We start from the raw sequence: 225,675 nt of genomic DNA, 5'->3' as shown, positions 1-225,675 counted from the left end.
CTATGGCCGGCGGTGCAATCAGAAGAAATCGAAATCGCCTGCAGCCTTGGCCATGGGTTGGGAATGCGCATGGAAACCGCCGCCGCCAAGCGCCCTTTGCATCTCCGTCAGCTTGACCAGACTCAGCGCCGTTGCAAGATCCACGGTCCAGCCCTCGGGCATGGTGCCGGCAATCGTGTCGATGAATTCGGCGATGCCGCGCGTCTTCTGCACGGCAAGATCGATGCCCTGGACGACCTTCATCGCCTCGGGCGAGGCCAGTATGTCGGCATCGCTGATGTCAAGCAGCTGCGGCTCGATACGTTCGATCAGATAGGCGACATCATGCAATTCGGAAACGATGCGCAGAAGGATGGCCGGAAGCGTCTCCTCGGTAGCGGTCGTTTCAATGCGCTGGAAGGGGGTCATGCCATAGCCTCGTTGATCAGAAAAATTCGATCGTGTTGTCGACCGGCTTGGGAGCTATGACCGGACGCTGCTCCAGCGCCACGGTCTTCTGCGTCTCGGCGCCGGTCAGCGGGTATTGCCTGGCCCTTCCGGAGATCGGCCAATATTCGATCTTGCGCCCATGTTCGCCGCCCGTGCTGGAGCTGACGACCGGGATGCCTTCATCCTTCAGGAACTGCATGGCGAAGACCGCATTCTGCTCGCCGACATTGGAGAAGGTCGCGATCGTCTTGGCGCCGCCGAAGATCTTTGCCTCCAGCCGGTCACGCCTCGCGCCCTTCTTCAAAAGACCGTTGATCAGAAGTTCCATGAGGTGCACGCCATAGCGTGTCGCATCGCCGCCGCTCATCGGCGAATTCGCCATTCCCGGGAGGAGGAAATGGTTCATGCCGCCGACGCCGGCGATCGGGTCGCGCAGGCAGGCCGCAACGCATGAGCCGAGAATGGTCGCCAGGACCACGTCCGGATCGCTGACGACCTTGTATTCGCCCTGAATGATATGCACGCGACGGGCCGCACCCTCGGTGATCATTTTAACGCTCCGAAGACGGCCTCGATGGCAGCTTTCATCTTTTCAATGGTGAAGGGCTTGGCCAGCACGTTGTTGGCGCCGAGTTGAGCTGCCTTCTGAACCAGCGCGCGGTCGCCCTGCGCCGTCAGGATGATGAAGGCCGCCTTCTTGGTCGCCGGGTTGGTGCGCACCGCCTGCAGGAGGCCGAGCCCATCCATCTTCGGCATGTTGAAGTCGGAGATGACGAGATGATGCGGCTGCTGCTGCATGATCTTCATCCCCTGCTCGCCATCGCCGGCAGCCGTGATCTGCTTGAATCCGAGCTGCGTCAGCGCGTCGCTCAGCAAGAGCCGGCTGGTGACCTGATCGTCGACGATCAGAACTTTGATTTTCTCCGCTAGAGACATTATTCGCTCCCTTCCTTTCGGGCGGCTGTTATCTTCAAAATTTCCTCGCCAATGGCGTTCAGCGGAAACTGTTGTTCGACGGCGCCAAGCTCGTGGGCGACCCTCGGCATACCGTAGACCACGCAGGTCTTTTCGTTCTGGCCGATGGTGCGCGCACCCGCGTGGCGCATCTTGAGGAGACCGGCGGCGCCGTCGCGGCCCATACCGGTCAGGATTACGCCGACGGCATTGCGGCCTGCCAGTTCGGCAACCGAATCAAAGAGCACGTCGACGGAAGGGCGATGGCCGTTCACCGGCCCGCCGTCTGTAAGACGGCAATGAGGTGCCGAGGCGTTGGCAACCCGCAGGTGCCGTTCGCCGCCGGGCGCCAGGTAGATCTTGCCGATTGCCAGCCGCGCACCGTCGGTCGCTTCTTCGACAACAGGCGCGCAGAGACGGTTCAACCGCTCGGCAAAGCTGCGCGTAAACGTCGGCGGCATATGCTGGGTGATGACGGTCGGCGGACAATTGGCCGGAAATTTCTGCAGGACGTTGATCAAAGCCTCGACGCCGCCGGTGGAGGAGCCGATGGCGACGATCTTGCGGCCGACACGGAAGTCGGCGACGGCCGGTGCCGCGGGCGCGCGTTGGGCACCGGGCTTGGCATATTGCCGTTGCGAACGGGCTGCCGCCTTGACCTTCTCGGCAAGATCGCCAAAGGGGTGCGGTTCGCCCGGAGACGGCTTTCCCACACAATCGAACGCACCGATTTCCAGAGCCGCGAGCGTTGCATCGGCACCGCGATGCGTCATCGTGGAGACCATGATGACGGGCATAGGCCTCAGCGTCATGATCTTTTCCAGGAATTCGAGGCCGTTCATGTTCGGCATCTCGATATCGAGGGTGACGACATCGGGATTGAGCGCCTTGATCGCGGCACGCGCTTCAAGGGCATCACCGGCCTGGCCGATGACGTCAACCTCGGGGTCCGAGCGCAATACGGCTGTAATCAGGCCACGCATGGTCGGGGAATCATCGACCACGAGAACACGGGCAGCGGCGCTCATGGTTTCCTCCCCGCGTTCTTGCCGAGATAGCGATAGGTCGTGATGCCGATATTGTCGAAGACATGCTTCGCATCGCCTGCAACCCGTTCGGAATGGCCGATATAGAGGTGGCCATTGTCCTGAAGCTGGCCGGCAAAGCGCCCCCAGATCTTCGTCTGCGTCGGCTCGTCGAAATAGATGACGACGTTGCGGCAGAAGATGACGTCGAACATGCCCTTGAAGGGCCACTGCCCAAGCAGGTTCAGCTCATTGAAGGTGATAAGCCGCTTGACGCGATCATCGATCTGGAACTTGCGTCTGCCCTGCAGGTTGACCTCCTGGAACCATTGCTTGCGCATGGCGGGTGAAATGGTTTCAAGCGACGCTTCGTCGTAGGCACCCGCGCGGGCGAGACCCAGGATCTTGGGATCGATATCCGTCGCCAGGATCTTGAAATCGAAATCCGCGACATTCGGCATCAAGCCCAGCACGGTCAGTGCGATCGAATAGGGCTCCTGCCCATCGGAGCAGGCCGCCGACCAGATGCGCACCCGACCACCGGCCTTGGCGCGCGCCAGGAGGCCCGGCAGAACCTCGTCACGCAGATGATCGAAATGGTGGTTCTCGCGGAAGAAGCGCGTGAAATTCGTCGTCAGATGCGACAGCATCTCGCGACGCGCGGCGCTTCCCGCCGGGGAAGAAACCAGCGTGCAGTAATCGCGGAAGCCGGCAAGGCCCAGCGCGCGGATATGCTTCGACAGCCTGGAATAGACCAGCGACGCCTTGCTTTCGTTCAACGAGATACCCGCATCCGCATAGATCATCGCGGCAATTTCGGAGAGGTCGCGGCGCGTCAGCGGATATTCGCCGCTTGCCAGGATCTCGTCCGGAGACGCCTTGAAATCTATCGCTCCCATCACGCTCATGCAGCCTCGCTTTCAGCTTCAGGGAACAGGGCTTCCAGTTCGATCAGGCAGATCATGCGGCGGTCGATCGCGACGATGCCGCGCGCGAACTGCCGTTCATGGTCCGAAGAGACTTCCGGTGTCGGCTGGACGCTGTCGTCGGTGATCGTGAGAATGTCCGAAACAGCATCGACCAGGAGACCGACCACCTTGCGCTTGACCTGCGCCACGATGATCACGTGCCGCGCGGTCGGCTCCACCTGTTTCATGCCAAGGCGGGCGGAGAGATCGACGACCGGCAGCACGGCACCGCGCAGATTGATGACGCCGAGCATGTAGCCGGGCGCGTGCGGCATCGCGGTTGCCGGCGTCCAGCCGCGAATTTCGCGAACCGACATGATATCGACGCAGAACTCCTGGTCACCGATGCGGAAGGCAATCAGCTCGCGGACACCCTGGGTCATGTTCTTGACGGCGTAGGACATCAACTCACCCCGCCGCCGCGTAAGACATTTCTGCCTTCAGCGACTGGCCGCGGGATGCGCCGACCACCGCATCGACATCGAGGATCAGTGCGACGCGGCCATCGCCGAGGATGGTTGCAGCCGCAATGCCAGGTACGTGCGTGTAGTTGGCCTCGAGGCTCTTGATGACGACCTGGCGCTGGCCTTGGATCGCATCGACCATGAGGGCGCGCTGACCGCCGCCTTCCGATTCCACCAGCAGCGCGACGCCTTCGACCGGATTGGCCTGGGTGGCGCGGAAGTTCAGGATGCGACCGACATCGACCAGCGGGCAGAAGCTGTTGCGGATCGAGATCAGGCGATGGTTCGCGCCGAAGGAATGGATGGCGGCAGCTTCCGGCTGCAACGTCTCGACGATCGCCGTCAGCGGTACGACCAGCGTCTGGCCGGCGACCGTGACCACCATGCCGTCGAGGACGGCGAGCGTCAGCGGCAGGCTCATGGTGAAGACGGAGCCCTGCCCCGGTCTGGAGCTGATATTGATGCGGCCGCCGAGCGCCTGGATCGAGCGCTTCACCACGTCCATGCCAACGCCGCGGCCGGAAATGTCGGAGATCTTGTCGGCGGTCGAGAAGCCCGGCAGGAAGATCAGGTTGTCGACCTCCTCATCCGAGAGATTGGCGTCGGCCGGGATCAGGTCGTTGTCGATCGCCTTCTGGCGCACCTTTTCGCGGTTGATGCCGGCGCCGTCATCGGCAAGCTCGATCAGGATGCGGCCCGAGCGGTGCTTTGCCGTCAGGCGAACGGTGCCTTCCGGGTTCTTGCCGAGCGTCGCGCGCTTTTCCGGGGTTTCGATGCCGTGGTCGACGGCGTTGCGGATCATGTGGGTCAGCGGTTCGGCAAGCTTGTCGATGACCGTCTTGTCGACTTCGGTATTCTCGCCCTCGGTGATCAGGCGGATCGACTTGCCGGTCATGTCGGCGATTTCGCGAACGATGCGCGACATGCGCTGGAAGACAGGCTTCACCGGCTGGGCGCGGATGGCCATGACGCTGTCCTGGATCTCGCGGGTGAGCTGCTGCAGCTCTTCGAGACCCATGTTGATCGAGGACGCACCGTTATTGTCGTTCTCGATGACGCTCTGGGAGAGCATCGCCTGGTTGATGACAAGCTCGCCGACGAGGTTGATCAGGCGATCGACACGATCAAGGTCGACGCGGATGGTCTGTCCGGCGGCGGCAGCGGCCGCATTGTTCTGCGCGGCGGCCGCATTCGAGGCGGCAGCGGCGGCAAGGGCAGCCTCCTTCTTCTCGACGCGCGCGGAAGCGGAGGCGAGCTGGGTGACGTTGCTTGCGGTTTCCGCAGCCGCGACGGCGGCGGCGACGTCACTTCTCGGCGCCGGTGCCTCTTCCGCAATTTCGGCAGCCGGTGCTGCGCCGCCATCGTCGAGGATCGAAAGATCGAAAGGCACGGGCACCATCGGCAATTCTTCGCTAGCCGAACCGGTATCGCCTCCCGCCTGCCTGACATCGAGATCGCAATCCCACTCGGCAAATTCGAAGACGGTGCGAATGGCGTCTTCGCCCTTGTCCGTCTTGAGCGAGATCGCCCATTTGAAATAGGCGCTTTCAGGATCGAGGTCGAGAAGACCCGGCAACGCATCCATGTCGCAGAAGATGTTCATTTCGCCGAGCCGCGCGAGGTCGCGCAGGAGCAGCGTGGCGTCGTTGCCCTTGGCATAGAGATCGGAGCGCGGCTTGAAGTTGACTTCATATTCCGGCACGCCGTCGCCCGCCGGCTCATCGCCGCCGAAATCGTCGTCGAAGCTGAAGGGGATGGGCTGGAAACCGCTATCGTCCGTCGGCGCAGGCGCGGCCGCGACGGGCTTCGGTGCAGCCTCGACGGCAATGGCGGCAGTCGGCGCGGGAGCGTCGCCATTTGCCAGCGCTTCCAGTTCCTTGACCAGGCCGCGGCTGCGTGCCTGATCGACGCTGCCGCCGTCGCGGGCGGCATTGGTGAGATCCGCCAAAACATCGGCCGCCTTGAGCATGACCTTCAGGACATCCTGGGTCGGCTCCAGCTTGTTGGACCGAACGCAATCGAGTGTGGTCTCGAAGACATGGGCGAATGCGACCAGGTCGTCCAGACCGAAGGCACCTGCCCCACCCTTGATGGAATGAACGGCGCGGAATACGGCATTGACGGTTTCCGGATCGCGGTCGCCATCATTCATTTTCAGGAGACCGGATTCCAGTTCTGCGAGCTGCTCTTCGCACTCCTGGAAGAAAATCTCTTTGATTTCGTTCATGTCCATGAGGGGTGGGTCCTGTCTAGGCGGTTACGCGCTCGATGGCATCGATCAGCTTGGCGGGATCGAACGGCTTGACGATCCAGCCGGTCGCACCGGCCTGGCGGGCACGGTTCTTCTTTTCCGCATCGCTTTCGGTCGTCAGCACGAGGATCGGAACGGCGCGGTACTTGTCGTTGCGGCGCACGCCCTCGATGAAGCCGAAACCGTCAAGGCGCGGCATGTTGATATCCGTGACGATGACGTCCGGATTGGCTTCTTCCAGAATTTCCAGGCCCTCGACGCCGTCTTCGGCCTGAATGGTCTCGAAGCCCGCATTGTTGAGGGTGACGAGAAGCATGTTTCGAATGGTCCGTGAATCATCCACGGTCAGGATTTTTTTCTTCATTGCCGGATCTCCTTGGCAAGCAGATGGGAGATATCCACCCCGATCACCTGCATCGTTTTTTGAAATGCGTCCGACACCTTGGAGAAGGTGAAGGAGAGCTTGTCTTCATCCCAGGTCTTGGCGGCGGCCATGATGACCTGAACGCACAGGGTCCCGATCCTTTCGACGCTTGATGCATCGATCGCGACATTGCTGCCGCGCAATCCCATCAACGTGCCGCGAAGGGCGGAAGCCTCGTTGAGGTCCAGCACCGCGGCCAGACTGATTGTCTTTTCGCCTTTCCTGCTCGGCATCGCTTCATTCCTTGTTGTCTGAAATCGGGCCTGTTGGCCCGCATGTGTATGAAACTGAAAGATCAAAGGGCATTGCGTTCGCCCCCGGTTGCAGCTCTGCGAAGCGGGAAGCCGAGATCAGGCATGTCTTCTTCATCGCGCGTGACGCTCAACTCGTCGCGCGCAGAAATCTGCCGCTGTTCGTCGGCTCGCACCCTTGCCGCGGGCGCGGCATGGCGGCGCTCGCGCTCGATGCGGAACTCGCGAATGGTCCGACCAAGCTCGACGACGACGCTATGCAGATTATCAGCGCCTTCCTCGGAGCGGTTTGCCTGACTTTCGCCAACCGCCGCGCGCTCGCTGTAGCCGCCGATATCGGTGGTCAGCGTCTTGAGGCCCGCGAGCTGTTCATCGCTGGCCGCCGCAATTCCGGAAATGGCTTCGTTGATATCCGTCACCTGGCGCACGATGCTGCCGATCGCATCCTGGGTGCGGCCGACCATCTGGACGCCGGCGTCGACCTGCGCCTTGGTGCCCGTCACCAGAACCTTGATTTCGCGCGCCGCATCGGCGGAACGCTGCGCAAGGGCGCGAACCTCCTGCGCGACGACGGCAAAGCCGCGACCGCTGTCGCCGGCGCGAGCGGCCTCAATGCCGGCATTGAGCGCAAGAAGGTTGGTCTGGAAGGCGATCTCGTCGATGACGCCGATAATCTGGCCGATCTTTTCGGCTGAGGTCTCGATATCGGCCATGGCTGAGATCGCCTGGCCGACAATCCGGCCGCTGTCTTCCGCCGCCACGCGGGTCGATGCCGTGACGCGCTCGGCCGAGCGTGTGTCGGCTGCGTTACCACGCACCTGCTCGGCAAGCTCCGCCAGCTGCCGTGCGGAAGCCGCTAGCCCTCGCGACTGTTCGGACGAATTTTCCGCCAGGGACTTCGAGGCGCGGGAAATGGCGTCGCTTGTCGCCTCGGCCGCCTGTACGCCGCCGGACAGCGCCGAAAATTGCTGCTGGATGTCAGCCAATGCCGCATTCAGGGCTTCCGCCGCCTCGACGTAAGCCTCGGGACAATCGGTTGATATCCGGGTCGTGAGGTCTCGATCGGCAAGACCATTGGCGAGTTCAGCGATAAAGGACGCCGCCTCGGCGCGATCGGCGGTCCGCTGCTCGACCAACGCGCGCTGATGGCCGACCCGCAACTCGTTGAAACGCAGCGATGCGGCAATCTCGACATCGACCATGACGAGACGCACGACTGCGGTGACGAGCTCGCCGAGTTCACGGGCGCGACGCTTGGCTCCTGGCAGAATGGCGCGGCCGCCCATTTCCTCGAGAAGGCCGGACAGAAGATGCTCCAGCATCACGCCATGGCCCGCGATATGCCAGCGCGGATCAAGGCCCATCTTGCTTTCGCTGTCGGAAAGAACCTTGACACGCTCGGCATAGAGGCTGTCGAAGCGCGCATCCGTCAGCACATCCCAGTGCGAGGATTGCAGATCCTGGAGCCGTTCGAGCTGGTTTTCGCTGCTGAAATTGCGGGCAGCGTCCGGAAAGGCCTGGAAGCGGTGGAAGAGATCGCGCAGCCCCGCTTTCAGATGCGCCTCGAGCATCGGCCGGTTGCGGCGCAGCGTCTCGCATTGCCCGGCGTCGAGACCAGCAAAACGCAAGCGGTCGCGAAGGCTGCCAGCCTGCGCCCTGCCTGCCTGATCTGACGGCGTATCCTGCGCCAAAATCGCCCCTGCCGAACTGCCGCACGCCCAAGCGTCGGCGAAACCGCTGATGATCCGCGCCAGGCGCAATGAGGAGGCGAGAAAAGGCAGCCGTCGCCATCGATCAGTTGATCGAGGCACCGAAGCTCGCTCGTTCATCAAAGTCTGTTGCGGACCTGTTTGATGAAATGGATACCGGATCTGACCCGGTACGACGGGGCGGCTTCATGCCTGGTGAGAACGAGTCACAATTTTCCCATTCCGACGTCTAGGCTCAATATTTATGGTTAATTCCTTGCCCGAAGGTTAATGACGGAAGAGAGAGCGTCTCGTACTGATCTATACTAAATTAGAAATTACTTGCGGATATAGTTTATCGCCTGGCAAGAACACGGATCTCGCAAGTCACGGGCAAGCTTCATGCCTTACTGCACAGGGGATAGACAGCTTCGATGTCGCTACGGAGAGAGCAATGATTGTTCTTGGTTTGACCGCTTCGCTGATGGCCGGCCTGACGCTTGTGGCCTTCATGCTTCTGTGCCGCATCGAAGGGGCGCGCGGCAAGACAGCTCCGCGCATCCTCTAAGCCCGCTGTAACAAACGTCTCGGACCCAAAATCGCGTGTATGGCGCGTCTACGGACATGAAGCGGGCATTGCCGTCTTTCCAGATGGCCCGGAGCTAGCTTTGGCCTCAATAGTTCCGTATTAAGCCTCACGATCCGGCACCGAGACCCATCCTTTAATGCTCGACACGACCCATTCCCGAACAGACGCCCAGAAACTTTCGCTGGGGCTCGCCCTTGCGATCATCTTCGGAGTGACGCTCTGGCGCGTGCTCATGCTGCTCCTCAACAGGACGGATCTCTTCGTCGATGAGGCGCAATATTGGTTCTGGGGCCAGAATCTGGATTTCGGCTATTATTCCAAGCCGCCGATGATTGCCTGGGTCATCCGCCTCTTCAACACGATCTCGGGCTCGGACTCGACCTTCTGGGTGCGCATATCGGCGCCGCTCTTCCACCTCGCCACAGCCCTGATGCTGATGTGTACCACGCGGCGGCTGATCGACGACGACACCGGGCGCGAGATCGCGCCCTGGGTCGGCGTCATCTTCATCACCTTGCCAGCCGCCTCGCTTTCCGCCGTGCTCGTCTCGACCGACACGATCCAGATCCTGTTCGTGACGATCGCCATCTGGGCCTTTATTGGCCTGACCAGGCGCTCCTCGGTGCTGGAAGCTGTCATCCTCGGCGCCAGCCTCGGCATCGCCTTCCTGACGAAATATTCGGTGCTCTTCCTGCTCCCCGGTGTCGGCATCGCCATGCTGACGATGCGTTCGGCGCGCATCGCCTGGCGGGATGTGGCCATTGCCGCAATCGTCGGCGCCATCGTCGTCTCCCCCAATCTCTGGTGGAACCTCACCCATGACGCGGCGACCATAAAGCACACCGAAAGTATCGCCCAATGGAGCAAGGGTGGCAGCGGTAACGGCCTGCTGAAGCACATACTCAGTGGGCTCAGCTTCTTCGGCGCACAGTTCGGCGTCGTCGGCCCGGTCGTCTTCTATGCGCTTTTGTGGGCGACGTGGCGGCTGATCCGCGGGCAGAGCGACGACAGGGAAAAACTGCTGTTCTGGCTGTCGGTGCCGGTGGTGGCCCTTATCACGCTACAAGCGCTGTTCGCCAAGGCCTATGCCAACTGGGCCGTGACAGCCTATGCCGCCGGCACCATTCTCGCCGTCTTGGTGCTCTATCGCCTGACGAAGAAGGGGCTGAGCACCTCGCTGATCATCGGCGCCGTCGTCGCCTTCGTGATCCCGGTGCTAACGGTCTTTGCCTATGACATCAAGCTGCCGAACGGCGATCTCGTCATGAAGCGTTACGTCGGCCGCAGCGTTATCAGCGACGAAATCGCCAATATCGCCACGGAGGCGAAGCTGACTGAAATCGTCGCGCAGGATCGCGATATCCTTGCCGATCTCTACTATACATTGAAGGGCAAGCCGTTCCGCATCTATGCCCGCCATTTCGGCGGCTTCCCCGCAAACTATTACGAGCAGGATTTCTCCCTGCCGGCCAGCGTGACCGGTCCGGTCCTGTTCGTCGACAACGATCCGATCGAGTGCCCCGAAGGCCAGGCCGAACTCATCAAGAGCTGGTCGCCGCCCTATGGCGAGATGAAGGGCAAGACGCTTTATGCCTATCGCGTTCCGGCATCCTGCCTGGCGCCCAAGCCATCGGCCGCCGGAACGGGGACTACGGAAAATTAAGAAATCGAGCCGGGACTGTTGACCGGCTCATGCAACTGCATCATGACAGGCCGCACTACAGCGCCGCGCGTCACATGTGACACGCAAAGGTCGCTGTAGCACTTTTAATCTGCTGCATAATTCCTTAAATCGAGACCGATCTAGGGAATTATGCAGTGGGAAGACGCGAGGCGTCCTGATATCATGACCGAACCGCCGGCGTTCGCGCCGGCAGAGGAATAAAGGCATTTTCGACCGTTGAACCCGTTCGAATTCGGCGCCGCCGACAGCGAAGATAGAGACGACAGGACGCACCGCGCCGGCGCGCGCGTGATCGCCTCGCTGTTCGTCGCGTTTTTCGCCTATATCGGACTGGCGCTCGGCGGCGGCATCAATCTTGCCACGCGCGCCGATGCGGACGCCCTCTCCTCGGGCAAGGACAGCCAGCCGCTTTACCTTTCCCTGCGCGATCCGGTGCGCGGCATCGTCGTGGCCGATCGGCTGGCGACGCCGAAGGCCACATGGCATGACATGGGGCCTGCAACGCTTGCCGCCCTTCCCTCTCTCGGATATCCGGCAACGGCCTGGCATACGAACCGTCCGGACGATGTCGCGCGGCTCGAATCCCCGATTTTTCGCGCCTATCTCGCGCGTGCGCCTCCAGGCCGGCTCGCCTGAGCGGTCGGCGCAGACGCGCGACTTTCCCGACAAGACCTCAAGTCCGCCAGCGGCCAGACCGTCGGCACAAGCTTATTTTCAAGGATAATACCCATGCGTACCTCACCATGGCTCGTGGCACTCTATACAGTGATCATCGTCATTGGCTTTCTGATCGCGCTGCCAAACGCGCTGCCGCAGTCGGTTCTCAGCAAGATCCCAAACTGGCTACCGCATAGCCAGGTACCGCTCGGCCTCGATCTTCGCGGCGGCTCCTACCTCGTCCTCGAAGTCGACGAGAAGGACCTGACGAACGGCCGGCTGCAATCGCTACAGCAGGACGCACGCCGCGTGCTGCGTGACAAGAACATTCAGACCCGCTCGGTCGTCCGTACTGGCGATCAGATCGTCGTGACGCTCAATGATGCCTCGCAGAGCAACGATGCCGTGACGCAGTTGCAGACGCTTGCCAACACGATCACATCGGGCCTCTCAGCCGGCCAGTCCGATCTCAGCATCAAGCCGAACGGCGCGACCATCGCCATGTCCTTCTCGCCGGCAGGCATTGCCGCGAACGTCGATTCCGCCGTTCAGCAGAGCCTCGAGGTCATCCGCAAGCGCGTCGACCAGGTGGGCGTCGCCGAACCGACCATCCAGCGCGTTGGTCCGAACCGCGTTCTCGTCCAGCTTCCAGGCGCACAGGACCCCTCGCATCTGCGCGAGCTTCTCGGCTCGACCGCGAAGATGTCCTTCCACCTGCTCGCCGACAATGTCGATCCGAACAATCCCGGCCCCGGCGTCACCATCATGAAGGACGAGCAGGGTAACAGCTATCCGGTTCTCGATCGTATCGAGCTTTCAGGCGACCGTCTGACCGATGCCCGCGTCAGCTTCGACCCGAACACGCACGAGCCGCTCGTCACCTTCCGCTTCGACAGCGCCGGCGCCAACCGCTTTGCGGAAATCACCCGTGAGAACGTCGGCAAGCCCTTCGCCATCGTTCTCGACAACAAGGTGCTGAGCGCGCCGAATATCCGCGAGCCGATCACCGGCGGTTCCGGCCAGATTTCCGGCAACTTCACCGCGGACAGTGCCACGACGCTTGCAGCCCTGCTGCGCGCCGGCGCCCTGCCCGCGAAGCTGACCGTCATCGAAGAACGCACCGTCGGCGCTGACCTCGGCGCAGATGCGATCCAGAAGGGCATCTATAGCGGCCTGGTCGGCTTCGTCCTGGTTGCCGCCTTCATCTTCGTGCTCTATGGCACCTGGGGCATTCTCGCGAATGTTGCACTGCTCATCCACACGATCCTGACCTTCTCGGCCCTGACGCTGGTCGGCGCCACGCTGACGCTGCCCGGCATCGCCGGTGTCGTCCTGGGTATCGGCCTTGCGGTTGATGCCAACGTTCTCATCAACGAGCGTATCCGCGAAGAAACCCGCAAGGGCCGCGGCGCCTTCGCCGCCATCGATAACGGCTTCAGGAAGGCTTATTCGACGATTATCGACGGCAACATGACGGCCCTGATCGCGGCCGCCATCCTGTTCTACTTCGGCTCCGGCCCGGTTCGCGGCTTTGCCGTCACCATGGGTCTCGGCCTCATTATCTCGATGTTCACCTCCGTCGCCTTCGTGCGCGTCGTGATGATCGCCATCACCCGTCGCCGCAAGCTGAAGGTGCTCAATATCAGGCCGCTGATCCCCTTCAGCCCCTATGACAAGCACATCCAGTTCATGAAGGCCCGCTTCTTTGGCATCACCGTCTCGGCGATCCTGTCGCTCGCCTCGGTGGTCCTGTTCGTCCATCCGGGCCTCAACTACGGCGTCGATTTCCGCGGCGGCATTCAGATGACGGTCAAGACCAAGGACGCGGCCGATTTGGCGACGTTCCGCGAGGGCTTGAACACGCTCGGCCTCGGCGAAATCGCACTGCAGTCCTTCGGCGACAACAACAGCCTCCTTGTCCGCGCCCAGCGCCAGGACGGCGGCGAAGAGGCGCAGACGGCCGCGGTGACCAAGCTCAAGGCGGAAATCGTCAAGATCGATCCAAGTGCGACGATCGAAGGCACCGATGTCATCGGTCCGAAGGTCTCGGGCGAGCTTGCCTGGGCCGGCATCCTGTCGGTCGTGATCGCCAGCCTGGCGATGCTGTTCTACATCTGGTATCGCTTCGAATGGCCGTTCGCGGTCGGCGCCATCGTTACGCTGGTGCTCGACGTCACCAAGGCGATCGGCTTCTTCGCGATTACCGGCCTCGATTTCAACCTGACGGCCATCGCCGCGATCCTGACGCTCGTGGGATATTCGGTGAACGACAAGGTCGTGGTCTATGACCGCATGCGTGAAAACATGCGGCTCTACAAGTCGATGCCGCTGCGCGAGATCATCGACAGGTCGATCAACGAGACCCTGGCGCGAAGCCTCTATACCAACGCCACCGCCTTCCTGGCGCTGGTGCCGATGGCGATCTGGGGCGGCAGCGCCGTCTCCAGCTTCGCGATCCCGATGGTGTTCGGCATACTTGTCGCCGGCGCCTCGTCGATCTTCATCGCAGCGCCGATCCTGCTCTTCCTCGGCGACTGGCGCCGTCGCCATGCCAAGCCCGCCGCCAACGATGCGGCATCGGCAGACGGCAAGCCGAACAAGGACAACAAGCAGATCCCCGCTGCGGAATAGGCGACAATTTGATTGAAAAGGGACATGCCCGGCCTCCGGGCATGTCCGCCAACTACCCGGAGAAATGGGGCCGCCTTATGAAATGGTCGGCATATGCAGCGGCAGCCCCGGGCGCGGCGCCGTTATCTTCTCGACAACACCGTTTTCCTGCTCGCTGACCAGCAAATGCTTGCCATCGATGGTAAAGGCTATGTTTCCGGGCCGTGCGCCGTTGGTGCGGATATGGCCGGCCATCTTGCCATCCGTATCGATCAGGCAGATTTCACCAAGGCCATACATGGCGCAATAGAGCATGCCGCTACGGTCGAAAGCCAGGCCGGACGGCCCGCGCAGGGTGTTTACGGCAGGCGAGGTCATCGATAGCGCAAACATTTCCTGCCGTCCGCCGACGATCTGCCGATAGATTTTTCCGCTCAGGGTCTCGCTGTAGTAAAGCAGCCCATCGGCATCGAAGGCGATGCCCCCCGCAAGGAGCAGACCGGCAGCCAGAACGCGAATGACCCGGCCCTCTGCCGGATCGATCTGATAGACGCAGCCATTATAGGCCGCCTTGAAGAAATCGGGTTGGATATGACCGCCTTCCAGCAGATCGGCGAGGCGGAAGCCGGAATCGGTCATGTAGAGCAGGCCATCAGGCCCGAAGGCGAGAGCATTCGGATGGAGAAACGGGCCATCCGCACTGCCCTCTATCACTTGCAGGACCCGCCCCTGGGGCGAAAGCTTGACGAGAGAATCTTCCGGGCCGCCGGCCACCCAGAAACATCCATCACCGTCGATCGCAATCCCGCTCGGAGTGCCGCCGATCCGGCAAACCTCCCGGGATACGCCGCCTGCATCATAGAGCTTCAGATAGCGGCGGCCAGCATCCATTTCGACAAGCGCAAGGCGCCCGTCCTGCAGAGCCACCAGTCCGCTAGGCAGACGCAGGCCAGTGGCGATCGTTTCGTTCATGTTCTGAAACCTTCACTCTACGCACTGCGAAACCCCAAAAACTCAAATTGCCGCGCCAAAACTATAGATAAGCACGAAGAAAGTCCTTTTCGAGCCGGAGCTAGCGGAATCCGGATAAGATTTTTACGCGAAACCTCACATCTACGTGCCGATCGCGTCAATCTTGACAGGCTTTGGCGATTCGGAACATCCATAGAACGCCCATATGGTTTCGCGACCGCGATTCGCTGCGCATCGCGCGCCATGTCCCCTGCCTAAGGCATCCAGGAGAGTTGATGACCGCCGCCTATCTGGAAAAGCTGAACCCGGAGCAACGGCTGGCAGTGGAGCACGGCACGACCGACGGCAACGGTCATATCGCCGGGCCGCTACTTGTCATCGCCGGGGCCGGTTCCGGCAAGACGAATACGCTTGCCCATCGCGTGGCGCATCTGATCGTCAGGGGTGCCGATCCGCGCCGCATCCTGCTGATGACCTTTTCGCGCCGGGCCGCGGCCGAAATGGGCCGCCGCGTCGAGCGTATCTGCCGCGAGGTGCTGGGTGCCAAAGCCGACATCACCGCCGACGCGCTTGCCTGGAGCGGCACATTCCACGGTATCGGCGCGCGCCTGCTGCGGGATTATGCCGAGCAGATCGGCATCGACCCGGCCTTCACCATCCATGACCGGGAGGACAGCGCCGATCTGATAAACCTCGCGCGCCACGATCTCGGCTTTTCCAAGACAGAGAACCGCTTCCCGACCAAGGCGACATGCCTTGCCATCTATTCACGCTCCGTCAATGCGGAAGCGCCGCTCGACGGCGTGTTGCGGGACTTCTTTCCGTGGTGCGCCATGTGGGAGCAGCAGCTGCGCGATCTATTCGCCTGTTATGTCGAAGCGAAGCAGGTGCAGAACGTGCTCGATTACGACGATCTGCTGCTCTACTGGGCGCATATGCTGCAGGAGCCGCTGATCGCCGAGGATATCGGCAGCCGCTTCGACCATGTGCTCGTCGACGAATATCAGGACACCAACCGGCTGCAATCCTCCATCCTGCTCGCCCTGAAGCCGGATGGCCGGGGATTGACCGTCGTCGGCGACGACGCGCAGTCGATCTATTCCTTCCGTGCCGCCACCGTGCGCAACATTCTCGACTTCCCGAAGGCCTTCGCGCCCACTGCCGATATCGTCACGCTCGACCGCAATTATCGCTCGACGCAGCCGATCCTTGCGGCAGCCAACGCCGTGATCGATCTCGCCTCGGAGCGCTTTACCAAAAACCTGCGCACCGAACGCCAGAGCACGGAGCGCCCGCGGCTGGTGACGGTGCGTGACGAAGCCGATCAGGCGCGCTACATCGCCGATCAGGTGCTGGAAAATCGCGAGGGCGGTGCGAGGCTCAAGCAGCAAGCCGTCCTCTTCCGTACCTCAAGCCATAGCGGCCCGCTGGAAGTGGAACTCACCCGCCGCAACATCCCCTTCGTCAAATTCGGCGGGCTGAAATTTCTCGACAGCGCCCATGTCAAGGATATGCTAGCGGCGTTGCGCTTTGCCCAGAACCCGCGCGACCGCGTGGCAGGCTTTCGCCTGATGCAGCTCCTGCCCGGCGTCGGCCCCTCCACCGCGCAGCGCGTGCTGGACCAGATCGGCGAAGAGGCAAGCCCTATCACGGCACTCACGGAACTGCCGCCGCCACCGCGCACGGGAGACGACTGGACCGCCTTCGTCGAGACGATGCGAGAGGTGAAAAGCGGCAAGGCCGGATGGCCGGCTGAAATCGGCCTGGTTCGTCAATGGTACGAGCCGCATCTGGAGAGGGCGCATGAAGATGCCGCGACGCGCCAAGCGGATCTCATCCAGCTCGAACAGATCGCCGCCGGTTACGGCTCGCGCGAGCGCTTCCTCACCGAACTGACGCTCGACCCGCCTGACGCGACAAGCGATCAGGCCGGCGTGCCGCTGCTCGACGAGGACTATCTGATCCTTTCGACTATCCATTCCGCCAAGGGCCAGGAATGGACGAAAGTCTTCATCCTCAACGCCGTCGACGGCTGCATTCCCGCCGATCTCGCCGTCGGATCTTCAGCCGAAATCGAAGAGGAACGGCGGCTGCTCTATGTCGCGATGACACGGGCGAAGGACAATCTCGATCTCGTCACCCCGCAGCGCTTCTTCGTCCATGGCCAGCATGCGCAGGGCGACAAGCATGTCTTCGCCTCGCGCACACGCTTTATTCCTGCAACGCTGCTGCAGTTCTTCGAGGTCTGCGGCTGGCCGCAGGTGCGGGCCGAAAGCGCAGCCGCCATTCGGGCGCGAGAAGTGCGAGTCGATGTTGGTGCGCGGATGCGCGGCATGTGGCGGTGAGTTAAGGGTTTGATTGTTGGGCCGCGGCTATCGGAAGAGCCCCTCACCCTAACCCTCTCCCCGCTCGCGGGGAGAGGGGACGACCGTGCGGAACCACCGGCCGCTCAGTCACTGAAAGCTGTTTGGGGCACAAATCCCCCTCTCCCCGCGAGCGGGGAGAGGGCCGGGGTGAGGGGCAGCCTTGCACCCGGCCAACTTTCCAGAAACATTCAATTCGCTTCGCGAAACATCTCGATAATCGCCGAAAAATCGCGGCCGCCATTGCCGAGCTTTTCGAAGAGCGCATAGAGCTGCGCTGCTTCCGCCCCCAGAGGCGTCGACGCGCCGCTCGATAATGCAGCTTCCTGCGACAGGCGCAGATCCTTGAGCATCAGGGCAGCAGCGAAGCCGGGCTTGTAGTCGTTGTTGGCGGGCGAGGTCGGCACGGGGCCGGGCACGGGGCAATAGGTATTGATCGACCAGCACTGGCCCGACGAAGTCGAGGCGACATCGAACAGGGCCTGGTGCGAGAGGCCGAGCTTTTCGCCGAGCACGAAGGCCTCGCAGACGCCGATCATGGAGATGCCGAGGATCATGTTGTTGCAGATCTTCGCGGCCTGGCCGGCGCCGGCATCGCCGCAATGGACGATCTTCTTGCCCATCACCTCAAGCAGCGGCCTTGCCGCCGCAAAACTCTCGGTCGAGCCGCCGGCCATGAAGGTCAACGTTCCCGCCGACGCCCCACCCGTACCGCCAGAGACCGGCGCATCGAGAGAGAGGCAGCTGGCATCGCCTGCCATCGCATGCGCCTTGCGGGCGCTGTCAACATCAATGGTGGAGCTGTCGATCACCAGGGTTCCCTTGGGCACGGACCGCAGCACGTCGGTCCAGACCGTCAGGACATGCTGGCCCTTCGGCAGCATGGTCACCACCACTTCCGCATCGGCCAAGGCCTCGGTCAGCACGTTGGCGGGCTTCACGCCCGACGCTTCCGCTGCCTTCAACACATCATGCGAGAGGTCGAAACCGGTGACTGCATGACCGGCCTTCACGAGATTGGCGGCCATCGGGCCTCCCATATTGCCGAGGCCGATGAATGCGATCCGTGTCATGATGTTTTCCTCCCATGATCCGTTGAAGCAATTCCAGGAAAAATGCCGAGCGGTTCAGAAACTTCGTGATGAACTCAACCGCTTTAATTTGCAAAAAGCGGCGGCTGCGCCGGCACGAAGAAGCGGTCGAGATCGGCCGTCGTCACCTCGGCAAGGCTCGCCGGCGACCATTTCGGATTGCGATCCTTGTCGATGACGGCAGCGCGCACGCCTTCGTAGAAATCGTGATTATACAATATGCCCTTGCAGGCGCCGAGTTCACGATTGAGGCATTCGGCGAGATTGGCGCTCACCCGCCCGGCCCGCAGCAGCCGCAATGTCAGCTTCAGGCTGGTCGGCGAGCGGCTGGCGATGACGCTCGCGGCTTCGCCAGCAAATTCTCCCGGCTCAACCGCCAGGGCCTGCAGGATGCCTTCGACCGTATCGCCTGCAAACGCGCGGTCGATCACATCGCGGTTTGCCGCAAGACGGCTCGCGCCGGCATCCATGGCCATCGTTTCGATCAGCGCATGCACATCCGCGGCAGAGACCGCGGCGGGCAACGCCGCAATCGCGTCGATCAGAGCAGGCAATGTCGAGGATGCCACGCAGTGATCGGCAAAGCCGGCATGGATCGCATCGGCGGCGGCGATCGTAAGGCCGGTCAGCCCCATCCAGGTGCCGGCTTCGCCCGGCGCGCGCGGCAGCTGCCAGGTGGCGCCGACATCGGGGAAATAGCCGATGCCGGTCTCGGGCATGGCAAGGCGCGTGCGTTCGGTCACGACGCGATGGCTGCCATGCGCCGAGAGGCCGACGCCACCGCCCATGGTGATGCCGTCCATCAGCACGACATAGGGCTTGGGGTAGCGCGAGATCGCATGGTTGAGCAGGAACTCCTCGCGCCAGAAGGTTTCCGCTTGATCGGACCCTTCCTTGCCGCTCTGATGCAACAGGCGGATATCGCCGCCGGCACAAAAGCCGCGCTCCCCCTCGCCCATGGCGATGACGCTCGCAATCGCCGCATCCGCGGCAAACTCTTCCAGCGCCGACGCGATGACCCGCACCATCGGCAGCGTCAGGCTGTTCAGCGCCTTCGGGCGGTTCAGTCTGACGATCCCAGCCGATCCACGCCGTTCGATGATGACCTCTTCCACAGTATTCATGTAAAACTCCCGTCCTTGCTCCCGTCCATCAATAGACCCTCATCTGTTGTCGGCAAGGATCATTTCAGCGGCTTTTTCGGCGATCATGATGGTTGGCGAATTGGTGTTGCCCGATGTGATCGACGGCATGACGGAAGCGTCGGCGATGCGCAGCCTTGCCAATGCCCGCAGCCGCAAGCGGGGATCAACAACGCTTTGCGCGTCGCCGCCCATTCGGCATGTGCCCACGGGGTGGAAAATCGTCGTGCCGATTTCGCCGGCGGCGCGCTCCAGATCCGCATCCGTCTCATAGGCGGGTCCGGGCTTGAATTCCTCCGGGTGGAACCGGGCAAAGGAGGGCTGCGCCACGATCCGACGCGTCAGGCGGATGGAACGCACGGCAATCTCCCGATCGCGCTGCGCGGAGAGATAGTTCGGGCTGATGGCCGGCCGCAGCGCGAAATCCGGGCTGCGCACATGCACCGAGCCGCGGCTTTCGGGCCGGAGATTGCAGACGCTGGCGGTAATCGCCGGGAACGGATGCACCGGATCGCCGAATTTGTCGAGCGAGACCGGCTGCACATGATATTGCAGATCCGGCGTTTCCTTGTCCGGGCCGGAGCGCGTGAAGATGCCGAGCTGGCTCGGCGCCATCGCCATCGGGCCTGAACGGCGGACCAGATATTCGAGGCCGATCGCCGCCTTGCCGATGAGGCTTGTCGCCTTCTCGTTCAATGTGGGCACGCCGGTCACCTTGTAGGCAAGGCGAAGCTGCAGATGATCCTGCAGGTTTTCACCGACGGATCTGACCTCGCGCACGATCTCGATGCCGGCCTTGCCGAGCACATCGCCATGACCGATGCCCGAGAGCTCGAGAATATGCGGCGAGCCGATGGAGCCGGCGGAGAGTACGGTTTCCTTGGTCGCATGGGCACGCTTCGCCACGCCATCATGCTGGAATTCGACGCCGGTCACGGCATCGGCCTCGATGATCAGGCGGCGTACCTGCGCCTTGGTCAAGACGGTCAGATTGCCGCGTTTCATGGCGGGTCGCAGGAAGGCCTTCGTCGTGTTCCAGCGGATGCCCGAGCGCTGGTTGACGTCGAAATAGCCGGAGCCCTCGTTGCTGCCGCGATTGAAATCCGCTGTCTCGGGGATGCCGGCCTCCCTGGCGGCAGCCTGGAAGGCATCGAGCACGGCCCAGCGCACCCGCGCCTTCTCGACTCGCCACTCACCGCCGGCGCCATGCATCTCGTCCTTGCCGCGGTAATGATCCTCGGACTTGATGAAGTAGGGAAGCACGTCGTCCCAGCCCCAGCCGGCGCAGCCGAGCTGGCGCCAGAGATCGTAGTCGCGCGCCTGGCCGCGCATGTAGATCATGCCGTTGATGGAGGAGCAGCCGCCGAGCACCTTGCCGCGCGGATAATTCAGCGACCGGCCGTTCAAGCCCGCTTCCGGCGACGTGGTGAAGCACCAATCGGTGCGGGGATTGTTGATGCAATAGAGATAGCCGACCGGGATATGAATCCAGTAGTAATTGTCATTACCGCCCGCTTCGAGGAGCAGCACCCTGTTATTGCGGTCGGCCGACAGTCGGTTTGCCAGCACGCATCCGGCACTGCCGGCACCGATGATGATGTAGTCGAAACGATCCATTCTAAAAACTCTATCGTCCCCACTCCCCGCCTGCGGGGAGTGGGTTAGGGTGAGGGGCGGGAAGGCCCGGCAAATTCCGTCTTCGCTGGAATCCGTGCAAGCCCCTCATCCGCCCTTCGGGCACCTTCTCCCCGCCCCTTCGACAAGCTCAGGACGGGGAGAAGGAAAATCAAGCGGTCACCGCCGATATTCAAACCCCAGCCTCCGCCCGAGCTTGGAGGCATAGAATTCGCCGACGATGCCGCGGCGGAAGAGCAGGACGCAAACCATGAAGACAATGCCGGTGATGATGGTGACCGGGAATTCCGAGGTCGCGAGGTAATTCTCCAAAGTCGCCACGAGCCCAGCACCGAAAAGTGGGCCTATCAGCGTGCCGATACCGCCGAGCAAGGTCATGAGGATGACCTCGCCGGACATCTGCCAGGCAACATCGGTGAGCGTCGCGAACTGAAAGACCAGCGCCTTGACCGCGCCCGCCAGTCCGGCGAGCGCCGCCGACATGACGAAGGCGCCGAGCTTGTAGCGCGCCACGGAATAGCCGAGCGAGATCGCCCGCTGCTCGTTCTCGCGGATCGATTTCAGGATCATGCCGAAGGGCGAATTGATAAAGCGCCAGATGATCACGACGCCGATCAGGAAGACGGCCAGGACGAAATAATACATGTTGAAGGAGTTGTTGAGATCGAGAACGCCGAAGAGGTAGCCGCGCGGCACCGACTGAATGCCATCCTCGCCATGGGTGAAAGCCGCCTGCAAGCAGAAGAAATAGAACATGTAGGACAGCGCCAGCGTAATCATGGCGAAATAGATGCCCTGCCGGCGGATGGCGACGAAGCCCATGACGAGGCCGAGCAGCGACGCGCCCGCGACGCCGATCAGGATGCCGAGCTCGGGCGGCAGGCCCCATTCCTTCACCGCGTGGGCCGTGAAATAGGCCGCACCGCCAAAGAAGGTGGCGTGACCGAAGGAGAGCAGGCCGGCATAGCCGAGGAGCAGATTGAAGGCGCAGGCGAATAGCGCGAAGCACAGCACCTTCATGACGAAGATCGGGTAGATGAAGAACGGCGCCCAAATCAGGCCGACGAGACCGACGACCAGCAGCAGCTTCTGCACGGAAAGCTTCGGACGCTCCTTGGAACTCAAGCTGATCAATCCAGCCATATCACGCCTCCCGACCGAAGAGGCCCGCGGGCCTGAGGAGCAACACGATCGCCATGATGACGAAGATGACGATGTTGGAGGCTTCCGGATAGAAGACCTTGGTCAGGCCCTCGGCAATCCCGAGCATATAGCCTGTCACGATCGCCCCCATGATCGAGCCCATGCCGCCGACGACTACCACCGCGAAGACAATGATGATCATGTTCGATCCCATCAGCGGCGAGACCTGGTAGATCGGTGCGGCGAGCACACCGGCAAAGGCGGCGAGCGCCACGCCGAAACCGTAGGTCAGCGTCAGCAGCACCGGCACGTTGACACCGAAGACCTGGACGAGGGTGGAATTTTCCGTCGCCGCGCGCAGATAGGCGCCGAGCTTGGTCTTCTCGATCAGGAGCCAGGTGCCGATGCAGACGATGAGCGAGGCGATGACCACCCAACCGCGATAGACGGGCAGGAACATGAAGCCGATATTCCGGGCGCCCGCAAGCTCCGCCGGGACGGCATAGGGCTGGCCCGAGGAGCCATAGAGATAGCGGAACGTGCCTTCGATGGTCAGCGCCATGCCGAAGGTGAAGAGCAAGCCATAAAGCGGATCGATCTTGTAAAGCCGGCGCAGGCAGAACCGTTCGACGAGAACACCGAACAGCCCGACGATCAGCGGCGCCGCGATCAGGGCCGGCCAGTAGCCGATACCGGCATAGGCGAGCAGCAGATAGGCGGTGAAGGCGCCGAGCATGTAAAGCGCGCCGTGGGCAAAATTGATCACCCGCAGCATGCCGAAGATGATCGCCAGACCGAGGCTCAGCAGCGCATAGAAGGAGCCGTTGATGAGACCGATCAGCAATTGGCCGAGAAGGGCCTGGATCGGGATGCCGAAAATCATCATGGCTCAGACCCCCAGAACCTTGTGCAGCATATCCATCCGCTCTGTGAGTTCGCCGACCGGAAATTCCGAAACCATCTGGCCGTGATCCATCACATAGAAGCGGTCGGCGATGCGGCTGGCGAAGCGGAAATTCTGCTCGACCAGCAGGATGGTCATGCCACGGCCTTTAAGCTTCTGCAGGACTTCGCCGATACGCTGAACGATGACGGGTGCAAGGCCCTCGGTGGGCTCGTCGAGCAGCAGCATGCGGACGCCGGTGCGCAGGATGCGGGCCATGGCAAGCATCTGCTGCTCGCCACCGGAGAGCCTGGTGCCGACACTGTTGCGGCGCTCATGCAGATTGGGAAACAGCTCGAAAATTTCGTCGAGCGTCATGCCGCCTGCTGCAACGACCGGCGGCAGCATCAGGTTTTCATAGACACTGAGCGTCGAGAAGATGCCGCGTTCCTCCGGCACGAAGCCGATGCCCTGATGTGCCGTCTTGTGCAGCGGCACCTGCATCATGTCCTTGCCTGCGAATGCGATCCTGCCCTTCCGGGCGCGAACGATGCCGACGATCGTGCGCAATGTCGTCGTCTTGCCGACGCCGTTGCGGCCGAGGATGGTGACGGTTTCGCCCTCATCCACACGCATGTCGACGCCGTGCAGGATATGGCTTTCGCCGTACCATGCATTCAGGCCCTGAACGTCCAGAAGCGGCGCCATCGTCAAGCCTCCTCCGTGCCCATATAGGCTTCGCGGACGCGCGGGTCGCGGCTGACGGTGGCATAGTCGCCCTGAGCCAGGATCTCGCCGCGCTGCAGAACTGTGACATGATGGCAGATATCGGCAACGACGGAGAGATTGTGCTCTACCATCAGCACAGCTCTGTCACGTGCCACCTCGCGGATGATGGCGGAAACGGTGTCTACATCCTCGAGCCCCATGCCGGCCATCGGCTCATCGAGCAGCAGCACCTTCGGATCGAGTGCAAGCGTGGTTGCGATTTCCAGCACGCGCTTGCGACCGTAGGAGAGATCGGCGGCGATGGCATCGCGTTCCTTCGAAAGGCCTACGGAGGCAATGAGCTGTTCGGCACGCGCATTGAGGCTGTCGAGCGCCGAGAGCGGCCGCCAGAACTGGTGGGCGAGATTGCTCGGCCGCTGCAGGGCGACGCGGACATTGTCCAGCACCGTCAGATGCGGAAAGACGGCCGAGATCTGGAAGGAGCGGACGAGGCCCATGCGCGCGACCTTGTCGGGTCTTGTCCGGGTAATATCGGTGCCAAGCAGCGTGATCGTGCCGTGCGTCGGCTGCAGGAACTTGGTCAGCAGGTTGAACACTGTCGTCTTGCCGGCGCCGTTCGGGCCGATCAGCGCATGGACGCGGGCGTGATGCACGTCGAGATCAACATTCTTGACGGCGGTGAAGCCGCCGAAATCGCGGCGCAATCCCCGGGCGGACAAAACCACCCGGGGCTCTTCATGCGAATGTGTCTCTGACATCGCCATGGGCTGGTTCGAGCCCTATTGCTTGACGAGGTCGCAGCCGCTCTTGGCCGGATCGATATAGGCTTCCTTGCCAGGAATCGTCGCCAGCACGTTGAAGTAATCCCACGGCTCCTTGCTCTCTTCGGGCTTCTTGACCTGAAGCAGATACATGTCGTGGATCATGCGGCCGTTGGCGCCGACCGTGCCGCCGCGACCGAAGAAATCGTCGACCGGCATTTCGTGCAGCTGCTTGGCGACGGCCTCGGTATCATCCGTGCCGGCCTTCTGAACCGCCTTCAGATATTGCATCACGGCGGAATAGGTGCCGGCGTGGATCATGTTCGGCATCTTGCCGGTGCGGGCGAAGAAACGCTTGCCGAATTCGCGGCTCTTGTCGTCGAGGTTCCAGTAATAGCCTTCCGTCAGCGTCAGGCCTTGCGCCGCCTGCAGGCCGAGGCCATGGACTTCGGCGAGCGTGAAGAGGAGTGCCGCCAGATGCTGGCCGCCCTGGGTGATGCCGAATTCAGAGGCCTGCTTGATGGCGTTCGAGGTGTCGAGGCCGGCATTGGCAAGGCCGATGACCTTGGCGCCCGAGGACTGCGCCTGCAGCAGGAAGGACGAAAAATCATTCGTCGACAGCGGATGGCGAACCGAACCGAGGATCTTGCCGCCATTTGCCTTGACGTAATCGCCCGTCTGCTGCTCCAGAGAATAGCCGAATGCGTAGTCTGCCGTCAGGAAGAACCAGGTATCGCCACCCTGCTTGACCAGCGCGCCGCCGGTGCCGACGGCGAGAGCATGCGTGTCGTAGGCCCAATGGAAGCCGTAGGGCGAGCATTGCTTGCCGGTCAGATCCGAGGTTGCGGCACCGGTGACGATATCGATCTTTTTCTTTTCCTTGGCGACGGCCTGGACGGCAAGCGCGACTGAGGAGGTCGTCAGCTCCATGATCGCGTCGACATGGTCCTGGTCATACCATTGGCGGGCGATGTTGGAGGCGATATCGGGCTTGTTCTGGTGGTCGGCGTCGACGATCTCGATCGGCACGCCCAAAACCTTGCCGCCGAAATCCTCGGCGGCCATCTTGGCGGCCTCTACCGACGACTTGCCGCCGAAGTCGGCGTAGACGCCGGACTGGTCGTTGAGGATGCCGATCTTGACGACACCATCGGACGCGCCGGCGGCAAATGCCGCGGTGCTGGCTGCAAGCAGAAATGCCAGGGACGCAATAAGACTCTTTCGCATATCCTCTCCTCCCAGAGATTTGGCAAAAATGAATCTGTTCAAAATTGGCCAGCCGCTTTTCTTAAAACGACTTTTCCCGACGGCAGGATCACGGAATTCGCGCGTTGACGCAAGTCGGGATTGCAATTAATTCCAAACAGGGTCTGTTCATTTTTGAACAGAGGAGGACACATGAAGCGCACGCCGCACTTTACCTGGGACGACCTGCAATTCTTCCTCGCAGTCGCCCGAACCGGGCAGCTTTCGACCGCGGCGCGACAGTTGCGCACCAGTCATGCTACGGTCTCGCGCCGCATCGATCGGCTGGAATTCGCCCTCAAGGTGAAGCTTTTCGAGCGCAATCCGCGCGGCTACATGCTGACCGGCATGGGCCAGCGCTTCGTCGACACAGCCGAAAGGATGGAGCAGGAAACCGAGCGCCTGCGGACCGATCTTTCAACAGGATCGGCAGCCCAAGGTGGCGTCGTGCGCATCAGCGCGCCGGAGGGGTTTTCCAATTTCTTCTTCACCGGCGTTCTCCCGGAATTCACCGCGAAACACCCGAACATTTCGTTGGAGCTGATTACCATCCAGCAGATCATGTCGCTCTCGCGCAAGGAGGCCGATATCGTCGTGGTGCTCGACCCGCCGAAGGCCGGGCCCTACTTCACCGAGAAGCTCAGCGACTATCACCTGCAGGTCTATGGATCGCGCGATTACCTCGCCCGCCATCCGCCGATCGAAAGCCGCGACGACCTGCCCGACTTTGCCTTCATCGGCTACATCGAAGACATGATCTTCGCACCGGGACTGGACTATCTCGGCGACGTCCATCCGCGCATCAAGCCGCAATTCCAGAGTTCGAGCATTTTCGCTCAGCTGACGGCAACGAAGCACGGCCTGGGGCTTTGCGTGCTGCCCTTCTTCATCGCCGGCAAGCATACGGACCTACAGGTCGTGCTGCCGCATGAGGTGGATCTCAGGCGCCACTACTGGATCACCTGCCACCGCGACTTGCGCCAGTCGCCGCGCGTGCGCACCGTCATCGATTTTCTGGCGGAAGCCGTGCGCAAGAACGCGCCGGCCTTTCTGGGACCCTGGAGAGGGACTGAAAGCTGAGGTCGTCGGCCCCGTTAGAGCGATTCAGCTGTTCATGGAATCTCTGAAGCGCTCTATCTCTTTGTTGTCACGCAATTCCGGACGGAAAACCGCTGCGCACTTTTCCTGGAATTGCTCTAGCGGATGCTCGGGGCGGCGTAGATCTTGTTGAGCCCGGCGACATCGAAGCCCGTGCGTTCGGCAAGACGAAGCTCCCAATCGAGCGACGAGCGCACGATCGTTTCCAGGCTGTTGTATTTCGGCTCCCAGCCCAGTTCGCGACGCGCAAGGGTCGCATCGGCGACGATGCTTGCCATGTCGCCAGGCCGGCGCGGCGCGATGTGGATGCGGAAGGCGTGGCCATGGACGCGCATGACCATGTTGAGCACATCGAGCACGGAATAGCCTTGACCATAGCCGCAATTGGCGACCAGTGACCGGCCACCGTCGCGCAGGTGCCGTAACGCTGCAAGGTGCGCGTCGGCGAGATCGCTGACGTGGATGTAATCACGGACGCCGGTACCGTCATGTGTCGGATAATCGGTGCCGTAAATATCCACCTGGCGGCGGCGGCCAAGGGCTGCCTCGCAGGCAACCTTGATGAGATGGGTGGCACCGTTGGTCGATTGACCGGCTCTTCCCTCGGGATCGGCGCCGGCGACGTTGAAATAGCGCAGCGCCACATAGCGGAAATCATAGGCTCTGGCGGCATCGCGCAGCATCAGCTCGGACATCAGCTTGGATTGGCCATAGGGGGATTCGGGCTGCAACGGCGCGTTTTCGCTGACCGGTCTGTCGGCAGGCTGCTGACCATAGACGGCGGCCGTGGACGAAAAGACGAAATGGCGGATGCCGGCCTTGACCGCGGCGCTCATCAGGATGCGGGTCTTGCCGGTATTGTTCTCATAATAGGCGAGAGGGTCCTCGATCGACATCGGGACGACGGCCGAGCCGGCGAAATGGATGATGGCCTCTATGTCGTTTTCGGCGAAAATCTGATGCAACAGCGCTTCGTCGGCGACATCGCCGAGATAGAAGCGAGCAGCCGGCGGGACCGCCCAGCGAAAGCCCGTGGAAAGGCAATCGAGGACCACAACATCCTCGCCCGCCTCCAGAAGCCTCCAGACCATGTGGCTACCGATATAACCGGCTCCGCCCGTCACCAAGACAGTCATTCTTCGCGTCCCCGCCAAGTCTTATCGGCGATATATGAGGCCACTTCCCCTGCGAAATTGATTAAGAACGGGCGGCCGGGCGGGAAAGATCGCGGGAATGGTTAGAGCGGGCTTTCGGGGATCGATTGCATTTTATGGATTGGGTGCGCGATCGCTATTGTGGTGAACTTGGAGAGTGCGCACCCCCCCTCTGTCACTATCGCGACATCCCCCACAAGGGGGTATCAGAGGTGCGCCAATCGAGAGGATGCCTTTCGAACATGGCGCCCTCTTGTCACAAACTCAAAATATACCGGCTCAACCTCTCCGCAGCATCGGCGACCTGCGCGGGATCGCGCAGGAAGCAGGCGCGCATGAACAGTTCGCCGCCTTTTCCGAAGGCTGTTCCGGGTGCCAGGCCGACACCGGTCTTGTCGACGATGTCGATGGCAGCCTTGCGGCTGTCGGTGACGCCATCGATTTTGAGGAAGGAATAGAGCGCGCCATCCGGCTTCAGCGTCTGCACGCGATTGGTGGCGATCAGCGCCTCGCAGAGAATGTCGCGCGAGCGCGTTGCCTTGGCGATATTGGAGCGGACGAAATCGTCGCCCTCGTTCAGTGCCGCAACCGCGCCCTTCTGCATGAATTGCGCGACACCCGAGGTCGAATACTGCACGAGATTTTCGATCACCTGTCCGAGCTCGGCCGGCGCGACGATCCAGCCGACACGCCAGCCGGTCATCGACCAGTTCTTCGAGAAGGAATTGACAAAGAGGATCTTGTCGTCGGCTTCCTTCACATCCAGGAAGCTTGGCGCGCGGCCGCCGGCATAATGGTAGAGCGCGTAGATTTCGTCGGCCATGATCCAGAGATCATGCTTGCGCGCCAGGGCGAGAATATCCCGGAGATCCTGATGGGTCGCTGTCCAGCCTGTGGGATTGGAGGGGGTGTTGATGAAGAGGCCCTTGGTCTTCGGCGTGATCGCCGCCTCCAGCCGCCCGAGATCGAGCGACCATTTGCCATTCTCGAATTGCAGCGGCACGGCGACGGAGCGGGCTCCCGATATCTCGAGCGCTGCCGCGATATTCGGCCAGGCCGGCGAGAGATAGACCATTTCGTCGCCGGGAGAGGTGATCGCCTGCACGGAAAGCTGGATCGCCTGCATGCCGGAGCCGACGACGTAGAAATTCTCCATCGGCAGCGATGTGCCGAAGTGCCGGCCGTAATAATCGGCGAGCGCCTGGCGCAGCTCCGGAATGCCGCGCTGCCAGGTGTAGAAGGTCTCGCCAGCGTTGAGCGAAGCCATGGCGGCGCGATTGATGAAATCCGGCGTCGGCAGATCGCCCTCGCCGACCCAGAGCGGCAGCAGGCCTTCACGGCCGCGGGCATAATTGACCACTTCGACAATCCCGCTTTCGGGTGCAGCAAGCGCGCGCGGGCTGAGGCTGTTCAGTATCGACATGCAAAGTCTCCGGTTTCTGCCTTCATAAAGCAGAGCGGCGGACAAATCCCATGACTTTGCCTTAGTGACTGATCGATTTTCGTGATGAGTAAAGCCCCGGCCGTTGCGAGACCGGGGCTTCTAAAGGAATTGAACGAAGCCTGTCAGCGTTTCGCGAGAAGATCGCGGATTTCCGTCAGCAGCTGGACATCGGCCGGCGGCGGAGCGGCCTCGGCGATCTTGTCTTCCTTGCGCTCGACCTGGGCGCGGAGCGCGTTTACACCCTTGACCATCAGGAAGATGATCCAGGCGAGGATGAGGAAGTTGATGAGGACGGTGATGAAGCTACCATAGGCCAGAACCGCACCCTGGGCGCGGGCGGCGGTCAGCGTCGGCGCATTGACGCCGGATGCGAGGCCGATGAAGTAGTTGGAAAAATCGAAGCCACCGAAGATCGCGCCGACGATCGGCATGATGATATCGTCAACCAGCGATTTCACGATGCCGCCGAAAGCGCCGCCGATGATCACACCGACCGCGAGATCCATGACGTTGCCACGGGCGATGAATGCCTTGAATTCATTAAGCATTGAGCAGTCCCCTTCGCGTTGCCGTTGAATTCACTATTGATGATTTGCATCATCTTTTGCTTTGTTTTTCAATAGCTAATTGGCACAACGCCCCGTTTCGGAACAGGTATCCCTAGGAAATTCCGCGATCACGACAATTTATGGGTGTATTTACCAGCTAATTTGTTCGTCAGTTGCGGGCAACGCAACGAAAGTCGAGCAAGACATTCCGACAGCTTCCGGTGAGTCGCATGGCGGAAGCGACCGCCGACTTAGGCTCGAGACGCGCTCTCCGGCATGACTTTCGCGATGAGCTTGCGAACATAGTCCGCGCCGGGCGCCTCGTCGAAGAGAATGCGATAGATGATCGGCGAGATGACGTGATCCATCAACTCCACCAAATCCGGAAAGGGTTCACCGCACTTCTCTGCCCGCGCGATAAAGACGGTAAGCTGATAGCGCGTATAGGTGCCGCATTTCTCCGCATTGGTACTGTCGGCCGCCGCTAGAACGTCGCGCAGCATTTGCCGCCCGACACCGGAGGCCATCTCGTCGGCATATTGCTCAACCCAGGCCTCCAGATCCTCGCGGGCACTGCCGATGCTGGCGGGCTCTCCTTCCGGCTGCAGGCGCGCGGCGGCGACATCGGCCAGAAGCGCTTGAAGATCGCCCCAGCGGCGATAGATCGTCGAAGGCGTGACATTGGCGCGCTGCGCGATCAGGGGGATCGTCACATCGGCGCGATCCATGGTTGCCAGCATATCGTGGACGGACTGATGCACGGTTGCCTGCACTCTGGCGCTGCGCCCACCGGGACGGGGATTTTCTCTATAACCCATAAGCCTTTGCCAATCTTTCCCTTTTGCCGTGAGCGAATGACCATGCGCCCTTCACTAAGGCAAATTATTTGCTTTTGTGCGCCAAGCATCCCATATCCACCTAACGCAATCTTTTAGCTTTAGGCTAGGATATAATCGATGACATCGCCCGATTCCACCGCCAGCGCACCGATTTCATCCGCCGGACGCCTGGCGCTGTTCTACTACGCCGCGACTAGCGCGCTGTTCCTGGCCGCCTCATCCGCACCGACGCCTCTCTACCGCCTTTACCAGCAGGCCTTCGGCTTCTCGCCGGTGCTGCTCACGGTGATCTTCGCCGTCTACGCCTTCTCTCTCCTCGTCGCACTCCTCATCGTCGGCTCGATTTCCGACCATCTCGGCCGTCGTCCGGTGATCTTCGCGTCGATCCTCCTCAATATGGTGGCGATAGCGCTGTTTTTAATGGCTAGGGGTCCGGATTGGCTGATTGCCGCCCGCCTTGTGCAGGGCCTGGCAACAGGCGCCGCGGTAAGCTCCATCGGGGCCGCCCTTGTCGATCTCGACCCGATCGCGGGATCGATCACCAACAGCCTCGCACCGCTTGCCGGCATGGCGATCGGCGCGCTTGGCACGAGTTTCCTGGTTCAGTTTGCACCGGCACCGACCTCGCTCGTCTATATCGTCACGCTCGCTCTTCTCGCCTTGCAGGCCGTGCTGCTTTGGCGGGTGCCGGAGACGACGCGCCGGCGGAGCGGGCTGCTTGCATCGCTGAAGCCGGTCATTGCTGTTCCCCAACAGGCACGCCGGACACTGCTGGCGCTGACACCGATCAATATCGCCGTCTGGGCGCTCGCCGGCTTCTATCTGTCGCTGGTGCCCTCGTTGGTCACCGCGACAACCGGCAGCACGGCGCCCGTTGTCGGCGGCTCCGTGGTCGCGGCCTTGACGATCAGCGGTGCGGCCGCTGTCTTTCTGCTGCGCCGGAAATCCGCCGCCACGATCATGAGGTTCGGCATACCCAGCATGACGCTCGGCATATTGACCGTCATCGCCGGCATGCATGCGGCTGAGGTATCGATCCTCGTCTTGGGAACGTTGATTGCCGGCGCTGGCTTCGGAGCCGCCTTCCTCGGTACGGTCAGAAGCATCATGCCGCTGGCAAAGCCCGACGAGCGCGCCGGGCTGCTTTCGGCCTTCTACATCCAGAGCTATCTGGCATTCAGCGTGCCCGTCATCCTGGCCGGCTTCCTGTCGAAGGCGCTTGGATTTGCTGCCGCAGCCGATATCTACGCGGCGGCGATCCTTCTGCTCGTCGGCTGGGGCGTGATTGCCTTAAGATCCAATTGAAAAAAGCCCTTAAGCATCGCGTAAGTAAAATCTTACGGTTTGAGCCCAAGCTCGGCGCGGCCGCTGCCGTCCATGGCAAAGGGCACCGACGTATGCTCGTGGACGATCTTCCAGACACCGGCTTCCTTTCTGAGGCCTAGCGTCTGCCGAAACCAGAGATCGACTTCGACGCTATCCGTCTTTCGTCCGGTCATGTGAACGAGGCCGGTCCAGAAAGCGATATCCCCGCCGACAACCAGCCTGACATCGACAGCGTCGCCACCGATCGGACCGTCCCAGGTCGAAAACCAGCTCTCCAGCCCCTTTTCGCCCTTGCCTTTGTGTGCAAGCGGCGCCGCCAGGGTGAAGCTGACGATATCGTCGCTGAAGTGTCCGACGACGCCGGCCGCATCCTTGTTGCCAAGGGCGGCGGCCCAATTTGCCAGCACGGCGTCTATGGCCTCGGCTTCGTCGCGATTGCCGATGATCTCCACCATATCATTCTCCTCGGTTGGTGCACTCAAGCAGAGGACGAATGAAGAGGGCCGCTCCCGACAGGAACGGCCCAGTATTTGTTGCCAGAGAGGGTTTAGATCTTAGGCTGCTTTCTCGACGGCGTAGGGATCGAAGCGTCCATAGAAGGTCTCGCCCTTCGCGGCCATATCCTTCAGCAGCGCCGTCGGCTGGAAATGCGGACCATAGGCCGCCGCCAGCTTTTCGCAGAGCTCCACGAAGGTCTTTACGCCCATGCCGTCGATGTAGGACAGCGCGCCGCCGGTATAGGGGGCAAAGCCAAAGCCGAGGATGGAGCCGACATCAGCCTCGCGGGGATCGGTGACGATGCCCTCTTCGATGGTGCGGGCCGCCTCGAGCGCGATGGTGGCGAGGAAGCGCTGCTTCAGCACGCCGACATCGACGTCATCGGCCTTCTTCTGCGGATAGAGATCCCTAAGGCCCGGCCAGAGCGACTTCTTGGCCGGTTTCGGCGGATAGTCGTAGAAGCCCTTGGAATTCTTTCGGCCAAGACGTCCCTCGCCCTCCACCAGACCGCTGACCAGCTGCATGTGACGCGGATCGACCGCCTTCTCGCCGAGATCGGCAACGGTCGCCTTCAGGATCTTGTAGGAGAGGTCGATGGCGACTTCGTCGTTCAGCGCCAGCGGTCCCACCGGCATGCCGGCCATCTTGGCCGCATTCTCGATCATCGCGGCAGGCACGCCTTCGATCAGCATGTCATAGGCTTCGTGGATGTAGCGGAAGACGCAGCGATTGACGAAGAAGCCGCGCGTGTCGTTGACGACGATCGGCGTCTTCTTGATGGCGGCGACATAATCTAGCGCGACGGCAATGGCGCGGTCGCCCGTTTCCTTGCCGAGAATGACTTCCGTCAGCATCATCTTCTCCACAGGCGAGAAGAAATGGACGCCGATGAAATCGACCGGGCGCTTGGAGTTTTTCGCAAGGCCCGTGATCGGCAGCGTCGAGGTGTTGGACGCGAACACGGCGCCAGAGGGCAGCACGACTTCGACAGCCTCGATGACGGCCTTCTTGACCTCGCGGTCTTCGAACACCGCCTCGATGACGAGATCGGCATCCTTCAGATCGGCGTAGTCGGCCGATGGCGTAATGCGAGCAAGCAGGGCCGCACCCTCGTCCTGCGTTAGTCTTCCCTTACCGATCGAATCCTTGACCAAGCCTTCGCCGACGCCCTTGCCCTTGGTCGCGGCTTCGATGTCGCGGTCGATGAGCGTGACCGGAATACCAGCTGCCGCGGTAACATAGGCGATCGATGCACCCATGAAACCGGCGCCAACGACGCCGACCTTCTTCAGCTCCGTCTTCGGCTGGCCAGCCGGGCGGCGGGCGCCCTTGCCGAGTTCCTGCATGGAGATGAACAGCGAGCGGATCATCGAATAGGCTTCGGTGGTCTGCAGCACATGGGTGAAATAGCGCTGCTCGATCTTCAGGCCGGTATCGAAAGGAACCTGCAGGCCTTCATAGACGCATTTGAGGATGGCGAGTGCCGCCGGATAATTGCCCGACGTCTCGCGACGCAGGATGGCGGGTGCAGCCGGCCAGAGCTGTGCTGCGGCTGGCGTCCAGATGCCGCCGCCCGGCGCCTTGAAACCCTTCTCATCCCAAGGGGCGATTGGCTTCAAGCCATCCTTGATCATCTGCTTGGCGGCGGGGATCAGCTGATCCGGCTCGACCACCTGATGCACGAGGTTCATCGCCTTGGCGCGCGCCGCCGTCAGCGACTGGCCCGTCGTCATCATCTGCAGGGCCGATTGCGCATCCGTCAGGCGCGCGACGCGCTGCGTGCCACCGGCGCCCGGGAAGAGGCCGACCTTGACCTCTGGCAGCGCGATCTTGACGCTCTTGGCGCTGGAAGCAACACGGCCATGGCAGGCGAGCGACAGCTCGAAAGCGCCGCCCATGCAGGTGCCGTTGATGGCCGAAACCCAAGGCTTGCCGCAGGTTTCGAGCTTGCGGAAGAGGCCGGTCATGCGCCCAACGAGATTGAAGAGCTTCTGCGCGGCCGCAGCCGGATCTTTCGCCTTCTCATCCTGATAGAGCGAGAACATGGATTTGATCATCGACAGATCGGCGCCGCCGGAGAAGGAGGACTTGCCTGAGGTGAAGACCACGCCCTTGACGGCGGCATCGGCAACCGTGGCATCGATGATAGCGTTCAGCTCGTCCATTACCTCGGCGGTGAAGACGTTCATGGACTTGCCGGGCATGTCCCAGGTGACAAGCGCGATGCCGTCTGCGTCGGTCTCAACGGTGAAATTTGTGTAAGCCATTGGTTTCCCCTCCTCAGACGCGTTCGATGATCGTGGCCGTGCCCATGCCCGCGCCGATGCAGAGCGTGACCAGCGCAGTCTTGAGATCGCGGCGCTCCAGCTCGTCCAATACGGTGCCGAGGATCATCGCGCCGGTTGCACCGAGCGGATGGCCCATGGCGATCGCACCGCCATTGACGTTGATCTTGTCATGCGGAATATCGAAAGCCTGCATGTAGCGCAGCACGACGGCGGCGAAGGCTTCGTTGAGCTCAAAGAGATCGATGTCGGCGAGCGTCATGCCGCTGCGCTTCAAGAGCTTTTCGGTGACGTCGACCGGGCCGGTCAGCATCAGCGCCGGATCGGAGCCGATGTTTGCGAAGGCCTTGATCCGGCCACGCGGCTTCAAGCCCATGCTCTCACCGCCCGCCCTGGAGCCGAGCAGCACGGCAGCGGCACCATCGACGATGCCGGAGGAATTGCCGGCGTGATGGACGTAGTTGATCCGCTCGACTTCCGGGTGCGCCTGGATGCCGACGGCTTCGAAGCCGCCCATCTCACCCGGCAGCTGGAAGGACGGGTTGAGAGAGGCAAGCGCCTGCATGTCGGTGCCGGGACGCATGTGCTCGTCGCGGTCAAGAATGGTCAGGCCGTTGATATCCTTCACCGGAATGACGGAATTCTTGAAGTAGCCCTTTTCCCAGGCGTGCGCGGCACGCTTCTGGCTTTCGACGGCATAGGCGTCGACGTCATCGCGCGAGAAGCCGTATTTGGTGGCGATCAGATCGGCGGAGACGCCCTGCGGCATGAAATAGGCCGGGAAGTTGACGGAGGGGTCCATGAACCAGGCACCGCCAGACATGCCCAAGCCGACGCGCGACATGCTTTCAACACCGCCGGCGATGACGATGTCGTCAGCCCCTTGCGCGATCTTGGCAGCGCCGAAATTCACGGCATCGAGGCCGGAGGCGCAGAAGCGCGAGATCTGCATGCCGGGTGCCTTGGTGGAGTAACCGGCTTCGAAGGCAGCACCCCTCGGAATGACGGCCCCCGCTTCCATGACCGGATCGACGCAGCCCATGATGATGTCGTCAACGGTCTCGGTGTCGAGGCCGTTGCGGTCGCGGATCGCCTCAAGCGTCTTGGCTGCGAGACGAACAGACGGCACTTCGTGCAGCGACCCATCCTTCTTGCCTCGCCCGCGCGGCGTGCGCACATGGTCGTAAATGAAAACCTCGGTCATGTCTCATCTCCCTGCGGCGGCAAGCCGCCTTCCAACTCAGTATATAGCGACCAAAGCCGCGAATTCCTCCTTCTCCCCTCGGGGAGAAGGTGCCCGACAGGGCGGATGAGGGGGATTAAGGCACTGTGCAGGCAGCCTTACGGTGCAACGCCCCCTCATCCTGCGCGTTCCGCGCGTCCTTCTCCCCGCTGGGGAGAAGGCAAAACTCAAAAGGCCTCCGCCGCCAGTTCCATCATGGTGTCGGCGCCGGTTTCGATGCGGGCCTTGCGCAATGCCGTTTCCGGCATAATGCGCTCCATGTAGAACCGCGCCGTGACAAGCTTGTTCTTCAGATAATCCTCGCGCGCGGTATCGCCGCTTGCAAGGCCATCCTGCGCCGCCTTCGCCATCTTCGCCCACATGTAACCAAGGACCACAAGGCCGAAGAGGTGCATGTAGTCGGTCGAGCCGGCACCGGCATTGTCGGGCTTTGCCATGGCGTTCTGCATGAACCACATGGTTGACGCCTGCACGTCGTTCAAGCCCTTCTTCAGATGCTTGGTGAAGAAGGCCATCTGTTCATCGTTGCGGTTTTCCTCGCAGAAATCGCCGATTTCCTTGAACATGGCCATGACAGCGCGGCCGCCGTTCAACGCCAGCTTGCGGCCGACGAGATCGAGCGCCTGGATGCCATTTGCGCCTTCATAGATCATGGCGATGCGGGCATCGCGGACATACTGGCTCATGCCGTGTTCTTCGATATAGCCGTGGCCGCCGAAGACCTGCTGCGCCATGACGGCGTGCTCGAAGCCCTTGTCGGTCATGACGCCCTTGAGGATCGGCGTCGCGAGGCCAAGAAGATCGTCGGCCGCCTGACGGTCCTTCTCGTCCGGAGAGCGATGGGCGATATCGGATTTCAGCGCCGTCCACAGCAGGAAGGCGCGGCCCGCTTCGTTGAAGGCGCGGATCGTCATCAGCGTGCGACGGATATCGGGATGGACGATGATTGGATCGGCCTTCTTGTCCGGCGCCTTCGGGCCGGAGAGCGAGCGGCCCTGGATGCGCTCGCGAGCATAGTTGGCGGCATTCTGATAAGCGATTTCGGCGATGGAGAGACCCTGCAACCCGACGCCGAGGCGCGCCTCGTTCATCATCACGAACATGGCGTTGAGGCCCTTGTTCTCGGCACCGATCAGAAAACCCGTCGCCTCGTCATAGTTCATGACGCAGGTCGCGTTGCCGTGAATGCCCATCTTGTGCTCGATCGCGCCGCAGGAGACCGGGTTGCGCGCGCCGAGCGAACCGTCTTCCTTGACGATGAATTTCGGTACGATGAACAGCGAGATGCCCTTGGTGCCTTCAGGCGCGCCTTCGATGCGAGCAAGGACGAGATGGACGATATTGTCCGTCATGTCGTGCTCGCCGGCGGAGATGAAGATCTTCTGACCGGAGATCTTGTAGCTACCGTCGGCCTGGGGCACAGCCTTGGTGCGCAGGAGGCCGAGATCGGTGCCGCAATGCGGCTCGGTGAGGTTCATGGTGCCGGACCAGGTGCCCTCCACCATCTTCGGCAGATAGGTCTGCTTCTGCGCGTCGGAGCCATGGACGAGGATGGCGGCGATCGCGCCCTGCGTCAGGCCCGGATACATCATCAGCGACATGTTGGCGGCGGAGGTATATTCGCCGACCGCGCAATGCAGCACATAGGGAAGCCCCTGCCCGCCGAATTCCTCCGGCACGGCCAGACCGAGCCAGCCGCCTCCGCGATAGGCGTCATAGGCTGCCTTGAAGCCTTTCGGCGTCGAGACGGTGCCGTCGTCGTGGCGCACGCAGCCTTCTTGATCGCCGGAATAGTTGAGCGGGAAAAGCACCTCTTCCGACATCTTGGCCGCCTCGCCGACGATCGCCTCGATCATGTCGGGGGTGGCATCGGCATAACCCGGAAGATTGTTGTAGCGCTCCAGCCCGAGCACATCGTTCAGGACGAAGAGCGTATCATTCACGGGAGCCTTGTAGACTGGCATCTTTCGAATTCCTCCAATTCGCCGCCGGACCTTGAGATTCCGGCCACTGCGTTACTCTTACAAAATATTGACGTTTGCGTAAACGTCAAATTTATGCGCAGCGCTGAAATTTTGGTGAAGGCGATCGGGAAATTGCTCTCAATACGAGCGATGTCCCCTCTTCCAGTACGTCGCCGGCACTGACCTCCCGACAAGAATATCGGGTCGGGAGACAGCAGAACCGAAATAAAAGGTTAAGACTTCCGCCAAACTTAACGAGTTGTTTACCACGTTTCGTAAATTGTACGAGTTGAGCAGCAGTGCTTCGCGTTTCTTCAACTTATGCTTTGGTGGTGCGCTGTCTTTGCTGCTCGGTTGAGGAAAGCCAATACATTTATCCCTTTCCGAACGGCGGGATGCAGACAGTGCGGCGACGCAGCAACGTCTTCTTCTGTCAGCATGGCGGCCCGGGGTGGTCCATAGTTCGAGGCGAGCAAAAGATATGAGCGGATCGCGATCAAATCCTACCGGTACGGGCGACTGGACGTCGCTGGATGCTCTGAGCCGCACGATCGAGGGGCTGGAGGCGCGCATCGAGGGGCTGATGGGCACTGCCGCCGCGCGCGATACACGCCAGCGCGTCGCTGCCGGCTATGCGCCCGTACCTGAACGCGCCGCCCCGCCGGAGCGGATGCCGCCCCGCCCCGAACGGGAGCCATATGCCAGCCGCCCCTACGAGCGTCCCCTGCGTGGCGAGCGCCAGGATATCGATCCCCGCCCCGATCCGCTTGCCGAGATCCGCCAGCGCCAGCGTGCGCTTGAAGCAAATCGCGAGCGTCTGCACGCACGCCGCGAGGAAATCGCCCAGACCGAACCGCAGCCGGCGCGGCGCCCGATCGACAGCCATCCCCAGCGCCAGCCAATGCGGGCCGCGGCTGCCGAAGCTCCGGTCGACATCGCTCAGGCGCTCGTCAACCTTCGCCAGGATCTCAAGCGCGACATCGCCGAAAGCGTGACCCGCGAGGTCACCGCCCTGCGCGCCGAAATCCGCGATATCCGCGAAAATACCGAGGACAAGCATTTCGCAGCTGACGTTCGCGAAGACATGGCCCGGCTTGCGGACAGCATCAACCAGCTCGCCGGCCAGCCGGAAACCACCGGCCTGAAAGCCGAGTTCGACGAACTGCGCTCGCTGATGGACGGCCTCGCCCGCGAAGAATCCCTGCACCACGTCGAGCGTCAGGTGAAGGCTATCGACACCACCGGCCTGCAAGACGAGCTCGTTTCGCTCGCCTATCGCCTCGATGACATCAAGCAGCATCTCGGCGGCATGAACAACAGCCCGGCCGTGCATGCGCTGGAAACCAAGCTGCTGACGATCGCCACCGCGATGGAGAGCCTCGGCTCGATGATGCAGCCGCAGGACCAGGCCATGCAGCGGCTGGAAGGCCGTCTAAGCGGCCTTACCGACCAGATCGACCTGATGAACCGTGACTCGGCTCGGCGTCAGCCCGCCGACGATCTTTCCGGCCGCCTCGAAGCGCTCGCCATGCGCATCGACGAGCTCGGCAGCGCCAAGGCCGTCGCCCGCCTCGAGGAGCGTCTGGACCAGCTCTCGCATCTGATGGAACGCACGCAGAAGGCCGCGCCGCAGCCCGAACTCGTCACCTATCTCGCCGATATCTCCCACAAGATCGATGCGCTGGAACACGGTTCCGTCGGAAACGTGCTGGCGGACCGGCTGGATTATCTCGCCCGTCGCATCGACGAGATCGATTTCCATCCGCCAGCTCCGGCCGCCGGCATCGACGATGGCATGGTACGCCGGCTGGAAGGACGCCTCTCCGATATCGCAGCCCGGCTGGAGGCCAGCACGGCGGCACCGCCGACGGACACACAGGCGCTGCGCAATCTCGAAGAGCAGATCGCCCACCTCTCGACATTGCTGACGAGCGAGCCACGAGCCGTCGCCGATCACTTGCCTCCGGACTTCGATCGCCGCATGAGCGCGCTCGAAGATTACATGGCGACCAATGACGAATATATCATCGAGGCGGCCCGCCACGCGGCGGAAACCGTCGTCGAAGCCTATTCGCGCGAAGGCGGGATGGGCCATGGCGCGCAGGCAGCCGACATGGCCGCACTGACGGCGCTTGCCGAAGACCTTCGTCATCTCGAAGACATCAGCCGCGCCAGCGACGAGCGCACGCATCGCACCTTCGAAGCGCTGCACGAAACGCTATTGCAGATCGCCGACCGGCTCGATCACATGGAACATCGCCGGCCCGCGCCCGCAATGCCCGTTGCGGCTTTCGAAAGCGACGTCTTCGCCGAAGAGGATGCTGCGGCCCTGAAGCCGCCAATGGCTGTCCAGCAGAAGGCCGGCCCGATCATCCGCACGGTCGCACCGGCCGAAGCCGCAATCCCCGCCGAAGTCGCTGTCGCACAGGCGATCGACGCCAATACGAAGGCTGAAATCAAGGCAGCCGCCAAGAAGAGCGGCAAATCCAGCCTGTTCGCCAGCCTCGGCAAGCGTTTCTTCACGCCGGAAAAGGCCGAGCCGATCTTTCCGCCGGACCGCCCGGTGATCGCGCAGGCACCGTCGATCGATCCGGCCGATGTGATGCCCGGCGAAGAGGCCAACGAACTGCTGGAACCGGGGTCCGGCGCACCTGATATCAAGAAGATCCTTGAACGCGTGCGCGCCAGCCAGAACACGTCGCGCAGCGGAAACGCCCGCCAGCCGACCGAAAACGAACGGGCCGATTATATTGCAGCCGCCCGTCGCGCGGCGCAGGCCGCCGCGATGGAAGTCGACCAGACGCAGCGCTCGACGCCTGCTTCCAAGAAGGACGCCAAGAAAGGCGGCGCGTTCTCGCGCTTCCGCCGGCCGATCCTGCTTGCAATAGGCGCGGTCATGCTCGCCGTCATGGCCTTTCCGCTGGTCAACACGCTGACGCGCGGCCAGAAGGCGCCGCCGCCGGCCGAAGTCTCGACGATGGTCGCACCGTCGGACGGCGCAACGACCAATGCCGTCGCTGCCAACACGAACCCGGCCGACAGCAATCAACAGCAGCCTGCGACAACAAATCAGGCCGCCGCATCGGTAGCTTCAACGGCGGATACGGCGCAAGCCCAACCTGCAGCCGCGCCCGCCGATCCCGCAGCGGCGCCGGCAAACGGCCACCTGACGGCCGCAGCGCCGCTCGACGGCAATCAGACGGCAAGCGAGACCTTGGCCCCTGCCGGCAGCGCACCCTCGCAACAGGCGGCGGCCTTCGTCCAGACCAACAATCCAGCAGCCGCGGGCCCTGCCGCTACACCGGCAGCCCCTGAGATCGCGGTGCCCGACGGCATCCAGCCGCCCTCGCTTGTTGCAGCCGCAAAATCGGCCGATCCGGTCGCGCTCTTCGAAATCGGCGCGCGCTACACGGACGGTCGCGGCGTTGCCGCCGATATGAAGCAGGCGGCAAACTGGTATCAGCTTTCGGCCGACAAGGGCTACGCGCCCGCCCAGTATCGCCTCGCTAGCATGTATGAGAAGGGCAATGGCGTCGATCGCGATCTCGTCAAGGCCAAGCAATATTACGAGCAGGCGGCCAATCAGGGCAACGCCAGCGCCATGCACAATCTCGCCGTCCTCTACGCTTCGGGCACGGCCGGACCGCAGGCCTATGACACCGCCGCAAGCTGGTTTATCCGCGCCGCCGATCTCGGCGTCTCCGACAGCCAGTTCAACCTTGCGATCCTCTATGCACGCGGCAACGGCGTGAAGCAGGATCTGCAGGAATCCTACAAATGGTTCGCGATCGCCGCAAAGAGCGGCGACAAGGATGCCGCCCAGAAGCGCGACGAAGTGGCCAATGCCATGAAGCCGGCCGACCTCGAAGGCGCCCGTGCCAAGGTCGACCTGTGGAAAGCGCAGTCGGTCGACCCCAAGGCCAACGGCACCGACATTCCTGACGAGTGGACCACCGGCAAGGGCGTGAACACCGCCTCCATCGACATGAAGAAGGCGATCCGCAACATTCAGGCGATCCTCAACAAGAATGGCTTCGACGCCGGCGCGCCCGACGGCGCCATGGGCGACAAGACGGTCGCCGCCTTGAAAAGCTTCCAGAAGTCGGTCGGCCTGCCGGCGGACGGCCGGGTCACCGATCAGGTCGTCAAGGAACTGCTCGCCCGCAACAAGTAGGGCCAGGTTCTCCCGCGAAAGCAGTCAGTCAAACATGCCGGCGCCACCGCGTCGGCATTTTCTTTGGGAGGCAGAGCGCACGATCCCGCCCCTGCCTTGCCGATCAGGCGTGAAACAGCGTCACAGAAAAGCGGAAAAAGTCGGGTTAGAGTGAGGCCGGCACTTCTAAAACTGAAGCAGTGCGGCTTTTCCTAAGGCTCTGGCAATGATTTCGGATTAGAATCCGCCGTTTAAGGGGAAATGGGCTTCGGTCATCGCGCCGAAAAGCCTGCAAATGGGAACAAGGCGTGACGATCTATCTGCCGATTGCAGAATTGTCGGTGAATATCTTGATTATTCTCGGCATGGGAGCAGCTGTAGGGTTTCTCTCCGGCATGTTCGGCGTCGGCGGCGGCTTTCTCATCACGCCTCTCCTGATCTTCTACAACATCCCGCCTGTCGTCGCGGTCGCCACCGGCTCCAATCAGGTCGTCGCCTCATCGGTGTCTGGCGCACTGACCCATTTCCGGCGCGGCTCGCTCGACCTCAAGCTTGGCACGATCCTACTTGTGGGCGGTCTTGCGGGGGCGACATTCGGCCTCTGGCTGTTCGTGCTGCTGCGCCGGCTCGGGCAGATCGATCTGATCATTTCCCTGATCTACGTGCTCCTGCTCGGCACGGTCGGATCATTGATGCTGTGGGAAAGTGTCAGGGCCATGCGCCGCGCCGCCGGCAAGCTGCCGCCGGCAACCGGCAAACCCAGCCATCACAACTGGGTGCAGCGCCTGCCGCTGAAGCTGCGCTTTAAGAAATCCAAGCTCTATCTCAGCGCAATCCCGGTCATCGGCCTCGGCTTCTTCGTCGGTATGCTGACGCCGATGGGTATTGGCGGCGGCTTCATCCTCGTGCCGGCCATGATCTATCTCTTACGCGTTCCGACGAACGTGGTCGTCGGCACCTCGCTGTTCCAGGTCATTTTTGTCACGGCGTTCACGACCATCGTGCAGGCGGCCACCAACTATTCCGTCGATATCATCCTGGCTTTCCTGCTGATGGTGGCGGGTGTCGTCGGCGCGCAATACGGCGTGCGCGTCGGCCAGAAGCTGCGCGGCGAACAATTGCGCGCGCTGCTCGGTCTTCTTGTCCTTGCCGTCGGGCTCCGCCTGGCAATCACCCTCGTCGTCACGCCCGCCGATGTCTATTCGGTCATCATGGAAGGGGTGAGCCGATGAGAGGGTCCGGACTGTTCCTCGCCGCCACGCTGCTGCTTGCACCGCTCTTAGCTCAAGCGCAGGTGCTGCTCGATCAGCCGACGACCTCGACCACGGCGCGGGAGACGATGGAGATCGGCACCTCGACGAGCGAGATCGCCATCACCTCCGACTTTACCGGCGCCGACCTGACGATTTTCGGCGCCCTTTCCAACACCGACCAGCTGCTGCTGGCGATCGGCCAATACGACATCGTCGTCGTGCTGGAAGGCCCCCGCGAGAATGCAACGGTGCGCAGGAAGGAGCGTGTCTTCGGCATCTGGGTCAATACCCGCTCGATGACGTTCGAACATGTGCCCGAAGCCTATTCGCTATCGAGCACGCGCGCGGTCGACAATATCACCGCGCCACTGGAACTCAGCGACCGCGGCATTGGTGTCGACCATATTCCGCTCACACCCGTTGGCTTTGTCGGCAATGTCGGCGAGGTCCCGGAATTTCGGCAGGCTTTCCGGCGCCTGCAGTCGGCGGGCGGACTTTACGAAAGCGATCCGGCGGGCGTGCGCTTCGTCAGCTCTTCGCTCTTCAAGGCAACGCTCAGGGTTCCCGCCGACGTGCCGAACGGCGTGCACACGGTGCGCGCCTATCTCTTCAAGAGCGGCAAGTTCCTGAGCGAAAAATCCTTGCCGCTGCGCGTCATCAAGACAGGCATCGAGCAAATGATCACCGATGCCGCGCATCAGCGGCCGATCACCTATGGCGTGGTGTCAGTATTGCTGGCCCTTTTCACCGGATGGGGCGCAAGTTTCATGTTCCGGAAGAACTGATCAGCCGTTTTTCCGGCGATTGACGACCGCGAGATAGGCTTCCGCCAATCGCGGCGCGATGACCCTGCGTTACAAGCCGATGAAAGCCGCCTTGAAATGACCGCGCGATTGCAAATGAAGAGCCGCTGCACGCGTCTTTTCGACATGCTCTAGGCCGATAGATTGCCGAACCGCACCGAATAGATGCGGCCGCGGCCGAGCAGATGGGCGATCAGGCTCTCCCGTTCGAAGAGGCCCGCCATAGCCTTGTGGCGAAGATCGAGACCGCCGGTCATCACGCCGAAGGCTGGCATCAATAGACGTGCGCCATCCGTCGCAAAGCATGGGCGGCGCACCGACTTTTCGCGACGCCGGACGGTGGCGGAAGGATGCAGGTGGCCGGCGATCTCGCCGGCCTGCAGGCCTGTCTTCGGCTCATGGCGGAAGGTCAGCCCGCCATAATACATCTCATCGACCGAATGGCCGGGAAGGTCGACCGTACCATCCGGATCGTGATTGCCGTTGATCCAGATCCATTCGCGACCGCGTGCCATGCTGACGATCAGGCTGCGAAACTCCTCCGGCAGATGCTCAGAGCCGACGCGATCATGGAAATTATCGCCGAGCGAGACGACGAGTTTCGGATCGTAGCGGGAGATGACGGCGGAAAGAACGGTCAGCGTCGCCAGCGTATCGTAGGGCGGCAGCAGCATGCCGCGACGGGCAAAGGCCGCACCTTTTTCCAGATGCAGATCGGAGACGACGAGAATGCCGGCATCCGGCAGATAGAGCGCGCCGAGCGGATCGCAGACGACGGCAACGCCATGAACGACGGTATGGACGCCCGACGCAGGCGTTGCGCCGTTCCCTCGACCGTTCATATCTCGCGCTAGCGCCAGGCGGTTCATCACCTTAACAATCTACCTTCAACGTGCGTTTCGCAGCTTGACTATTCCATCGCCTCGCGGATCAGGTCATCGGCCGCTTCCGCAAGCAGAGCGTCGTGCGCCTCGCCCGGCACCGGCACCTTGCCGATTTCCAGCATCACCGGCACGGCGAGCGGAGAAATATGATCCAGCGCCCGGTGGGTGATGTGACCCTTGATTCGCTTCAGCATATCCGCAAGACGCCCGATATCCAAAAGCCCGGTTGCAGCATCCTGCCGTGTCGCCTGCAGCAGGATATGATCCGGCTCGTGGCTGCGCAGCACGTCATAGATCAGATCGGCTGAAACCGTCACCTGACGGCCGGTCTTCTCCTTGCCGGGATGCCGGCGCTCGATCAAGCCGGCAATCACGGCACAATTGCGGAAGGTGCGCTTCAAAAGAAAGGATTCGTCGAGCCAGGTCTCGAGATCGTCGCCCAGCATATCCTCGTCGAAGAGATCGGCAAGGCTGAGCCGGCGGTTGGAGATCATCAACCCCATATCCTCCAAGCCCCAGATGCCGAGTGAATAATCAGTGGCGACAAAGCCCATCGGCTTGGCCCCGGCCCGCTCCAGCCTTCGGGTCAACAGCATACCGAGCGTCTGGTGTGCGAGCCGCCCCTCGAAAGGATAGGCAACCATGTAGGCGCGGCTGCCGCGCGGAAAAGTCTCGATCAGAAACTCGTCGCGCCTTGGCAGCAGCGATTTTTCCTTCTGGATTTCCAGCCAGTCGCGCACCTGATCCGGCAACCGATGCCGCCGGTCGGGATCGGCAATCATCGCCCGCACCTGATCGGCGAGGTAGGTGGAGAGCGGAAACTTGCCGCCGGCATAGGATGGGATTTTAGGGTCCATCGAAAAGGCCTGCGAGGCCAGGCACTCGCTCTCGCGGATGCCCTCGAAGCGCAGAACCTTGCCGGAAAAGAGAAAGGTGTCGCCGGGTGCCAGCTGTTCGACGAAATATTCCTCGACCTTGCCGAGCGGGGCCCCGCCTCTTCCGAGAGAGCCGAGCGCATTGCGCTTCACCATGCGGATGTTCAGCATCGCCTCTTCGACGATCGTGCCGAGGTTCAGGCGATATTGCTGCGCGACCTGCGGATTGGAGACGCGCCAGCGCCCATCCACCGTCTTGCGGATGCGGGCATAGCGCTCATAGGTTCTCAGCGCATAGCCGCCTGTCGCGACAAAATCGACGATGCGCTCGAAGGTCTCCCAGGAGAGATCGGCATAGGGGGCCGCGCTCTGCACCTCGTCATAAAGCTCCAGCATGTCGAAAGGTTCGGCGCAGGCCATGCCGAGCACATGCTGGGCAAGAACATCGAGCGCGCCGGCGCCGATCGGCGGCGTATCCTGTGCGCCGATGTAATTGGCATCCAGCGCCGCCTGACACTCCATCACTTCGAAGCGATTGGCCGGCACCAGAATTGCCTTCGATGGTTCGTCCATGCGGTGATTGGCGCGGCCGATGCGCTGGGCAAGGCGGCTCGCGCCCTTGGGTGCGCCGACATGGATGACGAGATCGACATCGCCCCAGTCTATGCCGAGATCGAGGGTCGAGGTGGCGACGACGGCGCGCAGCCGGTTTTCCGCCATCGCCGCTTCCACCTTGCGGCGCTGGCCGACATCGAGCGAGCCGTGATGCAGGGCGATCGGCAGATTGTCGTCATTCGCCGTCCACAGCTCCTGAAACAACATTTCGGCCTGGGAGCGCGTGTTGACGAAGAGCAGCGTCGTGCGATGCGCCTTCAGCTCGCGGTAGATATCGGGGATCGCATATTTGGCGGAATGGCCGGACCAGGGAATGCGCACCTCGGTCGACAGGATCGATATGTCAGGCTTGGCGCCGCCCTCGACGATGACGAGGCCGGCATGACGCTCCTCTCCCGGTTCTTGCACCACCAGCCATTTCTGCAGGTCCATGGGATCGGCGACCGTCGCCGAAAGGCCGATGGTCTGCACGCACGGCGCCAGCTTGCGGATGCGGGCAAGGCCGAGCGACAGCATATGCCCGCGCTTGGAGGTGACGAGCGAATGCAGCTCATCGAAGACGATGTATTTCAGATCCTTGAAGAAGCGCTCGGCCTCGCGATTGGCGAGCAGCAGCGCCACCTGCTCCGGCGTCGTCAGCAGAATATCCGGGGGATTGAGCTTCTGCCGCTGACGTTTGCCAGAAGGTGTGTCGCCGGTGCGGTTTTCGACTGTAACTGGCAGGCCCATCTCCGAGACCGGCTTCATCAGATTGCGCTCGATATCGACGGCAAGCGCCTTCAGCGGCGAGATATAGAGCGTGTGGATGCCGGTGAAGGCCGAGCCGGGCGGGATCTTGCCGCGCCGGGTGAGATCGGCGAGCGACGGCAGGAAACCGGCAAGCGTCTTGCCCGCGCCCGTCGGCGCGATCAGCAGCGTGCTTTCGCCGGCCTCAGTGCGGGCAAGCAGTTCAAGCTGATGCGCACGCGGCTGCCAGCCCTTTTCCGCAAACCAGCGGAGGAAGGGTGCAGGCAGGGAAAGGGGGCGGTCGGCGTCGATCTGGTCCACTGGGTAAATGTAACGGATATGCGGCGGATGAGAAGCGGGGAGCTTCGCATCCATTAGCTTTGGTATTCTCCGAGAGTGCGCACCCCCCTCTGTCCCTTTCGGGACATCTCCCCCACAAGGGGGGAGATTGGTAACCCGCGGGGCGCTCCTATCTCGAGAGAGCATCGCATCTGCTGGAACAAGGGCCATTGTTTCTGCTGAAGGGAGCGGCATGCTCCAAACAATCTCCCCCCATGTGGGGGAGATGTCACGACAGTGACAGAGGGGGGTATCAGAGGCTCGGCATATTCTAACTACCCTCGTTTCAAAAAGGAATTGACTCTCATCATAATCATAGATAAAAAATATCCATGATTAGAAAGGCTGAGATATGAAGCTCGGAGAAGGCGTCGAACAGTCCATTCATTGCGTTGCCATGCTGTCGGGATTGTCCGATGGCGGCGTGCTTTCGGCGGCATCGCTTGCCGAATTTCACGGCGTCTCGGTCAGCTATCTCTTAAAACATCTGCAGGCGCTTTCGGGCGCCGGAATCCTCGATACTGTACCGGGACCGAAGGGTGGCTATCGGCTGGCGCGCAAGCCCGAGGCGATCAGCCTGCTTGACATCGTGCTCGCCGCCGAAGGCCCGGCGCCTGCCTTCCGCTGCTCGGAAATCCGGCAGCGCGGCCCGAACCCTTTGGAGGGACGTTATTTCGCCAAGCCCTGCGGCATCAACGCCGCGATGCTGGCGGCCGAACGTGTCTACCGCGCCGAACTCGCCAAGACGAGCATCGCCGACGTGCTGACCGATCTGATGGAGACGGACACGGACGGCGCCATCGCCACGCGGGGCTGCGCCTTTCTCGCGATCCATGAACGCAAGACCAAAAACTGAACCCGCAAGAACCAGAACCCAAGGAGAAGACCATGCATCCCCGTTTCAATTTCGCCAAAGCCTCACCCGACTCCTACAAGGCCGTCGTTGCGCTGGAGAACTTCGTCCAGAGTTCTGGCCTGGAGCGCCGCTTCATCCACCTGATCAAGCTTCGCGCCTCGCAGATCAACGGCTGCGCCTATTGCGTCGACATGCATGTGAAGGAAGCCCGGCACGACGGCCTCAGCGAACAGTGGATCAACCTGATGTGCGTCTGGTGGGAATCGCCCGTCTATGACGACCGCGAACGCGCCCTGCTTCGCTGGGTCGACTCGGTGACCAAGATCGCCCAGACCGGCATACCGGATTCTGACTACGAGCCGCTGAAGCAGCATTTCAGCGAGGAGGACATCGTCAAGATCACCGTGGCGATCGCCACGATCAACGTCTGGAACCGCCTTGCCGTCGGCTTCCGCTCGCAGCATCCGGTGGATGCGCCAAACAAGGCTGCTTGAAGCAGGTTCTCAGAATGCAAAAAGCGCGGGACCGAAATCCCGCGCTTTCCATTTGTACCAGCTTTACAGAACTTAGGCAGCTTCGGACGCGAAACCAGCCGTCGGGACTTCAGAGATGGTCTTCAGAACCTGGGAAGCGATCTGATAGGGGCAGCCCTGAGAGTTCGGACGGCGATCTTCGAGGTAGCCCTTGTAGTCGTTCTTGATGAAGGAGTGTGGAACGCGGATCGAGGCACCGCGGTCGGCAACGCCGTAGCTGAACTTGTTCCACGGAGCCGTTTCGTGCTTGCCGGTCAGGCGCAGGTGGTTGTCCGGGCCGTAGACCGCAATGTGGTCGTGCAGGTTCTTGTCGAACTGCGCCATGAGCGCTTCGAAATAGGCCTTGCCGCCGACTTCGCGCATGAACTTGGTCGAGAAGTTGCAGTGCATGCCCGAGCCGTTCCAGTCGGTGTCGCCGAGCGGCTTGCAATGGAACTCGATGTCGATGCCGTACTTTTCGCACAGGCGCAGCAGCAGGTAGCGTGCCATCCAGATCTGGTCGGCGGCCTTCTTGGAGCCCTTGCCGAAAATCTGGAATTCCCACTGGCCCTTGGCCACTTCGGCGTTGATGCCTTCGTGGTTGATGCCGGCTTCGAGGCAGAGATCGAGATGTTCTTCAACGATCTCGCGAGCGACATCGCCGACATTCTTGTAGCCGACGCCGGTGTAGTACGGGCCCTGCGGAGCCGGGTAGCCGGATTCCGGGAAGCCGAGCGGACGGCCGTCCTTGTAGAAGAAGTATTCCTGCTCGAAGCCGAACCATGCGTCTTCATCGTCGAGGATGGTCGCGCGACTATTGGTTTCATGCGGGGTGACGCCATCAGGCATCATGACTTCGCACATGACGAGAGCGCCGTTGGTACGGGCCGGGTCCGGATAGATGGCGACGGGCTTCAGCACGCAATCGGAGCTGCGGCCTTCAGCCTGCATCGTCGACGAGCCGTCAAAGCCCCAAAGCGGAAGCTGCTCGAGCGTCGGAAATGCGTCGAATTCCTTGATCTGCGTTTTACCGCGCAGGTTCGGTACCGGGGTGTACCCGTCGAGCCAGATGTACTCGAGCTTAAACTTCGTCATTACGCACCTCATAACTGTTAATCAGGCGAAGTAGAAAAAACTTGCCGACGCGCCCGCCGGAAAAATCCCTCACTACGAACGGCTGCCAGAACAGATGCATTTGCCGTGCCAGATCGCATCGACACCTGGCTTATCAGGTGAGATTTTTATGATGCAGCCGTATCCGGGCAGGATTTCCGAGCGCCAACCGTCGGATTCTTTTCAAATCGCCAGCGTCGTTCCCGCCCGGCTGACAAGATGTCGCAGGCTCGCCGGCCTTGGAATGGATTGGAAAATCCGGGCAGATCAAAGAAACGGCATCCACCGCACCATTGTCGAATTGCCTATAATTTCATCATTTAGCATTTTTTTTAAGCGGAATGATGCTATTTGCCTTCGGCCTTGCTATATATGGGTTGTCTCTTGAAGCGCGCCTGCTTGAAAACCAAAAAGGGAGAGACGACGAATGGCAACCAGTGCTCGCCACGAAACGGCAAAGATCTATCAGTTTCCCGTCACGGCCCGCTCCACGGCGGTCAGCCAGCGTCCGAAGGTGAACCTCACCCCGGATATCGGACCGACCATCGCGACGTCCGCATTCGACAGCTGGTATCATGAAGCCGCCATCGTCGAATCCGACGAGACCCGCAAGCAATAGACATCGGTTTTACAGCGCTATGTAGCGATCCGAGCGGTGATTGATCGCGACGAAGAGGTTGAGCGCGATTGCGCCGACCACCGAGCAGATAACCACAAAGGGCGTGGTCACCGCGAATGCGACCGCGAGTACGCATAGATCGATCGCCAGCTGCACCAGCCCTGCCCTGACGCCGAAACGCTCCTGCAGATAAATCCCCAGAATGCCGACGCCGCCAAGGCTGGCGCGATGGCGATAGAGCGCGAGCAGCCCGAAGCCGAGCAATATGCCGCCGAGGAGCGCCGACCACAGCGCATTGATATGCGCGACATCGAACAGCAGCGGCTGCAGGTTGGTGAGCAGCGAAGTCAACGCGATGGCGATGAAGGTCTTGATGGTAAAGGCCGGGCCGAGCTGCTTCAGCGACAGATAGAAGAACGGCAGATTGACGACGAAAAAGGCCAAGCCGAAGTTCACGCCGATCGCGTAATGCAGCAGGAAAGCAATGCCGGCGGTGCTGCCTGTCAGCAGACCGGCGCTTGAAAGGCAGAACAGCCCGAGCGACGAGATCAGGCTGCCGGAAATGATGCCCTGAACGTCCTCAATCCATGAATGCCGGGTCGCGGATGTATTCCAGCCGCCAAATGCGCTCTTTGCGTTCGCCATGTGCTTTCCCCTGAGTTTCCAGGCTTTTTGCTGAAAGCGAAGGCGATAATCAAGCGAAAATACGTAAGCAATGCTGACCTATCTATAATTCGCAAGATTCGAAATCATCATGCCGATTTGCTCGCAATGAACAGAATGCCGTGGACCGGTTTTCCGCCATCCATGCGAATGACGCCGCGGGTGAGATCCAGTACGGTAAAGCCGTGATCGGCCAGAGTTTCCCTGACATAGGCTTCCGAATGGGCGAACCGCAGGGAATCGCGCAGCGCATAGCCGGCCTGCTGCTGCGCATCCTCAACGGAAAACGCGAAGATTGCGCCGTCGGCCGCAAGCTTTTGTACGATCGCCGTCACACCCTGCAGGTTGCCGAGATACATCAGCACATCAGCAGCGGTCACCAGATCCGCCCGGCCGGCGGCAAGCCCTGTCTCAAACACGCCAGAGAGATCCGGCTCCAGCGACAGGTCGGCCTGGCCGAGATGATCGTAAACATGCTTTTCCGCCGCCTTGGCAAGCATGCCCTTCGATAGGTCGTAACCCTCGAGCCGGTCGACACGGGCGCGGATTTCCGGCCCGAGCAGACCGGTGCCGCAGCCGAGATCGACCGCGAGACGGAAATGCTTTGCGATATCAGCCGTCTCGGCAATCAGCGCCGCAAGCTTGCCGGGAACGGTGTAGCCGAGCTTCTCGACAAGCGAGGTTTCGAAGCGGCCGGCATAATCATCGAACAATCGCTCGACATAGAGGCTCGGCGGCCGGTCTGGCATTTCGGCGCCGCCGAGGACCGCGAGCTTGAGGCGGGCGCCGAAGACATCGCCAGCGTCGAGCGTCAGCACTTCGTTCAGCGCTGCTATCGCGCCCGGCGCATCGCCGGCCTTTTCGCGGTAGGTCGCAAGCGTGAACCAGCCGGCAGCCCAGCGCGGCACCAGTTCCAGCGCCTGCTCCATCAGCTCGGCGGCGCTCGCGGGCTCTCCGCTTTCGGCAAGCATCTTCGCATAGTCGGCGCGGCGGTCGGCAATGACGTCGCCGGAGGAAAGCTGGCTCGGCAGCATGGGTTTCATCCTGTTTGACGCTCGCCTTTGAACGCGGCCACAAAAAAACTCAAGTCCTATTTCAGGCAGAGGCTGGTTTAGAGTGTAAGCCAGGCAAAAGTGCTTGCGAGTCGCTGACCCCGGCCCTATCTCAACACCACCGACTGCCATCATGGAGGCATCAGCATGTCCGATCAGGTGAACAGATTCCTTGGCGACTCGCCCGGCCGCACGCTGGTGAAGCTCATCATCGTGTCGCTCGTCGTCGGCTTCGTCATGAAGTTCTTCGGCTGGCGGCCGCTCGACTTCCTCTATGGCGTCCGTCGCTTCCTGCTGGATCTCTGGCATAGCGGCTTTGCCGCACTCGGCGAATTCGGCGATTATGTGCTGCTCGGCGCATCCATCGTCATTCCCATCTTCATCATACTTCGTTTGTTCAATTATCGCAGCTGACATGATCCCCCAGACACTGACCTTAACGCGCCGCGATGCGTTGCGCCTCGCCGCCCTTGCGCTCACCGCATCCGTCGCAAGCTGTGCGACGCCGCCGACCCATGTTTCCAATACGCCGGCCAGTGACCAGACGGCCTCCGCGCTGCCGCTCGTCAATGCGCTGCGCGCCAAGAACGGCTTGCCGCCATTGAAGATCGATACCGCCGCCAGCACCGCTGCCGTCTATCAGGCGAGGCGCATGGCGGATGCCGGCAAGATGGAGCATCTGATCGGCATCGGCGACGATTTCGGCAAGCGCGTCAAGGCAAGTGGCGTCAAGCTGCCGGCAGCCGAGAATATCGCCGAGGGTCAGCGCGACGTGAACGCGGCGGTGACGGCCTGGATCAACTCGCCGAAGCATTTGCACAACATGCTCGGCAAATATGACGGGCTTGGTGTCGCTCTCGCCTATGCTCCCTCTTCCGGCGACAGGCCTTATTGGTCCATGGTGCTGTCCTCGAACTGAGGAGGCGTAACGCAAAATGGATGTCCAGCAAGGGAGCGGGAGGGTTCTGCCCTTCGACGTGACGCATCGGCTGGTGCTGTCGATCGCGCTTCCGATGACGCTCGGCTTCATGACGACGCCTCTGCTCGGCCTTGCCGGGACTGCGGTCGTCGGCCATATGGGCCAACCGGATGCGCTGGCGGGGCTCGCGATCGGCGCGGTGCTGTTCGACCTCCTCTTCGCGAGCTTCAACTTCCTGCGCGCTTCCACGACAGGCCTGACCGCACAGGCCTATGGCCGCCATGACCGGCACGAACAGCAGGCCGTCTTCTGGCGAGCGCTGATATCGGCGCTCGGCTGCGGCATCGTGATCGTGCTCTTGTCGCCCCTATTGCTCTGGCTCGGCATCAAGCTGATGGGACCGGAAGGCGACGTCGCCGCTGCGACACGCACCTATTTTTCGATCCGTATGCTCTCGGGCCCGGCAGCGCTTGCCAATTATGCACTGCTCGGCTTCGTGCTCGGGCGAGGCCAGGGCCGCATCGGGCTCTTGCTGCAGACGGTCATCAACGGCGTCAACATCGCGCTCGCTATTCTGCTGGGGCTCTGTCTTGGCTGGGGTGTGGCTGGCGTTGCCTGGGGCACGCTGATCGGCGAAGCGAGCGGCATGCTGCTGGGGCTCGCTATCGTGATCCGCAGCTTTGCCGGCGAAGAAAGGCCAGCGCGCGCCGAACTGCTGTCTCCCGCCAAACTCAGGCAGCTCTTCGCGCTCAACCGCGACATCCTCATCCGGACCTTCGTGCTGATCGGCGCCTTCACGCTGATGACGCGTATCGGCAACAGCTTCGGCGCCGTGATGCTCGCCGCCAATGCTGTGCTGATGAACTTCTTCCTGCTGACGAGCTACTATCTCGACGGGCTGGCGAATGCCGCCGAACAGATCACCGGCCGTTCGATCGGCGCCAATTATCGGCCGGCTTTCGAGCGCGGGCTGAAGCTGACGGCCATCTGGTCCTTCGGGCTGGCTTTGGCCGCAGCCATCCTCTTCCTTAGCGCCGGCCCGGCGCTAATCCGTCTGCTAACGACTTCCGAAGAGGTTCGCGCCGCTGCCGGAACCTATCTGCCCTGGGCGGCGATTACCGGGTTGACGGGAGCGCTTGCCTTTTTGATGGACGGGGTCTTCATTGGCGCCACCTGGTCGCGCGAGATGCGCAACCGGATGCTGATGTCCTTCGGCGGCTACCTGGTGGCGCTTACGATCCTGGTGCCGACCTTCGGCAATCATGGCCTGTGGATGGCCATGAACGCTTTCCTGCTGTTTCGCGGCATCTTCCTGGCCATGGGCCTGAAGAAGCGGGCAGATCAGACGTTCCGGCTCGCCCAGTAATCCACCCTTGCGTCGCGCAGATCACGGATCGAGCCGACGCGCTCGCGGTCGAGGAGCTTCGACAGGCCGGTGACAATCTGACCCGGCAGACCCGGCCCCTCATAGACCATGCAGGAATAGAGCTGCACGAGATCGGCGCCGGCCTTGATCTTCTCCAGCGCGGTTTCGGCCGACGAGACGCCGCCAACCCCGATGATAGGAAGCGCGCTGCCGACGCGACGGCGCATCTTGGCGAGCACCACGGTCGATTTTTCAAAGACCGGCTTGCCGGAGAGGCCACCCGCCTCTTTCGCCTGCACCCTGTCCTTCAGGCCATCGCGCGAAAGCGTCGTGTTGGAGACGATCAGGCCATCAAGCGCGTGCGACAAGGCTTCGGCGGCGATATCGTCCATGCCCTCCTCGGTCAGATCCGGGGCGATCTTGAGAAAGACGGGGATGCGCTTGCCGGCTTTCGCAGCTTCCTCGTCGCGAGCGGCGAGCACGGCCGACAGCAGCGCCGACAGGCTTTCCCGCGCCTGCAGATCGCGCAGGCCCGGCGTATTCGGCGAGGAGATGTTGGCGGTGAAGTAACGCGCGACGGAATAGAAACGGCGGATGCCGGCGACGTAGTCGGCGATGCGGTCGTCGCTATCCTTGTTGGCACCGATATTGACGCCGACGATGCCGCTGCCGCGGACAGACTGCAGGCGACGGAGGGCCGCTTCATGGCCTTCATTATTGAAGCCGAGGCGGTTTATGACACCCTCGTCCTCGACCAGGCGAAAGATGCGCGGGCGCGGATTGCCTGATTGCGCCTTCGGCGTCACCGTGCCAATTTCGGTGAAGCCGAAGCCGAGCTTCAAAAGCGCTTCCGGTACCTCGGCATTCTTGTCGAAGCCGGCGGCCATGCCGATGGGGTTGGTAAATTCGAGGCCGGCCACGGCCTGTCGCAGACGGGGATCGGCGCTGACGCGGCAGGCCGGCACGAGGCCCGACTTCAGTGCTGCAATCGACATTCCGTGCGCCGTTTCCGGGTCCAGAAGAAAGAGGCCACGTCGGCCGAGATCACGAAAAGCGCCGATCATTCCGCCATCTCCGGAAAAACATGTGCGCCATCGGCCCCGACCAGCAGCGGCTTTTCCCAGAGCACGGCCGAAAGCGGCAGCGGCGCATAAAGATGCGGGAAGAGATCGCCGCCGCGCGAAGGTTCGAACACCAGCTTGTCGCCAAAGGCATCACCGTCGACCGCCACCAGCAGCAGGCCGGTCTGCCCCGCGAAATAGAGCTCGGCGGTTTTCTTTGCCTGCTTGGCCGTAGAGAGATGAATGTAGCCATCGCTCAGGTCGATCGCCGCGCCATGAAAAACGCCGGTTTGTCTGGCTTGCTGCCAGAGGGTATCCGGCACGATCTTGTAAACCACTGGCATGGCGGTCATCATCCCTATGTAAAGCTGTCCTGATAGGGCTTTGCACGAAAACATCAGCCGATGTCCACGCTTTCCGTGATGGATTTGGGGTTTAACGCAGAAAATCCGGAGGATGACATGACGAAGGAACTGAAAATCGGCCTTGCAGCCATGCTTCTGCCAGCCGCCTTTCTTCTAGCCGCGCCGGCACTGGCGGCCGAACCGGATGCGACACGCTTCCAGCTGGAGCGCAGCGGCGATCATTTCATCCGTCTCGACAAGCAGACCGGCGCCATGTCCATCTGCCAGGACCAGACCGGCAACCTCGTCTGCCGCATGGCCGCCGACGAGCGCACAGCCTATGACGACGAGCTGGATCGCCTGTCCGACCGCGTGACGAAGCTGGAAAAGACCGTCGCCACCAACAAGGGATCGAGTTTGCCCGACGATGCCGAGATCGACCGCACGCTCGGCATCATGCAGAAATTCATGCGCGGCTTCATGGGCATGGCGAAGGAATTCCAGAATGAGGAGCCCGATACCAAGCCGACGCCGCAGAAGACGTGAGACCGGCAAAAGCCGCGCCACGAAAGCACGGGAATAAAGGACCGTATTCCTATGCCGGTCTTTACTCGCCAAAATGCCTCGGTTAACGTTTTTTAAAGAGTGAAGCGCCGGGCGAGCCGGCGCGCGGATGCTGAGCGGCGATGCTGTCACACGAGCAGATATGGGGTGCGATCGACCGGCTTGCCGAGCGGCATGCCTTGACCCCTTCCGGCCTTGCCCGCCGTGCCGGGCTTGACGCCACCTCCTTCAACAAGTCGAAACGATTGAGCCAGGATGGGCGGCTGCGCTGGCCGTCGACGGAATCGATCGCCAAGATTCTCGATGCGACAGGCGCCAGCCTGGAGCAGTTCCTGATCTTCATCCGGCCAGGCGAGCCGCCCGGCACGGCGACGATACCAGGCATCTTGCCGGCCGGAAACGCCATCCCCCTGATCGGCTTTGCCCAGGCAGGCGCCGGTGGCTTCTTCGACGACGGTGGCTTCCCCGCCGGCCAGGGCTGGGACATGGTGGAGTTTCCCGTCGCAGCCGGGCAAAGGGCCGGCGCCTATGCGCTCGAAGTGCAGGGCGAAAGCATGTTGCCCCTCTATCGCGACGGCGATATTCTGATCGTCGAGCCGGGAGCTCAGATCAGGAAAAACGACCGTGTCGTTGTGAAAACCCGCGAGGGCGAAGTCATGGCCAAGGTCTTGTTGCGACAGAGCGCGAAGTCCATCGAGCTGATGTCGCTCAACCCCGAACACCCCAACCGCAGCTTCGATCTTGCGGATGTGGAATGGATTGCCCGGATCATATGGGCCAGCCAGTAGGAAAGTTTTCTCGTTATGCGTCGTGATATTTGGCTTGCAGGTGTGGCAGGCGCGATCGTCGGTTCTTGGTTGACCCTCGTCGCGATTCAGCTCGATGAGCGTGGTTTCAGCCTGCCCCACCGAAGCAACAGCAGCACGACGACGGAAAAGAAGCCAACCGCGACGGCGTCGAGCGAGACCGCCAAGGCCGACGCTACGCCACCAAAGGCTATCGAGGCACCCAAGCCCGCCGAAACTACGAAGCAGGGCGACACGAATTCGGACCAATCGCAACCGGAAGGCCAGCCCGTAGCACAGCTCGCCGGCTCAGCGGCGGAGACAACCAAGGACAAGGCGACGGTTCTCGCGGCGGCATCCCCTTCGACGACGAGCTCCGACAGCAGTCCGGAACTGTCGGCCACCGCCATGGCCGCGGCTGCCGCTGCAACGCCGACGAGCGACGGCGATGCAACCGAGGCCGAGGAAAGCAAGGCGGCGGCAGCCCAACAAGACGGCAAGGTTCCGACCGATCCCGCTCATTCCAACGACGTGTCGACGAAACCTGAAGAGCCGCAGCCAACGCCGGCAACAACAGACATGGCCAGGGGTAAGGATGCCGCTTCAACGGAGACAACATCTGCCGACCAGGCCAAAATCGATCCCGCGCCCGACAACCGGATACCGGCCGACCAGATCGACAGGCAGACAGCGGCTGCCGAACATCGAACCCTGCAGCCGCAGCAGGCGCAGGCCAAGCCTCAGTCCGAACAGGCCGCGATCGATCCCTCATCCAAGCCGCAGGAGCAGGCGACAACGATCGAGCTTGTCCGTCCCTTCTCGGATCAGGCTGGTATATTGACCATCTCCGGCCGAAGCGTGCAGCTCACCGGCGTCATCCCGACCGATATCGACCGGATGTGCATTGGTCCAAGCGGCAGCAGCTGGCCCTGCGGCCAAGCGGCACGCACGGCGTTTCGCATGTATCTGCGCGGGCGCTCGATCGATTGCGATGTGCCTGACGCCAATTGGAAAGGCACGGTTGCGGGCGCCTGCCGCTATGTCCGCGTCGATCTCAGCGCCTGGCTCGTCCGGTTCGGCTGGGCCGATCCGGAGCCGGGCTCGCCGCTTGCCTCACTTGTCGACGAGGCCAAGCAGAAGAAGCGCGGCATGTATGGCGACGACCCGCGCAAGAACGGAAAGTCGACACTGGCGCCGCCTTTGCCCAAGGAGAATCCCCTCAATCCGATCTGACGCCTTGCCTCCGTCATGACAGCGCCGCGCGTGATATGTGACGCGCGAAGGTCGCTGTCGCACTTTAAACCTGCTGCATAATTCCTTAAATCGATTCCGATTTAAGGAATTATGCAGTAACTTTTGCCATGAGACGCGTGACTTTTCAGTCTGCCAAATTCAAAGGACTTCGCCTGTCATGAACAAGCCGCTTTCAGCTCACGAGGCCCTGATCTACGTCATGGTTCTGGCCTCGGCCGTCGATCGCACGATGAACGACCGCGAACTCAGCCGGATCGGCGAACTCATCCACGCTCTGCCGGTCTTCAAGGGGTTCGACGATGAGAAGCTGATTGCGGTCTCCCGCGATTGCGCCAAGTTGCTTTCGGCCAGCGAAGGGCTCGACATCGTGCTCGAAACCGTGCGCGATACGCTGCCGGCGCGGCTCTACGACACCGCCTATGCGCTTGCCGTCGAGGTCGCTTCGGCCGACCTGTCCGTCAAGGCCGAGGAGTTGCGCCTGCTCAGCCTGCTTCGCGACCGCCTTGGCCTCGACAAGTTGACCTGTGCGGCCATCGAGCGCAGCGCGATCGCCCGCTACCGCAAGGCCTAGAGGCTTTTCTTGCTTTCACGCCATTCGAGACGTGAAACCGCAGCGCGCTTTTGCTGGAATTGCTCCAATCAGTAGAGCCCGTAAGGGAAATAGCGCAGATAGATTTCCTGCAGCCTGCCATCGCGCGACAGGGTGGCAAGCGCATGGTTGATCGCGGCCGTCAGATCCGCATCCTGCTGGCGCAGCATGATGGTCATGCCTTCGCCGAGAAACTGTTGCGACAGGTAAGGGCCGTCAAACAGGGCACAGCATTTTTCCGCCGCCGGCGACGAGACCCAGAAGGAAAGCTGTAGACCATCGGCAAAGGCGGCATCGACCTTGCCATCCTTGACGGCAGCAAGCAGCGCATCCTTGTCATCGAACGGCACCGGCTTGATCGCCGGGAAAAAGGCGGCCAGCATCGCCTCATGCACCGTGCCCTTGACGACGCCGACTGGATGGCCGGAGAGCGAAGCGGCCGTCGTGCCGCTGATCGATGCCTTGAGATTGCGCAGGAAGCGGGCCGGCAGCATCAGGAAGGGCCGCGAGAAGGCGAAGGTCTTGCGCAGCTCGGGCGTCACCGCAACCCCGGCAATGACGGCATCCCCCTGCGAGGCGGCAAGCGCGCCCTGCAATTCGCCGAAGGGCAAGGCCTGGATCTGGCATTTGTCGGATATTGCCAGCTCGTCGCAGATCTTGCGGGCGAGCTCGACATGGAAGCCCGTGAGCTTGCCGTTCTGATCGAGGAAGTTGAAGGGCGGAAAATCGATTGACGTCAGGAACCGCAGTCTGACCAGCGAGGTGAGATCGGGCTTCGGCAAGCGCTCCCTCGCATCGAACAGGATCGGCAGGTTCTGCGGCTTCGTCTCCTGGGCGGCAGCCGGCCAGGCGCAGGATAGCGCGATCAATGCCGCACGTGCCAAAAGCCGCGCGACTGACATCGTCGACGAAAGGCAAATACGCATGGTCTTGATCCGGCCCCCGATCATGGATGCACATTTCTGATTCACTGACCCGATGTAGCAGAGTCACGCCACAGGGGGAATATCGCGCAGTGCAATGACGACGGGCGCGCCTGCAGGATGAGTGGCCGGGATCGGGCGCATCGGCCGGTTGCGAAGTTTTGTACATGTACAAAATTAATGAGGGAATTCCACCTGGCTGCCTCCGCCGTTAGCAGTCGATTAAGCTCTGTTGATTGTACTCACTGCTATCGACGACATCGGCTCCGACGCCGATCGCATGATGCAGGTCGTCTGGGCCTTCCTGGCAAGGCATCCCGTAAATTCGGCTTCACCCGTGCATATCAGGCAGCGCCTTCCCCGCCCCAGACAGGCGAGCAGGCCGTTGACTTCATTCCGAATAAGGCACGGCATTTGCAGGCGGACCGCCATGTTCAGGAACCTGAAAATCAAAACCAAAATGCTCGCCGTGATCCTGTTTCTCGGCATTATTTCCTTCGTCGGCCTGCTGATGATTGCCGGCGAATTCCACAAGGCGGATCGGGCCTACAGCGCCTTTCTCGATCATGAAGCCGTTGCGGCGACGGAAGCTGCACGTGCAAGCACGGCATCGTTCGCGTCAGTTCTGCAGGCGAGCCTGATGCTGAATTTCGATCCCGCCAGCGACACGTTCAAGGCGGTCGCCTCCGGCAACAGCTATTTCGGCGAAGCCAAGGACAGGCTGAAACATGCGGAAGACCTCGTTCCGGCAGCGAAACAGTCGATCGACGCGATTCTTGCCGGTCTCGACGAATTGCAAGGTCTCACAAAGAAGGTCATCGACCAGCGCAAGAATGGCGACCTGAAGGGCGCCGAAGCGACGTTGATCCTGGTCAGCGAAAAACTGCCCAAACTCATCGCCAGCATGCAGGCCAACGACGATGTGCTGACGACCCGGATGAATAGCGGCGCCGATGCCCTTTCAGCCGATCTCAACAGTGCCGTCAGCTATATGCTCATCGCTGTCGGCGGACTGACCTTGCTCGCCATCTTCCTCGGAATGTATGTCGCGCAAAGGAGCATCGCCGCACCGCTGATGCGACTGCATCAGCGCATGACGACGCTAGCGCATGGCGACACGGCAAGCGAGATCGAGGGCCGCGAGCGCCGCGACGAGATCGGGCAGATGGCATCCGCCGTCGCCGTATTCCGCGACAATGCCGTCGAGCGATCGCGCCTCGAGACGCAGGCCGAGGCGGATCGCACCCTCAGCGACAGCGAACGTGCGCAGCGCGAGGCTCGCCAAACTACCGAAGCGGCACAGCTTCAGCAGGCGGTTCAGGCTGTTGGCGACGGCCTGAAGCGTCTTGCGGAAGGCGATCTCGTCACACGGATCGACATCCAGTTCGCCGAACATCTCGACCAGCTGCGGCAGGACTTCAACGGCTCACTCAACAAGCTCAACGAGACCATGCAGGCCGTCGGCTCCAATGCACGCGCCATCAGCGCCGGCGCGGAGGAAATCCGCGGCGCGGCCGACGAGCTTTCGAAGCGCACCGAGCAGCAGGCCGCTTCGGTCGAGGAAACCGCCGCTGCGCTGGAGCAGATCACCACGACGGTCAAGGACGCCGCCAAGCGCACGCAGGAGGCAAACCAGCTCGCCGCCCATACCCGCAGCGACGCGGAACGTTCCGGCGAGATCGTCCGCAATGCGATCGGAGCCATGCAGCAGATCGAGAAATCCTCCGGAGAGATCAGCAACATCATCGGCGTCATCGACGACATCGCCTTCCAGACCAATCTTCTGGCGCTGAATGCCGGTGTCGAGGCCGCGCGCGCCGGCGATGCGGGCAAGGGCTTTGCCGTCGTTGCCCAGGAAGTGCGCGAGCTTGCCCAGCGCTCCGCCAGCGCCGCCAAGGAAATCAAGGCCCTCATCGCCACCTCCGAAACGCATGTGCGCACCGGCGTCGGCCTGGTCAGCGAAACCGGCAAGGCACTCGATGCCATCGTCTCGGGCGTGCAGGAAATCAACCGGCATGTGCATGCGATCGCCGAGGCATCGCGCGAGCAGTCGGCGGGCCTGCAAGAGATCAATACGGCGGTCAACAGCATGGATCACGGCACGCAACAGAATGCCGCCATGGTCGAGGAGAGCACCGCCGCAAGCCACAGCCTGGCGACGGAAGCGGCATCCCTGACAAACCTGCTCGGCCAATTCCGCACCAGCGGCGGCGAAGCCATGCGCATCTCGGCGACACCGGCCGCAAGCACGGCGCAACGGCCTGTATCCCGCCCGGCACCCCGGCCGGTCGCCGCTCCCCGCATTCAGGCCGTCGATGATGCCAAGGTGCGTCCGGCCGCTTCTCCGGCGCGAGCGCTCGGTCAGAAGCTGATGAGCGCTTTCGGTGCCGCGCCGGCGACGACAGCGAGCAAGGATGCGGATTGGACGGAATTCTGAGATTGGCGTTGCGAGCACTCAGGTAGAAGAAGAAGCTCGCGGCGCATTTCAATTCCACGTGCTTGCGCCGGCGGGATCGCGGCGATTGACCGGCCTACTTTTTCGGGAGGGCGAACAGCTCGATATTTCCCGATCGGTTGCCGTCCGCTTCGCCGCGCCGTTTCAGCAATCTTGCCGGAGCGCCGACATAGATGCCGTAAGGCTCGGTCCTGCCCTTGACGACGGCGTTCGCGCCGATGACGCATCCCTTTGAAATATGGGCACCGCCGAGGATCTTGGCGCCGGCTCCGATCCAGACATCGTCTTCGATGACAACGGGTTTCTTGGTTACGCCCTGAAGGCGGATGGGACGGGAAACATCATCGAAATTATGATCGAAGGAGACGACCATCGCATGGGCGGCGATCCGCACGTCGTTGCCTATGACAATCCCGCCTCGACCGAGCAGAATGCTGTATTCGTTGAAGGAGACGTGATCGCCGACCTCAATACTGCCCTCCTGCGCATCGATCACGACACCCTTGCGGAAATGCACTCTCTCCCCGATGCGGACGTCGCCGCGCTGCCAGATGATCCTGGTGCCGAGAGGGACTTTCGTACTGCGGCCAATCTTCAGCACACCGCTCCTGAAAAGTGCTCTCAACCTGTAAAACCATGCAATGCCACGCATTCCGAATGCTCCTGACAGGGGGCGCTCGTCTTGTCATGCTTTTCTGGCCCCCACCTGAATGGGCTACAACATGGCGATGCTGGAGCAGAACCGCAAGTGTTGGGCATCGCGTTGCATCGTCAGTTGCGCGCGACAAAGCCCGTGATCAAAGCGATGACGCCGAAGCCCGCCGCCGCCGCGCAGACTGCGACCCAGCCGCCAAAGTCCCACACGGTGCCGGCGAGCGCTGAGCCAAGCGCACCACCGAGAAAGAAGATGCCGACGAAGAGACCGTTGATGCGCCCCCGCGCCTCCGGATTGAGGAGATTGACGGCACGGCGTCCCAAGGTCTGGTCGCCGGTGACGCCGACATCGAGCATGACGGCACTGACACCGAGCAGGATCAACAAGGTCAGCGGATCGCCGGACCTTATTCCACCCACCCAGGCGGCCAATGCCAGGGCGGCGAGCATGATCACGCGCGAGATCAACGTTGCCATCCGCGTCCAGCCCCGGTCGCCCATGCGACCGAAGGGAGAGGTGGCAGCAGCACCGCCGGCCCCAACCAGGGCAAACAGCGCAATACCCGACTGGCCGAGCGAGAATGGCGGCTGTACCAGACGCAGGGCGACGGACGTCCAGAACAGGCTGAAGCTCGCCATCATCAAGGCGGCGGTAAAGGCGCGCAGCCGCAACACAGGCTCATCGCGCAGCAGCTGGAACAGCGAGCCGATCAGAGCGCCATAGCTCGTACTTGCCGAGGGGCGCCGTTCCGGCAGGCGCAGGGCGAGCACGGCGGCAAGAAGCGCCAGCGTCGCGGCGCTTATGGCGTAGAAACTCCTCCAGCCCCAGAAATCGGCGATCAGGCTGGCCAGCGGGCGCGACACGAGGATACCGACCATCACGCCGCTCATGACATTGCCGATCACCCGGCCACGATGCTCTGGCGGTGCCATGGCCGCCGCGATCGGCACGAGGATCTGGATGGCGGAGCAGGCTGCCCCCAACAGGAACAGGAAGATCAGCAGGCTCCATCCCGTCGGCGCGAAGGCGGCGGCAAGAGCCATGACCAGGGCCGACAGAAGCATGCGCAATACAAGCTGGCGGTTTTCGAGCAGATCCGCCAGCGGCACCAGGAAAAACAGGCCGACGGCATAGCCGAGCAGCGAGGCCATGGCCACCAGGCCCGCGCCGCTTTCGGAAAAGCCGAGCGACGGGCCGACGATGCCGACCAGCGTCTGCGGCGCGAAAAGATTGATGATGATGACGCCGGTGGCGATCGCGAACAACAATGTCGAAGGAGCGGCCGCAGCCGTAGAGACATCATCCTCACGCTGCTCGTTCACCACACATTCGGGAACTTGGGACATGGGCTCTCCAAATAATTTCTGATAATAAAGATAGCCATGTTTATCGGCTTATTGCATAATGCGGCAATTGAAATGAACTAATAATGATTATGCGAGTTCAGCATGAACATTCATGATTTGGAAGCCTTCGTCGCGGTGGTGGAAACGGGTTCGATCGTTGCCGCCTCCGCGCGCATCAATCTGACCCAGCCGGGCATCACAAGGCGGATACAGAATCTGGAAAACAGCCTTGGCATTGCTCTGCTCGACCGGCAATCGAAACCCTTGAGGCCGACGGCGGCTGGGCGCGAGGCCTATGAACATGGGCGCCGCGTACTGCGCTCGCTCGATGATCTCAAGGCCGGCGTCTCGCCCGGCGGCACGATCGGTGGCGAGTTTCGCCTCGGGATCATGCCTTATCTCTCCGAGGCGGCTCTATCTGCCCCGCTCGATGAATTGCGCAGCCAGTTTCCGCAATTGACGCTGCGCATCGTCACCGGCTGGTCGCCGCAGCTGATCGAACAGGTGGCACACAGCCAGCTCGATGCGGCAACCGTCTGCCTGCCCGAGGGTGTCCAGCCGCCGGAAGATGTCGTCGGCGATGCGCTTGGAGTCCACGGCGTCATTCTCGTCGCCGCGCCATCGCTCGGCATTCCCAGCGAGCCGAGGCTTGAGGAACTTTCCCGCTTCCCCTGGATCATGAACCAGAGCGGCTGCGGCTTCCGCGCCTTCATTCAGCATCGCTTCGAAACCGAGCGCCTGCCTTTCGAGGTCGCCGTCGAGGCGATGAGCGCGGATTTGCGCATGTCATTGGTCGCACGCGGTCTCGGCATCGGCGTTCTCACACCCGCAGCGCTGGCGGACAGCCGCTGGCGCAATGCCGTCGAGATCGTCGAAGCGCCCGACTTCAGCCCGAAAGTCGTCAACTGGCTGGTGCATCGCCCACCGGCAGGCCGGCTTGCCCGCCCGATCGAAACCTTCGGCAAGGCGCTGGCGGAAACGCTAAAAGCGAGAATGCGGCTTCCAGCCTGAGGGCAGGCCTCAGACCGCTGGCGTGTTGACCATCGCCTCGATATTGTAGCCATCGGGATCGAGGACGAAGCAGGCATAGTAATCCGCAGTGTATTCCGGACGCGGGCCGGGAGCACCGTTATCCTCGGCGCCCGCTTCTAGCGCGGCGCGGTGGAAGGCATCGACCTCCGCCCTAGTCTCAACGCGGAAGGCGACGTGCAGGTGCGTCAGAGGCGGCTTGCTGCCGGTATGCTGGATCTCGAACAGGCTGCCATCGCCGACATCGAACGCCCAGAAAACGTCCTCTTTTCCGAAGGACAGACGATACCCCAAAGGTACGAAAGCCCGCTCGTAGAAGGCCTTGCTCCTCTCAAGATCGCTGACTTCGATGGTTATGTGATCGATCATCTTGAGCGCATCCCCACAATTAACGACATAAAGGCAGGCTAAACAGGGATGGCGATTGAGACAACAGCTATTGCACGTGCGCTACCATCTTTAATTGCAACGCCTCGCGAGGACAGGCTATGGTGTTAAGCAGGCCCCTATCCAGTTTCGCTTGCATGCTCGCCTTGGCCATGACGGCATGGGCCGCTCCTGCGCGATCATCGGAACTCGGCATCGACCGCTCCTGGCTTTCTTCGCAGAGCGCGGCGGTTCAGGAAAAGACGCTCAAGGACATCCAAGGTCTGGGTGCCACCTGGTTTCGCGACGGACCGACATCCGGCTCGGCGCGGGGTGTGGCGAATTTCGTGAACGAAGTCCGGCTCGCGAAGCAGGACCATCTGAAGGTCTTGATGACCATCGCCCAGATGGACGAGGACTATGATGTGCCGCTGCAAACCCACGATCACGGCTGGAAGGCGAAGAAACTGAGCCAGATCAATCTTCAAAAATTCACGCAGCGGTTCGAGAACCTGCTCGGCGCATTGAAGGCGGCCGGTCTCACGATCGATGCCGTCGAATTCGGCAGCGAGGATGACAGCTATTATTACGATGCGGACGTGCCATACGACCATCTGGCCACTGCGGGTGAGTTGCACACATGGCTGCGCGGATACGGCGCGTTCCTGAAAACAGGGGCGACCATTCTGCATGATCCTCGCTACTTTCCCGGCGCGAAGATCATCACCTTCGGCATGGCCCATGGCTGCGACCAGTGCGCGGGCCCGCCCCGGCACCTTGCGGACCCGGCCCGGGCCGTCGCCATGTTGAAGAATGTCGACGGTTTCAACTACCTCAGCAATGCGTCCTATCACGTAGACGGCTACGGCACACATATCTATGTGTCGCCGAACTACATTGACGGCGTGGCCACGCAGGTGCTGCGCGCGGATGCTGCCGCACTCGGCGGGGATAAGCCCCTATGGATCACCGAATGGGGGTTTCTCGATCTCAACGCCTTTCCCAACAAAAAGGGCGAGACCCTGAGCCGGTGCATTCAGACGTTTCTCGATACATTCGACAGGCTTCGCACCCAGATCTCAATCGGACCGATGATGTTTTACCGCCACGATATCTGGTTGTCGGACGCATCGGGGAAACTGCTGCCCCAGTCAAAAGTGCTCGCCGCCTATGCAGCGAAGCAATCACCCTGAAATGTAAGGGCGGCGCTCAAGTGTAAGGGAAATGGAGCGGGTGAAGGGAATCGAACCCTCGTATTCAGCTTGGGAAGCTGCTGCTCTACCATTGAGCTACACCCGCCTGACACCTTGAGATGTCCAACAGTTGCCGGCCTCTGTCAAGGCCGGTCGATAAACGATCAAAGCCGGAAGTGCTTGGACAGCTTCAGGCCCTGCGCCTGATAGTTCGAGCCGAGGCCGGAGCCGTAGAGGCTGCTCGGCTGTTCCAGCATGTGCTCGTAAATCAGGCGTCCGACGATCTGGCCGTCTTCGAGGATGAAGGGCACCTCGTGGCTGCGCACTTCGAGCACGGCGCGGCTGCCGCGACCGCCGGCCGGCGCATGGCCGAAGCCCGGATCGAAGAAACCGGCGTAGTGAACGCGGAATTCGCCGACCAGCGGATCGAACGGCGTCATCTCGGCGGCATAATGCGGCGGCACATGCACCGCCTCGCGTGAGACGAGAATGTAGAATTCATCGGGATCGAGAATGAGTTCGGTGCGGCCGCGGCTATAAAGCGGCTCCCAGAAATCGAAGATATCGTGCTGCGCCTTCTTGTCGACATCGACGACGGCCGTGTGGTGCTTGCCGCGATAACCGATCAGGCCTTCCTTGTCGCCGGCAAGATCGATCGACAGCGCAATGCCGCCGCCGGTGATGTTCGGCTTCTTGCTGGCAACCAGCGTTTCCGTTTCGTGCAGCGCCAGCAGCTCCGGTTCGCCAAGCAAGGCCTGGCCGACGCGGAAGCGGATCTGCGACAGGCGCGAGCCACGGCGCACGACGATCGGGAAGGTGCGCGGGCTGATTTCGAGATAGAGCGGACCGGAATAGCCGGCCGGGATCTTGTCGAACTCCTGCGCCCGGTCGGTGATGACGCGGGTGAAGATATCGAGGCGACCGGTCGAGCTCTTCGGGTTGGCGGAGGCAGACATGTCTTCTGGCAGATCGAGCCGTTCCATCAACGGCACGATATAGACGCAGCCGGTTTCCAGCACCGCGCCTTCGGAGAGATCGACGACATGCAGCTTCAGCCAGTCGAGCTTATCGGCAACGAGATGCGATGGACCGGGCATGAAGCTGGCCCGAACGCGGAAAGCATGGGAGCCCAGTCTGAGGTCAAGGCTTGCCGGCTGGATCTGATCGACGTCCAGTTCCCGTTCGCTCGTCAGCCGCCCTGTTTCGAAGAGCGCCGCGATGGCGCGATCCGCCAGAATTCCAGTATTGCGAGCCATCATGCCTCTTTCCCAACCCATGAGCCGGCAAATCCATGTTTGACTTGCAGACCTATCGGCTGATCCAAAATGTTACTGCGACCTTTGCGCATCCAGACGGACGCTCGGGCAATAATTTGCCGCCGACAAAACCAAACTGGGGGAATTGACGCAAGCGGTCAACGGCAGTATTGCAACTTATCCCGTGGTGATTTGGCCGGTCGGCTTGCAGCCACGTTAAACAAATGGCTAAAAAGACCGGGGTTGAACCGGTCTGCTTTTGCGACCGGTTTTTTTGTTTTGAAAGTGGTGATGGCATGAGCAAGACTTGGCGCCCCGCAACCCAGCTCGTTCACAACGGAACGCTCCGTTCGCAGTTCGGCGAGACCTCCGAAGCAATCTATCTGACACAGGGCTTCGTCTACGACACCTCGGAAGCGGCGGAAGCCCGCTTCAAGGGCGAGACGGACGGTTTCATCTACGCCCGTTACGGCAGCCCGACCAACGACATGTTCGAAAAACGCATGTGCGCGCTGGAAGGCGCGGAAGATGCCCGCGCCACGGCTTCGGGCATGGCTGCGGTCACCGCCGCCATCCTCTGCCAGCTGAAGGCCGGTGACCATATCGTTGCCGCCCGTGCCCTCTTCGGCTCGTGCCGCTGGGTGGTCGAGACGCTCGCGCCGAAATACGGTATCGAATGCACGCTGGTCGACGGGCGCTTCGTCGAGAACTGGGAAAAGGCCATCCGCCCCACGACCAAGGTCTTCTTCCTCGAAAGCCCGACCAACCCGACGCTTGAAGTCGTTGACATCGCTGCTGTGGCCAAGCTTGCCAACCAGATCGGTGCCAAGGTCGTGGTCGACAACGTGTTCGCGACCCCGCTCTTCCAGAAGCCGCTGGAACTCGGCGCCCATATCGTCGTCTACTCGGCCACCAAGCATATTGACGGTCAGGGCCGCTCGCTCGGCGGCGTGGTCCTTTCAGACAAGCAGTGGATCGACGAACACCTGCAGGACTATTTCCGCCATACCGGCCCGGCCATGTCTCCCTTTACCGCCTGGACGCTGCTGAAGGGCATCGAGACGCTGCCGCTGCGCGTTGCGCAGCAGACGGCGAATGCCGCCAAAGTGGCCGATTTCCTGGCCGAGCAGGGCAACAAGGTCGCCCGCGTGATCTATCCCGGCCGCAAGGATCACCCACAGGCCGATATCATCGCCAAGCAGATGACCGGCGGCTCGACGCTCGTGGCCTTCGAACTGAAGGGCGGCAAGGAAGCAGCCTTCAAGCTGCAGAACGCGCTGGAGATCGTCAAGATCTCCAACAATCTCGGCGACTCGAAGAGCCTGATCACCCATCCGGCCACCACGACGCACAAGAACCTCACCGACGAGGCCCGCGCCGAACTTGGCATTTCGCCGGGCACCGTGCGCTTCTCTGCTGGTATCGAGGACAGCCAGGATCTGGTCGAGGATTTCGCCCGCGCTCTTGAGCAGGTTTCGGCCTGATATCAATCGAGCCGCCCGGATTTTCTCCGGGCGGCTCGATCTCTCTGTTCTCTCGCAATTCCGGACGGAAAACCGCTACGCACTTTTCCTGGAATTGCTCTAGTCGGGCAATGACGGCACATGGCAGCTCGTCAGCTGGCGGCCTTGAATTGAACCTGGCCGTTGTTCAGGAAGACCATCTTGTCGAACAGCGACAGATCCAGCGGGTTCGGCAGACGAACATCCGAGAGATCGGGCACGGGTTTCAGCGCCGGATCATAGGAGCGATCAATCTGCGAGATGAAGACGACGATGACGCCTCTGGCGCGCGCAAACGCCTTCAACGTCTGAACCTGGATCATCAGCTCCGGCTTTTCCCGCTTCTGATCAAGCAACTGCAGAAAATCGACCACCGCCAGCGTGCCGCGCGACGCCTGTCCCAGCCTATCGACGATGTAGTCGGCGCTGATGGCGTCGGAATTGTCGAACTCGAACAGATCGGCAAATTCCGCATGATCGGCACCGATGGCCGGGAAACGGTCCAAAACGACCTTCTCCGTGTCTTCCAGCGTGAAGAAGACGCTGCGGTTGCCTGATTTCATGGCTTCGACGGCGAGCCTCAGGCTCATCAGCGTCTTGCCATGGCCGGGCCTTGCGCCAATCAGCACGAGATCGCCCGAGCTCAATCGCGAATACAGCTCGCTGACGGGAACGGCAGTCCTGGTCCTCGCCGCAAGCAAGCTCCAGCCTTGAAAACCTTCACCGGCCGCAATGCGATCCAGTGCGGCATGCAAGGGTATGTTCTGCTGGCGGGACAGCAGCCTCGCCTTGCGCTTCAAATGATAAACAGGGGCGGAAAGCCTCATCAAAACCTCCTATTGCGAGCAGTGACCGCAACCCCTCCTTATGCCAGGCGCTCAAACAGTCGGTTTGGATATCGACGACCCTGCATGAAATATACTTTCCCGAATGGAGGGGGGAGGCACGGGCCATGCCAGAATCAGATCATAGCCGAAATCCGCTTGCCGGGGAATCTCAGGCAAGACCTGCTTGAGGAACAATAGGAGAGGCACAGGGGTTATATGGCCTGGAGGTTTTCATGACCCGCGATCAGATCTGACGGTCGACCCCTGAAGTGAACCTTCAATTGCGGCAAGCCTATCTGTGCGCCGCGCGATCCGCTGACGGGCATTGTGGTAGACAAGACCAAATGACGAGCGGAACGAGATACTTTGAGGGCAAATCACTAATCTTTTTCATCAGCCATAATAGCTGAATTTCGGAACGCTTGATCTCCATGGGCGAGATTTCATCACACCGTTCCTTGACGGAACGGATCGGTTATAGGATACCGCTAAATATCCTGCACTTTGCGGGAGTAGTGGAAAGCGGATAATATGCCGCAGACTTGAAAATGCTGAAACGGCAATGGGGGCTTGAAGGAGCGCTCGGCGTTTCAGGGCAGTGGCAAGGTATCAGGCATGTATCGCGCCCTAACACGCGACATCGAGGTTGTAGTAGAGCCGTTCTATCTGGAGGAGCAATCCGATCCGGACGACGATCGCTATGTCTGGGGATACCGCATCGTTATTTCCAACCACTCGAAGGAAGCCGTGAAGCTGGTGACGCGCTATTGGCACATCACCGACATGAACGGCATCGTGGATGAAGTGACCGGCCCCGGTGTCGTCGGCGAGCAGCCGCATCTGAAACCCGGCGATATCTACGAATATTCCTCTGGCTGCCCACTGGACACGCCATCAGGCATGATGTTCGGCCATTACCAGATGGAGACGGACAAGGGGGAGCTCTTCCATGTCAAGATCCCCGCCTTTTCGCTGGATACGCCGAACCTGCTGCGCACGCTGAACTGAGCGCAGCAACTGGGCAGCGTCAGGCCACTTCTATCTCGGACACTTCGAAGCGATAGGTGGTCGAGCAGAATTCACAGGTCACGGCGATCTCACCATTGTCCTGGCTGGCCTCGACTTCCTCGGCCGTGAACCCCTTCAAGACGCCCTTCAGCTTGTCGCGCGAGCACGAACAGCGATCGTAGACGGCCTTCGGCTCATAGACGCGCACGCCGCGCTCGTGGAAGAGGCGATACAAAAGGCGCTCAGTGCCGACAAGCGGGTCCGTCAGTTCGTCGGCATCGATGGTTTCCACGAGGCTGCGGGCTTCCGCCCAGGCATCGTCCTCGGCATGATCGCGCACGCCGCTATCGCCGTCGCCGCCATGGAGATCGGGCTGACGCATGCGCTCGGGCGCCTCGGGAAGGAATTGAGCAATCAGGCCGCCGGCACGCCAGCGATGACGCGGCTTGCCATTCTCATCACGATCGAAGAGTTCGGCGGCGCCAAGACGCACGCGCGTCGGGATCTGCTCCGACTGGCGGAAATAGGTGCCGGCAATCTCCTCCAGCGACGCGCCGTCAAGCGCGACGATACCCTGATAGGGCTGGCTGAAGCGGCCCTGATCGATGGTGAAGGCGAGCACACCGTTGCCCAGCAGCTGTTCGGGCTCGGTCCGACCTTCGGCGACAGCCTTTGCCAGAGCCTCCTCATCGAAACGGGCATAGGCGCGGACATTTTCCGGCGTCGAGAAATCGGCGACCAGAAGATCAACGGGACCATCGCCCTTGGTCTGTACCGTGAACTTGCCTTCGAACTTCAGCGAGGTGCCGAGCAGCACGGTCAGGACAATAGCCTCGGCCAGTAGGCGCGCAACCGGCGTCGGATAGTCGTGCCGGGCAAGGATTGCATCCAACAACGGGCCAAGCTGCACGGCACGGCCGCGCACATCGAGACCCTCCACCTGGAAGGGCACAACGTGATCGTCACCGGCAAAATCGAACTGACCCAGCGAGGCTGCATTTTCGGCCATTGCTTTACTCCTGGAGCATGACGCCGAAAAGTGAGAGCGGTTTTCGGGCGACGTCATGCTCTATTTCTTCGATTCTAGACCGGATTCAGGTCTTAGGTCGCTTCGACCTAAGACCATCCGGCTCTAGGGCCCGCGCTCTCAAGCGCGGCTTCTATCCTCAGATTGCACCCAGGCACCAAGCAAGAATCGACTTCTGCGCATGAAGGCGGTTTTCCGCCTCATCGAAGACAACGGATTGCGGACCGTCGATCACCTCGTCCGTTACCTCCTCGCCGCGATGGGCGGGCAGGCAATGCATGAACAACGCGTCTTTGCCGGCCTGTGCCATCAAAGCCTTGTTGACCTGATAGGGCTGGAAGACGTTGTGACCGCGGGCCCGGTGCTCCTGATTCATGGAAACCCAGGTATCGGTTACCACGCAATCGACGCCGGCGACCGCACGGTCTGCATCATGCGAGAGCATGATTTCGGCGCCCTCGTTGCGGGCCCAGTTCAGATAGTGATCCTTGGGCTCGGAACCAAGGGGCACTGCCATATTCATGCGATAGCCGAAACGTGCGGCACCTTCGATCAGCGAATGCAGCACGTTATTGCCATCGCCGGTCCAGGCAACGGTCTTGCCTTTGATCGGGCCGCGATGCTCCTCGAAGGTCATGATATCGGCCATGATCTGGCAGGGATGCGTGTCGTCCGTCAGCGCGTTGATGACCGGAACGGTCGCGTGTTCCGCCAGCTCCAGCAGGCGCGAATGATCGGTTGTGCGGATCATGATCGCGTCGACATAGCGCGACAGCACCTTTGCCGTATCGCCGATCGTCTCGGCGCGGCCAAGCTGCATCTCGGTGCCGGACAGGAACAGCGTCTCGCCGCCCAGCTGGCGCATGCCGACGTCGAAGGAAACGCGGGTGCGGGTGGATGGCTTCTCGAAGATCATCGCCAGCATCTTGCCGGCGAGCGGCTTGTCGGCCGTGCCAGCCTTCAGCGCCTGCTTTCGCACGATGGCATCATCGATGATGCTGCGCAGATCGGCGGTGGGAACAGCAGAGAGGTCGAGAAAGTGTTTCGGAGAAGCCATGTCCTTACCTGTACTCCAGAAAAAACAATAACGCCCGCGTGGGGCAGGAACGCCCCGACTGCGGGCGTTGAGTTCAAGCCGATTTCTTGGTGCGGGCTGCGCGTGCGCGCTCGGCGGCACGCTCGAGGCGAGTAAGACCTTCGCGCGCTTCCTCAGCGGTCACCACGAGCGGCGGCAGCAGACGAATGACGTTGTCGCCGGCCAGAACGCCTAGCAGATGCTCGGCGCGAACCGCCTGCAGAAGCTCGGCCTGCGGAATTGCACTCTTGATGCCGAGCATGAGGCCTTCGCCGCGAACGTCCTCGATGATGTCGGGGAAGCGATCCTTGAGCGAGGCAAGTCCCTGACGGAAGATCAGGGCGATATCGCGGACATGCTGCAGGAAGCCTTCGGCGAGCACGATGTCGAGGACGGCATTGCCGACCGCCATGGCGAGCGGATTGCCGCCATAGGTCGAGCCGTGCGTGCCGGCCTTCATGCCCGAGGCGGCTTCCGCGGTGGCAAGGCATGCGCCGAGCGGGAAACCGCCGCCGATACCCTTGGCGACCGCCATGATGTCCGGCTTGATACCAGCCCATTCATGGGCGAAGAGCTTACCCGTGCGGCCGACGCCGCATTGTACTTCATCGAGAACCAGCAGCAGGCCGTGTTCGTCGCAGATCTCACGCAGGCCGCGCAGGAATTCGTTGGTCGCCGGGCGGATGCCGCCCTCGCCCTGCACAGGCTCGATCAGGATCGCGGCCGTCGCATCGGTGATGGCGGCACGCACGGCATCGAGATCGCCGAAAGGCACCTGATCGAAGCCCGGCGCCTTCGGGCCGAAGCCCTCGATATATTTTTCCTGACCGCCGGCGGCGATCGTCGCGATGGTGCGGCCATGGAAGGCGCCCTCGAAGGTGATGATGTGGAACTTTTCGGGATGTCCCTTGGCGAACTGATAGCGCCGCGCCGTCTTGATGGCGCATTCGAGCGCCTCGGCGCCTGAGTTGGTGAAAAACACCTTGTCGGCGAAGGTCACGTCCGTCAACCGCTTCGAAAGCTTCTCCTGACCGGGCACCTCGTAGAGGTTGGACAGATGCCACACCTTGTCGGCCTGCGCCTTCAGTTCCGCGACGAGATGGGGGTGCGCATGGCCGAGCGAATTAACCGCAACGCCGGCTGCGAAATCGAGGTAGCGTTCGCCGCTTTCCGTGATCAGCCAGACGCCTTCGCCTCGCTCGAACCGCAGCGGAGCACGCATGTAGGTGTCATAAAGCGGCGCGGTCTCGGCCATGGCCATATCTCCTCGATCACAACTTTAAGGACCGATCGCTTCCGTTTGATGAAACGGGTCCGAAAAAATCAAAAATGCCGCCTTGCGGCGGCCTGCGCACTATTGATGTTTTGCACCGCGATGTCAACAAAACTGCCGTTTTGGCAGGTGCGAGAAAGCGCTTGCGGGCAAAAGGGATAGGTTCGGCGGCGGCTATTGCAGAAATGCCACGCCGGGACAGCAAGTTGGGGAAAACCTCGAAATCGATTCCTCAAGATTCCCGCGACTCTTGTCACGGAGTCAGCCTCACACTAGGTTAAAAAGCAATTGCTAGACTGCATGCGGCGGAACTAGTCACCACAATTTTAGAGCGTTTCGCGCCTCGACCCCATACGAGGCAATGGTGAGGGATTCTGCCATCGGAAACGCGACAGCGGAGACAGGGCATGAATTGGACAGACGAACGCGTCGAGAAGCTGAAAAAGCTATGGTCCGAAGGGTTGAGCGCCAGCCAGATCGCTGCGCAGCTTGGTGGCGTGAGCCGTAACGCCGTCATCGGCAAGGTGCATCGCCTGAACCTTCCCGGCCGAGCGAAGGCGGGCGGCACGGCAACCGCAGCACGCACGCCGAAGCGCAGCGCCGCAGCTCCCCGCGCAGCGAGCTATGGAACGCGTGTTGCAACCCGCACCGTGGTCACCCGCCAGCAGGGCGCAACCATGCTGAGGGAAGAAGTCGAGATCGATGCCGTCAACGAGATCCAGTATCGCCCGGCCACCAATGTCGTCGTCCCGATCTCCCGGCGCCTCGGCCTGACGGAACTGACCGAGCGCACCTGCAAGTGGCCGGTCGGCGATCCCTTGAAGGACGATTTCCACTTCTGCGGCAACGAGAGCCCAGATGCATCGCCCTATTGCGGCTACCATCAGCGCCTGGCCTATCAGCCGGTGCATGAGCGGCGTCGGCCGGCGCAACCGCGCGGCTGAGATGCCCCATAATTGAGGTAAAGAAACGGGCCCTTTGGGGCCCGTTTTCTGTTTCCGCCGCTATGTTGAGTGCCTGATCGGGTATTCCCGCTCAGGCCTCCATGGAGTAGCCCGCGCCGCGAACGGTGCGGATGACATCCTGCATATTGGAGAAGTTGAGCGCCTTGCGCAGGCGGCCGACATGGACGTCGACAGTACGTTCGTCGACATAGATATCGTGTCCCCAAACGCCGTCGAGCAGCTGCGAACGCGAGAAGACACGGCCCGGCGAGGACATCAGGAATTCCAGCAGGCGGAATTCCGTCGGCCCCAACCGCACTTCGCGGCTCTTGCGGTGAACGCGATGGGTCTCGCGGTCGAGCTCGATATCGCCACAACGAAGCACCGTGGAGAGAACCTCCGGACGGGCGCGCCGCAGCATCGCCTTGACGCGAGCCATCAGCTCCGGCGTCGAGAACGGCTTGACGACGTAGTCGTCCGCGCCGGTGGAAAGACCACGCACGCGCTCGCTCTCCTCGCCGCGGGCCGTCAGCATGATGATCGGCAGCCGCTCCGTCTCCGGCCGCATACGCAGCCGGCGGCAGAGCTCGATGCCGGATACACCGGGGAGCATCCAGTCGAGGATCAGAAGGTCGGGGATGCGCTCCTGGAGACGCAGCTCGGCCTCATCGCCTCTGAGGATCGTATCGACCTCGAAGCCTTCGGCCTCGAGATTGTAGCGCAGCAGAACGCTGAGCGCTTCCTCGTCTTCTACAACAGCAACTCTCGGAACCATGCGCCTATGGTCTCCTTTCTTCGCTTCCAGATTATTCCGTCACTGCGCCGACGGTGTTGGCGGTATCGTCTTTCGGGCGCTCGCCTTCCGGCTGGGCACCGGTCGCCATGTAATAGATCGTCTCGGCGATGTTGGTGGCATGGTCGCCGATGCGCTCGATGTTCTTGGCGCAGAAGAGAAGATGCGTGCAGGTGGTGATGTTGCGCGGATCTTCCATCATGTAGGTCAGCATCTCGCGGAACAGCGAGGTGTACATCGCGTCGATTTCCTCGTCGCGTTCGCGGATCGACACGGCCTTGTCCGGCGAGCGGGTGGCGTAGACGTCGAGGACTTCTTTGAGCTGGCTCAGCGCCAGTTCGGACAGGTGTTCGATGCCGCGGGCGAGACGACGGGGAACACCGGTGCCCTGCACGGCGATGACGCGCTTGGCGGTGTTCTTGCCGAGATCGCCGACGCGCTCCAGATCGGAGGCGATGCGGATCGAGCCCATGATCTCGCGCAGGTCGGCCGCCATCGGCTGACGACGAGCGATGGTGACGATCGCCTTGTCGCCGACTTCGCGCTCGGCATGGTCGAGAACGACGTCGTCGGAGATGACCTTCTGGGCGAGGCCGGTATCGCTGTTGACCAGCGCGCGGACGCTGTCGCTGACCATCTGCTCGGCCAGACCGCCCATTTCAGCAATGCGGCGCGTCAGGAACTTCAGGTCTTCGTCATAGGCAGAGAGAATGTGAGTGGAGACCATTTTTCTATCCTCAAGGTAAACTGTGTGAAAGGAGCCGCGCGCCTGACATCATCAACCAAAACGGCCCATGATGTAATCCTGCGTGCGGAAATCGTCGGGATTGGTGAACATCTTATCGGTGTCGTTCTCCTCAACCAGATGGCCGAGATGGAACATTGCGGTGCGTTGCGAGACGCGGGCTGCCTGCTGCATGGAATGCGTCACGATGACGATCGTGAAATTTTCCCGCAGCTCATGGATAAGGTCTTCGACCTTGGCGGTTGCGATCGGATCGAGCGCCGAACAGGGCTCGTCCATCAGGATGACCTCGGGGCTGACGGCAACGGCGCGGGCGATGCACAGGCGCTGCTGCTGACCACCCGACAGGCTCGTGCCGGCATCGTGGAGGCGATCCCGGACTTCGCCCCAAAGGCCTGCCTTCTGCAGGCTGGTCTCGACGATATGATCGAGATCGGCCTTGGAGCGATGCAGGCCATGGATACGAGGCCCGTAGGCGACATTCTCGTAGATCGACTTCGGAAACGGATTGGGCTTCTGGAAGACCATGCCCACCCGAGCGCGCAATTCCACGACATCGATGCTGTTGTCGTAGACATCCCGATCGTCGAGCGTGATCTTGCCGGTAACCCGGCACGTCTCGATCGTATCGTTCATGCGGTTGAGGCAACGCAGGAAGGTAGACTTGCCGCAGCCGGACGGGCCGATGAGCGCCGTGACCGTGTTGGCGCGGATCTTCAGATTGACGTCGAAGAGCGCGCGCTTGTCGCCGTAAAAGACCGAAACGTCCTGGCCGATCATCTTGTAGGGGATCGTCATCATCTTCTTGGTCAATGCTCTTTCGCTTGCGGCTTCCGTCATCATGTTCATTTGATGGCCCTCCCCTACCAGCGCCGTTCGAAGCGGCGGCGCAGCAGGATGGCGCCGATATTCATCGCGACGAGGAAGAAGAGCAGGACGATGATGGCCCCCGACGTCCTTTCGACGAAGGCACGCTCGGCTTCGCTCGCCCACATGTAGATCTGCACCGGCAGCGCGGTCGAAGGATCGAGCGGCGATGCTGGATAGTTGGCGACGAAGGCGACCATGCCGATCAAGAGCAGCGGCGCCGTCTCGCCGAGCGCATGAGCAAGGCCGAGGATCGTGCCCGTCAGGATGCCGGGCATGGCGAGCGGCAGCACATGATGGAAGACCATCTGCATGCGCGACGCGCCGAGCCCGAGGGCGGCACTGCGGATCGACGGCGGCACGGCCCGCAGCGCCGAGCGGGTGGCGATGATGATCATCGGCAGCGTCATCAGGCTGAGCACCAGCCCGCCGACCAGCGAGGCCGAGCGCGGCAGACCCATCATGTTGATGAAGACCGAGAGGCCCAGCAGGCCGTAGACGATCGAGGGCACCGCGGCGAGGTTGTTGATGTTGACCTCGATCAGATCCGTCAGCCGGTTCTTCGGCGCGAACTCCTCCAGATAGATCGACGCCGCAACGCCGACCGGCAAGGCGAGCACGAGCACGGTCAGCATCAGATAGAGCGAGCCGATCAACGCGACACCGAGACCGGCGGCTTCGGGCCGGCTCGAATTGCCCGACACGAAGAGGCCGCTGTTGAAGGCCTTGTACAGCGCGCCGCTATCGCCGAGCTGCTTCATCCAGGCGACCTGCCGGTCGGATACCTTGCGGTCCTTTTCGTCGACGGTCAGATCGATCTGCCCCTTGTTGGCGGAATCGATGTTGGCGCTGGCGAGAAAAGTGACGTTCTGCGTCGTCCCCATGATCGAAGGGTTGGCGACGACCCTGTCGCGCAACGCGACCCTTGCCCCCTCCGATACCATCGCCGTCGCCTCGCGAACGAGCGCTCGGTTGGCCGGATCGATACCGAGCACCTTCACCAGCGCGTCGCGCACCAGAAGCGGATAGTTGGCTGCTATCAGCACCTGCGGATCGCTTATGCGCTTGCCTGCGGGGTCAATCACCTTCTCGGTGAATTCGATCGGCAAGGTGATCGAGGTCTGAACGAAGGCGGTATAGCCCGTGCGGACCACGGTCGAGACCAGGATGGCGAGGAAGACGAGGCCGAAGATGACGGCGGTGATGCCATAGGCACGAAAGCGGCGCTCGGCGGCATAGCGCCTGGCGATGCCGATATCGCGGCGCGCAAGCGTGCCCGGCGTCAGGCCGCGCGGCGTGTTCGGCGCAGAGGACGATACGACGTCGCTCATTCGTACTGCTCCCTGTAGCGGCGGACGATGTAGAGCGCATAGACGTTGAGGCACAGCGTCAGGCAGAACAGCGTGATGCCGAGCGCGAAGGCGACGAGCGTCTGTGGCGAGGTGAATTCCAGATCGCCGGTCAACTGGTTGACGATCTTCACGGTGACTGTCGTCATCGGCTCGAAGGGATCGAACTGCATGCGCGCGGCGACGCCTGCCGCCAGCACCACGATCATCGTTTCGCCGATCGCCCGCGACGCGGTCATCAGAAGCGCGCCGACAATGCCTGGAAGGGCTGCCGGCAGCAGTACGCGCTTGACCGTTTCGGAACGCGTGGCGCCGAGGCCGAGCGAGCCGTCGCGAAGCGAGCGTGGCACGGCCATGATGATATCGTCCGACAGCGACGAAACGTAAGGGATGAGCATCACGCCCATGACGAAGCCGGCCGTCAAGACGCTCTGCGCCTCGATGAAGCTTCGATAGTTTCCGGTCATCAGGCCATCGATCTCGGCGGAGATATCGCGCAGGAAGGGGCCGACGGTGACGAGGGCGAAGAAGCCGTAGACGATCGTCGGAATGCCGGCCAGAACCTCCAGCATCGGCTTGGCGATGGAGCGCACGCGCGCCGAGGCATATTCGGCCATGTAGATCGCCGCGAACAGGCCGATGGGCACGGCAAAGAGCATGGCGACGAGACCGATATAGATGGTGCCCGCCAGCAGCGGGATCAGGCCGAAGGTGCCCGAGGTCTGCGAGCCGGCGCCGGCGAAGCGCGGGTCCCACACGGTTCCGAAGAAAAACTCGCTGGCAGGCACCATGCTGAAGAAGTGCGCCGCTTCCGACAGCATGGAAACGACGATTCCGACCGTCGTCAGCACGGCGATGGAGGAGGCGACGACCAGCGCGCCGAGAATGACCTGCTCGACGCGATTGCGGGCGCGAAAGCGCGGCGCGATGGCCCGCAGGCCGTAGGCGGCACACAGCAGCGATACGATGATAGCCGTCGCCGACATGACGATCCGGCTCACTTCGCGCATGCCGTTATACTTGTTAGCGGCATCGATCATATAGCCCGTGGGACGAACGGCGAGGGGGACGCCCTTCTGTGCCAAGAGCAATTGCAGATCGGCCTTGCCGCCATCGACATCGGCAAGCTCCTGGCTATCGAGCATGCGCATGCCGTGGGCGATGCTGCGCACCATGCCATAGCTGAGATTGAGTTCGGCCGGCGGCAGAGACTGAACCTCCTCCGGAAAGGATCTGGTCACCAGGCGATCGATGACGATGGGACTGACAATCAGCCAGGTGCAGACGAGCGCCAAAGCCGGAAGCACCGCCCAAATGGCGGCATAGGCGCCGTGATAGCCGAGCCGGGAATGCATGGAGGAAGACCTGCCGCCCGACAACGCAGCAGCCCTCACCCGCCCCAGCACGAAGGCGGAGGCGCCGAAGACCGACAAGCAGAGCAGCAGTAGCGATACACTCATTCCCATTCCCCGGCGAACGCCGGCGCAGCAGCAAGCCGCGCCGGTGTCCAATCCTTACGCACTCACATGATCTTCCCGTTCGCGAAGTCCTTGCGGATCTGGTCGCGCTCCGCATCCGGCGCCGGCACGAGGCCATATTCCGCCAGAGGGCTGTCCGGTCCGATCATCTGATCGCTGGTGAAGAAATCGACATATTCCTTGAGCCCGGGGATGACACCCAGATGGGCCTTCTTGACGTAGAAGAACAGCGGCCGCGAGACCGGATAGGTGCCATCGGCGATCGTCTGGCCCGAGGGCACGATGCCGCTGACGGTGGCAACCTTCAGCTTGTCGGCGTTGTTCTGGAAGAAATACAGGCCGAAAACACCGATGCCATGCTTGTTGGCATTGATGCGGGCCAGCGTCTCGGGATAATCGCCGTCGATATCGACAGCGACGCCATCCTTGCGCACGGCAACGCATTTCTTGGCTTGCTGAGCGGCATCGGAAACCGCGACCTTGATGACATCAGCCGCACCGGAGGCCTTGCAGCCGGCGGCAAGAACCTTCTCTTCGAAGACTTCGCGCGTGCCGTGCTTCTCGCCCGGAATATAGGCTGATATTTCGAAGTCCGGCAGCGACGGATTGATCTGCGACCACTTCTTGTAAGGGTTGGCAACCAGCTTGCCGTCGACGACCACTTCGGCGGCAAGCGCCTTGTAGAGATCGACCGGCTCGAACTTGATGTCCGGATTGCTCTTGTCGAAGGCGAAGACGATGCCGTCATAGCCGATCTTGATCTGCTGGATATCGGCAACGCCGGCGGCCTTGCAGGCTTCGACCTCATTGTCCTTGATCGGGCGCGAGGAATTTGCGACGTCGATGGAATCCGTTCCCACGCCCTTGCAGAATTCCTTCAGGCCGGCGCCTGAACCACCGGACTCGACCACTGGGGTCTTGAAATTGGTAAAGGTCTCGCCAAAGCTTTCGGCGACGATCTTCGCATATGGAAATACAGTCGATGAGCCGGCGATCTGAACTTGATCGCGGGCTGCGGCAGTCCCAGCAAAGGCGGCCGACGCAACCATTGCAAGAATGGATATTTTCAAAGCATTCATAACGAATCCCCCTAATGAGCTTTGAAGAGTGCTGCGGTGGACGCCACATCCACCTTTTCCAGCGGTCCATTCTTACTGACGAAAACACCGCCCTTTTATGTCAGCCGGGTGAAACAATTATGACAGATCATCTGTTTGATATTATTCGGGGAAATTGCTCGCCAAATGAGCGATTCACAGCGCCTCTCAGAAGCGAACCGTAAAGTCGGTTCCCTTTCCAACTTCCGACTTGACGATCAGCCTGGCACGGTGACGGGTGAGGATGTGCTTGACGATGGCAAGCCCGAGACCGGTTCCCTTCTTGGAACGGCTGTCCTCAACGTTAACGCGATAGAAGCGTTCGGTCAGGCGCGGCACATGTTCCGCGGGTATCCCCGGCCCCTTGTCGGAGACGACGACCTCGACGGCCTGGCTGGCATCGTTCAGCAGCGAAACATCGACCGACTTGCCTTCCTGGCCATATTTGCAGGCATTCTCGATCAGGTTCTCGAAGACCTGAACCAGCTCGTCGCGATCGCCCAGTACCTCGACCTTGCCAGCCGGCAGATGCAGGTTGATCGTCACGTCGAGATCTCCGGCGAGCGGCAGCAGGGAGTCGCGCACATGGCCGAGCAAGGGCACGAGATCCACCTTCTGATCCGGCGCGATATGCGATTTCAGCTCCAGGCGCGACAGCGACAGGAGATCGTCGACCAGCCTGCTCATGCGCGTCGTCTGGTCGAGCATGATGCCGAGGAAACGCTGCTGCGCCTTCGTATCGGATTTCGCAGGGCCCTGGATCGTCTCGATGAAACCGCGCAGCGATGCCAGCGGCGTGCGCAATTCGTGGCTGGCATTGGCGACGAAATCGGAGCGCATGCGGTCGATATGGCGCAGCTCCGAAATGTCGCGGAACGAGAGCAGGAAGAGGGCATCCTCCTGCTTGTCGATCTCAGGCAGTTCGATCGGGGCGATGCGCACGATATAGACCCGCTCCGAGGGCAGGCGCTCGGAATGCTCGATCTGGTTCGGCGTGTTGGTGGTGATGGTCTCGCGCACCATGTCGAGCAAGCCCGGCGAGCGCAGCTTCGAGGAAATATGTGCTCCGATCGGAAATGCGCCGAAGGCTTTTTCGACGGCGATGTTCTGCACCAACACCGACGCCTCGCGGTCGATGACCAGCACCGGCATGTCGAGTGCCGCCAATCCTGCAAAGGCGGTGCTTAGCAGGGCTTGCGGATCGGCCGGCGCCGGCTCGGCTTGCGGGGGAACGACCACCCGCTCCACCAGCGGCGGGCGAAGCAGCGTGACGATCATGACGATGGCCCAGATCCAGAAAACGGCGCCGGTGTTGATGCCTTCAACCAGCGCAAGCGCGGCGATCAGCGTCGCCAGAATCAGGACGGCGCTCTCCTGCCGCAACCGCACTGCCAACTTCCTGACAAATGACCATTCGTCTTCCAACTGCGCCCGTCCCTTCGCCTACCATCATGGAATGCTGGATTCCGCGTCTTATCCGTGATTCATGACAGAAGTATTCGGCTCTATCCACAGAAGCCCGTAACTGACAAGAATAAATGTAGCCGGCAAAAGAGGGTCGTAGCAAAGGGCTTGAAACCATTGAACAAAAGCTCCAATTTCCTCGATGAGCTTTTTTGCCGCGGCAAGCGGCAGGGTTAACGCAGCGTAAACAGCCGAGGAGCCGGTATATGGGAGAGCAAGCAGAAAGCCGCGCGGTGGAGCTCGATATCCACGGCGTCAAACATATATTCGATGTCGACGACCCCGTCCTGCCGAGCTGGATCGATGACGAGGCGCTGGCTTCGGGCGGCTACCCCTACAAGAAGAAGCTCAAGGAAGACGAGTATCTGGATGAGTTGAAAGCGCTGCAGATCGAGCTCATCAAGGTGCAGTTCTGGCTGCAGGCGAAGGGCAAACGGGTGATGGCGCTGTTCGAAGGGCGCGATGCCGCCGGCAAGGGGGGCTCGATCGCCGCGACATCAGCCCATATGAACCCTCGCCTGGCGCGCGTGGTGGCGCTGACGAAACCGACCGACCGCGAAGGCGGGCAATGGTATTTTCAACGCTATGTCGCCCGGTTTCCAACGGCGGGCGAATTCGTGCTGTTCGATCGTTCGTGGTACAACCGCGCCGGCGTCGAGCCGGTCATGGGTTTCTGCACGCCGAAGCAATATGAGCAATTTCTGAAGCAGGCGCCGCAGATGGAGAAGCTCATCGTCCAGGACGGCATCTATTTCTTCAAATTCTATCTCGATATCGGCCGGGAAATGCAGCTGAAGCGTTTCCACGACAGGCGCCACGATCCGCGCGCCGTCTGGAAGCTTTCCTCGATGGATATCGCCGCCCTGCCGAAATGGAAGGATTACAGCGAAAAGCGCGATCGCATGCTGAAGGACACGCATACCGACCATGCGCCCTGGACAGTCATCCGCGCCAACGACAAGCGGCGCGCGCGCCTGAACCTTGTCCGTCACATTCTGCTGACGCTCGACTATGACGGCAAGGACAAGAAGGCCATCGGCAAGATCGACGAGAAGATCCTCGGCATGGGATCGGATATTCTCAACTAACGGCTCACCGCCCGGGCCTATTGCCCGGGCAATACGCGGATGGCGTAGATGTTGACGCCACGGGCCTTGCCGTCGACATCGCTGTTGATGATCAGGCGGCCCGAGCCGGTCGGCGCCAGCGAGCGATCGAACTGGACCTGGAACAGCGCATCCGTCTTCTGGCGGCTGACGGTGAAACGATGACGCCCGCAGCGCCCGAGCGAGCCGAAATCGCATTCCACCGTGATCTGCGTCGGCGCGTCCGAGGTGGATTGCAACGTCAGCGCCATCGTCGAGGCCTTGCCTGCCATCTGCTGCAGCACGTTGACCGGCACCACGATCGAGCCGCTGCCGTCCGAACCGCTGCTGAGCGAGGTCAGCCGCACGGCCGGCCCCTCGTTCTCCGATACGTTTTCAGCCTTCGACTGCGGGCCGGTCGTGACCTTCGGCGCATCGGTGGGCTTCAATATCTCGAGCCACTCCGCCGAGAAGCTGTTCTGCGGATCGATGGTCGCAAGGCCCGGATTGACGGGACCGCTATTGTCGTCCTGATCCGAGGTATCGTCATCGCCGGCGTTGCCGCTGAAATCCTGCGAATCGACATGTGCCGGCGGGTTGGGCACGCTCGTATCCCTCTGGGAGGCCGACATCAGCACGCCCGAGGTCTTGATCCACCAGGCACCGACGCCGAGGAAGGCGAGCAGGATGCAGAAGACCAGCAGGCGCGAAAAGAACTTGCGGGGCTTGCGGCGCACGGCGGCGCGCTCGGGCTTGAAATTCATCGACCGTGCGGCCGGCGCGGCGGCGGTTGGTCTTACATCGCTGTCAGCACCGAGATGATCGGCGGGACCGGCGCGCATATCGCCGAAATCGTCCCGCCTTCCCACAGGCTCGACCGACATCGGTTCGACGGGTGCGGCGGCACTTGCCGACATCGGCGGGTCGCGCGTTTCCCCGCGCACGCTCATGACCGGCTCCGGCCGTTGCACGGGTTGCCCGACTTCGGGCCTAGGTGCGGACGGAGAAACATTGGGAGCACTGAGCTCCGGCGAAACCGGCATCGCCTGCGCGGCGTGCGCGCGCTCCTCGGCCTCGATCTCGCGGATCGTCGCCTCCAGCCGCTGACGCTGGGCCGCGACGACGTTGATATCGGTAATGTCCTGCTTGCGGAGGCCGGCTTCCAGCGCCTGGCGCGCCGACTGATAGATGCGAGCCCGGATTTCCGGATTGGCGCGCTCGGACCGCTCCAACGCGCTTCTGATAGCCGTTTCTAATCCGCTCACATCCGATCCTTTACTCTCACTCGCAACATACTCGCATCCTCTGCCCGGCAAGGCAGGCATGGTCTTTAGCATTCGTTAACCGGATTCGGTAACGCCCTGCCCGTCAATACGCAAGCCTCAGGCTGGAGCCGCAGGCACTCGAGCGGGGATAAATGCGAAAGACGACGCAAATGGGGAGGCATTCGGAGTGGGCGGCAGGCAATGGTGATCCACGCCTTTCCCTACTGCCTACCGCCTATTGCCGGCTGCCTATTTCTTTCGCCATCTTCCCCTCGTCCCGCACATCTGCTATCCATTTTGACGTTTTCGTAAACGTCAAAAGCGGATGATGTTCATGGCTCTTCCTCCCATCCTGACCGAGCGCCTGCGGTTGCCGGTCGTGGCCTCACCCCTCTTCATCATCTCGCATCCGGCACTGACGCTGGCGCAATGCAAGGCTGGCGTCGTCGGCTCGTTTCCGGCGCTGAACGCCCGCCCGGAAAGCCAGCTCGACGAATGGCTCGCCATGATCACCGAGGATCTTGCCGCATACAATGCAGCAAATCCGCATCGTCCGGCAGCTCCATTTGCGGTCAACCAGATCGTCCATATGTCGAACAAGCGCCTCGAACACGATCTGATGCTGTGCGTGAAGTACAAGGTGCCGATCGTCATTTCCTCGCTCGGCGCCGTGCCCGAAGTGAATGCCGCCGTGCATTCCTATGGCGGCATCGTGCTGCACGACATCATCAACAACCGTCACGCCAATTCCGCAATCCGCAAGGGTGCGGACGGGCTGATTGCGGTGGCTGCAGGTGCCGGCGGCCATGCCGGCCAGCTTTCGCCCTTCGCGCTCGTGCAGGAGATCCGCGAATGGTTCGACGGGCCGCTGCTGCTTGCCGGCGCCATCGCCACCGGCGGCGCCATACTGGCCGCTCAGGCGGCCGGCGCTGATCTTGCCTATATCGGCTCGCCCTTCATCGCGACAGAAGAGGCGCGCGCTGCCGATGCCTACAAGCAGGCGATCGTCGAGGGCACTGCCGCCGATATCGTCTATTCCAATTATTTCACCGGCGTGCTTGGCAATTATCTGAAGCCCTCGATCCGCGCCGCCGGCCTCGACCCGGACAACCTGCCTGAGGCCGATCCTTCCAAGATGGACTTCGAGGCCGCCACGACCGGTGCAAAGGCCTGGAAGGATATCTGGGGCTCCGGCCAGGGCATCGGCGCCGTCAAGTCCATCCAGCCCGTTGCCGCCCTCGTCGACCGGCTGGAAGCCGAATACCGGCAGGCGCGCACCCGGCTGACGCTTTAACCGGCGGCGAAAGGCGGTCGTTTTTTCACAGGCATCTCGCTTTTTTGCCAATTGGCAATTTGAGCGCTTGAAATCTGATCGCATAGACTGTATCAGCGCCATGCAAATCGCGGGGCCGAACCGAACGCTCCGCGCAATGCCGCTTTAGCTCAGGTGGTAGAGCACATCATTCGTAATGATGGGGTCGCAGGTTCGAGTCCTGCAAGCGGCACCACTCTTCCAAAGCAAGTCTCTGAAAAACAAATGGCATCGGCTCTGCGTCGAGCTTGTGAACGATGCCCAATTCCGGCTCGCCATCGCCAATGACAGAGGCGGGCTGGAGACGTCACCAGACATACATCCCTAAACGGCGCCTTTACTTTATCCGGCCGCCACATAGGTAAACCCTAAGGATAATTGGGTTTTCGTCGGCGGAGAAGAAGTCGATGCTCGGTGCTTCAGTTCTGATCGGGATTCTGATCACGTTCCTGGTGATCGTCCTGGTTCTTTATTTGGTCCAGCGCCTGCCCCTCGACGGCCGCACGAGGCAAATCGTGCAGGTCATTGTCATCATCATCGGCATCATCTCTTTGCTGAGATATTTGAGCGTCTGGTAAAGGCGTCGAGCGACGAAGCGCAGCTCAGAATTCTTAAAGCCGCTTCAGCGAAAACGAAAAATGCCCGTGGGATTCCAGGGTCATATATTCGAACTGCCAATGGAAATCCTTGCAGAACTTCGTGCAGGCTTCGACGACGCCATATGCAATGGCATCGACGACATTGCCAGTACAGAAGTCGTGGCCGGCGATGCGGCCGTCCTGCTTTACCTTGAAGTGGCTGATCTGCAACTCCTCCAGGGTCGTCTCATAGCTGTGATTGGTATCGACATAGACCCAGTCGAAGAAGCTGTTCGGAAACTCCGCAAGCCTGACGGTGGAATAACCCTGGACGATGCGCAGGCGGCCCTGATCCAGCGCGCCTCGGAATTTTGACCTGATCTGCTCCAGACCCTCCTGATAGCGGGGCGTATCCCATGCGTCGATCAGGTAAAGCTCTCTCGGTGCATTCTTTTCAAAGATCTCGGCGGTGAAATCGCCGAAAGCAGCACCGATCTCGGCACAGACGCCACCATGCGGCAGGCGGTGCAGAAGCTCGCCGCGATCGGGCAGCAGCCGCGCATTTTCCGTATGATGCAGGGCAAGCTGCGTGTGCGGCATGCCGCTCTTATACTCAAATCTCGAGTCGCGCGTTTGCATTTGGCGGTAGATACCTTCGACATTGGCTGAAGGGCAGATCGCGAGGGCGACCTGTTTCGGAACCGTGGATGCTGAAAGTCTTGGCATTCATGGCTTGCGTCAGGCATTCGAGGCGATCGCGAATGCCGCCCGGTTCGGCTGGAGGGCTGCCTTGACGGGCATAGACAAGCCGGTCGCGCTCCGAAAAATGCCTTTGCACGCGTTCCGTTGAATACACGCGATTAGTACAACCAAAGATTCAGCTTTTGGTGGTTTCGTGCGCCTCGGGATAACATTCTGGGGGATACATCATGAAAATTGCCGTTGGCGTGGCGACATGCGGTCGCCGGTCGATTCTCGCCTCGATGATCGAGAGGCTTGCCGGACAGACACGCAAGCCGGATCATCTCTTCCTGTGCCCGGCCAGGGGCGACGATATCGACATGGGGCGCCTAAGCTCCGCGCCGTTTCCAGTGACCATCGTCTCGTCGCCGCAGGGCAGCTGCCCGCAGCGCAATGCCATCATCGATGCGGCCGTCGGCATAGATGTGGTCGTCTTCTTCGACGACGACTTCTTTCCGGCGACGAATTACCTCGCCGAGACGGAAGCGCTGTTCGAGGCGGATGAAGAGATTGTGGTTGCGACCGGCGAAGTCGTCCGCGACGGTATCCTTGGGCCGGGCATGACGGCGGACGAAGCCGACCAGGCGCTCGCAGACGATGCCACCCCCTTCCCGGCGCCGGCGCTCGAGGCCACGCACAATGCCTATGGCTGCAACATGATCTTTCGCCGGAAGCAGATGCTCGCAAACGGCATCTATTTCGACGAGGACCTGCCGCTCTACGGCTGGCAGGAGGATGTCGATCTGTGCCGGCGGCTGCGTCCTTTCGGCAAGATCGTCAAGTCCAACCGCCTGCGCGGCGTCCATCTCGGGGTCAAGGCCGGCCGCACGTCGGGCCTGCGCCTCGGTTATTCCCAGGTGGCCAATCCGCTGTATCTGGTGAAGAAGCGCTCGGTCTCGCTCAAATGGGCGCTGAAGCTGATGGGCGGCAACGTCGCGTCGAATATCGCCGGCTCGGTGAACCCGCCGGCCTATATCGACCGGCGCGGCCGCCTGCAGGGCAACCTTATCGCCTTCGGCCATCTGCTCAGCGGATCGCTCGATCCGAAATACATCAACCGGATGTAAACCCAGCCGATCCAGCAGAAATTCGATGCGCGATTTAAATTGAGTTCAAGCGCTCGAATGCCGTCCTTCCATGGTAAAGGTTGAACCTAGCCGCGCAATCGGCGGCATCCGGTATTCTTCATTCGTATTGTCTATCGTCTCAAGGACATCATCATGATCCACGTTCTCGCCATCCTCACTGCCCAGCCCGGCAAGCGCGCCGAAGTGCTCGAAGCCTTCCAGGCGAATGTTCCGGCCGTTCACGCCGAAGACGGCTGCATCGAATATACCGCCGTCGTCGATGTCGAAGGGGCTGATCCGGCCTTTGGGCCTGACACCTTCGTCGTGGTTGAGAAGTGGGAAAGCATGGGCGCGCTGAAGGCGCATGCCGCTTCGGCGCATATGGCCGCTTACGGCGAGAAGGTGAAGCATCTGATGGCTGATCGCGCCGTTCACGTGCTGAACCCGGCATGAGCTGATCGCTGTCGGGTAGCCTGTAACGTCATCGTCAAGCGGCGCCGGGAGGCGCCGTTTGCTATCGGCCGGGCCGTCAGTTGTGCGAGAAATGGGGCTGACTGCGATAGCGCCAGTGCCCGCCGCCACCATGCCAGCCATGATAGCCGCCGCCATAGTACCCACGCCCTCCGTACCAGCCGCGGTGGTAATGGCGATAGCCGCCGTAGCCGCCGAAAGCGCCAAATACACCCAAGGGATAGTAGGGCTGATAATAGCTGTAATAGGGTTGGTAATAGCCATAGTCGGGCGCGTAGTAGCCGTAATATGGGCGATAGTAGTGATGGCGATAGTAGTAGTGGTGATGATAATGCCGATGGACGATCACCCGGTGGTGGTGCCCATGGTGATGAGGGCGCGCTTCGACATAGGTTGCCGGCAACACGACCATACCTAGCGCAACCAGCGCTGTTGCCAGAATTTTCATTTCCAGCCTCCTTCAATGCCGGACGTAAACGCTACTCGTATTACTCGCGTCCTCCGGACGAAGTAATAAACGCAATATTACCTTGGAAAGTTCCACTATCCCTTGAGCAGCAGGCGTTTTCACGGCATCGGCATGGGTTCGTCCGATCACGATCGCGTGCTCGCCGGCCGGCGGATTTCAATCGATATCGTCAAGATGGGAGGAGGACGACGTAGTCGATCGGACAGCCTAAAAAACGGCGCCCCAAGACGCCGTTTTCATGCCTGCTCGCTACCCTCAGGCGTGCGAAAAATGCGGTTTGCTGTGCCAGCGATGATGGTGGTGCCCATACCGCCATCCTTCGTGGCGATGCCAGCCATGATGGGGGCGATATTCGCGATGATGATGGTGATGCCAGCGGTGATGATGATGATCACGCGCCTCGGCATAGGTAGCGGGTAGAACAATAATGCCTAATGCGACGAGCGCCGTTGCAAGAACTTTCATGTATGGTCTCTCCTTGGGTGTCGAACGCGCCCCCCGGCTGCGTACGCCCGGACTAACCTAACCCACCTAAACGCGAATATGGCGCATTTGTTCCGCTACCCGCGGGACGGCAGACGTTTTCGCGTCGTCCCCATATCCCCCACCAGTTCGCGAACCGCTTGCTGGATCAGCCGGCAAGCTTCGACCGAGGCTTTGCGACCATTATGGGCGATATGGTACGACAACGGCAAAATCTCATCCGGATCGACGATCCGTACCTTGTCTGAAATCGGCAGCGCGCTGACCCTACCCAGAAACGAGACGTAGCCATGGTTGGCGACGAGGTCGACGATGACGGGCAGGGAATCGGCCGAGGTGATGTCGCGGCCGCGAAACCGGCGCCGATCGTGGCTGTCATAGCCGAAGGCGGTTGCGGCATTGCCGATGCCGGTGCGCGGGCTCGGTACGCAGAGCGGATGGTTTTCCACGAGTGCGGCGAACGTCTGTTCCGTGCTGTCGGGCGGTGCGATCGCCACCATGTCGGTCGCGACAAGCTCCAGATGCTCGAAGGCGTCGAGGCCGAAGACGGAATCGACGATGGCGACGTCGATGCGGCCGGATCGGAGCGCTTCGCGCAGATCGTCGGCCGTCATCAGCAACAGCGACAGCATGTTGCGATTGCCGCCGATGTTCCAGCGCGATACCAGGCTTGCCAGCGAGCGCGCCACCCAGCTTTCAGAACCTGTGGGGATGATCGACCCGATGCGCACGGCACGCGCCGTCCGCTGAAACCGCTCGTCCGCCGCCGCCTTCATCTCGTCCCATGCCTGAGCGATGCCGGCAAGAATAGCGTGGACTTCCTGACCGGCCTCCGTCAGCACCGATCCCTGCGCCTGCCGCTCGAACAGGCGGCAGCCGAACAGCTCCTCCAGATTGGCGATTTGTAACGAAAGCTGCGGCTGGCCCAGCCGCAGGCGGCGGGCGGCGCGATTGATGCTGCCCTGATCGGCGACCTCGAGGAAGCGTTCGATGGTGGCGATCTTCAACGGCAGGCGCGCGGCCCACTGGTCGTAGTCCTGCGGCGCGGGCGGCTCCTTCACCAGAGCCGAGAGCTGACGCATGCCGCCGAGAATGGGTTGGAGGCCCTTCTGAACCTTCGAGCTTGCCAAAAGGGTCGCAAGCTCACCGGACGCGCGCTCGACAAGCTTCAGGGCCAGCTCGGTTTCGAGCCGGCGCAGCGCGCTGGAGACTGTCGAGGCCGAAAAGGACAACCGCCGCGCTGTCTCCCGGACAGAGCCGACGGAGAACACCACATCGGCTATGAACAATGCGCCGAGATACAAATCCCATCCCCTGTGTCCGCGGCGCACGTCACTGCTCGACCGCAACGATATCAATCATATCCGGACGATATGATGTGTTCTCGAAAAAAGATATCCCTAAGCCGAAAAGCGACAGCTATCGTTCTCCTGGCACTTAACTGATCCAGCCGCAAAAATGAGATCGGAACAGCGCCAAACGGGTAAGGGGAACAAAAACAAACGCACTTGCCCCCGAAAAAAGAAATCCAATTTCGCGCGAATGTCGAGTACGCTCGTCATAATCGCGCGACTGCAACGGGAATCCGGAGCGCATCGACATTTCCGCGATGAGCGCTCCGTGCCCGAAGCAGCCACCAATTCGCCTGTGGGTCGCCGGCTCACACGAAACCTGCATGTCCGGGTTGCTGCCTTGAGGCGGCACCGGCAGGCAGAACAAAGGTTTAACGGGGTACAAAGGGAAACATCATGCTCAAGAAGCTTGCACTTGCCGCCACGCTGACGGCACTCCTTGCCAGTGGCGCCAACGCCGCCGACGTCGTCGTCTCCTCCAAGATCGACACCGAGGGCACGCTGCTCGGCAACATCATCCTTGCCGCGCTCAACGCCAACGGCATCAAGGCGCAGGATCGCATCGCGCTCGGCACGACGCCCGTGGTCCGCAAGGCGATCACCGCCGGCGAGATCGACATCTATGCCGAATATACCGGCAATGCCGGCTTCTTCTTCAACAAGGCCGACGATGCGGCATGGAAGAACCTGCAGCAGGGCTACGACCTTGCCAAGAAGCTGGACTATGACGCCAACAAGATCGTCTGGCTGACGCCCTCGCCCGCCAACAACACCTGGGCGATCGCCGTGCGCAGCGATGTCGCCGGCCCGGCCAAGCTGAAGACCATGTCCGATTTCGGCAAGTGGGTTGCCGGCGGCGGCGCGGCCAAGCTTGTGGCCTCTTCCGAGTTCGTCAACTCTCCGGCTGCCTTGCCTGCTTTCGAGACGACCTACAGCTTCAAGCTGAAGCCCGATCAGGAAATCGTGCTTTCCGGCGGCGACACCGCGGCAACGATCAAGGCGGCGGCCGACCAGACTAACGGCGCCAACACGGCGATGGTCTATGGCACCGACGGCGCCATCGAAGCGGCCGAGTTGACGGTTCTCGAAGACGACAAGAGCGTGCAGCCGGTCTATGCGCCGACGCCAATCGTTCGCGAAGCCGTGCTGAAAGCCAATCCGAAGATCGAAGAGGTTCTGGCTCCGATCTTCAAGGGCCTGACCGCCGACGTGCTGCGCAAGCTCAACGGCCGCATCCAGGTCGATGGCGAGCCGGCTAAGGCTGTTGCCGAATCCTACCTCAAGGACAATGGCTTCCTGAAGTAAGGCTTTGACGCTGCTCTCGCGGCTTCATTTTGATAGAGTGAGGCCGCGGGAGTTTCGATTGGGCATGATCTTGTCCGAACCCGCCCTGAATTTTGGGCTCATGCGCTGACGGAGCTTGCCTGATGGAAGATGCGCTAGCGGTCCGCAGAGTGGACCGTCTCGGAGTGGTGTTGGCGGCGGGTGGCGCACTGGCTATAGCCTGGATGCCGTTCATCATCGTCAAGGCGAACCGTATCGCCGCCGGCAAGCCACAGCTGCTGACCCAACTTCTCGCCCAACCGTCCGCAATATGCCTGGTGGTTCTCCTGGTCGCGGCGGCGCTTGCCGCGCTTTTCGTGCACAACCAGGTCATCCGTCTCGGGATCGCGACACTTTCGATCGCCATGCTCGTCGTCACGCTCGGCCTCGTTTCGACCGCCGCGACGCCGGCTGGCAGCACCGTGGCGCGCATTACGCCCGGCGGCTGCTTCTGGGTGCTGCTCGCCGTTGTCGGACTGATGATTTCGGATGCGCTGGTCAAGCTGCGACTGACGCCCTGGCTGCGGGTCGCGGCGCTGGCGGTCTATGCCGCCCTGCTCGTCGCCGTCTTGCGCTCCGGCCTGCTCGACAATCTCTCGATCATGAAGGAATATGCCAACAATGCCGACAAGTTCTGGCACGAGGCGCTGGGCCATGTGTTACTCTCTCTCGGCTCCGTCGCCATCGCCATCGTGCTGGCGTTGCCGCTCGGCATCTTTTGCTACTGGCAGCCGCGCCTGCGCGCCGTGGTGTTGCGGGCGCTGAGCCTGGTGCAGACCATTCCGAGCCTGGCGCTGTTCGGCATTCTCATGCTGCCGCTCGGCTATATCGCCGCCCATGTGCCCCTTGCCGCTGCAATCGGCATCAAGGGCATCGGCGTGGCCCCGGCGCTGGTGGCGCTCGTCATTTATTCGCTGCTGCCGATCGTCGCCAATACCGTCGTCGGTCTTGAGGGCGTCGATCCCTCCGTGCGCGATTCCGCCGCCGGCATGGGGCTGACGCGCCGGCAGATCCTGACCGGCATCGACCTGCCGCTCGCCTTTCCCGTCATCCTGACCGGCATCCGCATCGTGCTGGTACAGGCGATCGGCCTCGTCACGGTCGCGGCACTGATTGGCGGCGGTGGGTTCGGCCTCTTCATCTTCCAGGGCATCGGCCAGACGGCCAATGACCTCGTGCTGCTCGGCGCCGTGCCGACAGTGCTTCTCGCCTTCTCATCGGCCGTCATCCTCGATGCGGTCATCGACAGCATCCGGGGACAACGCGCATGACCAACATGATCGAGCTCAAGGGCGTCACCAAGCGCTATGGCAGCGCTACCGTCGTCGACAATGTCAGCATGAGCATGGAAAAGGGCACGATCACCGTCATCGTCGGCACCTCCGGCTCCGGCAAGTCGACGCTGATGCGCATGATCAATCGGCTGGTGCCGATCTCCGAAGGCCAAATCTCGGTCGACGGCGAGGACATCATGAACGTGCCGGCAACCGAACTTCGCCGCCGCATCGGCTATGCGATCCAGGGCCACGGGCTCTTCCCGCATCGTACCGTCGCGCAGAATATCGCCACCGTGCCCGAACTGCTCGGCTGGGAGAAGGCGCGCATCGACAACCGTGTCGAAGAACTCCTCAATCTCTTTCGCCTCGACCCCGGCACCTTTGCCGGCAAATATCCGAGCCAGCTTTCCGGCGGCCAGCAGCAGCGCGTCGGCGTCGCGCGTGCGCTTGCCGCCGAGCCGGAAGTGCTTTTGATGGACGAGCCCTTCGGCGCGCTCGATCCGGTCATCCGCGGCAAGGCTCAGGACGATCTGCTCGCTATCCAGAAGCAGTTCGGCACCACCGTCATCCTCGTCACCCACGACATGGACGAAGCCTTCCATCTCGGCGACAAGATCGCGGTCATGAGCGGCGGCAAGCTGTTGCAATGCTCGGCGCCGGAAAAGATCCTGACGGAACCGGCCGATCCCTTCGTGCAGCAGCTGACCGGCACGTCCGATCGGGCGTTGAAATTGATGTCGCTGCTGCCGCTGAAGGAGAGCATGCAGCCACCACGGCCCGGTCTCGGCTATCGCCTGCCGCAGACGCTCAATCTGCGCGACGCCCTGGCTGAACTGATCTGGCAGGGCGCGGACGAGGCGACGGTCGAGGACGAGCGCAAGATGCCCGTCGGCTCGATCTCGATCCAGCATCTGATCGAGCTGGGCCGCAAAGCATGAGATTTCTTGGCGCCAACCTCTTCCGCCTTTTTGCGCTGGCACTGCTGCTGGTGCTGCTCTTTCGTCCGGAATGGCTGACGCCGGTTCTGGCGCCGCTGACCAAATTCGGGGCGTCGCCGATCTATACGCAGAACAGCCTGCCGAGCCTGGCGCTCAGCCATCTCGAGCTGATTATCGTCTCGATCGCCGCAAGCGGCATTCTGGCCGTTCTCGGCGGCATCTTCGTCACGCGGCCCATCGGCGCCGATTTCCTGCCGCTTTCGCGCGCGATCGCCAATGCCGGGCAGACCTTCCCGCCGGTTGCCGTTCTGGCGCTTGCGATCTCGACCACGGGCTTCGGTGCGGTACCGACATTCATTGCGCTTTTCCTCTATGCGCTGTTGCCGATCTTCGAAAACACGGTCGCCGGGCTGCAGCAGGTGCCGGCCTCCGTGCTCGATGCCGCCGACGGCATGGGCATGAATGGCTGGCAGCGGCTCTTCCGCGTCGAGCTGCCGCTTGCCCTGCCGCTCATCATCGAAGGTCTGAAGATCGCGACCGTCATCAATATCGGCACCGCGACGATCGGCTCAACCGTCGCCGCCAAGGGGCTGGGCGAAGTCATCATCGCCGGACTGATCAACGACAACACCGCCTTCATCCTGCAGGGCGGCCTGATCGTCGGCCTGATGGCGGTTCTGATCTATGACGGCATGGAAATGATCGAGCGGAACGTGACGAGCAAGATCGGCCTGCAACCCCATTGAGATCGCAAGCCGTTACGCCGCCCTATGGCCGCCGGTATGCGTGATGTTCCATCAATTGCCTTCGCCCGATGGCAGTGATGCGCCGGGCAGATAGAGCAAAATCGGCCTGATTTCATAGACGGCGGTGGGATTGGCGTGGCGCAATTCGCGCGCGGCCTCGATGGCTTCGTCGATCGTCGGAAAATCGACGACATAGAAGCCGAGCAATTGTTCCTTGGTTTCGGCAAAGGGGCCATCGATGACCATCCCCGCCCCTGCCCCCCGCAATGTGACGGCGTTTTGGGTCGAGCCCAGACGCGCGGCCGGTCCCAGCGATTTCCGCCTGACCATGCGGTCATTGATCTCCAAGAGATCCGTCATAAGCGCGGCATCCTCCTTCTCGCTCCAGGATTCGACGATATCCTCTTCATGATAGGCCAGAATGGCGTAGTACATAGATTCTCCCCCCTTGAGCCTTATGCCTAAGCGTTGGGGAGTTAAGCAGACTGATCAACATTCAGAAAGCCCGGACCTGCGCTCGAATGCAAGGGAGGCACTTTTCCTTGGACTTGTCTTGATCGATCACCGATGACATTGGCTGAACAGGATGCTCGAACAACCGATGGAGGCGCCGATGGCCAAGATGATTCACTCGATGATCCGCGTGCTCGACGAGGCGCGCTCGATCGAATTCTACGACAAGGCCTTCGGCCTGAAGGTCGCCGACCGCATCGCCTTCGAGACCTTCACGCTAATCTATCTGAGCAATGCCGAGACCGGCTTCGAGCTGGAATTGACCGTCAACCAGGGCCGCATCGCGCCTTACGCGCCGGGCGAGGCCTATGGCCACCTTGCGGTCTCCGTCCGGGAATTAAAGGATGAACATGCGCGGATGACGGCACTGGGGCTCAGCCCCGGCAAGATCGTCGAACTCAATCGCGACGGGAAGCTTTTTGCGCTGCTGTTCTTCGTCACCGACCCCGATGGCTACAAGATCGAGGTGGTACAAAGGCATGGTCGGTTTCAATAGAACCATACAAAGCACAGCCCCGCACCGGCGGGGCTTGCTGGGCCAGCTCGGTCAGCAACGCGCTCACATCCAATAGGGAGGCACGCCAAAATAATCATGGCTCTTGTGGCCATGATCCTTGTGGTCGTGGTCGTCCTTGCTGGCGAAGCGGCGCGCTTTTTCGATATCGTTCTTGGTCATGCTGACGCGATAGCCAGCGATGCGAGCATCGTAGCGCAGCTTTTCCCATGGCAACCGGTAGTGATCCTGCCCGATGCCGAAAAAGCCGCCGAAGCTCAGAATGACGAAAGCGATGCGTCCATCGCTTTTTTCAAGCATCAGCCGCTCGATATGACCAATCTGCTTACCGTCCGAACCGAACACCCTGGACCCCTCGACACGGTCGCAGGCGACCAGCATCGACATGTCCTTGATGTAAAGGTCACGGCCATGGATTTCGGCACTCTCTTTATGCATGTGCGCACCTCCTTTTGGATACGCTTCACATAAACTTTGGAGCGTCCGATCTGCTCTTTAAGGCAGCACGATGCTCCGATGGGTTTAAGCCCATGGCGCTATTAACGCTCCGTTGTCATAAAAGTTCCAGTACTTTTTTCAAGATTGTAAAAAAACGTGAGCGCACAACGATTATTGACGTTTACGTCAAGGTTATTGTAGCTTGATTGTGCTCCGATGATTTAGTTGAGAGCAACGACTGCGGCGATGTGAAAAGCGGGAGACTTTTTGATCGTCCAATGACACTCTGCGTAGCCGCCGTGCATAACGGCGGGGCGTGGTGATGATGCGTAGAGGAGGAAGTGCGCATGAATTCAGTCTCCGCTCCTTCGGATAGACCGCAGGTCAAGAAAATATGGCTCGCCTCTTATCCGGATATCGTACCGGCGGAACTGCCGCCGCTGACGCATGCATCGCTCGCCGAACTGCTGGAGGAAAGCTGCGCGAAATACGCCGAGAGGCCTGCCTTCACCAGCATGGGCAAATCCATCACCTATCGCGATCTCGACATGCAGACGCGCAAGATCGCCGCCTGGCTGCAGAGCCTCGGCCTTCAGAAGGGCGATCGCGTCGCGGTCATGATGCCGAACGTGCTGCAAAATCCGGTCGCAACTTACGGCATCCTTCGCGCCGGCCTCGTCGTCGTCAACGTCAACCCGCTCTACACGCCGCGCGAGCTCGAACACCAGCTGCGCGATTGCGGCGCCAAGGCGATCTTCGTTCTTGAAAACTTCGCCCATACGGTGGAGCAGGTTCTCGCGCATACGGATGTGCGTCACGTCGTGGTCACCGCCCTTGGCGACATGCTCGGCCTCAAGGGCCACATCGTCAACCTCATCGTCCGCAAGGTGAAGAAGCTCGTACCGGCCTGGTCCATCCCCGGCCATCGCAGCTTCAAGAGCGTGATCTCCGAAGGAGCGCGGCTGCCATTGAAACTATCGGAGCTTACTGGCAGCGACATCGCCTTCCTGCAATATACCGGCGGCACGACCGGTGTCGCCAAGGGCGCGATCCTGACCCATTCCAACCTGCTCGCCAATCAGCTGCAATTGCTGCTCTGGCTGCAATCCGCCTATATCAACAAGCCGCGTCCGGAGCAGCTGACCTTCGTCTGCGCGCTGCCGCTCTATCACATCTTCGCGCTGACGGTGAATTCGCTGATGGGTATGTCCCTTGGCGGCCATAACGTGCTGATCGCCAATCCGCGCGACATACCCGCCTTCATCAAGGAGCTGGGCAAATACAAGTTCGATATGTTCCCTGGCCTGAACACCCTGTTCAACGCGCTGATGAACAATCCCGAATTCGCCAAGCTCGATCTTTCCAACACCTCGACGCTTGCCGGCGGCATGGCGGTGCAGCGGCCGGTCGCCGAGCGCTGGCAGAAGATGACCGGGGCCTGGATCACCGAGGGCTACGGCCTTTCCGAGACCTCGCCGGTCGCAAGCGCCAACCGTTTCGACAGTTCCGAATTTTCCGGAACGATCGGCCTGCCGATCACGGGCACGGATTTCGACATTCGCGACGAGAGCGGCAATTCGCTGCCGCTCGGCGAGGTCGGCGAGATCTGCATCCGCGGGCCGCAGGTCATGGCCGGCTATTGGAAGCAGCCGGCCGAAACCGCGCGCGTCATGACGCCGGATGGTTTCTTCCGTAGCGGCGACATGGGCTTCATGGACGAGCGCGGCTATACGAAGATCGTCGACCGCAAGAAGGACATGATCCTAGTCTCGGGCTTCAACGTCTATCCGAACGAGATCGAGGAAGTCGCCGTCATGCATCCGGGCGTCCTGGAGGCGGCGGCGATCGGCGTGCCCGATCCGCATTCAGGCGAAGCGGTGAAGCTCTTCATCGTCAAGAAGGACCCGGCTCTGACGGAGGCCGACGTGAAGGCGCATTGTGCAGCCAATCTGACCAATTACAAGCGCCCGCGCTTCATCGAATTCCGCTCGGAGTTGCCGAAATCGAACGTCGGCAAGATACTGCGCAAGGAATTGCGCGGCTGACATAATTCCGTGTCATTCAGAAAGCCGCTCGCCCCTTTTCGCGAGCGGCTTTTTTCGTTTTGGGCGATACGTGAACTTGATTTACGCCCTACATAGGGAATAGTTTCCGCGACCAACTCAGAGTGCCCTGCCCTCTTCGGACGGCAAGCGGCGCGAACCGCAAGGAGTCCTCCATGAACGCCCTCGTCGATCAATTGAAGAGCACCGCATCGGCAACGAAGGCCACCGATATTCGTGCCGCCTTCGCCGCCGATCCCAAGCGCTTTTCCCGCTTCAGCGCCTCGTTCGACGACCTGCTGATGGATTATTCCAAGACGGCGGTGAACGACGATATCCTCGCCCTTCTCGAGAAGCTCGCAACCGAGGGCGGCGTCGCGGCCAAGCGCGAGGAAATGTTCTCCGGCGTCGCCATCAACTTCACCGAAAACCGCGCCGTGCTGCACACCGCGTTGCGCAACCGCTCGAACAAGCCGGTGCTCGTCGACGGCAAGGATGTGATGCCCGATGTCAATGCCGTGCTGGCCGCCATGGGCAAGTTTGCCGACGGCATCCGCTCCGGCGCGCTGAAGGGCGCGACGGGCAAGGCAATCACCGACGTCATCAATATCGGCATCGGCGGCTCCGATCTCGGCCCGGTCATGGCGACGCTGGCGCTGGCGCCCTTCCACGACGGCCCGCGCTCGCACTTCATCTCCAATATCGACGGCGCCCATATCGCCGACATCCTGAAGCTCGTTCAGCCGGAAACGACGCTCTTCATCGTCGCTTCCAAGACCTTTACGACGATCGAAACGATGACCAATGCCCAGACGGCGCGCAAGTTCATCGCCGACGCGCTCGGCGAGGCCGCCGTTCAGCACCACTTCGCCGCCGTATCGACGGCGCTCGACAAGGTCGCCGCCTTCGGCATCGACAGCGAGCGCGTCTTCGGCTTCTGGGATTGGGTCGGCGGCCGCTACTCGATCTGGTCGGCCATTGGCCTGCCGCTGATGATCGCCGTCGGTCCGGAGAACTTCGGTAAGTTCCTCGATGGCGCACATGCGATGGACAACCATTTCCGCCAGGCTCCCTTCAAGGAAAACCTGCCGATGCTGCTTGGCCTCATCGGCTTTTATCATCGCAACGTGCTCGGCTATGCCACGCGCGCGATCCTGCCCTATGACCAGCGCCTGTCACGCTTCCCGGCCTATCTGCAGCAGCTCGACATGGAATCGAACGGCAAGGGCGTCACCATCGACGGCACGCCGGTCGAAGGCAATTCCGGCCCGGTCGTCTGGGGCGAGCCCGGCACCAATGGCCAGCACGCCTTCTACCAGCTCATCCACCAGGGCACGAGCGTCATCCCGGCCGAGTTCATGATCGCCGCCAACGGTTTCGAGCCTGAGCTACGCCATCAGCACGACCTGTTGATGGCCAATTGCCTGGCGCAGTCGGAAGCGCTGATGAAGGGCCGCACCTTCGCGGAGGCCAAGGCGCAGCTCACCTCCAAGGGCATGGACGACAAGAAGGCCGATTTCATCGCGCCGCACCGCGTCTTCACCGGCAACCGCCCGTCGATCACCTTCGTCTACGACAAGCTGACGCCGTTCGCACTCGGCCGCCTGATCGCTCTTTACGAACACCGCGTCTTCGTCGAAGGCGTGCTCTTCCGCATCAACTCCTTCGACCAATGGGGCGTCGAGCTTGGCAAGGAGCTGGCAACCGGCCTGCTTCCGGTCATCGAAGGCAAGGAAAGTGCTGCCGGCCACGATTCCTCGACGCAGGGGCTGGTGGCTGCCCTGGCAAGCCGGGCTAAGTAAGGGGTTTGTAGATGGGCTGGATTTGGGTCTGCCCTATCCCATCTCTCTGAATGCGGGGTGAGATACCCCCCTCTGTCACTTCGTGACATCTCCCCCACAAGGGGGGAGATTGGTGGCTTGGCACGTTCTCGCACCAAACAAATCTCGAAGCTTTTGATAGAGTTTCATCACGTCACAGGATGTGCGGCACATTCCCTACGATCTCCCCCCTTGTGGGGGAGATGTCAGCGAAGCTGACAGAGGGGGGTGCTACCTCTCCGCATTCTCAAGGCCGATAAACGACTAAAGCCCGATCTCACTTGCCCAGGGCGGATTGGCGCCGGCGCGCGACACCGTTACCGCCGCAGCCTTGGCGCCCAAAGCCAGCGCATGCTGCAACGCCTTTTCATCGAGCGAAGCCACCTGCGCCTTGGTCAACAGGCCGTTCATCTTCAGCGACGCCAGAACGCCGGCATCGAAGGTATCGCCAGCACCGACGGTATCGACGACGGTGACCCGCTCGCTCGGCACGGAGACTTTCAGCGACCTGGTATAGCCGGTCGCGCCTTCCGCACCCTTGGTGACGACGACGAGCTTTGCGCCCTGCCCCAGCCAATGGGCAGCGAGTTCGTCATGGTTTCCGGCGATGCCGAACCATTCCAGATCCTCGTCCGAGAATTTGAGAATGTCGGACATGGCCGCCATCCGGCCGATGCGGCCCATATGGGCAGCCTTGTCCTTGATGAAGCCCGGACGGATGTTCGGGTCGAGCGAGATGACACGGGCCTGGTGCTCGCGCTTCATCAGCGCTTCGTAGGTCGCGCCGCACGGGTCGGGGATCAGGCTGATCGCACCGAAATGCAAGGCTTCGCAATCATCGCCGAGCGTCGGCAGATCGGCCTCGGTGATCATGCGGCCAGCCGAGCCTTCATCGTAGAAGGCGTAGGTCGCCTGGCCATTGACCAGCTTGACGAATGCGATCGTGCTCGGACGTGGAGCTATGGCGCAATAGCTATAGTCCACCTTGGACGCAGACAGCGTCTCGCGCAGGATCTCGCCCATCATGTCGTCTGCGATGCCGGTGAAGAAGCCCGTGGGAACGCCGAGACGGCCAAGTGCGATCGCGGTATTGAAGATCGCGCCGCCGGCATAGGGGGCAAAACCCTTTTCGCCCCGCGTCGTATCCCGCGGCAGCATGTCGATCAAAGCTTCGCCACAGCACAATATCATTCCGGCCTCCCAAAGAGCGCGTCTGTCGTGTCCAGTTACATAAATCGATTAGATAGATTCAGTGCAAAAGCAAAGCGTCAGTTTGTGGGCAGCTCCGAAATACCGCCGTTCCAGCCGGACCAGGCAAGCGGCGCGTTGAGAAAGGCCTCGACTTCCTCCAGCGTCTTGTCGTCGAACAGCTTCTGTTCCTTGGCGACGGCAAGCACTTCGCGCCAGGTCGTGATGTATTGCAGGCTGACTTTCCGGTTGGCGAAGCGTTCGACCGCCTCGGGGAAGATGCCATAGTAGAACAGCGCCATGCCATGATCGACGATGCCGCCGGCCGCACGGATGGCGTCGATGAAGGTGAACATGCTGCCGCCGGCCGTCGTCAGGTCCTCGATGACGAGCACGCGGGCGCCGTCCTTCATATCGCCTTCGATCTGGGCGTTGCGGCCATGGCCCTTCGGCTGCTTGCGGACGTAGATCATCGGCAGGTTCAGGCGCTCGGCCAGGAAGGCGGCAAAGGGAATGCCCGCCGTCTCGCCACCGGCAACGCAATCGAACTGCTCGAAGCCGACATTGCGGACGATGAGGCTTGCGGCGAAATCCATGACCGTCGAGCGGATGCGCGGATAGGAAATCAGCTTGCGGCAATCGATATAGACCGGGCTCGCCATGCCGGAGGCGAATTTGTAGGGCTTGTCGGCATTGAAGTGGACCGCCTTGATCTCCCAAAGCATCCTGGCCATCAGCTCAGCCATGACGGCGCGATCGGTGAATATCATCTGGGTCATACGGGGCCTCCTTCGCAGCGCTAATGTTCCAGCGGCAATAGCAGCAAGCGGCCCGAGTTTCCAGACGTCTGGAAGGTTTTGCAGGTATCGCCGCAGCGGCTGCCGGCGGGGACAGCCCCGAGCTACCTACCGAGCAAGCCCAGATCGGCCGGCAGCATGGTCTTGAACAGCGCGATGACCTTGTCGCCCTCCTCCCGCTCGATCGAAATCGCGTAGCGGACGGCAGCTGCGACCAGCTGCATGGTCAGCCGCGCTATCCTTGCCAACTCCGAATGGTCACGCTCCGGCCACAGGCGCTTGAGAACGGTGAGAAAAGCCTGCGAGTGCCATTCCGTGTCCTCGGCATCGACCTGCTGCAGCAGCTTGTCGGCATGGGTGGCGTGCCAGATGTCGCGCATGACGGGCTCCCCCAGAAACATGGCGTAGTAGCCGTCGATGATGCGGCCGAGGGCTGACTGAAGCTGATCGCGGCTTTTGACCGCCATCAGCTCGTCCTCGACGCATTGCCGGCCCTGCTCGTTGAAGCGCTCGGCCAGTACGCGGATGATCGCGGTCTTGTCGGGGAAATATTGATAGAGCGAGCCGAAAGAGACGCCCGCCTTTTCGACGATCTCGCCCATGCGCAGCGCATCGCTGCCATTCTCAGCAATCAGCTCGGATGCCACGGAAAGGATCAGGTCCACCCGTTCGCGGCCGCGCTGCTGGCTGGGTATGCGCCGCGGTGTGCCTGCTTCGTCCTTGCTGCGCCTGCGTCTCGCGATCGGTTCCTGCGTCATGTCATTCCCTGTCTGCAACTATTGACAAGCAATATAAGAGAGTTTATCACATTTCGCAAATGAGAGAGTTTATCACATTTTACGCAGGAGGAGCTTGAAATGCAGATCTCGACAATTGCCATTATCGGTGGACTGGGAAAAACCGGCGGCCGGATCGCCGAACGGCTGAAGGAGCGTGGCATCACGGTTCGCCCTGCCTCGCGCTCGACGACACCCCGCTTCGACTGGCAGGACCGCACTACGTGGCATCAGGCGCTGGAAGGCGCTTCCGCCGCCTATGTCACGTTCCAGCCCGACCTCTCTGTCGCTTGGGCGGCCGAGGCCATTGCAGCCCTGGCAAGGGCTGCTCGCGAGGCCGGAGTGGGCCATATCGTGCTACTTTCCGGACGTGGAGAAGACGGAGCTATCCATAGCGAGGAAGGGCTCAAGGCTGCCGGTGTCGACTATACCGTGCTGCGCGCTAGCTGGTTCAACCAGAATTTCAGCGAGGGGGCCTTCATGGATGGACTTCTGCAGGGGAAGCTGGCCTTGCCGGCCGGCGATGTGCCGGAGCCTTTCGTCGACGCCGAAGACATTGCCGACGCGGCCGTTGCCTGCCTTATCGATCCGCGTCACCGCAACCGGACCTACGAACTGACGGGGCCACGCGCTCTGACTTTTCGCCAAGCCGTATCCGAAATCGCAGCGGCGTCAGGCAGAGCCATCGACTACGAAACGGTTCCGGTCGATGCCTTCATCGCCGAGATGACCGCCTACGGCCTGCCGCAAGAGACGATCGATCTCCTGCATGAGCTTTTTACGCAGGTTCTCGACGGCCGCAACTCGCCCGTCATGGACGGCGTCAGCCAAATCCTCGGCAGGCAGGCCAGAGACTTTTCCGACTATGCCCGTGAAACCGCCGCAACCGGCATCTGGAGTATCCAGCCATGACCTTTCCGATCACGACTATCGCCCTCATCATCGCCGCGATCAGCAGTGGCCTTCTCGCCGGCGTCTATTTCGCCTTCTCGACCTTCATCATGCAGGCCTTCGCCCGCCTTCCCGTCGATCAGGGGATTGCCGCGATGCAATCGATCAACACGACGATCGTGCGTTCGCCCTTCATCGTATTGTTCCTGCTGACGGCCGTACTTTCGATCTTCATCGCCGTGACGGCTATTCTCTACTGGCGGGGCGGCACCAGCATGATGATGCTGGCGGGGGCCGCCCTCTACATCGTCGCCAGCCTGCTTTCGACCATGGTGTTCAACGTGCCCTTGAACGACACTCTCGATAAGATGGACGGCCATTCCGCGGAATCAGCGCAGCTATGGTCGACCTACCTCGTCGACTGGACGCGATGGAACCATGTCCGCACGGTAGCGTCCTTGCTGGCCGCTTGCGCCTTCGTGAAGGCGCTGTTCTGAGATGCCGGAAGAATAGCCTGCAGCTTGCCGAAAATGGCCGTCTACACGGCCCGCAGATAGGCCGCGACCTCCACACGGTTGCGGCCGTTTCTCTTCGCCTCGTAGAGCGCCTTGTCGGCGGCGCGAAGGACGTCGTCGAAGCCGAGCCCCTTGACCGTGCCGGTGGCGACGCCCGCGCTGACGGTGCAGGCAACAGATTTGTCTTCGATGCTGATTGCCCGCGCCGCGAAGGCATCACGCACCCGCTCGGCGACCTGCTCCGCACGACCCGGCAAGGTATTGTCGAGAACGAGCGCAAACTCCTCGCCGCCAAGACGGGCCACCGTGTCGGAAGAGCGCAAGCCGAAGGAAAGCTCCTCGCCGAAAAGCTTGAGCATGAGATCGCCGGCGGCATGGCCGTGCTGATCGTTGATCGCCTTGAAGCGATCGATGTCGAAGACGATGACGGCCATCGACGGTCCGAAGGAGCGGTGGCCGTAGAGATCAAACAATGCGCGGCGATTGAGCAGCCCGGTCAGCGCGTCGGTGATCGCCTCCTGGCGGTGCAGCGCGGCCTGGCGCCACTGATGCAGGGCAAGCGACAGCGCCCCGATCCCGGTCATTCCCGCAATGCAGATGGCAAGGCTCAAATCCTCCGCCCAATTGTCCGGCGCGCGACCGAGCACCAGCTTGCCGTCGGCGATCAACACGCCTGCGCAGAGCGCGAAGGAAATAGCCGTCAGCGTGTAAAGCGCGGTAATGCCGTAAAGCGGCGTCGGCGCCTCGCGCCGGCTCAGCCAGTATTCGCGCGCGGTCAGAAGCAGGAGCGCGCAGATGACGAGGTTATCACCCATGAAGGCCAAGCCATCATAGCCTGCCAACATTGGCCCGACCGATGCGACAATGCCGACCAGGCAACCGAGAGCGAAGCGGATCTTGGAAAGGCGGCGCGTGCGGAATTGATGGCCAGCCACCCAAATGATCGGAAAGCCGATGAAGAACAGCACATAGGTGAGAATGGCAATAATCGGGCGCGGCGTGTCGACATAGGAGCCGTAGATGAAGATGCCGCCGACGAGAGGCACAAGACCGGCCGAGCATGTCAAGAGAAAGGTATCGGGCCGACGCGAGAACCAGCTCCCGACCAGGGTGACCGCAAGGCATGATGCGGAAACGCCGAGGGCGAGAAGAAGCGAGTTGTAATCGACCAGCATCATGCTCTTTCAACGGTTTGATTTCTACCGCAGGGGATTGCTGCCACGCTAGGCTTCGAGAGGTATCAAATTAGTTACGGCGAATAATAAAGAAAATGTATTTCAACAAAATATACGTTCCAAATTGCGGCAACCACAAATGGAGTGCGGCAATACGACCTTATATATTGTTTTTTACTTATATAGATTTAACTGAATTAAATCTCGACATCCCAGTGCAGGGGGAACATAGGATCAAAAACGGTGACCGGACCGGCGCCCGTTTCGATCTTCGCCGGGAAGGTCACAGCTTCAGGCCGGCGTACCAGAGTGATGCTATCTGCGTTGACAGGCAGCCCATACCAGGCCGGGCCGTTCAGCGAGGCGAAAGCTTCCAGCCTGTCCAGCGCGCCATCCTGCTCGAAGACGTGGGCGAGGCAGCTCATCGTGTTGATCGAGGTATAAATGCCGGCGCAGCCGCAGGCGCATTCCTTCAGAGGGTCGACATGCGGAGCGGAATCCGTGCCGAGGAAGAACCTGGCATCGCCGCTCGTGGCAGCCGCGCGCAGCGCCAGGCGGTGGCTCTCGCGCTTGGCGACCGGCAGGCAATAATAATGCGGGCGAATGCCGCCCACCAGAATCGCGTTGCGATTGATGATGAGATGGTGCGTGGTGATGGTGCCGGCGAGGTTTGCCTTCGCCGATTTGATGTAGTTCACCCCGTCCGACGTGGTCACATGTTCCATCGTGACCTTGAGTTCCGGCAGGCGCTTGCGTAGCGGATCGAGCACAGTCTCGATGAAGACTGCCTCGCGATCGAAAATATCCACCTCGGGTGTCGTGACCTCGCCATGGACGCAAAGCGGCAGGCCGATCTTCGCCATGCGCTCCAGCACCGGCATCGCCTTGTCGAGATCGCGCACGCCACCATGCGAATTGGTCGTCGCACCCGCCGGATAAAGCTTGAGAGCGGTGACCAGGCCGCTTTTCCTGCCCTCTTCGACATCGTCGGGGTTTGTGTGCTCGGTCAGATAGAGCGTCATCAGCGGCTGGAAGCGGTCGCCGGCGGGCAGCGCTTTCAGGATGCGCTCGCGATAGGCGGTCGCATCCGCCGTGGTTACGACGGGCGGCACAAGATTGGGCATGATGATGGCGCGAGCGAAGTGCCTCGAGGTATCGGCGATCACGCCTTCGAGCATGGCTCCGTCACGCAAATGCAGATGCCAGTCGTCAGGACGGCGGATGGTGAGCTTTTGCATGGCGCGACCTCTGGAAAATTGGGCGCGATCTTCACCCGAAAGCCGTTTCGGCCTCTTCGGGATCGCGCTTTTCGACATCGCGCTTCGATAGCATCATCCGCCATCGCAAAACAATCCGCGACGGTAGTTAAATGATGGCAAGGTCAATCCTGCACGATGTCGATGGTGACGTCGGCCTTGCGGCGGTTCTCGAGAATCAGCCGGCCATTCGGCAGATCATTGCCATAGACCTTGGCATGAGCGGCCTCCTCATCCAGATCGTAGCCCCTCCAGCGTGCCCACAGCCGCTCCTCGAGCACTTCCATCGGCGGTGCGAGCATGATCGAATAGTCGAACATGCCTTCCAGCTCCGCCCATTTGCCCTGGCTGAACAGCAGGTAGTTGCCCTCGACCACGATGAAGCGATGATCGGGTGAGACGACGCGGGCGGATGCGATGGCCAGCTCGCGCGAGCGGTCGAACACCGGAACCAGAACCTCCTGATCGGCGGCCCGCACAGCCCTGACGATATCGAGAAAGGCGCGCACGTCGAAACTTTCCGGCACGCCTTTCCGCTTCAGAAGCCCCTTCTCGATCAGCACGGCATTGTCCATGTGGAAGCCGTCCATCGGCAGGACCTCCGCGCTTTCGCCCTTGGCCTTCAACGCCGTGACGACATTATCGGCCAGCGTCGATTTGCCGGCGCCGGGCGGGCCGGCGATCGCGACCATGATGCGTTTTGCGTTGCCGGCGCGCGCAACGATCTCGCCGGCAACGTCCTCCAGCGCAACACTCATGCGGCGACAGTCTCCACCGGCGGAGCCTTGGCGCCAGTCATGAAGGCGACGGCATCGGACATCGTATATTCCTTGGGATCGATGACGGTCAGACGGCGTCCGAGGCGATGGATATGGATGCGGTCCGCCACCTCGAAGACGTGAGGCATATTGTGCGAAATCAACACGATCGGCAAGCCACGCGCCCGCACGTCGAGGATGAGTTCCAGCACCTTGCGGCTTTCCTTGACGCCGAGCGCCGCCGTCGGTTCGTCCATGATGACGACCTTGGAGCCGAAGGCGGCGGCACGGGCCACGGCGACACCCTGACGCTGACCGCCGGAGAGCGTTTCCACAGCCTGATTGATGTTCTGGATCGTCATCAGGCCGAGCTCGGTGAGCTTGTCGCGGGCACGCTTTTCCATCGCCGGCCGATCGAGCATGCGGAACATCGAGCCGAGAATGCCGGGCTTGCGGATTTCGCGGCCGAGGAACATGTTGTCGGCGATTGACAATGCCGGCGACAAAGCGAGGTTTTGATAAACCGTCTCGATGCCGGCTTCGCGCGCTTCCATCGGCGAGCGGAACTGGACGGTTTTGCCCTCCAGCTTGATCTCGCCCTCATCGGGAATGACTGCGCCGGAAATCGCCTTGATCAGCGAGGATTTGCCGGCGCCGTTATCGCCGATCACGGCAAGAATTTCGCCGGGATAGAGATCAAAGTCGGCATGATCGAGCGCAGTGACACGTCCATAACGCTTGACGAGGCCGCGGGCGGTGAGAATGGGTTCGCCGGTCGGGGTCATGCCGATACCTTTCTGATCCACTGATCGATCGCGACGGCGCCGATGATGAGAACGCCGGTCAGAAGCACCTTCCACTGCGGATCGGCTCCGAGCATGTTGAGGCCCATGGAGACCACGCCGACGATCATGGCGCCGAACAGCGTGCCGAGGATCGAGCCTCTGCCGCCGAAGAGCGAGATGCCGCCGATCACGGTTGCGGTGATTGCCTGAAGATTGAAATCGGTCACGGCCGAAGAGGGCGAGACGGAGCCGTTGCGGCCGATGGAGACCCAAGCGGCAAAGCCTGCGATCAATCCCGAAATGCCGTAGACGGCCAGCAGCACCTTCTTGGTCTGGATACCGGCCAGTTTCGCCGCCTCCGGATCGTCGCCGACGGCATAGACATGCCGGCCCCAGGCCGTGTGATTGAGCACGTACCAGAGACCGACGACCAAGAGCACCATGGCGATGACGCCGAGGGTGAGCACCGCTCCGCCGACGCGGAAGCTGAACGCGAAAAGATGCAGCAGCGGCGCCTGTTCGTCGACGTCGGTGTCACGGATGGTCTCGTTGGCGGAATAGATGAAATTCGTCGCCATGACGATATTCCAGGTGCCGAGCGTCACGATGAATGGCGGCAGTTTCATATTGGCGACGAGGAAACCGTTGAGCAATCCGCAAAGGCCGCCAGCGATCAAGCCGGCGACAACGGCGAGCGGCGTCGGCAGGCCGTAGGTAACGGCGAAGTTGCCCATGACGACCGAGGCGATCACCATGATGACGCCGATCGACAGATCGATGCCGGCGGTCAGGATGACCAGCGTCTGCGCCGAAGCAAGAATGCCGACGATGGCGATCTGCTGCAGAATAAGTGTCAGCGTGTAGGCGGAAAAGAACCGCCCGCCGATAGTGATACCGAAGATGACGATCGCGAGCACGAGCACGATCAGCGGCACGGCTGCCGGCGTCGAATGCAGGAAATGCTGCACGCGCTTGAGAAGAGAGTCATTCTGATGCTCGAACGAAGCGACATTCTTGTCGCTGCCGTCGAGGACCTGTTCGAATTCCTGTGCTCCGGACATTTTTTTCCTCCGCCACCGCGCCGGACGCGCGGAAACCGCCGGCTGTGGAGCCGATCAGGATATCCGCCCCGACCGACATGACTATTGGATTGTCTGTTCCCCATGTGGAGAGCCGCGCCAGCAGGCGCGTGACGCGGCTCCCGAAGGGATCATATCACATTCGTGAAGGGCTTAGCCCCAGCACTTGTTGAGGCCTTCCTTGGTGTCGATGGACTTGACGCCGGAAACCGGCTTGTCCGTCACCAGGGAAACGCCAGTGTCGAAGAAGGACTTGCCTTCGGTCGGCTTCGGCTTTTCACCGCTATCGGCGAACTTCTTGATGGCCTCGACGCCGAGGGCCGCCATCATCAGCGGATACTGCTGAGCCGTTGCGCCGATGACGCCTTCCTTGACCGACTTGACGCCCGGGCAACCGCCGTCGATCGAAACGATCAACACCTGCTTTTCAAGGCCGACGGCTTTCAGAGCCTGATAGGCACCGACGGCAGCCGGCTCGTTGATCGTGTGGATGACGTTGATGCCGGAGTCCTTCTGGAGAAGGTTTTCCATGGCCTTGCGGCCACCTTCTTCGTTGCCGTTGGTGACGTCATGGCCGACGATGCGCGGGTCGGTTTCGTCGCCGATCTTGTTCGGGTCCTTCGGGTCGATGCCAAAGCCCATCATGAAGCCCTGGTCGCGCAGCACGTCGACGGAGGGCTGCGACGGCGTCAGATCCAGGAAGCCGACCTTAGCGTCCTTGACCTTGTCACCCAGGGTTTCCTTGGCCCATTGTCCGACGAGCTTGCCGGCGAGCAGGTTGTCCGTGGCGAAGGTGGCGTCGGCGGAATCAGCCGGCTCGAGCGGCGTGTCGAGTGCGATGACGAGCAGGCCGGCATCACGCGCCTTCTTGACCGAGGGAACAATGCCCTTGGTGTCGGAAGCGGCGATCAGAATGCCCTTCGCGCCATCGGCAATGCAGCTCTCGATCGCGGCAACCTGGCTTTCGCTATCGCCATCGATCTTGCCGGCATAGGACTTCAGCGTCACGCCGAGTTCCTTGGCCTTGGCGGTAGCACCCTCCTTCATCTTGACGAAGAAGGGGTTGGTATCGGTCTTGGTGATAAGGCAAGCGGAAACGCCTGCGGCCTTGGCCGGCGCGGCGAAGGCGACGCCGATCGCCAGCGCGGCGATTGCGGCGGAAACAACAGATTTCTTCATTCAATCCTCCCGATGTTTGAAAAGCCGGACCTCCCGGCAGCCCGGGCCCGAACCCGGCTTAAGGATGCGCTATGCCTGTCGGATTATTCCCGATGGACCTCCTCCAAGGTCATATACACGTCCCTTACGGCCCATATCTGAGCCTAAAGATTTCCGGCTGTCAATAAATAAATCGGATTGAATTATTAATTGGTTGTGGCATTCTCGGAAAAAATAAGGCATGGCCATGATGGAAGGAGCAGGCCCATGTCTCTCGTGCACAACCCTGAGGACACATCTCCCGCGCCGGCGATTCTCGACCATACCGGGGGTGCGAACCAGCTTGGCGTACGCGCCCATAACGAACGGCTCGTGCTGTCGCTCGTGCGCCGTCATGGCGCGCTTTCGAAAGCCGATATCGCCCGGCGCAGCGGCCTTTCTGCGCAGACCGTTTCCGTCATCATGCGGGAATTGGAGAAGGACGGTCTCTTGTCCCGCGATGCACCCGTGCGCGGACGCGTCGGACAACCATCCATTCCCATGCGGCTCAACCCGGATGCCGTACTCTCCTTCGGCGTCAAGATCGGCCGGCGCAGCGCCGACCTCGTCCTGATGGATTTCGTCGGCGGCATCAGGATGCAGCTCCATCAGATCTACCCCTACCCGCTGCCGCAGGACATCATCGCCTTCGTCACGGCCGGCATCCGGGAGCTCGAAGGGCGTCTCAGCAGCGAAGAGCGGCGCAAGATTGCCGGGATCGGCGTCGCCGCGCCGTTCGAACTGTGGAACTGGGCCGAGCAAGTCGGCGCGCCGCCGGGAGCCATGGACGTATGGCGCGGCTTCAACCTGCAGACCGAGATCGCATCGCGCGTCACCTATCCCGTCTTCCTGCAGAATGACGCCACCAGTGCCTGCGGCGCCGAACTCGTCTTCGGTGTCGGTCCGCGCTACCCGGATTTCGTCTATTTCTTCATCGGCTCCTTCATCGGCGGCGGCATCGTTCTCAACTCCTCGATCTTCGTCGGTCGGACCGGGACGGCCGGCGCGCTCGGCCCTCTGCCCGTGCGCGGCCGCAACGGCGAGAACCGCCAGCTTCTGGAGATCGCCTCGATCTTCGTGCTCGAAAATCTCTTGAGGGATCACGGCTTCGACCCGCGCCCCTTATGGTACTCCGCCGACAACTGGGTCGATTTCGGCGAGCCGCTGGAAATCTGGATTCAGGATACGGCCAAGGCGCTTGCGCAGGCGATCGTCGCGGCCGCCTCCGTCCTCGATTTCAGTGCCGCCGTCATCGATGGCGGTTTCCCCGATTGGGTGCGGGAACGCGTGGCGCGGGCGACCACCAGGGCGGTCGCGGAGCTGGACCTGCAGGGCGTCGTCATGCCCGAGATCGTCGAGGGCGCGGTGGGACCGCAGGCGCGCGCCATCGGCGGCGCCAGCCTGCCGATCTTCGCGCGCTACCTGATCGACCAGAACGTCCTCTTCAAGGAGATAGAGCATGCTGAAGGGCATTGACCCGCTATTGAGCCCGGAACTTCTGGCGACCTTGCGCGCCATGGGCCATGGCGACGAAATCGCCCTCGTCGACGGCAATTACCCCGGCCTCGAGCACGGGCGCCGCCTCATCCGCCTTGATGGCCACGGCGTCATCCGCGTGCTCGAGGCCGTGCTCAGCGTGCTGCCGATCGACGATTTCGTGCCGCAGGCGATCTTCCGCGCAACGGTGCGGCAGGATCGCGACGCCGTCGATCCTGTTCATGCCGAGATGATCGAGTGCTGCGCCCGGCATGTGCCGGAGATCAAGGTCGTGCCGTTGCTGCCGGCGGAATTCTACGAACGGGTGAAACAAGCACATGCGCTGATACAGACCAGCGAACCACGGCTCTACGGGAATATTATTTTGCGCAAAGGTGTGATTTATCCGAAGGGATAGGAAAGTGCCCCTCATCCGGCCTCCTGAGCTTGTCGAAGGGCGGCCACCTTCTCCCCGCTCGCGGGGCGGAGGGGATGCACGCACCCACAGCCTCCCTACCAGCAATTTACCTAGACGGACATGCGGAACTCATCCCCTCTCCCAGTATGCGGGGAGAGGGTTAGGGCGAGGGGCAAAACTCTCCAGACGATAGGAACTGATTGTCCGGCTAACCTTAAATATCCCCCGCCGACGGCCCCCAGACATCCGTCATCGCAAAGCCTTCCGCCATCGGATCGAACGGGTCAAGCGCCACCTGGCTGAGGCCGAAGGTGAAGCCGCGGCCGGTGATGGTGGGGATGATGGCCGGCTTGCCGGCTACTTCGGTTTCCGCCTGAAGGCCGACTTCGAACTCGGAACCGATGATCGAGCGGGACTTGAAGACATCGCCGACCTTGGCCTTGCCGCGCGCATGCAGCGTTGCCAGATTGGCGGAATTGCCGGTGCCGCAGGGCGAGCGGTCGGCGCGGCCAGGCCACATGGTCGTGCAGGTGCGGATGGCGCCATCGGCATCGATGTCGCGGAACATCACATAGGCAACGCCAGAAATCGCCGGAATTTCCGGATGGACGACGGTCATGGCCCGGTTGATGGCATCCTTGATGACCATGCCGGCCTGCACGAGGGCCGCTGCATTCGCCTTTTCGATCTTCAAGCCGATCTGGCCGACATCGACGAGCCCATAGAAGATGCCGCCATAGCAAAGGTCGAGCTTGATCCCACCCCATTGCTGCGTATCGAGCGCGACATCCAGCTCATGCACGAAAGACGGCACCATGGTCAGCCGCACCTTCTCGCAGCGGCCGTCGCGGCAGGTCGCCGTGGCGCGGACGAGGCCAGCCGCAGTTTCGAGCGTGACGAGTGTTTCCGGCTCCTTCATCTCGACGATGCCGGATTCAAGCAATGCCGTGGTTACGCAGATGGAATTGGAGCCCGAGCTTGCATGCGCCTGGTCCGGCTGCAGGATAATAAAGGCAGCATCGGCATCCGGGTGCTTGGCCGGCAGCAGCAGGTTGACGGAGCCGATCGGCGCGCCACGCGGCTCCAGCACGAGGAAGCGACGGAGTTCTTGGCCCTTCGGATCGGTGTTCAGCCAGCGCAGCTGTTCGGCGATGCTGTTGCCGGGGATCTTCGGCACGCCGCCGATGGCAACCCTGCCGATCTCACCTTCGCAATGAACATCCAGCAGCTGGATCGTGCGCTTCCATCTCATTTCATAGGCTCCCATCAGACGTGTCGCGTCATGCCGCCGCCAACGCGGATATTCTGGCGGGTAAACCTGGCCAGCGCCATGCGTCGTCCTCTGATATATCAGATTAGGCGGTGTGGCTATGGCGTTCTGCGCAGCGCTGAAATGCCTCCGACGAGCAACTGGCCGTGAAAGCGCTATTGCTTCAATGCGTCCCCGACATTGTTGCCGGTCGCCTCGACGCTATCGCCGAGCGAGCCGACAGTATTGTTGGCCGACGCCCCGACGCGGCGCCATTGTTCACCGTAATTCTGGCGCGTGCGGGGATCGAAGATGGCGATCGGGGCGCTGACGGCGGCACCAGCCACGCTGCCGACCGTCTGGGCGGCACCCATGGCGACCGCGCCGACGGCATCGCCGATACCGACATCGGAATCGGTAATCGTCTGCCCTGCAATCAACCGGGCGCCGATCAGCTTCACCACTTCGGGGCTTTCGGCGAATTTACCGTGATTGAGACCGTCGCCGGTCTTGAGCTTGGTAAGGTCGAGCACGGTGATCCCCTGCCTTTCCAACTCGCTGCGATAGGGCTCGGCGGCGGGATCGATCTGGCCAAGACGGTCGATATTGCCGGAAATGCGTCGCGATAGGGAAAGAGCGCGGTCGTCACGCGAGACGAACAGCGTGAAGTGCGGCTTGTCCTTGCCGAGTGCCGCGAATTGCCGCCCGAAGACGTCGACGTCGAGATCGGGCGAGGCCAGGATGACGTTCTTGATCTTCGGCGCGACACGACCGTTGCGGATCGCCATCTGCCGCAGGGATTCGACGGCAAGCCAGCTTCCCATCGAATGTGCCATGACGGTGATGTCGCCAACGGCAGGATCGGCCGCAACCCGGCGCAACAGTTCCTCAAGAGAGTCACGGGAATAGTTCGTGCTCTCCTTGTCATAGGCGTAATCGAAGATGCTGGCGCGTGACGGCCAAGTGAACACGATCGGCGCGACGTCGGCATGCGAATCGTGAACGATCTGCGCGAAGCGATAGACCGCATCCTCGTAGCGGTTGTTGAAACCGTGCACGAAGATCAGCACCCGCTTATTCTTCGGCAATTCCATATGCACCCAGGCTCGCCCATCCGCTTCCGTCGCCAGCGGCTTGACGGCCGTCGTCACGAAATTCTTCAAGGGGTTGCCGGGCAAACGGCTCGGCCATTGCACCTGACCGACCTTGCGGTTGGCTTCGGGCGGAATGGAGACGCTGACGGCATCCACCTTGAGCCCCGGCCCGCGCTCGCCTGAAAACAGAATGGCCGGGTCCTTGTCGGGCAGGCGTGTCGTGGCGACGAGGAGATCGACCTTGGATGTGCCCGGGACGTTTTCACTGACGGGCTGCATGACACCGACAGGACGGCCGCATGCGGCCAGCGACAATATCGCAACGATGGCCACTGTTCGGAAAAACAGCCTTCCCCGTCGGTCCGAACTCGCCATGCGCTGCATCATGCAACCCTTCCTTACGCCAGAATGTCGCGCCACTCTACGCATGGATACCTGCGGCGCAAGCGACTCCAGCGGTTCCTGACCACATGATGCGATGCTAATTCACGACGGCATTGCAAAGGCGCAACGCCTTTGAATGTTCGGCAAGTCACTGACGAAGTTGGGATAAAAAAAGAGCCCGACGCGGGAGGAGGATGCATCGGGCTCTTGATCCGGATTGGCAACTGGGAGGAGGAGGAGTGTTGCCAATCATTGAAGGAGCGCTGGGAGGAGGAGTGCGCTGCCTTCGAGGGATTAGATAGAATGCATGCAGCGGCGTGAACAGACCGGCTTTCGCAATGCAGCAATGCGCTATACGCATTGCTTTCTTCGTGAATGCCAAAAATATCGCATAGCGCCAGCATTCCCGGGCTTCTGAGCGCCTATTTTACAGTCGTTATTTGCCGAGACCTCAAGATTCACATGTTTGTGATCGCCGTTTTTGCATTGGAAGCGCCTGTCACAGGCATCCGGCCGGTGAGTTCTGTCCCACCGGCCGGGCGATTTCGGTTTTCAAGCCGCCTTGAACGCCTTCTTACCTTCGGCGTCCAGCGCCGCGAACTCCTCGTCGGAGAGGACGATGTTCACGGCAGCGGTGTTTTCCTCGAGATGCTTGACCTTGCCGGTTCCGGGGATCGGCAGCATGACCGGGCTGCGCTTCAGCACCCAAGCGAGCGCGATCTGGCTCGGAGCGGCATTGTGCCTCTTCGCGATAGTATCGAGCAGCGAGCCTTCTTTGGCGAGATCGCCGGCGGCCAGCGGGAACCAGGGAATGAAGCCGATGCCGTGCTTTTCGCAATAGTCGAGTACGTCTTCGCTGGTGCGATCGACCAGATTGTAGCGGTTCTGCACCGTCACCACCTTGAAATGCCTCGATGCAGCTTCGATGTCGGCAACCGAGACTTCGCTGAGGCCGGCGTGGCGGATGAGACCGTCATTCAACAGCGATTTGACAGCATCGAACTGCTCGGCCGCCGGCACCTTGGAATCGATGCGATGCAGCTGCCAGAGATCAATGCGGTCGACGCCGAGATTGCGCAGGCTCTTGTGCGCCTGCTGGATCAGATATTCGGGGCGACCCAAAGGCACCCATACGTTCGGGCCAGTGCGGGTGAGCCCACCCTTGGTCGCGACGACGAGACCTTGGCCATAGGGGTGGAGCGCCTCCTTGATCAGGCGTTCCGAGACGTCGGGGCCGTAGGAATCGGCCGTATCGATGAAATTGATGCCGAGTTCCGGCAGGCGCTTCAGCGTGCGGACGGCTTCGTCATGGTTTTCAGGCTCGCCCCAGATACCGGCGCCGGTGATGCGCATGGCACCGAAACCGAGACGATGAACGGGGAGGTCACCGCCGATCTTGAACTGACCGGACTTGGCTGCGTCGAATTCTGACATGGTTATAGTCCCTTTTGCTGGTCTGAAATGTATCTGGCATTTGCGGCGTCCGGGGAGGAGCCGAGATTTGACGTGCAAATCGAGGGTTTCGCGAGGGGAATACAGTTGCGACCCAACAGTACATGGGACTGCATCGGGACATATGCAATGGATCGGCGCACAATGCGACATGGCCGATCAGCTTGGCTTTCGTCCGCCTAATCCGGCGAAGTCATGTGCGCCGCCGCACCTGCTCGCCGAGATCGGCAAGCGCCGTCCAGAGCTCGTCGAACATGTCGCGAGCGAACCGCTCCAGCGAAATATCCTGCCGGGACTGCGCCCAGCGCTCACCGCCGATGCGCAGCATCGCCACGACAGTCGCGGCAAGCATGCCGAGGCGGAGATGTTCCTCTTGGCCTCCACGGCTGCGGGCATACAGCGCATCGGCAAGCTTGCCTTGCAGCTTGGCATATTTCAGCTGATCGCGGGCACAAAGCGCCGGCGTATTGCGGATCAAGACGGTGAGAGCAAGGCTTTGCGGATCGGCAATAGCGGCACGAAGGGCGGAATTGACCGCCACCTCGATGACGTCCACGATCGAAGCAGCCTCGGGCTGCGCCGCGACTGCATCGATCAACTCGTGGGCAAATCCATCCTGCCAGGCGGCAACCACCTCTTCCTTGCTGGGAAAATAGTCAAAGAAGCTGCGCTTGGAAACATCGGCCGCCTCGGTAATGTCCTCGATGGTCGTGGCGTCAAATCCGCGCTCGAGGAACAGCCTTAGGGCGGCGGATTCGATGCGTTCGCGGGTTTGACGACGCTTGCGCTCGCGCCGGCCTTCCTTCACCGCGCTATCGACATCCGGCTTCTTTGCCATCCGCTACCCCTGCCAGGCATTCGCTTAGGGCCACCCCAAATCGGCCCGCCGGCTTCCGGCGCCTAAGCGCCGATTCCGGCATTCTCTCCGGTGCTACGATATTTGGAGCCAGTGATCGAGAGCTCCAGAGGATTTTCTCGCGATATCCTGTAGACGCCGGCGGGCGGAATGTTGCGCACCGTACCGCCGATGCGCTTCGCCTTCAGCCCGAGGCTTTCGAGGATCGGTTTCTGCACCGGGCAACGTGGGCCATAGGTGAACTGATAGAAGGCCCCTCCCGGCTTCATCGTTTCGAAGGCGCCGCCGACAATGGCCGCGACCTTGGAAGGCGGCATGGACAGCAGCGGCAGGCCGCTGACGACCGCACCGAAAGGCGCATCGTCGAAGAGGCCGCATTGGCTGAGCCGCGCCGCATCCATTTGCACCACCCGCGCCTCTGGAAAACGCCCGCGCAGGCGGACGGTAAATTCCTCGCCGAATTCGACAAGCGTCAACGCGCTTTCGGGGATGCCACGCGCCAGCAACGCACGTGTGAAGACGCCCGTGCCCGGACCGAGTTCGAGGATCGGACCATCGAACGGCTCGATCTCCTGCGTCATCAACCTCGCCAGCCGCTCGCCCGAGGGCGCAACCGCTGCAACGCGCATCGGGTTGCTCACCCAGGAGCGGAAGAACTGCACGAAATCAGCGCATGAGGTCTTTGTCGTCATTCCGCAAATCCAATCTTCGGCGATATGGTGTGATGAGGACCGAACAGCGTGGCAATTCAAAGGCATGCACTGCCATTGGGCCGTCGAAAATCATCGATACGCAAGCGTGGTCACATACTTTCAGGTAAAATATTTTCATTTATTGCAAACTTGCATTTAGTGTACGAATTACCAGATACAATGGGCAATGCCAAAATCTCTCACAGGAGCGCCGCAATGCCAGACTGGACAGTGAAAGATATTCCGCCGCAAACGGGCCGCATCGCGGTCATCACCGGCGCCAATAGCGGCATCGGCTACGAGGCGGCAAAGGCTCTGGCAGCCGCCGGCGCAAGGGTCATCATCGCCTCGCGCAATGAAGCCAAGGCCAATGAGGCACTCGCCAAGATCCGCGCGGCAACACCCGGCGCCGACGTGACGTTCGAGGCGCTCGACCTTGCCAGCCTCGATTCCGTCGCACGCACGGCCAACCGCATCGCCGATACACTGCCGCATATCGATCTGCTCATCAACAATGCCGGCGTCATGGCCATCCCGGACCGGCACGAGACCGAGAACGGTTTCGAGATGCAGATGGGCGCCAATTATATCGGCCATTTCGCCTGGACGATGCGGCTGCTGCCCAAGGTCTTTGCCGCCGAAAACCCGCGGGTGGTCACGGTCAGCAGCCTGGCGCATCGCAGCGGCAGGATCAATTTCGACGATCTGCAGTGGCGCCAGCGCTATCGGCCATGGCCTGCCTATTGCCAGTCGAAGCTGGCGACGCTTCTCTTCAGCCTGGAACTCGACCGCATCGCACGCGCCGAAGGCTGGAAGCTCAAAAGCGTTGCCGCCCATCCCGGCTACGCCGTCACCGGATTGCAAACCTCAGGCCCTCGCATGGGCCGGGATCGGGCAAGCGCATTCGAGATCATGATGAAGTGGATGGAGCCGCTTGCCTCACAATCGGCGGCCGCCGGCGCCCTGCCGACGCTTTTTGCCGCCACAGCGCCAGAGGCTGAAGGCGGCGCCATGTATGGCCCGAACGGCTTTTATGAACTCAAGGGCCCGCCGGTGCGCGCCAAGATTGCCGCTCACGCCCGTGATCAGGCGATCTGGAAGCGGCTATGGGATGTCTCCGAGCAGTTGACCGGTTGAAGGCGCCGCTGCCGGCAACGGCCTGAAAAGAAATCCCTCTCCGCAAGACGGAGAGAGATTTCAATGTGCTTCACATCATCTGACGACGCACTGACGGCGCGGGCCGTTGGTCGGCTGATAGGTATTGTCCGACGCACGGTAGGTCTTGTAGCGGCTTGCGCACCAACGGACGTGCGCGCTGCCGCGCGGCGGATGGGCAACTGCCCCGCCGATGATCGCGCCGGCGCTGAAGGCCGCCAGCGGATACCACCAGCCATCATTATAACGACGATAACCGGGACGACCGTGGCGATAGCCGCGATGGCCATGCCAATAGCCCGGGCGATTGTGCGGGCGGTAGTGCGGACGATAATGAGGGCGATGACGCCCGCGATAGTGCCTGTTGTGATGGCGATATTGAACTTCTGTCAGGCCAGCAGGCTGATTGTCCGCCTGCTGGATTGCCGGCTGGATCAACGGCTGGATGGGCGCTGCGGCAGCCGGATCGAAAGAGGTCACGGCAAGCAGGGCACTCAGGGCAGTCACTGTTACGGTTGTCAGGAATCGTTTCACAGTTCTTCTCCTCCTCGCAAGTCGTAATACTGGTGAACAACGCGCAGTGATTGAAAATGTTTCACAATATTATCGCTTGCGCAAGTACATGCCGCGCGATAGGTATATAGATAGTAAGCCTATCTATCTATAAGCGAGCAAGGCTCAATGAGCGCAACTGACCGCCACTCAGAGATCGAAGATGCCAATGCGCTCGCCGAAGCGCTGCGCCCTGCCCTTCATCGCCTCTACCGGCAATTACGGCGCGAGAGCGACGATGCCGGACTGTCGCCGCTACACGGCCTGCTGCTTGTCGCCATCATGCGCCAGCCGGGCATCGGCGTTGCCGAACTGGCTCGGATGGAGAAGCTGCGCGGACCGACGATTTCAGGCCATGTGAAGGCCATGGAGCGGGATGGCCTCATTGCTCGCTCCGAGCCCGATCCGGGCGACCGGCGCCGCAACGGCCTGGTGGCGACCCAAAAAGGCGAAGAAATCATCCGCAGTCTGAAACAGCGGAGAACCGACTGGCTCGCCTCCGAGCTGGTCAAACTATCGCCTCGGCAGCGAGACGCCATCCGCGCCGCAATCGAACCCCTCATGGAGATCGGGCAATGAACACCGCTCGCGTGGATACAGTTCCGCCGTCGGCTCCAGCGGCAGGCGACCCGCCCGACCGTCGCGAGATCCGCGCCGTCATACTTGGGCTGATGATCGTTCTCGGTCTTGGCGCCATCGACCAGAGCATCGTCGCCACCGCACTGCCGCGTATCGTCAGCGATCTCGGCGGTCTGACGCATCTCTCCTGGGTGGTCAGTGCCTATGTGCTAGCCTCGACCAGCACCATGCCGCTCTACGGCAAGCTCAGCGATCAATACGGCCGCAAGCCGATGATCTATGCGGCAATCCTCATCTTCCTTCTGGGCTCGATCCTGAGCGGCATGGCGCAGACGCTGATGCAGCTCATCATCTTCCGGGCGATCCAGGGCATCGGCGCCGGCGGGCTGATGCCGCTGGCGCAGATCATCATCGGCGACATCGTGCCGCCGGCCAAGCGCGGGCGCAATCAGGGCTCGATCGCCGCCGTCTTCGCCATCTGCAGCGTCATCGGTCCGATCGCCGGCGGCATCATTACCGATCTTCTGTCATGGCACTGGATCTTCTACATCAATCTGCCGATCGGTGCCGTCGCCCTCGTCATGATCGGCCGCGCGCTGAAACGGCCGCACCACTCGCACAGCCGCCGCATCGACTATCTCGGCGCGGCACTGCTGACGGGCTGTACGACCAGCTTCCTGCTGGTGCTTGCGCTCGGCGGCAACGAATGGGCTTGGGACTCGCCGGAGATTTTCAGCCTCTCCGCCCTCACGCTCGTGCTCTTCGTTCTTTTCATCCTGCATATCCGCCGCGATGCCGAGCCGGTGCTGCCGCCAGATCTCTTCGGCAACAAGCTGTTCGTCGTCGCCTGCATCGTGCTGGCGCTGACCTTCATGGGCATGCTCGGAGCGAGCCTGTTCTTCCCGCTGTTCTTCCAGATGGTCATGGGTGTCAGCCCCTCGCATTCGGGCCTGCTCACCGGCCCGCTGATGATCGGTATCGTCATCTCCTCCATGGTCAACGGGCGCGTGCTGCTGCATCGCTTCGGACGCTACAAGCCGGCGCAGATCTGCGGCCTCAGCCTGGCGACGGTCGCTTTCGCGGTGCTCGCCTGGGCCGCCGCCGCCGGCCAGGGCTTCTGGATCATCGAGCCGGCCGTCTTCGCGCTTGGCCTGGGCCTCGGGCTTGTCATGCCGACCATGACGATCGCCGTGCAGAATGCGCTGCCCCTTGCCCATCGTGGCGTGGGAACGGCGACGCTCGCCTTCTTCCGCTCGCTCGGCGGCCTTATCGGCGTCACCGGCTCGGGCGCCATTCTGGCCTATCGCGTACAGAATGCCGGCGGCGCGCTGGAGGGGGTTCACATATCATCCTTGACGGAAGCCGGCATGAAGCAGCTCGCCACCGCCTCCCCCGCAGCGCATGCCGCGGCGATAGCGCTCTATCGCCACGCCATCGCCATGACCTTTGCGACAGGAACGGCCATCGTGGCACTGGCGCTGATCGCGCTACTATTCCTGCCGGAATTGCCATTGGCGACGGACCATGGGCCGGATGCGAAACGTCCGGGCTGAGCGGCGTCCATTGCTCATCCCAGATCTTCGGGCCAGCGATTGACCACGCGCCGACGATAAGGGTTGCGCAGCGGGAGATCCGGCCGTTTATGCTGAATGACAATCATTCCTCATATGAGCCGCAATCATCCATGTCGACGCCCGAAAGAACGGACCTTGCTGATTTTCGACTGTTTCTGGCGGTGGTTCGCCGGCGAAGCTTCAGCGGGGCCGCGATCGAACTCGGCCTCACGCCTTCCGCCGCCAGCCATGCCATCCGGCGGCTCGAGACGCGACTCGGGGCGAAATTGCTGAACAGGACAAGCCGTGCGGTCTCGACGACCGACCTCGGCGCGAAACTTGCCGAACGGCTCGAGGAAGGCTTCGATCTCATCGCGTCCGCGCTCGAAGATTTGCAGGCGCCTGGAACCGCCCGGTTCGGCCAGCTCCGGTTGAACGTCTTTCGCGACGCGGCGCATCTGCTGGTCGCGCCGGCCTTGCCGGAATTTGCCAGGCAATGCCCCGACGTGCGGCTGACGATCGTTGTCGACGACCGCCCGATCGACATCGTTGCCGAAGGTTACGACGCCGGAATGCGTTATGGCCATCACGTCCCGGAAGATATGATCGCCGTTCCCTTGACCGGACAGCAACGGTGGGTGGTCGCAGGCTCTCCCGGATATTTCGAGGCGAATGGCCGGCCGAACACGCCGGACGACCTCGCCAACCACAAGTGCCTTCAGCTTCTCCTCGGCGACAATGCCGCCTATCGCTGGGAGCTGGGCAAGGGAGACGACGAGCAGAGGCTTCGCGTTCCCGGGCTGATAACGATCAACGATACGACGACGACGATCGAGGCGGCCAAGGCCGGCCTGGGCCTGGCCTATCTGCTGCAAGCGAGAATCGCTTCCGAGCTTTCACAAGGCGCTTTGGAGATCGCTCTCGAACGATATTCCTCCGAGGGCGCTCCGTTTCATATGTACTACAGCAGCAGACGCCACAACCATCCGGCCCTTCGCATTCTCATCAACATCATCCGCTCGCAAAACGGCCTTCAGCGTCTGGCGGGATGACCGCAGGAGAGCCCCGCCCGTTCCGGAGGGAACGAGCGGGAAACGATGTACGATCAGACGATCTGCGACTGGCGACGCCAGAGGTCGATGCCGCTCTCGATTGCGAACCGATCGATATTCTTCAGCTCGTCTTCCGTGAACTTCGTGTTGTTCAGGGCATCGAGGGAGTCGTCGAGCTGCTCGACGTTTCTGGCGCCGATCAACGCCGAGGTCACGGCGGGATGGCGCAGCGTCCAGGCAATCGCCATCTGTGCGAGGGACTGGCCGCGCGACTGCGCGATGGAATTCAATCCACGCACCTTCTCGATGGCCTCCTCGCTCAGCAGCTGCTCGCTGAACGAACCGGAACGCGCTACCCGGGCGTCCTTGGGAACGCCGTTCAGGTACTTCGACGTCAGCAGGCCCTGCGCAAGCGGAGAAAAGGCAATGCAGCCCACCCCCAGCTCCTGCAGCGTGTCGAGCAGCTTGTCCTCGATCCAGCGGTTCAGCATGGAGTAGGACGGCTGGTGGATGAGAAGCGGAACACCCTCCTTCTTCAGAAGCTCGTATGCTGCGCGCGTGCGCTCGGGACCGTAGGAAGAAATGCCGACATAGAGGGCTTTTCCCTGCCGAACGATTTGCGTCAGCGCCGCCATCGTTTCCTCAAGCGGAACATCTTCGGTGGGGCGATGCGAATAGAAGATGTCGACATAGTCGAGCTTCATGCGCTTCAGGCTCTGGTCGAGCGAAGCCAACACATGCTTGCGGGAGCCGCCGATGCCATAGGGTCCCGGCCACATGTCCCACCCCGCCTTCGACGATATGATCAGCTCGTCGCGATAGGCAGAGAAATCAGCCCCCAGAATCTTGCCGAAGTTCTCCTCGGCCGATCCGTAGGGCGGCCCGTAATTGTTCGCGAGGTCGAAATGCGTGACGCCGCGGTCGAAGGCACGCCGGATGATGGATCGACCGGTTTCGAAGACATCGGCACCCCCGAAGTTCTGCCAGAGACCCAGCGAAATCGGCGGCAGCTTGAGCCCCGACATGCCGCACCGCGCATAGGCGACGTCGTCGTAACGGTCTTTGCTTGGGATATACATGGTTCTTCCTTCCTGTGTTGAAGGAAGCATATAACTCAACGTTCACTGGCTCAAATGATCCGCATTCATTCTGTCCATGAACCCAATTCATCGTTGAGCGAAGATATGGATCTAAGGTCGCGACTGCTGGACCGCGCTGCGCTGTCTGAGACAGATAGTGCAAAGCCGGAACACGAGACGACCGCCACGCGGCGATACGATTTGCCGGACGAGAACTATGCCGAACAACACCAGGGCTTGCGCCAAGCCGCTGCGCAGGAATCAAATCGAGATTTTAAGGAAGAAATGGCGCACCCGAAGAGATTCGAACTCCTGACCCCCAGATTCGTAGTCTGGTGCTCTATCCAGCTGAGCTACGGGTGCGTGGCCGAAACGGAAGAAACCGTTGGCGTGGGCGGTTCTCTAAAGCGTCCCTTGAGGGAATGCAAGTGGATTTCTGAAAAAGATCGAGATTTTCGTGCATGTTGACGCCAAGCAGCTGAAAACAATCACTTTTCTTGCAAGCTTCTGCTGCGATAGTCGTCGAGGGAAACCGGGCGGTCGGGAATCTCGATGCGGAACTGCGTGCCGGCCGCCGGCTTTTCGACGAGTGCAATCGTGCCGCCATGGGCAAGCACCAGCTCGCGGGCGATCGCCAGGCCAAGGCCAGTGCCGCCGGAGCGGGCCGAACCGCGGAAGGCCGTGAACAGGTTCTCTCGCGCCTTTTGCGGCATGCCCGGGCCGGTATCGTCGACGGTGATGCTGACGACGCTGCCGATTCGATGTGCCGAAACCGTGATGCGCCTGACGCTGTCCGGTTCCGCCTCGGCGAAAGCGATCAGTGCCTGAAGAGCATTGCGGCAGAGATTGTGGATCACGCGGAACAGCTGCTCGCTATCGGCGTCGACCTCCAGATCGGGGTTGAGCTGCTCGACGAATTCTATGCCGGTGTCCGGATCGATCGCCAGGATATCGCGCACCTCCTCGATCAGCTCGAATATACGGATCTTGCGCCGGCGGGGCGCCGATTCCGAGGTCTGGCCATAGGACAGGACCTCGGTCGTATAGCCGACGGCGCGATCGATGGTGCGCAGCAGCTTCGGGGCGAAGCGCTTGACCATCGGATCATCGACATCGACCAGACGGTCCGACATCAGTTGCGCGGCCGAGAGGATATTGCGCATGTCGTGATTGATCTTCGATACCGCCAAACCGAGTGCCGCAAGGTTCTTCTGTTGCTTCAGGGTTTTCTGCAACTGCGACTGCATGGAGGCGAGATGCCGGCCTGCGACGGCCAGTTCGTCTCCACCCTTTTCGGGAACGAGAACGCGGCCTGGGTCCTCCGGATCGTCCGAATAGGCCTGCATGCTGTCCGTCAGACGGCGGATCGGCCGGATCATCATGCGGTTGATCGCGAAGAAGATCAGCGTTGCGGTAAACAGCGAGATCAGGATGGAGACGAAGAAGACGCTGACCGAATAGGCAAGCATCGCGTTGCGCAGGCGGGTATCCTTCAGCACGACCTCGACACCAGTGTTGGCGTCGCCGCCGACCGGACCGAAAACGCGGATGATGCGATTGCCGCCGAACAGTAGCGTATCGAGCGCATCCTTGATCGCGGTGAGCTGGGACACGTCGCTGAGGTCGTATTTCTCGTCGACGGAGGCCGGCATTTCAGCCGTCGCCAGCAGGCGCGAGGTGCCGTCCTTGCGCAAGACGATGGCCCGCGTGCCCGTGGCCATCAGCGTCTCCTTCTGCAGGGCGCGCGGCAATTCCGCGGGCTGCAGGCCATCGATGACGATGGCGGCGGCGGCGGCCGTGTTCAGCCGATCCTCGAGCCAGCGCAGCCGCATGTTGGCGACGGAGGGCACGAAGATCAGCACTTCCGCCAGAGAAATGAAGACGACGGTGAGAATGAGGAGCTTGCCGGAAAGGCCGCCGAAAATGCCCGTGGGGCGGCAAAACTGGGACAGGCGGCCCTTCTCGACCTTGCCGTCCTTTACGGCGCCCTTGTCCTGCCCACTGTCCATTTCAACTGTCCCGCTTCGCTGCAAAGCGACCTGATGGCGACTTAATCGAAACTACATAATAGGCGATTGTGGGCTTTTTTCCAATCGACTGTACAGTTTGAAGAGTGAACAGGGCCGGCCGCGACATTCGGGCGCATCAGCCGGCCCCTTTGAAAGGATCAGAATTCTTCCCAGCCCTGCGTCGCGGTGGCAGGTGCAGACGCCCCGCCGCCGAAGGCGGTTGCGACCTTGTTGATCATGCGGCGCGCCGGCGAGACTGCGGGGCGATGCGTCTCGGCGCGGGCAGGCACCGGCGCGAAACCGGCGACCGCGTCGACCTTGAAGCGGGAGACGAGGTGGACAAGGCCATCCGCTTCGCCCGCCAGACGATGGGTTGCGGCCGATGTCTCCTCGACCATGGCTGCGTTGCGCTGCGTGACTTCGTCCATCTGGTTGACGGCATTGTTGACCTCGGACAGGCCGGTTGCCTGCTCGCGTGCCGCCGTTGCGATCGAGTGGATGTGATCGTTGATCTTGAGGACCCGCGCCTCGATGGACGACAGCGCTTCGCCGGTCGCCTGCACGAGCTTGACCCCGACCTGCACCTCGTCACCCGACTTGCCGATCAAGGCCTTGATATCCTTGGCGGCCGTCGCGGAACGCTGGGCAAGTTCGCGCACTTCCTGCGCAACGACGGCAAACCCCTTGCCGGCCTCGCCCGCCCGCGCAGCCTCGACGCCGGCGTTGAGCGCAAGCAGATTGGTCTGGAAGGCGATGTCGTCGATGACGCCGATGATCTGGCTGATTTCGCCGGACGCCTGCTCGATACGCCCCATGGCATCGATGGCGTTGCGAACGACCGTGCCGGAGCGTGCGGCGTCGTCCTTTGCTTCGCTCACCATGACACTCGCTTCGCGCGCCCGTTCCGTGGAGTTCTGCACGACGGATGTGATCTCATCGAGCGCCGCCGAGGTCTCCTCCAGAGCTGCCGCCTGCTGTTCGGTGCGCTTGGAGAGATCGTCGCTGGCGTGGCGCAGCTCGTTGGTGTTGGAGTTGATCGAGCCGGTGGTCTCGCGCACTTCGCGCATCGTGCTCTTGAGCGTCGCAAATGTCGTGTTGACGTTCTGCTGCAGCTCGGCGAAGGCGCCCTGGAATTCGCCCTTCATCGCCTGCGTCAAATCGCCCTCGGCAAGACTCGCAATGACGCGGCGGACTTCGCCGATGCCCGTATCGACGCTGACAAGCAGTTCGTTGACGTTGCCAGCGAAGCGGTTGAGGTTGGCGTCGCCATAGTCCTTGCCGATGCGATGGCTGAAATCGCCGGCGGCAGCCGCCGAAACGGCCAGAGACATGCTCGATTGAAGCTCGTCGCTCTTCGCCCGCATGGCCGTCTCTTCGGCATTCATACGACGCACGGCCTTGCCGTTCTCCTTGAAGACGTCGACCGCCGCCGCCATCTCGCCGATCTCGTCGCGACGGCCGGCAAACGGCACCTCCATATCGAAATGACCGTCCGCGACCCTCTTGATGGCATCCGTTACCTTGCGGATCGGGCGGCTCAGGTGGACCGTGCCGATATAGGCGCCCAGGCCGATGCCTGCGCCGATGCCCGCAATCATGATGCAGAGAACGATCGACAGCACGTTGTTGTGGAAGGCTGCGATCTCCGTCTCGGCCTTCGCCAGTTCGGCCTTGTCCGTCACGACGACGGCATCGATCTCGGCCTGGAAGGCCTTGCGATTGGCTCGGTTCGCCTCGTTGTTACCCTGCTTGCTGGCAGCATCCGGACCGTCCGTCACGCCGAGTCGCGCCGTCTCGGTGCGGAAGGTGCGAAACTCCTGGGCGCGGGCCTGCAGCTTGATGAATTCCGCCTTCTGCGTATCCGGAACCAGCGGCGCCCAGGCCGTCAGCACCTTGTCGATCTCGTCGAGATCGGCCATCAACCCATCTGCAAAAGGTTTGGAGTCCTTTGCCGCGGCCGCGGCGTAGATTCCGCGCGCTTCCATGACCACCGCGGTCACATAACGGTTCAGGCGCTCGCCCATGTAGGCGCGGCTGGCGGTCTGCTCGTAGCTCTGCAATCTCAGGTCATATTGGTGCAATGCATAAAGGGCCGTGCCGCCGATCAGCAGCGCCGCGCCAGCCATGACAGACACAAGCAGATTTATTTTGCCGCGAATTTTCACAATATCCCTCCGGCGCCGGCCCATCCCCCACAAATCGATGGGTTTTCCGGCAACAGTCTAGATATCGGCGAAAATCATTAACGTTACCTTGAAGTATCTTTTATCTGTGCACCGCTTATTTCTCATAATATTCAAGAGATTACTTAAGTTTACTTCATCGATTATTCAACGCAAGGTGCAGAACCCCGAAGGAGAAGCGAAAGTTCTCGCTGGGTGGTTGAAATAACCGGAAAACAAGGAATCTGCGCCGCTATAATTGACTTCCGGGGCCTTGATCCTTATAAGCCCGCGCACGTCCGGTCATGGAGCCTGCTTTTGCGGGAGAAGTCCATTCGCCATAATCAACAACGCTGCTTGCTTTTGAAGCAAAGCTCAAGAAGGGCCGCACTCCGCGGTGTTTAAATAAATGAAGCGTACCTACCAACCATCCAAGCTTGTCCGCAAGCGTCGCCACGGTTTCCGTTCGCGTATGGCTACCAAGGGCGGCCGTGCGGTTCTTTCCGCTCGCCGTAACCGCGGCCGCAAGCGTCTTTCGGCCTAACGGCCGAAGTGCCCGATAATCCAGGATGGCGGGCAAATTGACGAATGAACGACCAAAAAAGACTGTCGGGCGGCTGAAAAGCCGGCCGCAGTTTCTTGCCGCCCGCGAGGGCGAGAAGCGCAGAGGCAGCTTCTTCCTCATAGAAATGCTGGACCGCAAGCTTGCCGACGCCGACCCCCGCGTTGGTTTTACCGTCACCAAAAAACATGGCAACGCGGTGGAGCGCAACCGCATGCGGCGCAGGCTGAAAGAAGCCGTGCGGCTTCATGCGGGGTTTGCAATGCAGCCCGGACACGACTATGTGGTTGTCGCGCGACGCGAGGTGCTGACCGCGCCTTTCGAAAAATTGGCGAGCGAACTCGTAAGCCGCGTCGAAAACAGGCCGAAACATCGGCGGTCGGAAAACGACCGCTCCAGGAAAGTATGATGGAAAACAAACGCAATTACTACATAGCAATTGCACTGTCTGTGCTGATCGTTCTCGGCTGGCAGTTTTTCTACATGAATCCGCGCCTCGAAGCGCAGCGCCAGGCCGAACAGGCCGCCAAGGCGCACCAGCAGGCGCAGCAGGCCCAGACGACGCAATCGCCCGCAGCAGGCGCGGCCGTGAACGGTTCGCTGCCGGCGGGTGGTCAGACGGCGCCGACGGTCCTCACCCTCGAGCAGTCGGTCGCCAAGACCGCTTCGTCGCGCGTCATCATCGACACGCCCGCACTGGCCGGCTCCATCAACCTGGAAGGCGCCCGCTTCGACGATCTTCAGCTCAAGGCCTATCACGAGACCGTCAGCAAGAGCAGCCCGATCATCACGCTGTTCAGCCCGGCCGACACCAAGGACGGCTACTTTACCGAACTCGGCTATGTCGGCAGCGATGCGACAGGCGCCGTCCCCGGCCCGTCCACCGTGTGGAAACTGGCAAGCGGCGACAAGCTGACCGACAAGACGCCGGTGACGCTCTCCTATACCAACGACAAGGGCATCACCTTCAGCCGCACGATCTCTGTCGACGATCGCTACATGTTCACGATCACCGACAAGATCACCAACAGCGGCCAGGCGCCTGTTTCGCTGTCGAGCTACGGCCGCGTTACCCGCTACAACAAGCCCGAGACGCCGTCCGCCTATGTCCTGCATGAAGGCTTCATCGGCGTCATCGGCGACGACGGCCTGATCGAGACCAAATATGCGGCAACCGAAAAGGAAGCCACGACGCCCGCCAAGGCGACCGGCGGCTGGCTCGGCATGACGGACAAATACTGGGCTGCAACCATCGTGCCGCCGCAGTCGACGGCTTACGACGCACGCTTCTCGCACTTTACCGACGGTACGCCGCGCTATCAGGCCGATTACAAGCAGGATGCCGTCACCATCGCTCCCGGCCAGTCGCAGGATCTGAAGAACCTGGTCTTTGCCGGCGCCAAGGAAGTTCCGGTCATCGACCGCTACGAGACCAGCTACTCGATCCCGCGTTTCGACCGCCTGATCGACTGGGGCTGGTTCTATTTCATCACCAAGCCGATGTTCAAGCTGATGGACTTCTTCTTCCGCTACTTCGGCAACTTCGGCGTCGCAATCCTCTGCACCACCATCGTCGTCAAGGCGCTCTTCTTCCCGCTCGCCAGCCGGCAATATGCCTCCATGGCGAACATGAAGCGCATGCAGCCGAAGATGGAAGAGCTCAAAGCCAAGTTCGGAGACGACCGAATGGGGCTGCAGCAGGCGACGATGCAGCTCTACAAGGAAGAGAAGATCAATCCGATCGCGGGCTGCTGGCCGGTGCTGTTGCAGATCCCGATCTTCTTCTCGCTCTACAAGGTGATCTACATCACCATCGAAATGCGCCACGCACCGTTCTTCGGCTGGATTCAGGACCTTTCCGCCCCGGACCCGACCTCGATCGTCAACCTGTTCGGCCTGCTGCCTTTCGCGGCTCCGACCTTCCTGCATCTCGGCGTCTGGCCGCTGATCATGGGCGTCACCATGTTCCTGCAGATGCGCATGAACCCGACGCCGCCGGACCCGACCCAGGCGATGATCTTCAACTGGATGCCGCTGGTATTCATGTTCATGCTGGCGAGCTTCCCGGCCGGTCTCGTGATCTACTGGGCCTGGAACAACACGCTCTCGGTCATCCAGCAGTCGATCATCATGAAGCGCCACGGTGTAAAGTTGGAGCTCTTCGACAATCTGAAGAGCCTCTTCAAACGAAAACCGGCCCCATCGAAATAAACGGAAAAGCCCCGCTTCGGTGGGGCTTTTCTTTATTTGGCGGCAGGAAATCCGAGAGCAACTCAGCCATCGAAGAGGCGCGGGCGGCAAGCATCCGCCGGCCATAGCCGTCATCGCAATGCTGCGATAGACGACAAAGCAACGGTGGAAAGCCCACCCAGAGCTGCGGTGATGGCAAGTGACGGCGTAATTCCGATATTCTCCATAGCGAATGCCAGGACGAACGGGGCAAGAAGAGACACCCGTTCAGGCAAGACGCTTGCCTTCGGCATCGAGAACCTGCTCGCCATCTTCCTTGGTGAAAGAGCCTTTATGCGTGTCGGGCAGGATATCCAGAACAACTTCCGAAGGCCGGGCAAGACGCGTGCCCATTGGCGTGACGACGAACGGACGGTTGATCAGAATCGGACAGGCCAACATGGCATCGAGCAACTGGGCATCGGTGAGCTCAGGATTGCCGAGACCGAGCTCGGCGTAGGGCGTGCCCTTTTCGCGGATCGCCTGCCGGACGGTCAAACCCGCATCGGCAATCATCTTGACCAGATCATCGCGACTTGGCGGATTGTTCAGATACTCGATGACGCGCGGCTCGATGCCCGCATGGCGGATCATCGCCAGGGTGTTGCGCGAGGTACCGCAATCGGGATTGTGATAGATCGTCACGTCCATGGTCATGGCATGGGCTCCTTTTCCGGGAGAGGTCGAAGATTGCGAACGTCCATCAGCAGCCATTGCGCAAGCATCAGCGCCAGCAATGCGCCGAGGATTTCCGCGACGATAAAGCCAGGCAGGTCGACAGGGCGAATGCCGGCAAAGCTATTCGTCAGCGAGCGGGCGATTGCCACAGCCGGATTGGCGAAGGAGGTGGAAGCGGTGAACCAGTATGCAGCCGTGATGTAGAGGCCCACCAGCCATGACACGGCGCCGGAGCGGAACCGCAGGCCGGTAAGGATGATGAAGACAAGGCCGAAAGCGGCGATCACCTCGGAGAGCCATTGCGCGCCGCCGCTGCGGATGGTTGTCGAGACCTGTAGCAACGGTTGTTCGAACATGGCATGCGCGAGGATCGTCCCGGTAATGCCACCAAGGATTTGCACGATGATGTAGCTCAGAGCCGACATCGCGGTCAGTTCGCGACGAATCGTGAAAACCAGCGATACGGCCGGGTTGAAGTGAGCGCCGGATATCGGCCCGAGGACGATGATCAGCGCGACGAGGATCGCACTCGTGGACAGCGTATTGGCGAGCAGCGCAAGCGCCGTATCGCTCGTCAGCCTATCCGCCATGATGCCCGAGCCCACGACCGTCGCGACGAGAAGGGCAGTCCCCAACGCCTCAGCGGCAAGCCGGCGCGAAAGCGGAAAAGACGTCATGGTTTTACGTCCCGAACCGGATCAACACATTCATCGAACGGTTTCCCGCGTGGATAAACAGCAGGCAGCGACCTGCACCGCCGGCGTGCAGACCTGGGGATGCCCCGCGCAGCAATCTTCCATCAGGAAGCGGACGAGATCTCCAAGCGCATCGTAATTGGCCGTGTAGACAATAGAGCGGGATTCCCGCTGTTGACTGACGAGGCCGGCCCGATCCAGTTCCTTGAGATGGAACGAGACATTCGATGGCGACACTTCGAGTCTCTCTGCAATCGTGCCTGCAGCCATGCCGTCGGGACCGGCAACGACGAGCATGCGGACGATCTGCAGGCGGCTCTCCTGCGAGAGCGCGCCGAACGATGTGAGGGCTTGACGTTCATCCATAATTCAATAATCCTTGAAATATTGAAATGAGGAATATCTCAAATGAATATGATCGACAAGGCCCAATCTTCCGATGTCAACCTTGGCCTTCTGCTCGAAACCTTGGCCACCTGCCGCGATCTGCCGCTTATATTCCGCTATGACGGCCGGTCGGTGAGGCGCGGATACCATGTCACGGAAGTCAAAGCCGGGCAGTTTGCCGCCCTGGACTGCGGCGCCAACTCGGAAGCGTGGGCTGAAATTTTCGTGCAGCTTTGGGATATCGAGGAAGGCGACCGCACGCATATGCCAGCGGCCAAGTTCGCTGCGATTATCCGCAAAGTTTCCGAACACGTGCAACTCAACGGTTCTGCCAGGCTGACCTTTGAGGTCAGCGACGGGGTACAGCCGATGCAGCTTTACTGCGCGTCAACTCCCGTTATCAGCGATGGCGCGGCGTATGTCGAACTCACTCCCCGCACCGCTAGTTGCAAGCCACGTGACCGGTGGCTGACTGCAGAGCAGGCGCAAGCCGCCACCTGCTGTGGGTCGGCCAATGCTGCCAAGTGCTGCGGTTAGTCGTTGCATGCCCCTTGTACCGACAATGAAGCGCGCCGGCACGAAACCGCATGCCGATCAAAACTTGACTTTCGAGGGCAAAAGCTTGAAGCCAGTCCACTGAACCAAGCAAAGATCGAGCAAATGGCAGACCAGACGACAAAAGACGACAAGCCGCTTTTCGGGCGTCCGTGGATTTTCATCCGCGGCGTGCCGGCGATGAAATTTCTGCCGCCGGAAGGACCGTTGGAAGTTGCTTTTGCCGGCCGCTCCAACGTCGGCAAGTCGTCGCTGATCAATGCCCTCGTTGGACACAAGGGTCTGGCACGGACCTCGAATACGCCGGGGCGCACGCAGGAACTCAACTATTTCGTTCCCGACGGCTTTTCGGGCGAAGGTGGCGACCTGCCGCCGATGGCTCTGGTCGATATGCCCGGCTACGGCTATGCCGAAGCGCCGAAAGAACAGGTCGATGCCTGGACGAAGCTCGTTTTCGACTATCTGCGTGGCCGTTCCACGCTGAAGCGCGTCTATGTCCTCATCGACAGCCGCCACGGCATCAAGAAGAACGACGAGGAGGTCCTGGGCCTGCTCGACAAGGCGGCCGTCTCCTATCAGATCGTGCTGACAAAGACCGACAAGATCAAGGAGGCGGGCCTGCCGAGGCTGCTGGCCGATACCGCCGAAAAAATCCGCAAGCGCCCGGCCGCCTATCCGGGCATTCTCGCGACCTCTTCGGAAAAGGGCGTCGGCCTTCAGGAACTGCGCGAGGCCATCGGCCTCACGGTCGGCATTCCGGTCTGAAACATTGTACCACGTCAATGAGGCCGCCGCTCCCAGCCCCGCGTCAGGGGGGCGGCGGCCGTGTTGCCGCGGAGGATTACATTTTCGGCAACAACACCTTGTCGACGACATGGATCACGCCGTTCGACTGCTTGACGTCGGCGATGGTGATATGAGCGGTGCCGCCGGCTTCGTCGGTCAGCGTCAGCTTGCCACCTTTTTCCATGGCCTTGATCGTGCAGCCGCCGACCGTTTTCAGATCATATTCGCCGCCGTTGCTCATCGACATTTTCTTGATGGCGGCAGCCATATCGTCACCGGCGACGACATGGCAGGTCAGGATTTTCGTCAACGTTGCCTTGTTTTCCGGCTTCAGCAGCGTTTCAACCGTGCCGGGTGGCAGTTTCTTGAATGCTTCGTTGGTTGGAGCAAAGACCGTGAACGGGCCTTTGCCTTCCAGCGTGTCGACGAGGCCGGCAGCCTTGACGGCCGCGACCAGCGTCGTGTGGTCCTTGGAGTTCACCGCATTCTGGATGATGTTCTTGCTGGGATACATTGCCGCGCCACCCACCATCGGGTCCTTGGCATAGGCAAGGCTGGTTGCGGCTGACAGCATTGCGCCGACGGCAGCAATGCGAAACACGGTCCTGATCATAACGTTTCCTCTTCCTCTCTGTTGCCCCGATCGGGCGGGGTCGGAAGAAGATACGGAGCACCCGGACAAAGAGTTTCAGCCGCGATCGCTTTTCGCGAGACGAAACTTCTCAGGGCAAATGGATCGTGCCGGAGGCGACCACATCGCCTGTCGGCTTGCCGGTCGGCGAGCCGCCGAAGGGTTCGACGCTGATGGCGATGATCGCGCCCTCGGTCAATTTACCGTGAAGTTCCGGCGGCAGGACGATTTCGCCATCGCCGGTCGCCGGCAGGATGCCCAATGCCTCGGCGGGATCGCTACCGCGAATCAGCCAGAGCTCCAGCGACTTCTCCTCGGGCTTGCCGGCGGCAACCGGCGTCACCTTCAAACGTCCGTTGGCGACATCATAATTGGCGAGAAGATTGAACGGGCTGTTCTGGCCGGCAAGGGACGCGGTCAGCTGCTTGCCGGGGCTCGTGGGCAAGCCGCCCTCGTTCGTGATGGCGAAGACAAGGACGCCGGCAGCCAGAAACAGCGAGCCGAAGGCGACCGAGCGCCAGAGCGTCAGCGAATTCCAGAGATGCGCGCCGAGGGCGGCCTCGCCGAAAATCCGCTTTTCGATCTTCGGAAACACGGCGGCTGCAGGCGTCACCGCTTCGTATTCCTCGTTGAATTCCGAGAGGTTCTGCTCCCAGCGGCTGACGATCGCGGCAAACTGGCGGTCGTTGCGCATGCGTCGCTCGACCTTCTGCCGGTCCTCCAGGGAGAGCACGCCAAGCACATATTCTCCGGCCAGGACTTCATCGCGGGAGCGGCCTCCCTTACTTTGATCGGGCGTACTCATCGGTCCATGCACTCTCTCAGTCTGATCAGGCTTCGGCGCAGCCAGGTGCGCATAGTATTCAATGGCACAGCGTGTTGGTCGGCGAGCTCCTGATAGCTCAAGCCCTCGACATAGGCGCTGCGAACAGCCCGTGCGCGATCAGCTTCCAACTCTTCCATGCACCTGTCAATCCGCCTGCCCTCCCCCTTCACAATTGCTTGCTCTTCGGGGCCCGGTTCCAGGTCGGCGAGATCGTAGGCGGCGTCTATTTCGTCGGCCACCGGCTTTCGGGCGCGGATGAAATCGATGGCTCGATTGCGCGCGATCGTCGTCAGCCAGGGTATGGCCGGCCCTTCCGCAACAGCAAATTGCTCGGCCCGCTGCCAGACCTTGATATAGACTTCCTGCAAAATCTCTTCCGCATCCGCCTTATTGCCGACGATACGCAGGCAAACGCCAAGAAGTTTCGGACTGGTGCGCTTATAGAGCGCGGCAAAGGCCTTCTGATCGCGCATCGCGACGCGACCGATCAGCGCTTCCGTCTCCTCGCTCGCCATCCAAATCCCCGGTTTCAACGCCTGCACTATCTTTAGAAGAAAACTTGGCGTCGGCAAACGTGTCTGCACCATCAATTTCGGCGACGCAAATGTGACATAGCGTCAACTAATGCCGACATCATTATTCCCTCTGTCAAAAACTTGAGATAAAAGGCCGCGATCAATTCCGAAGGGTGCACCATGTCCGAAGCCCAAAGCGAACTCCAAGCCAACCTGCTCGCACAGGCGCTGCCCTATATGCAGCGTTACGAAAACAAGACCATCGTCGTGAAATACGGTGGCCATGCCATGGGTAACGTCGAACTCGGCAAGGCCTTTGCCGCCGACATCGCGCTTCTGAAGCAATCGGGCGTCAACCCGATCGTCGTCCATGGCGGCGGCCCGCAGATCGGCGCCATGCTGACGAAGATGGGTATCGAATCGAAATTCGAGGGCGGCTTGCGCGTCACCGACCAGAAGACGGTCGAGATCGTCGAAATGGTGCTCGCCGGCTCGATCAACAAGGAAATCGTCGCGCTGATCAACCAGACCGGCGAATGGGCGATCGGCCTTTGCGGCAAGGACGGCAACATGGTCTTCGCCGAAAAGGCGCACAAGACCATCAAGGACCCGGATTCGAACATCGAGCGCGTGCTCGATCTCGGCTTCGTCGGCGAGGTGGTCGAAGTCGACCGCACCCTGCTCGACCTGCTTGCCAAGTCCGAGATGATCCCGGTCATCGCCCCGGTTGCTCCCGGCCGCGATGGCGCGACCTACAACATCAATGCCGACACCTTTGCCGGCGCGATCGCCGGTGCGCTCAGCGCCACGCGCCTGCTCTTCCTGACCGACGTTCCGGGCGTCCTCGACAAGCAGGGCCAGCTCATCAAGGAACTTTCCGTGGCACAGGCGCATGCGCTGATCGCCGACGGCACGATTTCCGGCGGCATGATCCCGAAGGTGGAAACCTGCATCGACGCCATCAAGGCTGGTGTTCAGGGCGTCGTCATCCTCAACGGCAAGACGGCGCATTCGGTGCTGCTCGAAATCTTCACCGAGCGCGGTGCCGGCACGCTGATCGTCCCTTAAAGGCAGCGGCGTCTTAGAGGCTGATTGAAAAAGAAATCGAGTGATTTCAATCCGTCGTGATTCCGTTGGGTTGCGAAGCACAATGGACATCACGATGGCTTGGACCAAAACCCTCCGGCCACATGGTCAGCGGGCGGGGTTATGTTATGGCTGCAAACCAGCGACCAGCTGCGAACTCAGCGTAAGGGAAATTACTCGCGTCTAAAACTAAGAACAGCCCTTCCTATAGGATTTCCCGACACCAACGGGTTCGGCATCCAGGCGGTAGAAACCTCGAGCGTGTCTCCATCAAGCTTGTAGATTCGCTCCTGCTCGCTGCCGTTCCAGGCTTCATTCCAAGATGAGTCGATCTTTGTGATGAACCTATCCCCCTCTATCCGATAGCGTCCGGTATAGGCCATCAATGTGCGGAAAAGTCCCACCAGTTTTTCGTCTGTACTCCCCGGCTCCCTCATCTGTGCGGTCACCAGTACCATCATTCGCCCATCGGAGCCGAAAATAAGGTAGCCATTGGGGTGGTCGCCCCACGGTTGACTGCGCTCCCCTGAATCCTGAAGCTCAGTATCCATAGAAATCAATCGCCAGCAACCGTGGAGCTTGGCGTCGCGCTCGGACATATTCGCTCCTGTCGTCGTTTGCCTAAATGCACCCACCTGTCGAAGCTGGGTTTGTTGCTTCCTACTATGCTCAAGCCGGCCGGTAGATCGCTTCGGCTTCGCTTTTCAGCATTCCCATGATCGAACGGTAGGGCGCCGGTCCATAGCTGATGCGGCTGACGCCCAGCCTTGCCATGGTATCGTTGTCGGGTGTCGTCGGCCGCACCATGATGTTGACCGGCAGCGGCGAGCGTTCGCACAGGGCGCCGATCAATTCCGGCTCGGCAAGCCCCGGTGCAAAGAAGCCGCTGGCGCCGGCCTCGGCAAACGCATCGGCGCGCTGATAGGCTTCGTCCAGCAGGAGCTGATGATGCGCCGTGTCGCTTTCCTGCAGGAAAAGATCGGTGCGGGCGTTGATGAACAACGGTATCTCGCGGCGATCGGCCATTTCCCGTATCGCGCGGATGCGCGCAGCCTGCGTCTCGATGGGGTGAACACCCTGCCCGCCGATCACCTGATCCTCGAAATTGATACCGATGGCGCCGTGATCCATGATCTTTTCGACATTGGCGGCGACTTCCTCGGGTTCGACGGCATAGCCGCCCTCGAAATCGACCGACAGCGGCAAGGGGCTCGTCACGGAAATCAGCCGGGCGGTCACCGCCAGCAGCGATAGCGGGATTGCCTGACCGTCGCCGAAGCCATTGGCGGCTGCAACCGACCAGCTACCCGTCGCCAGCGCCTTCGCTCCGGCCTCGGTGACAGCCTTGGCAGAGCCTGCATCCCAAATATTGAAAAGGATCAGCGGCTCACCCTTCTTGTGCAGCCGCGCGAATTCCTGCGCCTTTTCCACCTGACTCATCGCATCCCCTCCGCGACCCAAAAGAGCCTGGGCTCTCCCTCACATGGCAAATAGAGTAAAACCCCGGAAATCAATGATAAAATCATAGCCGGCATTGGATCACACGGCAATCTCCCCAAAAAGGCTGAGATGCCGCAGCATGATTATTTTCCTTCCCCTTGCGCGAGAGGGCGTGCGATAAGACCGCATGAGCCAGACAAAAAACCTATCCCAGCCATCAGATTTCTCCGACATCCGCGATTGGGTGTTCGATCTCGACAACACGCTTTATCCGCATCATGTCGATCTCTTCGCCCAGATCGACAAGAACATGACGGCTTATGTTTCCGCTCTCCTGCAGATGGAGCGTGAAGACGCCCGCAAGCTGCAGAAGCAATATTATCTCGAGCACGGCACGACCCTGCAGGGACTGATGATCCATCATGGCATCGACCCCAACGACTTCCTGGAGAAGGCGCATGCGATCGACTATTCGGCGCTGACGCCGCAGCCGGAGCTTGCCGCCGCCATCAAGGCGCTGCCGGGACGCAAGTTCATCTTCACCAACGGCAGCGTCAAACACGCCCAGGCGACGGCAGGCGCTCTCGGCATCCTCGACGGGTTTGATGATATTTTCGATATCGTTGCGGCGGACTACGTGCCGAAGCCGGCCGGCACGACCTATGACAAGTTCATGAGCCTCAATCGAGTCGACACGAAGAGGGCCGTCATGTTCGAGGACCTGCCACGCAATCTCACCGTCCCCAAGGCGCTCGGCATGAAGACGGTGCTGCTCGTGCCGCAAAATCTGGAGACGGCCGTCGTCGAATGGTGGGAACGCACGACCGGCGAAGACGATCACATCGACTATGTGACCGACGATCTCACCGCTTTTCTCAAGGCGCTGGTTTAACCATTCATTAGAACGGGGTTACCAAAGTTTCATGCGCCTTACAGAGGTTTAATTGGTCGTTTTCAACGACCAGCCGTATCGTTTGACCATTCCTCGACACGAAAGGAAAAGCGATGAACGGGAAAAAACTTCTTCTGGCCGGACTTTCCGCAACCCTGCTTCTGGGTGGTGCCGCGCAGGTAGCACTCGCCGCCTCGCATGATGGCGACGGCCAGGGCAGGCATCATCATCAAGGCCGCTGGCACAGACCACATTTTTCGCCTGAAGTCCTTTACGTGCGCATGCTGAAGGAATTCGGCAATCCCGGCGATACGAAGCTCACCAAGGACGAAGTCAAGGCGGGTGTCGACAAGATCTTCGACCAGATCGATGTCAATCACGATGGCGAAATCACCCCCGGCGAATATCGCGCCTACCGCCAGGAGCAGATGAAGCAGTGGCGCGCCGAGCATGCCAAGGCCGATGGCGATCAGACACAAAATGGCCAGGCTCAGGGCAGCGACCAAGCTCAAGGCAATCAGGCGCAGGGCAATCAGGCTCCCGCCGACCAGTCCAAGAGCGACCAGGCTCAAAACGACAATGACAACGACAAGGGCGGCGAAGGCCATCGCCATCACGGGCCGCATGGCCGCTTCATGCACGAAGGCGGCTTCATGCGTGGCGCGATGATCTTCCGCTTTGCCGATACCGACCAGAGCGGCCAGATCAGCAAGAAGGAAGCCGAAGACGCCATGAACAAGCTCTTCGACCGGCTGGACCGCAACCACGACGGCGTGGTCAACCTGGACGATATGCCGGGCCGGCCGCTGCTTTAAGCCGATCGCTCCAGCAACAGCTCCATGAACGAAAGCCCGCCCTCGCCCATGCGACGGCGGGCTTTCGTTGTCAGTGCCCGTTGTCGTGTTCGTAGAAGTCTGTGACGATCTTCCACGCCTCATCCGCTGTATCGACAAAGCTGATGAGGTTCACATCGTCGGGCGCGATGGTGCCGAACTCGGCCAGCGCGTCGAAATTGATGATGCTGCGCCAGAACTTCTCGCCGAAGAGGATGAGCGGCAGGCGCTCCATGCGGCCCGTCTGGATCAGCGTCAGGCACTCGAACAGTTCGTCGAGCGTGCCGAAGCCGCCCGGGAATACCGCGATCGCCTTGGCGCGCACCATGAAGTGCATCTTGCGAATCGCGAAATAGTGGAAATTGAAGCTGAGTTCCGGCGTTACATAGGCGTTCGGCGCCTGCTCGTGCGGCAGCACGATGTTGAGGCCGATCGACGGCGCCCCTTCTTCGGCCGCGCCGCGATTGCCCGCCTCCATCACGCCCGGGCCGCCGCCGGTGACGACGACGTATTCGTGGTAATCGAAGCCGGCTGAATAGCGGGAGCAGAGCCGGGCGAACTTGCGCGCCTCCTCGTAGTAGACCGATGCCGCTTCAAGATTGGCGCGCTGGACGTCGTTGCGGGCAGCCCATGCGTTGGTGCCCGGCGCCGGAATGCGCGCGCCGCCGAACATGACGACGGTCGACTTGATGCCGCGCTCGGTCAGGGACATCTCGGTCTTCAGCAATTCCAGCTGCAGGCGGATCGGCCGCAATTCCTCACGGCAGAGGAAATCCTCGTCGGCATAGGCAAGCCGGTAGGAAGGCGACATCGACTGCGGCGTGCGTGGCACGGACTCGGCGCGCTGCTTGTCCGCCGAACTCGTCTTCAACGGGTCCCAAACCCCATCCTTGCGCCTCAGCCTGCCGTTCTTGCCCTTGCTCATCTATTCATGCCTTTCAAATCGATCATCACGGGCCGTTTCCATCCGCAAACAGAAATAGCCAAGCTCTTGCATATGCCCCTACAACGCCTTGAATCCAAGCTCAATCGCCGCGGAAAAGACATTCCATTTTCGTACTCCATGCTATAGGACCTATCGACCGTTTCCGGACCATTATCCGGAAATCACGATAGGCCCTGACGTTGTAAGGAATTCCCATGAGCGCTACCGACCTCGCCTCCCTCGAAAAGTCCATCGAGGCTGCATTCGACAATCGCGACAATGTGAACACGTCGACGCGCGGCGAAGTCCGCGACGCCGTCGAGACGGCGCTCAATCTCCTTGATAGCGGCAAGGTTCGCGTGGCCGAGCGCGGTGCGGACGGCAACTGGACCGTCAACCAGTGGCTCAAGAAAGCGGTTCTGCTCTCCTTCCGCCTGAACGACATGAAAATCGTCGAAGGCGGCTCCGGCGGCGCCACCTGGTGGGACAAGGTTCCCTCGAAGTTCGAGGGCTGGGGTGAGAACCGCTTCCGCGAAGCCGGCTTCCGCGCCGTGCCGAACGCCGTCGTGCGTCATTCCGCCTATATCGCTCCCAACGCCATCCTGATGCCGTCCTTCGTCAACCTCGGCGCCCATGTCGGCGAAGGTACGATGGTCGACACCTGGGCGACGGTCGGCTCCTGCGCCCAGATCGGCAAGCATGTGCATCTTTCCGGCGGCGTCGGCATCGGCGGCGTGCTGGAGCCGATGCAGGCCGGCCCGACGATCATCGAAGACAATTGCTTCATCGGCGCCCGCTCCGAAGTCGTCGAAGGCTGCATCGTCCGCGAGGGATCGGTGCTCGGCATGGGTGTCTTCATCGGCAAGTCGACCAAGATCGTCGATCGCGCCACCGGCGAGATCACCTACGGCGAAGTCCCCCCCTACTCGGTCGTCGTCGCCGGCGCGCTGCCGAGCGGCAACACCATGGCAAACGGCCAGCCGGCTCCGAGTCTCTATTGCGCCGTCATCGTCAAGCGCGTCGATGAGAAGACCCGCTCGAAGACCGGCATCAACGAGCTGTTGCGCGACTGATTTCGCAAATTTTTGGAAGCGCGGTTGCCATATCGCGCTTCCCTCATGCTTGCCGGGTGAGCATGCCTGTGCGATTGCTGGAATCGCGGCAAGGATTTTCGACTCATCCCCGATCCTTGCCATCGCTTTGCCATTTCCCGCCGGATAAGTTGCCTCCGATGACCGTTACCGATCCCGTCACCAATCTGCAGACCCTCATTCGCTGTGCCTCCGTCACACCGGCCGAAGGCGGTGCCTTGACCGCGCTTGCCGACATGCTGCTGCCACTCGGCTTCAAGGTCGAGCGCATGACGGCAAGCGAGCCCGGAACGCCCGATATCGAAAACCTCTACGCGCGGCTCGGCACGGATGGACCACATCTGATGTTTGCCGGGCATACGGATGTCGTGCCTGTCGGCGATGCCGCTTCCTGGAGCCACCCGCCCTTTGCCGCCGAAATCGCCGATGGCGAGCTTTTCGGCCGCGGCGCCGTCGACATGAAGGGCGGCATTGCCTGTTTCGCGGCGGCCGTGGCCCGCCATATCGAAAAACATGGCAAGCCCGCCGGCTCGATCTCCTTCCTGATCACCGGCGACGAAGAGGGACCGGCGATCAACGGCACGGTGAAGCTGCTGCAATGGGCGGCCGAGCGCGGCGAGACATGGGATGCGTCGCTCGTCGGCGAACCGACCAACCCCGACCGGCTTGGCGACATGATCAAGATCGGCCGCCGCGGCTCGATCTCGGGCGTCATCACCGTCCATGGCGTGCAGGGTCATGCCGCCTATCCGCACCTGGCCGACAACCCGGTGCGCAGCATCATCAAGCTGACGGAGGCATTGCTCGATCCGCCCTTCGACGCCGGCACGGACAATTTCCAGCCGTCGAACCTCGAAGTGACGACGATCGACGTCGGCAATGCGGCCACCAACGTCATCCCCGCCAAGGCGACCGCGACCTTCAACATCCGCTTTAACGACACCTGGACGGCCGATGCGCTGAAGGCCGAAATCCTGGCTCGCCTGGATGCGGCTGCGGCCGACCAGACGCTGCGCCCCGGGCGCCCTCCGGCGAAATATGACATCGTCTGGTCGGAGCGCCCGAGCCAGGTCTTCCTGACGCGCAACAATGCGCTGATCGCCTCGCTCTCTTCCGCGGTCGAAAACGTCACCGGCCAAAGGCCGGCGCTTTCGACCACCGGCGGCACGTCTGACGCCCGCTACATCAAGGATTATTGCCCGGTCGTCGAATTCGGCCTCGTCGGCCAGACCATGCATATGGTCGACGAACGCGTGGCAGTCTCGGATCTCGAAACGCTGACCGGGATCTACCAGACCTTCATCCAGCGCTGGTTCGAGAATGCCGAGCTTTAAGGAAGTCCAATATTACCTGTCCGGCCTCTGGCTGCTGATACGCATGGATGCACGCGGCTTCCAGTATCTGGACATATCGGACCGCGGCATGCTGCGCTCCTTCTGGGCGATCTTCTGGAGCCTGCCGTCGATCGGCATTTCCTGGCTGTGGTGGCAACAGGCCTATCTGCGCGCCATGCCGCCCGAGACAGCGACCGGTCTCGCCTTCTTCCTGCGCCTCGCGCTGGTCGAGGCAGCGAACTGGCTGGTGCCACTCGTCCTTGCCGGCGTATTGCTGCTGTTTTTCCGCTTCGGTGAGAAATTCGCGCCGATCGTCGTCGTGGTGAACTGGCTCGGCGTGCCAACATCCTATCTCAACGCCCTGCTCATCGCCTTGATCGCCTTCATTCCAGGCTCCAGCGGGCTCGTGGCGCTGCTATGGCTGGCGTTGATGATGGCGATCATCTTTTCGCTGGCGCGCATGCTCAGAATGATCTGCGGCACGTATCCGCTGTTCATCGGCACGCTGACGCTGGTGCTGCTCATCCCGACCATGCTGCTGACGGATTTCCTGCAGCGCTTCCTCGGCGTCTATCCACCGGGCTGAGACGGTTGCTACGGACTACGACAGATCCTCGCCGTCATCTGCACTTTCGCCATCGCCCGGCAAACCGGCGCCATCGCGATAGTCCACCTGTATGAAATAGAGCCCATCGGGCGGAGCGACGGGGCCGCAGGCCTTGCGATCCTTGGCCTCAAGCGCCGCACGTACATCGTCGGGTGTCCACTTGCCCTCGCCCGCGAGCTTCAGCGTGCCGGCGAAGGAGCGGATCTGATTGTGCAGGAAGCTTTGCGCCGTGGCGTGGATTTCGATCAGCTCGCCGCTGCGCGTCACATCCAGCCGATCGAGGGTACGCACAGGACTGTTTGCCTGGCAATGCGCCGAACGGAAGGTGGTGAAATCATGCAGGCCGACCAGGGTCTGGGCCGCCCTATGCATGACCTCGTGATCCATGTCCTTCGGCACCCACCACGCGCGTCCGGCTTCGAGCGCCAGGGGAGCACGGCGGGCGATGATGCGATAGAGATAATGGCGGCGGATGGCCGAAAAGCGAGCGTCGAAACTTGCATCGACCTCGACGATATCGAGAATGGCGACCCGATCGCCTGCAAGCCGCAGATGGGCGTTGAGCGCATTGCGCAGCGTATAGGTCTTCCACTCCTTGGAGAGGTCGGCATGCATGACCTGACCCATGGCATGCACGCCGGAATCGGTACGCCCCGCGCCACGGATCGAAACCGTCTCGCCCGTCAAGGAGAGAATCGCGCCTTCGATCGCCCCCTGCACGGAGGGGCCGTTTTCCTGGCGCTGCCAGCCGACATAGGGGATGCCGTCATATTCGACGGTCATTCTATAACGCGGCATCAGACCTGCTCCGAGGCAAGCACGCTGCCCGGCGCGATCGGCGTGCCGCGGAGGAAATCGGCTGCCGCCAACGGCTTGCCGCCAGCCTTCTGCAGCTTCGTCAGCCTGATGGCGCCGGAGGCGCAGGCAATGACGAGATCGTCGGTCAGGACATGGCCAGACGTGCCGCCGCCGTCTGCCAGTTCCGAGCCGAGCACCTTGATACGCTCCGGACGGCCGGCGATCTCGGCCTCGAACCAGGCGCCGGGGAAGGGCGACAGGCCGCGAATATGATTGTGAACGTCGGCCGCAGGCTTGCCGAAATCGATGCGCGTTTCGCCCTTGTCGATCTTGGCGGCATAGAGAACGCCTTCGGCTGGCTGGGCAGTCAGCGGCAGCTCGTCATGCTCCAGCTTGTTCATGGCTTCCGCCATCGCCTTTGCGCCGACCAGCATCAGCCTGTCGTGGAGTTCGCCTGATGTCATCGTGTTGCCGATCTCGACCTCGCGTGTGAGCGCGACCGGGCCGGTATCGAGCCCCTTGTCCATCTTCATCACCATCATGCCGGTCTTTTGGTCGCCAGCCATGATCGCACGCTGGATCGGGGCGGCGCCGCGCCACCTCGGCAACAGCGAGGCATGGCCGTTGTAGCAGCCAAGGCGCGTACCCGTAAGGATCGCTTCCGGCAGCAGCAGGCCATAGGCGACAACGACGGCGACATCGGCATCCAGATCGCGAAACCGCTGGCGCTCGTCCGTGTCCTTGAAATTGACAGGTGTGAATACCGGCAGGCCGAGCAAATCCGCCGCCTGATGCACCGGCGACTTCTGCAGGTCCAAGCCCCGCCGGCCACCGGGGCGCGGCGGCTGGGTGTAAACGGCGCGAACCTTGTGGCCGACATCGATCAGGGACCGCAAAGTCGGCACGGAGAATTCAGGCGTTCCCATAAAAATGATGCTGAGCGACATGCGATCCATCCGGCTAAGATATCAGGTTTCGAGTGACCCGAGCGCTATCGGGATCAAATGCTAGCCGCCTTCAAACGGGTTTATGAGCTTGAGATCAAGCCCTTCGAAATCTTTTGTATTGCGCGTTGCCAATGTCGCACCATTCGCAACGCAGATGGCGGCGATCATGGCGTCCTGGACGGAAATTTGATGGCCCGTACGCTCACGGCGGGCCCGAATGCGGCCCGTTAACAGCGCACTGTCTTGATCGAGCTGCAAGATACGACCCTGAAATTGATGCCCCATAAGAGATTCGAGACCTTCGAGAAATCGTTTTGAACGATCCCTCAACAGCACCTTTTCCGCACCATAGGACAGCTCCATCAGAACTGGAGAGCAGAGATACAGGCTCTCCATCTCCTGCCGCTCAAACCATTCGCCGACGCTTGGAGACAAATTCGCCTTGGTGATTTCCGAAACCACGTTCGTGTCGAGAATAATCATTCAGAACCACGGCGCTCCGCCTCTCGGCGGCGTGCTTCATCGGTGGCAGACATGAAGTCGTGATGTTCCTCGTCGCTCAATGCGAAACCGGCAAAGGCAGAACGCAACTGGCCGAGGGTAGAACCAGCCTTTGCGACATTCTCCATTCGCGTAACATTGAGGCCCTTTCGAACCTGAATTTTGATTTCTTCGGAGAGGCTGTGTCCAGCCCGCTTAGCCTCATCGCTAAGTTCTCGCTTCAAGCTCTCGGACATGTCTCTGACTAGGATATCAGCCATTCCGAGCCTCCTGTTTTGATATCAATGATATCATAGGCGTTTCAAGCCGATCTTTCAATGCCGAGGGATCAGAGAGCCTTGGCCTTGGCAGCCTTGGTGAACTTCTTGATGACCATCTCGCGCTTCAGGCGCGAGATATAGTCGATGAAGAGCACGCCGTTCAGATGGTCGATCTCGTGCTGCACGCAGGTCGCAAGCAGGCCGTCAGCCTCGGTGAGCTGCTCCTTGCCGTTGCGGTCGAGATGCTTAACGGTGACGCTCGCCGGGCGCTCCACTTCGGCGTAATAATCTGGGATCGAAAGGCAACCTTCCTCATAAACCGAACGCTCGTCCGACGAGGCGACGATTTCGGGATTGATGAAAACCAGCGGCTGTTTCTCTTCACCTTCGCGCGATACGTCGATGACAAGCATGCGGCGGGGAACGCCGATCTGGATCGCCGCAAGGCCGATGCCCGGCGCGTCATACATGGTTTCCAGCATGTCGTCAGCGAGGCGCTGCGTTTCAATATCGATGCGCTCGATCGGCTTCGAGGCCTGGCGGAGCAGCGGATCGGGTAAAATGATGAGTGGCTTGATCGTCATGACGTTTCCCATAACGCATCTTTTAATGCGATGGAATCGCCAAGATGGCCGTATCGAGGTGTTTTTTCAACGATGCCGCCCTGGATCGGAGTAAACGGCCCAAAAATCTTGTTCACGTTTTGATCTAGATATTCACGATGGTTTTGTTATGGTGTCCGTAAGAATTCCACCAGCATACTCGGTTCCATGTCCTTCATCATCTTCGGCCAAGCCATCTCCGCGATCCAGCTTCTGACCGGTCTCGTCATCCTGCTCACGATCGCCGTTCTCGTGCTGATGATGCGCGGCCGCGGGCGATCCGTGGATGATATGCTGGAAGCCGAGCACAACATGGCAACGCTTTTGCGCGCTCAGGCGGAGATGCAGGGCCGGCTCGCCACCATGGCCGAGGTGTTCGGCTCCAGGCAGGCCGAGCTCAACCAGGCCATCGGCCAGCGCCTGGACGGCATGTCGCAACGGGTCACGGCGACAATCGGCGAGCAGACCCGCTCGACGCACGAGAACCTGCGCCGCCTGCAGGAGAGGCTCGCCGTCATCGATGCGGCACAGAGCAATATCCAGACGCTGGCGAAGGATGTCGTCGGCCTGCAGGCCATCTTGTCCAACAAGCAGACGCGCGGCGCCTTCGGCCAGGCACGCATGGAAACCATCATCGCCGATGGGCTGCCGATGGGCGCCTATGCCTTCCAGCCGACGCTGTCGAACGGTTCGCGGCCGGACTGCACCGTTCGCATGCCGAACGGCTCACCGCCGCTTGTCGTCGACGCGAAGTTTCCATTGGAAGCCTGGAACGCCATTCGCGCCGCCGCCAGTCCCGAACATGGCAAGATCGCCGCCCAGCAGTTCCGCCGGGATCTGGAGCTGCATATCCGCGATATCTCGGAGAAATATCTGATCCCCAGCGAGACGCAGGACACGGCTTTTCTTTTCGTGCCTTCCGAGTCGATCTTTGCCGAGATCCACGAGAATTTCGAGGCGATCGTGCAGAAGGCCCAGCGCGCCCGCATCGTCATCGTCTCGCCGTCGCTGCTGATGCTGTCCATCCAGGTCATTCAAGCCGTGCTGAAGGACCAGCGCATGCGCGAGCAGGCCCATGTCATCCAGAGCGAAGTGGCGCATCTGATGGACGACCTTTCACGCCTGGATGAGCGAGTGCGCAAGCTCCAGGGCCATTTCGCCATGGCGCAGAAGGATGTCGACATGATCGTCACCTCGGCCGACAAGCTGGCAAGGCGCGGCGAGCGGATCGAGGCGCTGGAATTCGAGGCCGCGAAAGAGCCTGTGAAGACGCGCCCGGAGGAAAGGCCCAAGCCGGTCGACAACCGCACGAGCCAACTCAAGCTGAGGGTGGTTGACGAAGACTGATCGCTTCGGCAGTGTCGCGCCCAATCGTTGCGTGATCCGAAAAGACAAGGCAGCCTTCGGGCGGGATCATGCAAGCGCAACACCCAGGGCAGGACATCGCATGATCACTATTTTCGGCTCCATCAACATGGACCTCATCGCCACCACGGATCGCTTGCCGAAGCCGGGCGAAACCGTCGCCGGCAATGGCTTTTCCACCGCCGCAGGCGGCAAGGGAGCCAATCAGGCGTTGGCCGCGCGCCGCGCCGGCGCAACGGTGGGCATGAGCGGCGCCGTCGGCAATGACGGTTTTGCGGAGCCGGCGCTGGACCTGCTTCAGGCCGCAGGCACCGATCTTTCCACCGTCCGGCGCGTATCCGAGCCGACCGGTACGGCCCTCATCCTCGTCGGCGGTGACGGCGAAAACATGATCGCCGTCGTTCCCGGCGCCAACGGCACGAACACGGCCGAACACGCAACGGCTGCCGTGGCCGCGCTGAATCCCGGCGATACGCTGATGCTTCAGTTCGAAATCCCGGTTGCGGCTGTCGAAACCGCGCTGAACACCGCAAAGGCAAAGGGCGTGCGCACAGTGCTCAACCTCGCCCCTTTGATCCCCGAAGCCGCGCGCCTCGGCCGACTCGCCGATATCGTTATCGCCAACGAGACGGAATTCGAGCGACTGGCCGGCCAGGACAACATGTCGGCATCCGAACGCGAAGCGGCACTCGTTCGCCTGCATGGCGAAACCGGCCAGACGCTGATCGTCACGCTCGGAGGCGATGGCGTCATCGCCATTCGTAACGGCGAGCTTTCGCGCGCCAAGGGCCTCGTCATCGAGCCAGTCGATACGGTCGGTGCCGGCGATACGTTCTGCGGCTATTTTGCTGCAAGCCTCGATCAGGGCTTGGATTTTCATGCCAGCCTTCGCCGCGCAGCCGTCGCCGGTTCGCTCGCCTGCCTGAAGCCGGGCGCGCAGCCGTCCATACCGGTCGCCAGCGAAGTCGCGGAAAAGCTTTAAGGCTAAAATTCCCTAAGCATTACGAAGCGCAATTAATTAAATTTTTGCGCTTCCATATCATTCTCCTCTGGCCTGCGTGTATGGCCCTCTGGCTGCGGCAGGATCTTTTCACGGCGGCCCCATGACAGGGCCATCCCGCGCCGACCTTGCATCTGGATAATGTGTATCCGACGCATCGCATTTTCGAGGAAATGATGTTCATCTTTCGTATGAAGTCGCTTGCGGCCAAGCTCATCTTGGTCACAGGGCTGGCGATTGCGCTGGTTTTGTTGGTTTCCAACTTCTTATTGATTTCCCAGACCCGCGATCGCGTCGAAACACTGACGATGGATCAGGCCAATACAGAGGCCAAGTCCATTTCCAACGAAATCGCCGCCAATGTCGGCGAGATGGCCAGTGCCGCCCGCTCCATGGCTGCCATCATCGGCCGCGGCCACGAAGGCCATAGCTTCGACCGCAAGGGTATCATCAACATCCTCAAGGCGAATGTCGAGCAGAACGCCTTCGCCTTCGGCAGCTGGTTCTGCGAGCAGCTCGGCGCTTTCGACGGCAAGACGACGGAGCTCGCCAACAACAAGGATCAGGCGGTCAACGACAAGGGCGCCTTCACGCCCTACTGGTCGAAGACCAAGGATGGCGGCATTCAGTTCTCCACCTTCGACAACGATTATACGGCGCCCTGGTGGAAGCTTGCCGCCGAGAGCGGCAAAGGCGCGATCACGCCGCCCTATCTCGCACAGGGCACCGATGTTCCGACAACCATGAGCTCGATCGCCTATCCGGTCATGTCCGGCGGCAAGCTGATCGGCGTTGCGGGCGTCGACATTTCTCTCGGCTCGCTTTCCGGTAAGCTGCAGAAGATGCAGCCGTTCGGTTCCGGGCGGGTGCTGCTGGTTTCCCAGGACAACAAGTGGCTGGTCGCGCCAAGTGCGGACCTTCTGATGAAGGATTACAATGGCGCCAGCGCCGATGTCATCAAGGCGGCGCTTGCCTCTTCCTCCACCAGCACCCTGAAGAACCTTTCGGATAACGGTGGCGAAGAATACGACCGCGTCGTCTATCCCTTCGCGGTTCCCGGCCTCAACGCCACCTGGGTCGTTCTCATCGACGTGCCGCATAGCGCGATCGCAGCGCCGGTGCGCGACCAGACCTATACGATGATCGTCGCCGGCATCCTCGTGCTCCTCGCCGTCATGCTGGCCCTCTATGCCGCCGTGCGTGGCTTCGTGCAGAAGCCGCTTGCAGGCCTCGTCGCAAGCGTCAATAGCCTCAGCGCCGGCAACTATGCCCAGCCGGTCGCCGGTCAGGCGCGCGCCGACGAGGTGGGCTCGGTCGCCAAGGCGCTCGAAGGCTTCCGTTTTGCGCTCGCCGATACCAAGCGTCTGGAAGGCGAAGCCAACGACCAGCGCCTTGCCGCCGAAGGTGAGCGCCGCCGCTCGGAAAGCGAACGCAATGACAGCATTACGCTGCAGCGCCATATCGTCGGCATTCTCGGCCAGAGCCTCGCCGAGCTCTCGAAGGGCAATCTCACCCAGCGGATCACGGACGACTTCCCTGGCGAATACGCCCAGCTCAAGCAGGACTTCAATGCCGCGCTGGCAAGCCTCGAAGAGACGGTTCACACCGTCAACGTCAGCGTCGGCAACATCGGCGGCGGCACCGGCGAAATCAGTAACAGCGCCTCGGATCTCGCCCGCCGCACCGAGCAGCAGGCCGCAAGCCTCGAAGAGACGGCAGCAGCCCTCAACGAGCTGACCGTTCAGGTCAATTCCAGCGCCGAGAACGCTCGCACCGCCGCAAGCAGCGTCAATGCAGCCTCCCAGGATGCCGAGCACTCCGGCGAGGTCGTGCAGAAGGCCATTGCTTCCATGCATGGCATCGAGCAGTCGTCGCAGGAAGTGTCGCGCATCATCGGCGTCATCGACGAGATCGCCTTCCAGACCAACCTCCTGGCGCTCAATGCCGGCGTCGAAGCTGCCCGCGCGGGTGATGCAGGCAAGGGTTTTGCCGTCGTCGCGCAGGAAGTGCGCGAGCTGGCCCAGCGCTCGGCCAATGCCGCCAAGGAGATCAAGACGCTGATCAACACCTCGGCCGGACAGGTCAAGGAAGGTGTCGATCTGGTCGGCCGCACGGGCGATGCCCTGCACAAGATCGCCCAGCAGGTGATGGAGATCAACGGGCTGATCCGCCAGATCTCGGCGTCTGCGAGCGAGCAGGCCGTAGGGCTGAAGGAAATCAACTCGGCCATGAACCAGATGGATCAGGTGACGCAACAGAACGCCGCGATGGTCGAGGAAACCACCGCCTCGAGCGTGGCGCTTGCCGAAGAGGCACAGTCGCTCCGGACGCTCGTTGCGCGCTTCCGCACCGCGCGTGCCGTCCAGGAGAACGCCAGCGCATTGCGGGCGACCGCCCAGCAGATGCGGGCTCCGGTCTCGCGCCGTGCGCCTGCCCCTTCAGCCGCACCGGCACGCAAGGCAATTCCCCAGACACAGGGCGCCAATGCACTCGCCCAGGACGACTGGGAAGAATTCTGAGCCCGCCTTGGCCAGATGAAATACAAAAGGCCGCCGGATCGCTCCGGCGGCCTTTTTCATGGGTCCCGATCAAATGCGGGCGAAGCGTTCCGTCAGCAACGCGAAGAAGCCGTCGGCATCGACGTCGCGCATGACCTTGGCATTGCGCTTGCGGTCGGTGACGTGCCACCAGTCGACCACGGTCATGCCGACAGTCAACTCGGATGTGACCTCGATCTCGACGTTGCATTCGCGGCCCCTGAAGAGCTCGGGCTTCAGGAGATAGGCGATAACAGTCGGGTCGTGCAGCGGGCCGCCGTCCGAACCGTATTTCTCGATGTCGAAGCGCTCGAAGAACTGCAGCATTTCGACCATGGCCTTGGCCGGCGGCGTGCCGACTGCGGCGATGCGCTCGACGCGATCCTTGCGCGTCAGCAGCTTGTGCGTGACATCGAGCGGCATCATGACGACAGGCACGCCCGAGCGGAACACGACGTCCGCAGCCTCCGGATCGACGTAGATGTTGAACTCGGCAGCCGGCGTGATGTTGCCGCCCTCGAAGAAGCCGCCGCCCATCATGACAAGCTCACGCACGCGCGCGACGATGTCAGGCGCCTTCTGGAAAGCCATTGCGATATTGGTCAGCGGACCGAGCGTGCAGAGCGTGACGGCACCCTCCGGTTCCTTGCGCAGCGTATCGATGATGAAATCGACAGCGTGCCCCGGCTGCAGCTCCATCGTCGGTTCGGACAGTTCAGGACCGTCCAAGCCGGTCTTGCCGTGGACATGCTCGGCGGTGACCAGCTTACGTTTGAGCGGTGCGTCGGCACCTGCGAAAACCTTCACGTCGCGGCGGTCACAGAGCTCACAGACGATGCGGGCATTGCGGCTGGTCAGTCGCAGCGGCACGTTGCCGGCGACCGCCGTGATGCCGAGCACCTCGATCTCCTCGCGGCTGCCGAAGGCGAGAAAGATCGCCGCGGCGTCGTCCTGGCCGGGGTCGGTGTCGATAATGATTTTTCTGGGTTCGGTCATATCTGTAACTTTCCTCCGGTGCAAATCGAGAGGCTTTGTCGCGGGTCCGGTCCGGCTTTGTCAAGCGCTCGCTCGCCGGGTCATGAAACGATTTTTCACCATGGATTTCGATCTCGCAAATGCGAAGGCGCGATGGCTTGCACTCACAGGCGCGTACTCCCATATTAGGGACAACCGGGTGCTGAAGATCAGGTCCGGAACGGTCGCTTGACACCCAAGGACTTTGAGACGATGAGCCGGACGACTCCCTTTGCCAGCCCGCTGCTTCTGGGCTTTGACACTATGGAAAAGACGCTCGAGCGGATTTCCAAGGCCAGTGACGGTTACCCTCCCTACAATATCGAGCGGATGCGTGCCGACCGCCTTTCCGGGGCACCGGAACGCCTGCGTATCACGCTGGCCGTGGCCGGTTTTTCCGAGGACGAACTCGATGTCACGACGGAAGAAAACCAGCTGCTGATCCGCGGACGCCAGATCGAACAGGGCGAGCGCGATTATCTCTATCGCGGTATTGCCGCCCGGCAGTTCCAGCGCGTCTTCGTCCTTGCCGACGGCATGCAAGTCCTTGGCGCCGTTCTGAAGAACGGCCTGCTCTCCGTCGATCTCATTCGGCCGGAACCCGACCGCATAGTAAAGAAAATTAACATTTCGGTCTCACAGTAGGACAACGGCGTAATGTCGTTGGTCCCTCGCACTGGAGGTACGAAGATGTTGTTGAAAGAAGCCACTGCCCGCCTGACCCAATCCGAGCTCGCCAATATCGGCGCCGGTGAGGTCGCCTATATCAGAAAAATGGATTGGTCCGAAGTATCCCGCTGCTTCCCGGAAGCGCCCGATATTGATCCGGATGTCGATCTCTGGGCACTTTTCGGCGCCGACGGCACGCCGATCCTGCTGACGGACAATCGCTCCAGCACCTTCTATCGTGCTGCCGAAGATGAACTGAAGACGGTCAGCCTGCACTGACCATGAGCGTCGCCCAGCGGTGAAATCACCGTCCGCAGGAACCGCATGAACCGGCTCCAGACTGCGACGCATGTGCATGATCCAGACCACCTCGAGCGGCGGTCCTCACGGGGATGATGCAATTACCTCAATCTGAAATTTTCGCCTGCGATTTGAGCGATCAGACCCTCATGAAGGTCAGGTAGGCGGAAGAGCGTCCCTCGCGCCGGGCCTTCGCCTCGTAGCGCGTGCTCGGCCAGCCCTCATAGGGCGTCAGCCAGTCGGCAGCATTCCGGGCAGTCCACTCAAAGCCCCCATGCGCATGGCAATGCTGCAGCGTCCAATTGACATAGGTGTCGATGTCGGAGGCGAAGCAGAAAAGCGCTCCTGGTTTCAGGACGCGATGGAAACGGGCAAGGTTCACCTCGGAGACGAAGCGACGCTTCCAATGCTTCTTCTTCGGCCAGGGATCGGGATAGAGCAGGTCGATCTGATCCAGGCAGCCGTCCGGCAGCCAGTCCAGCACCTGCGTCGCATCATCATTGTAGACGCGAATATTACGCGCGCCCGCCTCGTCGACATGCGCAAGCAGTTTCTGCATCGAATTGACGAAGGGCTCGACGCCGATGAAGCCAGTCTTCGGCTGCTCCAGCGCCCTGTGAATGAGATGCTCTCCACCGCCGAAGCCGATCTCCAGGCGCAGACGCTCGGTCGGCACCGGGAAGAGATCGTTCAGCGGCTGCGGCGCCGGAGCAGAAAGATCGACGATGAACTGCGGCAGCAATACTTCCAGCTTCTCGGCCTGCTGGCCGCGCAAGGCCTTACCCTTGCGCCGGCCGAAGAATGCTTCCGTCGCCCGCGACCGGCGCTCGGTATCGATCATGCGGCTTCCTGGAGCTTCACAGCTTCCTTGAGAGCCTTCACCAGGTCCGTGCGCTCCCAGGAGAAGGAGCCGTCACGGCCGGCCTTGCGGCCGAAATGGCCATAGGCGGACGTCTTGGCATAGATCGGCTTGTTGAGGTCGAGGTGACGGCGGATGCCTGTGGGAGAGAGATCCATGTTCTTGCGGATCGCCGCTTCGACCTGGTCCTCGGTAACGCCCTTGCCCGTGCCGTGCAGGTCGACGTAGATCGACAACGGCTGTGCGACGCCAATCGCGTAGGAAAGCTGGATCGTGCAGCGATCGGAAAGGCCGGCTGCAACGACGTTCTTTGCGAGGTAGCGAGCGGCATAGGCTGCGGAACGGTCGACCTTGGTCGTGTCCTTGCCGGAGAAGGCACCGCCGCCATGCGGAGCTGCGCCGCCATAGGTGTCGACGATGATCTTGCGGCCGGTCAAGCCGGCGTCGCCGTCCGGGCCGCCAATGACGAACTTGCCTGTGGGGTTGATGTACCACTTGCAATCGGAAGCGATCTTCAGATCGCCAAGGGCTTCAACGATATAAGGCTCGACAACGGCGCGAACCTTCTTCGAATCCCAGCTGTCGTCGAGATGCTGGGTGGAGAGAACGATCGAGGTCACTTCGGACGGCTTGCCGTCGACGTAGCGAACCGTCACCTGGCTCTTGGCGTCCGGGCCGAGCTTGGCGACTTCGCCATCGCCCTTCTTGCGGGCGGCGGCAAGCAACTGCAGGATCTTGTGCGAATAATAGATCGGCGCCGGCATGAGGTCAGGCGTTTCCTTGCAGGCATAGCCGAACATGATGCCCTGGTCACCGGCGCCTTCGTCACCCTGCTGGTCGGCGGCATTGTCGACACCCTGGGCAATATCGGCCGACTGCGAATGCAGGAGCACGTCGATGCGCGCCTTCTTCCAGTGGAAACCATCCTGCTCGTAGCCGATATCCTTGATGGCACGGCGCGCAGCAGCCTTGAACTTGGAAGGATTGATGACGTCGTTACCGTCCTTGTCCTTCTTCATCAGGCTCGGCGGCAGACGCACTTCACCGGCGATGACGACGCGGTTGGTGGTGGCAAGGGTCTCACATGCGATGCGCACGCTCCAGGGGTTCACGCCGGTCTTTGTGGCCTCGCGATAGACCAGATCGACGATTTCATCGGAAATGCGGTCACAAACTTTATCCGGATGACCTTCGGCAACAGACTCACTCGTAAACAGATAATTCGCGCGCATGCGGGATTCCCCTCAAAGAACAGATCTCTGCTTTTGATATTCGTCTCCGCCTCGAAAAACAAGTCGAACAAGGATATAAATATATCTTTATATCCCCCTCCAAGTGATAAAATTTTGCCGTAGATGCGGAAAAGGCGGCCAAAATGACCGCCTCTCGACTTTGCCGGTCTAACCCTGCTTCGAAGGGCTATTCGGCATCCGCCTCTGCTGCGAGCGCCTTGACCAGCTCGACAACCTTGCGCCGTACCTTGCCATCGGAAATTTTCACGAAGGCGCGATTGAGCTGCAATCCTTCGGAAGAGGACAGAAAGTCGACGACATAGTTGGAGCTGGATGCCTCGGCCATGCCGCCCGCCGCCGAGTGCTCGCCCGGCGCATCCTCGAAGAAGAAGGAAACCGGGACATTGAGGATGCTGGAGATATTCTGCAGGCGGCTCGCGCCGACGCGATTGGTGCCTTTTTCGTATTTCTGAATCTGCTGAAATGTAATCCCGAGGCTTTCGCCGAGCTTCTCCTGGCTCATGCCAAGCATCGTGCGGCGGAGGCGTATGCGGCTACCGACATGAATGTCGATGGGGTTCGGCTTCTTTTTGTTCTCAATCATCATATTACCCTAACATAGGTTGAATTCAGGACCTGCCACCCGGTACCCTTCACCACCCCTATAACGCCACGTTGCAGCCGACGCCCCCAAGGCCTCCAGTCTACGTTCGAAAGGCGGACATCTAGCACTATGCAATTTTAGGGTTTTTTGGTCAATTCACCCTGAAAATAAAACCCATGCGTGAAATCAGAGCAATCATGCCGACTGCTCCGATGATCAACCAAAAGTATGTTTTCCTGGCTTTATCGTCGATGCTCGACACGGTTGCGCCACCTAAAGTGGTATCTATGAAGCCTTGCTGGTTATAATCGATACCAGAAAGCACGCGCCCGTGGGGATCAACAAATGCTGAAATGCCGGTATTGGCGCTTCGAATCAGTGGCAGCCCCTGCTCCACCGCCCTCACCCTTGCCTGCAGAAAATGCTGATATGGGCCCGGCGTATCGCCGAACCAGCCGTCATTCGTGACGTTGAGGATGGCATCGGCCTGCCGGATCTCAGACGTCATCTCGTTCGGGAAGATGATCTCGTAGCAGATCAGCGGATAGAATTTGACGCCGTCGGGCATGGTCAGCAATTGCCGCCTTGTGGCCGCCGAGAAGCCGCCCGGCAGCTCCACCACATTCTCGATACCGAGATAGCTGAGAATGTGCTCGAAGGGGACGTATTCGCCGAATGGGACGAGATGGGTCTTGTCGGACGCGCCAATGATCTGGCCGCGGCCGTCGATGACGTAGATCGAGTTATAGTAACGCGGCTCGACGCCCGGCCCCATGTCTTCGACGCGGACAGCGCCGGTAATCAGGATCTGATCGTCATCAAGCTGGTCGGCGATGCGGGCGAGCGCATCTCGATTGTCCGTGAGGATGAAGGGCACGGCCGTTTCGGGCCAGACGATGATGTCAGGCCGCTTGCCGCCGTTTGCCGGCGGCTGGACCGATAGCGCCAGATGCTTGTCGAAGATGGCGGCGCGATCGGCGGCCGTGTCCATCTTGGTCTCCTGGTCGATGGAGGGCTGGACGATGCGCACGACAGGCGCCGTCTTGGCGTCGGTCAGCGGCGCGTCCGGCAGGCTCAGCGCATAATAGCCATAGCCGAAATGAGCTGTAGCGATGAGGACCGCAAGGCCGATCCCCGGCACCCGACCCTGGCGCGTGCCAAGCAGTGCCGGTGCCGCAAAGACGAAGACGGCAAGCGTGGTCACACCAAGCATGCCGACCACATGCGCCGATTGCATCATCAGGGGAATGGGCATGGCGCCGTAGCCGATGGCATTCCAGGGAAAGCCGGTGAAAAGAAAGCTGCGCAGCCATTCCAGAATGCCGAAACTGAAGGCGAGCGCGGCAATGCGCCCCACGCCGTCGGACCACAGGATGCGGGCAAGCACGGTCGCCACGCCGTAAAAGATCGCCAGGAAGGCCGGCAGACCGAGGATTGCCAGCGGCAGCGCCCAGGCGAACTCGTCGGCATCGATCAGCAGCGCATGGCCTAGCCACCAGAGACCGGTGACGAAATAACCGAAACCGAAGAGCCAGCCTGTGAAAAAGGCTGGCCACAGGCGTCCCAGCACGCCGCTATCCGGGCCGGCGGCAACGCCGTCCAGCAGCCAGACCAGCAGCGTGAAGGAAACGAACATCGCCGCGAAAAAACCGAAGGGCGGCAGCGCCAGCACGCCGATGGCCCCGGCCAGGATTGCAAGCAACGCACGTTTGAAACCCCAGACGAGGATCACCCTGCCCGAAAGCCATTCCATGCACCAGCTCCGTCCAATCGCGAATCAATTGGCCGCAGTCTTTCAAAAATGCAGCGATTTGTCCCGCTGAAGTGGCCGCTGGAACCTCTCCGCTTTTTTTCGAACCGCGAAAAGGCTCTATTCTCTTGTTTCTCCGCAATTCCGGACGGAAAACGCTGCTCACTTTCCTGGAATTGCACTAGTGGCTGGCGGTGTTGGACCCTGCCGAGGTTTCCTCGGCAATCGCTTCCGGCGCCGGCAAATCGCGCTCCGGCGAGCCCGCCTCGCCTTCCAGCTTGACGGTCGGCCGACGGCGAACGGCATGACGCTTGCGCGTGATGCGCACCCGCTTGATGCGGCGCGGATCGGCTTCGAGAATATGGAATTCGAAGCCGGGGAGTGCCTGCACCACCTCGCCACGCACCGGAATGCGGCCGAGTGCGGAGAAGATCAGGCCGCCGAGCGTATCCACTTCGTCCACCTGCTCGGCGATATCGAAATCCGTGCCGATCGCGGCTGCGATCTCCTCCAGCTCGACGCGGGCGTCGGCAACGAAGACATCCTCGGAGATGCGCTTGAACATCACTTCTTCGTCGTCATGCTCGTCGTCGATGTCGCCGACGACCATTTCGACGATGTCCTCGTGCGAAGCCAAACCGTCGGTGCCGCCGTATTCGTCGATGACAAGCGCCATCTGCGTGCGGTTGACCTGCATGCGACGCAGCAGGTCGGAGGCGAGCATCGAGGGCGGTACGAACAGGATCTTGCGGATGATGCCGGCCTCGACCAGCGTCTTCTGCAGGTCGACGCGCGAAAGGTCGAAATTCGGCTTGGCCGAGCGCATGGGCTTTTCAGCCGCAGGCGTGCCCGCTGCGGCAGCGGTCGCCTTGGTGCTGCCGGCACGGCGCTTGTTGCGGGCCTGCTTGGCGACATAAGAGAGCAGGTCGCGGATATGCACCATGCCGCGCGGGTCATCCAGCGTGTCGGCATAGACAGGCATGCGCGAGCGGCCGCTCTCCTCGAACAGGATCATCAACTCGCCGATGGTGATGTTCTGATCCACGGCCTCGATGTCGGCGCGCGGCACCATGACATCCTCGACGCGCACCTCGCGGAAGCGCAGGATGTTGTGCAGCATCGCCCGCTCATCCGGGGAGAAGGTATCGTCGCCGGCCACGTTGGTCATCAACGCGTCGGCAAGATCCTCGCGCAGCCTGGCGGAGTCTTGCGCCGGTCTCAGAATGCGCGCGGCACGCGCCCAGAATGAAGAATGGGATCGCTTGCCGTTGCTACTACTGCCACCCTCGTCGGAGGAGGCCGCATCGGCACTGTCTTTGGCCTCGGGGGCCGATCTTGTCGTAAAGTCGCTCATTGTTCCTGGTCAGGCAGGTTTCAAATCAAATGGGGTCTTGTCCCGCATAGGGATCAGATAGGCCAAGACTAGCCAAAATGCGAGTCTCCAGCCCCTCCATTCTTTCGGCTTCGCTATTATTCATATGGTCGTAGCCGAAGAGATGCAAGAAACCATGCACCATCAAATGCGTCAGATGGTCGTCAAAACTCTTTTCGAGGTCGACCGCCTCGCGCTCGACCGTCTCCCTGGCGATGATGATATCGCCCAGCATCGGGCCGGGCTTGCCGCCTGGCTCCAGCGGGAAGGCCGGAAAGGACAGGACGTTCGTCGCCTTGTCCTGCGAGCGCCATTCCGCGTTGATCTCGCGGATCGAGGCGTCGTCGGTGAAGACCAGCGACAATTCGGTCGCCATTTTCGGGAAGGGCTGCTTCTCGTATTTCTTGAGATGGGCTGCAGCCTCGCCCAGCACGCGCTCGGCAAGCGACTGCAATTGCGCCTCGGAGGGCCAATCGCCCTCCTCCACGCTGATCTGTATATCGAGTTCCGCCATGAGCTTTCGTAACCGCAGATCAGATCTGCGGATCGCTTTCCTCGGCCTTTACGGCGTAGGTGGAATCATAGGCCCTGACGATGCGCGCCACCAGCGGGTGACGGACGACGTCCGTATCCTTGAAGCGGACGATGGTGATGCCCTCGACGCCGTTCAGTAGGTCGAGTGCCTCCACCAGGCCGGACTTGACGCCGCGCGGCAAGTCGATCTGGCTCGGGTCGCCCGTGACGATCATCCGAGAGTTTTCGCCGAGACGGGTCAGGAACATCTTCATCTGCATCGACGTCGTGTTCTGCGCCTCGTCGAGGATGACGGCGGCGTTGGCAAGCGTGCGGCCACGCATGAAGGCAAGCGGCGCGATCTCGATGACGCCGGCGGTGATGGCCCGCTCGACCTTGTCGCCCGGCATCATGTCGTAGAGCGCGTCATAGAGCGGGCGCAGATAGGGATCGACCTTCTCCTTCATGTCGCCCGGCAGGAAGCCGAGGCGCTCGCCGGCTTCGACGGCCGGGCGCGAAAGGATGATCTTTTCCACCGCGCCGCGCTCCAGAAGCTGAGCTGCCTGCGCAACGGCGAGATAGGTCTTGCCGGTGCCGGCGGGGCCGACGCCGAGGACGAGCTCGGACCGTTCCAGCGCCCGCATATAGGCATCCTGGGTCGGCGTGCGCGCAATGATCGTCTTCTTGCGCGTCGAAATCTGCGCCATCGTCAACTTGGCTTTTCTCTCCATGGTCGGCAGCGTCAATTGGTCGTCGGCGGCAACCGCCATGCGGATTGCCCCTTCCACGTCGGAACGTTCCACATTGCCGCCTTTTTGAAGCTTGTCATAGAGGTAATCGAGCGTGCGGCGCGCCTGATTGGTGGCCAGCACATCGCCTGTTATGACGACGGAATTACCGCGGGCGCGGGCATCGATGCCGAGACGCTCCTCAAGCAGCTTCAAGTTCTGGTCGAACTGCCCGAAGAGTTCACTGGCGAACCGATTGTTCTCGAACGTCAGGGTGAAGTGATTGGCGTCGCTCGCGGTGCGGGGCTGGCGCGATGAAGAAGAAACCAATTCCTGTCCGTTCAAGCGGTGCGGCTCCTTTGGCTCGGCCGGAACCTAGAGCAACTCAGCGAAAAGGCTGTTGGTGCTGGTTCCGGTGATTCGTACGTTAATAATGTCACCGATTTGCGATGCTTTTGCATCAACATTCACAGATTGCAGCCAGGGAGAGCGTCCAATCAACTGGCCCGGCATCCGGCCCGGCTTTTCCAGAAGGATATCCACTACTTTACCCACGCAAGCCTCGGCAAAAGCATGCTGTTGCCTCAGCAACAATGCCTGCAGCCGTTCCAACCGCTCGGTCTTGACCTGTTCGGGCACTTGATCCTTCAATTCCGCGCCGGGCGTACCCGGCCGCGTGGAATATTTGAACGAGAAGGCCTGTGCATAATTCACCTCCTCGATCAGCTTCAGTGTATCCTCAAAATCCTGGTCTGTCTCCCCAGGGAAGCCGACGATGAAATCGCCCGACAGAGCGATATCCGGCCGCACAGCGCGGATTCTCTCGATAAGCGCGAAGTATTCAGCAGCCGTATGCCGCCGGTTCATCGCCTTCAGGATACGATCCGAACCGGCCTGAACCGGCAGATGCAGATAGGGCATCAGCGTGCGCAGATCGCGGTGCGCACCGATCAGCCGATCGTCCATGTCGCGCGGGTGACTGGTCGTGTAGCGCAGTCGTGCCAGACCGGGAATCTCCGACAGGCGGTAGAGCAGATCGCCGAGGCTCCATGTCTCACCCTTCGGGCCGGCGCCATGCCAGGCATTGACGTTCTGGCCGAGCAGCGTGATTTCGCGCACGCCGCCATCCACAAGTTTCTCGGCCTCTTCGACGATCTGCGCGACCGGACGGGAGACTTCGGAGCCACGCGTATAGGGCACGACGCAAAAGGTGCAGAATTTGTCGCAGCCTTCCTGCACCGTCAGAAAGGCGGTGACGCCGCGGGCACGGATCTTCGTCTTTTCGGCGATCGGCAGATGCTCGAACTTGTCCTCGATCGCATATTCGGTATCGACGACGCGCTGGCCTTCCTTGGCACGGCGAAGCGCATCCGGCAGGCGATGATAGGTCTGCGGACCGATGACGACATCGACGGCGGGCGCGCGGCGAAGAATTTCCTCGCCCTCGGCCTGGGCGACGCAGCCGGTGACGCCGATCATCATCTCGCGACCATCGGCAGCCTTGCGCTTCTTCATGTCGCGCAGGCGGCCAAGCGCGGAATAGACCTTTTCGGCCGCTTTCTCACGGATATGACAGGTGTTCAGAAGGACGAGATCGGCCTCTTCCATGTCTTCGGTCGGCTCATAGCCGTCGCGGGCAAGCGCATCGCTCATCCGCGTGGAATCATAGACATTCATCTGACAGCCATAGGTCTTGATGAAAACCTTGCGGCTGTTGGAACCGTCGCGGGGGCCGAGCTGCAGAGCGTCGGTCGCCGGGGCGTCGAGGGTTAGGCTGTCCTTGGTCATGGCCGCTATGTAGTGGCTTTTGCCTGCGGAGAAAATGAAAAAGTTGGAATCACCTGGAAATCAAGCGATCTCGCGACCGAGCAGGCGGCTGGCGAGCATGTTGCGGATGCGCAGCGCGATGGTGGCGCTGACTTCCTTGCGCTTGGTGCCGGCGCGATAATCCACCGCCTCACCGAAACAGACGTCGACATCGATGGCGCCGCACTGGATGATGCCCTTCAGGTGCGGCACAAGCTCGATATCACCAGGCCATGCCGTCAGCGGGCGGTAATAGCGGCCCATGGCGGTGCCGTGGACACGGGTATAGGCAACCGCGACCGGCTGGACATGCACGACGGCATCCGGCGCCTTCGGCAGAGCCGCGGCTGCGGCACCGAAGAGCGAGGACTTGACTTCGAGCAGGCGATTGCCGTCGGAGGTGGTTCCCTCCGGAAACAACACCATGATTTCGCCGGCGGCCATGCGGTCGGCGATCTCATTGACCTGTTCTCCGGTCTTGCGTTTCTGCTCGCGCTCGATGAACACGCTTTTCTGCCACTGCGCGAACTGACCGAAGATCGGCCAGTCCCGCACTTCCGACTTGGCGATGAAGGCGACATCGGCGACCGCCGACAGAACGAGAATGTCGAGCCAGGACGAATGGTTGGAAGCGAGCATTAACGGCCGGCTCGTCTCGATCTCACCGATCACGTGAATGCGGACGCCAAGCCAATAGCAGACGATGCGATGCCAGTAGCGCGGCAGGTAGCGCCTGAGCTTCCAGTCGAAGCGCAGACAAAGGATCTGCAGCGGCAGCATCACCGCGCTGACGACGCAAATGACCACGGCGGCACAGCCGATGCGCAGCCAGGTCATCAAATCATTCGCTCCTGCATGAAAGCCTTCACGTCAACCTTCGTCCTTCTTCAGCGGGATGCCGTAGAGCTCCAGCCGGTGGTCGACGAGTTTGAAGCCGTGTTCACGCGCGATGCGCTCCTGTAGCGCCTCGATCTCCGGTGAGTGGAATTCGATGACTTCGCCGCTCTTCAGATCGATCAGGTGATCGTGGTGTTCTTCCGGCACGGTTTCGTAGCGGGAGCGCCCATCGCGAAAATCGTGGCGGGCGAGAAGGCCGGCGTCTTCGAACAGTTTGACGGTGCGATAGACCGTGGAAATCGAGATCTTGGCATCCACCTGCACGGAGCGCCGATAAAGCTCCTCGACATCGGGATGATCCCCCGAACTCTCGATGATGCGCGCAATGACCCGGCGCTGGTCCGTCATGCGCATACCGCGCTCGGCGCAAAGCTCCTCCAGGGATTTTACGGCGTCATCCATCGATTCTGTCTTCGGTCTGTTTGGACTGTGACAACGGATAGAGCGCCAGATTGCCGCTCTATCTATTTGTTTTGCCGCATTTGTGCGACGCCAAGTGATGCCACTTGGCTGCAAAATGCTCTAGCGAAGAACGCGGCGCATGACAAGCGCCGACGACTTCGCACCGTTGTCACCGACATAATAGGCCTTGCGCTCGCCGACCGTCTCGAAACCGAGCTTTCGGTAGAGGCCGAGAGCCGGCTGATTGCCGCCATCGACCTCCAGAAACATGGTGTCGCCGCCGCGATTGCGAGCTTCGCGAAGCGCTGCGTGCATCAACCGCCAGCCAAGGCCGGAGCGCCCCAGCTTGGCATTGACCGCGATGGTCAGGATTTCGCCCTCGCCCGCCACATGCCGCGCCAGCACGAAGCCGGGAAGCGCCTTTTTCAGGATGGCGTTGGTCTGGCGGGCGACGAAGCCGAAGGTGGTCTCCTGCGAGAGGAGGCCCTGAAATTCGCTCTCGTCCCAGACCCGCGGGAACCGCTCACCATGCAGGACCGCCACTTCGGCGCAATCCTTCAGCTCCATCGGGACGATTTCGTATTCGGCTTTCAAGGTCAGATAGGATTCGAGCATGTCTATTGCCTGGCAACTGCGTATCCGGCCTGCGGTCTGGCATCGGGTCCGCGAAGATAGAGCGGCTTCGGCTTTTCGCCGGCAGATTTGCCGGCACCCAGCCGGGCGACGATGGCAATCGGAAATGCGTCTGGCCGCTCCGCTGGCGGCGCATCGCGCAACCGGGCGACGGCCGTTCCGGTGACGATACCGTCGAAGGCGCCGGCGATTATCCGCGCTTCGTCGATCGTCACGGCCCGAGCCTCGTCCAGCGGGTTGCCATCGGCATCGAAGCCCTGGAGATAAATCTCCTCGCGCTTGGCATCGATGGCAGCCAGAACCGACTTGCCCGGATTCTGTGCTCTAGCCGTCGCGGCCATGACCTCGAGGGTCGTGACGCCGACTGCAGGAACATTGAGGGAGAGTGCAAAACCGCGTGCGGCTGCGACGCCGATACGGATGCCGGTGAAGGAACCGGGACCGACGGTCACGACGACGCACTCGACTGCCGAGAGCGTCGTACCGGCTTTCGCCAACGTCTCGTCGACCACGTGCATCAGATGCTCGGCATGCCCCCGTCCGATCGTTTCCGTGACCTCCCCCATCACAGAATCACTGCTGCTATCATACACAGCGGCAGCGCAATCCACACCTGCCGTGTCGAGCGCCAGTACGATCATGTCAATTTTTCCGAAAAGCCGCGCTTGCGGCGCGGTTGATTTGTCTTCGAATGTTCCCGTTCGCGAGCGTTTGGTTCTTGCATAATCCTATCCAAAAGCCGCTCAGCGCTCTGGAGCCATACTTAGACGGCTTCGACTTCCTGAACTTCGGGCACGAAATGACGCAGCAGGTTCTGCACGCCATGCTTCAGCGTCGCCGTCGAAGACGGGCAGCCGGCGCAAGAGCCCTTCATGTTCAAGTAAACCTTGCCATCGCGGAAGCCGCGGAAGGTGATGTCGCCGCCATCCTGGGCAACGGCGGGGCGTACGCGCGTATCGAGCAGTTCCTTGATGGTCAGCACGATCGCCTCGTCGCCTTCATCGAAGAACTCGCCGCCGGCATCCTGCACTTCGGACAGAACCGAGGCGGAACCCATGACTGGTTTGCCCGACATGAAATGTTCCATGATCGAGCCGAGGATGGCGGGCTTCAGATGCTGCCATTCCTGCTGTTCCTTGGAAACGGAGATGAAATCGTAGCCGAAATAGACGCCCGTCACGCCTGATATCTCGAAGAGGCGGGCGGCCAGCGGCGAAGCCTCGGCCTCATCGGCACTGCGGAACTCGGCCGTGCCACTTTCCATCACCACCTTGCCCGGCAGAAACTTGAGGGTCGCGGGGTTCGGCGTCGCTTCGGTCTGAATGAACATCTTGATCTCCATGCGGCGGGCAGACGCCCGGTCCCGACTTTAGAATACTTCAAAAGAAAATAGGCCTTTTGGCCATTCTATTCAAGAGAGTGTTTCTCAAGAAATGGCATACCCCACTCAGCTCAGCGCGTCGATTTCCTCGTTGCTCAGCGTATCCGGAAGCACCGTTACCGGGATCGGAAAGGCGGCCGCACGGCCGGCGATCGATGAGACCAGCGGCCCCGGCCCTTCCTTGGCGGAGCCTGCGGCAAGCACGAGAAGCGCGATATCGCGGTCTTCCTCGATCACCGCATTGATCTGCTCGGCGGCCGACCCCTCGCGAATGACGATTTCCGCATCGATGCCGACATTTTCGCGGATGGCCTGCGCCGCCTTTGCCGTCACCGCCTCGGCCTCTTCGCGCGCTTCCGCCCGCATGATCGCCTCGACGCCGAGCCATTGTTGGAAATCGCCCTCGGGGATCACGTAGAGCAGCACGAGGCCGCCATTGGAATTCTTGGCGCGCCGGCCGGCATAGTGGACAGCGCGCTGGCATTCGGGTGTGCCATCGATGACCGCCATGAACTTGCGGCGATGACCTTCGAGCCGTGAGAGACGTGTTGATACCATGCGGTGACTCTGACACCCGAAGACGGCGTTTTGCAAGCCCCCGTTTTCAGGCGGGGGCCTTCTATTGCGACATCATCAATAGAGAAAGCCGACGATGTCGCGGACCTGCTTCATGGTCACGTCTGCGCGGGCACGGGCCCGGGCGCTGCCGTCGCGGAGCACCGCGTCGATATGGCCGGGATCGGCCATCAGACGGCGCATTTCCGTCGTGATCGGCGAGAGCACGTGCACGGCGAGATCGACCAGCGCCGGCTTGAAGACGGAGAACTGCTGGCCGCCGAATTCGGAAAGGATCTCCGCCTTCGACTTGTCGGCAAGTGCTGCATAGATGCCGACCAGATTGTCGGCCTCGGGGCGGCCTGTGAGACCGGCGATTTCGCTCGGCAAGCCATCCGGATCGGTCTTGGCCTTGCGGATCTTCTTGGAAATGTTTTCCTCGTCATCGAGCAGATTGATGCGCGACAGGTCCGAGGCGTCGGATTTCGACATTTTCTTGGTGCCGTCACGCAGCGACATGACGCGCGGCGCCGGCCCATCGATCAGCGGCTCGACCATCGGGAAATAGGCATGCACCGGTTCGTCGCCGACGGTGATGTCGATGCCGTAGCCCGTGCGGCGAATATGCTCCATGTAGTCCAGATTGAACTTCATGGCGATGTCGCGGGTCAGCTCCAGATGCTGCTTCTGGTCGTCACCGACCGGAACATGCGTGGCACGATAGAGCAGGATATCGGCGGCCATCAGGCTCGGATAGGCGTAAAGACCGAGCGAGGCTTGCTCGCGGTCCTTGCCGGCCTTGTCCTTGAACTGCGTCATGCGGTTCATCCAGCCGATGCGGGCGACACAGTTGAAGATCCAGGCAAGCTCGGCATGTCCCGGCACGGCCGACTGATTGAAGACGATATGCTTTTCCGGGTCGATGCCGGCGGCAAGGAAGGCCGCGGTGATCGAGCGCGTCTGGTTCGGCATGTCCTCATGGACGAGCTGCGCCGTCAGCGCATGCATGTCGACGACGCAATAGATGCAGTCGTTGTTGGCCTGCAGGGCCACGAACTTGCGGATTGCGCCGAGATAATTGCCGAGATGGAGATTGCCGGTGGGCTGGACGCCGGAGAATACGAGCGGCTTGAATTCGGTCATGTCGTCCTCAGAAGGCTTGTGGAGGGCCTGGGAGAGCTCGCGCTCGCCCCTTGGTTTCGAGCGGCTTATGCACGCGGGATCGGCGGGGATCAAGAGGCTATGTGCCAGAGTCTCAGGAAGAATGCTGGATGAGATCCCAGGTGTTGCCATAGGGATCGGCGAAGACCGCCACCGTGCCATAGACTTCATGGCGCGGCTCTTCCATGAAACGCACGCCCTTTGCCGCCATCGCGGCATGGTCGCGAGCGAAATCATCGGTCTTGAGGAAGAAGCCGACCCGGCCGCCGGTCTGATTGCCGATCGCGGCGCGCTGGCTGTCATCGGCGGCTTGAGCGAGCAGCAGCGCTGCCCCTTCCCCGCCTTTCGGCCGGACGACCACCCAGCGCTTGCCCTCCGGCTGCACCTCGTCCTGCAGGCACTCGAAGCCGAGGGCATCGCAATAGAAGGCCTTGGCGCGGTCGTAATCATCGACGACGAGGGCGACGAGGAAGAGGGATTGGGACATAGGAACTCCGTGTTATTTCCTGGCACGCAGCATTGACGACGATTCTTGGCTCGAAATAAAAAACCTATAAAACGGATTTGTCAGTAGAAGTCTGATCTGATTGCCCAGCCGTCAGGTATTCGAAACAGATATAACGATCCGGAGTCCCCGACATAGAAGCGCCCCTTGTCTGTGCTATCGATCTGAAAGCATAGCTCTGCATCGTCGGGCCAGTTTTCGCCTTGTATCCAGGTAGGCCAGCCACCAAGCTTGACGGGGCACGTCCCACGATATTTATCGGCTTCAATCGCGTATTGGCTTTCAAAAAACCATTTCGAGTCGTTGGATCGCGCGACGTTGCTTGGAATCTTGAACGCAATATCGTCCCAGCTTGGCTGCTCCAGGGCAGTTGAACGCCAAAGAAGCGGAAAAGTCGGAAGCTTCTGGCTTTCCCGGTATCCAGGACCGATGGGAACCAGATTCGAAATGGCGGAATAAGTTCGAACGATAAAGCCCTTGCCATTCTCCACGTCATCCAGCGGAACGTCTTCCAGGTCCACCCATATGTTCACGAGCGCTAGGTTCGATAGCGTGGACGGTGTCTCGGGAAGCTCATCCACCCTGATTTGTAGAAGCGGGTGCATCAGCCGTCCCGACCTCTCGCAAACGGGTATCACCTCGTCTTCCCGACCGAGAAAGTTTCCACCCCACCAACTTCCTGCTCGATTGTCCTTCTGCGGCTTCTCACCGCCGATTTCGCCAAAGACGGCGGGTCTGACCATCTGCTGCAGCGTATGAAGGGCTGCCTGTATCTCAAAATCAGTTGGCAAACCTTCTGCAGGGGAAGCCATCTGGTCCTTCGCACGTCCACGAAAGTCGAAGATCGATCTCAGCCATCCCAGCACATCCATATCGCCGCTCCATTTGGATCGTTGCGCAGCCTTGCGATCAACAGCTTCGGATAGCAATCTCCCTCCGTTCGATCGCGCGAAGGAGCCTTGTTATTCCCCGTTCGCCACCTCGGCATCTGGAGCAGTCGCGGCCCGCTTGCGCTTCAAATTGCGGCGTACCATGCCCAAATCCACGCCGCCGATCAGGAAGGCGACAATGAAATACACCGCCATCGCAATCAATATGAGCAAGCCCAGGACGCCGGTCTTGGTGAGCAGCGTCGAGCCGGACCCCAGAAGCGGCTCCCACCGATGAGACAAATATACGATGACGCCACCCATGACGGCGGAGGAGACGAGCAGCATGGCGGTGCGGCGTACCAGCGACCATTCCCAGACGAGATGCCCACGGCGATAGAGCGTAACGAAGAGCTGTACAGCGTTCAGCCATCCGGCAATCGCCTCCGCGACCGCGATGCCGCGTTCTGCCAGCACCGGGAAAAGCAGAATGGACAGCGCCGAATTGACGGCGACCGCGACCGCCGTGTAGCGCATCGGCGATTTCGTGTCTTCGCGGGCATAAAAGCCGGGCTGCAGTGCCTTGATCAGCACGAAAGCCGGCAGGCCAAGGCCGAAGATGGCGAGGATGGAGCCGACTAGCTTTGTATTTTCCGAGTTAAAGGCGCCGCGCTCGTAAAGCACACGGATGATATCGTCGGAGAGAAGCCACAGGGCGACAGCGGCCGGCAGCGTCAGGAACAACACGAATTCGATCGAGCGGTTCTGGATATTGGCGGCTTCCTTGATATGGCCCGACTTCAGCGAACGAGCCAGTTCCGGCAGAAGCACGATTCCGACCGCGACACCGACGACGCCGAGCGGCAATTGGTAGATGCGGTCTGCATATTGCAGGGCGGCGATCGCGCCCTCCTTGCCCGAGGCAATCGCCTGGCCGATCACCAGATTGATCTGGGTGACACCGCCGGTGATGGCCGCTGGGATGGCAAGAAGCAGGAGCCGCTTCACATTGGGCGTGAAGCGCGGGAAGCGCAGGCCGATACTGATGCCCGCATGACGCACGCCGATATAGACGACGGCCAGCTGCAGCACACCCGCCACCAGTACCGACCAGGACAGGTACCAGGCGGTGCTCAGCGGATCGGCGCCGTAGTAGATCGCGTAGAACAGCGCGCTTATCATCACCAGGTTCAGGAAGATCGGAGCCACGGCCGCGGCGAAGAAATGATGCAGCGAATTCAGCATGCCGCTCATCATCGCCGTCAGCGACATCGACATGAGATAGGGGAACATCACGGCCGCCAACCGGACCGTCAGGTCGAATTTCTCGGCATCGTCGGCAAAACCGGGCGCGATGACCCAACGCACCAGGAGCGGCATGGCCAGTTCCATGACGATGGTGATCAGCAGCAGGACCGAGAAGAGAACGCCGAAGACTTCCTCGGAAAACCGCTTGGCGCCCTCGATGCCGTGCGCCTCGATCTCCTTGGCAAAGAGCGGCACGAAGGCCGCGTTAAACGCGCCTTCGGCAAACAGGCGACGGAACAGGTTCGGAAAGCGGAAAGCAGCATAGAAGACGTCGGCCATCGGCCCGGTGCCGAGGGCGGCGGCCATCAAGGTTTCGCGGGCAAAGCCGAAGATACGGCTGCCAAGCGTCGCGCCACCGACCGTGATGAATTTCTTGACTAGGCTCATGCGGCGGAACCGGCTTTCTTCTCAGTGTCTGACGTTTCGGCAGCGGTGCCGCGCGTGGCGGCGGGCGCGATGATGCCGGAGGGCATGCGCTCGCGCATTTCATCCTCCTCGCCCGCCATGACGGCTTTCAGGCGGGCGGTGATATAGGCGCGTCTGTTCTCATTGGAAATCTTCTGTCCGACGAGATCGGCGACATAGAAGGTATCGATGACCTTTTCGCCGAAGGTGGTGATGCGGGCCGACTGAATATCCAGCGACAGGTCCGATAGAACGGCGGTTATTTCCGATAGCAGGCCGGGTCGGTCGAGGCACTCGACCTCGATGACCGTGAACTTGTTGGACAGGCTGTTGGTGATGATGACCGACGGCGGGATGACGAAAGCCTTGTTCTTGCGGCGGTTCTTGGTGCGCGTCGCAATGACCTCCGGCAGCCGCTTGCGGCCGGCCAGCACATCCTCGATCATCTTGCCGATTGTCGCGGCCCGGCGCAGCTCATCGGCGTCGTCGGCGAATTCGCGGCTGACGTGGATGGTATCGAGCGCGCGGCCGTCCGATGTCGTGAAGATCTGCGCATCGGCGATATTGGCCCCGGCGGCGGCGCAAGCGCCGGCAATCACGGTCAAAAGGCGCGGATGGTCGGGCGAGAGCACGGTGATCTCGGTAATGGCATGGAAGCTGTCGGTGCGCACCATGGTCGCCAGCACCTTGCCCGCCTTGTCAGATTCACGCATAAACCGCGTATGGCGGATCTGATCCTCCAGCGGCACGGACAGCAGATAGGGCTGATAGTGCAGCTTGACGTAGGCCTTGCGATCCTTGGGGGTCCAGTCCGCAAGCGCATGCTCCAGCGCTTCGGCCGCAGCTTCGGCCCGCTCCTTGCGGGACACTTCGGAGAAACCGCCGGATAGCAGCAGCTCGGTTTCATAATAGAGCGTACGCAGCAGCTGGCCCTTCCAGCCATTCCAGACGCCCGGGCCGACGGCGCGGATATCGCAGACGGTCAGGATCAGCAGCATCTTCAGCCGGTCGAGGGACTGCACTCGGTCGGCGAAATCGATGATCGTCTTGCGGTCGGTCAGATCGCGCGTCTGTGCGACCATCGACATGGTCAGGTGTTCTGCGATCAGCCAGACCACGAGCTCGGTCTGCTTCGGCGACAGACCGAAGCGCGGGCAGAGCTTGCGCGCCACCTTGGCGCCGGCTTCGGAGTGATCCTCCTCGCGGCCCTTGGCGATGTCGTGCAGGAGCACGGCGACGTAGAGCGCGTCACGATCCTCGATATTGGGCATCAGCTTGTTGGTCAGCGGATGGATATCCTCCGCCTTGCCCTTGTCGATCTCCGACAGCACCTCGACGGCGCGGATCAGATGCTCGTCCACCGTATAGTGATGATACATGTTGAACTGCATCATCGAGACGATCTTGCCGAATTCGGGAATGAAGCGGCCGAGCACGCCGGCCTCGTTCATGCGGCGCAGGATCAGCGCGGGATCGCGCTTGGACGTGAGGATCGAGAGAAAGAGCCGGTTCGCCTCCTCGTTCTCGCGCAAATCGTTGTCGATGAGGTTCAGCGATCGCGTCACGCGCTTCAAGGCATCCGGGTGAAACTCCAGGCCGTTGATATCGGCGACAAAGAACAGCCTGATGAGGCTGACCGGATCGCGCTTGAAGACATCGGGATTGGCAAGCGCGATGCGGCCGCGATCCTCGACGAATTCGACGGTGCCGGCGATCTTGCGCGAACGATTGGCGAAACGGCTGATGACGCCGGTAAGGCCCGGGGTGGCCTTGGCCTGCTGATCCTCGAGCGCCGCGCAGAGGATGCGGGTGAGATCGCCGACATCCTTGGCGACGAGAAAATAGTGCTTCATGAAGCGCTCGACAGCCGAAAGGCCGGGGCGCGCATGGTAGTCGAGGGCTGCGGCGATATCGCGCTGGATATCGAAAGAAAGCCGCTCTTCCGCCTTGCCGGTCAGGAAGTGCATGTGGCAGCGCACCGCCCAGAGGAAATCCTCCGCCTTCTCGAAGAGGCGATATTCCTGCTTCGAGAGGACGCCGAGCTTCACCAGCTCGGCGGGATCGCGGACATGATAGTAGTATTTCGAGATCCAGAACAGCGTATGCAGGTCGCGCAGGCCGCCCTTGCCTTCCTTGACATTCGGCTCGACCAGATAGCGGGTGTCGCCGGCCTTGCGGTGGCGCTCGTCGCGCTCGGCGAGCTTGGCGGCAATGAATTCCGGGCCGGTATTGGTGACGATTTCCTTGTCGAAACGGGCCTGCAATTCGCGCTCCAGCGGAGCGTTGCCACAGATGTAACGGGTTTCGAGAATGGCGGTGCGCACCGTCATGTCGGACTTGGCCTGACGGATACACTCCTCGACCGTGCGCGTAGCGTGGCCGACCTTGAAGCCCATGTCCCAAAGCATATAGAGAACGAATTCGACGGCCTTGTGCGTCTCGCTGTCCGGCTTCGGCTGGAAGAGGAAGAGAAGGTCGATATCGGAGCCCGGCGCCAAGGTGTCGCGGCCGTAACCGCCGACGGCGGTGACCGAAAAGGCGCCCGCCTGCTTCGGATAGACGTGATGAACGGTGAAATCGTAGAGGATGGTGATGATCTGGTCCTGCAGCCAGGAAATCCGGTGCGCGCAATCGAGCCCGCTGCCTTCCGTGGTCAATGACCGGCGCGCCTCTTCACGTCCCTCCTGGCTCGCCTTCTTCAGCAGCGCAAGCAAAGCGGAACGCTCTTCACTCTTGTCCAGACCGCGTTTGGCGAGAGCCTCGCACTCCGCCCTCAGCGCGGGCACGTCAAGAACGGCCGAAAAATCGATATGATGCGTTTCCATGCTCTGCCGATCGGCTTTCTCTTCGCTGACCGCGGCCCTTTGCCCGCGCGCCTGTCTTTTCGTCTGCATGCGCTATAGCCTCTTTGGCCGGCGATTGACACAGGCATTCTACGCCCGGCTCCCTCGAGGATAGACCGCATGGAATCGACGATCCCTATGACTTCTATCGGGCCAAAGTTGACGAAGCGTGACGGCAATCACCTCAGAAACCGGCAGTTTTAGGGCCTTGCCGGCTCGATCGCCCGTCTGAGCTCGTTCAAACTATATAATATGTTTCGCGATTGAGCGCCGATCTGCGTCACCATTTCGCGTTCGCATTCCCAATAGCCGGCCTTGGCGATCTTCGAACAGATGTCGGAAATGCGGCCGCAGGAAAGGGTGATGTCGAGCAGGCCTCGATCGGATTCGCAGTCGGGGGCTTCACCCTCGCCGCAGATCTTGCCGCGCGCGGCGATCGGAGAGAAACGCTCGCCCAGAAGGCGGACTTCGGCGAGAAGAACTTCGAGATACATCATGTTGTCCTTGGAATATCGCCTATAGTCAGCCGGTCTTGTTAAGGGTCTTCTTCAGCTCGTAGAGCACATCGAGGGCAGCTCGTGGCGTCAGATCGTCGAGATCGAGCGTCTTCAGCCGTTCCTCGACCTTGGAGGGTTCGCGTCTGCCAACCGCCTCCTCCCGGCGAACGGCCACCTGGAACAGCGGCAGATCATCGATGAGCTGGCTTGCCGGATTCTTGCGGTCGGCATCTTCGAGCCGCGTCAGAACGTCGCGGGCACGCGCCACCACCGAGGCCGGCAGGCCAGCGAGACGCGCCACCTGGATGCCATAGGAGCGATCGGCGGCCCCCGGCCCAACCTCGTGCAGGAAGATGACATCGCCATCCCATTCCTTGACGCGCATGGTGGCATTGGAGAGCCGGCCGAGCTTTTCCGAGAGCACGGTCAGCTCATGGAAATGCGTGGCGAAGAGACCGCGGCAACGATTGGCTTCATGCAGATGCTCGACGGCTGCCCAGGCGATCGACAGACCGTCGAAGGTCGCGGTGCCGCGGCCGATCTCGTCGAGAATGACGAGGGAGCGTTCGGTCGCCTGATTGAGGATCGCCGCCGTCTCGACCATTTCGACCATGAAGGTCGAGCGTCCCCGCGCCAGATCGTCGGACGCGCCGACGCGCGAGAACAGCCGGTCGACAATGCCGATATGGGCCGATGCAGCCGGCACGAAGGCGCCCATCTGCGCGAGAATGGCAATCAGCGCGTTCTGGCGCAAGAAGGTCGACTTACCGCCCATGTTCGGGCCGGTCAGCAGCCAGATGGCGCCATCCTTGCCGGCGGCCTTCGGCGAAAGATCGCAATTGTTGGCAACGAAAGGGCCGCCCGCCTGGCGGCGCAACGCCTGTTCGACAACCGGATGGCGGCCACCTTCGATGGCGAACATGCGGCTACCATCGACGACGGGTCGGCAATAGGCCTGCTCCTCGGCGAGCAGGGCAAGTGCGGCAGCCACATCGATCACCGACAGTGCGCGGGCACCGGCCTTGATCGCCTCGGCATTGGCGACAACGGCCGCGACCATGCGGTCGAAGGCCTCCAGCTCGATGGCGAGCGCCTTGTCGGCGGCATTGGCGATGCGGCTTTCGAGATCGGCAAGCTCGGTCGTGGTGAAGCGCATCGCATTCGCCATGGTCTGACGATGAATGAAGCGCGCCTTGGCTTCGCTCGTATCCGTCATCGGACCGGCATTGCCGGCCGTGACCTCGATGAAATAGCCGAGCACATTGTTGTGCTTGATCTTCAGCGACTTGATGCCGGTTTCGTCAGCATATTGCAGCTGCAGCCCGGCGATCACTCGGCGCGACTGGTCGCGTAGCGCCCGCACCTCGTCCAGCTCGACATTCGCCCCTTCCCGCAGGAAACCGCCGTCGCGCTTCAGGAGGGGCAATTCGTCGGCAAGGGTAGCTGCCAGCAGCGCTTCGAGATCGGCAGGCAAGGCGTCGAGCCCGGCGAGTGCAACCTTCAACTCTTCAGGCAGAAGTGCCGAGCCGAGCATACGGGCGATATCGCCGGCGGCACCGAGGCCCTGGCGGATCGCCCAGAGATCGCGCGGGCCGCCACGGTCGAGCGCGAGGCGCGACAGCGCGCGCGGCATATCGGGCACATGCTTCAGCGCCGAGCGCAGATCGCTTGAGAGCGACGGCTCTTCGGCAAGGAAGCCGATCGAATCCAGCCGCTCGTTGATGCGCTGGGGATCGGTGAGTGGCGACATCAGCCGCTCGGCAAGAAGCCGGGCACCGCCGCCGGTGACGGTGCGGTCGATCGCCTTGAGGAGCGAACCGTTGCGATCGCCGGAGAGCGTGCGTACCAGTTCGAGATTGGCGCGGGTGGCGGGATCGATGAACAGCGTCGATGCGCCGCTTTCGCGTTCCGGCAGCCCAAGCGGCGGCCGCTCGGCAAGCTGGGTCTTTTCAACATAGGCGATGGCGGCAGCGGCAGCTGCCAGTTCGGCACGGCTGAAGGTGCCGAAACCATCGAGCGTCGACACGCCAAAGTAACGGGTGATGCGCCCCTCGGCGCTGGCGCTGTCGAACAGCACGGCCGGCTGCGGAACGGCGGTGCGGCCGAGGATGTCGAAAACCGGCTTCAGTTCCGGATCGTGAAACATCGTATCCGGTAGGATCAGCTCTCTCGGATCGATGCGCAGGATATCGGCAAGCAGCCGCGAGGTTTCCGTCTCGGCCAAGCGAAAGACGCCTGTGGAAATATCGATCCAGGCGAGCGCCAGCTGCGGCTCGGCGCCGCCGCGAATGCGCGTCAACGTCATCAGATAATTGGATTCCGAGGGCGAAAGCAGCTTTTCTTCGGTGATCGTGCCTGGCGTCACCAGGCGCACGACATCGCGCCGTACCACCGACTTGCCCCCGCGCTTCTTCGCTTCGGCGGGATCTTCCACCTGCTCGCAGACGGCCACGCGGAAACCCAACGAAATCAGCTTCTGCAGATAGTCGTCGGCGGCATGAACGGGCACGCCGCACATTGGGATATCCTGCCCCATGTGCTGGCCGCGCTTGGTCAGCGTGATGCCGAGAGCCCGCGACGCATCGACGGCGTCCTCGAAGAACAATTCGTAGAAATCGCCCATGCGATAGAACAGGAGCGAACCGGGATTGTTCGCCTTGATCTCGATATACTGCTCCATCATCGGAGTGGCCGAGGCACGGCTTTCCTCCGAGGCAAGCTCGGCGGCCGAGAAAGCATCGATGCTGGTGTTAATACGTTCGTTCACGGAGGTGCAGTTTTTCCAAAAAATGAGGTGCCACCCTACCCGCGCGCCGCTATAGAAGACAACAGCTATCGGGCAAGAGGGACCGGTCGCCCACAGGAGGTTTGGAGGAACAATGGCAGACAGCAAGAGCAAGACGCGTCCGGGAGCGGGGATCACCGATCAGGAAGCACTGGACTTCCACAAGCAGGGCCGCCCCGGCAAGCTTGAGATCAACCCGACCAAGCCCATGGCAACCCAACGCGATCTTTCCCTTGCCTATTCGCCCGGCGTCGCCGTTCCCGTCAAGGCGATCGCCGCCGATCCGGCCACTGCCTATGACTACACCGCACGCGGCAACATGGTCGCCGTCATCTCCAACGGCACGGCCATTCTCGGCCTTGGCAATCTCGGCGCGCTCGCCTCCAAGCCCGTCATGGAAGGCAAGGCCGTCCTCTTCAAGCGCTTCGCCGACGTCGATTCGATCGACCTCGAGATCGACACCGAGAATGTCGACGAATTCATCAATTGCGTGCGCTATCTCGGTCCCTCCTTCGGCGGCATCAATCTCGAGGATATCAAGGCGCCGGACTGCTTCATCATCGAGCAGCGGCTGCGCGAGCTGATGGATATCCCGGTATTCCATGACGACCAGCACGGCACCGCCATCATCGCAGCCGCCGGCCTCATCAACGCGCTCGAACTGACCGGCCGCGACCTCAAGACCACCAAGCTCGTCTGCAACGGCGCCGGCGCTGCCGCAATCGCCTGCGTCGAGCTGATCAAGGCCATGGGCTTCAACCCGGAAAACGTCGTCCTTTGCGATACCAAAGGCGTGATCTACCAGGGCCGCAGCGAGGGCATGAACCAGTGGAAATCGGCGCATGCGGTCAAGACCGACAAGCGCACGCTGGAAGAGGCGATGAAGGGAGCCGACGTTGTGTTCGGCCTGTCGCAGAAGGATGCCTTCTCGGAAGAGATGATCCGCTCGATGGCGGACAAGCCGATCATCTTCGCCATGGCCAATCCCGATCCGGAAATCACGCCGGAGGAAGTCGCCCGCATCCGCGACGACGCCATCATGGCAACGGGGCGCTCGGACTATCCGAACCAGGTCAACAACGTCCTCGGCTTTCCCTATATCTTTCGCGGCGCGCTCGACGTGCGCGCCACCACCATCAACGACGAGATGAAGATCGCCGCCGTCAGGGCGTTGGCGAGCCTGGCACGCGAAGACGTGCCCGACGACGTGGTCGCCGCCTATCAGGGCGCAAGGCCGCGCTTCGGTGCGCAATACATCATCCCCGTGCCGTTCGACCCGCGCCTGATCTCGGCAATTCCGGTGGCCGTCGCCAAGGCGGCGATCGAAAGCGGCGTCGCCCGGCGCGAGATGCCCGATATGGACGCCTATGCCCGAGAGCTCTCCGCCCGGCGCGATCCGATCGCCTCGACGCTGTCGCAACTCTATGAGCGCGTGCGCCGGCATCAGAAGCGCATCGTCTTTGCCGAGGCGGAAGAAGAGCAGGTCATGCGCGCCGCCCTCTCCTACGCCAACCAGGGCCTCGGCACCGCCGTCCTGCTCGGTCGCGAGGATCTGATCCAATCCACCGCAGAACGCGCCGGCATCGATCTTAGTCGTCCCGGTCTCGAAATCGTCAACGCCCGCATTTCCAAGCGGGTCGACGCTTATGTCGACTATCTCTATGCCCGGCTGCAGCGCCACGGCTACCTGCACCGCGACGTGACGCGCCTGATCCATAACGACCGCAATCACTTCGCCGCCTGCATGGTGGCGCTGGGCGACGCCGACGGCATGGTGACCGGCGTGACGCGCAATTATTCGACCGCGCTCGGGGACGTGCGCCGCTGCATCGACGCCAAGCCGGGGCACCGGGTCATCGGCGTGTCGATCGTGCTTGCTCGCGGTCGCACCGTCTTCGTCGCCGATACCGCCGTGCACGACATGCCGACGGCCGAAGAGCTTGCCGATATCGCCGAGGAGGCCGCCGGTTTCGCGCGGCGCATGGGCTACGAGCCTCGCGTCGCCATGCTTGCCTATTCCACCTTCGGCCATCCCTCGGGCGAGCGCTCCGAACGGGTGCGCGAGGCTGTCGACATCCTCGACAAGCGCTATGTGAATTTCGAGTTCGACGGCGAAATGGCCGCCGACGTGGCGCTGAACCGCAAGATCATGGAGAGCCTCTATCCCTTCTCGCGGCTCTCGGGACCGGCAAACGTGCTCATCATGCCCGCCTTCCACTCGGCGGCGATTTCCACCAAGATGTTGCAGGAGCTTGGCGGTTCGACGGTGATCGGACCGCTGCTCGTCGGGCTCGACAAGCCGGTGCAGATCACCTCGATGGGCGCCAAGGATTCCGACATCGTCAACATGGCCGCCATCGCGGCCTATGGCGCGGGATCGTAGCCGCTACCCCATAAGGCTGAACCAGCGACCGAATAAAGGTGATGGGCTGCCGCGCCGTTTCGGTGTAAAATGACGGTATGAGTGAAGCTCAGGCCCTGTTCGGAGTGCTGCGCCAATCGGCGCAGCCGGATATTGTCGATGCTATCGAGCGGCTCGTCATTGAGGCACCCGACCGCAAGCTCAACCGCGTGAATGCGCTCGCCTTTGCGGGCGACCACGGTTTCGACGAAGAACAGACCATCAATGCCTTCCTGCATGCCGCGCGCCTCGGCCTGTTCGAAATGTCGTGGAATGTTCTTTGCCCAGGCTGCGGCGGAGTATTGGATGCCAATACCTCGCTGAAGACAGTGCAAAGCGAAACCTACAACTGCACGCTTTGCGCAGCCGGCTACGAACCCACCCTCGACGAGATGGTCGAGGTCACCTTCACCGTCAGTCCGCGCGTGCGCCATATCGAAGCGCACAATCCGCACGACCTGCCGCCCCTTGAATATTTCCGCCAGATCTATTGGGGCTCGGGTGTCGACCTTCCCGATGAGGGGTATGAAGAGAAGGTCGACCAATTCGTGCTGGAATCGCTGGAGCTGCCACCCGGCGAGAAAGCCGTCATATCGCTTCAATTGCCGGCGGAGTTTACCATCATCTTCGAGCCCGTCACGCATGCCGCGCAGTTCCTCGATGTGAAGGGCGAGCCATCGAAGGAACGGCAGGCTCTGTCGCTCGTTTTCGATCGCATGCATCGCCACAGCGAGGCCATAGAGCTGCGGCCAGGCCCCCTGCGCATCCAGATGGAGAACCACACGGCGCTTCGAGTGCTGCCGTCGATCTGCATGGCCAACGAGGCTCTTCATACGCTGCTCGGACAACGACGGCCATTTCTGACCGCCAAGCATCTGCTCTCCAATCAGACCTTCCGTGACATCTACCGCACGGATACGATCGACATCGATCAGCGGCTGAAGATCACCAGCCTCACCTTTCTGTTCACCGATCTGCGCGGTTCGACGGAGCTGTACGAAAGGGTCGGCGATCTCGCGGCCTTCGATCTGGTCAGGACCCATTTCGGCATCCTGCACGAAATCGTGGCGGCGGAGGCGGGCGCGGTCGTCAAGACCATCGGCGATGCCGTCATGGCCACCTTCCCGACACCGGACCGGGCATTGATCGCTGCAATGCGGATGCGCGAGGCCATGCTCAGCCTCAACGAAGAGCGCGGCAATGACGATCTTCTTCTGAAAATCGGCATCCACGAGGGACCGTGCATCGCGGTGAGCCTGAACGAGCGGCAGGATTATTTCGGACAGACGGTCAATATCGCGTCTCGCGTCCAGCATCTCGCCACGTCACGCGAAATATTCGCAACCAGCTCCGTGCTCGATCATCCCCGCGCCGCCGAATTGATGACAAAACGCGGCCTCGCACCACAATCGCATCATGTCGCGCTTCGCGGCATCACGGATGCGATCGATATTTTCGCGATCCCTTGAGGCCAATCAGCTTACGAAGCGAGCCGCGTCCGCACTGTAATAATTGACGTAGCGATCCGAGATGCTGGCGATCGGCAACACGATCAGTACATCGGTCGTATTAAAGGCCTGATCGACGACCGCATTCGAGCCGACCATGGCGCCAAGGCGCAAATAACCCTTGATCAGCGGCGGAAGCGCCATCAGCGCCTTCTTCGGATTGACGGCTTCGACCGGCATCAGATCCATGTTGCGGGCAAGCGACGGCAAGGCGCCGACGGTCCATTCGTCCTTGGCAAGGACGTTGTGATAAAGGAATGACAGAGCCAGCGCATGCTGTTCCGGAAGGACACCGGGGAAAGAGGCGCAACCGATCATCGCGCCCATGCCGTGTTTCAGCGCATACAACCAATTGCCCTGCCACAGCAGCTCGACCGTGCGCTTGTTGCGGTATTCCGGGAGCACGCAGGAGCGGCCGAGTTCCATGAAGCGCTTGTCGGGATGGCGGGCAAGCAGCCCGTCGATGTCGAATTCCGAGGCAGAATAGAAGCCGCCATTGGCCATCGCCACTTCCTGGCGCAGCAGGCGATAGGTGCCGACGATCTGGTCTTCCGGATCACCCTCGAGCGAACGGTCCAACACCAGCAGATGATCGCAGATTGCGTCCCAACCGTCGACATCACGCTTACGACGCATGGCGTCAGCCGGTAATTGCGCTTTCATCTCTTCGACGAAAACACGATAGCGGACAGCCTGAGCGGCATCAATTTCGCGCGCCGTGCGAGCAAGGCGTGCTTCTAAATTTCCGATGCGTCCGAGCACATCGCTGGCAACCGGCTCAACCGTTGCCTTTGAAGACTGAACCATTTCGCCCTGAGCTTCGCGATTCAAGATTTCGATGGACATGGCGATTCTCCCCCTACGGGCCGATATAGCGCCATAAACCAAATTCGTGCGACAGGAAAGTGACACGCGGCCTGGCTAAAAGCAAGAACCGTGCCCGTTGCAATTTTTCGAATGAAGACGCCGTCCCCAACTTAACATCGTGATAGCCACAGGTTGAGCCCTATCATGGCCCTCTATCGGGCATTGATGAGCCGGCTTCCGTAATCTTCGTCCGAAGATTGGGGGTAGTTTCTAGGCGCGTTCGAAAACCGATCTCGACAGGCCCCGCAAAGCCATCATCAGCTTTTCGGGATCGACCGGCTTGACGATGACGGCATCGGCGCCGGCGAGCAGCGCCTGACGGCGGATCGAATCGCGACTGTCTGCCGTCAGGACGATAATCGGAAGCGGCGGCAGCCCATGCCTGCGCTCATGCGCGCGCAGTTGCGCGAGTACAGCCGCACCCGTGCCGCCCGGCATGTTGAAATCGGTCACCAGCACCTCGGGCCGCGCATCGGCGTTTTCGGTGCGGGCACGAAGGCCGTCGAAATCCTCGACGAGGCGAACCCTGTGGCCGGCCTTGGAGAGCATGGCGCGCACCAGCATCGCGTTGACCGGATCATCCTCGCCCAGCAGGATATCGAGCGCTCGATCCTCCCCCTCCGGCGTCGTTATGCCGATCTCGGAGACCGCCTCGATCAAGGCTTCGCGCTTTTCCATGCCGCGCATGCGGCCTCTCAACACGTCGATCAGCGATTGTTCGCGCAGCGGCCGGATGAGCCAGGCATCAAAGAGATCGAGCGGATGAGTGTTGCGCTCCTCGGGATTGACCAGGAAGATCTTTCGCAGCCTAGGCACAGCAAGCGCATTTCCCTCGCTGAAGTACCAGGGCGCCATGCGATGGTCGACGATGAGATCGGTCCAGATGCCGCCCTCGCCCATCGGGAACGACAGCAGCAGATCATCCATGTCGCCGGGGCCGATCAGCCGGCAATGGCCGCCAAGCGTCTGGATGGTGCGCATGATGGCCATGCTTGCCGCCCCCTCGGGAGCCAGCAGCAGGACGCGAGATCCCCTGAGCATGACATCGCGCCTGACGTATCCGTCCTCCTCGGCCGCCAGGCCGACCGGAAAGGAGATGATGAACTCGCTGCCCTTGCCACGTTCGCTGGCAACGCTGAGCCGGCCGCCGAATTCGCGCAGGATGCGAGCCGAGATGGCGAGGCCAAGGCCGGTGCCGGCGCTTCTTTCAACCACCGAGCCGGCCTGCTCGAACTCGCCGAAGACACGGGCCTGTTCTTCCTCGGTCATGCCGGGACCGCTATCCTGCACCGATATGGTCAAGTCCCGCCCCCGAAGATCGACACGGACGAGAACGCCGCCTGTCTGGGTGAACTTCACCGCATTGCCGATAACGTTGAACAGGATCTGGCGCAGGCGAGCGGGATCGAATTCCAGAGTTTCCGGAACATTGGCCGAAACGCTCGCAGCGATCTCGATGCCCTTTTCGTGGGCGCGATGGGCGAGCATCTCGATGACGCCTTCCAGCAGCGGCCGCAAGGCCTCCGTGCGCGGATGCAGCTGGAAGCGACCGACCTCGATCGTGGAGAAATCGAGGAGGTCTTCGACCAGTTGCACCAGCGCATGACCCGACTGGCGAATGCCGGTCAGGTAATTTGCCTGCTCCAGGGTCAACGGCGTCTGGGCAAGCAGATGGTTCATGCCGAGAATGCCCGACAGCGGCGTACGGATCTCATGGCTGACGGTGGCAAGCAGCCGCGATTTGGCGGCGCTGTTATACTCGGCCTTCAGCCTGGCATCTTCCCGCAGCCGGGCGGTCTGCCGCTCCTCCGTCACGTCGCGCGCGATGCTCTGTATGCACAATTGCCCGGTCGTGGCATCACGGAACATGACATCGTGCCAGGCGAAGAGGCGCCGCCCCTCGGGCGTTGCGATTTCCGCATCCTGATGCTTCGCATCGGTGACGGCACGGAATATGAGGCCGGCCTCTTCCAGCGTCAGGCCTTCCGGATTCGATCTGCCCGTCAATTTGCGGAACGTGGCGTTGGCCTGCAGAATCCGGCGATCGATGCTCCGCGTCACCGCAATATCCCCGAGCGCATCGTGAACGGTGGCAAGCAGACTGGCGCTTTCCCTGTACTCCCACATGCGGTCGTGCTCGCTTTCGCTGAGATCGGCGGCGGCAACCTCGGGCTTGCGGGCAGCACTTCGGACTTTGACGATGCTGGCGGCGGCAAGCACAAGGGCCAAAAGACCAAGAGAACCCGCAACTGCCAGCGGACCTCCGGCAAAGCCGATCGCAAGAAGAGCCGCACCCACCACGAGACCGCCGCCATTCAGCCAATGGCCTTGCAGCCACCAGGCCTGGACGGGCGGCACCAGTTGCAGGTCTTGCTCATGCGGCGCGGTCGATTTCTCGAGAGACGACTCGTTTGAGGCCAGCCCTTCGACCGGTCCCGTTTGGCCGTGAACTGCCGCAGCGGCAAGCTTTTCCTGCAGATTTGCCAGAGTGCTCATACAGTCTGGCTATCATGGGCACCGTTCCCGATGCCTTCAGGGATTCGCTAGAATTTTAAGCTTTTGCCTTTTTCGGCATCAGGAGTTCGTCGAGAATGACGCAGCCCGCGCCGATGGTGATGAAACTGTCGGCAAGGTTGAACACGGCAAAAGACCAGGTCTGCGTGTGGAAGAGGATGTAGTCGATCACGTGGCCGTAGAGAAAGCGGTCGAGCAGGTTGCCGAGCGCGCCGGCAATGATCAGCGCAAAACCCATATGCGCGAGCCAGCGATGATCGGGCGTGCGCCGCCAGAGCCACAGTACGAAAACGACGATGACGAGCCGCATGCCGACGATGAACCAGCCGTCCATGCCGGAGAGCATCGAGAAGGCCACACCGAGATTGTAGGTGCGATAGAGCGACAACATCGGAATGTAAGGCACAGGCCTATCCACCTGCAACGGCAGCCAGTGATCGACCATGATCTTGATGGCCTGGTCGAGGATGACCGCGACCACGATGAAGATCAGGATCGGCATGGGCCGTGAAAACAGGGCTGGCTTTGCAGTCGGCCGTTCGTTGGTCTCGCTTTCGGTCATCAGGTCTCGCTAAATAAGTATCAGGATATGACGGCGCGCTTCGAACAGCATGACTGCCGTCGCAACCGCCAGGTTGAGGCTGTCGGCGCGGCCGGCCTGCGGGATGCGCGCAAGCGCATCGGCCTCCTTCGCCAGAGCATCCGGCAGGCCGGATTGCTCGTTGCCCATCAGGATGACGACAGGCTTCTTCTTGTAATCGATCGTCCGATAGTCGACCGCACCGGCCAGGTGGGTGGCGACGACGGAGACATCAGCCTTCTTCTTCCAGGCCAGAAACTCCTCCGGCGTCGCCTTGACGACGGGAACTGCAAAGACCGAGCCCATGGTCGCGCGCACGGTTTCCAGCGAAAACGGATCGGTCGTCTCGCCGACGAGAATGACGCCGGAGGCACCGGCCGCATCGGCGGTGCGAATGATGGTGCCGAGATTGCCGGGATCGCGCACGCGGTCGAGCGCTACCCAGGTCTCGCCCGCCTGCGGCCTGACGTCCTTGAGCTGCCGCCAGCGCTGTTCGAAGACGCCGACCACCATCTGCGGATTGTCGCGGCGGGTAATGGAGCCGATGACCTTTTCGCTGACCTCGAGCACCAGCCCGCCGGAAGCCACGGTCTTGGCGGCCACCTGCTCGACCATAGGCTTGCCCTTTGCCGATTTGGCGTAGACCAGCGTGCGGATCGTCCAGCCGAGTTCGAGCGCATCGATGACGAGCTTCAGGCCTTCGGCCAGGAAGGCGCCGCTTTCCTCTCGGGACTTCTTGACCGTCAGCGCCTTGATGTCCTTGACGATCGGATTGGCAAGCGAGGTGACCTCCTTGACCTGTCCGACCTTGCGTGGGCCGTCGTTACGGAAATCCTGGTTCATTTCGGCACCCAGCGGCTGAAGAGAGAGGTGGAAAGCGCCCTGCCCGGCGTGCTGCCGTCAAGGCCGGCCTCGCGGATGACGAGCTCGCCGGATTCGACCACACCGCCGGCGCCGCGCATGGTCTCGCGCATCAATTCATGGATCGAGTAGAAGCTGGCGCGGATCGAATAGGCGGTCAGCACCAGCCCAAGCGCTTTCGGCGACAGGATCTCGCGGCAGATGTCGAGCATCGAGGGCAGATGCTCGAAAAGGTGCCAGACCTCGCCATTCGGGCCACGGCCGAATTTGGGCGGATCGGTGAGGATGATGTCGTATTTGCTGCCGCGCCGCTCCTCGCGCAGGATGAACTTCATCGCATCCTCGCAGATCCAGCGGATCGGCAGTTTTTCCATGCGGCCCAAAGCCTGGTTTTCGCGTGCCCAGCCGATCGCCTTCTTGGAGGCGTCGACATGGGTCACCTCCGCACCGGCCGCAGCAGCGACCAGCGAAGCGACGCCGGTATAGCCGAAAAGGTTCAGCACCTTCAGCGGGCGCTTCGCCGCCTCGACCTGTTCCTTCATCCAGGCCCAGTGAACGATCTGCTCAGGAAAGACGCCGACATGGCGGAACGCGGTGAAGCGGCCGAGAAAATCGACACCGAGCAGCTGCAGCGGCCAGGTCTCGCCGAGCGCCTCGCGCGGAAAGCGCCAGCGGCCCATGCCGTCCTCGTCGGTATCGCCGGTGAAGATGGCATGGGCATTGTCCCACACATGCGAGGCAAGCGTCGGCGGCCAGAGCGCCTGCGCCTCGGGCCGGACAACGCGATAGGGGCCGTACTGCTCCAGCTTCAGCCCGTTGCCGCTGTCGATCAGGTGAAAATCGCCGGCACCGAGCGATTCCAAGATCACGGGCACGCGCTCTGCCGGCCGTTCGCCTGTTCGGGCGATCAGCGGGCGCTCGGGTGTCGCGGAAGCGGTCGCCGCATCGCGCGGCTCGGTCACCCGCTCGCCACGATCGCGCGAAGGCTTGGCATCACGCGAAGACTTGGCTGGCCTTGAGGCATGCGCGGGCTTTGCCGGTGGCTTGCCGGGCATGTCACGCCGGGGTTTTGCCCCGAGACCGCGCGCGGTTTTCTGACCGGGCCGGCTTTCCCTATGTTTCACCATACTTGTCTCAAAATTGATATGTGCGTGCAAATAGCATCTGGCCGCCACTTGGCAAAGCGCTTTCCGATCTGCGATGATCCAGGCACAAAATGTCACATTGGGAGGATTGCGCATGGACATGACCGGCGAGGAGCGAATCGCAGCGCCCAGAGATGCCGTTTGGGCCGCGCTGAACAATTCAGAGATCCTCAAGCAATGTATCCCCGGCTGCCAAAGCCTCGACTGGATTTCTCCGACTGAGCTGACGGCGACGGTGAAGCTGAAGATCGGCCCGGTCTCGGCCTCCTTCAACGGCGAGGTCACGCTGTCGAACATCAATGCGCCGGAAAGCTACACGATATCGGGCGAAGGAAAGGGCGGGATTGCCGGTTTCGCCAAGGGCGGCGCCGATGTCGTGCTGAAGGAAGACGGCAACGAGACCATCCTGCAATATGAGGCGAAGGCGCAGGTCGGCGGCAAGATCGCGCAGCTCGGCTCGCGGCTGGTCGATTCCAGCGCCAGGAAGCTGGCGCAGCAGTTTTTTGCCGATTTCACCGCGGCGATCAACGGCCAGGCCAGCGCCTGATTGCCAACGCCTGATTGCCGTCGGCGTATTTGGCGCCCATATAGTCGATCATGACATCGAAATCCGAGACCTGGGCCGTCCGGCCTGCACGCGAACAGGACATGCAAACTCTGGCGGAGATCTATCTCCGCGTCCGTCGCGAGACATTCCTCTGGGTCGACCCCGGTCGCTTCACCCCGGAAGACTTCGCCATTCATACGAATGGCGAGCGTCTGTTCGTTTGCGAGGACGGGCATGGCGTGGTTGCGGGCTTTGCCGCGGTCTGGGAGCCCGACGATTTCATTCACATGCTCTATATCCTGCCGGCCTTCCAGGGCCGCGGTGCCGGCAAAGCCCTGCTTGCCAGCCTGCCGGACTGGCCCGAGCGCCGCTACCGGCTGAAATGCCTGGTCAAAAACATGCGCGCCATGGCTTTCTACAGAACGCTCGGCTTCGAAGTCATCGGAGACGGAGCATCGCCGGAGGGCGACTATAAGGAGATGCGGCTCGGCGACATCGCTTCACTTTGACGGAAGCTGCCCGGCGATCTCTTCGGCACGGGTGCGATGCTTGTCGGCCTCGGCCTGCCAGCGCACCGCTTCGCGCGATTGGTTGCGGGCGCGCTTGCGATGCTTGCCCTGATTGAACCAGGTGACTGCGGCGCCCACGACCATTCCAACGATCAGCGCCACAAATAACAGCACAAACAGGGGCGCATTGAGCGACAGTACCTGATCCTCCGGCCGGAACGGATTGAGGGCCAATGTCACCGATTGCCTGTTGGCGACGCAGAATATGATGAGGATGATGCCGAGCGGCAGCAATATCAGCAGATTGACGATCTTCTTGGCCATTGCGCAGCTCCTTTATCCGCGACGATGGATGCCCCGCACCCAAGTCGCCTTCAGCCGCAGAATAGAAAACAGGCGGCTGAATTCAAGTGCCACCGCGTCGCGGCACAATCATGTCCGACGACTATTTCCGTCGAAGCATTTGGGGAAATCCGGCCGGAAGCGGCCGTTTAGTTGTCGTCTTCCTCGTCATCGCCGGCACCTGGATTCAGGCGTTCGCGCAGTTCCTTGCCCGTCTTGAAGAAGGGAACCCATTTTTCTTCGACAAAGACCGTATCGCCCGTTCGTGGGTTGCGGCCGGAGCGCGACGGCCGGTTCTTGACGGAAAAAGCACCGAAGCCGCGAAGTTCAACCCGGTTACCCGCTGCGAGCGCATCGGTGATTTCATCCAAGACAGCATTGACGATATTTTCGACGTCGCGGTGATAGAGATGCGGGTTGCGGGCGGCAACAATCTGCACCAGTTCCGACTTAATCACGGCTATCCCCTTAAATCATTGATTTATCAATTGGCTGCACCCTGCCAAACAGAAAGCAGGCCGTCAAGAAACAACTTATCGGTCATGATTTTCTGGAGACTCTCTCCTTTAATAAAATCATCATAACCGAGACGATTTAGCAACCAGGAAGCGGCACCCGGCCAAAAGAAGGGCGAAGTTTTATCTTCCCGCTTCCAATCGACGATCGGCAGGTCCTTCTTGACCTTGCGCGTTTCGAGATAGGCAAGAATTTCATCCTCGCCGCCGAGCGTGTCGATCAGCTTGTTCTGAAGCGCCTGGCGGCCGGTGAAGATGCTGCCGTCGGCAAGCTTCAGCACCTCGTCGCGCGGCAACTTGCGGCGATCCGCCACCAGATCCACGAACCAGGCGTAGCTATCCATGACCATATTGCGGATCATGTTCTTGGCGTCTTCGCTTGCCGGATGGAAAGGCGACGGTTCGGCCTTCAGCGGCGCCGACTTGATTTCGTCGAGGGAAACGCCGACCTTGTCGAGCAGATCCTTGACCTGCGGATACTGGAAGATGACGCCGATCGACCCGGTGATCGAGGTATCGCCCGCAACGATATCGTCGCCGGCTGTCGCGATCATGTAACCGGCGGAGGCTGCAACGGTACGGATGTCCGATACGACCGGCTTCTTGGCGGCGACGGCTCGGATCGCCTTGAAGATGCGCTCGCCGCCATAGGTCGTCCCGCCAGTCGACGAGATGGAAACGATCAGCGCCTTGACCTGGTCATTGTCGCGGATCTTCCTCAGCCGCTCCAGGAGTTCGGGATCGTCCTGAATGAGGCCGGAGATGGTGACGCGGGCGATTTGCGGGCCACGCGCATCCGGCAGGTCGCCGGAAATGAAGCGATAAAGCGCAAAACCCAGTGCCACTAGGAGCAAAACGGCAACAATGCGCCAGAAACCAAGCTTGCGGCGCATTTGTCGCCGATCCGCGATTGCAGAACTGTCCATCACGCCTTATTTCTCCCTGCAACAAATTGAAAGCGCTACAAACCGGATGTATGACACCTTGAAACGGGCACAATCCTCAGAGAAAAGCATTTCCCGTTTCCGATGTCGTCGGCGGGACGTCGCTCTGCTGGTTCATCAGATAGGACATCGCCTGACCTGATGAAACCGGCTTATGGCATATTTTTCTGCTTAAACTCGCCTGCCGTAGAAAAAAATCCATATTGGCAAGCCAGTGCAATAATGCGAAACGATCCGATAGGCTTTTTGGCACAGCCTCGCATAGCGTGAATGCGGTTTTCCGGATCATAAAAGACGGACCTGTTGCATGCTCAATACGATCGAGTCCCCCGGCGAGGCGATCCGCCCGATGCCGGAACGGAGCGCGTATAAAGACGCGATTTTCCACTCTGGCCGCGTAAAGCGGCTCAGGGTGCTGTTGCCACTCGCGGCCATCATCGTCTCGCTCCTCTTCATCACCGTATCGGTCATCCGCGCCTATCTGCCGGCAGACATCCAGATCGAGGGCGCCAAGATCGAGGATGGCAAGGTTGTCATGGAGCGCCCTGCCATTGCCGGCCGCAACAAGGACGGCATCAACTATTCGCTGCTCGCCGAAAAGGCGCTGCAGGATATCAAGAACCCGAACATGATCACGCTCAAGACCATCAAGGCATCGATGCCGGTCAATACCGATGTGATCGCCCATGTTACGGCCAATAGCGCGGATTTCGACCGTCAGGCCGATACGCTGAAGCTGACCGAGCCCTTCACCATCGTGATGGACAACGGATTGCGCGCCGAGTTCAAGACGGCGTTCCTCGATGTGAAGAAGGGCGACCTTTCCAGCCAGGATGAGGTTGCCATCACCCGAGGTGGTATGTCGGTTGTTGCGCGTTCGCTCAAGATGACGGATAAGGGAAGCGTAATCGAATTCGACGGGCAGGTTCGGATGAACATCGAACCTGCCGCTCTCCATAATTCAGGTAGCGAACAGAAGCCGGGCGGTTCATGATAAAGTATTGGCCTAATTCAATTTTCAACTCCGGCCTGCACAAAGCTGGCCTTCTCTGTGCCTTCAGCGCAGTCGCCTTTTTCGCAGCCGCCGAAGCCGGCGCGCAATCGACGACCAGCACGATGCCGGGTCTTGCCCTCTCCAGCGATCAGCCGATCCAGATCGAAAGCGACAAGCTGGAGGTCCACGACCAGGAGAGCCAGGCCGTGTTCACCGGCAACGTCAAGGTGGTCCAGGGCACCACGACCATGCAGGCCGGTAAGATGACGGTCTTCTACAAGAAAAAGCAGCCCGCCGACGCCAAGCAGACCGACGCCAATCCAGTGGCAAAGGCCGCTAAGGAACAGAACCAGTCGTTGGCGTCAGGCAATGCCAACATTGACCACATTCTGGTCACCGACAAGGTCTACCTGGTTTCCGGCACGCAGACGGCGACGGCGGAGGATGGTTCCTTCGACATGGCCAGCCAGCTTGCAATCCTCAAGGGCAAGAAGGTAGTTCTGACCGACGGGCCGAACGTTTTCACAGGCTGCCAGCTCACCGTGCATATGGCAACGGGCGAGGCACAGCTCGATTCCTGTGGCGGCCGCGTCCAGATTCAGCTCGATCCGAAGTCGCAGCAAGTGCAGCAACAACAACAAAAGAAAAACTGATACTGGCCCCCTCGTGACGACATCGACCACTTCCACTTTGCCCGGCGTGCCCGGGCCGTCTACTGCGGCATCCGGTGCACCGGCCGCGGATAAGGCACGCTACAAGGGCACGTTGATCGCCCGTGGCCTCACCAAGACCTACGGCAGGCGTCGTGTCGTCAATGGCGTTTCGCTGGTGGTGCGGCGCGGCGAAGCTGTTGGGCTGCTCGGGCCGAACGGCGCCGGCAAGACCACCTGCTTCTACATGATCACCGGACTGGTGCCGGTGGACGAAGGCACGATCGAGATTGACGGCAACAACGTTACCTCGATGCCGATGTATCGCCGCGCGCGGCTCGGCGTCGGCTACCTGCCGCAGGAAGCCTCGATCTTTCGCGGCCTGACGGTGGAGCAAAACATCCGCGCCGTGCTCGAAGTCCATGAAAAGGACAAGACGAAACGGGAGCGCAAGATCGACGAATTGCTGGAGGAATTCCACATTCGCAATCTGCGCACGGTGCCGGCGATCGCCCTTTCGGGCGGCGAGCGCCGCCGCCTCGAAATCGCCCGTGCGCTGGCGACCGACCCGACCTTCATGCTGCTTGATGAACCCTTCGCCGGCGTCGACCCCATTTCGGTTGCCGACATTCAGAACCTCGTGCATCACCTGACGGCGCGCGGCATCGGCGTGCTGATCACGGACCACAATGTTCGCGAAACGCTCGGCCTGATCGATCGTGCCTATATCATCCATGCGGGCGAGGTGCTGACCCACGGCAGGGCGAACGATATCGTCAGCAACCCCGAAGTACGCAAGCTGTATCTGGGTGACAATTTCAGCCTCTGATAGGCTGAAATTCCATCCTTTCATCCGCCAATATTAGCGGATGCTATCGCGCGCCGGAAATTTACTTCTGCGCCACAGTTCCGCTTGACCAAATCCAATAAAAAAGCAATTTTTGGGCCAGTTGGAATTTCGCGAGAATTTTAGTGACAAAAGGCGCGAATTCCCGAGGAGTTGAAGGGGAGTCCCGCGTCCGCCATGGCACTATCGGCCAATCTTTTCCTGCGCCAAAGCCAGAGCCTGGTGATGACACCGCAACTGATGCAATCCATTCAGTTGCTGCAGATGACGCATTTCGAGCTCACGCAATTTATCGCGCAGGAAGTCGAGAAGAATCCGCTGCTGGAATTTGCGTCAAATGACGAGGATCTAGGCAGCGGCGGCGATCGCGAGGCGAAGGAAGAGCGCTTCGAGAGCGCGGAAGAAACCCATGGCGAGGATAGCTCCGAACGCAACGCCGGCGAGCTTGCAAGCGACTGGTACGAGAGCGACAACACCGGCAACGCCAATCGGCTGAGCGATGAGCTCGACACCAATTTCAGCGACGGCTTTCCCGATGACGGCAGTCCGCAGCGCGCCGATGCGCCGGAGCTGCTCAGCCAGTGGAAGTCCATGCCCGGCGGCGAGGCCGGCGAAAGCTACGACCTGGACGATTTCGTCGCCGGCCAGGTGTCGCTGCGCGATCATCTCAACGAACAAATCCCCTTCTCGCTCCCCGCCATGGGTGACCGGCTGATCGCTCAGCACCTCGTCGACCAGCTCGACGACGCCGGCTATCTGCGCGCAGAACTCAACGAAACGGCCGAGCGCCTCGGCGCGACGCTTGCCGATTTGGAGCGCGTGCTGGATAGCCTGCAGCAACTCGATCCGCCCGGCGTCTTTGCGCGCTCTCTCAGCGAATGCCTGGCGATCCAACTCCGGCAGAAGGACCGCTTCGATCCCGCCATGGAGCGGCTGATCGAAAATCTCGAGCTGCTTGCACGGCGTGATTTTGCGATGCTGAAGCGGCTCTGTGGCGTCGATGAGGAAGACCTGCTCGACATGATGGCGGAAATCCGCCAGCTCAATCCCAAGCCCGGCAGCGGTTTCGAGACGGAGATATCCGAGGCGATCATGCCCGATATCGTCGTGCGCCCCTCCGCGGACGAGAGCTGGCTGGTGGAGCTCAATCCCGATGCGCTGCCGCGGGTGCTGGTGAGCCAGTCCTATTTCGCGTCCGTCTCCAAAAGCAGCCAGGACCACGCCTTCCTCTCGGAATGCCTGCAGACCGCCAACTGGCTGACCCGTAGCCTGGACCAGCGCGCCAAGACGATCATGAAGGTGGCAAGCGAGATCGTCCGGCAACAGGACGCATTCCTGGTGAACGGCGTCGACCATCTGCGGCCGCTCAACCTGAAAACCGTGGCCGATGCCATCAAGATGCATGAGTCGACGGTCAGCCGCGTCACGTCGAACAAGTACATGCTGACGCCGCGCGGGCTGTTCGAACTCAAATATTTCTTCACGGTTTCGATCAGCGCCGTCGAGGGCGGCGACAGTCACTCGGCCGAAGCCGTGCGCCACAAGATCCGCCTGCTGATCTCGAGCGAGAGCCCGGACGCGGTTCTCTCCGATGACGATATTGTCGATACGCTGAAGAAGGGCGGGATCGAGCTTGCTCGCCGCACGGTTGCAAAGTACCGTGAAGCCATGAACATCCCCTCCTCCGTGCAGCGACGCCGGGAGAAGCGGGCACTGGCCAAAGTCTCCGGTTTCTGACGGCTGCCGATCTTCAACCACAGGCTGTCGAACTCCTAACGGTCCGTTAAGACGCAGTTGACTTTCCCATGTGGCAGGGCTAGAAGCCCGCCGCAATCGCTGCGGGACAGCATGACCATGAAACTTATCCCCACCATCCAAAGGGCGGTCGATATACGCAATTTGCCTTTGACCGCGTGAAGTGCTTGGATGAGCTTGAGGCTTGGCGTAAACTGATGCGCGCAATAACCACTACAAGAAGGGAAACTCCATGAGTGTGCGTGTCTCCGGTAAACATATGGAAATTGGTGACTCCTTCCGCCAACGGATTGAAGACCAGATCGGTATGGCCGTGACCAAATACTTCGACGGGGGGTATTCAGGTCAGGTAACGGTACATAAGTCCAGTTCGCGCTTCGCGGCCGATTGCAAGCTTCATCTCGACAGCGGTGTGGTGCTGCATGCTGCGGGCGAAGCCATGGACCCGCAGCTTGCTTTCGACGCGGCGTCCGCGCGCATCGAAAAGCGCCTGCGCCGCTATAAGCGCAAACTCAAGGACCATCAGGCCGGCAACCACGTCAACGGACAGGCGGAAGTCGCCTATACCGTCATGGACGGCGTTCCGGATGACGACGAGGAAATTCCGGCCGATTTCGCGCCGGCAATCGTTGCGGAGAGCACGAAGCAATTGAAGACCATGTCGGTGGCGACTGCCGTGATGGCACTCGACATGACCGACGAGCCGCTGCTGCTCTTCCGCAGCCCCGGCAACGAACACTTGAACATCGTCTACCGTCGGCAGGACGGTAACATTGGCTGGATCGACGCGGCCAATATCAAAGGCTGAGAATAGAAGATAAGCGGCGGCTGCGCATCAATGGCAGCTGGCCGCCGCTTGCCCGTCATCGGCTCTCGGCGACACGAAGGATAACGAGAATGGCATTGGCAGATTTGCTACAACAAGATGCGATCATCCCCGCCTTGAAGGCAAATTCCAAAAAACAACTGCTTCAGGAGCTGGCAGCCAAAGCCTCCAAACTGACCGGACTGCCGGAGCGCGAAATTTTCGACGTCGTGCTGCAGCGCGAGCGCCTGGGCTCTACCGGAGTCGGCAACGGCATCGCCATTCCGCACGGCAAGCTTGCCAGCATCAAGTCCATCGCCGGCATTTTCGCGCGCCTTGAAGCGCCTGTCGATTTCGAGGCGCTGGATGACCAGCCTGTCGATCTCGTCTTTCTGCTCCTCGCGCCCGAGGGCGCAGGCGCGGACCACCTGAAGGCATTGTCGCGCATCGCCCGCGTTCTGCGCGATCAGGATCTGGTCGCCAAGCTCCGCGCCACCGATTCCGCCTCCGCCATCTACGCATTCCTCAACGAGGAGCAGGCATCCAACGCCGCCTAAAGCGCGTCGCGATCTTTCAGATTCGCTCCGGGCGTTTAGGTCTTTGATCTTGCGCATGTCGTTGTCGCAAAACCGCTGCACGCTTTCGCGCGACATGCTTTGACGGACTGAATCGCATCGGACCAAGGCAAAAATAAGAGCCGGAAGATCTCAGATCATCCGGCTCTTTTCTTTTGCTGCCGTAGCGGTTCGCGAAATCGACGAACCGCTCTGTTTCTTCGTTCTCGCGCAATTCCGGGCGGAAAAACGCCGCGCGTTTTTCCTGGAATTACTCAAACAGAAAAGGATCAAGCGTCCTTTTCGTCGAGCGGGCTGTTGGCGCCCTGCTCGGTCGTTTCGACGATCTTCGGGCCGCCCTTGGCAACGCCGACCATGGCCGGGCGCAGAACGCGGTCGCCGATGGCAAAGCCGGCCTGCACGACCTGGACGACCGTGTTGTTCGGCACCTCGGAATTGGGCACTTCGAACATGGCCTGATGGAAATTGGGATCGAACTTCTGTCCGACCGGCTCGAGCTGGCGCACGCCATGGCGTTCGAGCGCCGAGAGCATGGACCGCTCGGTCATCTCGACGCCTTCGATCAGCGTGTTCAGGCCGGCATCGGCGCCGGCGCGAGCATCAGCCGGAATGGCGTCCAGCGTGCGGCGCAGATTGTCCGCCACCGAGAGCATGTCGCGGGCAAAGCTTGCCACGGAATAGGATTTTGCGTCCTTCACGTCGCGCTCGGTGCGGCGACGGAGGTTGTCCATCTCGGCAGCAAGGCGCAGGTAGCGATCGCGCAGTTCGCCATTCTCGGCCTTCAGCAGCTCAACCGGATCTGGCTGAGACGGTTCTGCCGCATCGACGGTTTCGGCTGCATCCTGCGCGAAATCCGCTGAAGTGTCGGCCGCCGTGGCGTCAGGGCCGTTTTTTGTTGTTTCGTCGGTCATGACGGTCTCCGAATTGCTTGGTCTTACGATGTGCCCGATATCGAGGTTTGGCCGGAAAAAATCAAGGCTTTGTCGAGAAGAACCGCCAATTCGCGGCTTTACGGCGGCGGCAACGTGCCTCCCCGCTCCTTGATGCCACTCGTGACGTCGACTGTTCAACCCTCCTCCCCAGTAGTATGCTGAATTGCATCTCAGCACAGAGTGGGGTGACATCAATGTCTAATGGCAAATCCCTTTCAGGCAAGTGTTTCTGTGGCGCAGTGGAAATTGCCGTCGACGGCGAGCCAATGGCGATGGGTTATTGCCATTGCGACTCCTGCCGGGAATGGTCGGCGGGACCGGTCAATGCCTTCTCGCTCTGGCCGCCGGAAGCCGTTCACGTCACCAAGGGCGCGGACAAGATCGGCAGCTACCAGAAAACCGAAAAGAGCGTGCGCAAATGGTGCACGGTCTGCGGCGGCCATCTTTTGACAGAGCATCCGCCGTGGGGCGTCACCGACGTCTATGCCGCCGTCCTTCCCACCCTCGAATTTCAGCCGGCAGTCCACGTCAATTACGAGACAACCGTGCTTCACCTGAGAGACGGGTTGCCGAAGCAGAAGGATTTTCCGGCAGAGATGGGCGGATCGGGGATGCTCCTTCCCGACTGATCCCAGCCATCACATCCCCGGTCGGGTCAGCCGCGAGATCAGCTGGGCCGTATAATCGACCATGGGTACGATGCGCGCATAGTTCAGCCGTGTCGGACCGATGACTCCGACTGCGCCGACGATGCGATCGTCGTCGTCGCGATAGGGCGCAACTATGAGCGAGGAGCCCGACAGCGAGAAGAGCTTGTTTTCCGAACCGATGAAGATACGCACGCCCGGCCCGCTTTCGGCGAGATTGAGGATCTCGATCAAGCTGTCCTTCTTTTCCAAATCGTCGAAAAGCAGGCGCAACCGATCCAGATCCTCGGCGCCGCCGATCTCGGCCAAGAGATTGGAGTGGCCGCGCACGATGAGCTGCGTCGGCTTGCCGTCGTCATCGCCACCAGACCAGACAGCAATGCCGCGCTCGACCAATTCATGCGAAAGACTGTCCAGTTCCTTTCGCACGCTTTCCTTGAGGCTCTGCAATTGCCGCCGCAATTCCGGCATCGTCTGGCCGGTCATGTGGGCATTCAGGAAGTTGGCAGCTTCCGTCAGCTGCGACGAGGTCGTGCCGGCCGGCAGTTCGATGATGCGGTTTTCGACCTGATCGTGATCGCCGACGAGCACGGCAAGCGCCTTGGTCGGCTCCAGCCGAATGAATTCCACGTGTTTCAGCACCGGATCGCTCTTGGAGGTGATGACGAGGCCGGCACCGCGCGAAATGCCCGACAGCACGCGGCTTGCCTCCGACATCATCGATTCCATCGGCTGGTCGCGATTACTGCCACGCACCTGCCGGTCGATATTGGCGCGATCCTCGGCCGAGAGATCGCCGACCTGCATGAAGGCGTCGACGAAGAAGCGCAGGCCCACCTGGGTCGGCAATCGGCCGGCGCTCACATGCGGCGAATAGATGAGCCCAAGCTCTTCCAAGTCGCTCATCACATTGCGCACGGAAGCCGGCGACAAGGACATGGGCAGCAAGCGGGAGAGATTGCGCGAGCCCAGCGGCTCGCCATTTTCCAGATAGCCTTCGACGATGCGACGGAAGACTTCCTTGGAGCGTTCGTCCAGTGCAGCAATGACATCCGAGACCGACGATGTCGTGAATACCATTTCGCTGTCAGATCCATTCCGTTGAGCCTTGGGCAAAATATAATCATTTGGTTAGCAATGGCAAAAGGGAAAAATGCTGCGGCCGCCGCCCAGAGGCTCCCCAGCCTGCTTTTCCTTTGCAAATGCGGCCTGTGGGTCGTAGAAGCGGTCAACGAACATTCAGGAGAGTGGAATGCGGCCTTCAGGCAGAAAAACCGACCAGATGCGCAAGGTATCGTTCGAGCGCAATTTTTCCAAGCATGCGGAAGGCTCCTGCCTGGTCAAGTTCGGCGATACGCACGTGCTCTGCACGGCAAGCCTGGAAGACAAGACGCCGCCATGGCTGCGCAACAGCGGCAAGGGCTGGGTCACGGCCGAATACGGCATGCTGCCGCGTGCGACCGGCGAGCGCATGAAGCGCGAAGCCGCAGCCGGAAAGCAGGGTGGCCGCACGCAGGAAATCCAGCGCCTGATTGGCCGGTCGTTGCGCGCCGTCGTCGATTTGAAAGAGCTCGGCGAACGTCAGATCACCGTCGATTGCGACGTCATCCAGGCCGATGGCGGCACACGCACGGCATCGATCACCGGCGGCTGGATCGCGCTCTACGACTGCTTGAAGTGGATGGAAAGCCGCAACATGGTCAAGGTCGACCGCGTGCTGAAGGATCACATCGCCGCCATCTCCTGCGGCATCTTCGCCGGTCAGCCTGTCATCGATCTCGACTACCTTGAGGATTCTTCGGCCGAGACCGACGCCAATTTCGTCATGACCGGCAAGGGCGGCATCGTCGAGATCCAGGGAACCGCCGAAGGCGCCCCCTTCAGCGAAGAGGAATTCGCCACGCTGATGCATCTTGCCAAGAACGGCATTGCCGAACTGGTGGATCTGCAGAAGCAGGCCATCGCCTGAGGATATTTTGAATGGCTGACCCGGCCCTCGCAGGCGTCCTCGAAACCGCACTCTATGCGGACGATCTCGATGCGGCTGAAGTCTTTTACGGAAGCATACTCGGACTGCAGAGGATTTCGCGTGGCGGCAACCGCCATGTCTTCTATCGTTGCGGGCCGGGCGTCCTGCTGATCTTCAACAGCGAGGAGACCGTGAAGCCGCACGAGCCGGGCGCCCTACCCGTGCCGCCGCATGGCACGAAGGGGCATGGTCACGTCTGCTTCCGCCTCGACAATGACGATATCGAAGCGATGGCGCGGAAGCTGAAGGCTGCCGGTGTCGATATCGAAGCCGATTTTCACTGGCCGAACGGCGGCCGATCGATCTATTTCCGCGATCCGGCCGGCAACAGCCTGGAATGCGCCGAACCCCGCATCTGGGGCCTCTGACAGGACAGCACATGCGCAAGCTCGATACCAAGACCATCGTCGTCGCCAGCCATAATGCCGGCAAGATCCAGGAAATCCGCGACCTGATCGGCCCGCTGGGTTTTGCTGCCAAGTCCGCCGCCGATCTCAATTTCATCGAACCGGACGAGACCGGCACCACCTTCGAGGAAAATGCCACGATCAAGGCGCTGGCCTCCGCGCAGGCTTCGGGCTTGCCGGCACTCTCGGACGATTCCGGTCTGGTCATCGATCCGCTTGGCGGCGATCCCGGCGTTTATACCGCCAACTGGGCCGAAACGGCCGACGGCACGCGCGATTTCGCCATGGCGATGCGGAAGGTCGAGACGGCGCTGGAAAGGGCTGGCGCGACCTCGCCGGAAAGCCGCACGGCGCGCTTCGTCAGCGTGCTCTGCCTGGCATGGCCAGACGGGCATACCGAGCTTTTCCGCGGCGAAGTCGAAGGTACCGTCGTCTGGCCGCCGCGCGGGACGCAGGGCTTCGGCTACGACCCGGTCTTCCAGCCCGAGGGATACGAGACCACTTTTGGCGAAATGAGCGCCGAAGAGAAGCATGACTGGAAGCCCGGCGATCAGCAGGCGCTCTCGCATCGCGCCCGGGCCTTCAAGGTCTTTGTCGAAACCTGCCTGGAGGCGTAAGCTTAGTTCGTGGAAATCGTGGATACTGAGGACCTGATGCGCGGAGCGCAATTGCTGCCCGATACCGGCGAACCCGGTTTCGGCGTGTACGTGCATTGGCCTTTTTGCGCGGCCAAGTGTCCCTATTGCGATTTCAACAGCCACGTCCGCCATCAGCCTGTCGATCAGGAGCGTTTCGCCGCCGCCTTCCTGAAGGAAATGGCGACGATGCGGATGATCAGCGGCCCGAAGACGGTGACCAGCGTCTTCCTTGGCGGCGGCACGCCATCGCTGATGAAGCCTGAAACGGTCGGCGCGATCCTCGATGGCATCGCCAAGACCTGGCATGTGCCCGATGGCATCGAAATCACCATGGAAGCCAATCCATCGAGTGTCGAGGCGGAGCGCTTTCGCGGCTATCGCGCCGCCGGAGTCAATCGCGTCTCCATGGGCGTGCAGGCGCTGAACGACCGCGACCTGAAATTCCTGGGCCGTCTGCACAATGTCGAGGATGCGCTGAAGGCGATCAGGCTGGCGCGCGAGATTTTTCCGCGCATGTCCTTCGATCTCATCTATGCCCGCCCGAACCAGACCGTCGAGGAATGGGAACGAGAACTGAAGGAGGCGATCTCCTATGCGGTCGATCACCTCTCGCTCTATCAGCTGACGATCGAGGAAGGCACGCCCTTCTACGGCCTCCACAAGGCCGGCAAGCTGATCGTGCCCGACGGCGACCAATCGGCGCTGCTCTACGAGGCGACGCAGGAAATTACCGAACGCGAGGGCATGCCTGCCTACGAAGTCTCCAATCATGCCCGTCCCGGCGCCGAAAGCCGGCACAACCTGACCTACTGGCGTTATGGCGATTATGCCGGCATCGGCCCCGGTGCCCATGGTCGCTTAACCCAGGGACCGCAGAAGCTCGCGACCGCCACCGAGCGCAAGCCGGAAAGCTGGCTCGAGATGGTCGAGCGCGACGGCCACGGCATGATCGACCAGGAAATGCTTGGTTTCGACGAGCAGGCCGACGAACTACTGCTGATGGGACTGCGGCTCAGGGAAGGCGTCGATCTCGCCCGCTGGCAGCAGCTTTCCGGCCGCGATCCCGATCCGCAGCGCGAGGCGTTTTTACTGGAACACGGTTTCATAGAGCGGATCGGCAATTCCCGCCTGCGCTGCACACCTTCGGGAATGCTGGTTCTCGACTCGGTCGTCGCCGACCTCGCCTGTTAGTCACCTCCCTCTTGAGGGGGGAGGTCGCCGCAGAGCGGCGGGTGGGGGTGATCCCCCAAAACCAATCGAGGCTTCAGCGTTTACCCAGATCACCCCACCCCGGCACTACGTGCCGACCCTCCCCCTCGAGGGGAGGGTGAAAAGACGTCCGTCAATCGCCGCAAGGCCGACCGCGATCATCGCCATGCCGATGAAATGCTTCATCTGCAGGTCCTCGCCGAGAACGAGTGCGCCGAGCAGGATGGCGCTGACGGGAATAAGGAAGGTCACCAGCATCAGGTTGGTGGCGCCGGCTGTCGCGAGGATGCGGAAGAACAGCACATAGGCGACGGCGGTCGACAGGATGGCCAGACCGGCGAGAGCGAGCCAGGCCTCGGTCGAGGGCATTGCCAGCGTCCAGGGGCGATCGACGAAGAGCGCGATCGGCAAAAGCAGTATGGCCGAGCCCGTCACCTGACCGGCGGCAGGAATGATCGGCGCCAGCCCCATGCGGCGGAACCGCCGGCCGAATATGCCGGCCAGCGAATAGGAGAAGGCCGCGCCCAGCACGGCGAGCTGCGCCAGCACGTTGGAACCGAGGCTTGCGAGCACCGAAGGGCCGATCATCAGGGCCACGCCGACAAAGCCGACGATGACGCCGATCAGGCGATTGCCGGTCATCTTCTCATCCTCCGTCAGGACATGGGCGACGACAACGGCAAAGAGCGGCGTGGTAGCGTTGAGGATCGAGGCGAGGCCGCTGGCAATATGGGTCTGGCCCCAGACGATCAGCAAAAACGGGATGACGTTGTTGAGGAAGCCCATGCCGAAGAAGGCGAGCCAGGTCTTACGGTCTCTCGGCATGGAAAGCCCGGTGGCGCGCACGATGACATGCAGGGCAATGGCGGCGATTGCAACTCGCGCGGTGACAATGGTGAAGGGCGGGAGTTCGCGCACCAGAATACCGTTGAACAGGAAAGAGCCGCCCCAAAGGATCGATAGCCCCACCAACATGCCCCACTCGGCTACGCCCATGGATTTCTGCGACATGAGATCATCTCCAACGTATTCAATTGAGTTCAACTTACTGGTTGTTTGGCGTGGCATCATTGCCAACCATCAGAATTATTGCGATAATCTCGCGATATAGAGGCTCTGACAAACGAGTCTTTTTCGAATTATGATTTAGCTGAGCTCAATCATCATGGATCAACTGCCATCCCTTTCGGCGCTACGCGCCTTCGAAGCATCAGCCCGGCATCTCAGCATGACGCTGGCTGCAAACGAGCTGCATGTGACGCCGGGCGCCATCAGCCTGCAGATCCGTGATCTCGAAAGCGCGCTCGGCGTCCGCCTTTTCGAGCGACGGCCCCGCAGTCTCGCCCTGACGACGGATGGTGCCGAATATTTCGCAACGATGCGGACGGCTTTCCGGCTCATCCGCGAGGCGACGGCAGCACTGGCGATGCGCTCGAAGGATACGGTGCTGACCGTTACCTGCACCGCCGGCTTTGCCACGCATTGGCTGGTGCCTCGGCTGCGACGCTTCGAGGAGGCGCATCCCGATATCGATCTGCGCATCAGCGCTTCCTATCGGATGATGGATTTCCAGCGAGATGGGATCGACATTGCCATTCGCCACGGCCTCGGCGGCTACGAGGGGCTGGCAAGCGAGAGATTTCTCGATGACGAATATGTTCCGGTCTGCACGCCGGAGATGGCGGCGGCACTTGGCCCCTCCCCTGCGGTCGACGATCTAGCCGCCCTGACGTTGATCCACGATGTCTATCGGCGCGACTGGGAGCTCTGGCTGCAGGCCGTCGGAGCAACGCGGGTGGATGCCATGCACGGGCCTGTCTTCACCGACGGCATGGGCGCCTACCACGCCATGAAGGCAGGGCTCGGCATCGCCCTGATGCGCCGGTCCTTCGTGGAGCAGGAATTGGCGGACGGCACGCTCATCACGCCCTTCCCGACCGGATTTGCGAGTGCGCTTGCCTATCACCTTGTCTATCAGCCGGGCGCACTGGAAAGGCCGGCGATCGCGGCACTGCGCGCGTGGCTGTTTTCCGAGGTCTCGCGCACAACGCCGCCTGCGTAGGCGTGCTTGGTCTCAGGTTATCACTCAAAAAGGAACGGCCGGCGGTTAAGCCGGCCGTGGAATATGCAACGAATGCCGCTTACGAGGCTTACTCGTTGATGAGGCGCTTCAAAAGCTCGATCTCGTGCGACAGCTTGCTATCGCCGGAGATCAGCTCCTCGATCTTGCGCACTGCGTGCAGCACCGTCGTATGATCGCGGCCGCCGAAGCGACGGCCGATTTCCGGGAAGGACCGCGGCGTCAGCGTCTTCGACAGATACATGGCGATCTGGCGCGGCTTGACGATGACGCGGGTGCGGCGATTGGAAACCAGCTCCTGGCGCGAGACATTATAGTGACGTGCGACGATACGCTGGATGTCCTCGATGCGGACGCGGCGCGGTTCGCCGGAGCCGACCAGATGTGCAAGCAGTTCGTCGACGCGCTCGACCGTCAGGTTTGGCTCGAAAGAACGACGGAAGATGAGCTGATTGAAGGCTCCTTCCAGTTCGCGGCCACTCGCCGTGACATTACGGGCGACATGCGAGAGGAGTTCGGCCGGAATTTCCAGCGATGGATCTTCCAGGCGCGCTGCTTCCAGCCGGCGCTTGAGGATTTCGAGGCGCATTTCATAGTCCGGTGCCTCGACTTCGATCGCCACGCCGCCTTGCAGGCGCGAACGGACGCGCGGATCGAGCGATTCCAGCTCCCAGGGAGCGCGATCGGCAGCGACGACCACCTGCTTGGCGCTGTCGAGCAGCATGTTCAAGAGATGGCAAAACTCGTGCTGGATCATCTTGCCCTGCAGGAACTGCATGTCGTCGATGATGAGCAGATCGATATTGCGCAGCGAATCCTTCAGCGTCAGCGCGTCATTGTCGCGGATCGCGGTTGCGAAGCGCCACATGAAGTATTCCGCCGTAAGATAGACCACGCGCAAGCCGCGCGGATTCTGCACGGCTGCATTGGCGATCGCCTGCAGCAGATGCGTCTTGCCGAGACCCACCGTCGCATGAACGAAGAGCGGATTGAAGCGCACGGCGCCAGAGCCGGCTTCAGCGATGGTCTTTGCCGCGGCAAGGCTGACGCGGTTCGAACCGCCTTCGACGAAGGTATCGAAGGTGAAGCGAGAATCGAGCGGAGAGCCAAAGAGCGGCATACCCGCCGTTGCCGGCCGTGCGGCCGCAGCTGCACTTACGGCCTGGGCAGCGATCTGGCCCGCCGGCTGAGCCGAGGTGCGACGGATCGGGGCGACAGCTGCTTGATCCGGCACCACAGGTTGCTCATTGACGCTTGGCTTCGCGCCCTGCCGGGTCGCGGTGCGCACCAGAATTTCGACTTTGAGAATCTCGGCATCTTCCGCCTGGAACAGACTGGTGATCAGATCGAGATAGCGATTGTTGATCCAGGATTTCAGAAAAGTCGTCGGAACCGTAAGGCGAACGACGCTCTTCGATACCGAATGGAGCTTCAGCCGTGCAAACCAGCTGGCATAAACATCGGGTCCGACCTGAGCCTTCAAGCGCGCGCTGACGCGCTCGAACAAATTACTTTGCGCCACGCCGTCCTTTTCCCCCGCCGCTTCTAAGCAAACCGCACCGAACGCCTGCGCATTGTCCCCATTCTCCAACGCACCCGTCGTCCTCGTATGTATCTGCATATAGTGCCGCCTTCCACAGTCTCTTTATAGGGCGAAAGCAGTTCACTGCCGCCCTTGGTTCTTCGCCATGGCATGACAATCGCGCTCGTTGTCCCAAGCTGCGCCGCATACCGGTTCATCAGCCACGCCCGGCCAGCGGGCTTTACAGGAACACTGTGGCGAAAACCGCTCTTTCAAGCAGTCGTCGTCCCGGCGTCTGTAACCGGAGCATCAATCGGCCCTCGTATTCCGACTGTTGCCCCAACGGCTGTCAATTTTTCTCCCCTCCCCACAGCCGCGCCAATGACTTAGGCTGCAAAGGACAGACAAGCTTCCTCGTTCCGCAAGCGCTGCCGCTTCCGGTTTTTACTCGTCAACTGTTTGAAAAAACGGAACTGAACCGCTCCGTCACAAGAGACAAAACCACCCACACCGCCGTTACTGACAGTGTTTTGCCGAAGCCGTTAAGGTGAGATCCGCGCCCCTTGTTGAAAAGCATTTAGGCAGGATCGCAGGCAGATATCAACGATGAATTTTACACAAAATTAAGAGGCAGCCATTGACTCGGGAGGCCATTTTTGACTGTCACAAGCCCTTCAAAAAAGAATCGCTGTTGAATCAAAGAGATTCCCACCGAGCGCGATTCCCACAGCTTTCAAAAGAAAAAAAATAAAAAATCCCTTGACTCAGTTGTGAGCCGGCAATGCGTCATGCAGATCACCCAGCGCTGAGATATCCTGCTGTAAGCCTTTGTTTTCAAATGTATATTTCTGTCACGTCAATGACATGATAGGCTAGTCAATTTTGGCAATGCGGCAATTTTTTGGCAGAATCCAAAAAGCCCGGCACAAGGGCCGGGCTTAAGACTAACGATTAAATCGTTAAGGAAAAATTACGCGGTCGGGGCCGAAAGGGCCTTCACACGCTTGGCAAGACGCGAAACCTTGCGGGAAGCGGTGTTGGCGTGAAGCACGCCCTTGGTGGCTGCGCGAGCCAATTCCGGCTGGGCGGCAACGAAAGCTGCCTTTGCGCGATCTGCATCACCCGATGCAATGGCTTCTTCGACCTGGCGAACGAACGTGCGAACGCGCGAGCGACGAGCCTTGTTGACGTCGGTGCGGCGGGCGATCTTGCGGGTCGCTTTTTTCGCCGAGGTAGTATTGGCCATGTATGCCTCTCTTAGAATTCGAACAAAACTCCATCGTTGCAGCGCGGGCCCTGCGGCCACTTCATCCAGCAATGCGGGAGCAATTGCGGAAAACCAGAGCGGCTTTCCAAACTGTGGCGGGCATATAGCCGGAATGAGCCCCGGCGTCAACGCGGATTCTCGCCAAACCCGCGTAATTCCGGATTCCCGGTACTTAGCGGTTCTTGAAGGCCGGCTTGCGCTTTTCGACGAAGGCGGCCATGCCTTCCTTCTGGTCCTCCGTGGCGAACAGGCTATGGAACAGACGGCGCTCGAAACGCAGGCCTTCCTCAAGCGTGGTTTCCAGGGCGCGGTTGACCGCCTCCTTGGCCATGAGCACGGATGGATGCGAGAACGACGCGATCCTGGCTGCAGCGGCCAGTGCCTCGTCCAGCAGCTTGTCCGCCGGCACAACGCGCGCCACCAGGCCCGAACGCTCGGCTTCCGCCGCATCCATCATCCGCCCGGTCAATATGAGATCCATGGCCTTGGCCTTGCCGACGGCGCGCGTCAGGCGCTGCGAACCGCCCATGCCGGGGATGACGCCAAGCGTGATTTCCGGCTGGCCGAACTTGGCCGTCTCCGATGCTATGATGAAATCGCACATCATCGCCAGTTCGCAGCCGCCGCCAAGCGCAAAGCCGCTGACCGCCGCGATGACGGGCTTGCGTGCCTTGGCGATGTCATCCCAGCCGCTGAAGAAGTCCTTCTTATAGGCGTCGACGAAATCGAGCGACTGCATTTCCTTGATGTCTGCGCCAGCGGCGAAGGCCTTTTCCGAACCGGTGAGCACGATCGCGCCGATGGCATCATCGAGGTGAAGGTCGCCGTAGGCCTGCTTCAGCTCTGAAAGCACGGTGGAGTTCAGCGCGTTCAGCGCCTGCGGCCGATTGATGCGGACGAGGCCGACGGCCCCATGTGTTTCGACGATGAGGGTTTCGTAAGCCATTTCTCTCTCCCTTTAGTCAATGTTGGCCCTTCAATCAGCCTTGGCAGGCGGCGCAATAGAAAGAAGAGCGCCCTGCCTGGACGATGCGACTGACCGTACCGCCGCAACCGGGCGTACTGCAAGGCTGCGCTTCACGATCGTAGACGGAAAAGGAATGCTGGAAATAGCCGAGCGAGCCGTCTGTCTGGATATGATCCCGCAGCGACGAGCCACCGGCCGCGATCGCATCGGCGATGACCTCGCGGATGGCGTCGACCAGCATCCGTAGCGCCTCGGCCGGCTTGCCGGCATCCGTGACCAGCGTGCCGGCGGCGCGCAGCGGCGACAGATGGGAGCGCCACAGCGCCTCGCACACATATATATTGCCGAGACCGGCGATATTCTTCTGATCGAGCAGTGCGCTCTTCAGCGGCTGCGCCTTGCCGGCAAAACGCCTAGCCAGGTAATCAGCATCGAGTTCATTGCCTGTCGGTTCCGGGCCAAGGTCTCGGAAGAACGGGTGGCTCGCCATATCGACCCGCTTCATAATATCCATGAAGCCGAAGCGGCGGGGATCATTGTAGATGACACGCGCATCGTCGCCGATCCCCGACAGATGGAAGACGACATGATCGTGTTTCTCGTCTTTCGAACGCGGATGATGGAAGGCTCCGGGGGTGTCGGCCGCAGCCCCCGCCTCGACACGGAACGAACCCGACATGCCGAGATGCGCGATGATCGTCTTGCCGTCATCGAGATCGATCAGCAGGTATTTGGCGCGGCGAGACAGCGACGTGATGCCGCGCCCGGAAACATGCCCAGCGAAATCGACCGGGAAGGGAAAGCGCAGATCGCCGCGGCGCAGCTCCAGCGCCTTGAGAACAGCACCTTCCATGGAAGGCGCCAGCCCGCGTCTGACGGTTTCGACCTCTGGTAATTCCGGCATGGCTATCCATCTTTATGTTTCAACCGCTTATGATCTGAGCTATAGCCCAAGGCATTGCGGCTGGTGATCAAGCTGATGAGATAGCGTGGCAAACGCGATTTCGCTATGGTCCGCCGCTGAATACTGCGTAACTCCTTAAATCGGAATCGATTTAAGGATAAAATTATGCAGCAAATTTGAAGTGCTGCAGCGACCTTTGCGCGCCACATATGACGCGCGGCGCTGTAATGTAACGGAGTTGAGCCGATGGCAGACAGCCGCACCTCCGCCGATGGCGGCATGGAAACATCCTATGGCTTCCGCGAAGTAGCCGATGGCGAAAAGCAGGGCCTCGTCAACGAGGTGTTCCACAAGGTCGCCAAGCGCTACGACGTCATGAACGATGTGATGTCCATGGGCATGCACCGCGCCTGGAAGGATGCAATGGTTGCGGCGCTCAACCCGCGCAAGGAGGCCGCCTACAAGGTGCTTGACGTGGCTGGCGGCACCGGCGACATCGCCTTCCGCATCGTCGAGGCATCGAACCGGCTGGCGCATGCGACCGTGCTCGACATCAACGGCTCGATGCTCGGCGTCGGTGCCGAACGTGCGGAGAAGAAGAAGCTTTCAGACAACCTCACCTTCGTCGAGGCGAATGCCGAGGAACTGCCCTTCGAGCCGAACTCGTTCGACGCCTATACGATCGCCTTCGGCATCCGCAACGTTCCCCGCATCGACGTGGCGCTGAAGGAAGCCTATCGCGTGCTGAAGCGCGGCGGCCGGCTGCTGGTGCTCGAATTCTCCGAAGTCGACCTGCCGCTGCTCGATCGTGTCTATGACACATGGTCGTTCAACGCCATTCCGAAGTTCGGCAAGGCGATCACAGGCGATGCCGAGCCCTATCAGTATCTGGTGGAATCGATCCGCAAGTTTCCGAACCAGCAGGACTTCGCATCCATGATCCGCGAGGCCGGCTTTTCGCGCGTGAGCTTCACCAATTATACCGGCGGCATCGCCGCGCTGCACTCCGGCTGGAAGCTCTGAAGCATGATGTCGAGCCATGTGATGCGGCTGACGGCCTCCGCTTTCCGGGACCTTGAGGCGCTATCTTTTTGTTTCGACGCAATTCCTGACGAAAAACCGCTGCGCACTTTTCCTGGAATTGCTCTATGAGTGCTTTCAGCGCATATTTCGGCCTTGTCCGGGTCGGCTGGGTGCTCGTGCGCGAAGGCGTGGTCATGGCACTGCCATCGGAAGGGCTGCCGCCCTCCGTCAGCCTCGCCAAATCCTTCGTCAGCATCTTCGCCCGCAGGAAGGCGAAGAGCCAGGCCCGCAGCGACCGGCTCGCCCAGGCAGTCGAGCGGCTCGGGCCGTCCTATGTGAAGATCGGCCAGTTCCTGGCAACGCGTCCGGATGTCGTCGGCGTCGACATGGCCAACGACCTGTCGAAGCTCCAGGACCGGATGGCCTTCTTTCCGCATGAAACGGCAACGGCCGCCATCGAGGCCTCGCTCGGCCGGCGGATCGACGATCTCTACACCAGCTTCGGCGCACCGATCGCGGCTGCTTCCATAGCGCAGGTGCATCCGGCCGAAGTCGAGACGGCGGAAGGCCGTAAGCGCGTCGCCGTCAAGGTGATCCGGCCGGGGGTACGCCAGCGTTTTTCCAACGATATCAGGGCGATGTATCTCGTCTCTCGGCTACAGGAGCGCTTCATGCCCTCCAGCCGCCGCCTTCGGCCGGTGGAAGTGACCAAGACGCTCGAGCAGACCACGAAAGTCGAGATGGATCTGCGGCTGGAGGCAGCCGCGCTCTCCGAGATCGCCGAAAACACCGAAAGGGACCCGGGTTTCCGCGTTCCGAAGGTCGATTGGGAACGTACCGGCCGCGACGTCATCACCATGGAGTGGATCGACGGCGTGAAGATGTCCGATGTCGATGGCCTGAAGGCTGCCGGACACGATCTCAACGTACTCGCCGATACGCTCATCCAGTCCTTCCTTCGCCATACTCTGCGCGACGGCTTCTTCCATGCCGACATGCATCCCGGCAATCTCTTCGTTGATGCCGCTGGCATGATCGTCGCCGTCGACATGGGCATCGTCGGTCGCCTCGGCCGAAAGGAACGCCGCTTCCTCGCCGAAATCCTCTACGGCTTCATCACGCGCGACTATCTTCGTGTCGCCGAGGTGCATTTCGAGGCCGGTTATGTTCCCGCCCACCACAATACGGAGAGTTTCGCCCAGGCGATCCGCGCGATCGGCGAGCCGATCCACGGCCAGCCGGCCGAAACGATCTCGATGGGCAAGCTTTTGACCCTACTCTTCGAAGTGACCGAGCTCTTCGACATGGAGACGCGGCCTGAGCTGGTCATGCTGCAGAAGACCATGGTCGTGGTCGAAGGCGTGTCGCGCATGCTCAATCCGCGCTTCAACATGTGGAAGGCTTCGGAACCGGTCGTCGGCGACTGGATTCGCAACAATCTCGGCCCGAAGCGGATCATGACCGATCTGCGGGATGGTTTGAAGGCGGCTGTGAAGCTTGCAGAAGCGGCACCCGAAATCGCCGCCAAGACCGAGAAATTCCACCACGAACTCCTGCATATGAGCGAAAACGGCCTGCGTTTCGACCCGCAGACGGCGGAAGCGATCGGCAAGTCCGAGGCCAAGCACAGCCGTTCCGGCCGCTTTGCGCTGTGGGTGATCGCGCTGACGCTGCTCTATATCGCCTGGCATCTGAGCTAGGCCGCAAAGCTCCTCCAAGGTTTCGCCTCCCCTAGGTCATGTCCCCGTGCAAACATGGAGTTGCGCGACGGCCGGACTCGCCTCAAAATTCAGCATATGCCACCTATCGAGGTGTTCGCCATTTGGGATATCCCATTGGCGATAAGGCTCGCATAGCCTTGCGAAAAAGGAGAACAAGAGACATGGAGCGTCAGAGAGCCGGCATCGAACTCACCGGGCAGCCCCTTGGGTTCAGCGACCTGGTGCGGATCGGAGCGGGCGCCGCCCTGCCCTCGGCATCGGAAAGTGGCATGGCGCGCGTGCGTCTGGCGCGAAGCGTTCTTGAAAACACAATCGAATCCGGTCAGCCCGTCTACGGCTCCACGACGGGCGTCGGCGCCATGAAGGATGTCGAGTGGTCTCCGGAAGATCTCGACGCCTTCAATCTCGGCCTCGTGCGCGCCCACCATTTCGGCACAGGCGCGCCCTTCTCCATGTCCGTCGTCCGCAATGCCATGGCGATCCGGGTCAATACAGCTTTGACCGGCAAGGTCGGATGCTCGCAGGAGCTGATCCATGCCTATCTGGAACTGCTTGGCGCCGATGTCATTCCCGTCGTCAGGCGCACCGGCTCGATCGGCTGCGCCGATATCGGCCTGATGGGACAGATCGGCGCCGTTCTGACTGGCGTCGGCGAAGCTGTCTATCGCGGCCGCCGCATGCAGGCTGCCGATGCCTTCGATGCTGCCGGCATCGCTCCTGTCAGGATGCTGCCGCGCGACAGCCTGGCCTCGCTCAGCGTCAATGCCGTCAGCTTCGCCGCCGCTGCGGAAACCACCCGCAACGCCGCTTCCTCGATCCGCGTGCTGCTTGCCACCGGCATGATGGCCGCCGGCGCGCTCGGCGCCTCGCGCGATCCCTGGATTGCCGTGCGCCATGTCGGCACCGCCCGCGAAGCCTTGATCGGGGCGTGGCTGTGCAACGCCTCGGACGAATGGCCCTGGCCCGTCGCAACCCATGTGCAGGACCCGCTGAGCCTGCGGATGATCGCCCAGGTTTTCGGCGCCGTCATCGAAAACCTTTTGACTGCCGGCCACAAGATTCTCGCCGCCACCGGCCGCTCGGACGACAATCCGGTCATCGTCGACGGACGCGTCATGACATCGGGCGGCTCGCTGCCGCTGGATGTCACCATTCTACTTGAAGGTGCGCTGATCTGCATGGCGCATGCCGCCCGCAATGCTTTCAACCGCTGCGTCCTGCTCGGCAATGGACAGCGGCGTGGCCTGCCGGTCAATCTCGTGCCGGATGGCCGGATCGCCACCGGCTTCGGCCCGATCATCAAGCTTGCCGGCGAGATTTTCTCGCGCGTGCTCTCCATGTCCAATCCGGTCTCGGCGCAGTCGCTGGTCGTCGCGGCTGGCATGGAGGATGAGGCCGCCTTCCTGCCGCTGGTCATCGAGCGCTTCGAACGGCAGATGCGGGCGCTGAAGCGCCTGGCCGCACTTGAGGCCCTGCTTTCGGCCCAGGCGATGGATATTCTTGGCGACAAGCCGGAAGGTGTCGCGCGCATGCTCTATGACGTCGTGCGCAAGCATGCGGATTTCTATGTGATCGACCGGCCGCTGTCAGCCGAAGTCGAGGCGATCGAAGAGGAATTGGCGTCCGAGGCCTTCGTTTCGGAAATGATCGCCCACAAGCCGATCCTGGCCTATGATGACTTCTTCGCGCTCGGCTCGCTGGAGCGGGTCGAAGAGCGGCTTTATCACGACACTGTTGCTATCTGAACCAACCGACGAGCGGAGAGACTGTACATGGCCGATTTCGATCTTGTTCTGCAAGGCACCGTGGTTTTGCCCGAACGTATCGTGGAAGCCGGCTACGTCGCCGTGCGTGACGGCAAGATCGCCGAGATCGGTGTCGGTGTCCCGCCGGCGGCACGCGAACGGCATCTGCTCGGCAAGGCGCTGATCCTGCCCGGCGCGATCGATGCGCAAACTCACTCCCTGTCCCAGAAGGATCAGGAGGATTTCATCTGGTCGACGCGCTCGGCGGCGGCCGGCGGCGTCACCACCATCGTCGACATGCCCTATGACGAAGGTAATCTCGTCTGCTCGGCTGAATCCCTAAAGAAGAAGATAGACCATGCTTCTCCGCAAGCGCGCGTCGACTTCGCCCTCTATGGCACGATCGACCCGGAAGAAGGCCCGGCGCGCATAGCGGAAATGGTCGAGGCCGGTGTCGCCGCCTTCAAGTTCTCCACCTTCGGCACCGACCCCAAGCGTTTCCCGCGCATCCCGCCTGCCCTGCTCGACGCCTGCTTTGCGGCGATTGCGCCGACGGGGCTGACCGCCGGCGTCCACAACGAAGACGATGAAGCCGTCCGCACCTACATGGAACAGGTCAAGGCAAGCGGCGTCACCGACTATCGCGCCCACGGCCTTTCCCGCCCGCCGATCACCGAGCTGCTCGCCATGCACACGATCTTCGAGACGGGCGCCGACACCGGCTGCCCGGCCCATGTCGTGCATTGCTCGCTCGGCCGCGGCTACGACATCGCCCGCGCCTATCGCCGCGACGGCTTTGAAGCGACGGTCGAATGCTGCATCCATTACCTGACGCTCGACGAGGAAAACGATGTGCGGCGTCTCGGCGGCAAGGCGAAAATTAATCCGCCGATCCGCCCACGCGCCGAAGTGGAAACCTTGTGGCGCAAGGTGGCGGAAGGCAATGTCTGGCTCGTCTCGACCGACCATGTCAGCTGGTCGGAAAACCGCAAAACCAATCCGGACATGCTGGCAAACGCTTCCGGCGTGCCGGGACTGGAGGTCATGGTGCCGCTCTTCGTCAAGGGTGCCCTGGAGCGCGGCGTATCGCTCACTTGGGCCGCGAAGCTGATGGCCGAGAATCCGGCTAAGCATTTCCGTCTCGATCATATCAAGGGCGCGCTGACGCCGGGCAAGGATGCCGATATCGTCGTGCTGGAACCGCGCGAAATGGTTTACGACGCGGCGGCGAGCGGCAACAACGTCGTCGGCTGGAGCCCCTATAACGGCATCCGCCTGCCCTGGACTGTGTCGGCCGCCTACCTTAGAGGCAAGCAGATCACCGAGGGACAGAAGGTGCTGGCCGAACCCGGCTCCGGCAGCTTCGTGCGTCCCTTGCCTCGTCAAGTTCTTGCCGGAGATGCAGCCCGATGACCGACCCCAAGCGCCACAACCTTCCCGTCAACGCCGACCGTATCGCTGAAGACATCGATGCGCTAGCCGGCATTACCGAGCCGGGCCATCCCTGGACGCGCCGCGCCTTTTCGCCGCTCTTCCTGGAAGGGCGCGCCTATATCGACGCACGGATGAAGGCGGCAGGACTTGAGACGCGCATGGATGCCGCCGGCAATCTCATCGGCCGGCGCGCAGGCGCAAAGCCGGGCCTCGGTACGATCCTTGTCGGTTCGCACTCCGATACCGTTCCCGATGGCGGGCGCTTCGACGGCATTGCAGGCACGATTGCTGCACTTGAAGTCGCTCGCTCCTTGAAGGATCGCGGCATCGAGCTTGACCATGATCTGGAGATCGTCGATTTCCTGGCTGAGGAAGTCAGCATCTTCGGCGTCTCCTGTATCGGCAGCCGCGGCATGACCGGGCAGATCCCCGAGGCATGGCTTAGCCGCATGAGCGGCGACCGCACGCTTTCGCAGGGCATTGCCGAGGTCGGCGGCGACCCTTCGGTGCTGCTCGCCCAGAAGCGACCGGATCTCGCCGGCTTCCTGGAGCTGCATATCGAGCAGGGACCGGTGCTGGAAGCCGAGAACAAGGATATCGGCATCGTCACCGCGATCGCCGGCATCACCCGTATCGAAATCACCGTGGAAGGCCGCGCCGACCATGCCGGCACGACGCCGATGGATCGCCGGGCGGATGCGCTGGTGGCAGCCTCGCAATTGGTCCTCGACATTCGCCAACGCGCCGCCGAACAGGCAAGGACGCCGGGCCATTTCGCCGCAACCGTCGGCGAATTCCGCATCGAGCCGAATGCCGCCAATGTCGTGCCGTCCAAGGTCGTGCTTTTGATCGACGGCCGCGCCGAAATCCGCAGCGACATGGAAGACTTCCTCGCCTGGATCGAGGGCGAGGTGAAGACCATCGCCGCCGATTATGGCGTGACAATCAATCCTCCGCTGCGCGTCTCCGACAACATGCCGACCCCCGGCGCTCCGGTGCTGCTCGAAACGCTCGAGCGCGCCTGCGAGACGGTCGGCGCCAAGCATCGCCGCATGGCTTCCGGTGCCGGCCACGACACCGCCTGGATCGCCAAGGTCGCCCCTGCCGCCATGATCTTCGTGCCCTGCAAGGAAGGCCGCAGCCATTGCGCCGAGGAGTGGGCCGAGAATGACGACATCGCCATGGGCGCCGCCGTTCTCTTCGAAGCGGTGCGCGACATGGACAAGAACCTCAAACAGAACCGGGAGTAGCCAATGGGACGCGTACTCGTTGCCAAGGATGTGGAAGCGGCCGTCAAGGGTGGCTCCGTTTATGCCGCTGGCGGTGGCGGTTGGGCCGATCACGGCCGCATGCTCGGCTATGCGGCCGTCAATGTCGGCAAGCCGGAGCTGGTGTCGATCGACGAATTGAACGACAACGACTGGATCGCCACGGCCGCCGCCATCGGCGCGCCGGCCTCCACGACCCCCTGGGAAATGCAGGGCATCGACTACGTGAAAGCTGCGCAGCTGCTGCAGGACGAGCTTGGCGAGAAGCTTTCCGGCCTGATCATCGGCCAGAACGGCAAGTCCTCGACGCTGAACGGCTGGCTGCCATCGGCGATCCTCGGAACCAAGGTGGTGGACGCGGTGGGTGACATCCGCGCCCATCCTACCGGCGATATGGGCTCGATCGGCATGGCGGGTTCGCCCGAGCAGATGATCCAGACCGCCGTCGGCGGCAACCGCGCCGAAAACCGCTATATCGAACTGGTCGTGAAGGGCGCAACGGCGAAGATCTCGCCGATCCTGCGCGCCGCATCCGACCAGTCCGGCGGCTTCATCGCCTCCTGCCGCAACCCCTTGCGCGCTTCCTATGTCCGCACGCATGCGGCGCTCGGCGGCATTTCCATGGCGCTTTCGCTCGGCGAAGCGATCATCGAGGCGGAAAAGAAGGGCGGCAGCGCGGTCATCGACGCCATCTGCAAGACCACCGGCGGCCATATCCTGGCTGAAGGCACGATCACCAAGAAGGACGTCGTTTACACGAAGGAAGCCTTCGACATCGGCACCGTCACGGTCGGCAGTGGCGACAAGGCCGTCGTCATGCATGTGATGAACGAGTACATGGCCGTCGAGGATACCGGCGGCAAGCGGCTGGCAACCTTCCCCTCCGTCATAACAACGCTATCGCCGGAAGGCGAGCCCTTGAGCGTCGGCCAGCTGCACGAAGGCATGAACGTCTTCATCCTGCATGTGCCGATGGACATCATTCCGCTGTCTGCCAGCGTGCTCGACCCCACCGTCTATCCCTCCGTCGAGAAGGCCATGGGCATCGAGATCGCGAAATACGCGCTGGCCGGCAAGAAGAGCTGACGAACGCAGGAGGCTTGAATGGCCCGTGACGCCGGTCTCGAGGAATTGCTGAGAGAAGAACTCGGGGAGCGCCCCGGGCTCAGCGAAAAGGCGATGTTCGGCGGCTGGGCCTTTCTGCTCAACGGTCATCTGATGTGCGGCGCCCGTGTCGATGGAATGCTGATCCGCCTTGGCAAAGGTAACGATGCCTGGGCGCTGAAGCAGCATGACGTCAAAACCATGTTGATGGGCGGCCGCGAAATGAAGGGATGGCTGCGTGCCGGGCCGGAAGCCTATGGCAACGACATGTTGCGCAAACGGCTGCTTCTGGCCGCGCTGGACTTCGTCGAAGGCCTGCCGCCGAAATGAACGAGTATTCCTCTCCTCCCCAGCGGGGAGAAGATGTCCGCAGGACAGATGAGGGGGTGAGCGACGAAGGAGCGAACGTCTGAGCGAAAGCGAAGACGGCATATGCCGCGCCTCCCCCTCATCCGGCCCTTAGGGCCACCTTCTCCCCGAGGGGAGAAGGGAGACCACCACCAACAAAGAAAACAGGGAAGGGAAATCCATGCCGAAAGCCAATCCACGTCACCCGAAATTCCCCATTCCGGGCGGCCCGGAGCTGCGTGCCAAGGGCTGGCGGCAGGAGGCCCTGCTGCGCCTGCTCGAAAACGTGCTCTCCGTTGGCGAAGACCCGGACAATCTCATCGTCTATGCCGCGCTCGGCAAAGCCGCCCGCAACTGGGCGGCGCATAAGGGCATCGTCAAGGCGCTGACGGAAATGGATGAGAACCAGACCCTGCTCATCCAGTCCGGCAAGCCGATCGGCCTCATCCGCACGCATGACAAGGCGCCGCTCGTCATCATGGCGAATTGCAACATCGTCGGGCAATGGGCAAAGGCCGAGGTGTTCTACGAACTGCAGCGCAAGGGCCTGATCTGCTGGGGCGGCCTGACGGCCGGCGCCTGGCAATATATCGGCAGCCAGGGCGTGATCCAGGGCACCTATGAAATCTTCATGCGCATCGCCGAGCGCCGCTTCGGCGGCGATCTTTTCGGCCGTTTCGTGCTGACGGCCGGCCTCGGCGGCATGGGCGGCGCACAGCCGCTCGCCGGCCGCATGGCTGGTGCCGCCATCCTCTGCGTCGACATCGATGCCGAGCGCGCCAGGAAGCGCCAGGAAATCGGCTATCTGCAGGAAATCGCGCCGGATCTCGATTCAGCGCTGGCGATGATCGACGCTGCGGTCAAGGAAAAGCGGGCGCTTTCCGTCGGCCTCGTCGGCAATGCGGCCGAAATCTATCCGGAGATCGCACGGCGCGGCATCGTGCCCGATATCGTCACCGACCAAACCTCGGCCCACGATCTCGTCTATGGCTATGTACCGAAGGGCATGAGCCTCGCACAGGTGAAAGACCTGCGCGACGACGGCCAGGGCCAGCTGATGGCAGCCAGCCGCGCATCGATCGTCGAGCATGTGAAGGCGATGCTGGACTTCCAGAAGAAGGGTTCCGAAGTCTTCGACAACGGCAACCTGATCCGTACCCAGGCGAAGGAAGGCGGCGTCGCCAATGCCTTCGATATCCCGATCTTCACCGAAGCCTATCTGCGGCCCCTCTTCTGCCGCGCCATCGGTCCGTTCCGCTGGATGGCGCTTTCGGGCGAGGAAAGCGATATCGCCCGCATCGACGATCTGCTCTTGGAAATGTTCCCGGACAACAAGATCGTCACCAACTGGATCAGGCTCGCCCGCGAGCATGTGCCCTTCGAGGGCCTGCCGGCGCGTATCGCCTGGCTCGGCCATGGCGAACGCACCGAACTTGCCCGCCGCGTCAACGAGCTTGTCGCAAGCGGCGAACTCAAGGGCCCGATCGCATTTTCGCGCGACCACCTCGATGCCGGCGCCATGGCGCACCCGAACATCATGACAGAAGGCATGAAGGACGGTTCCGACGCTATCGCCGACTGGCCGCTGATCGACGCGATGATGCTCTGCTCGTCCATGGCCGACCTCGTCGTCGTCCATTCCGGCGGCGGCGGCTATGCCGGCTACATGACGAGCTGCGGCGTCACCGTGGTCGCCGATGGCACGGCTGCGGCCGACGAACGGCTCGACCATGCGCTCACTAACGACACGGCGCTCGGCGTCATGCGATACGCCGATGCCGGCTATGAAGAAGCGCTGGACGAAGTTGCGAAAAAGGATGTGCCCTATATCCGTCTGGGATAGGCGCGTCTGTTCTTGGCGACATTGAAAGACTATGGTCCCGGGCAATTATTGACAAGTTTTGAGAGTTGCCCGTGATCCCCTGGACCTTGCTTGATACCGCGAAAATCCCTGGCGGCGGCGAGCTGCGCTTGAAGCAGCGCGGCCAGGAATTTTCCATCATGCTCGGCACCAACGAGCTGATGAATAGCCGCCTGAGCGGCTCGGAGCGCGCGCTTGCCACGCTTTCCTGTGAGAAGATCAAGGGCCGGAAAGCACCGCACATACTGATCGGCGGCCTCGGTATGGGCTTTACCTTGCGCGCGGCACTCGGCGAACTCGCTGCCGACGCCAAGGTGACGGTCGCGGAGCTCGTTCCGGCTGTCGTGACCTGGGCACGCGGGCCGATGGCAGCGATCTTCGACGGCTGCCTCGACGATGCGCGCGTTGCCATCCATGAAGGCGATGTGCGTCCGCTCATCCGTGCCCGCAAGGCGACATACGATGCTATCCTGCTCGATGTCGACAACGGGCCTGACGGCATTACGTCGGAAGCCAATGACGGGCTCTACGATTATCAGGGCCTGAAGGCCGCCCATAACGCGCTGCGCGCTGGCGGCATCCTCGCCGTCTGGTCTTCCGGGCCCGATGAGCGCTTCACGAAACGACTGCGCGACAGCGGTTTTGCGGCCGAGGTGGTCAACACGCGCGCCAATGGCAAGACAGGCGCGCGTCACGTCATCTGGTTGGCTACCAAGGGCTAAGCCTCGCGCTAAAGATAGCGCGTTTCCTCCGGCGCCCTGTCGAAATGGTCATCGCGGCCGTCGAAGTACCCTACAGGCAGCGAGGCCAGTTCCTCGTCGCTGGCATCGTCCAGGCAACTGATGCTGATCGCATAGAACTTGCCGCCGAGTGCCGGATTTTCCCCTTGGTTGAAGGAGCTGATGCCACAGGTCTTGCAGAAGAGATGGTGCAGGATACGCGGGCCGAACTGATATTCGCTGATGTTGCCTTCGCCCGAGGTCAGACGGAAATCGGCGGGTGTGGCGACGGCCAGCCAGTTGCGCTTCTTCTTGCAGATCGAGCAATTGCACTTGAAGGTCCCGCCCTGCAGGTCGAGATCGGCTTCGTAGCTGACGGCGCCGCAATGGCAGCTGCCATGATAGGTCTTCTTCATCACTCCAATCCTTCCCTTGAGGTGGCTTCCGCATAGGCGACATATTTGTCGAGAGCCTGCTCCCAGCCGCCGGTCTGCAATCTCAATTCGGTATCGTCGGGCAGTTCGACCTTGCGGAAGACGAGACGCGTCCTCTCGCCAAGCTCTTGAAACTCCACGGTCACCTGCATGGTATGCTCGGGCTTGCCCTCGTGGTTTTCCCAGGCGAAGGTGAAGACGAGGCGCTCGGGGGGTACTATCTCGAGATAACGGCCATGGCTCCAATATTCCCGGCCTTCTGCCGTGAGGATGCAGTGCCGCCAAGCTCCGCCTTCGCGCAAATCCACCGAGACGGATGAGGCGGTCGTGGTCTGCGGTCCCCACCAGCGCATCAGATGCTCCGGTTCCGTCCAGAGACGAAACAGCAGGGCACGTGGCGCGGCAATGTCGCGTGTCAGCACGATCTCGCGTGGCGGGCGCATGCTGCCGCCCTCAGTTGCTGGGGTCATTCTTTCCTCCCTTTTGCAATAGGGCCGCATAGGCTTCCAGGCGATCGAGATTGTCGTTCCAGAACTGTCTGTAACTCTCCAGCCAATCATCTACCTGCCGGAGCGGCTTCGGCTCCAGCCGGCAGGGCCGCCATTGCGCCTCCCTCCCCTTCGAGATCAGGCCGGCCTTTTCCAACACCTTCAGATGCTTGGAGACGGCGACCAGCGACATGTCGAAAGGTTCGGCCAGTTCGGAGACGGATGCCTCGCCAGTCGCCAATCGCGCCAGGATTGCCCTGCGGGTCGGATCGGCAAGAGCCGAGAGGGTCATGCTCAAAGTATCCATGCGGATCATTAAACCATATAGTTAATTAACTTATAGGTTTAATATAGGTCGCAATCATGCTCTGTCAAGAAGCGCCGGCCGGCGAGCAATCTCAGGAAATGATGTTGGATACTTCGATCAGATTCTGATCCGGATCTCGGAAATAGACCGAGAGAATAGGACCGGTTGCGCCGGTCCGGCGCACGGGGCCTTCCTCGATCGCTACGCCCTCGGCCTGCAAGTGAGCGATGATGTCATCGAGCGGCGTGGCGCTGATGAAGCAGAGATCGGCCGAGCCCGGCGTCGGCCGATCGGCCTTCGGCTCGAACTCATGTCCCGCGCAGTGCAGATTGATCTTCTGATTGCCGAAGGTCAGAGCCTTGCGGCCCTCCCCGAAGGTTTCGACGCCCATGCCGAGGACACGGGCATAAAAATCGCAGCTCTTGTCGATGCTTGCGACCGTCAGCACGAGATGATCGAGATGGTCGATGTGGATCATGACGGCCCTCCGGCCTTAGCGGCGCGCCAGCCTGGCAACGGCAAGGGCACTGACGAGACAGAGTGCCAACATGATGAGGATGAAGGCAACCACCGCATTCCAGCCATCGGCAAGCCAGAAATAGCCGCCGAGCGAGCCGGCAATGCTGGAGCCGAGATAATAGGCGAGCAGATAGAGCGACGAGGCGTGCCCCTTGAGGCCGTGGGCAAGCCGCCCCACCAGTGCACTGGCAACCGAATGGGCCATGAAGAAGCCAATGGTTACCAAAACAATGCCGAGAATGATCAGCGACAGCGAGCTGGAAAGTGTCACGGCCGCACCGAGTGCTGCGATCAGCACGCCGATCGGCAGCACGATGAAATGACCGATGCGATCGCCGAGCAGGCCTGCCGCCCAGGAGGCGACGATGCCGAAGAGATAGGCGGTGAAGATCAGGCCGAGCTCGGTCTGGCTGAGATTGTAAGGCGCGGCGACGAGGCGGAAGCCTGCATAATTATAGACGGTGACGAAGGAGCCCATGACCAGGAAGCCGATGGCGAACAACATCGGCAGTGCCGGGTTGCCGAAATGGCCGCTCCAGGCCTTCACATGGAAAGCGATATCGAAACCTTTGCGCGGCGTGAAATTGCGCGACGGCGGCAACAGATAGAGAAAGCCGGTGGCGGCGATCAGGCCGAGGATGCCGACCGCAGCCAGCGCCGGCCGCCAGCTGAAAAATTCGGCAATCGTGCCCGTCATTACGCGGCCGGCCATACCGCCAAAGGCGTTGCCGGCAATATAGAGACCCATGGCGCCGCCGAGACCGCGCGGCTCGATCTCCTCGGCCAGATAGGTCATGGCGACGGCGGGCACGCCACCCAGGAGGAAGCCTTCGAGCGCCCGAACGACCAGCAGCATATGCCAGCTCGGAGACACCGCGCAGATGATCGTACAGATGGCCGCGCCGAGCAGCGAAATGAACATCAGGCTGCGGCGCCCGAGGCTTTCGGAAACGGCGGCGGCCCCGAAAATCGCGAAAGCCAGAAAGCCGGTCGAAAGCGATAGCGACAGCGAGCTTTCAGCGGGCGTGACCCCGAAATCCTGTGAGAAGATCGGCAGCAAAGGCTGGACGCAATAGAGCAGCGAGAAGGTGGCGAAGCCGGAAAGGAACAGCGCAATGGTCGCACGACGGAAGGCGGGCGTGCCGCGCGTGAGGAATTGGCGAGACTCAGCCGGTGGCTCCTTTTTCACCAGCGTCAATTCCAGACGCGACGGGACTTCGGAGGCAGTCGTCTTTTGCCTGTTGGCGGGGCGGAACATGGGGCATCCAATCTTTCTTGCCGCTAAATCTATTCAATATCGCTTCATTAGTCCAATATATGGAACAGGCGATTTCAATAGGTTTTGGAGATAACGTTGGAGCTGCGTCATATCCGCTACTTTCTGGCACTCGCGGCGGAGGGAAATTTTACCCGCGCCGCCGCCAATCTCGGCATCGGCCAGCCGCCGCTCAGCCAGCAGATCAAGGATCTGGAAAATGAAATAGGGGTACAGCTGTTTCACCGCGTGCCGCATGGCGCCGAACTGACAGTGGCCGGCGAAGCCTTTCTGGCCGAGGCGAAGACCGCCGTGGATGCGGCGGAAAAAG

The 225,675-nt window shown here is 61.3% G+C and carries 218 protein-coding genes, 3 tRNA genes and 1 riboswitch (1 of these 222 cut by a window edge); of the genes, 88 read left to right on the top strand and 133 right to left on the bottom strand.

The annotated features are described in order from the left end of the window. Positions 1–18: 18 nt before the first annotated feature. The 10 genes from ACIQWP_RS10435 to ACIQWP_RS10390 form a co-directional block, all read right to left on the bottom strand. Positions 19–408 carry a hypothetical protein gene (locus ACIQWP_RS10435; protein ID WP_402785929.1) on the bottom strand — a complete coding sequence of 130 codons (390 nt, stop codon included), beginning with the start codon at positions 406–408 and terminating at the stop codon, positions 19–21. Between the two features lie 16 nt (positions 409–424). Further along, positions 425–979 (bottom strand): chemoreceptor glutamine deamidase CheD, encoded by a 555-nt coding sequence (gene cheD / locus ACIQWP_RS10430; RefSeq protein ID WP_402785926.1) that lies wholly within the window; start codon positions 977–979, stop codon positions 425–427. Then, positions 976–1,365 (bottom strand): response regulator, encoded by a 390-nt coding sequence (locus ACIQWP_RS10425; protein WP_007695708.1) that lies wholly within the window; start codon positions 1,363–1,365, stop codon positions 976–978. Before ACIQWP_RS10425 ends, cheD begins: the two co-directional genes overlap by 4 nt. Next, complete coding sequence (gene cheB / locus ACIQWP_RS10420; protein WP_402785911.1) at positions 1,365–2,411, bottom strand: protein-glutamate O-methylesterase CheB; 1,047 nt, start codon at positions 2,409–2,411, stop codon at positions 1,365–1,367. The genes ACIQWP_RS10425 and cheB overlap by 1 nt, the downstream gene beginning before the upstream one ends. After that, a complete protein-coding gene (locus ACIQWP_RS10415; protein WP_402785908.1) occupies positions 2,408–3,316 on the bottom strand; it encodes a protein-glutamate O-methyltransferase in 909 nt (302 codons plus the stop codon). The genes cheB and ACIQWP_RS10415 overlap by 4 nt, the downstream gene beginning before the upstream one ends. Further along, complete coding sequence (locus tag ACIQWP_RS10410; protein ID WP_402785905.1) at positions 3,313–3,780, bottom strand: chemotaxis protein CheW; 468 nt, start codon at positions 3,778–3,780, stop codon at positions 3,313–3,315. Before ACIQWP_RS10410 ends, ACIQWP_RS10415 begins: the two co-directional genes overlap by 4 nt. 4 nt (positions 3,781–3,784) lie before the next feature. Continuing rightward, a complete protein-coding gene (locus ACIQWP_RS10405; RefSeq protein WP_402785902.1) occupies positions 3,785–6,073 on the bottom strand; it encodes a chemotaxis protein CheA in 2,289 nt (762 codons plus the stop codon). Between the two features lie 16 nt (positions 6,074–6,089). Further along, entirely contained in the window at positions 6,090–6,455 is a 366-nt protein-coding gene (gene cheY1 / locus ACIQWP_RS10400) for a chemotaxis response regulator CheY1 (protein ID WP_173410394.1), read from the bottom strand. Continuing rightward, the gene (locus tag ACIQWP_RS10395; protein ID WP_402785896.1) at positions 6,452–6,748 is read right to left on the bottom strand and encodes an STAS domain-containing protein; all 297 of its coding nucleotides are present in this window, start codon (positions 6,746–6,748) and stop codon (positions 6,452–6,454) included. Before ACIQWP_RS10395 ends, cheY1 begins: the two co-directional genes overlap by 4 nt. A gap of 62 nt (positions 6,749–6,810) precedes the next feature. After that, positions 6,811–8,457, bottom strand: coding sequence for a globin-coupled sensor protein (locus ACIQWP_RS10390; protein WP_402785893.1), 1,647 nt, complete (start codon positions 8,455–8,457; stop codon positions 6,811–6,813). 722 nt (positions 8,458–9,179) lie between these two features. Here ACIQWP_RS10390 and ACIQWP_RS10385 point away from each other — a divergent pair. From ACIQWP_RS10385 to secD, 3 genes are all read left to right on the top strand, one after another. Beyond that, positions 9,180–10,706 (top strand): ArnT family glycosyltransferase, encoded by a 1,527-nt coding sequence (locus ACIQWP_RS10385; RefSeq protein WP_402785890.1) that lies wholly within the window; start codon positions 9,180–9,182, stop codon positions 10,704–10,706. A 237-nt stretch (positions 10,707–10,943) separates the two neighbouring features. After that, a complete protein-coding gene (locus ACIQWP_RS10380; protein WP_402785887.1) occupies positions 10,944–11,363 on the top strand; it encodes a hypothetical protein in 420 nt (139 codons plus the stop codon). Between the two features lie 93 nt (positions 11,364–11,456). Next, complete coding sequence (secD, locus tag ACIQWP_RS10375; protein ID WP_402785884.1) at positions 11,457–14,015, top strand: protein translocase subunit SecD; 2,559 nt, start codon at positions 11,457–11,459, stop codon at positions 14,013–14,015. Positions 14,016–14,090: 75 nt separating this feature from the next. Here secD and ACIQWP_RS10370 read toward each other — a convergent pair whose 3' ends face one another. Further along, on the bottom strand, positions 14,091–14,966 hold the full coding sequence (locus tag ACIQWP_RS10370; RefSeq protein WP_402785881.1) for an SMP-30/gluconolactonase/LRE family protein: 876 nt from the start codon (positions 14,964–14,966) through the stop codon (positions 14,091–14,093). Between the two features lie 275 nt (positions 14,967–15,241). Here ACIQWP_RS10370 and ACIQWP_RS10365 point away from each other — a divergent pair, with 275 nt between their 5' ends. After that, positions 15,242–17,311, top strand: a complete 2,070-nt coding sequence (locus ACIQWP_RS10365; protein ID WP_402785878.1) for an ATP-dependent helicase — start codon at positions 15,242–15,244, stop codon at positions 17,309–17,311. 209 nt (positions 17,312–17,520) lie between these two features. Here the strand turns inward: ACIQWP_RS10365 and mmsB are convergent, their stop codons facing one another. The 8 genes from mmsB to ACIQWP_RS10325 form a co-directional block, all read right to left on the bottom strand. Next, the gene (gene mmsB, locus ACIQWP_RS10360; RefSeq protein WP_402785875.1) at positions 17,521–18,402 is read right to left on the bottom strand and encodes a 3-hydroxyisobutyrate dehydrogenase; all 882 of its coding nucleotides are present in this window, start codon (positions 18,400–18,402) and stop codon (positions 17,521–17,523) included. A gap of 83 nt (positions 18,403–18,485) precedes the next feature. Next, positions 18,486–19,544 carry an enoyl-CoA hydratase/isomerase family protein gene (locus ACIQWP_RS10355; RefSeq protein WP_402785872.1) on the bottom strand — a complete coding sequence of 353 codons (1,059 nt, stop codon included), beginning with the start codon at positions 19,542–19,544 and terminating at the stop codon, positions 18,486–18,488. Positions 19,545–19,583: 39 nt separating this feature from the next. Beyond that, the gene (locus ACIQWP_RS10350; RefSeq protein WP_402785869.1) at positions 19,584–21,179 is read right to left on the bottom strand and encodes a GMC family oxidoreductase; all 1,596 of its coding nucleotides are present in this window, start codon (positions 21,177–21,179) and stop codon (positions 19,584–19,586) included. A 177-nt stretch (positions 21,180–21,356) separates the two neighbouring features. Next, a complete protein-coding gene (locus tag ACIQWP_RS10345) occupies positions 21,357–22,340 on the bottom strand; it encodes a branched-chain amino acid ABC transporter permease (protein ID WP_402785866.1) in 984 nt (327 codons plus the stop codon). 1 nt (position 22,341) lies between these two features. Further along, entirely contained in the window at positions 22,342–23,223 is an 882-nt protein-coding gene (locus ACIQWP_RS10340) for a branched-chain amino acid ABC transporter permease (protein ID WP_402786125.1), read from the bottom strand. A gap of 6 nt (positions 23,224–23,229) precedes the next feature. Next, entirely contained in the window at positions 23,230–23,931 is a 702-nt protein-coding gene (locus tag ACIQWP_RS10335) for an ABC transporter ATP-binding protein (RefSeq protein ID WP_402785863.1), read from the bottom strand. A gap of 2 nt (positions 23,932–23,933) precedes the next feature. Continuing rightward, positions 23,934–24,716, bottom strand: coding sequence for an ABC transporter ATP-binding protein (locus ACIQWP_RS10330; protein ID WP_402785860.1), 783 nt, complete (start codon positions 24,714–24,716; stop codon positions 23,934–23,936). Between the two features lie 15 nt (positions 24,717–24,731). Beyond that, entirely contained in the window at positions 24,732–25,940 is a 1,209-nt protein-coding gene (locus tag ACIQWP_RS10325; RefSeq protein ID WP_402785857.1) for an ABC transporter substrate-binding protein, read from the bottom strand. A 171-nt stretch (positions 25,941–26,111) separates the two neighbouring features. On the opposite strand from ACIQWP_RS10325, the gene ACIQWP_RS10320 reads away from it, so the two are divergent. After that, positions 26,112–27,038 (top strand): LysR family transcriptional regulator, encoded by a 927-nt coding sequence (locus ACIQWP_RS10320; RefSeq protein WP_402785854.1) that lies wholly within the window; start codon positions 26,112–26,114, stop codon positions 27,036–27,038. Between the two features lie 116 nt (positions 27,039–27,154). Here the strand turns inward: ACIQWP_RS10320 and galE are convergent, their stop codons facing one another. The 4 genes from galE to ACIQWP_RS10300 all read right to left on the bottom strand — a co-directional run bounded on the left by galE (position 27,155) and on the right by ACIQWP_RS10300 (position 31,020). Beyond that, positions 27,155–28,192: a UDP-glucose 4-epimerase GalE gene (galE, locus tag ACIQWP_RS10315; RefSeq protein ID WP_402785851.1), complete on the bottom strand. Its 1,038-nt coding sequence runs from the start codon at positions 28,190–28,192 to the stop codon at positions 27,155–27,157. Between the two features lie 274 nt (positions 28,193–28,466). After that, the gene (locus ACIQWP_RS10310; protein ID WP_402785848.1) at positions 28,467–29,633 is read right to left on the bottom strand and encodes a pyridoxal phosphate-dependent aminotransferase; all 1,167 of its coding nucleotides are present in this window, start codon (positions 29,631–29,633) and stop codon (positions 28,467–28,469) included. Positions 29,634–29,776: 143 nt separating this feature from the next. Next, complete coding sequence (gene mscL / locus ACIQWP_RS10305; protein WP_402785845.1) at positions 29,777–30,202, bottom strand: large conductance mechanosensitive channel protein MscL; 426 nt, start codon at positions 30,200–30,202, stop codon at positions 29,777–29,779. Positions 30,203–30,453: 251 nt separating this feature from the next. After that, positions 30,454–31,020 (bottom strand): TetR-like C-terminal domain-containing protein, encoded by a 567-nt coding sequence (locus ACIQWP_RS10300; RefSeq protein WP_402785842.1) that lies wholly within the window; start codon positions 31,018–31,020, stop codon positions 30,454–30,456. Positions 31,021–31,158: 138 nt separating this feature from the next. Here ACIQWP_RS10300 and ACIQWP_RS10295 point away from each other — a divergent pair, with 138 nt between their 5' ends. Further along, positions 31,159–32,346 carry an MFS transporter gene (locus ACIQWP_RS10295; RefSeq protein WP_402785839.1) on the top strand — a complete coding sequence of 396 codons (1,188 nt, stop codon included), beginning with the start codon at positions 31,159–31,161 and terminating at the stop codon, positions 32,344–32,346. Positions 32,347–32,378: 32 nt separating this feature from the next. On the opposite strand, the gene ACIQWP_RS10290 is transcribed toward ACIQWP_RS10295, so the two are convergent. The 4 genes from ACIQWP_RS10290 to ACIQWP_RS10275 form a co-directional block, all read right to left on the bottom strand. After that, positions 32,379–32,822, bottom strand: a complete 444-nt coding sequence (locus ACIQWP_RS10290; RefSeq protein ID WP_402785836.1) for a YybH family protein — start codon at positions 32,820–32,822, stop codon at positions 32,379–32,381. Between the two features lie 99 nt (positions 32,823–32,921). After that, a complete protein-coding gene (locus ACIQWP_RS10285) occupies positions 32,922–35,132 on the bottom strand; it encodes a 3-hydroxyacyl-CoA dehydrogenase NAD-binding domain-containing protein (protein ID WP_402785833.1) in 2,211 nt (736 codons plus the stop codon). A gap of 13 nt (positions 35,133–35,145) precedes the next feature. Next, positions 35,146–36,354, bottom strand: coding sequence for an acetyl-CoA C-acetyltransferase (locus ACIQWP_RS10280; protein ID WP_402785830.1), 1,209 nt, complete (start codon positions 36,352–36,354; stop codon positions 35,146–35,148). Between the two features lie 206 nt (positions 36,355–36,560). After that, a complete protein-coding gene (locus tag ACIQWP_RS10275) occupies positions 36,561–38,357 on the bottom strand; it encodes an acyl-CoA dehydrogenase C-terminal domain-containing protein (RefSeq protein ID WP_402785827.1) in 1,797 nt (598 codons plus the stop codon). Between the two features lie 481 nt (positions 38,358–38,838). On the opposite strand from ACIQWP_RS10275, the gene ACIQWP_RS10270 reads away from it, so the two are divergent. The 3 genes from ACIQWP_RS10270 (at position 38,839) to ACIQWP_RS10260 (ending at position 44,548) form a co-directional block, all read left to right on the top strand. Continuing rightward, the gene (locus ACIQWP_RS10270; RefSeq protein WP_402785824.1) at positions 38,839–42,531 is read left to right on the top strand and encodes a peptidoglycan-binding protein; all 3,693 of its coding nucleotides are present in this window, start codon (positions 38,839–38,841) and stop codon (positions 42,529–42,531) included. 287 nt (positions 42,532–42,818) lie between these two features. Next, positions 42,819–43,742: a sulfite exporter TauE/SafE family protein gene (locus ACIQWP_RS10265; RefSeq protein WP_402785821.1), complete on the top strand. Its 924-nt coding sequence runs from the start codon at positions 42,819–42,821 to the stop codon at positions 43,740–43,742. Continuing rightward, entirely contained in the window at positions 43,739–44,548 is an 810-nt protein-coding gene (locus ACIQWP_RS10260) for a TIGR02186 family protein (protein ID WP_402785818.1), read from the top strand. Before ACIQWP_RS10265 ends, ACIQWP_RS10260 begins: the two co-directional genes overlap by 4 nt. Positions 44,549–44,697: 149 nt before the next feature. Here the strand turns inward: ACIQWP_RS10260 and pdeM are convergent, their stop codons facing one another. Both pdeM and ACIQWP_RS10250 read right to left on the bottom strand, forming a co-directional pair. Then, on the bottom strand, positions 44,698–45,435 hold the full coding sequence (gene pdeM / locus ACIQWP_RS10255) for a ligase-associated DNA damage response endonuclease PdeM (RefSeq protein ID WP_402785815.1): 738 nt from the start codon (positions 45,433–45,435) through the stop codon (positions 44,698–44,700). Between the two features lie 41 nt (positions 45,436–45,476). Next, a complete protein-coding gene (locus tag ACIQWP_RS10250) occupies positions 45,477–48,041 on the bottom strand; it encodes a ligase-associated DNA damage response DEXH box helicase (RefSeq protein WP_402785812.1) in 2,565 nt (854 codons plus the stop codon). Positions 48,042–48,357: 316 nt separating this feature from the next. On the opposite strand from ACIQWP_RS10250, the gene ACIQWP_RS10245 reads away from it, so the two are divergent. Further along, a complete protein-coding gene (locus ACIQWP_RS10245; RefSeq protein ID WP_402785809.1) occupies positions 48,358–48,861 on the top strand; it encodes an RrF2 family transcriptional regulator in 504 nt (167 codons plus the stop codon). A 32-nt stretch (positions 48,862–48,893) separates the two neighbouring features. After that, positions 48,894–49,355: a carboxymuconolactone decarboxylase family protein gene (locus ACIQWP_RS10240; protein WP_402785806.1), complete on the top strand. Its 462-nt coding sequence runs from the start codon at positions 48,894–48,896 to the stop codon at positions 49,353–49,355. 72 nt (positions 49,356–49,427) lie between these two features. On the opposite strand, the gene ACIQWP_RS10235 is transcribed toward ACIQWP_RS10240, so the two are convergent. Further along, on the bottom strand, positions 49,428–50,468 hold the full coding sequence (locus ACIQWP_RS10235; RefSeq protein WP_402785803.1) for a glutamine synthetase beta-grasp domain-containing protein: 1,041 nt from the start codon (positions 50,466–50,468) through the stop codon (positions 49,428–49,430). A gap of 445 nt (positions 50,469–50,913) precedes the next feature. Between ACIQWP_RS10235 and ACIQWP_RS10230 the strand changes: the two genes are divergently transcribed. After that, positions 50,914–51,105, top strand: a complete 192-nt coding sequence (locus ACIQWP_RS10230; protein ID WP_402785800.1) for a DUF2735 domain-containing protein — start codon at positions 50,914–50,916, stop codon at positions 51,103–51,105. A 9-nt stretch (positions 51,106–51,114) separates the two neighbouring features. Here ACIQWP_RS10230 and ACIQWP_RS10225 read toward each other — a convergent pair whose 3' ends face one another. Together ACIQWP_RS10225 and ACIQWP_RS10220 are read right to left on the bottom strand one after the other, a co-directional pair. Beyond that, positions 51,115–51,750, bottom strand: a complete 636-nt coding sequence (locus ACIQWP_RS10225; RefSeq protein WP_402785797.1) for a YitT family protein — start codon at positions 51,748–51,750, stop codon at positions 51,115–51,117. Positions 51,751–51,857: 107 nt separating this feature from the next. Continuing rightward, positions 51,858–52,802: a methyltransferase gene (locus ACIQWP_RS10220; RefSeq protein ID WP_402785794.1), complete on the bottom strand. Its 945-nt coding sequence runs from the start codon at positions 52,800–52,802 to the stop codon at positions 51,858–51,860. A 165-nt stretch (positions 52,803–52,967) separates the two neighbouring features. On the opposite strand from ACIQWP_RS10220, the gene ACIQWP_RS10215 reads away from it, so the two are divergent. From ACIQWP_RS10215 to ACIQWP_RS10205, 3 genes are read left to right on the top strand one after another with little or no spacing between them, the layout of a single operon-like run. Next, on the top strand, positions 52,968–53,234 hold the full coding sequence (locus tag ACIQWP_RS10215; RefSeq protein ID WP_015338740.1) for a DUF6460 domain-containing protein: 267 nt from the start codon (positions 52,968–52,970) through the stop codon (positions 53,232–53,234). 1 nt (position 53,235) lies between these two features. Further along, positions 53,236–53,739, top strand: a complete 504-nt coding sequence (locus tag ACIQWP_RS10210) for a CAP domain-containing protein (protein WP_402785788.1) — start codon at positions 53,236–53,238, stop codon at positions 53,737–53,739. Between the two features lie 16 nt (positions 53,740–53,755). Further along, positions 53,756–55,105 (top strand): MATE family efflux transporter, encoded by a 1,350-nt coding sequence (locus ACIQWP_RS10205; protein WP_402785785.1) that lies wholly within the window; start codon positions 53,756–53,758, stop codon positions 55,103–55,105. Here ACIQWP_RS10205 and ACIQWP_RS10200 read toward each other — a convergent pair. Both ACIQWP_RS10200 and ACIQWP_RS10195 read right to left on the bottom strand, forming a co-directional pair. Next, a complete protein-coding gene (locus tag ACIQWP_RS10200) occupies positions 55,081–56,169 on the bottom strand; it encodes a quinone-dependent dihydroorotate dehydrogenase (RefSeq protein ID WP_402785782.1) in 1,089 nt (362 codons plus the stop codon). The two genes, ACIQWP_RS10205 and ACIQWP_RS10200, sit on opposite strands and share 25 nt — an antisense overlap. After that, the gene (locus ACIQWP_RS10195; protein ID WP_402786122.1) at positions 56,166–56,522 is read right to left on the bottom strand and encodes a DUF952 domain-containing protein; all 357 of its coding nucleotides are present in this window, start codon (positions 56,520–56,522) and stop codon (positions 56,166–56,168) included. Before ACIQWP_RS10195 ends, ACIQWP_RS10200 begins: the two co-directional genes overlap by 4 nt. A 105-nt stretch (positions 56,523–56,627) precedes the next feature. On the opposite strand from ACIQWP_RS10195, the gene ACIQWP_RS10190 reads away from it, so the two are divergent. From ACIQWP_RS10190 to ACIQWP_RS10175, 4 genes are all read left to right on the top strand, one after another. Next, the gene (locus ACIQWP_RS10190; protein WP_402785779.1) at positions 56,628–57,056 is read left to right on the top strand and encodes a hypothetical protein; all 429 of its coding nucleotides are present in this window, start codon (positions 56,628–56,630) and stop codon (positions 57,054–57,056) included. Between the two features lie 140 nt (positions 57,057–57,196). After that, complete coding sequence (locus ACIQWP_RS10185; RefSeq protein WP_402785776.1) at positions 57,197–57,862, top strand: S24 family peptidase; 666 nt, start codon at positions 57,197–57,199, stop codon at positions 57,860–57,862. Between the two features lie 15 nt (positions 57,863–57,877). Beyond that, positions 57,878–59,092 carry a thermonuclease family protein gene (locus ACIQWP_RS10180; RefSeq protein WP_402785773.1) on the top strand — a complete coding sequence of 405 codons (1,215 nt, stop codon included), beginning with the start codon at positions 57,878–57,880 and terminating at the stop codon, positions 59,090–59,092. Between the two features lie 178 nt (positions 59,093–59,270). Beyond that, the gene (locus ACIQWP_RS10175; protein WP_402785770.1) at positions 59,271–59,684 is read left to right on the top strand and encodes a tellurite resistance TerB family protein; all 414 of its coding nucleotides are present in this window, start codon (positions 59,271–59,273) and stop codon (positions 59,682–59,684) included. A gap of 68 nt (positions 59,685–59,752) precedes the next feature. On the opposite strand, the gene ACIQWP_RS10170 is transcribed toward ACIQWP_RS10175, so the two are convergent. Further along, positions 59,753–60,628: a transporter substrate-binding domain-containing protein gene (locus ACIQWP_RS10170; protein ID WP_402785767.1), complete on the bottom strand. Its 876-nt coding sequence runs from the start codon at positions 60,626–60,628 to the stop codon at positions 59,753–59,755. Positions 60,629–61,055: 427 nt separating this feature from the next. Here ACIQWP_RS10170 and ACIQWP_RS10165 point away from each other — a divergent pair, with 427 nt between their 5' ends. After that, the gene (locus ACIQWP_RS10165; protein WP_402785764.1) at positions 61,056–63,062 is read left to right on the top strand and encodes a methyl-accepting chemotaxis protein; all 2,007 of its coding nucleotides are present in this window, start codon (positions 61,056–61,058) and stop codon (positions 63,060–63,062) included. A gap of 94 nt (positions 63,063–63,156) precedes the next feature. Here the strand turns inward: ACIQWP_RS10165 and ACIQWP_RS10160 are convergent, their stop codons facing one another. After that, positions 63,157–63,732, bottom strand: coding sequence for an acyltransferase (locus ACIQWP_RS10160; protein WP_402785761.1), 576 nt, complete (start codon positions 63,730–63,732; stop codon positions 63,157–63,159). A gap of 119 nt (positions 63,733–63,851) precedes the next feature. Continuing rightward, on the bottom strand, positions 63,852–65,081 hold the full coding sequence (locus ACIQWP_RS10155) for an MFS transporter (RefSeq protein ID WP_402785758.1): 1,230 nt from the start codon (positions 65,079–65,081) through the stop codon (positions 63,852–63,854). 102 nt (positions 65,082–65,183) lie between these two features. On the opposite strand from ACIQWP_RS10155, the gene ACIQWP_RS10150 reads away from it, so the two are divergent. Then, positions 65,184–66,092, top strand: a complete 909-nt coding sequence (locus ACIQWP_RS10150; RefSeq protein ID WP_402785755.1) for a LysR family transcriptional regulator — start codon at positions 65,184–65,186, stop codon at positions 66,090–66,092. A 9-nt stretch (positions 66,093–66,101) separates the two neighbouring features. Here ACIQWP_RS10150 and ACIQWP_RS10145 read toward each other — a convergent pair whose 3' ends face one another. After that, the gene (locus ACIQWP_RS10145) at positions 66,102–66,479 is read right to left on the bottom strand and encodes a VOC family protein (RefSeq protein WP_402785752.1); all 378 of its coding nucleotides are present in this window, start codon (positions 66,477–66,479) and stop codon (positions 66,102–66,104) included. Between the two features lie 164 nt (positions 66,480–66,643). On the opposite strand from ACIQWP_RS10145, the gene ACIQWP_RS10140 reads away from it, so the two are divergent. Beyond that, positions 66,644–67,669: a hypothetical protein gene (locus ACIQWP_RS10140; protein ID WP_402785749.1), complete on the top strand. Its 1,026-nt coding sequence runs from the start codon at positions 66,644–66,646 to the stop codon at positions 67,667–67,669. A 32-nt stretch (positions 67,670–67,701) separates the two neighbouring features. Here the strand turns inward: ACIQWP_RS10140 and ACIQWP_RS10135 are convergent. Next, positions 67,702–67,775 (bottom strand) — tRNA-Gly (locus ACIQWP_RS10135). A 58-nt stretch (positions 67,776–67,833) separates the two neighbouring features. Then, entirely contained in the window at positions 67,834–68,928 is a 1,095-nt protein-coding gene (locus ACIQWP_RS10130) for a 2'-deoxycytidine 5'-triphosphate deaminase (protein ID WP_402785746.1), read from the bottom strand. 171 nt (positions 68,929–69,099) lie between these two features. Then, a riboswitch (SAM riboswitch) is annotated at positions 69,100–69,178 on the top strand. 43 nt (positions 69,179–69,221) lie between these two features. Between ACIQWP_RS10130 and ACIQWP_RS10125 the strand changes: the two genes are divergently transcribed. Beyond that, entirely contained in the window at positions 69,222–70,409 is a 1,188-nt protein-coding gene (locus ACIQWP_RS10125; protein WP_402785743.1) for an O-succinylhomoserine sulfhydrylase, read from the top strand. Positions 70,410–70,540: 131 nt separating this feature from the next. On the opposite strand, the gene ACIQWP_RS10120 is transcribed toward ACIQWP_RS10125, so the two are convergent. Then, positions 70,541–71,254, bottom strand: a complete 714-nt coding sequence (locus tag ACIQWP_RS10120; protein WP_402785740.1) for a DNA helicase — start codon at positions 71,252–71,254, stop codon at positions 70,541–70,543. 615 nt (positions 71,255–71,869) lie between these two features. Here ACIQWP_RS10120 and apaG point away from each other — a divergent pair. Beyond that, positions 71,870–72,262, top strand: a complete 393-nt coding sequence (gene apaG, locus ACIQWP_RS10115; RefSeq protein ID WP_402785737.1) for a Co2+/Mg2+ efflux protein ApaG — start codon at positions 71,870–71,872, stop codon at positions 72,260–72,262. 19 nt (positions 72,263–72,281) lie between these two features. On the opposite strand, the gene ACIQWP_RS10110 is transcribed toward apaG, so the two are convergent. From ACIQWP_RS10110 to ACIQWP_RS10100, 3 genes are all read right to left on the bottom strand, one after another. Then, positions 72,282–73,271: an Hsp33 family molecular chaperone gene (locus ACIQWP_RS10110; RefSeq protein WP_402785734.1), complete on the bottom strand. Its 990-nt coding sequence runs from the start codon at positions 73,269–73,271 to the stop codon at positions 72,282–72,284. Between the two features lie 157 nt (positions 73,272–73,428). Then, positions 73,429–74,346, bottom strand: coding sequence for an ornithine carbamoyltransferase (gene argF, locus ACIQWP_RS10105; RefSeq protein ID WP_402785731.1), 918 nt, complete (start codon positions 74,344–74,346; stop codon positions 73,429–73,431). Between the two features lie 73 nt (positions 74,347–74,419). Next, positions 74,420–75,619: an aspartate aminotransferase family protein gene (locus ACIQWP_RS10100; protein ID WP_402785728.1), complete on the bottom strand. Its 1,200-nt coding sequence runs from the start codon at positions 75,617–75,619 to the stop codon at positions 74,420–74,422. Between the two features lie 425 nt (positions 75,620–76,044). Here ACIQWP_RS10100 and ACIQWP_RS10095 point away from each other — a divergent pair, with 425 nt between their 5' ends. After that, complete coding sequence (locus ACIQWP_RS10095) at positions 76,045–76,581, top strand: GcrA family cell cycle regulator (RefSeq protein WP_402785725.1); 537 nt, start codon at positions 76,045–76,047, stop codon at positions 76,579–76,581. A 91-nt stretch (positions 76,582–76,672) separates the two neighbouring features. Here ACIQWP_RS10095 and phoB read toward each other — a convergent pair whose 3' ends face one another. The 7 genes from phoB to phoR form a co-directional block, all read right to left on the bottom strand. Further along, complete coding sequence (gene phoB / locus ACIQWP_RS10090; protein ID WP_004128368.1) at positions 76,673–77,356, bottom strand: phosphate regulon transcriptional regulator PhoB; 684 nt, start codon at positions 77,354–77,356, stop codon at positions 76,673–76,675. A 31-nt stretch (positions 77,357–77,387) separates the two neighbouring features. Then, positions 77,388–78,101: a phosphate signaling complex protein PhoU gene (phoU, locus tag ACIQWP_RS10085; protein WP_402785721.1), complete on the bottom strand. Its 714-nt coding sequence runs from the start codon at positions 78,099–78,101 to the stop codon at positions 77,388–77,390. A 51-nt stretch (positions 78,102–78,152) separates the two neighbouring features. Then, positions 78,153–78,968: a phosphate ABC transporter ATP-binding protein PstB gene (pstB, locus tag ACIQWP_RS10080; protein ID WP_402785718.1), complete on the bottom strand. Its 816-nt coding sequence runs from the start codon at positions 78,966–78,968 to the stop codon at positions 78,153–78,155. Between the two features lie 14 nt (positions 78,969–78,982). After that, positions 78,983–80,317: a phosphate ABC transporter permease PstA gene (gene pstA / locus ACIQWP_RS10075; RefSeq protein ID WP_402785715.1), complete on the bottom strand. Its 1,335-nt coding sequence runs from the start codon at positions 80,315–80,317 to the stop codon at positions 78,983–78,985. Beyond that, positions 80,314–81,795, bottom strand: a complete 1,482-nt coding sequence (gene pstC, locus ACIQWP_RS10070) for a phosphate ABC transporter permease subunit PstC (protein ID WP_402785712.1) — start codon at positions 81,793–81,795, stop codon at positions 80,314–80,316. Before pstC ends, pstA begins: the two co-directional genes overlap by 4 nt. A 62-nt stretch (positions 81,796–81,857) precedes the next feature. Beyond that, positions 81,858–82,892 carry a substrate-binding domain-containing protein gene (locus ACIQWP_RS10065; RefSeq protein WP_402785709.1) on the bottom strand — a complete coding sequence of 345 codons (1,035 nt, stop codon included), beginning with the start codon at positions 82,890–82,892 and terminating at the stop codon, positions 81,858–81,860. 186 nt (positions 82,893–83,078) lie between these two features. Beyond that, entirely contained in the window at positions 83,079–84,305 is a 1,227-nt protein-coding gene (gene phoR / locus ACIQWP_RS10060; RefSeq protein ID WP_402785706.1) for a phosphate regulon sensor histidine kinase PhoR, read from the bottom strand. A gap of 275 nt (positions 84,306–84,580) precedes the next feature. Between phoR and ppk2 the strand changes: the two genes are divergently transcribed. Further along, on the top strand, positions 84,581–85,462 hold the full coding sequence (gene ppk2 / locus ACIQWP_RS10055) for a polyphosphate kinase 2 (RefSeq protein ID WP_402785703.1): 882 nt from the start codon (positions 84,581–84,583) through the stop codon (positions 85,460–85,462). 17 nt (positions 85,463–85,479) lie between these two features. Here ppk2 and ACIQWP_RS10050 read toward each other — a convergent pair whose 3' ends face one another. Beyond that, on the bottom strand, positions 85,480–86,724 hold the full coding sequence (locus tag ACIQWP_RS10050; protein ID WP_402785700.1) for a hypothetical protein: 1,245 nt from the start codon (positions 86,722–86,724) through the stop codon (positions 85,480–85,482). A 334-nt stretch (positions 86,725–87,058) separates the two neighbouring features. On the opposite strand from ACIQWP_RS10050, the gene ACIQWP_RS10045 reads away from it, so the two are divergent. The 3 genes from ACIQWP_RS10045 to ACIQWP_RS10035 all read left to right on the top strand — a co-directional run bounded on the left by ACIQWP_RS10045 (position 87,059) and on the right by ACIQWP_RS10035 (position 88,614). Beyond that, the gene (locus ACIQWP_RS10045; protein ID WP_402785697.1) at positions 87,059–88,018 is read left to right on the top strand and encodes an NAD(P)H-dependent flavin oxidoreductase; all 960 of its coding nucleotides are present in this window, start codon (positions 87,059–87,061) and stop codon (positions 88,016–88,018) included. Positions 88,019–88,156: 138 nt separating this feature from the next. Then, a tRNA-Thr gene (locus tag ACIQWP_RS10040) sits at positions 88,157–88,232 on the top strand. A 211-nt stretch (positions 88,233–88,443) separates the two neighbouring features. Then, positions 88,444–88,614 (top strand): Thivi_2564 family membrane protein, encoded by a 171-nt coding sequence (locus ACIQWP_RS10035; protein WP_402785694.1) that lies wholly within the window; start codon positions 88,444–88,446, stop codon positions 88,612–88,614. A gap of 33 nt (positions 88,615–88,647) precedes the next feature. Here ACIQWP_RS10035 and ACIQWP_RS10030 read toward each other — a convergent pair whose 3' ends face one another. After that, positions 88,648–89,253, bottom strand: coding sequence for a class I SAM-dependent methyltransferase (locus ACIQWP_RS10030; RefSeq protein ID WP_402786119.1), 606 nt, complete (start codon positions 89,251–89,253; stop codon positions 88,648–88,650). A 290-nt stretch (positions 89,254–89,543) separates the two neighbouring features. Here ACIQWP_RS10030 and ACIQWP_RS10025 point away from each other — a divergent pair, with 290 nt between their 5' ends. Together ACIQWP_RS10025 and ACIQWP_RS10020 are read left to right on the top strand one after the other, a co-directional pair. Next, the gene (locus ACIQWP_RS10025) at positions 89,544–90,422 is read left to right on the top strand and encodes a glycosyltransferase family 2 protein (protein WP_402785691.1); all 879 of its coding nucleotides are present in this window, start codon (positions 89,544–89,546) and stop codon (positions 90,420–90,422) included. 153 nt (positions 90,423–90,575) lie between these two features. Beyond that, positions 90,576–90,875, top strand: a complete 300-nt coding sequence (locus ACIQWP_RS10020) for a putative quinol monooxygenase (protein WP_402785688.1) — start codon at positions 90,576–90,578, stop codon at positions 90,873–90,875. 76 nt (positions 90,876–90,951) lie between these two features. On the opposite strand, the gene ACIQWP_RS10015 is transcribed toward ACIQWP_RS10020, so the two are convergent. From ACIQWP_RS10015 to ACIQWP_RS10005, 3 genes are all read right to left on the bottom strand, one after another. Then, positions 90,952–91,341, bottom strand: a complete 390-nt coding sequence (locus ACIQWP_RS10015) for a hypothetical protein (protein ID WP_402785685.1) — start codon at positions 91,339–91,341, stop codon at positions 90,952–90,954. A 257-nt stretch (positions 91,342–91,598) separates the two neighbouring features. Beyond that, complete coding sequence (locus ACIQWP_RS10010) at positions 91,599–91,757, bottom strand: hypothetical protein (RefSeq protein WP_402785682.1); 159 nt, start codon at positions 91,755–91,757, stop codon at positions 91,599–91,601. A 165-nt stretch (positions 91,758–91,922) separates the two neighbouring features. Continuing rightward, positions 91,923–93,149, bottom strand: a complete 1,227-nt coding sequence (locus ACIQWP_RS10005) for a LysR family transcriptional regulator (protein WP_402785679.1) — start codon at positions 93,147–93,149, stop codon at positions 91,923–91,925. Between the two features lie 444 nt (positions 93,150–93,593). On the opposite strand from ACIQWP_RS10005, the gene ACIQWP_RS10000 reads away from it, so the two are divergent. The 4 genes from ACIQWP_RS10000 to ACIQWP_RS09985 all read left to right on the top strand — a co-directional run bounded on the left by ACIQWP_RS10000 (position 93,594) and on the right by ACIQWP_RS09985 (position 97,481). Further along, positions 93,594–94,502, top strand: a complete 909-nt coding sequence (locus ACIQWP_RS10000; RefSeq protein WP_402785676.1) for an ABC transporter substrate-binding protein — start codon at positions 93,594–93,596, stop codon at positions 94,500–94,502. 122 nt (positions 94,503–94,624) lie between these two features. Further along, positions 94,625–95,791: an ABC transporter permease gene (locus tag ACIQWP_RS09995; protein ID WP_402785673.1), complete on the top strand. Its 1,167-nt coding sequence runs from the start codon at positions 94,625–94,627 to the stop codon at positions 95,789–95,791. Positions 95,792–95,796: 5 nt separating this feature from the next. After that, positions 95,797–96,735 (top strand): ABC transporter ATP-binding protein, encoded by a 939-nt coding sequence (locus ACIQWP_RS09990; protein WP_402786116.1) that lies wholly within the window; start codon positions 95,797–95,799, stop codon positions 96,733–96,735. Next, a complete protein-coding gene (locus ACIQWP_RS09985; RefSeq protein ID WP_402785670.1) occupies positions 96,732–97,481 on the top strand; it encodes an ABC transporter permease in 750 nt (249 codons plus the stop codon). Before ACIQWP_RS09990 ends, ACIQWP_RS09985 begins: the two co-directional genes overlap by 4 nt. A gap of 51 nt (positions 97,482–97,532) precedes the next feature. On the opposite strand, the gene ACIQWP_RS09980 is transcribed toward ACIQWP_RS09985, so the two are convergent. After that, positions 97,533–97,916: a YciI family protein gene (locus ACIQWP_RS09980; RefSeq protein WP_402785668.1), complete on the bottom strand. Its 384-nt coding sequence runs from the start codon at positions 97,914–97,916 to the stop codon at positions 97,533–97,535. A gap of 178 nt (positions 97,917–98,094) precedes the next feature. Here ACIQWP_RS09980 and ACIQWP_RS09975 point away from each other — a divergent pair, with 178 nt between their 5' ends. Next, on the top strand, positions 98,095–98,490 hold the full coding sequence (locus ACIQWP_RS09975; RefSeq protein ID WP_402785665.1) for a VOC family protein: 396 nt from the start codon (positions 98,095–98,097) through the stop codon (positions 98,488–98,490). Positions 98,491–98,553: 63 nt separating this feature from the next. Here ACIQWP_RS09975 and ACIQWP_RS09970 read toward each other — a convergent pair whose 3' ends face one another. Beyond that, positions 98,554–98,946, bottom strand: a complete 393-nt coding sequence (locus ACIQWP_RS09970) for a PRC-barrel domain-containing protein (RefSeq protein ID WP_402785662.1) — start codon at positions 98,944–98,946, stop codon at positions 98,554–98,556. A gap of 347 nt (positions 98,947–99,293) precedes the next feature. On the opposite strand from ACIQWP_RS09970, the gene ACIQWP_RS09965 reads away from it, so the two are divergent. Then, positions 99,294–100,991 (top strand): long-chain fatty acid--CoA ligase, encoded by a 1,698-nt coding sequence (locus tag ACIQWP_RS09965; RefSeq protein ID WP_402785659.1) that lies wholly within the window; start codon positions 99,294–99,296, stop codon positions 100,989–100,991. Between the two features lie 173 nt (positions 100,992–101,164). Continuing rightward, on the top strand, positions 101,165–102,790 hold the full coding sequence (gene pgi, locus ACIQWP_RS09960; protein WP_402785656.1) for a glucose-6-phosphate isomerase: 1,626 nt from the start codon (positions 101,165–101,167) through the stop codon (positions 102,788–102,790). 282 nt (positions 102,791–103,072) lie between these two features. Here pgi and ACIQWP_RS09955 read toward each other — a convergent pair whose 3' ends face one another. The 3 genes from ACIQWP_RS09955 to ACIQWP_RS09945 form a co-directional block, all read right to left on the bottom strand. Beyond that, entirely contained in the window at positions 103,073–103,999 is a 927-nt protein-coding gene (locus ACIQWP_RS09955; RefSeq protein ID WP_402785653.1) for a carbohydrate kinase, read from the bottom strand. Between the two features lie 77 nt (positions 104,000–104,076). Continuing rightward, the gene (locus ACIQWP_RS09950; protein ID WP_402785650.1) at positions 104,077–104,775 is read right to left on the bottom strand and encodes an orotate phosphoribosyltransferase; all 699 of its coding nucleotides are present in this window, start codon (positions 104,773–104,775) and stop codon (positions 104,077–104,079) included. A gap of 122 nt (positions 104,776–104,897) precedes the next feature. Beyond that, positions 104,898–105,551, bottom strand: a complete 654-nt coding sequence (locus ACIQWP_RS09945; RefSeq protein WP_402785647.1) for a TetR/AcrR family transcriptional regulator — start codon at positions 105,549–105,551, stop codon at positions 104,898–104,900. A 99-nt stretch (positions 105,552–105,650) separates the two neighbouring features. Here ACIQWP_RS09945 and ACIQWP_RS09940 point away from each other — a divergent pair, with 99 nt between their 5' ends. Continuing rightward, complete coding sequence (locus ACIQWP_RS09940; protein WP_402785644.1) at positions 105,651–106,481, top strand: NmrA family NAD(P)-binding protein; 831 nt, start codon at positions 105,651–105,653, stop codon at positions 106,479–106,481. Further along, complete coding sequence (locus ACIQWP_RS09935; RefSeq protein ID WP_402785641.1) at positions 106,478–106,957, top strand: DUF1772 domain-containing protein; 480 nt, start codon at positions 106,478–106,480, stop codon at positions 106,955–106,957. The genes ACIQWP_RS09940 and ACIQWP_RS09935 overlap by 4 nt, the downstream gene beginning before the upstream one ends. 41 nt (positions 106,958–106,998) lie before the next feature. Here ACIQWP_RS09935 and ACIQWP_RS09930 read toward each other — a convergent pair whose 3' ends face one another. The 6 genes from ACIQWP_RS09930 to ACIQWP_RS09905 form a co-directional block, all read right to left on the bottom strand. Beyond that, positions 106,999–108,150, bottom strand: coding sequence for a GGDEF domain-containing protein (locus ACIQWP_RS09930; protein WP_402786113.1), 1,152 nt, complete (start codon positions 108,148–108,150; stop codon positions 106,999–107,001). A 197-nt stretch (positions 108,151–108,347) separates the two neighbouring features. Further along, positions 108,348–109,388, bottom strand: coding sequence for a dihydroorotase (pyrC, locus tag ACIQWP_RS09925; protein ID WP_402785638.1), 1,041 nt, complete (start codon positions 109,386–109,388; stop codon positions 108,348–108,350). A gap of 143 nt (positions 109,389–109,531) precedes the next feature. After that, complete coding sequence (locus ACIQWP_RS09920; RefSeq protein ID WP_402785635.1) at positions 109,532–110,164, bottom strand: nucleoside triphosphate hydrolase; 633 nt, start codon at positions 110,162–110,164, stop codon at positions 109,532–109,534. Continuing rightward, on the bottom strand, positions 110,161–110,949 hold the full coding sequence (locus tag ACIQWP_RS09915) for an ATP-binding cassette domain-containing protein (protein WP_402786110.1): 789 nt from the start codon (positions 110,947–110,949) through the stop codon (positions 110,161–110,163). The genes ACIQWP_RS09920 and ACIQWP_RS09915 overlap by 4 nt, the downstream gene beginning before the upstream one ends. Beyond that, on the bottom strand, positions 110,946–112,010 hold the full coding sequence (locus tag ACIQWP_RS09910; protein WP_402785632.1) for an ABC transporter permease: 1,065 nt from the start codon (positions 112,008–112,010) through the stop codon (positions 110,946–110,948). The genes ACIQWP_RS09915 and ACIQWP_RS09910 overlap by 4 nt, the downstream gene beginning before the upstream one ends. Positions 112,011–112,181: 171 nt before the next feature. Then, on the bottom strand, positions 112,182–113,207 hold the full coding sequence (locus ACIQWP_RS09905) for a sugar ABC transporter substrate-binding protein (RefSeq protein WP_402785629.1): 1,026 nt from the start codon (positions 113,205–113,207) through the stop codon (positions 112,182–112,184). Positions 113,208–113,453: 246 nt separating this feature from the next. On the opposite strand from ACIQWP_RS09905, the gene ACIQWP_RS09900 reads away from it, so the two are divergent. Further along, positions 113,454–114,701, top strand: a complete 1,248-nt coding sequence (locus ACIQWP_RS09900; RefSeq protein ID WP_402785626.1) for an ROK family transcriptional regulator — start codon at positions 113,454–113,456, stop codon at positions 114,699–114,701. After that, positions 114,685–115,119 (top strand): RbsD/FucU family protein, encoded by a 435-nt coding sequence (locus tag ACIQWP_RS09895; RefSeq protein WP_402785623.1) that lies wholly within the window; start codon positions 114,685–114,687, stop codon positions 115,117–115,119. Before ACIQWP_RS09900 ends, ACIQWP_RS09895 begins: the two co-directional genes overlap by 17 nt. A 214-nt stretch (positions 115,120–115,333) precedes the next feature. Here ACIQWP_RS09895 and ACIQWP_RS09890 read toward each other — a convergent pair whose 3' ends face one another. The 5 genes from ACIQWP_RS09890 to ACIQWP_RS09870 all read right to left on the bottom strand — a co-directional run bounded on the left by ACIQWP_RS09890 (position 115,334) and on the right by ACIQWP_RS09870 (position 120,846). Next, the gene (locus ACIQWP_RS09890) at positions 115,334–116,371 is read right to left on the bottom strand and encodes a 4-hydroxyproline epimerase (RefSeq protein WP_402785620.1); all 1,038 of its coding nucleotides are present in this window, start codon (positions 116,369–116,371) and stop codon (positions 115,334–115,336) included. 173 nt (positions 116,372–116,544) lie between these two features. Further along, the gene (locus tag ACIQWP_RS09885; RefSeq protein ID WP_402786107.1) at positions 116,545–117,837 is read right to left on the bottom strand and encodes an alpha/beta hydrolase; all 1,293 of its coding nucleotides are present in this window, start codon (positions 117,835–117,837) and stop codon (positions 116,545–116,547) included. Between the two features lie 561 nt (positions 117,838–118,398). Continuing rightward, positions 118,399–119,280, bottom strand: a complete 882-nt coding sequence (locus tag ACIQWP_RS09880; RefSeq protein ID WP_402785617.1) for an aldo/keto reductase — start codon at positions 119,278–119,280, stop codon at positions 118,399–118,401. A gap of 211 nt (positions 119,281–119,491) precedes the next feature. Continuing rightward, the gene (locus ACIQWP_RS09875; protein WP_402785614.1) at positions 119,492–120,136 is read right to left on the bottom strand and encodes a TetR family transcriptional regulator; all 645 of its coding nucleotides are present in this window, start codon (positions 120,134–120,136) and stop codon (positions 119,492–119,494) included. A 62-nt stretch (positions 120,137–120,198) separates the two neighbouring features. Next, complete coding sequence (locus tag ACIQWP_RS09870; protein WP_402785612.1) at positions 120,199–120,846, bottom strand: class I SAM-dependent methyltransferase; 648 nt, start codon at positions 120,844–120,846, stop codon at positions 120,199–120,201. 216 nt (positions 120,847–121,062) lie between these two features. Here ACIQWP_RS09870 and ACIQWP_RS09865 point away from each other — a divergent pair, with 216 nt between their 5' ends. Then, positions 121,063–121,983 (top strand): oxidoreductase, encoded by a 921-nt coding sequence (locus ACIQWP_RS09865; protein WP_402785609.1) that lies wholly within the window; start codon positions 121,063–121,065, stop codon positions 121,981–121,983. A gap of 75 nt (positions 121,984–122,058) precedes the next feature. Here ACIQWP_RS09865 and ACIQWP_RS09860 read toward each other — a convergent pair whose 3' ends face one another. Continuing rightward, positions 122,059–122,535, bottom strand: a complete 477-nt coding sequence (locus ACIQWP_RS09860; RefSeq protein ID WP_402785606.1) for a BA14K family protein — start codon at positions 122,533–122,535, stop codon at positions 122,059–122,061. Positions 122,536–122,682: 147 nt separating this feature from the next. Between ACIQWP_RS09860 and ACIQWP_RS09855 the strand changes: the two genes are divergently transcribed. The 3 genes from ACIQWP_RS09855 to ACIQWP_RS09845 all read left to right on the top strand — a co-directional run bounded on the left by ACIQWP_RS09855 (position 122,683) and on the right by ACIQWP_RS09845 (position 125,737). Continuing rightward, positions 122,683–123,132, top strand: a complete 450-nt coding sequence (locus tag ACIQWP_RS09855; RefSeq protein ID WP_402785604.1) for a MarR family winged helix-turn-helix transcriptional regulator — start codon at positions 122,683–122,685, stop codon at positions 123,130–123,132. Next, positions 123,129–124,685, top strand: coding sequence for an MDR family MFS transporter (locus ACIQWP_RS09850; RefSeq protein ID WP_402785601.1), 1,557 nt, complete (start codon positions 123,129–123,131; stop codon positions 124,683–124,685). Before ACIQWP_RS09855 ends, ACIQWP_RS09850 begins: the two co-directional genes overlap by 4 nt. Before the next feature lie 131 nt (positions 124,686–124,816). After that, a complete protein-coding gene (locus ACIQWP_RS09845) occupies positions 124,817–125,737 on the top strand; it encodes a LysR family transcriptional regulator (protein ID WP_402785598.1) in 921 nt (306 codons plus the stop codon). Between the two features lie 53 nt (positions 125,738–125,790). On the opposite strand, the gene mgrA is transcribed toward ACIQWP_RS09845, so the two are convergent. The 4 genes from mgrA to ACIQWP_RS09825 all read right to left on the bottom strand — a co-directional run bounded on the left by mgrA (position 125,791) and on the right by ACIQWP_RS09825 (position 130,990). Further along, positions 125,791–126,816, bottom strand: a complete 1,026-nt coding sequence (mgrA, locus tag ACIQWP_RS09840) for an L-glyceraldehyde 3-phosphate reductase (RefSeq protein WP_402785595.1) — start codon at positions 126,814–126,816, stop codon at positions 125,791–125,793. 286 nt (positions 126,817–127,102) lie between these two features. Next, positions 127,103–127,179: transfer RNA gene (locus ACIQWP_RS09835), tRNA-Arg, on the bottom strand. A gap of 125 nt (positions 127,180–127,304) precedes the next feature. Beyond that, positions 127,305–128,825 (bottom strand): ATP-binding protein, encoded by a 1,521-nt coding sequence (locus ACIQWP_RS09830; protein WP_402785592.1) that lies wholly within the window; start codon positions 128,823–128,825, stop codon positions 127,305–127,307. Positions 128,826–128,983: 158 nt separating this feature from the next. Then, positions 128,984–130,990: a methyl-accepting chemotaxis protein gene (locus ACIQWP_RS09825; protein ID WP_402785589.1), complete on the bottom strand. Its 2,007-nt coding sequence runs from the start codon at positions 130,988–130,990 to the stop codon at positions 128,984–128,986. A 406-nt stretch (positions 130,991–131,396) separates the two neighbouring features. Here ACIQWP_RS09825 and rpmH point away from each other — a divergent pair, with 406 nt between their 5' ends. The 3 genes from rpmH to yidC are packed head-to-tail and all read left to right on the top strand — an operon-like array spanning position 131,397 to position 133,760. Continuing rightward, complete coding sequence (gene rpmH / locus ACIQWP_RS09820) at positions 131,397–131,531, top strand: 50S ribosomal protein L34 (protein WP_092843085.1); 135 nt, start codon at positions 131,397–131,399, stop codon at positions 131,529–131,531. A gap of 25 nt (positions 131,532–131,556) precedes the next feature. Then, a complete protein-coding gene (rnpA, locus tag ACIQWP_RS09815; RefSeq protein ID WP_402785584.1) occupies positions 131,557–131,958 on the top strand; it encodes a ribonuclease P protein component in 402 nt (133 codons plus the stop codon). Continuing rightward, positions 131,958–133,760 carry a membrane protein insertase YidC gene (yidC, locus tag ACIQWP_RS09810; protein WP_402785581.1) on the top strand — a complete coding sequence of 601 codons (1,803 nt, stop codon included), beginning with the start codon at positions 131,958–131,960 and terminating at the stop codon, positions 133,758–133,760. The genes rnpA and yidC overlap by 1 nt, the downstream gene beginning before the upstream one ends. Before the next feature lie 246 nt (positions 133,761–134,006). Here the strand turns inward: yidC and arsC are convergent, their stop codons facing one another. From arsC to ACIQWP_RS09795, 3 genes are read right to left on the bottom strand one after another with little or no spacing between them, the layout of a single operon-like run. Then, entirely contained in the window at positions 134,007–134,435 is a 429-nt protein-coding gene (gene arsC, locus ACIQWP_RS09805) for an arsenate reductase (glutaredoxin) (protein ID WP_402785578.1), read from the bottom strand. Beyond that, complete coding sequence (locus ACIQWP_RS09800) at positions 134,432–135,133, bottom strand: aquaporin (protein WP_402785574.1); 702 nt, start codon at positions 135,131–135,133, stop codon at positions 134,432–134,434. Before ACIQWP_RS09800 ends, arsC begins: the two co-directional genes overlap by 4 nt. A gap of 30 nt (positions 135,134–135,163) precedes the next feature. Then, positions 135,164–135,517 carry an ArsR/SmtB family transcription factor gene (locus ACIQWP_RS09795; protein ID WP_402785571.1) on the bottom strand — a complete coding sequence of 118 codons (354 nt, stop codon included), beginning with the start codon at positions 135,515–135,517 and terminating at the stop codon, positions 135,164–135,166. A gap of 42 nt (positions 135,518–135,559) precedes the next feature. Between ACIQWP_RS09795 and ACIQWP_RS09790 the strand changes: the two genes are divergently transcribed. Together ACIQWP_RS09790 and yihA are read left to right on the top strand one after the other, a co-directional pair. Then, entirely contained in the window at positions 135,560–136,075 is a 516-nt protein-coding gene (locus ACIQWP_RS09790; RefSeq protein WP_402785568.1) for a DUF6428 family protein, read from the top strand. 123 nt (positions 136,076–136,198) lie between these two features. After that, positions 136,199–136,858, top strand: a complete 660-nt coding sequence (gene yihA, locus ACIQWP_RS09785) for a ribosome biogenesis GTP-binding protein YihA/YsxC (protein WP_402785565.1) — start codon at positions 136,199–136,201, stop codon at positions 136,856–136,858. Positions 136,859–136,934: 76 nt separating this feature from the next. Here the strand turns inward: yihA and ACIQWP_RS09780 are convergent, their stop codons facing one another. From ACIQWP_RS09780 to ACIQWP_RS09770, 3 genes are all read right to left on the bottom strand, one after another. Further along, the gene (locus ACIQWP_RS09780) at positions 136,935–137,492 is read right to left on the bottom strand and encodes a fasciclin domain-containing protein (RefSeq protein ID WP_402785562.1); all 558 of its coding nucleotides are present in this window, start codon (positions 137,490–137,492) and stop codon (positions 136,935–136,937) included. A 109-nt stretch (positions 137,493–137,601) separates the two neighbouring features. Continuing rightward, on the bottom strand, positions 137,602–138,315 hold the full coding sequence (locus tag ACIQWP_RS09775) for an anti-sigma factor domain-containing protein (protein WP_402785559.1): 714 nt from the start codon (positions 138,313–138,315) through the stop codon (positions 137,602–137,604). Next, the gene (locus tag ACIQWP_RS09770; RefSeq protein ID WP_402786105.1) at positions 138,312–138,851 is read right to left on the bottom strand and encodes a sigma-70 family RNA polymerase sigma factor; all 540 of its coding nucleotides are present in this window, start codon (positions 138,849–138,851) and stop codon (positions 138,312–138,314) included. Before ACIQWP_RS09770 ends, ACIQWP_RS09775 begins: the two co-directional genes overlap by 4 nt. A 180-nt stretch (positions 138,852–139,031) precedes the next feature. Between ACIQWP_RS09770 and argB the strand changes: the two genes are divergently transcribed. Then, complete coding sequence (argB, locus tag ACIQWP_RS09765; protein WP_069611182.1) at positions 139,032–139,919, top strand: acetylglutamate kinase; 888 nt, start codon at positions 139,032–139,034, stop codon at positions 139,917–139,919. Positions 139,920–140,110: 191 nt separating this feature from the next. Here the strand turns inward: argB and ACIQWP_RS09760 are convergent, their stop codons facing one another. Together ACIQWP_RS09760 and ACIQWP_RS09755 are read right to left on the bottom strand one after the other, a co-directional pair. Beyond that, positions 140,111–140,536, bottom strand: a complete 426-nt coding sequence (locus ACIQWP_RS09760) for a lipocalin-like domain-containing protein (protein ID WP_402785554.1) — start codon at positions 140,534–140,536, stop codon at positions 140,111–140,113. Between the two features lie 70 nt (positions 140,537–140,606). Further along, positions 140,607–141,377, bottom strand: a complete 771-nt coding sequence (locus tag ACIQWP_RS09755) for an isocitrate lyase/phosphoenolpyruvate mutase family protein (protein WP_402785551.1) — start codon at positions 141,375–141,377, stop codon at positions 140,607–140,609. Positions 141,378–141,564: 187 nt separating this feature from the next. On the opposite strand from ACIQWP_RS09755, the gene ACIQWP_RS09750 reads away from it, so the two are divergent. Together ACIQWP_RS09750 and ACIQWP_RS09745 are read left to right on the top strand one after the other, a co-directional pair. Next, on the top strand, positions 141,565–142,269 hold the full coding sequence (locus tag ACIQWP_RS09750; RefSeq protein ID WP_402785548.1) for a pyrimidine 5'-nucleotidase: 705 nt from the start codon (positions 141,565–141,567) through the stop codon (positions 142,267–142,269). Positions 142,270–142,382: 113 nt separating this feature from the next. Then, a complete protein-coding gene (locus ACIQWP_RS09745) occupies positions 142,383–143,084 on the top strand; it encodes a calcium-binding protein (RefSeq protein WP_402785545.1) in 702 nt (233 codons plus the stop codon). A gap of 70 nt (positions 143,085–143,154) precedes the next feature. Here ACIQWP_RS09745 and ACIQWP_RS09740 read toward each other — a convergent pair whose 3' ends face one another. Next, positions 143,155–144,027 carry an LOG family protein gene (locus ACIQWP_RS09740; RefSeq protein WP_402785542.1) on the bottom strand — a complete coding sequence of 291 codons (873 nt, stop codon included), beginning with the start codon at positions 144,025–144,027 and terminating at the stop codon, positions 143,155–143,157. A gap of 215 nt (positions 144,028–144,242) precedes the next feature. Here ACIQWP_RS09740 and dapD point away from each other — a divergent pair, with 215 nt between their 5' ends. From dapD to ACIQWP_RS09725, 3 genes are all read left to right on the top strand, one after another. After that, positions 144,243–145,100 carry a 2,3,4,5-tetrahydropyridine-2,6-dicarboxylate N-succinyltransferase gene (dapD, locus tag ACIQWP_RS09735; RefSeq protein WP_402785539.1) on the top strand — a complete coding sequence of 286 codons (858 nt, stop codon included), beginning with the start codon at positions 144,243–144,245 and terminating at the stop codon, positions 145,098–145,100. A 158-nt stretch (positions 145,101–145,258) separates the two neighbouring features. Next, entirely contained in the window at positions 145,259–146,452 is a 1,194-nt protein-coding gene (gene dapE, locus ACIQWP_RS09730) for a succinyl-diaminopimelate desuccinylase (protein WP_402785536.1), read from the top strand. Then, the gene (locus tag ACIQWP_RS09725) at positions 146,439–147,038 is read left to right on the top strand and encodes a hypothetical protein (protein ID WP_402785533.1); all 600 of its coding nucleotides are present in this window, start codon (positions 146,439–146,441) and stop codon (positions 147,036–147,038) included. Before dapE ends, ACIQWP_RS09725 begins: the two co-directional genes overlap by 14 nt. A 15-nt stretch (positions 147,039–147,053) precedes the next feature. Here the strand turns inward: ACIQWP_RS09725 and truA are convergent, their stop codons facing one another. From truA to def, 5 genes are all read right to left on the bottom strand, one after another. Next, positions 147,054–147,857: a tRNA pseudouridine(38-40) synthase TruA gene (gene truA, locus ACIQWP_RS09720; protein WP_402785530.1), complete on the bottom strand. Its 804-nt coding sequence runs from the start codon at positions 147,855–147,857 to the stop codon at positions 147,054–147,056. Further along, a complete protein-coding gene (fmt, locus tag ACIQWP_RS09715; protein ID WP_402785527.1) occupies positions 147,857–148,804 on the bottom strand; it encodes a methionyl-tRNA formyltransferase in 948 nt (315 codons plus the stop codon). The genes truA and fmt overlap by 1 nt, the downstream gene beginning before the upstream one ends. 60 nt (positions 148,805–148,864) lie before the next feature. Next, the gene (locus ACIQWP_RS09710) at positions 148,865–149,287 is read right to left on the bottom strand and encodes a type II toxin-antitoxin system VapC family toxin (RefSeq protein ID WP_402785524.1); all 423 of its coding nucleotides are present in this window, start codon (positions 149,285–149,287) and stop codon (positions 148,865–148,867) included. Further along, on the bottom strand, positions 149,284–149,565 hold the full coding sequence (locus tag ACIQWP_RS09705) for a hypothetical protein (RefSeq protein WP_402785521.1): 282 nt from the start codon (positions 149,563–149,565) through the stop codon (positions 149,284–149,286). Before ACIQWP_RS09705 ends, ACIQWP_RS09710 begins: the two co-directional genes overlap by 4 nt. Positions 149,566–149,633: 68 nt before the next feature. Further along, positions 149,634–150,149, bottom strand: a complete 516-nt coding sequence (def, locus tag ACIQWP_RS09700) for a peptide deformylase (RefSeq protein ID WP_402785518.1) — start codon at positions 150,147–150,149, stop codon at positions 149,634–149,636. Between the two features lie 186 nt (positions 150,150–150,335). Between def and ACIQWP_RS09695 the strand changes: the two genes are divergently transcribed. The 3 genes from ACIQWP_RS09695 (at position 150,336) to ACIQWP_RS09685 (ending at position 155,051) form a co-directional block, all read left to right on the top strand. Continuing rightward, positions 150,336–151,514: a DNA recombination protein RmuC gene (locus tag ACIQWP_RS09695; RefSeq protein WP_402785515.1), complete on the top strand. Its 1,179-nt coding sequence runs from the start codon at positions 150,336–150,338 to the stop codon at positions 151,512–151,514. A gap of 100 nt (positions 151,515–151,614) precedes the next feature. Next, complete coding sequence (locus tag ACIQWP_RS09690) at positions 151,615–152,514, top strand: ribokinase (RefSeq protein ID WP_402785512.1); 900 nt, start codon at positions 151,615–151,617, stop codon at positions 152,512–152,514. 194 nt (positions 152,515–152,708) lie between these two features. Continuing rightward, on the top strand, positions 152,709–155,051 hold the full coding sequence (locus ACIQWP_RS09685; protein WP_402785509.1) for a methyl-accepting chemotaxis protein: 2,343 nt from the start codon (positions 152,709–152,711) through the stop codon (positions 155,049–155,051). Positions 155,052–155,120: 69 nt separating this feature from the next. On the opposite strand, the gene ACIQWP_RS09680 is transcribed toward ACIQWP_RS09685, so the two are convergent. Next, on the bottom strand, positions 155,121–156,065 hold the full coding sequence (locus ACIQWP_RS09680) for a nucleoside hydrolase (protein ID WP_402785506.1): 945 nt from the start codon (positions 156,063–156,065) through the stop codon (positions 155,121–155,123). 231 nt (positions 156,066–156,296) lie between these two features. Between ACIQWP_RS09680 and ACIQWP_RS09675 the strand changes: the two genes are divergently transcribed. Both ACIQWP_RS09675 and ACIQWP_RS09670 read left to right on the top strand, forming a co-directional pair. Continuing rightward, positions 156,297–156,728, top strand: a complete 432-nt coding sequence (locus ACIQWP_RS09675; RefSeq protein WP_402785503.1) for an Hsp20 family protein — start codon at positions 156,297–156,299, stop codon at positions 156,726–156,728. Positions 156,729–156,773: 45 nt separating this feature from the next. Beyond that, positions 156,774–157,031 carry a DUF1150 family protein gene (locus ACIQWP_RS09670; protein ID WP_402785500.1) on the top strand — a complete coding sequence of 86 codons (258 nt, stop codon included), beginning with the start codon at positions 156,774–156,776 and terminating at the stop codon, positions 157,029–157,031. A 160-nt stretch (positions 157,032–157,191) separates the two neighbouring features. On the opposite strand, the gene ACIQWP_RS09665 is transcribed toward ACIQWP_RS09670, so the two are convergent. The 21 genes from ACIQWP_RS09665 to mutS form a co-directional block, all read right to left on the bottom strand. Next, positions 157,192–157,893, bottom strand: coding sequence for a tRNA (guanine(46)-N(7))-methyltransferase TrmB (locus ACIQWP_RS09665; protein WP_402785497.1), 702 nt, complete (start codon positions 157,891–157,893; stop codon positions 157,192–157,194). Further along, entirely contained in the window at positions 157,890–159,143 is a 1,254-nt protein-coding gene (gene metK / locus ACIQWP_RS09660) for a methionine adenosyltransferase (RefSeq protein WP_402785494.1), read from the bottom strand. The genes ACIQWP_RS09665 and metK overlap by 4 nt, the downstream gene beginning before the upstream one ends. Before the next feature lie 187 nt (positions 159,144–159,330). Then, positions 159,331–159,747, bottom strand: a complete 417-nt coding sequence (locus tag ACIQWP_RS09655) for a helix-turn-helix domain-containing protein (protein WP_163984855.1) — start codon at positions 159,745–159,747, stop codon at positions 159,331–159,333. Between the two features lie 151 nt (positions 159,748–159,898). Beyond that, positions 159,899–161,500, bottom strand: a complete 1,602-nt coding sequence (gene lnt / locus ACIQWP_RS09650; protein WP_402785490.1) for an apolipoprotein N-acyltransferase — start codon at positions 161,498–161,500, stop codon at positions 159,899–159,901. A 178-nt stretch (positions 161,501–161,678) separates the two neighbouring features. Next, entirely contained in the window at positions 161,679–162,851 is a 1,173-nt protein-coding gene (locus tag ACIQWP_RS09645; RefSeq protein WP_402785487.1) for a hemolysin family protein, read from the bottom strand. A gap of 25 nt (positions 162,852–162,876) precedes the next feature. Beyond that, entirely contained in the window at positions 162,877–163,383 is a 507-nt protein-coding gene (gene ybeY / locus ACIQWP_RS09640) for an rRNA maturation RNase YbeY (RefSeq protein ID WP_402785484.1), read from the bottom strand. Between the two features lie 19 nt (positions 163,384–163,402). Then, positions 163,403–164,455, bottom strand: a complete 1,053-nt coding sequence (locus ACIQWP_RS09635; RefSeq protein ID WP_402785481.1) for a PhoH family protein — start codon at positions 164,453–164,455, stop codon at positions 163,403–163,405. 30 nt (positions 164,456–164,485) lie between these two features. Next, complete coding sequence (gene miaB, locus ACIQWP_RS09630) at positions 164,486–165,898, bottom strand: tRNA (N6-isopentenyl adenosine(37)-C2)-methylthiotransferase MiaB (protein ID WP_402785478.1); 1,413 nt, start codon at positions 165,896–165,898, stop codon at positions 164,486–164,488. A 60-nt stretch (positions 165,899–165,958) separates the two neighbouring features. Next, entirely contained in the window at positions 165,959–166,756 is a 798-nt protein-coding gene (locus ACIQWP_RS09625) for a lysophospholipid acyltransferase family protein (protein ID WP_402785475.1), read from the bottom strand. 30 nt (positions 166,757–166,786) lie between these two features. After that, complete coding sequence (locus tag ACIQWP_RS09620) at positions 166,787–167,215, bottom strand: Fur family transcriptional regulator (RefSeq protein WP_402785472.1); 429 nt, start codon at positions 167,213–167,215, stop codon at positions 166,787–166,789. Between the two features lie 120 nt (positions 167,216–167,335). After that, the gene (locus ACIQWP_RS09615; RefSeq protein WP_402785469.1) at positions 167,336–167,830 is read right to left on the bottom strand and encodes a GNAT family N-acetyltransferase; all 495 of its coding nucleotides are present in this window, start codon (positions 167,828–167,830) and stop codon (positions 167,336–167,338) included. Positions 167,831–167,832: 2 nt separating this feature from the next. Continuing rightward, positions 167,833–168,489, bottom strand: coding sequence for a tRNA (adenosine(37)-N6)-threonylcarbamoyltransferase complex dimerization subunit type 1 TsaB (gene tsaB / locus ACIQWP_RS09610; protein ID WP_402785466.1), 657 nt, complete (start codon positions 168,487–168,489; stop codon positions 167,833–167,835). A gap of 122 nt (positions 168,490–168,611) precedes the next feature. Continuing rightward, positions 168,612–169,178: a NifU family protein gene (locus ACIQWP_RS09605; protein ID WP_402785463.1), complete on the bottom strand. Its 567-nt coding sequence runs from the start codon at positions 169,176–169,178 to the stop codon at positions 168,612–168,614. Positions 169,179–169,295: 117 nt separating this feature from the next. Beyond that, entirely contained in the window at positions 169,296–169,787 is a 492-nt protein-coding gene (locus tag ACIQWP_RS09600; RefSeq protein WP_402785460.1) for a universal stress protein, read from the bottom strand. A 75-nt stretch (positions 169,788–169,862) separates the two neighbouring features. After that, positions 169,863–170,927, bottom strand: coding sequence for a tryptophan--tRNA ligase (trpS, locus tag ACIQWP_RS09595; protein ID WP_402785457.1), 1,065 nt, complete (start codon positions 170,925–170,927; stop codon positions 169,863–169,865). Positions 170,928–171,039: 112 nt separating this feature from the next. Beyond that, complete coding sequence (locus ACIQWP_RS09590; RefSeq protein WP_402785453.1) at positions 171,040–171,432, bottom strand: VOC family protein; 393 nt, start codon at positions 171,430–171,432, stop codon at positions 171,040–171,042. A gap of 80 nt (positions 171,433–171,512) precedes the next feature. Then, complete coding sequence (locus ACIQWP_RS09585) at positions 171,513–172,379, bottom strand: DUF1963 domain-containing protein (RefSeq protein ID WP_402785450.1); 867 nt, start codon at positions 172,377–172,379, stop codon at positions 171,513–171,515. Positions 172,380–172,412: 33 nt separating this feature from the next. After that, entirely contained in the window at positions 172,413–174,014 is a 1,602-nt protein-coding gene (gene murJ / locus ACIQWP_RS09580) for a murein biosynthesis integral membrane protein MurJ (protein WP_402785447.1), read from the bottom strand. Next, positions 174,011–176,926 carry a [protein-PII] uridylyltransferase gene (locus tag ACIQWP_RS09575; protein ID WP_402785444.1) on the bottom strand — a complete coding sequence of 972 codons (2,916 nt, stop codon included), beginning with the start codon at positions 176,924–176,926 and terminating at the stop codon, positions 174,011–174,013. The genes murJ and ACIQWP_RS09575 overlap by 4 nt, the downstream gene beginning before the upstream one ends. A 149-nt stretch (positions 176,927–177,075) precedes the next feature. Further along, positions 177,076–177,369 (bottom strand): hypothetical protein, encoded by a 294-nt coding sequence (locus tag ACIQWP_RS09570; protein WP_402785441.1) that lies wholly within the window; start codon positions 177,367–177,369, stop codon positions 177,076–177,078. Positions 177,370–177,397: 28 nt separating this feature from the next. Next, complete coding sequence (gene mutS, locus ACIQWP_RS09565; RefSeq protein WP_402785438.1) at positions 177,398–180,139, bottom strand: DNA mismatch repair protein MutS; 2,742 nt, start codon at positions 180,137–180,139, stop codon at positions 177,398–177,400. Between the two features lie 112 nt (positions 180,140–180,251). Between mutS and ACIQWP_RS09560 the strand changes: the two genes are divergently transcribed. Together ACIQWP_RS09560 and ACIQWP_RS09555 are read left to right on the top strand one after the other, a co-directional pair. After that, on the top strand, positions 180,252–182,540 hold the full coding sequence (locus tag ACIQWP_RS09560; RefSeq protein WP_402785435.1) for an NADP-dependent malic enzyme: 2,289 nt from the start codon (positions 180,252–180,254) through the stop codon (positions 182,538–182,540). A gap of 77 nt (positions 182,541–182,617) precedes the next feature. Then, entirely contained in the window at positions 182,618–184,027 is a 1,410-nt protein-coding gene (locus tag ACIQWP_RS09555; protein WP_402785432.1) for an adenylate/guanylate cyclase domain-containing protein, read from the top strand. A 6-nt stretch (positions 184,028–184,033) separates the two neighbouring features. Here ACIQWP_RS09555 and ACIQWP_RS09550 read toward each other — a convergent pair whose 3' ends face one another. The 5 genes from ACIQWP_RS09550 to ACIQWP_RS09530 all read right to left on the bottom strand — a co-directional run bounded on the left by ACIQWP_RS09550 (position 184,034) and on the right by ACIQWP_RS09530 (position 190,012). Further along, positions 184,034–184,912 carry a GNAT family N-acetyltransferase gene (locus tag ACIQWP_RS09550; protein ID WP_402785429.1) on the bottom strand — a complete coding sequence of 293 codons (879 nt, stop codon included), beginning with the start codon at positions 184,910–184,912 and terminating at the stop codon, positions 184,034–184,036. Between the two features lie 231 nt (positions 184,913–185,143). Continuing rightward, a complete protein-coding gene (locus ACIQWP_RS09545) occupies positions 185,144–187,429 on the bottom strand; it encodes a hybrid sensor histidine kinase/response regulator (RefSeq protein ID WP_402785426.1) in 2,286 nt (761 codons plus the stop codon). Positions 187,430–187,484: 55 nt separating this feature from the next. Further along, the gene (gene lspA, locus ACIQWP_RS09540; RefSeq protein ID WP_402785423.1) at positions 187,485–188,009 is read right to left on the bottom strand and encodes a signal peptidase II; all 525 of its coding nucleotides are present in this window, start codon (positions 188,007–188,009) and stop codon (positions 187,485–187,487) included. 9 nt (positions 188,010–188,018) lie between these two features. Next, complete coding sequence (locus ACIQWP_RS09535; RefSeq protein WP_402785420.1) at positions 188,019–188,870, bottom strand: TrmH family RNA methyltransferase; 852 nt, start codon at positions 188,868–188,870, stop codon at positions 188,019–188,021. Next, positions 188,867–190,012 carry a class I SAM-dependent methyltransferase gene (locus tag ACIQWP_RS09530; protein ID WP_402786102.1) on the bottom strand — a complete coding sequence of 382 codons (1,146 nt, stop codon included), beginning with the start codon at positions 190,010–190,012 and terminating at the stop codon, positions 188,867–188,869. The genes ACIQWP_RS09535 and ACIQWP_RS09530 overlap by 4 nt, the downstream gene beginning before the upstream one ends. Before the next feature lie 115 nt (positions 190,013–190,127). Between ACIQWP_RS09530 and ACIQWP_RS09525 the strand changes: the two genes are divergently transcribed. Beyond that, complete coding sequence (locus ACIQWP_RS09525) at positions 190,128–190,580, top strand: carbon monoxide dehydrogenase subunit G (RefSeq protein ID WP_402785417.1); 453 nt, start codon at positions 190,128–190,130, stop codon at positions 190,578–190,580. 50 nt (positions 190,581–190,630) lie between these two features. Next, the gene (locus ACIQWP_RS09520) at positions 190,631–191,089 is read left to right on the top strand and encodes a GNAT family N-acetyltransferase (protein ID WP_402785414.1); all 459 of its coding nucleotides are present in this window, start codon (positions 190,631–190,633) and stop codon (positions 191,087–191,089) included. On the opposite strand, the gene ACIQWP_RS09515 is transcribed toward ACIQWP_RS09520, so the two are convergent. The 3 genes from ACIQWP_RS09515 to sppA all read right to left on the bottom strand — a co-directional run bounded on the left by ACIQWP_RS09515 (position 191,081) and on the right by sppA (position 192,872). After that, complete coding sequence (locus ACIQWP_RS09515) at positions 191,081–191,413, bottom strand: LapA family protein (RefSeq protein WP_402785411.1); 333 nt, start codon at positions 191,411–191,413, stop codon at positions 191,081–191,083. The genes ACIQWP_RS09520 and ACIQWP_RS09515 overlap by 9 nt on opposite strands. A gap of 167 nt (positions 191,414–191,580) precedes the next feature. Then, positions 191,581–191,889 (bottom strand): integration host factor subunit beta, encoded by a 309-nt coding sequence (locus ACIQWP_RS09510; RefSeq protein ID WP_015338608.1) that lies wholly within the window; start codon positions 191,887–191,889, stop codon positions 191,581–191,583. 26 nt (positions 191,890–191,915) lie between these two features. Further along, complete coding sequence (gene sppA, locus ACIQWP_RS09505; RefSeq protein ID WP_402785407.1) at positions 191,916–192,872, bottom strand: signal peptide peptidase SppA; 957 nt, start codon at positions 192,870–192,872, stop codon at positions 191,916–191,918. 325 nt (positions 192,873–193,197) lie between these two features. On the opposite strand from sppA, the gene lptC reads away from it, so the two are divergent. From lptC to ptsN, 6 genes are all read left to right on the top strand, one after another. Then, positions 193,198–193,884, top strand: coding sequence for an LPS export ABC transporter periplasmic protein LptC (lptC, locus tag ACIQWP_RS09500; RefSeq protein WP_402785404.1), 687 nt, complete (start codon positions 193,198–193,200; stop codon positions 193,882–193,884). Continuing rightward, entirely contained in the window at positions 193,881–194,537 is a 657-nt protein-coding gene (locus tag ACIQWP_RS09495; RefSeq protein ID WP_402785401.1) for an LptA/OstA family protein, read from the top strand. The genes lptC and ACIQWP_RS09495 overlap by 4 nt, the downstream gene beginning before the upstream one ends. Positions 194,538–194,574: 37 nt before the next feature. Then, entirely contained in the window at positions 194,575–195,363 is a 789-nt protein-coding gene (lptB, locus tag ACIQWP_RS09490; protein WP_402786099.1) for an LPS export ABC transporter ATP-binding protein, read from the top strand. Positions 195,364–195,558: 195 nt separating this feature from the next. After that, positions 195,559–197,118: an RNA polymerase factor sigma-54 gene (gene rpoN / locus ACIQWP_RS09485; protein WP_402785398.1), complete on the top strand. Its 1,560-nt coding sequence runs from the start codon at positions 195,559–195,561 to the stop codon at positions 197,116–197,118. A 250-nt stretch (positions 197,119–197,368) separates the two neighbouring features. Then, positions 197,369–197,944, top strand: a complete 576-nt coding sequence (gene hpf, locus ACIQWP_RS09480; RefSeq protein ID WP_402785394.1) for a ribosome hibernation-promoting factor, HPF/YfiA family — start codon at positions 197,369–197,371, stop codon at positions 197,942–197,944. Between the two features lie 89 nt (positions 197,945–198,033). Further along, positions 198,034–198,498 carry a PTS IIA-like nitrogen regulatory protein PtsN gene (gene ptsN / locus ACIQWP_RS09475; RefSeq protein ID WP_015338601.1) on the top strand — a complete coding sequence of 155 codons (465 nt, stop codon included), beginning with the start codon at positions 198,034–198,036 and terminating at the stop codon, positions 198,496–198,498. A 287-nt stretch (positions 198,499–198,785) separates the two neighbouring features. Here ptsN and grpE read toward each other — a convergent pair whose 3' ends face one another. Further along, positions 198,786–199,427, bottom strand: a complete 642-nt coding sequence (gene grpE, locus ACIQWP_RS09470) for a nucleotide exchange factor GrpE (RefSeq protein WP_402785389.1) — start codon at positions 199,425–199,427, stop codon at positions 198,786–198,788. A gap of 215 nt (positions 199,428–199,642) precedes the next feature. On the opposite strand from grpE, the gene ACIQWP_RS09465 reads away from it, so the two are divergent. Next, a complete protein-coding gene (locus ACIQWP_RS09465) occupies positions 199,643–200,077 on the top strand; it encodes a GFA family protein (protein ID WP_402785386.1) in 435 nt (144 codons plus the stop codon). A 9-nt stretch (positions 200,078–200,086) separates the two neighbouring features. On the opposite strand, the gene hrcA is transcribed toward ACIQWP_RS09465, so the two are convergent. Further along, a complete protein-coding gene (gene hrcA / locus ACIQWP_RS09460; RefSeq protein WP_402785383.1) occupies positions 200,087–201,175 on the bottom strand; it encodes a heat-inducible transcriptional repressor HrcA in 1,089 nt (362 codons plus the stop codon). 172 nt (positions 201,176–201,347) lie between these two features. On the opposite strand from hrcA, the gene rph reads away from it, so the two are divergent. The 4 genes from rph to hemW are packed head-to-tail and all read left to right on the top strand — an operon-like array spanning position 201,348 to position 204,360. Next, the gene (gene rph / locus ACIQWP_RS09455) at positions 201,348–202,064 is read left to right on the top strand and encodes a ribonuclease PH (protein ID WP_402785380.1); all 717 of its coding nucleotides are present in this window, start codon (positions 201,348–201,350) and stop codon (positions 202,062–202,064) included. An 11-nt stretch (positions 202,065–202,075) separates the two neighbouring features. Then, positions 202,076–202,492: a VOC family protein gene (locus ACIQWP_RS09450; protein WP_402785377.1), complete on the top strand. Its 417-nt coding sequence runs from the start codon at positions 202,076–202,078 to the stop codon at positions 202,490–202,492. A gap of 11 nt (positions 202,493–202,503) precedes the next feature. Next, positions 202,504–203,148, top strand: coding sequence for an RdgB/HAM1 family non-canonical purine NTP pyrophosphatase (gene rdgB, locus ACIQWP_RS09445; RefSeq protein WP_402785374.1), 645 nt, complete (start codon positions 202,504–202,506; stop codon positions 203,146–203,148). Positions 203,149–203,184: 36 nt separating this feature from the next. Continuing rightward, complete coding sequence (hemW, locus tag ACIQWP_RS09440) at positions 203,185–204,360, top strand: radical SAM family heme chaperone HemW (RefSeq protein WP_402786096.1); 1,176 nt, start codon at positions 203,185–203,187, stop codon at positions 204,358–204,360. A gap of 105 nt (positions 204,361–204,465) precedes the next feature. Here the strand turns inward: hemW and ACIQWP_RS09435 are convergent, their stop codons facing one another. Next, the gene (locus tag ACIQWP_RS09435) at positions 204,466–205,389 is read right to left on the bottom strand and encodes a DMT family transporter (RefSeq protein ID WP_402785371.1); all 924 of its coding nucleotides are present in this window, start codon (positions 205,387–205,389) and stop codon (positions 204,466–204,468) included. A 154-nt stretch (positions 205,390–205,543) separates the two neighbouring features. On the opposite strand from ACIQWP_RS09435, the gene gcvA reads away from it, so the two are divergent. Further along, positions 205,544–206,440 (top strand): transcriptional regulator GcvA, encoded by an 897-nt coding sequence (gcvA, locus tag ACIQWP_RS09430; protein ID WP_402785368.1) that lies wholly within the window; start codon positions 205,544–205,546, stop codon positions 206,438–206,440. 88 nt (positions 206,441–206,528) lie between these two features. Here the strand turns inward: gcvA and dnaA are convergent, their stop codons facing one another. The 4 genes from dnaA to mutM form a co-directional block, all read right to left on the bottom strand. Further along, a complete protein-coding gene (gene dnaA, locus ACIQWP_RS09425) occupies positions 206,529–208,079 on the bottom strand; it encodes a chromosomal replication initiator protein DnaA (protein WP_402785365.1) in 1,551 nt (516 codons plus the stop codon). A gap of 871 nt (positions 208,080–208,950) precedes the next feature. Continuing rightward, positions 208,951–209,226, bottom strand: a complete 276-nt coding sequence (gene rpsT, locus ACIQWP_RS09420; protein WP_004108374.1) for a 30S ribosomal protein S20 — start codon at positions 209,224–209,226, stop codon at positions 208,951–208,953. Positions 209,227–209,419: 193 nt separating this feature from the next. Continuing rightward, positions 209,420–210,193 (bottom strand): enoyl-CoA hydratase, encoded by a 774-nt coding sequence (locus ACIQWP_RS09415; RefSeq protein ID WP_402785360.1) that lies wholly within the window; start codon positions 210,191–210,193, stop codon positions 209,420–209,422. A gap of 34 nt (positions 210,194–210,227) precedes the next feature. Beyond that, positions 210,228–211,118 carry a bifunctional DNA-formamidopyrimidine glycosylase/DNA-(apurinic or apyrimidinic site) lyase gene (gene mutM / locus ACIQWP_RS09410; protein WP_402785357.1) on the bottom strand — a complete coding sequence of 297 codons (891 nt, stop codon included), beginning with the start codon at positions 211,116–211,118 and terminating at the stop codon, positions 210,228–210,230. Positions 211,119–211,364: 246 nt separating this feature from the next. Here mutM and ubiE point away from each other — a divergent pair, with 246 nt between their 5' ends. From ubiE to ACIQWP_RS09365, 9 genes are all read left to right on the top strand, one after another. Next, positions 211,365–212,141, top strand: coding sequence for a bifunctional demethylmenaquinone methyltransferase/2-methoxy-6-polyprenyl-1,4-benzoquinol methylase UbiE (gene ubiE, locus ACIQWP_RS09405; protein ID WP_402785354.1), 777 nt, complete (start codon positions 211,365–211,367; stop codon positions 212,139–212,141). A gap of 125 nt (positions 212,142–212,266) precedes the next feature. After that, positions 212,267–213,841, top strand: coding sequence for a 2-polyprenylphenol 6-hydroxylase (ubiB, locus tag ACIQWP_RS09400; RefSeq protein ID WP_402785351.1), 1,575 nt, complete (start codon positions 212,267–212,269; stop codon positions 213,839–213,841). A gap of 182 nt (positions 213,842–214,023) precedes the next feature. Beyond that, positions 214,024–215,607 (top strand): aromatic amino acid lyase, encoded by a 1,584-nt coding sequence (locus ACIQWP_RS09395; RefSeq protein WP_402785348.1) that lies wholly within the window; start codon positions 214,024–214,026, stop codon positions 215,605–215,607. A 27-nt stretch (positions 215,608–215,634) separates the two neighbouring features. Continuing rightward, entirely contained in the window at positions 215,635–217,020 is a 1,386-nt protein-coding gene (locus ACIQWP_RS09390) for a dihydroorotase family protein (RefSeq protein ID WP_402785345.1), read from the top strand. Next, entirely contained in the window at positions 217,017–218,291 is a 1,275-nt protein-coding gene (locus ACIQWP_RS09385) for a Zn-dependent hydrolase (protein ID WP_402785342.1), read from the top strand. The genes ACIQWP_RS09390 and ACIQWP_RS09385 overlap by 4 nt, the downstream gene beginning before the upstream one ends. 3 nt (positions 218,292–218,294) lie before the next feature. Continuing rightward, positions 218,295–219,395, top strand: coding sequence for a DUF917 domain-containing protein (locus ACIQWP_RS09380; RefSeq protein WP_402785339.1), 1,101 nt, complete (start codon positions 218,295–218,297; stop codon positions 219,393–219,395). A gap of 18 nt (positions 219,396–219,413) precedes the next feature. Beyond that, the gene (locus tag ACIQWP_RS09375) at positions 219,414–219,743 is read left to right on the top strand and encodes a TfoX/Sxy family protein (RefSeq protein WP_402785336.1); all 330 of its coding nucleotides are present in this window, start codon (positions 219,414–219,416) and stop codon (positions 219,741–219,743) included. 199 nt (positions 219,744–219,942) lie between these two features. After that, positions 219,943–221,604, top strand: coding sequence for a urocanate hydratase (locus ACIQWP_RS09370; RefSeq protein ID WP_402785333.1), 1,662 nt, complete (start codon positions 219,943–219,945; stop codon positions 221,602–221,604). Between the two features lie 71 nt (positions 221,605–221,675). Then, the gene (locus tag ACIQWP_RS09365) at positions 221,676–222,344 is read left to right on the top strand and encodes a spermidine synthase (RefSeq protein WP_402785330.1); all 669 of its coding nucleotides are present in this window, start codon (positions 221,676–221,678) and stop codon (positions 222,342–222,344) included. Positions 222,345–222,352: 8 nt separating this feature from the next. Here the strand turns inward: ACIQWP_RS09365 and ACIQWP_RS09360 are convergent, their stop codons facing one another. The 5 genes from ACIQWP_RS09360 to ACIQWP_RS09340 all read right to left on the bottom strand — a co-directional run bounded on the left by ACIQWP_RS09360 (position 222,353) and on the right by ACIQWP_RS09340 (position 225,347). Then, on the bottom strand, positions 222,353–222,757 hold the full coding sequence (locus ACIQWP_RS09360; RefSeq protein WP_402785327.1) for a GFA family protein: 405 nt from the start codon (positions 222,755–222,757) through the stop codon (positions 222,353–222,355). Continuing rightward, positions 222,757–223,245 carry an SRPBCC domain-containing protein gene (locus ACIQWP_RS09355; RefSeq protein ID WP_402785324.1) on the bottom strand — a complete coding sequence of 163 codons (489 nt, stop codon included), beginning with the start codon at positions 223,243–223,245 and terminating at the stop codon, positions 222,757–222,759. The genes ACIQWP_RS09360 and ACIQWP_RS09355 overlap by 1 nt, the downstream gene beginning before the upstream one ends. Next, positions 223,229–223,570, bottom strand: a complete 342-nt coding sequence (locus ACIQWP_RS09350; RefSeq protein WP_402785321.1) for an ArsR/SmtB family transcription factor — start codon at positions 223,568–223,570, stop codon at positions 223,229–223,231. Before ACIQWP_RS09350 ends, ACIQWP_RS09355 begins: the two co-directional genes overlap by 17 nt. A gap of 91 nt (positions 223,571–223,661) precedes the next feature. Further along, positions 223,662–224,048, bottom strand: a complete 387-nt coding sequence (locus ACIQWP_RS09345) for a VOC family protein (RefSeq protein ID WP_402785318.1) — start codon at positions 224,046–224,048, stop codon at positions 223,662–223,664. Positions 224,049–224,063: 15 nt separating this feature from the next. Further along, positions 224,064–225,347, bottom strand: coding sequence for an MFS transporter (locus ACIQWP_RS09340; RefSeq protein ID WP_402785315.1), 1,284 nt, complete (start codon positions 225,345–225,347; stop codon positions 224,064–224,066). Between the two features lie 96 nt (positions 225,348–225,443). On the opposite strand from ACIQWP_RS09340, the gene ACIQWP_RS09335 reads away from it, so the two are divergent. Then, on the top strand, positions 225,444–225,675 hold the 5' portion of the coding sequence (locus ACIQWP_RS09335) for a LysR family transcriptional regulator (RefSeq protein ID WP_402785312.1). The gene runs 644 nt beyond the window's last position; the window shows 232 of its 876 coding nt (coding positions 1–232); its start codon is at positions 225,444–225,446; its stop codon lies beyond the right edge, outside the window.

Source organism: Rhizobium sp. NPDC090279, from assembly GCF_044769665.1.
Lineage (GTDB): Bacteria > Pseudomonadota > Alphaproteobacteria > Rhizobiales > Rhizobiaceae > Rhizobium.
The sequence above is the reverse complement of the archived record's forward strand: the minus strand, read 5'-3'. Positions and strand labels throughout refer to the sequence as shown.

Coding starts and splice junctions, on each gene's coding strand:
- ACIQWP_RS10435 (WP_402785929.1), bottom strand. CDS start 408: ATGACCCCCTTCCAGCGCATTGAAACGACCGCTACCGAGGAGACGCTT.
- cheD (WP_402785926.1), bottom strand. CDS start 979: ATGATCACCGAGGGTGCGGCCCGTCGCGTGCATATCATTCAGGGCGAA.
- ACIQWP_RS10425 (WP_007695708.1), bottom strand. CDS start 1,365: ATGTCTCTAGCGGAGAAAATCAAAGTTCTGATCGTCGACGATCAGGTC.
- cheB (WP_402785911.1), bottom strand. CDS start 2,411: ATGAGCGCCGCTGCCCGTGTTCTCGTGGTCGATGATTCCCCGACCATG.
- ACIQWP_RS10415 (WP_402785908.1), bottom strand. CDS start 3,316: ATGAGCGTGATGGGAGCGATAGATTTCAAGGCGTCTCCGGACGAGATC.
- ACIQWP_RS10410 (WP_402785905.1), bottom strand. CDS start 3,780: ATGTCCTACGCCGTCAAGAACATGACCCAGGGTGTCCGCGAGCTGATT.
- ACIQWP_RS10405 (WP_402785902.1), bottom strand. CDS start 6,073: ATGGACATGAACGAAATCAAAGAGATTTTCTTCCAGGAGTGCGAAGAG.
- cheY1 (WP_173410394.1), bottom strand. CDS start 6,455: ATGAAGAAAAAAATCCTGACCGTGGATGATTCACGGACCATTCGAAAC.
- ACIQWP_RS10395 (WP_402785896.1), bottom strand. CDS start 6,748: ATGCCGAGCAGGAAAGGCGAAAAGACAATCAGTCTGGCCGCGGTGCTG.
- ACIQWP_RS10385 (WP_402785890.1), top strand. CDS start 9,180: ATGCTCGACACGACCCATTCCCGAACAGACGCCCAGAAACTTTCGCTG.
- secD (WP_402785884.1), top strand. CDS start 11,457: ATGCGTACCTCACCATGGCTCGTGGCACTCTATACAGTGATCATCGTC.
- ACIQWP_RS10370 (WP_402785881.1), bottom strand. CDS start 14,966: ATGAACGAAACGATCGCCACTGGCCTGCGTCTGCCTAGCGGACTGGTG.
- ACIQWP_RS10365 (WP_402785878.1), top strand. CDS start 15,242: ATGACCGCCGCCTATCTGGAAAAGCTGAACCCGGAGCAACGGCTGGCA.
- mmsB (WP_402785875.1), bottom strand. CDS start 18,402: ATGACACGGATCGCATTCATCGGCCTCGGCAATATGGGAGGCCCGATG.
- ACIQWP_RS10355 (WP_402785872.1), bottom strand. CDS start 19,544: ATGAATACTGTGGAAGAGGTCATCATCGAACGGCGTGGATCGGCTGGG.
- ACIQWP_RS10350 (WP_402785869.1), bottom strand. CDS start 21,179: ATGGATCGTTTCGACTACATCATCATCGGTGCCGGCAGTGCCGGATGC.
- ACIQWP_RS10345 (WP_402785866.1), bottom strand. CDS start 22,340: ATGGCTGGATTGATCAGCTTGAGTTCCAAGGAGCGTCCGAAGCTTTCC.
- ACIQWP_RS10340 (WP_402786125.1), bottom strand. CDS start 23,223: ATGATTTTCGGCATCCCGATCCAGGCCCTTCTCGGCCAATTGCTGATC.
- ACIQWP_RS10335 (WP_402785863.1), bottom strand. CDS start 23,931: ATGGCGCCGCTTCTGGACGTTCAGGGCCTGAATGCATGGTACGGCGAA.
- ACIQWP_RS10330 (WP_402785860.1), bottom strand. CDS start 24,716: ATGGCGATGTCAGAGACACATTCGCATGAAGAGCCCCGGGTGGTTTTG.
- ACIQWP_RS10325 (WP_402785857.1), bottom strand. CDS start 25,940: ATGCGAAAGAGTCTTATTGCGTCCCTGGCATTTCTGCTTGCAGCCAGC.
- ACIQWP_RS10320 (WP_402785854.1), top strand. CDS start 26,112: ATGAAGCGCACGCCGCACTTTACCTGGGACGACCTGCAATTCTTCCTC.
- galE (WP_402785851.1), bottom strand. CDS start 28,192: ATGACTGTCTTGGTGACGGGCGGAGCCGGTTATATCGGTAGCCACATG.
- ACIQWP_RS10310 (WP_402785848.1), bottom strand. CDS start 29,633: ATGTCGATACTGAACAGCCTCAGCCCGCGCGCGCTTGCTGCACCCGAA.
- mscL (WP_402785845.1), bottom strand. CDS start 30,202: ATGCTTAATGAATTCAAGGCATTCATCGCCCGTGGCAACGTCATGGAT.
- ACIQWP_RS10300 (WP_402785842.1), bottom strand. CDS start 31,020: ATGGGTTATAGAGAAAATCCCCGTCCCGGTGGGCGCAGCGCCAGAGTG.
- ACIQWP_RS10295 (WP_402785839.1), top strand. CDS start 31,159: ATGACATCGCCCGATTCCACCGCCAGCGCACCGATTTCATCCGCCGGA.
- ACIQWP_RS10290 (WP_402785836.1), bottom strand. CDS start 32,822: ATGGTGGAGATCATCGGCAATCGCGACGAAGCCGAGGCCATAGACGCC.
- ACIQWP_RS10285 (WP_402785833.1), bottom strand. CDS start 35,132: ATGGCTTACACAAATTTCACCGTTGAGACCGACGCAGACGGCATCGCG.
- ACIQWP_RS10280 (WP_402785830.1), bottom strand. CDS start 36,354: ATGACCGAGGTTTTCATTTACGACCATGTGCGCACGCCGCGCGGGCGA.
- ACIQWP_RS10275 (WP_402785827.1), bottom strand. CDS start 38,357: ATGCCAGTCTACAAGGCTCCCGTGAATGATACGCTCTTCGTCCTGAAC.
- ACIQWP_RS10270 (WP_402785824.1), top strand. CDS start 38,839: ATGAGCGGATCGCGATCAAATCCTACCGGTACGGGCGACTGGACGTCG.
- ACIQWP_RS10260 (WP_402785818.1), top strand. CDS start 43,739: ATGAGAGGGTCCGGACTGTTCCTCGCCGCCACGCTGCTGCTTGCACCG.
- pdeM (WP_402785815.1), bottom strand. CDS start 45,435: ATGAACCGCCTGGCGCTAGCGCGAGATATGAACGGTCGAGGGAACGGC.
- ACIQWP_RS10250 (WP_402785812.1), bottom strand. CDS start 48,041: ATGGATGCGAAGCTCCCCGCTTCTCATCCGCCGCATATCCGTTACATT.
- ACIQWP_RS10245 (WP_402785809.1), top strand. CDS start 48,358: ATGAAGCTCGGAGAAGGCGTCGAACAGTCCATTCATTGCGTTGCCATG.
- ACIQWP_RS10240 (WP_402785806.1), top strand. CDS start 48,894: ATGCATCCCCGTTTCAATTTCGCCAAAGCCTCACCCGACTCCTACAAG.
- ACIQWP_RS10235 (WP_402785803.1), bottom strand. CDS start 50,468: ATGACGAAGTTTAAGCTCGAGTACATCTGGCTCGACGGGTACACCCCG.
- ACIQWP_RS10230 (WP_402785800.1), top strand. CDS start 50,914: ATGGCAACCAGTGCTCGCCACGAAACGGCAAAGATCTATCAGTTTCCC.
- ACIQWP_RS10225 (WP_402785797.1), bottom strand. CDS start 51,750: ATGGCGAACGCAAAGAGCGCATTTGGCGGCTGGAATACATCCGCGACC.
- ACIQWP_RS10220 (WP_402785794.1), bottom strand. CDS start 52,802: ATGCTGCCGAGCCAGCTTTCCTCCGGCGACGTCATTGCCGACCGCCGC.
- ACIQWP_RS10215 (WP_015338740.1), top strand. CDS start 52,968: ATGTCCGATCAGGTGAACAGATTCCTTGGCGACTCGCCCGGCCGCACG.
- ACIQWP_RS10210 (WP_402785788.1), top strand. CDS start 53,236: ATGATCCCCCAGACACTGACCTTAACGCGCCGCGATGCGTTGCGCCTC.
- ACIQWP_RS10205 (WP_402785785.1), top strand. CDS start 53,756: ATGGATGTCCAGCAAGGGAGCGGGAGGGTTCTGCCCTTCGACGTGACG.
- ACIQWP_RS10200 (WP_402785782.1), bottom strand. CDS start 56,169: ATGATCGGCGCTTTTCGTGATCTCGGCCGACGTGGCCTCTTTCTTCTG.
- ACIQWP_RS10195 (WP_402786122.1), bottom strand. CDS start 56,522: ATGATGACCGCCATGCCAGTGGTTTACAAGATCGTGCCGGATACCCTC.
- ACIQWP_RS10190 (WP_402785779.1), top strand. CDS start 56,628: ATGACGAAGGAACTGAAAATCGGCCTTGCAGCCATGCTTCTGCCAGCC.
- ACIQWP_RS10185 (WP_402785776.1), top strand. CDS start 57,197: ATGCTGTCACACGAGCAGATATGGGGTGCGATCGACCGGCTTGCCGAG.
- ACIQWP_RS10180 (WP_402785773.1), top strand. CDS start 57,878: ATGCGTCGTGATATTTGGCTTGCAGGTGTGGCAGGCGCGATCGTCGGT.
- ACIQWP_RS10175 (WP_402785770.1), top strand. CDS start 59,271: ATGAACAAGCCGCTTTCAGCTCACGAGGCCCTGATCTACGTCATGGTT.
- ACIQWP_RS10170 (WP_402785767.1), bottom strand. CDS start 60,628: ATGCGTATTTGCCTTTCGTCGACGATGTCAGTCGCGCGGCTTTTGGCA.
- ACIQWP_RS10165 (WP_402785764.1), top strand. CDS start 61,056: ATGTTCAGGAACCTGAAAATCAAAACCAAAATGCTCGCCGTGATCCTG.
- ACIQWP_RS10160 (WP_402785761.1), bottom strand. CDS start 63,732: ATGCGTGGCATTGCATGGTTTTACAGGTTGAGAGCACTTTTCAGGAGC.
- ACIQWP_RS10155 (WP_402785758.1), bottom strand. CDS start 65,081: ATGTCCCAAGTTCCCGAATGTGTGGTGAACGAGCAGCGTGAGGATGAT.
- ACIQWP_RS10150 (WP_402785755.1), top strand. CDS start 65,184: ATGAACATTCATGATTTGGAAGCCTTCGTCGCGGTGGTGGAAACGGGT.
- ACIQWP_RS10145 (WP_402785752.1), bottom strand. CDS start 66,479: ATGATCGATCACATAACCATCGAAGTCAGCGATCTTGAGAGGAGCAAG.
- ACIQWP_RS10130 (WP_402785746.1), bottom strand. CDS start 68,928: ATGATGGCTCGCAATACTGGAATTCTGGCGGATCGCGCCATCGCGGCG.
- ACIQWP_RS10125 (WP_402785743.1), top strand. CDS start 69,222: ATGAGCAAGACTTGGCGCCCCGCAACCCAGCTCGTTCACAACGGAACG.
- ACIQWP_RS10120 (WP_402785740.1), bottom strand. CDS start 71,254: ATGAGGCTTTCCGCCCCTGTTTATCATTTGAAGCGCAAGGCGAGGCTG.
- apaG (WP_402785737.1), top strand. CDS start 71,870: ATGTATCGCGCCCTAACACGCGACATCGAGGTTGTAGTAGAGCCGTTC.
- ACIQWP_RS10110 (WP_402785734.1), bottom strand. CDS start 73,271: ATGGCCGAAAATGCAGCCTCGCTGGGTCAGTTCGATTTTGCCGGTGAC.
- argF (WP_402785731.1), bottom strand. CDS start 74,346: ATGGCTTCTCCGAAACACTTTCTCGACCTCTCTGCTGTTCCCACCGCC.
- ACIQWP_RS10100 (WP_402785728.1), bottom strand. CDS start 75,619: ATGGCCGAGACCGCGCCGCTTTATGACACCTACATGCGTGCTCCGCTG.
- ACIQWP_RS10095 (WP_402785725.1), top strand. CDS start 76,045: ATGAATTGGACAGACGAACGCGTCGAGAAGCTGAAAAAGCTATGGTCC.
- phoB (WP_004128368.1), bottom strand. CDS start 77,356: ATGGTTCCGAGAGTTGCTGTTGTAGAAGACGAGGAAGCGCTCAGCGTT.
- phoU (WP_402785721.1), bottom strand. CDS start 78,101: ATGGTCTCCACTCACATTCTCTCTGCCTATGACGAAGACCTGAAGTTC.
- pstB (WP_402785718.1), bottom strand. CDS start 78,968: ATGAACATGATGACGGAAGCCGCAAGCGAAAGAGCATTGACCAAGAAG.
- pstA (WP_402785715.1), bottom strand. CDS start 80,317: ATGAGCGACGTCGTATCGTCCTCTGCGCCGAACACGCCGCGCGGCCTG.
- pstC (WP_402785712.1), bottom strand. CDS start 81,795: ATGAGTGTATCGCTACTGCTGCTCTGCTTGTCGGTCTTCGGCGCCTCC.
- ACIQWP_RS10065 (WP_402785709.1), bottom strand. CDS start 82,892: ATGAATGCTTTGAAAATATCCATTCTTGCAATGGTTGCGTCGGCCGCC.
- ppk2 (WP_402785703.1), top strand. CDS start 84,581: ATGGGAGAGCAAGCAGAAAGCCGCGCGGTGGAGCTCGATATCCACGGC.
- ACIQWP_RS10045 (WP_402785697.1), top strand. CDS start 87,059: ATGGCTCTTCCTCCCATCCTGACCGAGCGCCTGCGGTTGCCGGTCGTG.
- ACIQWP_RS10035 (WP_402785694.1), top strand. CDS start 88,444: ATGCTCGGTGCTTCAGTTCTGATCGGGATTCTGATCACGTTCCTGGTG.
- ACIQWP_RS10030 (WP_402786119.1), bottom strand. CDS start 89,253: ATGCAAACGCGCGACTCGAGATTTGAGTATAAGAGCGGCATGCCGCAC.
- ACIQWP_RS10025 (WP_402785691.1), top strand. CDS start 89,544: ATGAAAATTGCCGTTGGCGTGGCGACATGCGGTCGCCGGTCGATTCTC.
- ACIQWP_RS10020 (WP_402785688.1), top strand. CDS start 90,576: ATGATCCACGTTCTCGCCATCCTCACTGCCCAGCCCGGCAAGCGCGCC.
- ACIQWP_RS10015 (WP_402785685.1), bottom strand. CDS start 91,341: ATGAAAATTCTGGCAACAGCGCTGGTTGCGCTAGGTATGGTCGTGTTG.
- ACIQWP_RS10000 (WP_402785676.1), top strand. CDS start 93,594: ATGCTCAAGAAGCTTGCACTTGCCGCCACGCTGACGGCACTCCTTGCC.
- ACIQWP_RS09995 (WP_402785673.1), top strand. CDS start 94,625: ATGGAAGATGCGCTAGCGGTCCGCAGAGTGGACCGTCTCGGAGTGGTG.
- ACIQWP_RS09990 (WP_402786116.1), top strand. CDS start 95,797: ATGATCGAGCTCAAGGGCGTCACCAAGCGCTATGGCAGCGCTACCGTC.
- ACIQWP_RS09985 (WP_402785670.1), top strand. CDS start 96,732: ATGAGATTTCTTGGCGCCAACCTCTTCCGCCTTTTTGCGCTGGCACTG.
- ACIQWP_RS09980 (WP_402785668.1), bottom strand. CDS start 97,916: ATGTACTACGCCATTCTGGCCTATCATGAAGAGGATATCGTCGAATCC.
- ACIQWP_RS09975 (WP_402785665.1), top strand. CDS start 98,095: ATGGCCAAGATGATTCACTCGATGATCCGCGTGCTCGACGAGGCGCGC.
- ACIQWP_RS09970 (WP_402785662.1), bottom strand. CDS start 98,946: ATGCATAAAGAGAGTGCCGAAATCCATGGCCGTGACCTTTACATCAAG.
- ACIQWP_RS09965 (WP_402785659.1), top strand. CDS start 99,294: ATGAATTCAGTCTCCGCTCCTTCGGATAGACCGCAGGTCAAGAAAATA.
- pgi (WP_402785656.1), top strand. CDS start 101,165: ATGAACGCCCTCGTCGATCAATTGAAGAGCACCGCATCGGCAACGAAG.
- ACIQWP_RS09955 (WP_402785653.1), bottom strand. CDS start 103,999: ATGATATTGTGCTGTGGCGAAGCTTTGATCGACATGCTGCCGCGGGAT.
- ACIQWP_RS09950 (WP_402785650.1), bottom strand. CDS start 104,775: ATGACCCAGATGATATTCACCGATCGCGCCGTCATGGCTGAGCTGATG.
- ACIQWP_RS09945 (WP_402785647.1), bottom strand. CDS start 105,551: ATGACGCAGGAACCGATCGCGAGACGCAGGCGCAGCAAGGACGAAGCA.
- ACIQWP_RS09940 (WP_402785644.1), top strand. CDS start 105,651: ATGCAGATCTCGACAATTGCCATTATCGGTGGACTGGGAAAAACCGGC.
- ACIQWP_RS09935 (WP_402785641.1), top strand. CDS start 106,478: ATGACCTTTCCGATCACGACTATCGCCCTCATCATCGCCGCGATCAGC.
- ACIQWP_RS09930 (WP_402786113.1), bottom strand. CDS start 108,150: ATGCTGGTCGATTACAACTCGCTTCTTCTCGCCCTCGGCGTTTCCGCA.
- pyrC (WP_402785638.1), bottom strand. CDS start 109,388: ATGCAAAAGCTCACCATCCGCCGTCCTGACGACTGGCATCTGCATTTG.
- ACIQWP_RS09920 (WP_402785635.1), bottom strand. CDS start 110,164: ATGAGTGTTGCGCTGGAGGACGTTGCCGGCGAGATCGTTGCGCGCGCC.
- ACIQWP_RS09915 (WP_402786110.1), bottom strand. CDS start 110,949: ATGACCCCGACCGGCGAACCCATTCTCACCGCCCGCGGCCTCGTCAAG.
- ACIQWP_RS09910 (WP_402785632.1), bottom strand. CDS start 112,010: ATGTCCGGAGCACAGGAATTCGAACAGGTCCTCGACGGCAGCGACAAG.
- ACIQWP_RS09905 (WP_402785629.1), bottom strand. CDS start 113,207: ATGAAGAAATCTGTTGTTTCCGCCGCAATCGCCGCGCTGGCGATCGGC.
- ACIQWP_RS09900 (WP_402785626.1), top strand. CDS start 113,454: ATGTCTCTCGTGCACAACCCTGAGGACACATCTCCCGCGCCGGCGATT.
- ACIQWP_RS09895 (WP_402785623.1), top strand. CDS start 114,685: ATGCTGAAGGGCATTGACCCGCTATTGAGCCCGGAACTTCTGGCGACC.
- ACIQWP_RS09890 (WP_402785620.1), bottom strand. CDS start 116,371: ATGAGATGGAAGCGCACGATCCAGCTGCTGGATGTTCATTGCGAAGGT.
- ACIQWP_RS09885 (WP_402786107.1), bottom strand. CDS start 117,837: ATGGCGAGTTCGGACCGACGGGGAAGGCTGTTTTTCCGAACAGTGGCC.
- ACIQWP_RS09880 (WP_402785617.1), bottom strand. CDS start 119,280: ATGTCAGAATTCGACGCAGCCAAGTCCGGTCAGTTCAAGATCGGCGGT.
- ACIQWP_RS09875 (WP_402785614.1), bottom strand. CDS start 120,136: ATGGCAAAGAAGCCGGATGTCGATAGCGCGGTGAAGGAAGGCCGGCGC.
- ACIQWP_RS09870 (WP_402785612.1), bottom strand. CDS start 120,846: ATGACGACAAAGACCTCATGCGCTGATTTCGTGCAGTTCTTCCGCTCC.
- ACIQWP_RS09865 (WP_402785609.1), top strand. CDS start 121,063: ATGCCAGACTGGACAGTGAAAGATATTCCGCCGCAAACGGGCCGCATC.
- ACIQWP_RS09855 (WP_402785604.1), top strand. CDS start 122,683: ATGAGCGCAACTGACCGCCACTCAGAGATCGAAGATGCCAATGCGCTC.
- ACIQWP_RS09850 (WP_402785601.1), top strand. CDS start 123,129: ATGAACACCGCTCGCGTGGATACAGTTCCGCCGTCGGCTCCAGCGGCA.
- ACIQWP_RS09845 (WP_402785598.1), top strand. CDS start 124,817: ATGTCGACGCCCGAAAGAACGGACCTTGCTGATTTTCGACTGTTTCTG.
- mgrA (WP_402785595.1), bottom strand. CDS start 126,816: ATGTATATCCCAAGCAAAGACCGTTACGACGACGTCGCCTATGCGCGG.
- ACIQWP_RS09830 (WP_402785592.1), bottom strand. CDS start 128,825: ATGGACAGTGGGCAGGACAAGGGCGCCGTAAAGGACGGCAAGGTCGAG.
- rpmH (WP_092843085.1), top strand. CDS start 131,397: ATGAAGCGTACCTACCAACCATCCAAGCTTGTCCGCAAGCGTCGCCAC.
- rnpA (WP_402785584.1), top strand. CDS start 131,557: ATGGCGGGCAAATTGACGAATGAACGACCAAAAAAGACTGTCGGGCGG.
- yidC (WP_402785581.1), top strand. CDS start 131,958: ATGGAAAACAAACGCAATTACTACATAGCAATTGCACTGTCTGTGCTG.
- arsC (WP_402785578.1), bottom strand. CDS start 134,435: ATGACCATGGACGTGACGATCTATCACAATCCCGATTGCGGTACCTCG.
- ACIQWP_RS09800 (WP_402785574.1), bottom strand. CDS start 135,133: ATGACGTCTTTTCCGCTTTCGCGCCGGCTTGCCGCTGAGGCGTTGGGG.
- ACIQWP_RS09795 (WP_402785571.1), bottom strand. CDS start 135,517: ATGGATGAACGTCAAGCCCTCACATCGTTCGGCGCGCTCTCGCAGGAG.
- ACIQWP_RS09790 (WP_402785568.1), top strand. CDS start 135,560: ATGAATATGATCGACAAGGCCCAATCTTCCGATGTCAACCTTGGCCTT.
- yihA (WP_402785565.1), top strand. CDS start 136,199: ATGGCAGACCAGACGACAAAAGACGACAAGCCGCTTTTCGGGCGTCCG.
- ACIQWP_RS09780 (WP_402785562.1), bottom strand. CDS start 137,492: ATGATCAGGACCGTGTTTCGCATTGCTGCCGTCGGCGCAATGCTGTCA.
- ACIQWP_RS09775 (WP_402785559.1), bottom strand. CDS start 138,315: ATGAGTACGCCCGATCAAAGTAAGGGAGGCCGCTCCCGCGATGAAGTC.
- ACIQWP_RS09770 (WP_402786105.1), bottom strand. CDS start 138,851: ATGGCGAGCGAGGAGACGGAAGCGCTGATCGGTCGCGTCGCGATGCGC.
- argB (WP_069611182.1), top strand. CDS start 139,032: ATGTCCGAAGCCCAAAGCGAACTCCAAGCCAACCTGCTCGCACAGGCG.
- ACIQWP_RS09760 (WP_402785554.1), bottom strand. CDS start 140,536: ATGTCCGAGCGCGACGCCAAGCTCCACGGTTGCTGGCGATTGATTTCT.
- ACIQWP_RS09755 (WP_402785551.1), bottom strand. CDS start 141,377: ATGAGTCAGGTGGAAAAGGCGCAGGAATTCGCGCGGCTGCACAAGAAG.
- ACIQWP_RS09750 (WP_402785548.1), top strand. CDS start 141,565: ATGAGCCAGACAAAAAACCTATCCCAGCCATCAGATTTCTCCGACATC.
- ACIQWP_RS09745 (WP_402785545.1), top strand. CDS start 142,383: ATGAACGGGAAAAAACTTCTTCTGGCCGGACTTTCCGCAACCCTGCTT.
- ACIQWP_RS09740 (WP_402785542.1), bottom strand. CDS start 144,027: ATGAGCAAGGGCAAGAACGGCAGGCTGAGGCGCAAGGATGGGGTTTGG.
- dapD (WP_402785539.1), top strand. CDS start 144,243: ATGAGCGCTACCGACCTCGCCTCCCTCGAAAAGTCCATCGAGGCTGCA.
- dapE (WP_402785536.1), top strand. CDS start 145,259: ATGACCGTTACCGATCCCGTCACCAATCTGCAGACCCTCATTCGCTGT.
- ACIQWP_RS09725 (WP_402785533.1), top strand. CDS start 146,439: ATGCCGAGCTTTAAGGAAGTCCAATATTACCTGTCCGGCCTCTGGCTG.
- truA (WP_402785530.1), bottom strand. CDS start 147,857: ATGCCGCGTTATAGAATGACCGTCGAATATGACGGCATCCCCTATGTC.
- fmt (WP_402785527.1), bottom strand. CDS start 148,804: ATGTCGCTCAGCATCATTTTTATGGGAACGCCTGAATTCTCCGTGCCG.
- ACIQWP_RS09710 (WP_402785524.1), bottom strand. CDS start 149,287: ATGATTATTCTCGACACGAACGTGGTTTCGGAAATCACCAAGGCGAAT.
- ACIQWP_RS09705 (WP_402785521.1), bottom strand. CDS start 149,565: ATGGCTGATATCCTAGTCAGAGACATGTCCGAGAGCTTGAAGCGAGAA.
- def (WP_402785518.1), bottom strand. CDS start 150,149: ATGACGATCAAGCCACTCATCATTTTACCCGATCCGCTGCTCCGCCAG.
- ACIQWP_RS09695 (WP_402785515.1), top strand. CDS start 150,336: ATGTCCTTCATCATCTTCGGCCAAGCCATCTCCGCGATCCAGCTTCTG.
- ACIQWP_RS09690 (WP_402785512.1), top strand. CDS start 151,615: ATGATCACTATTTTCGGCTCCATCAACATGGACCTCATCGCCACCACG.
- ACIQWP_RS09685 (WP_402785509.1), top strand. CDS start 152,709: ATGTTCATCTTTCGTATGAAGTCGCTTGCGGCCAAGCTCATCTTGGTC.
- ACIQWP_RS09680 (WP_402785506.1), bottom strand. CDS start 156,065: ATGACCGAACCCAGAAAAATCATTATCGACACCGACCCCGGCCAGGAC.
- ACIQWP_RS09675 (WP_402785503.1), top strand. CDS start 156,297: ATGAGCCGGACGACTCCCTTTGCCAGCCCGCTGCTTCTGGGCTTTGAC.
- ACIQWP_RS09670 (WP_402785500.1), top strand. CDS start 156,774: ATGTTGTTGAAAGAAGCCACTGCCCGCCTGACCCAATCCGAGCTCGCC.
- ACIQWP_RS09665 (WP_402785497.1), bottom strand. CDS start 157,893: ATGATCGATACCGAGCGCCGGTCGCGGGCGACGGAAGCATTCTTCGGC.
- metK (WP_402785494.1), bottom strand. CDS start 159,143: ATGCGCGCGAATTATCTGTTTACGAGTGAGTCTGTTGCCGAAGGTCAT.
- ACIQWP_RS09655 (WP_163984855.1), bottom strand. CDS start 159,747: ATGATTGAGAACAAAAAGAAGCCGAACCCCATCGACATTCATGTCGGT.
- lnt (WP_402785490.1), bottom strand. CDS start 161,500: ATGGAATGGCTTTCGGGCAGGGTGATCCTCGTCTGGGGTTTCAAACGT.
- ACIQWP_RS09645 (WP_402785487.1), bottom strand. CDS start 162,851: ATGAGCGACTTTACGACAAGATCGGCCCCCGAGGCCAAAGACAGTGCC.
- ybeY (WP_402785484.1), bottom strand. CDS start 163,383: ATGGCGGAACTCGATATACAGATCAGCGTGGAGGAGGGCGATTGGCCC.
- miaB (WP_402785478.1), bottom strand. CDS start 165,898: ATGACCAAGGACAGCCTAACCCTCGACGCCCCGGCGACCGACGCTCTG.
- ACIQWP_RS09620 (WP_402785472.1), bottom strand. CDS start 167,215: ATGGATGACGCCGTAAAATCCCTGGAGGAGCTTTGCGCCGAGCGCGGT.
- ACIQWP_RS09615 (WP_402785469.1), bottom strand. CDS start 167,830: ATGCTCGAATCCTATCTGACCTTGAAAGCCGAATACGAAATCGTCCCG.
- tsaB (WP_402785466.1), bottom strand. CDS start 168,489: ATGATCGTACTGGCGCTCGACACGGCAGGTGTGGATTGCGCTGCCGCT.
- ACIQWP_RS09605 (WP_402785463.1), bottom strand. CDS start 169,178: ATGTTCATTCAGACCGAAGCGACGCCGAACCCCGCGACCCTCAAGTTT.
- ACIQWP_RS09600 (WP_402785460.1), bottom strand. CDS start 169,787: ATGGTATCAACACGTCTCTCACGGCTCGAAGGTCATCGCCGCAAGTTC.
- trpS (WP_402785457.1), bottom strand. CDS start 170,927: ATGACCGAATTCAAGCCGCTCGTATTCTCCGGCGTCCAGCCCACCGGC.
- ACIQWP_RS09590 (WP_402785453.1), bottom strand. CDS start 171,432: ATGTCCCAATCCCTCTTCCTCGTCGCCCTCGTCGTCGATGATTACGAC.
- murJ (WP_402785447.1), bottom strand. CDS start 174,014: ATGAGCCTAGTCAAGAAATTCATCACGGTCGGTGGCGCGACGCTTGGC.
- ACIQWP_RS09575 (WP_402785444.1), bottom strand. CDS start 176,926: ATGCAGACGAAAAGACAGGCGCGCGGGCAAAGGGCCGCGGTCAGCGAA.
- ACIQWP_RS09570 (WP_402785441.1), bottom strand. CDS start 177,369: ATGTATCTCGAAGTTCTTCTCGCCGAAGTCCGCCTTCTGGGCGAGCGT.
- ACIQWP_RS09560 (WP_402785435.1), top strand. CDS start 180,252: ATGGCAGACAGCAAGAGCAAGACGCGTCCGGGAGCGGGGATCACCGAT.
- ACIQWP_RS09555 (WP_402785432.1), top strand. CDS start 182,618: ATGAGTGAAGCTCAGGCCCTGTTCGGAGTGCTGCGCCAATCGGCGCAG.
- ACIQWP_RS09550 (WP_402785429.1), bottom strand. CDS start 184,912: ATGTCCATCGAAATCTTGAATCGCGAAGCTCAGGGCGAAATGGTTCAG.
- ACIQWP_RS09545 (WP_402785426.1), bottom strand. CDS start 187,429: ATGAGCACTCTGGCAAATCTGCAGGAAAAGCTTGCCGCTGCGGCAGTT.
- lspA (WP_402785423.1), bottom strand. CDS start 188,009: ATGACCGAAAGCGAGACCAACGAACGGCCGACTGCAAAGCCAGCCCTG.
- ACIQWP_RS09535 (WP_402785420.1), bottom strand. CDS start 188,870: ATGAACCAGGATTTCCGTAACGACGGCCCACGCAAGGTCGGACAGGTC.
- ACIQWP_RS09525 (WP_402785417.1), top strand. CDS start 190,128: ATGGACATGACCGGCGAGGAGCGAATCGCAGCGCCCAGAGATGCCGTT.
- ACIQWP_RS09520 (WP_402785414.1), top strand. CDS start 190,631: ATGACATCGAAATCCGAGACCTGGGCCGTCCGGCCTGCACGCGAACAG.
- ACIQWP_RS09515 (WP_402785411.1), bottom strand. CDS start 191,413: ATGGCCAAGAAGATCGTCAATCTGCTGATATTGCTGCCGCTCGGCATC.
- sppA (WP_402785407.1), bottom strand. CDS start 192,872: ATGGACAGTTCTGCAATCGCGGATCGGCGACAAATGCGCCGCAAGCTT.
- lptC (WP_402785404.1), top strand. CDS start 193,198: ATGCTCAATACGATCGAGTCCCCCGGCGAGGCGATCCGCCCGATGCCG.
- ACIQWP_RS09495 (WP_402785401.1), top strand. CDS start 193,881: ATGATAAAGTATTGGCCTAATTCAATTTTCAACTCCGGCCTGCACAAA.
- rpoN (WP_402785398.1), top strand. CDS start 195,559: ATGGCACTATCGGCCAATCTTTTCCTGCGCCAAAGCCAGAGCCTGGTG.
- hpf (WP_402785394.1), top strand. CDS start 197,369: ATGAGTGTGCGTGTCTCCGGTAAACATATGGAAATTGGTGACTCCTTC.
- ptsN (WP_015338601.1), top strand. CDS start 198,034: ATGGCATTGGCAGATTTGCTACAACAAGATGCGATCATCCCCGCCTTG.
- grpE (WP_402785389.1), bottom strand. CDS start 199,427: ATGACCGACGAAACAACAAAAAACGGCCCTGACGCCACGGCGGCCGAC.
- ACIQWP_RS09465 (WP_402785386.1), top strand. CDS start 199,643: ATGTCTAATGGCAAATCCCTTTCAGGCAAGTGTTTCTGTGGCGCAGTG.
- hrcA (WP_402785383.1), bottom strand. CDS start 201,175: ATGGTATTCACGACATCGTCGGTCTCGGATGTCATTGCTGCACTGGAC.
- rph (WP_402785380.1), top strand. CDS start 201,348: ATGCGGCCTTCAGGCAGAAAAACCGACCAGATGCGCAAGGTATCGTTC.
- ACIQWP_RS09450 (WP_402785377.1), top strand. CDS start 202,076: ATGGCTGACCCGGCCCTCGCAGGCGTCCTCGAAACCGCACTCTATGCG.
- rdgB (WP_402785374.1), top strand. CDS start 202,504: ATGCGCAAGCTCGATACCAAGACCATCGTCGTCGCCAGCCATAATGCC.
- hemW (WP_402786096.1), top strand. CDS start 203,185: ATGCGCGGAGCGCAATTGCTGCCCGATACCGGCGAACCCGGTTTCGGC.
- ACIQWP_RS09435 (WP_402785371.1), bottom strand. CDS start 205,389: ATGTCGCAGAAATCCATGGGCGTAGCCGAGTGGGGCATGTTGGTGGGG.
- gcvA (WP_402785368.1), top strand. CDS start 205,544: ATGGATCAACTGCCATCCCTTTCGGCGCTACGCGCCTTCGAAGCATCA.
- dnaA (WP_402785365.1), bottom strand. CDS start 208,079: ATGCAGATACATACGAGGACGACGGGTGCGTTGGAGAATGGGGACAAT.
- rpsT (WP_004108374.1), bottom strand. CDS start 209,226: ATGGCCAATACTACCTCGGCGAAAAAAGCGACCCGCAAGATCGCCCGC.
- ACIQWP_RS09415 (WP_402785360.1), bottom strand. CDS start 210,193: ATGGCTTACGAAACCCTCATCGTCGAAACACATGGGGCCGTCGGCCTC.
- mutM (WP_402785357.1), bottom strand. CDS start 211,118: ATGCCGGAATTACCAGAGGTCGAAACCGTCAGACGCGGGCTGGCGCCT.
- ubiE (WP_402785354.1), top strand. CDS start 211,365: ATGGCAGACAGCCGCACCTCCGCCGATGGCGGCATGGAAACATCCTAT.
- ubiB (WP_402785351.1), top strand. CDS start 212,267: ATGAGTGCTTTCAGCGCATATTTCGGCCTTGTCCGGGTCGGCTGGGTG.
- ACIQWP_RS09395 (WP_402785348.1), top strand. CDS start 214,024: ATGGAGCGTCAGAGAGCCGGCATCGAACTCACCGGGCAGCCCCTTGGG.
- ACIQWP_RS09390 (WP_402785345.1), top strand. CDS start 215,635: ATGGCCGATTTCGATCTTGTTCTGCAAGGCACCGTGGTTTTGCCCGAA.
- ACIQWP_RS09385 (WP_402785342.1), top strand. CDS start 217,017: ATGACCGACCCCAAGCGCCACAACCTTCCCGTCAACGCCGACCGTATC.
- ACIQWP_RS09380 (WP_402785339.1), top strand. CDS start 218,295: ATGGGACGCGTACTCGTTGCCAAGGATGTGGAAGCGGCCGTCAAGGGT.
- ACIQWP_RS09375 (WP_402785336.1), top strand. CDS start 219,414: ATGGCCCGTGACGCCGGTCTCGAGGAATTGCTGAGAGAAGAACTCGGG.
- ACIQWP_RS09370 (WP_402785333.1), top strand. CDS start 219,943: ATGCCGAAAGCCAATCCACGTCACCCGAAATTCCCCATTCCGGGCGGC.
- ACIQWP_RS09360 (WP_402785327.1), bottom strand. CDS start 222,757: ATGAAGAAGACCTATCATGGCAGCTGCCATTGCGGCGCCGTCAGCTAC.
- ACIQWP_RS09355 (WP_402785324.1), bottom strand. CDS start 223,245: ATGACCCCAGCAACTGAGGGCGGCAGCATGCGCCCGCCACGCGAGATC.
- ACIQWP_RS09350 (WP_402785321.1), bottom strand. CDS start 223,570: ATGGATACTTTGAGCATGACCCTCTCGGCTCTTGCCGATCCGACCCGC.
- ACIQWP_RS09345 (WP_402785318.1), bottom strand. CDS start 224,048: ATGATCCACATCGACCATCTCGATCATCTCGTGCTGACGGTCGCAAGC.
- ACIQWP_RS09340 (WP_402785315.1), bottom strand. CDS start 225,347: ATGTTCCGCCCCGCCAACAGGCAAAAGACGACTGCCTCCGAAGTCCCG.